Annotated in this window: 183 protein-coding genes, 19 tRNA genes and 23 pseudogenes (2 of these 225 only partly in view); 117 read left to right on the plus strand and 108 right to left on the minus strand. The window is 38.8% G+C overall.

All coding sequences use genetic code 11. The features are described 5' to 3' along the window. From AAFX60_003675 to AAFX60_003690, 4 genes are all read left to right on the plus strand, one after another. Positions 1 to 455: the end of an extracellular solute-binding protein gene (locus AAFX60_003675; protein ID XDF78296.1), read on the plus strand. 1,384 nt of this gene lie to the left of the window's left edge; the window shows 455 of its 1,839 coding nt (coding positions 1,385–1,839); the start codon falls outside the window, past its left edge; its stop codon occupies positions 453 to 455. Positions 456 to 542: 87 nt separating this feature from the next. Continuing rightward, complete coding sequence (locus tag AAFX60_003680; GenBank protein XDF78297.1) at positions 543 to 1,547, plus strand: ABC transporter ATP-binding protein; 1,005 nt, start codon at positions 543 to 545, stop codon at positions 1,545 to 1,547. Then, on the plus strand, positions 1,544 to 2,512 hold the full coding sequence (locus tag AAFX60_003685; GenBank protein XDF78298.1) for a dipeptide ABC transporter ATP-binding protein: 969 nt from the start codon (positions 1,544 to 1,546) through the stop codon (positions 2,510 to 2,512). Before AAFX60_003680 ends, AAFX60_003685 begins: the two co-directional genes overlap by 4 nt. Before the next feature lie 77 nt (positions 2,513 to 2,589). Next, positions 2,590 to 2,919, plus strand: coding sequence for an MliC family protein (locus AAFX60_003690; protein ID XDF78299.1), 330 nt, complete (start codon positions 2,590 to 2,592; stop codon positions 2,917 to 2,919). A gap of 93 nt (positions 2,920 to 3,012) precedes the next feature. Here the strand turns inward: AAFX60_003690 and AAFX60_003695 are convergent. Beyond that, positions 3,013 to 3,620: pseudogene (locus AAFX60_003695) on the minus strand (YitT family protein). A gap of 399 nt (positions 3,621 to 4,019) precedes the next feature. Here AAFX60_003695 and glyA point away from each other — a divergent pair. Together glyA and AAFX60_003705 are read left to right on the plus strand one after the other, a co-directional pair. Then, entirely contained in the window at positions 4,020 to 5,270 is a 1,251-nt protein-coding gene (gene glyA / locus AAFX60_003700) for a serine hydroxymethyltransferase (protein XDF78300.1), read from the plus strand. 301 nt (positions 5,271 to 5,571) lie between these two features. Further along, positions 5,572 to 10,020 (plus strand): SslE/AcfD family lipoprotein zinc metalloprotease, encoded by a 4,449-nt coding sequence (locus tag AAFX60_003705; protein ID XDF78301.1) that lies wholly within the window; start codon positions 5,572 to 5,574, stop codon positions 10,018 to 10,020. Positions 10,021 to 10,114: 94 nt separating this feature from the next. Here the strand turns inward: AAFX60_003705 and AAFX60_003710 are convergent, their stop codons facing one another. Both AAFX60_003710 and AAFX60_003715 read right to left on the minus strand, forming a co-directional pair. Then, the gene (locus AAFX60_003710) at positions 10,115 to 10,441 is read right to left on the minus strand and encodes a lipoprotein (protein ID XDF78302.1); all 327 of its coding nucleotides are present in this window, start codon (positions 10,439 to 10,441) and stop codon (positions 10,115 to 10,117) included. A gap of 84 nt (positions 10,442 to 10,525) precedes the next feature. After that, positions 10,526 to 12,514: a methyl-accepting chemotaxis protein gene (locus AAFX60_003715; protein ID XDF78303.1), complete on the minus strand. Its 1,989-nt coding sequence runs from the start codon at positions 12,512 to 12,514 to the stop codon at positions 10,526 to 10,528. A 168-nt stretch (positions 12,515 to 12,682) separates the two neighbouring features. Here AAFX60_003715 and nrdR point away from each other — a divergent pair, with 168 nt between their 5' ends. The 10 genes and pseudogenes from nrdR (at position 12,683) to AAFX60_003765 (ending at position 22,090) form a co-directional block, all read left to right on the plus strand. Further along, positions 12,683 to 13,132, plus strand: a complete 450-nt coding sequence (gene nrdR / locus AAFX60_003720) for a transcriptional regulator NrdR (protein ID XDF78304.1) — start codon at positions 12,683 to 12,685, stop codon at positions 13,130 to 13,132. 1 nt (position 13,133) lies between these two features. Next, positions 13,134 to 14,252: a bifunctional diaminohydroxyphosphoribosylaminopyrimidine deaminase/5-amino-6-(5-phosphoribosylamino)uracil reductase RibD gene (ribD, locus tag AAFX60_003725; protein ID XDF78305.1), complete on the plus strand. Its 1,119-nt coding sequence runs from the start codon at positions 13,134 to 13,136 to the stop codon at positions 14,250 to 14,252. 3 nt (positions 14,253 to 14,255) lie between these two features. Next, the gene (locus AAFX60_003730; GenBank protein XDF78306.1) at positions 14,256 to 14,912 is read left to right on the plus strand and encodes a riboflavin synthase; all 657 of its coding nucleotides are present in this window, start codon (positions 14,256 to 14,258) and stop codon (positions 14,910 to 14,912) included. Between the two features lie 40 nt (positions 14,913 to 14,952). Further along, complete coding sequence (gene ribBA, locus AAFX60_003735; GenBank protein XDF78307.1) at positions 14,953 to 16,062, plus strand: bifunctional 3,4-dihydroxy-2-butanone-4-phosphate synthase/GTP cyclohydrolase II; 1,110 nt, start codon at positions 14,953 to 14,955, stop codon at positions 16,060 to 16,062. Between the two features lie 153 nt (positions 16,063 to 16,215). Continuing rightward, the gene (ribE, locus tag AAFX60_003740) at positions 16,216 to 16,686 is read left to right on the plus strand and encodes a 6,7-dimethyl-8-ribityllumazine synthase (GenBank protein XDF78308.1); all 471 of its coding nucleotides are present in this window, start codon (positions 16,216 to 16,218) and stop codon (positions 16,684 to 16,686) included. Further along, positions 16,686 to 17,153, plus strand: coding sequence for a transcription antitermination factor NusB (nusB, locus tag AAFX60_003745; protein ID XDF78309.1), 468 nt, complete (start codon positions 16,686 to 16,688; stop codon positions 17,151 to 17,153). The genes ribE and nusB overlap by 1 nt, the downstream gene beginning before the upstream one ends. 84 nt (positions 17,154 to 17,237) lie before the next feature. Next, positions 17,238 to 18,236, plus strand: coding sequence for a thiamine-phosphate kinase (gene thiL, locus AAFX60_003750; protein ID XDF78310.1), 999 nt, complete (start codon positions 17,238 to 17,240; stop codon positions 18,234 to 18,236). Beyond that, a complete protein-coding gene (gene pgpA / locus AAFX60_003755) occupies positions 18,233 to 18,736 on the plus strand; it encodes a phosphatidylglycerophosphatase A (GenBank protein ID XDF78311.1) in 504 nt (167 codons plus the stop codon). Before thiL ends, pgpA begins: the two co-directional genes overlap by 4 nt. Further along, positions 18,736 to 19,853, plus strand: a pseudogene (locus AAFX60_003760) (substrate-binding domain-containing protein). The gene pgpA and the pseudogene AAFX60_003760 overlap by 1 nt, the downstream one beginning before the upstream one ends. Before the next feature lie 2 nt (positions 19,854 to 19,855). Continuing rightward, positions 19,856 to 22,090: a LuxQ periplasmic sensor domain-containing protein gene (locus tag AAFX60_003765; protein ID XDF78312.1), complete on the plus strand. Its 2,235-nt coding sequence runs from the start codon at positions 19,856 to 19,858 to the stop codon at positions 22,088 to 22,090. On the opposite strand, the gene AAFX60_003770 is transcribed toward AAFX60_003765, so the two are convergent. Continuing rightward, the gene (locus tag AAFX60_003770; GenBank protein XDF78313.1) at positions 22,091 to 22,366 is read right to left on the minus strand and encodes a hypothetical protein; all 276 of its coding nucleotides are present in this window, start codon (positions 22,364 to 22,366) and stop codon (positions 22,091 to 22,093) included. A gap of 75 nt (positions 22,367 to 22,441) precedes the next feature. Here AAFX60_003770 and AAFX60_003775 point away from each other — a divergent pair, with 75 nt between their 5' ends. Then, positions 22,442 to 22,792, plus strand: a complete 351-nt coding sequence (locus AAFX60_003775; protein XDF78314.1) for a putative quinol monooxygenase — start codon at positions 22,442 to 22,444, stop codon at positions 22,790 to 22,792. 62 nt (positions 22,793 to 22,854) lie between these two features. Here the strand turns inward: AAFX60_003775 and dxs are convergent, their stop codons facing one another. Genes dxs through xseB form a run of 3 tightly spaced genes read right to left on the minus strand, consistent with a single transcriptional unit; the run spans position 22,855 to position 25,891 of the window. Further along, the gene (gene dxs, locus AAFX60_003780; protein XDF78315.1) at positions 22,855 to 24,738 is read right to left on the minus strand and encodes a 1-deoxy-D-xylulose-5-phosphate synthase; all 1,884 of its coding nucleotides are present in this window, start codon (positions 24,736 to 24,738) and stop codon (positions 22,855 to 22,857) included. Positions 24,739 to 24,759: 21 nt separating this feature from the next. Then, positions 24,760 to 25,656: a (2E,6E)-farnesyl diphosphate synthase gene (gene ispA / locus AAFX60_003785; protein ID XDF78316.1), complete on the minus strand. Its 897-nt coding sequence runs from the start codon at positions 25,654 to 25,656 to the stop codon at positions 24,760 to 24,762. Further along, entirely contained in the window at positions 25,649 to 25,891 is a 243-nt protein-coding gene (gene xseB / locus AAFX60_003790) for an exodeoxyribonuclease VII small subunit (protein XDF78317.1), read from the minus strand. The genes ispA and xseB overlap by 8 nt, the downstream gene beginning before the upstream one ends. Positions 25,892 to 26,169: 278 nt before the next feature. Between xseB and pomA the strand changes: the two are divergent. The 3 genes and pseudogenes from pomA (at position 26,170) to thiI (ending at position 29,485) form a co-directional block, all read left to right on the plus strand. Then, positions 26,170 to 26,933 (plus strand): annotated as a pseudogene (gene pomA / locus AAFX60_003795) (flagellar motor protein PomA). Between the two features lie 15 nt (positions 26,934 to 26,948). Continuing rightward, entirely contained in the window at positions 26,949 to 27,878 is a 930-nt protein-coding gene (locus AAFX60_003800) for a flagellar motor protein MotB (protein ID XDF78318.1), read from the plus strand. A gap of 158 nt (positions 27,879 to 28,036) precedes the next feature. Beyond that, positions 28,037 to 29,485, plus strand: coding sequence for a tRNA uracil 4-sulfurtransferase ThiI (thiI, locus tag AAFX60_003805; protein ID XDF78319.1), 1,449 nt, complete (start codon positions 28,037 to 28,039; stop codon positions 29,483 to 29,485). Positions 29,486 to 29,557: 72 nt separating this feature from the next. On the opposite strand, the gene AAFX60_003810 is transcribed toward thiI, so the two are convergent. The 7 genes from AAFX60_003810 to AAFX60_003840 form a co-directional block, all read right to left on the minus strand. Further along, positions 29,558 to 30,148, minus strand: coding sequence for a DJ-1 family glyoxalase III (locus AAFX60_003810; protein ID XDF78320.1), 591 nt, complete (start codon positions 30,146 to 30,148; stop codon positions 29,558 to 29,560). After that, positions 30,145 to 31,038 carry a 2-dehydropantoate 2-reductase gene (gene panE, locus AAFX60_003815; protein XDF78321.1) on the minus strand — a complete coding sequence of 298 codons (894 nt, stop codon included), beginning with the start codon at positions 31,036 to 31,038 and terminating at the stop codon, positions 30,145 to 30,147. Before panE ends, AAFX60_003810 begins: the two co-directional genes overlap by 4 nt. A 107-nt stretch (positions 31,039 to 31,145) precedes the next feature. Next, complete coding sequence (locus AAFX60_003820) at positions 31,146 to 31,862, minus strand: outer membrane protein OmpK (GenBank protein XDF78322.1); 717 nt, start codon at positions 31,860 to 31,862, stop codon at positions 31,146 to 31,148. Positions 31,863 to 32,143: 281 nt separating this feature from the next. Then, positions 32,144 to 33,487, minus strand: coding sequence for an MFS transporter (locus AAFX60_003825; GenBank protein XDF78323.1), 1,344 nt, complete (start codon positions 33,485 to 33,487; stop codon positions 32,144 to 32,146). An 86-nt stretch (positions 33,488 to 33,573) separates the two neighbouring features. After that, a complete protein-coding gene (locus AAFX60_003830) occupies positions 33,574 to 34,134 on the minus strand; it encodes a peptidylprolyl isomerase (protein XDF78324.1) in 561 nt (186 codons plus the stop codon). Beyond that, on the minus strand, positions 34,134 to 34,703 hold the full coding sequence (locus tag AAFX60_003835) for a YajG family lipoprotein (protein ID XDF78325.1): 570 nt from the start codon (positions 34,701 to 34,703) through the stop codon (positions 34,134 to 34,136). Before AAFX60_003835 ends, AAFX60_003830 begins: the two co-directional genes overlap by 1 nt. Positions 34,704 to 34,717: 14 nt before the next feature. After that, positions 34,718 to 35,866: a methyltransferase gene (locus AAFX60_003840; GenBank protein XDF78326.1), complete on the minus strand. Its 1,149-nt coding sequence runs from the start codon at positions 35,864 to 35,866 to the stop codon at positions 34,718 to 34,720. A gap of 95 nt (positions 35,867 to 35,961) precedes the next feature. On the opposite strand from AAFX60_003840, the gene bolA reads away from it, so the two are divergent. From bolA to alr, 11 genes and pseudogenes are all read left to right on the plus strand, one after another. Continuing rightward, the gene (gene bolA / locus AAFX60_003845) at positions 35,962 to 36,276 is read left to right on the plus strand and encodes a transcriptional regulator BolA (protein ID XDF78327.1); all 315 of its coding nucleotides are present in this window, start codon (positions 35,962 to 35,964) and stop codon (positions 36,274 to 36,276) included. Positions 36,277 to 36,669: 393 nt separating this feature from the next. After that, entirely contained in the window at positions 36,670 to 38,010 is a 1,341-nt protein-coding gene (locus AAFX60_003850) for a Na(+)-translocating NADH-quinone reductase subunit A (GenBank protein XDF78328.1), read from the plus strand. A 3-nt stretch (positions 38,011 to 38,013) separates the two neighbouring features. Then, positions 38,014 to 39,258 carry an NADH:ubiquinone reductase (Na(+)-transporting) subunit B gene (locus tag AAFX60_003855; protein ID XDF78329.1) on the plus strand — a complete coding sequence of 415 codons (1,245 nt, stop codon included), beginning with the start codon at positions 38,014 to 38,016 and terminating at the stop codon, positions 39,256 to 39,258. Next, positions 39,248 to 40,015, plus strand: coding sequence for a Na(+)-translocating NADH-quinone reductase subunit C (locus AAFX60_003860; GenBank protein XDF78330.1), 768 nt, complete (start codon positions 39,248 to 39,250; stop codon positions 40,013 to 40,015). The genes AAFX60_003855 and AAFX60_003860 overlap by 11 nt, the downstream gene beginning before the upstream one ends. Then, a pseudogene (locus AAFX60_003865) lies at positions 40,015 to 40,646 on the plus strand (NADH:ubiquinone reductase (Na(+)-transporting) subunit D). The gene AAFX60_003860 and the pseudogene AAFX60_003865 overlap by 1 nt, the downstream one beginning before the upstream one ends. Before the next feature lie 7 nt (positions 40,647 to 40,653). After that, entirely contained in the window at positions 40,654 to 41,250 is a 597-nt protein-coding gene (nqrE, locus tag AAFX60_003870; GenBank protein ID XDF78331.1) for an NADH:ubiquinone reductase (Na(+)-transporting) subunit E, read from the plus strand. A 29-nt stretch (positions 41,251 to 41,279) separates the two neighbouring features. Continuing rightward, positions 41,280 to 42,506, plus strand: a complete 1,227-nt coding sequence (gene nqrF / locus AAFX60_003875) for an NADH:ubiquinone reductase (Na(+)-transporting) subunit F (protein ID XDF78332.1) — start codon at positions 41,280 to 41,282, stop codon at positions 42,504 to 42,506. A 157-nt stretch (positions 42,507 to 42,663) separates the two neighbouring features. After that, a complete protein-coding gene (locus AAFX60_003880; protein ID XDF78333.1) occupies positions 42,664 to 43,698 on the plus strand; it encodes an FAD:protein FMN transferase in 1,035 nt (344 codons plus the stop codon). An 11-nt stretch (positions 43,699 to 43,709) separates the two neighbouring features. Next, a complete protein-coding gene (nqrM, locus tag AAFX60_003885) occupies positions 43,710 to 43,943 on the plus strand; it encodes a (Na+)-NQR maturation NqrM (GenBank protein XDF78334.1) in 234 nt (77 codons plus the stop codon). Positions 43,944 to 44,055: 112 nt separating this feature from the next. After that, the gene (dinB, locus tag AAFX60_003890) at positions 44,056 to 45,153 is read left to right on the plus strand and encodes a DNA polymerase IV (GenBank protein XDF78879.1); all 1,098 of its coding nucleotides are present in this window, start codon (positions 44,056 to 44,058) and stop codon (positions 45,151 to 45,153) included. Between the two features lie 189 nt (positions 45,154 to 45,342). Beyond that, positions 45,343 to 46,554: an alanine racemase gene (gene alr, locus AAFX60_003895; GenBank protein XDF78335.1), complete on the plus strand. Its 1,212-nt coding sequence runs from the start codon at positions 45,343 to 45,345 to the stop codon at positions 46,552 to 46,554. A gap of 113 nt (positions 46,555 to 46,667) precedes the next feature. Here the strand turns inward: alr and AAFX60_003900 are convergent, their stop codons facing one another. Then, positions 46,668 to 48,122, minus strand: coding sequence for an aminoacyl-histidine dipeptidase (locus tag AAFX60_003900; protein XDF78336.1), 1,455 nt, complete (start codon positions 48,120 to 48,122; stop codon positions 46,668 to 46,670). An 830-nt stretch (positions 48,123 to 48,952) separates the two neighbouring features. Here AAFX60_003900 and AAFX60_003905 point away from each other — a divergent pair. From AAFX60_003905 to AAFX60_003925, 5 genes are all read left to right on the plus strand, one after another. Then, positions 48,953 to 50,245 (plus strand): NCS2 family permease, encoded by a 1,293-nt coding sequence (locus AAFX60_003905; GenBank protein XDF78337.1) that lies wholly within the window; start codon positions 48,953 to 48,955, stop codon positions 50,243 to 50,245. A 37-nt stretch (positions 50,246 to 50,282) separates the two neighbouring features. Further along, on the plus strand, positions 50,283 to 50,741 hold the full coding sequence (gene gpt, locus AAFX60_003910; protein XDF78338.1) for a xanthine phosphoribosyltransferase: 459 nt from the start codon (positions 50,283 to 50,285) through the stop codon (positions 50,739 to 50,741). 144 nt (positions 50,742 to 50,885) lie between these two features. Continuing rightward, complete coding sequence (gene frsA / locus AAFX60_003915) at positions 50,886 to 52,124, plus strand: esterase FrsA (protein ID XDF78339.1); 1,239 nt, start codon at positions 50,886 to 50,888, stop codon at positions 52,122 to 52,124. 168 nt (positions 52,125 to 52,292) lie between these two features. Beyond that, a complete protein-coding gene (gene proB / locus AAFX60_003920; GenBank protein ID XDF78340.1) occupies positions 52,293 to 53,402 on the plus strand; it encodes a glutamate 5-kinase in 1,110 nt (369 codons plus the stop codon). 14 nt (positions 53,403 to 53,416) lie between these two features. Beyond that, positions 53,417 to 54,673, plus strand: a complete 1,257-nt coding sequence (locus tag AAFX60_003925) for a glutamate-5-semialdehyde dehydrogenase (protein ID XDF78341.1) — start codon at positions 53,417 to 53,419, stop codon at positions 54,671 to 54,673. Positions 54,674 to 54,752: 79 nt separating this feature from the next. On the opposite strand, the gene lipA is transcribed toward AAFX60_003925, so the two are convergent. From lipA to leuS, 12 genes and pseudogenes are all read right to left on the minus strand, one after another. Then, on the minus strand, positions 54,753 to 55,718 hold the full coding sequence (gene lipA / locus AAFX60_003930) for a lipoyl synthase (GenBank protein ID XDF78342.1): 966 nt from the start codon (positions 55,716 to 55,718) through the stop codon (positions 54,753 to 54,755). After that, complete coding sequence (lipB, locus tag AAFX60_003935) at positions 55,711 to 56,388, minus strand: lipoyl(octanoyl) transferase LipB (protein XDF78343.1); 678 nt, start codon at positions 56,386 to 56,388, stop codon at positions 55,711 to 55,713. The genes lipA and lipB overlap by 8 nt, the downstream gene beginning before the upstream one ends. Positions 56,389 to 56,522: 134 nt before the next feature. Next, positions 56,523 to 56,792 (minus strand): DUF493 family protein YbeD, encoded by a 270-nt coding sequence (gene ybeD / locus AAFX60_003940; GenBank protein ID XDF78344.1) that lies wholly within the window; start codon positions 56,790 to 56,792, stop codon positions 56,523 to 56,525. A 135-nt stretch (positions 56,793 to 56,927) separates the two neighbouring features. Then, entirely contained in the window at positions 56,928 to 58,103 is a 1,176-nt protein-coding gene (locus AAFX60_003945; GenBank protein XDF78345.1) for a serine hydrolase, read from the minus strand. A 280-nt stretch (positions 58,104 to 58,383) separates the two neighbouring features. After that, positions 58,384 to 59,193, minus strand: a complete 810-nt coding sequence (locus AAFX60_003950) for a septal ring lytic transglycosylase RlpA family protein (GenBank protein ID XDF78346.1) — start codon at positions 59,191 to 59,193, stop codon at positions 58,384 to 58,386. Further along, positions 59,193 to 60,314: a rod shape-determining protein RodA gene (rodA, locus tag AAFX60_003955; protein ID XDF78347.1), complete on the minus strand. Its 1,122-nt coding sequence runs from the start codon at positions 60,312 to 60,314 to the stop codon at positions 59,193 to 59,195. Before rodA ends, AAFX60_003950 begins: the two co-directional genes overlap by 1 nt. Continuing rightward, a pseudogene (mrdA, locus tag AAFX60_003960) lies at positions 60,314 to 62,193 on the minus strand (penicillin-binding protein 2). The gene rodA and the pseudogene mrdA overlap by 1 nt, the downstream one beginning before the upstream one ends. 3 nt (positions 62,194 to 62,196) lie before the next feature. After that, positions 62,197 to 62,667 (minus strand): 23S rRNA (pseudouridine(1915)-N(3))-methyltransferase RlmH, encoded by a 471-nt coding sequence (rlmH, locus tag AAFX60_003965; protein XDF78348.1) that lies wholly within the window; start codon positions 62,665 to 62,667, stop codon positions 62,197 to 62,199. Between the two features lie 4 nt (positions 62,668 to 62,671). After that, positions 62,672 to 62,989: a ribosome silencing factor gene (gene rsfS, locus AAFX60_003970; GenBank protein ID XDF78349.1), complete on the minus strand. Its 318-nt coding sequence runs from the start codon at positions 62,987 to 62,989 to the stop codon at positions 62,672 to 62,674. 53 nt (positions 62,990 to 63,042) lie between these two features. Then, the gene (gene holA / locus AAFX60_003975) at positions 63,043 to 64,077 is read right to left on the minus strand and encodes a DNA polymerase III subunit delta (GenBank protein XDF78350.1); all 1,035 of its coding nucleotides are present in this window, start codon (positions 64,075 to 64,077) and stop codon (positions 63,043 to 63,045) included. A gap of 2 nt (positions 64,078 to 64,079) precedes the next feature. Then, the gene (lptE, locus tag AAFX60_003980) at positions 64,080 to 64,637 is read right to left on the minus strand and encodes an LPS assembly lipoprotein LptE (protein XDF78880.1); all 558 of its coding nucleotides are present in this window, start codon (positions 64,635 to 64,637) and stop codon (positions 64,080 to 64,082) included. 227 nt (positions 64,638 to 64,864) lie between these two features. After that, positions 64,865 to 67,441 (minus strand): leucine--tRNA ligase, encoded by a 2,577-nt coding sequence (leuS, locus tag AAFX60_003985; protein XDF78351.1) that lies wholly within the window; start codon positions 67,439 to 67,441, stop codon positions 64,865 to 64,867. A 166-nt stretch (positions 67,442 to 67,607) separates the two neighbouring features. Between leuS and AAFX60_003990 the strand changes: the two are divergent. Next, positions 67,608 to 68,089 (plus strand): annotated as a pseudogene (locus AAFX60_003990) (zinc ribbon-containing protein). A gap of 62 nt (positions 68,090 to 68,151) precedes the next feature. Here AAFX60_003990 and lnt read toward each other — a convergent pair. The 5 genes and pseudogenes from lnt to miaB all read right to left on the minus strand — a co-directional run bounded on the left by lnt (position 68,152) and on the right by miaB (position 73,828). Further along, positions 68,152 to 69,665 (minus strand): annotated as a pseudogene (gene lnt / locus AAFX60_003995) (apolipoprotein N-acyltransferase). 95 nt (positions 69,666 to 69,760) lie between these two features. After that, positions 69,761 to 70,638: pseudogene (corC, locus tag AAFX60_004000) on the minus strand (CNNM family magnesium/cobalt transport protein CorC). A 67-nt stretch (positions 70,639 to 70,705) separates the two neighbouring features. Further along, complete coding sequence (gene ybeY / locus AAFX60_004005; protein XDF78352.1) at positions 70,706 to 71,167, minus strand: rRNA maturation RNase YbeY; 462 nt, start codon at positions 71,165 to 71,167, stop codon at positions 70,706 to 70,708. 16 nt (positions 71,168 to 71,183) lie between these two features. Continuing rightward, positions 71,184 to 72,257, minus strand: coding sequence for a PhoH family protein (locus AAFX60_004010; GenBank protein XDF78353.1), 1,074 nt, complete (start codon positions 72,255 to 72,257; stop codon positions 71,184 to 71,186). 146 nt (positions 72,258 to 72,403) lie between these two features. Next, entirely contained in the window at positions 72,404 to 73,828 is a 1,425-nt protein-coding gene (gene miaB / locus AAFX60_004015) for a tRNA (N6-isopentenyl adenosine(37)-C2)-methylthiotransferase MiaB (protein XDF78354.1), read from the minus strand. Positions 73,829 to 74,042: 214 nt separating this feature from the next. On the opposite strand from miaB, the gene AAFX60_004020 reads away from it, so the two are divergent. Beyond that, a complete protein-coding gene (locus tag AAFX60_004020; GenBank protein XDF78355.1) occupies positions 74,043 to 75,200 on the plus strand; it encodes a 2-octaprenyl-3-methyl-6-methoxy-1,4-benzoquinol hydroxylase in 1,158 nt (385 codons plus the stop codon). Between the two features lie 169 nt (positions 75,201 to 75,369). On the opposite strand, the gene AAFX60_004025 is transcribed toward AAFX60_004020, so the two are convergent. From AAFX60_004025 to lolB, 23 genes and pseudogenes are all read right to left on the minus strand, one after another. After that, positions 75,370 to 75,444, minus strand: a tRNA-Gln gene (locus AAFX60_004025). A 25-nt stretch (positions 75,445 to 75,469) separates the two neighbouring features. Beyond that, a tRNA-Leu gene (locus AAFX60_004030) sits at positions 75,470 to 75,554 on the minus strand. A gap of 89 nt (positions 75,555 to 75,643) precedes the next feature. After that, positions 75,644 to 75,720 (minus strand) — tRNA-Met (locus AAFX60_004035). A gap of 10 nt (positions 75,721 to 75,730) precedes the next feature. Next, positions 75,731 to 75,815, minus strand: a tRNA-Leu gene (locus AAFX60_004040). An 80-nt stretch (positions 75,816 to 75,895) separates the two neighbouring features. Beyond that, positions 75,896 to 75,970 (minus strand) — tRNA-Gln (locus AAFX60_004045). Between the two features lie 25 nt (positions 75,971 to 75,995). Further along, positions 75,996 to 76,080, minus strand: a tRNA-Leu gene (locus tag AAFX60_004050). A gap of 84 nt (positions 76,081 to 76,164) precedes the next feature. Beyond that, positions 76,165 to 76,241 (minus strand) — tRNA-Met (locus AAFX60_004055). A gap of 10 nt (positions 76,242 to 76,251) precedes the next feature. Continuing rightward, positions 76,252 to 76,336, minus strand: a tRNA-Leu gene (locus AAFX60_004060). A gap of 80 nt (positions 76,337 to 76,416) precedes the next feature. Next, positions 76,417 to 76,491, minus strand: a tRNA-Gln gene (locus AAFX60_004065). Between the two features lie 29 nt (positions 76,492 to 76,520). Further along, a tRNA-Met gene (locus AAFX60_004070) sits at positions 76,521 to 76,597 on the minus strand. 10 nt (positions 76,598 to 76,607) lie between these two features. Further along, positions 76,608 to 76,692 (minus strand) — tRNA-Leu (locus AAFX60_004075). 80 nt (positions 76,693 to 76,772) lie between these two features. Then, positions 76,773 to 76,847 (minus strand) — tRNA-Gln (locus AAFX60_004080). Between the two features lie 25 nt (positions 76,848 to 76,872). Continuing rightward, positions 76,873 to 76,957: transfer RNA gene (locus tag AAFX60_004085), tRNA-Leu, on the minus strand. Positions 76,958 to 77,037: 80 nt separating this feature from the next. Beyond that, positions 77,038 to 77,112, minus strand: a tRNA-Gln gene (locus tag AAFX60_004090). Between the two features lie 25 nt (positions 77,113 to 77,137). Beyond that, a tRNA-Leu gene (locus AAFX60_004095) sits at positions 77,138 to 77,222 on the minus strand. Between the two features lie 80 nt (positions 77,223 to 77,302). Continuing rightward, positions 77,303 to 77,377: transfer RNA gene (locus tag AAFX60_004100), tRNA-Gln, on the minus strand. 25 nt (positions 77,378 to 77,402) lie between these two features. Then, positions 77,403 to 77,487 (minus strand) — tRNA-Leu (locus tag AAFX60_004105). 78 nt (positions 77,488 to 77,565) lie between these two features. Beyond that, a tRNA-Met gene (locus AAFX60_004110) sits at positions 77,566 to 77,642 on the minus strand. A gap of 307 nt (positions 77,643 to 77,949) precedes the next feature. After that, the gene (gene ychF / locus AAFX60_004115) at positions 77,950 to 79,041 is read right to left on the minus strand and encodes a redox-regulated ATPase YchF (protein ID XDF78356.1); all 1,092 of its coding nucleotides are present in this window, start codon (positions 79,039 to 79,041) and stop codon (positions 77,950 to 77,952) included. Positions 79,042 to 79,060: 19 nt separating this feature from the next. Beyond that, on the minus strand, positions 79,061 to 79,651 hold the full coding sequence (pth, locus tag AAFX60_004120) for an aminoacyl-tRNA hydrolase (protein XDF78357.1): 591 nt from the start codon (positions 79,649 to 79,651) through the stop codon (positions 79,061 to 79,063). 180 nt (positions 79,652 to 79,831) lie between these two features. Continuing rightward, the gene (locus AAFX60_004125; GenBank protein XDF78881.1) at positions 79,832 to 80,779 is read right to left on the minus strand and encodes a ribose-phosphate pyrophosphokinase; all 948 of its coding nucleotides are present in this window, start codon (positions 80,777 to 80,779) and stop codon (positions 79,832 to 79,834) included. A gap of 38 nt (positions 80,780 to 80,817) precedes the next feature. Further along, positions 80,818 to 81,683: pseudogene (ispE, locus tag AAFX60_004130) on the minus strand (4-(cytidine 5'-diphospho)-2-C-methyl-D-erythritol kinase). Then, positions 81,680 to 82,306 (minus strand): lipoprotein insertase outer membrane protein LolB, encoded by a 627-nt coding sequence (lolB, locus tag AAFX60_004135; protein XDF78358.1) that lies wholly within the window; start codon positions 82,304 to 82,306, stop codon positions 81,680 to 81,682. The pseudogene ispE and the gene lolB overlap by 4 nt, the downstream one beginning before the upstream one ends. A gap of 169 nt (positions 82,307 to 82,475) precedes the next feature. On the opposite strand from lolB, the gene hemA reads away from it, so the two are divergent. The 6 genes and pseudogenes from hemA (at position 82,476) to kdsA (ending at position 87,790) form a co-directional block, all read left to right on the plus strand. Then, the gene (hemA, locus tag AAFX60_004140; GenBank protein ID XDF78359.1) at positions 82,476 to 83,732 is read left to right on the plus strand and encodes a glutamyl-tRNA reductase; all 1,257 of its coding nucleotides are present in this window, start codon (positions 82,476 to 82,478) and stop codon (positions 83,730 to 83,732) included. Between the two features lie 39 nt (positions 83,733 to 83,771). Beyond that, the gene (gene prfA / locus AAFX60_004145; GenBank protein ID XDF78360.1) at positions 83,772 to 84,860 is read left to right on the plus strand and encodes a peptide chain release factor 1; all 1,089 of its coding nucleotides are present in this window, start codon (positions 83,772 to 83,774) and stop codon (positions 84,858 to 84,860) included. Continuing rightward, positions 84,860 to 85,712: pseudogene (prmC, locus tag AAFX60_004150) on the plus strand (peptide chain release factor N(5)-glutamine methyltransferase). Before prfA ends, prmC begins: the two are co-directional and overlap by 1 nt. A 15-nt stretch (positions 85,713 to 85,727) precedes the next feature. After that, positions 85,728 to 86,111: a SirB2 family protein gene (locus AAFX60_004155; GenBank protein XDF78361.1), complete on the plus strand. Its 384-nt coding sequence runs from the start codon at positions 85,728 to 85,730 to the stop codon at positions 86,109 to 86,111. Positions 86,112 to 86,113: 2 nt separating this feature from the next. Next, positions 86,114 to 86,924 (plus strand): annotated as a pseudogene (locus AAFX60_004160) (SirB1 family protein). Positions 86,925 to 86,935: 11 nt separating this feature from the next. Beyond that, entirely contained in the window at positions 86,936 to 87,790 is an 855-nt protein-coding gene (gene kdsA, locus AAFX60_004165) for a 3-deoxy-8-phosphooctulonate synthase (GenBank protein XDF78362.1), read from the plus strand. A 78-nt stretch (positions 87,791 to 87,868) separates the two neighbouring features. Here the strand turns inward: kdsA and cobA are convergent. From cobA to AAFX60_004190, 5 genes and pseudogenes are all read right to left on the minus strand, one after another. Next, positions 87,869 to 88,644: pseudogene (gene cobA, locus AAFX60_004170) on the minus strand (uroporphyrinogen-III C-methyltransferase). 128 nt (positions 88,645 to 88,772) lie between these two features. Further along, positions 88,773 to 89,582, minus strand: a complete 810-nt coding sequence (locus AAFX60_004175; protein ID XDF78363.1) for a formate/nitrite transporter family protein — start codon at positions 89,580 to 89,582, stop codon at positions 88,773 to 88,775. A gap of 109 nt (positions 89,583 to 89,691) precedes the next feature. Next, positions 89,692 to 90,021, minus strand: coding sequence for a nitrite reductase small subunit NirD (gene nirD, locus AAFX60_004180; protein XDF78364.1), 330 nt, complete (start codon positions 90,019 to 90,021; stop codon positions 89,692 to 89,694). A 2-nt stretch (positions 90,022 to 90,023) separates the two neighbouring features. Further along, a pseudogene (gene nirB, locus AAFX60_004185) lies at positions 90,024 to 92,599 on the minus strand (nitrite reductase large subunit NirB). Between the two features lie 296 nt (positions 92,600 to 92,895). Then, the gene (locus AAFX60_004190) at positions 92,896 to 94,770 is read right to left on the minus strand and encodes a methyl-accepting chemotaxis protein (protein ID XDF78365.1); all 1,875 of its coding nucleotides are present in this window, start codon (positions 94,768 to 94,770) and stop codon (positions 92,896 to 92,898) included. Between the two features lie 425 nt (positions 94,771 to 95,195). Between AAFX60_004190 and ushA the strand changes: the two genes are divergently transcribed. Then, positions 95,196 to 96,857, plus strand: coding sequence for a bifunctional UDP-sugar hydrolase/5'-nucleotidase UshA (gene ushA / locus AAFX60_004195; protein ID XDF78366.1), 1,662 nt, complete (start codon positions 95,196 to 95,198; stop codon positions 96,855 to 96,857). A gap of 50 nt (positions 96,858 to 96,907) precedes the next feature. On the opposite strand, the gene smrA is transcribed toward ushA, so the two are convergent. Next, positions 96,908 to 97,492 (minus strand): DNA endonuclease SmrA, encoded by a 585-nt coding sequence (gene smrA, locus AAFX60_004200; GenBank protein XDF78367.1) that lies wholly within the window; start codon positions 97,490 to 97,492, stop codon positions 96,908 to 96,910. A 210-nt stretch (positions 97,493 to 97,702) separates the two neighbouring features. Between smrA and AAFX60_004205 the strand changes: the two genes are divergently transcribed. After that, positions 97,703 to 97,779 (plus strand) — tRNA-Pro (locus AAFX60_004205). A gap of 196 nt (positions 97,780 to 97,975) precedes the next feature. Here AAFX60_004205 and AAFX60_004210 read toward each other — a convergent pair. The 3 genes from AAFX60_004210 to AAFX60_004220 all read right to left on the minus strand — a co-directional run bounded on the left by AAFX60_004210 (position 97,976) and on the right by AAFX60_004220 (position 101,196). After that, positions 97,976 to 98,413: a DUF411 domain-containing protein gene (locus AAFX60_004210; GenBank protein ID XDF78368.1), complete on the minus strand. Its 438-nt coding sequence runs from the start codon at positions 98,411 to 98,413 to the stop codon at positions 97,976 to 97,978. Positions 98,414 to 98,515: 102 nt separating this feature from the next. Continuing rightward, a complete protein-coding gene (locus tag AAFX60_004215) occupies positions 98,516 to 100,264 on the minus strand; it encodes a copper-translocating P-type ATPase (GenBank protein XDF78369.1) in 1,749 nt (582 codons plus the stop codon). Between the two features lie 89 nt (positions 100,265 to 100,353). Next, positions 100,354 to 101,196: a cation transporter gene (locus AAFX60_004220; protein ID XDF78370.1), complete on the minus strand. Its 843-nt coding sequence runs from the start codon at positions 101,194 to 101,196 to the stop codon at positions 100,354 to 100,356. Positions 101,197 to 101,281: 85 nt separating this feature from the next. Between AAFX60_004220 and cueR the strand changes: the two genes are divergently transcribed. Beyond that, positions 101,282 to 101,683 (plus strand): Cu(I)-responsive transcriptional regulator, encoded by a 402-nt coding sequence (cueR, locus tag AAFX60_004225; GenBank protein ID XDF78371.1) that lies wholly within the window; start codon positions 101,282 to 101,284, stop codon positions 101,681 to 101,683. 35 nt (positions 101,684 to 101,718) lie between these two features. Here cueR and AAFX60_004230 read toward each other — a convergent pair whose 3' ends face one another. The 6 genes and pseudogenes from AAFX60_004230 to AAFX60_004255 form a co-directional block, all read right to left on the minus strand. Beyond that, positions 101,719 to 102,573: a co-chaperone YbbN gene (locus tag AAFX60_004230; GenBank protein XDF78372.1), complete on the minus strand. Its 855-nt coding sequence runs from the start codon at positions 102,571 to 102,573 to the stop codon at positions 101,719 to 101,721. A gap of 327 nt (positions 102,574 to 102,900) precedes the next feature. After that, entirely contained in the window at positions 102,901 to 103,728 is an 828-nt protein-coding gene (locus tag AAFX60_004235) for an SDR family oxidoreductase (protein XDF78373.1), read from the minus strand. A 184-nt stretch (positions 103,729 to 103,912) separates the two neighbouring features. Continuing rightward, the gene (gene proX, locus AAFX60_004240; protein ID XDF78374.1) at positions 103,913 to 104,920 is read right to left on the minus strand and encodes a glycine betaine/L-proline ABC transporter substrate-binding protein ProX; all 1,008 of its coding nucleotides are present in this window, start codon (positions 104,918 to 104,920) and stop codon (positions 103,913 to 103,915) included. Between the two features lie 2 nt (positions 104,921 to 104,922). Continuing rightward, positions 104,923 to 106,004, minus strand: a pseudogene (proW, locus tag AAFX60_004245) (glycine betaine/L-proline ABC transporter permease ProW). A 3-nt stretch (positions 106,005 to 106,007) separates the two neighbouring features. Continuing rightward, complete coding sequence (gene proV, locus AAFX60_004250; GenBank protein ID XDF78375.1) at positions 106,008 to 107,195, minus strand: glycine betaine/L-proline ABC transporter ATP-binding protein ProV; 1,188 nt, start codon at positions 107,193 to 107,195, stop codon at positions 106,008 to 106,010. A 389-nt stretch (positions 107,196 to 107,584) separates the two neighbouring features. Next, on the minus strand, positions 107,585 to 108,490 hold the full coding sequence (locus tag AAFX60_004255) for a TIGR01777 family oxidoreductase (protein XDF78376.1): 906 nt from the start codon (positions 108,488 to 108,490) through the stop codon (positions 107,585 to 107,587). A gap of 127 nt (positions 108,491 to 108,617) precedes the next feature. Here AAFX60_004255 and yfcE point away from each other — a divergent pair, with 127 nt between their 5' ends. Continuing rightward, positions 108,618 to 109,169 carry a phosphodiesterase gene (yfcE, locus tag AAFX60_004260; GenBank protein XDF78377.1) on the plus strand — a complete coding sequence of 184 codons (552 nt, stop codon included), beginning with the start codon at positions 108,618 to 108,620 and terminating at the stop codon, positions 109,167 to 109,169. Positions 109,170 to 109,235: 66 nt separating this feature from the next. On the opposite strand, the gene AAFX60_004265 is transcribed toward yfcE, so the two are convergent. Both AAFX60_004265 and AAFX60_004270 read right to left on the minus strand, forming a co-directional pair. Next, positions 109,236 to 109,781: a regulatory protein ToxS gene (locus AAFX60_004265; protein ID XDF78378.1), complete on the minus strand. Its 546-nt coding sequence runs from the start codon at positions 109,779 to 109,781 to the stop codon at positions 109,236 to 109,238. Further along, positions 109,772 to 110,653, minus strand: coding sequence for a transcriptional regulator (locus AAFX60_004270; protein XDF78379.1), 882 nt, complete (start codon positions 110,651 to 110,653; stop codon positions 109,772 to 109,774). Before AAFX60_004270 ends, AAFX60_004265 begins: the two co-directional genes overlap by 10 nt. A gap of 230 nt (positions 110,654 to 110,883) precedes the next feature. Here AAFX60_004270 and htpG point away from each other — a divergent pair, with 230 nt between their 5' ends. The 10 genes from htpG (at position 110,884) to AAFX60_004320 (ending at position 123,961) form a co-directional block, all read left to right on the plus strand. Beyond that, a complete protein-coding gene (gene htpG / locus AAFX60_004275) occupies positions 110,884 to 112,779 on the plus strand; it encodes a molecular chaperone HtpG (protein ID XDF78380.1) in 1,896 nt (631 codons plus the stop codon). A gap of 261 nt (positions 112,780 to 113,040) precedes the next feature. Next, the gene (adk, locus tag AAFX60_004280; protein XDF78381.1) at positions 113,041 to 113,685 is read left to right on the plus strand and encodes an adenylate kinase; all 645 of its coding nucleotides are present in this window, start codon (positions 113,041 to 113,043) and stop codon (positions 113,683 to 113,685) included. 85 nt (positions 113,686 to 113,770) lie between these two features. After that, positions 113,771 to 114,739 carry a ferrochelatase gene (gene hemH, locus AAFX60_004285; GenBank protein XDF78382.1) on the plus strand — a complete coding sequence of 323 codons (969 nt, stop codon included), beginning with the start codon at positions 113,771 to 113,773 and terminating at the stop codon, positions 114,737 to 114,739. 340 nt (positions 114,740 to 115,079) lie between these two features. Next, positions 115,080 to 116,378 carry a trigger factor gene (gene tig, locus AAFX60_004290; protein ID XDF78383.1) on the plus strand — a complete coding sequence of 433 codons (1,299 nt, stop codon included), beginning with the start codon at positions 115,080 to 115,082 and terminating at the stop codon, positions 116,376 to 116,378. A gap of 105 nt (positions 116,379 to 116,483) precedes the next feature. Continuing rightward, on the plus strand, positions 116,484 to 117,107 hold the full coding sequence (clpP, locus tag AAFX60_004295; protein ID XDF78384.1) for an ATP-dependent Clp endopeptidase proteolytic subunit ClpP: 624 nt from the start codon (positions 116,484 to 116,486) through the stop codon (positions 117,105 to 117,107). A gap of 86 nt (positions 117,108 to 117,193) precedes the next feature. After that, the gene (gene clpX / locus AAFX60_004300) at positions 117,194 to 118,480 is read left to right on the plus strand and encodes an ATP-dependent protease ATP-binding subunit ClpX (protein ID XDF78385.1); all 1,287 of its coding nucleotides are present in this window, start codon (positions 117,194 to 117,196) and stop codon (positions 118,478 to 118,480) included. A 131-nt stretch (positions 118,481 to 118,611) separates the two neighbouring features. Further along, positions 118,612 to 120,966, plus strand: a complete 2,355-nt coding sequence (gene lon / locus AAFX60_004305; GenBank protein ID XDF78386.1) for an endopeptidase La — start codon at positions 118,612 to 118,614, stop codon at positions 120,964 to 120,966. A gap of 148 nt (positions 120,967 to 121,114) precedes the next feature. Further along, the gene (locus AAFX60_004310) at positions 121,115 to 121,411 is read left to right on the plus strand and encodes an HU family DNA-binding protein (GenBank protein XDF78387.1); all 297 of its coding nucleotides are present in this window, start codon (positions 121,115 to 121,117) and stop codon (positions 121,409 to 121,411) included. 203 nt (positions 121,412 to 121,614) lie between these two features. Beyond that, positions 121,615 to 123,471: a peptidylprolyl isomerase gene (ppiD, locus tag AAFX60_004315; protein ID XDF78388.1), complete on the plus strand. Its 1,857-nt coding sequence runs from the start codon at positions 121,615 to 121,617 to the stop codon at positions 123,469 to 123,471. 196 nt (positions 123,472 to 123,667) lie between these two features. After that, positions 123,668 to 123,961 carry a ComEA family DNA-binding protein gene (locus AAFX60_004320; GenBank protein ID XDF78882.1) on the plus strand — a complete coding sequence of 98 codons (294 nt, stop codon included), beginning with the start codon at positions 123,668 to 123,670 and terminating at the stop codon, positions 123,959 to 123,961. A 126-nt stretch (positions 123,962 to 124,087) separates the two neighbouring features. Here AAFX60_004320 and AAFX60_004325 read toward each other — a convergent pair whose 3' ends face one another. Then, the gene (locus AAFX60_004325; GenBank protein ID XDF78389.1) at positions 124,088 to 125,443 is read right to left on the minus strand and encodes a peptide MFS transporter; all 1,356 of its coding nucleotides are present in this window, start codon (positions 125,441 to 125,443) and stop codon (positions 124,088 to 124,090) included. A 382-nt stretch (positions 125,444 to 125,825) separates the two neighbouring features. Between AAFX60_004325 and rfaH the strand changes: the two genes are divergently transcribed. Then, positions 125,826 to 126,320, plus strand: coding sequence for a transcription/translation regulatory transformer protein RfaH (gene rfaH / locus AAFX60_004330; protein ID XDF78390.1), 495 nt, complete (start codon positions 125,826 to 125,828; stop codon positions 126,318 to 126,320). A gap of 58 nt (positions 126,321 to 126,378) precedes the next feature. Here the strand turns inward: rfaH and asnB are convergent. The 4 genes and pseudogenes from asnB to nagA form a co-directional block, all read right to left on the minus strand. Beyond that, positions 126,379 to 128,045 (minus strand): annotated as a pseudogene (gene asnB / locus AAFX60_004335) (asparagine synthase B). Between the two features lie 288 nt (positions 128,046 to 128,333). Then, entirely contained in the window at positions 128,334 to 129,938 is a 1,605-nt protein-coding gene (locus AAFX60_004340) for a cation:proton antiporter family protein (GenBank protein ID XDF78391.1), read from the minus strand. 84 nt (positions 129,939 to 130,022) lie between these two features. After that, on the minus strand, positions 130,023 to 131,237 hold the full coding sequence (locus AAFX60_004345; protein XDF78392.1) for an ROK family protein: 1,215 nt from the start codon (positions 131,235 to 131,237) through the stop codon (positions 130,023 to 130,025). 1 nt (position 131,238) lies between these two features. Next, positions 131,239 to 132,375 (minus strand): N-acetylglucosamine-6-phosphate deacetylase, encoded by a 1,137-nt coding sequence (gene nagA, locus AAFX60_004350; protein ID XDF78393.1) that lies wholly within the window; start codon positions 132,373 to 132,375, stop codon positions 131,239 to 131,241. A 401-nt stretch (positions 132,376 to 132,776) separates the two neighbouring features. Here nagA and nagE point away from each other — a divergent pair, with 401 nt between their 5' ends. Together nagE and glnS are read left to right on the plus strand one after the other, a co-directional pair. Then, positions 132,777 to 134,270: an N-acetylglucosamine-specific PTS transporter subunit IIBC gene (gene nagE / locus AAFX60_004355; protein ID XDF78394.1), complete on the plus strand. Its 1,494-nt coding sequence runs from the start codon at positions 132,777 to 132,779 to the stop codon at positions 134,268 to 134,270. A 175-nt stretch (positions 134,271 to 134,445) separates the two neighbouring features. Continuing rightward, positions 134,446 to 136,104: a glutamine--tRNA ligase gene (glnS, locus tag AAFX60_004360; GenBank protein ID XDF78395.1), complete on the plus strand. Its 1,659-nt coding sequence runs from the start codon at positions 134,446 to 134,448 to the stop codon at positions 136,102 to 136,104. A 78-nt stretch (positions 136,105 to 136,182) separates the two neighbouring features. Here glnS and fur read toward each other — a convergent pair whose 3' ends face one another. After that, on the minus strand, positions 136,183 to 136,626 hold the full coding sequence (fur, locus tag AAFX60_004365) for a ferric iron uptake transcriptional regulator (GenBank protein ID XDF78396.1): 444 nt from the start codon (positions 136,624 to 136,626) through the stop codon (positions 136,183 to 136,185). A 180-nt stretch (positions 136,627 to 136,806) separates the two neighbouring features. Between fur and AAFX60_004370 the strand changes: the two genes are divergently transcribed. Further along, positions 136,807 to 137,271, plus strand: a complete 465-nt coding sequence (locus AAFX60_004370; protein ID XDF78397.1) for a hotdog fold domain-containing protein — start codon at positions 136,807 to 136,809, stop codon at positions 137,269 to 137,271. 53 nt (positions 137,272 to 137,324) lie between these two features. On the opposite strand, the gene fldA is transcribed toward AAFX60_004370, so the two are convergent. The 3 genes from fldA to AAFX60_004385 form a co-directional block, all read right to left on the minus strand. After that, the gene (gene fldA, locus AAFX60_004375) at positions 137,325 to 137,852 is read right to left on the minus strand and encodes a flavodoxin FldA (protein ID XDF78398.1); all 528 of its coding nucleotides are present in this window, start codon (positions 137,850 to 137,852) and stop codon (positions 137,325 to 137,327) included. 59 nt (positions 137,853 to 137,911) lie between these two features. Beyond that, positions 137,912 to 138,133 carry a DUF2788 domain-containing protein gene (locus tag AAFX60_004380; GenBank protein ID XDF78399.1) on the minus strand — a complete coding sequence of 74 codons (222 nt, stop codon included), beginning with the start codon at positions 138,131 to 138,133 and terminating at the stop codon, positions 137,912 to 137,914. A gap of 87 nt (positions 138,134 to 138,220) precedes the next feature. Continuing rightward, positions 138,221 to 138,997 carry an alpha/beta fold hydrolase gene (locus AAFX60_004385; protein XDF78400.1) on the minus strand — a complete coding sequence of 259 codons (777 nt, stop codon included), beginning with the start codon at positions 138,995 to 138,997 and terminating at the stop codon, positions 138,221 to 138,223. A 95-nt stretch (positions 138,998 to 139,092) separates the two neighbouring features. Between AAFX60_004385 and seqA the strand changes: the two genes are divergently transcribed. The 3 genes and pseudogenes from seqA (at position 139,093) to AAFX60_004400 (ending at position 142,149) form a co-directional block, all read left to right on the plus strand. Further along, positions 139,093 to 139,635, plus strand: a complete 543-nt coding sequence (gene seqA / locus AAFX60_004390; GenBank protein ID XDF78401.1) for a replication initiation negative regulator SeqA — start codon at positions 139,093 to 139,095, stop codon at positions 139,633 to 139,635. A gap of 48 nt (positions 139,636 to 139,683) precedes the next feature. Then, a pseudogene (gene pgm / locus AAFX60_004395) lies at positions 139,684 to 141,329 on the plus strand (phosphoglucomutase (alpha-D-glucose-1,6-bisphosphate-dependent)). A gap of 64 nt (positions 141,330 to 141,393) precedes the next feature. After that, the gene (locus AAFX60_004400; protein XDF78402.1) at positions 141,394 to 142,149 is read left to right on the plus strand and encodes a Nif3-like dinuclear metal center hexameric protein; all 756 of its coding nucleotides are present in this window, start codon (positions 141,394 to 141,396) and stop codon (positions 142,147 to 142,149) included. Positions 142,150 to 142,241: 92 nt separating this feature from the next. On the opposite strand, the gene AAFX60_004405 is transcribed toward AAFX60_004400, so the two are convergent. After that, positions 142,242 to 143,531: a citrate synthase gene (locus AAFX60_004405; GenBank protein XDF78403.1), complete on the minus strand. Its 1,290-nt coding sequence runs from the start codon at positions 143,529 to 143,531 to the stop codon at positions 142,242 to 142,244. A 393-nt stretch (positions 143,532 to 143,924) separates the two neighbouring features. On the opposite strand from AAFX60_004405, the gene sdhC reads away from it, so the two are divergent. The 9 genes and pseudogenes from sdhC (at position 143,925) to AAFX60_004450 (ending at position 155,333) form a co-directional block, all read left to right on the plus strand. After that, positions 143,925 to 144,320: a succinate dehydrogenase cytochrome b556 subunit gene (sdhC, locus tag AAFX60_004410; protein ID XDF78883.1), complete on the plus strand. Its 396-nt coding sequence runs from the start codon at positions 143,925 to 143,927 to the stop codon at positions 144,318 to 144,320. Further along, a complete protein-coding gene (gene sdhD / locus AAFX60_004415; GenBank protein ID XDF78404.1) occupies positions 144,314 to 144,661 on the plus strand; it encodes a succinate dehydrogenase, hydrophobic membrane anchor protein in 348 nt (115 codons plus the stop codon). The genes sdhC and sdhD overlap by 7 nt, the downstream gene beginning before the upstream one ends. A 77-nt stretch (positions 144,662 to 144,738) precedes the next feature. Further along, positions 144,739 to 146,429 (plus strand): annotated as a pseudogene (gene sdhA, locus AAFX60_004420) (succinate dehydrogenase flavoprotein subunit). Positions 146,430 to 146,441: 12 nt separating this feature from the next. Beyond that, positions 146,442 to 147,155, plus strand: coding sequence for a succinate dehydrogenase iron-sulfur subunit (locus tag AAFX60_004425; protein XDF78405.1), 714 nt, complete (start codon positions 146,442 to 146,444; stop codon positions 147,153 to 147,155). 97 nt (positions 147,156 to 147,252) lie between these two features. Continuing rightward, positions 147,253 to 150,069: a 2-oxoglutarate dehydrogenase E1 component gene (gene sucA, locus AAFX60_004430; protein ID XDF78406.1), complete on the plus strand. Its 2,817-nt coding sequence runs from the start codon at positions 147,253 to 147,255 to the stop codon at positions 150,067 to 150,069. Between the two features lie 19 nt (positions 150,070 to 150,088). Further along, positions 150,089 to 151,300 carry a 2-oxoglutarate dehydrogenase complex dihydrolipoyllysine-residue succinyltransferase gene (odhB, locus tag AAFX60_004435; protein XDF78407.1) on the plus strand — a complete coding sequence of 404 codons (1,212 nt, stop codon included), beginning with the start codon at positions 150,089 to 150,091 and terminating at the stop codon, positions 151,298 to 151,300. Positions 151,301 to 151,452: 152 nt separating this feature from the next. Beyond that, on the plus strand, positions 151,453 to 152,619 hold the full coding sequence (sucC, locus tag AAFX60_004440) for an ADP-forming succinate--CoA ligase subunit beta (GenBank protein XDF78408.1): 1,167 nt from the start codon (positions 151,453 to 151,455) through the stop codon (positions 152,617 to 152,619). Further along, a complete protein-coding gene (gene sucD / locus AAFX60_004445; GenBank protein XDF78409.1) occupies positions 152,619 to 153,491 on the plus strand; it encodes a succinate--CoA ligase subunit alpha in 873 nt (290 codons plus the stop codon). The genes sucC and sucD overlap by 1 nt, the downstream gene beginning before the upstream one ends. A gap of 231 nt (positions 153,492 to 153,722) precedes the next feature. Beyond that, complete coding sequence (locus AAFX60_004450; GenBank protein XDF78410.1) at positions 153,723 to 155,333, plus strand: methyl-accepting chemotaxis protein; 1,611 nt, start codon at positions 153,723 to 153,725, stop codon at positions 155,331 to 155,333. A 94-nt stretch (positions 155,334 to 155,427) separates the two neighbouring features. On the opposite strand, the gene znuB is transcribed toward AAFX60_004450, so the two are convergent. Next, positions 155,428 to 156,213, minus strand: a complete 786-nt coding sequence (gene znuB / locus AAFX60_004455; protein XDF78411.1) for a zinc ABC transporter permease subunit ZnuB — start codon at positions 156,211 to 156,213, stop codon at positions 155,428 to 155,430. Next, on the minus strand, positions 156,210 to 156,980 hold the full coding sequence (gene znuC, locus AAFX60_004460) for a zinc ABC transporter ATP-binding protein ZnuC (protein ID XDF78412.1): 771 nt from the start codon (positions 156,978 to 156,980) through the stop codon (positions 156,210 to 156,212). Before znuC ends, znuB begins: the two co-directional genes overlap by 4 nt. 88 nt (positions 156,981 to 157,068) lie before the next feature. Between znuC and znuA the strand changes: the two genes are divergently transcribed. From znuA to AAFX60_004495, 7 genes are all read left to right on the plus strand, one after another. Next, complete coding sequence (gene znuA, locus AAFX60_004465; protein ID XDF78413.1) at positions 157,069 to 157,962, plus strand: zinc ABC transporter substrate-binding protein ZnuA; 894 nt, start codon at positions 157,069 to 157,071, stop codon at positions 157,960 to 157,962. Continuing rightward, complete coding sequence (mepM, locus tag AAFX60_004470; protein XDF78414.1) at positions 157,959 to 159,299, plus strand: murein DD-endopeptidase MepM; 1,341 nt, start codon at positions 157,959 to 157,961, stop codon at positions 159,297 to 159,299. The genes znuA and mepM overlap by 4 nt, the downstream gene beginning before the upstream one ends. 149 nt (positions 159,300 to 159,448) lie before the next feature. Continuing rightward, positions 159,449 to 159,775, plus strand: a complete 327-nt coding sequence (locus tag AAFX60_004475) for a hypothetical protein (protein XDF78415.1) — start codon at positions 159,449 to 159,451, stop codon at positions 159,773 to 159,775. Positions 159,776 to 159,789: 14 nt separating this feature from the next. Beyond that, positions 159,790 to 162,855, plus strand: a complete 3,066-nt coding sequence (locus AAFX60_004480) for a helix-turn-helix domain-containing protein (protein ID XDF78416.1) — start codon at positions 159,790 to 159,792, stop codon at positions 162,853 to 162,855. A gap of 628 nt (positions 162,856 to 163,483) precedes the next feature. Continuing rightward, positions 163,484 to 163,711 (plus strand): FeoA family protein, encoded by a 228-nt coding sequence (locus AAFX60_004485; GenBank protein XDF78417.1) that lies wholly within the window; start codon positions 163,484 to 163,486, stop codon positions 163,709 to 163,711. 1 nt (position 163,712) lies between these two features. Continuing rightward, the gene (gene feoB / locus AAFX60_004490) at positions 163,713 to 165,989 is read left to right on the plus strand and encodes a Fe(2+) transporter permease subunit FeoB (GenBank protein ID XDF78418.1); all 2,277 of its coding nucleotides are present in this window, start codon (positions 163,713 to 163,715) and stop codon (positions 165,987 to 165,989) included. Further along, positions 165,986 to 166,228 carry a FeoC-like transcriptional regulator gene (locus AAFX60_004495; GenBank protein ID XDF78419.1) on the plus strand — a complete coding sequence of 81 codons (243 nt, stop codon included), beginning with the start codon at positions 165,986 to 165,988 and terminating at the stop codon, positions 166,226 to 166,228. The genes feoB and AAFX60_004495 overlap by 4 nt, the downstream gene beginning before the upstream one ends. A 383-nt stretch (positions 166,229 to 166,611) precedes the next feature. Here AAFX60_004495 and pta read toward each other — a convergent pair. Beyond that, positions 166,612 to 168,776: pseudogene (gene pta / locus AAFX60_004500) on the minus strand (phosphate acetyltransferase). A gap of 99 nt (positions 168,777 to 168,875) precedes the next feature. Then, positions 168,876 to 170,072, minus strand: a complete 1,197-nt coding sequence (locus AAFX60_004505) for an acetate kinase (GenBank protein ID XDF78420.1) — start codon at positions 170,070 to 170,072, stop codon at positions 168,876 to 168,878. A 317-nt stretch (positions 170,073 to 170,389) separates the two neighbouring features. Here AAFX60_004505 and yfbV point away from each other — a divergent pair, with 317 nt between their 5' ends. Further along, on the plus strand, positions 170,390 to 170,839 hold the full coding sequence (yfbV, locus tag AAFX60_004510) for a terminus macrodomain insulation protein YfbV (GenBank protein XDF78421.1): 450 nt from the start codon (positions 170,390 to 170,392) through the stop codon (positions 170,837 to 170,839). A 108-nt stretch (positions 170,840 to 170,947) separates the two neighbouring features. Here the strand turns inward: yfbV and argS are convergent, their stop codons facing one another. Beyond that, positions 170,948 to 172,681, minus strand: coding sequence for an arginine--tRNA ligase (gene argS, locus AAFX60_004515; GenBank protein XDF78422.1), 1,734 nt, complete (start codon positions 172,679 to 172,681; stop codon positions 170,948 to 170,950). A gap of 207 nt (positions 172,682 to 172,888) precedes the next feature. Between argS and AAFX60_004520 the strand changes: the two genes are divergently transcribed. Continuing rightward, on the plus strand, positions 172,889 to 173,485 hold the full coding sequence (locus AAFX60_004520) for a VOC family protein (GenBank protein XDF78423.1): 597 nt from the start codon (positions 172,889 to 172,891) through the stop codon (positions 173,483 to 173,485). 73 nt (positions 173,486 to 173,558) lie between these two features. On the opposite strand, the gene AAFX60_004525 is transcribed toward AAFX60_004520, so the two are convergent. The 3 genes from AAFX60_004525 to AAFX60_004535 form a co-directional block, all read right to left on the minus strand. Further along, a complete protein-coding gene (locus AAFX60_004525; GenBank protein XDF78424.1) occupies positions 173,559 to 174,791 on the minus strand; it encodes an NAD(P)/FAD-dependent oxidoreductase in 1,233 nt (410 codons plus the stop codon). 99 nt (positions 174,792 to 174,890) lie between these two features. Then, positions 174,891 to 175,958 carry a methyltransferase gene (locus tag AAFX60_004530; GenBank protein XDF78425.1) on the minus strand — a complete coding sequence of 356 codons (1,068 nt, stop codon included), beginning with the start codon at positions 175,956 to 175,958 and terminating at the stop codon, positions 174,891 to 174,893. A 103-nt stretch (positions 175,959 to 176,061) separates the two neighbouring features. Beyond that, positions 176,062 to 176,637 carry a lipoprotein gene (locus AAFX60_004535; protein ID XDF78426.1) on the minus strand — a complete coding sequence of 192 codons (576 nt, stop codon included), beginning with the start codon at positions 176,635 to 176,637 and terminating at the stop codon, positions 176,062 to 176,064. Positions 176,638 to 176,775: 138 nt separating this feature from the next. On the opposite strand from AAFX60_004535, the gene AAFX60_004540 reads away from it, so the two are divergent. The 18 genes and pseudogenes from AAFX60_004540 (at position 176,776) to AAFX60_004625 (ending at position 192,033) form a co-directional block, all read left to right on the plus strand. After that, positions 176,776 to 177,495, plus strand: a complete 720-nt coding sequence (locus AAFX60_004540; GenBank protein ID XDF78427.1) for a beta-ketoacyl synthase chain length factor — start codon at positions 176,776 to 176,778, stop codon at positions 177,493 to 177,495. Positions 177,496 to 177,499: 4 nt separating this feature from the next. After that, positions 177,500 to 178,297 carry a lysophospholipid acyltransferase family protein gene (locus AAFX60_004545; GenBank protein ID XDF78428.1) on the plus strand — a complete coding sequence of 266 codons (798 nt, stop codon included), beginning with the start codon at positions 177,500 to 177,502 and terminating at the stop codon, positions 178,295 to 178,297. A gap of 7 nt (positions 178,298 to 178,304) precedes the next feature. Beyond that, on the plus strand, positions 178,305 to 178,562 hold the full coding sequence (locus tag AAFX60_004550; protein ID XDF78429.1) for a phosphopantetheine-binding protein: 258 nt from the start codon (positions 178,305 to 178,307) through the stop codon (positions 178,560 to 178,562). Between the two features lie 11 nt (positions 178,563 to 178,573). Further along, the gene (locus tag AAFX60_004555) at positions 178,574 to 178,831 is read left to right on the plus strand and encodes an acyl carrier protein (protein XDF78430.1); all 258 of its coding nucleotides are present in this window, start codon (positions 178,574 to 178,576) and stop codon (positions 178,829 to 178,831) included. Further along, positions 178,831 to 179,390 (plus strand): annotated as a pseudogene (locus AAFX60_004560) (hypothetical protein). Before AAFX60_004555 ends, AAFX60_004560 begins: the two are co-directional and overlap by 1 nt. After that, entirely contained in the window at positions 179,366 to 180,754 is a 1,389-nt protein-coding gene (locus tag AAFX60_004565; protein ID XDF78431.1) for an AMP-binding protein, read from the plus strand. Before AAFX60_004560 ends, AAFX60_004565 begins: the two are co-directional and overlap by 25 nt. Positions 180,755 to 180,767: 13 nt before the next feature. Next, complete coding sequence (locus AAFX60_004570; GenBank protein XDF78432.1) at positions 180,768 to 181,142, plus strand: 3-hydroxyacyl-ACP dehydratase; 375 nt, start codon at positions 180,768 to 180,770, stop codon at positions 181,140 to 181,142. 2 nt (positions 181,143 to 181,144) lie between these two features. Next, entirely contained in the window at positions 181,145 to 182,836 is a 1,692-nt protein-coding gene (locus AAFX60_004575) for a glycosyltransferase (GenBank protein ID XDF78433.1), read from the plus strand. Beyond that, the gene (locus tag AAFX60_004580; protein ID XDF78434.1) at positions 182,826 to 184,361 is read left to right on the plus strand and encodes an aromatic amino acid ammonia-lyase; all 1,536 of its coding nucleotides are present in this window, start codon (positions 182,826 to 182,828) and stop codon (positions 184,359 to 184,361) included. The genes AAFX60_004575 and AAFX60_004580 overlap by 11 nt, the downstream gene beginning before the upstream one ends. A 62-nt stretch (positions 184,362 to 184,423) precedes the next feature. Then, a pseudogene (locus AAFX60_004585) lies at positions 184,424 to 184,818 on the plus strand (acyl-CoA thioesterase). Next, positions 184,811 to 185,008: a hypothetical protein gene (locus AAFX60_004590; GenBank protein ID XDF78435.1), complete on the plus strand. Its 198-nt coding sequence runs from the start codon at positions 184,811 to 184,813 to the stop codon at positions 185,006 to 185,008. The pseudogene AAFX60_004585 and the gene AAFX60_004590 overlap by 8 nt, the downstream one beginning before the upstream one ends. Then, the gene (locus AAFX60_004595) at positions 185,002 to 185,430 is read left to right on the plus strand and encodes a LolA-related protein (GenBank protein XDF78436.1); all 429 of its coding nucleotides are present in this window, start codon (positions 185,002 to 185,004) and stop codon (positions 185,428 to 185,430) included. Before AAFX60_004590 ends, AAFX60_004595 begins: the two co-directional genes overlap by 7 nt. Next, a complete protein-coding gene (locus tag AAFX60_004600; GenBank protein ID XDF78437.1) occupies positions 185,414 to 187,786 on the plus strand; it encodes an MMPL family transporter in 2,373 nt (790 codons plus the stop codon). Before AAFX60_004595 ends, AAFX60_004600 begins: the two co-directional genes overlap by 17 nt. Further along, the gene (locus AAFX60_004605) at positions 187,776 to 188,402 is read left to right on the plus strand and encodes a DUF3261 domain-containing protein (GenBank protein XDF78438.1); all 627 of its coding nucleotides are present in this window, start codon (positions 187,776 to 187,778) and stop codon (positions 188,400 to 188,402) included. Before AAFX60_004600 ends, AAFX60_004605 begins: the two co-directional genes overlap by 11 nt. Positions 188,403 to 188,407: 5 nt before the next feature. Next, positions 188,408 to 189,595, plus strand: a complete 1,188-nt coding sequence (locus AAFX60_004610) for a beta-ketoacyl-[acyl-carrier-protein] synthase family protein (protein ID XDF78439.1) — start codon at positions 188,408 to 188,410, stop codon at positions 189,593 to 189,595. Then, positions 189,595 to 190,056 carry a hotdog family protein gene (locus AAFX60_004615; GenBank protein ID XDF78440.1) on the plus strand — a complete coding sequence of 154 codons (462 nt, stop codon included), beginning with the start codon at positions 189,595 to 189,597 and terminating at the stop codon, positions 190,054 to 190,056. The genes AAFX60_004610 and AAFX60_004615 overlap by 1 nt, the downstream gene beginning before the upstream one ends. A 19-nt stretch (positions 190,057 to 190,075) precedes the next feature. Further along, on the plus strand, positions 190,076 to 190,801 hold the full coding sequence (locus AAFX60_004620) for a 3-ketoacyl-ACP reductase FabG2 (GenBank protein ID XDF78441.1): 726 nt from the start codon (positions 190,076 to 190,078) through the stop codon (positions 190,799 to 190,801). Continuing rightward, the gene (locus AAFX60_004625) at positions 190,798 to 192,033 is read left to right on the plus strand and encodes a beta-ketoacyl-ACP synthase (protein XDF78442.1); all 1,236 of its coding nucleotides are present in this window, start codon (positions 190,798 to 190,800) and stop codon (positions 192,031 to 192,033) included. The genes AAFX60_004620 and AAFX60_004625 overlap by 4 nt, the downstream gene beginning before the upstream one ends. 242 nt (positions 192,034 to 192,275) lie before the next feature. Here the strand turns inward: AAFX60_004625 and AAFX60_004630 are convergent, their stop codons facing one another. Then, a complete protein-coding gene (locus tag AAFX60_004630; GenBank protein XDF78443.1) occupies positions 192,276 to 192,719 on the minus strand; it encodes an META domain-containing protein in 444 nt (147 codons plus the stop codon). 316 nt (positions 192,720 to 193,035) lie between these two features. Next, positions 193,036 to 193,314 (minus strand): 50S ribosomal protein L25, encoded by a 279-nt coding sequence (rplY, locus tag AAFX60_004635; protein XDF78444.1) that lies wholly within the window; start codon positions 193,312 to 193,314, stop codon positions 193,036 to 193,038. Positions 193,315 to 193,512: 198 nt separating this feature from the next. Here rplY and AAFX60_004640 point away from each other — a divergent pair, with 198 nt between their 5' ends. Beyond that, complete coding sequence (locus AAFX60_004640) at positions 193,513 to 193,938, plus strand: cytochrome c (GenBank protein ID XDF78445.1); 426 nt, start codon at positions 193,513 to 193,515, stop codon at positions 193,936 to 193,938. Between the two features lie 17 nt (positions 193,939 to 193,955). Here AAFX60_004640 and AAFX60_004645 read toward each other — a convergent pair whose 3' ends face one another. Further along, positions 193,956 to 195,680, minus strand: coding sequence for a DEAD/DEAH box helicase (locus AAFX60_004645; GenBank protein XDF78446.1), 1,725 nt, complete (start codon positions 195,678 to 195,680; stop codon positions 193,956 to 193,958). 136 nt (positions 195,681 to 195,816) lie between these two features. Here AAFX60_004645 and AAFX60_004650 point away from each other — a divergent pair, with 136 nt between their 5' ends. Further along, positions 195,817 to 197,364, plus strand: a complete 1,548-nt coding sequence (locus tag AAFX60_004650; protein XDF78447.1) for a phospholipase D family protein — start codon at positions 195,817 to 195,819, stop codon at positions 197,362 to 197,364. Positions 197,365 to 197,445: 81 nt separating this feature from the next. Here the strand turns inward: AAFX60_004650 and AAFX60_004655 are convergent, their stop codons facing one another. Both AAFX60_004655 and AAFX60_004660 read right to left on the minus strand, forming a co-directional pair. After that, positions 197,446 to 198,120 (minus strand): hypothetical protein, encoded by a 675-nt coding sequence (locus AAFX60_004655; protein ID XDF78448.1) that lies wholly within the window; start codon positions 198,118 to 198,120, stop codon positions 197,446 to 197,448. 50 nt (positions 198,121 to 198,170) lie between these two features. Next, positions 198,171 to 198,794 (minus strand): lipoprotein, encoded by a 624-nt coding sequence (locus tag AAFX60_004660; protein XDF78449.1) that lies wholly within the window; start codon positions 198,792 to 198,794, stop codon positions 198,171 to 198,173. Between the two features lie 450 nt (positions 198,795 to 199,244). Between AAFX60_004660 and AAFX60_004665 the strand changes: the two genes are divergently transcribed. Further along, positions 199,245 to 199,748, plus strand: coding sequence for a YcxB family protein (locus AAFX60_004665; protein XDF78450.1), 504 nt, complete (start codon positions 199,245 to 199,247; stop codon positions 199,746 to 199,748). A 122-nt stretch (positions 199,749 to 199,870) separates the two neighbouring features. On the opposite strand, the gene AAFX60_004670 is transcribed toward AAFX60_004665, so the two are convergent. Continuing rightward, positions 199,871 to 200,959: a methyl-accepting chemotaxis protein gene (locus tag AAFX60_004670; protein ID XDF78451.1), complete on the minus strand. Its 1,089-nt coding sequence runs from the start codon at positions 200,957 to 200,959 to the stop codon at positions 199,871 to 199,873. A gap of 459 nt (positions 200,960 to 201,418) precedes the next feature. Here AAFX60_004670 and kwaA point away from each other — a divergent pair, with 459 nt between their 5' ends. Both kwaA and kwaB read left to right on the plus strand, forming a co-directional pair. Beyond that, positions 201,419 to 201,997, plus strand: a complete 579-nt coding sequence (gene kwaA, locus AAFX60_004675; protein XDF78452.1) for an anti-phage protein KwaA — start codon at positions 201,419 to 201,421, stop codon at positions 201,995 to 201,997. Further along, the gene (gene kwaB / locus AAFX60_004680; protein XDF78453.1) at positions 201,990 to 202,940 is read left to right on the plus strand and encodes an anti-phage protein KwaB; all 951 of its coding nucleotides are present in this window, start codon (positions 201,990 to 201,992) and stop codon (positions 202,938 to 202,940) included. The genes kwaA and kwaB overlap by 8 nt, the downstream gene beginning before the upstream one ends. A gap of 137 nt (positions 202,941 to 203,077) precedes the next feature. Here kwaB and secF read toward each other — a convergent pair whose 3' ends face one another. The 4 genes from secF to AAFX60_004700 all read right to left on the minus strand — a co-directional run bounded on the left by secF (position 203,078) and on the right by AAFX60_004700 (position 207,463). Then, complete coding sequence (secF, locus tag AAFX60_004685) at positions 203,078 to 203,977, minus strand: protein translocase subunit SecF (GenBank protein ID XDF78454.1); 900 nt, start codon at positions 203,975 to 203,977, stop codon at positions 203,078 to 203,080. 3 nt (positions 203,978 to 203,980) lie between these two features. Next, positions 203,981 to 205,804, minus strand: coding sequence for a protein translocase subunit SecD (secD, locus tag AAFX60_004690; protein ID XDF78455.1), 1,824 nt, complete (start codon positions 205,802 to 205,804; stop codon positions 203,981 to 203,983). Between the two features lie 130 nt (positions 205,805 to 205,934). Then, positions 205,935 to 206,441 carry a hypothetical protein gene (locus tag AAFX60_004695; protein XDF78456.1) on the minus strand — a complete coding sequence of 169 codons (507 nt, stop codon included), beginning with the start codon at positions 206,439 to 206,441 and terminating at the stop codon, positions 205,935 to 205,937. Positions 206,442 to 206,557: 116 nt separating this feature from the next. Further along, positions 206,558 to 207,463 (minus strand): LysR family transcriptional regulator, encoded by a 906-nt coding sequence (locus AAFX60_004700; protein ID XDF78457.1) that lies wholly within the window; start codon positions 207,461 to 207,463, stop codon positions 206,558 to 206,560. Between the two features lie 132 nt (positions 207,464 to 207,595). On the opposite strand from AAFX60_004700, the gene AAFX60_004705 reads away from it, so the two are divergent. The 5 genes and pseudogenes from AAFX60_004705 to AAFX60_004725 all read left to right on the plus strand — a co-directional run bounded on the left by AAFX60_004705 (position 207,596) and on the right by AAFX60_004725 (position 213,117). Continuing rightward, a complete protein-coding gene (locus tag AAFX60_004705; protein ID XDF78458.1) occupies positions 207,596 to 208,636 on the plus strand; it encodes an HlyD family secretion protein in 1,041 nt (346 codons plus the stop codon). 2 nt (positions 208,637 to 208,638) lie between these two features. Continuing rightward, complete coding sequence (locus tag AAFX60_004710; protein ID XDF78459.1) at positions 208,639 to 210,240, plus strand: DHA2 family efflux MFS transporter permease subunit; 1,602 nt, start codon at positions 208,639 to 208,641, stop codon at positions 210,238 to 210,240. 72 nt (positions 210,241 to 210,312) lie between these two features. After that, positions 210,313 to 211,017, plus strand: a complete 705-nt coding sequence (rsuA, locus tag AAFX60_004715; protein XDF78460.1) for a 16S rRNA pseudouridine(516) synthase RsuA — start codon at positions 210,313 to 210,315, stop codon at positions 211,015 to 211,017. Between the two features lie 214 nt (positions 211,018 to 211,231). Further along, positions 211,232 to 212,436: pseudogene (locus AAFX60_004720) on the plus strand (Bcr/CflA family multidrug efflux MFS transporter). Further along, entirely contained in the window at positions 212,437 to 213,117 is a 681-nt protein-coding gene (locus AAFX60_004725; GenBank protein ID XDF78461.1) for a DUF2913 family protein, read from the plus strand. 52 nt (positions 213,118 to 213,169) lie between these two features. Here AAFX60_004725 and AAFX60_004730 read toward each other — a convergent pair whose 3' ends face one another. Continuing rightward, the gene (locus AAFX60_004730) at positions 213,170 to 214,612 is read right to left on the minus strand and encodes a DUF2867 domain-containing protein (GenBank protein ID XDF78462.1); all 1,443 of its coding nucleotides are present in this window, start codon (positions 214,610 to 214,612) and stop codon (positions 213,170 to 213,172) included. 308 nt (positions 214,613 to 214,920) lie between these two features. On the opposite strand from AAFX60_004730, the gene AAFX60_004735 reads away from it, so the two are divergent. The 5 genes and pseudogenes from AAFX60_004735 to fabV all read left to right on the plus strand — a co-directional run bounded on the left by AAFX60_004735 (position 214,921) and on the right by fabV (position 222,214). Continuing rightward, positions 214,921 to 215,592: an ABC transporter ATP-binding protein gene (locus AAFX60_004735; GenBank protein XDF78463.1), complete on the plus strand. Its 672-nt coding sequence runs from the start codon at positions 214,921 to 214,923 to the stop codon at positions 215,590 to 215,592. Further along, positions 215,573 to 218,025: pseudogene (locus AAFX60_004740) on the plus strand (FtsX-like permease family protein). Before AAFX60_004735 ends, AAFX60_004740 begins: the two are co-directional and overlap by 20 nt. Next, the gene (locus AAFX60_004745; protein XDF78464.1) at positions 218,025 to 219,146 is read left to right on the plus strand and encodes a lipocalin-like domain-containing protein; all 1,122 of its coding nucleotides are present in this window, start codon (positions 218,025 to 218,027) and stop codon (positions 219,144 to 219,146) included. The pseudogene AAFX60_004740 and the gene AAFX60_004745 overlap by 1 nt, the downstream one beginning before the upstream one ends. A 164-nt stretch (positions 219,147 to 219,310) precedes the next feature. Continuing rightward, entirely contained in the window at positions 219,311 to 220,459 is a 1,149-nt protein-coding gene (gene nhaA / locus AAFX60_004750; GenBank protein XDF78465.1) for a Na+/H+ antiporter NhaA, read from the plus strand. A gap of 552 nt (positions 220,460 to 221,011) precedes the next feature. Then, positions 221,012 to 222,214, plus strand: coding sequence for an enoyl-ACP reductase FabV (fabV, locus tag AAFX60_004755; GenBank protein XDF78466.1), 1,203 nt, complete (start codon positions 221,012 to 221,014; stop codon positions 222,212 to 222,214). Between the two features lie 82 nt (positions 222,215 to 222,296). Here fabV and AAFX60_004760 read toward each other — a convergent pair. The 7 genes and pseudogenes from AAFX60_004760 to AAFX60_004790 form a co-directional block, all read right to left on the minus strand. Further along, positions 222,297 to 223,978, minus strand: a pseudogene (locus AAFX60_004760) (aspartate:alanine antiporter). 146 nt (positions 223,979 to 224,124) lie between these two features. Beyond that, entirely contained in the window at positions 224,125 to 224,388 is a 264-nt protein-coding gene (locus AAFX60_004765) for a GrxA family glutaredoxin (protein ID XDF78467.1), read from the minus strand. A 111-nt stretch (positions 224,389 to 224,499) separates the two neighbouring features. Then, positions 224,500 to 225,357, minus strand: coding sequence for a MurR/RpiR family transcriptional regulator (locus AAFX60_004770; GenBank protein XDF78468.1), 858 nt, complete (start codon positions 225,355 to 225,357; stop codon positions 224,500 to 224,502). Between the two features lie 320 nt (positions 225,358 to 225,677). Beyond that, a complete protein-coding gene (gene panP, locus AAFX60_004775) occupies positions 225,678 to 227,321 on the minus strand; it encodes a pyridoxal-dependent aspartate 1-decarboxylase PanP (GenBank protein ID XDF78469.1) in 1,644 nt (547 codons plus the stop codon). Between the two features lie 174 nt (positions 227,322 to 227,495). Continuing rightward, positions 227,496 to 228,008 (minus strand): hypothetical protein, encoded by a 513-nt coding sequence (locus AAFX60_004780; protein ID XDF78470.1) that lies wholly within the window; start codon positions 228,006 to 228,008, stop codon positions 227,496 to 227,498. A gap of 136 nt (positions 228,009 to 228,144) precedes the next feature. Next, complete coding sequence (locus tag AAFX60_004785) at positions 228,145 to 229,044, minus strand: lysine exporter LysO family protein (GenBank protein ID XDF78471.1); 900 nt, start codon at positions 229,042 to 229,044, stop codon at positions 228,145 to 228,147. 90 nt (positions 229,045 to 229,134) lie between these two features. Then, on the minus strand, positions 229,135 to 230,058 hold the full coding sequence (locus AAFX60_004790; protein XDF78472.1) for an HDOD domain-containing protein: 924 nt from the start codon (positions 230,056 to 230,058) through the stop codon (positions 229,135 to 229,137). A gap of 373 nt (positions 230,059 to 230,431) precedes the next feature. On the opposite strand from AAFX60_004790, the gene tfoX reads away from it, so the two are divergent. Further along, positions 230,432 to 230,686, plus strand: partial view of a DNA transformation protein TfoX gene (gene tfoX, locus AAFX60_004795; protein ID XDF78473.1) — the beginning only. It continues 375 nt past the right edge of the window; only the first 255 of its 630 coding nucleotides appear in the window; the start codon lies at positions 230,432 to 230,434; its stop codon lies off the right edge, out of view.

Here is a 230,686-nt window from a genome sequence, read left to right on the forward strand (position 1 = left end):
AACACGATATTTCTTTCCATAATATGGGGACGGGAGACATTCCTGCCTATTGGGAGTATTTCCATTCAGATAATGCCAATAAGCCACAAACCAATCATTTCACCAACTTCACATCACCAGAGTTAGATGGGTTGATCGACTCATTTAAAAGTGAATTCGACATTGAGAAAAAACGCGCGCTTTCTCGTGAGATCCAACAAGTGATTGCCGATGCTAATGTTATTGTTCCTGGTTATATGGTGCCTTACGCTCGCGCTGGTTTTTGGCGCTGGATGAAGTTACCAGAGCAAATGGCAACGAAGCAGACTGGTTATCTGTTTCACGGTTGGGGTTTTGCTCAAACCTTCAGTACGTTCTGGATTGATGAAGAGATAAAGAAAGAAACAAAAGCGGCAATGAAGTCGGGTAAAACGTTTGAACCCGTTACGATTATCGATGATACCTATAAATTATAGAGATATCAGTACGTATTGATAGCCAGTAATAAAGACTAGGCGAGGGATCGCCTAGTATAAATAATAATAAAAATAGCGAAGAAGTATATGGATAGAGAAATTGTTTTATCAGTGGAAAATGTAGTCACTGAATTTCAAACGGATGAGGGAACGGTGAGGGTGCTTGATGGTGTCAGTTTTCAAGTCCCAAAAGGAAAAACCATTGGCATTGTTGGTGAATCGGGATGCGGAAAAAGTGTTACCTCAATGTCGATTATGGGGTTATTGCCTAAACCTTATGGCAATGTCGTCAGTGGGCGGATCTTGTATGGAGATACGGATTTAATTCAACTAAGCCCTGATAAATTATATGAAATGCGTGGTAATCGTATCTCAATGATTTTTCAAGATCCAATGACAGCTCTTAATCCTGTTCATACCATAGGGAAGCAAATTAATGAGGTGTTAGAACTTCATCGTCCGGATTTTGATAAAAAACAGCGCCTTGCTTATTCTTTAGAAATGCTTGAAAAAGTGGGGATCCCATCGCCTGAATCACGTCTTCATGAATATCCTCATAATTTATCTGGTGGTATGCGTCAACGAGTCATGATTGCGATAGCGTTGGCTTGTGAGCCAGATATCTTGATTTGTGATGAGCCAACCACGGCGTTAGACGTTACGATTCAAGCACAAATTTTAGAGTTAATGAAAAAACTTCAAGATGAAACGGGTATGTCGATCATTTTTATTACCCATGATCTTGGCGTTGTCGCTGAAATTTGTGATGAAGTGGTCGTGATGTATGCAGGACGTGTCGCTGAACAAGCGGGGATCTTTGAATTATTTGATAACCCTAAACACCCTTATACACAAGGTTTGATGGCATCAATGCCGAGCTTACATTTAAAACCAAAAACCGAGTTAGATACCATTCCTGGAACCGTCCCTTCTTTAAATGAAATGCCTAGTGGTTGCCGTTTCTCAACGCGTTGTAAATACAAGCAGGATAAGTGCGAGGTAGAGGTGCCACCCATGAACCAAGTAGGGGCATTACATCAAGTAAGTTGTCATTTTAGTGAAGTATTAATCAGTAATGAGGAGGCAAAATGAGTGAATTATTACGAGTTGATGATCTGAAATTACACTTTAATTCAGGAAAAGGCATTTTTAATAAAGGTTACGTTGTTCATGCTGTTGATGGAGTGTCATTAAGTGTGAATAAGGGGGAAACTTTAGGTTTAGTTGGTGAGTCTGGTTGCGGTAAAAGTACGTTAGGCCGTAGTTTACTTAAATTATTTGAACCAACAGCCGGACGTATCTTTTTTGAAGGAAAAGACATTACCCATTTGGGTAATAAAGAGATGCGTTCATTGCGCCAAGAAATGCAGATCATTTTTCAAGATCCAACCGAATCACTAAACCCTCGCCATACAATAGAAATGATACTAGAAGAACCGTTTGTTATTCATGATGTAGGAACAAAGGAAGAGCGAAAGCTGTGGGTGGAAGAGTTACTGATTAAAGTAGGATTACCACCAAGTGCCGCTACTCGATATCCTCATGAGTTTTCTGGTGGACAAAAACAGCGTATTGGTATCGCTAGGGCAATAGCATTAAAACCTAAATTAATTGTGTGTGATGAATCGGTTTCTGCATTAGATGTCTCTGTTCAAGCGCAAATCGTTAATTTATTACTCGATTTACAAAAAGATATGAATCTGGCGTTGATTTTTATTGCTCATGATTTATCAGTAGTAAAGCATATTTCAGATAAAGTGGCGGTGATGTATCTGGGTAAAATTGTTGAGTATGGGGATTCAGAGACGCTTTATCATTCACCTAAACATCCTTATACCAAGGCACTATTATCCGCTATTCCTGTGTCACATCCTAAGTTTCGAGGGAAAGAAAGGATTATATTAAAAGGCGATGTACCTTCTCCAATTAATCCACCAAAGGGATGTCGTTTTTCAACTCGTTGTCCAAAAGCGGAAGAAGCGTGTTTTCGTGATGAGCCCAAAAGACAATTGCTTGATAATAATGCGCACGAAGTGGCTTGCCATTTATATAAATAAATATCTTTTTTGAAACATCTTAATGGCTCTGTTTTATCCTATAGTTACAAGGTTAGAATTAACATAGGTTTAAAAGAATGAAGAGATTATTGGTATTGGCTATTTTTGGCATTCTTGGCGGTTGTTCTTCAACAGCGACACCTGATATGGGCTCGGCGAAACCAGTTCATTATGAATGTGAAGCGGGAAGAAATTTTGATATTACGTTCAATAATGATGACGCGTTGTTAACACTTCCAAAAGAGGAATACGTATTAAAGCGTGCCGTATCTGCATCAGGAATGAAGTATGTATTAAATGATGGTATGCCCGATGTTAGCTCTGCAATTGTATTTCATGGAAAAGGTGATGAAGCGATGTTAGAGCTTGGTCGAGTCGTTTTGAAAAACTGTGCTGTTTCAGAGTAATACTAATTTAAGTAAATAATCAGATATTTTGTTGAAAATAGATTAGATAAAAATGCCCATACATTCATTTGCATGGGCATTATTGTATTTAGCTTAAGAGCCGTAGGTAACAATATAACGAGTTGGTTTGTGGTTCATTGCCAATACAATATTGAGAACAACGGCACCTAATACTGAAACGAGGAGTAACCATGGAGTGATAAAGAAAAATGAAGCCGTTAAAATACAGCAATCAATGGCCATTTGAACTTTACCTACAGAGATCCCGAATTTCTCTTGAATAAACAGACATAGCACATTGAAGCCACCTAGACTTGAGCGGTGTCTAAATAGAATCAACATACCTAACCCATCAATAGCCCACCAGCAACGGCACAGTAAATATCATTGATATGATCCACTGAAATCATCATATTTAAATGATCAGTCATGATAGAAACAAGCGCCCCAGAAATTAAACTGGTTAATGCGAAACGTTTCCCAAAGCGTTGCCAAGCCAGTGCATAAAAAGGCAAGTTACATAGAAAATAAAGAATACCAAAGCTGATGCCACTCATTTGGCTAATTAATAAGGCTAGTCCTGTTGTTCCGCCAGTCAGTAAGTGTGCGGCTTGTAAAAAGAAAATCCCTTGTGATACTAAAAAAGTGCCTGTCAAAATAGCGATCACATCTTCTTTATGTGAATGTTTTATTTTTTCCACAGTGTGCAATACCTTGCGACGAACATAATAATGGTCGCTAGGATAGAGTGAATCGGAATTTATGCAATTAGCTAGACGTAAATAAATAGAGGGTTTGTAGTAAAGCCTTTACAGAGTGTAAAGCAAAAAAATTGACATATATAACAATATTAAAATGTCATACCTCTGTTTTCGTTCATGCAATTATTTGAATAACTAGTTATTTATATTGATGATTATGAATATATTTCATGTTGATAATAAGTAATCCGCAACAAAAATAACAAATTAATATGCAATTTAGGGTATCTGATCCAGATCAAATTATGTAGAATACATTGCAGTTAAGACTGGTGACGTAAACGTTTGCGTCATTGGGCTATTTTTGGGTTTTATATTTATCTGAGTCAGGAGATACAGATGCTTAAGCGTGATATGAATATTGCCGATTACGATGCAGACTTATTTGCAGCAATCCAGGAAGAAACAGTACGTCAAGAAGAGCATATCGAGCTGATTGCTTCTGAAAACTACACTAGCCCACGAGTAATGGAAGCTCAAGGTTCACAATTAACGAACAAATATGCTGAAGGTTACCCTGGCAAACGTTACTACGGTGGTTGTGAGTACGTAGATAAAGTTGAAACACTTGCTATTGAACGTGCATGTGAGTTGTTTGGTGCAGAGTACGCAAACGTACAGCCTCACTCTGGTTCACAAGCAAATAACGCAGTTTACATGGCACTGCTAAATGCGGGTGATACTGTATTAGGTATGAGCCTTGCTCACGGTGGTCACTTAACTCACGGTTCTCCAGTAAACTTCTCTGGTAAACTTTACAACATCATTCCTTACGGTATTGATGAAAATGGTCAAATTGACTATGAAGAAATGGAAGCATTAGCAGTAGAACATAAGCCTAAGATGATCATCGGCGGTTTCTCTGCTTACTCTCAAGTATGTGATTGGGCACGTATGCGTGAAATCGCAGACAAAGTTGGCGCTTACTTCTTTGTAGATATGGCTCACGTAGCAGGTCTTATTGCAGCAGGTGTTTACCCTAACCCTGTGCCTCATGCTCACGTTGTAACAACAACGACACACAAAACACTTGCTGGTCCTCGTGGTGGTCTTATCCTTTCTAATGAAGGTGAAGATCTTTACAAGAAGTTAAACTCAGCAGTATTCCCAGGTGGTCAAGGTGGTCCTTTAATGCACGTTATTGCTGGTAAAGCAGTTGCATTTAAAGAAGCGCTTGAGCCTGAGTTCAAAGAATATCAAGCACGTGTTGTTGCTAATGCAAAAGCAATGGTTGCTGAATTCTTAGCTCGTGGTTACAACATCGTTTCAGGTTCAACAGAGAACCACCTGTTCTTAGTTGATTTAATTGATAAAGATATTACTGGTAAAGAAGCGGATGCTGCACTGGGTTCTGCTAACATTACTGTAAACAAGAACTCAGTACCGAATGACCCTCGTAGCCCGTTTGTTACTTCTGGTATTCGTATTGGTTCTCCTTCAATTACGCGTCGTGGTTTTACTGAAGAAGATGCGAAAAACCTTGCCGGCTGGATGTGTGACATTCTAGATAACATGGGTGATGAGTCTGTGATTGAAGCGACAAAAGTAAAAGTATTAGAAATCTGTAAGCGTCTACCAGTTTACGCTTAATTTTTTACTTTATTAAATATTAAAGGCTAGCCTGTAATGGGCTAGCCTTTTTTATTGATAGTTTTAACTATTTCTTTTTTATACGATTATTTTGTGTTTAATCAGTTATTAGTATGGTTTTTTACGTTAACAAGTGTGAAATAAAGTACAGATAAATAATGATAAATATGCAAAGTAATTTCTGTTTCATGATTTTAATTCTATTTCTGTATTATTTTTGAGAATAACTGAAAATAGTTGTGGTATGTTTCGATCTTAGTGAACTGAACGTTTAGTTTCAGCACTTTTCAAAGGTGGAATCATGAATAAAAAACTATTATTAGCATCATTGATACCAATGTTGCTTGCTGGCTGTAATCAAGAAGAAATAAATATAGGAAGTGGATCGGATGGTGGAGCTACAACGCCTCCGACTCCAGCTATTCCTACTACTTATATAAGTACATTAATGGCATCAGGGAAAATTATTACTGGTGACGTTCATTGTAATGGGAAGTCTTTAAATACAGATTCTGGAACTTTTACAGTAAAAGAAGGTTCGGTATTTGATTGTTCTTTAGGTGGGGTGACTTTAGGTGAATTTAAAGCGCCTACTCCAGAAGCTAGGGTTTCAGGTGTAACAAATACTACATCAGAAGCCTCTTTTGACCTTCAAGCAGTAAAAGGCTCGAATGCAACGAGAATTCTTCAGTCTATTTCTACATGTACTCAAGAAGATAGCATTTGTTTGGATGATTTAGATTCTATTGATATTCAAGATATTTATTCTGATTTAGATAATAACGAATCTGTTAATGCATTTTTGAAGTCAAAAGAAGAAGAAAAAACGGATGAAGTAGGTAAAGCACCTAGTTCACACGTTGATGCTGAAATTGTTCCTGAAGTAACACCAGGTACAAGTAATGATTTAAATAGTGGTTTTGTTTCTGCTAATGCAGAAGATAGCTATGCCTATAAACCAAGCGCTGAAGCGAAAGTATTAACTAAGAGCCAGTTAACGGATAGTACAGGTACACCATTAGCAGGAGTTAATTTTTTCTCTGCTAATGCGGTAGGTATAACGGGCGAAAATGGTGAATTCGAATACTTGTGGGGCGATAAGCTTACCTTTGGTATCGATACCTTTGAATTTGGCAGTGTTGCTGGTAACCAAGTTAGTTATAAGATCACAGACGTTAGTGATAATGCAGTTGTTAAAGCGAATATCCAATCGTTAATTACACGCTATGCAGAGAATAATCATAATGGGTTACTTATCTCTGAAAAAGTTCAAGATACATTTTCTCTTTATCCAAATGTAATTAATGAATTAATTAATTTGAGTTTACCTAATGGTGGACAAATTGAAGGGACGAATTTTTCATTACCTGATGAATTTGATGCACAGTTCCAAAATGGGCTAACTGCTGCTATCGATGCTGAGTTACAACAGCAACGAGCATCGTTTTATTTTTCAGATTTCCCGCATGTATTTTCATTGGATAATGGCACTTATGTGACCGATTCTTTGACGAAAATATTCAATGGAGTAACGAGCTTTCATGTCTTCAATGACAACGGCAGCTTTTATGGTGCTACGGGCTATACTCGAGGAATGCGAGCCTTAAATTTATCTAACCGAGCATTTCCTATAATGATGCCTCGCGCGGATATCAATAAGGATATTCCTTTTGGTGAGCAGCAAGCATGGACTCGTGAAGGCCGTCCTTATATTGCAGTTCATCCAACTATTGAGATGCCACCGATCCCTCTAGTTTCAAAAGATAACGCTACTTTTGGTTTTCCTTTTGTTACCGCTGGCGAAATTGGTTCTGGTAAAGTGGTATTTATGGGTAATAGCATGTACCCAAGCATTATTTCATGTCCAGATAACTATTGGGCTAATGATGCACTAAGAATAGACCCTGCATTACAATCATGTACATCATCGTTTGATTTAGCTAACGATCCTCGTAATGATAATGGCAGTATGAAGACTTTCTTTAATAACCTTTTTACGTGGTTAAATAATGATAAGTCAATCAAAGGCATTAATGTTGCAACGAATATCGACGTTGCTACAGCCTTACGTTCTGGTACTTCTCACGGCAACGCATATGACTTCTTTGTAAACCCATCTTTTGGTTTTTCATCTGTTGAAAAATTAACTAAGGATGGTTTTTCTGGACGTCTATCAGCAAGTGAAACGCCATTATTAATCCTTCAAGCTTATCCTCCTAAGCCTCAAGGCGACGGCATGAGTCACCGCTTTATCGCTGATTTAGACAACCCAAATCTAAGCCAAGATGATATTACTGCTTTAATTACTTATATTAATGAAGGTGGTAGTGTTTTATTTATGGATGCGATTGATAAGGTGACTAACCCTGAACCAATTGGACGTTTAGCTGACTCTGCGGGTGTTTCATTGGGAGGAAGTAACGTTACTCCAACATCACAAGCATTTTGTGGTTCGTCATATTACTGCCAAGCGCCATCTCCAAACCTTCATGTGAAGAGCCAATATGAGATGGTGGTTCTTGAGCGTTTCCAAGATGTGGATGGACAGCAACCTTATACCGTGAATCAAGATGGTTCGGTAGAATGGACTAAAGATGAAACTAAGATCAAGTTTGAAATTCCAACGTATGAAATTATCAAACGTGATGATAAAGGTGATCCTTTATTAGACAAAGATGGCAATCCTGTAATGGAGACTAAGTTCGCTCGTATTTTCGTTAAGAATGGTGAAGAGAGAGCTGCTGCTATATCTGAATTACAAGAAGCATTTGAAGGAACGCCTTTATGTTCTCATTCTTATGAGTATGAGTTTAACTGTATAGAAACTCGTCAGGGTGATGGTATACAAGTTCGTGGCGCATATTGGCGTGCGGATTTCGATCGTTATCAAATGAACCAAGATGTTGTAGAAAGTATGGTTAAAGCTGCAAACCTTGGCGATAACTTCAATGCTCTAATGGAGCATGAAATGTATTACCGCACTAAAGGTAAGCAGGGTGCTCGTTTATCTACCGTTGAGCTAAATCAGACGTACGATAATCTTTCAATTTGGATGTGGAACGATAACCCATACGCTTATGATCCTAATGTTCAAGATGAGTTAGGGTTTAAGACTGCGGTTAACTTCTTAAATTGTTATACAGATAATCAACATCAGACTGATGTTCCAGAAGCTGCGTGTCCAGTTGATCTAAAAGCGACATTAATTGCAAATGGTATGATTCATGGTGAAGGTGAATTAGCAGGACAAATGAATCCTAGTTATCCGCTAAACTACATGGAGAAACCGTTAACTCGCATTATGTTAGGTCGATCTTTCTGGGATCATGAAATAACGGTTGATACAACTAAGTACCCAGGCCGAACTATTGGCGCTACAACATCTGAAGTTGTTAATATCGAAACAGCAGGCAAGGCGGTAAGTTATTCAGCAGGAAATAACCAATCAACGGGCTTATGGGCTCCTCAATTAAGTGAGGTGACAGTTCGTGGTGGTGTAACTGCAATGATTACCGTTATGATGGCGGATGATTTAACTGGTAAGCCACAACATGAGACAAGTTTAAATCGTCCTCCTAGAATGCAGATGAGCTTTGCTCACGATGGTTATACAACAACATTTAAAGTTCCTTACGGTGGTTTAATTTATATTAAACCTACAGAAACATTAAGTGGTGCTTCAACCGTCGCTGAATTTAGTTTGGACGGTGTTGAAAAAGCGGCATGGTGGAAGAAAGATCCAGCTAATAACCTTGGTGAGTGGGTAAATACACCTGATTCTTCAACTGCGCCAATCGCAGAAATTGATACAGGTTCATTTATTTATACCACTGCTCTAAATAACGTTAAGACTGCTGATCTAAATGAATTCAGTAAAAATATGAACCGCTTTGCTGATGCAGCAAGTGATTTTTACGGTCGTGATGAAGAGAGTGCAGATGGTAAACATCGTCGCTTTACTTACCCAGAGCTAAAAGAGTTCCGTCATCGTTTTGTGAATGATGTGCAGATTTCGATTGGTGCGGCGCATTCAGGTTACCCTGTGATGAGTAGCTCATTTAATGCTAACTCAAATAAAATACCAACAAATGCAATTGATGATTGGTTGGTATGGCACGAAGTTGGTCATAACCTTGCTTCTGCACCATTCTCAGCACCGGGTAGTACAGAAGTAACGAATAACCTTCTAGCTCTGTATATGCAAGAATTGGAAGGTCGTAATGCTAATCCAGAAATGGATCGAATTAGAACGAGTATTCAAAAAGCGCCAGCTTGGTTAAGCTCAAATGATGGCCATGCATGGAGTCATGGTGATGCCGGTCTTCGTCTAGTTATGTTTGGCCAACTGAAGATTTGGGCTGAAAATCATTTCGAAATTGATCGTTGGTATGTTGATAGTGAAACTAAACCTGCTATCTACAATCAAGATCAAGGCTGGAATATGATTAAGCTGATGCACCGTAAGGCTCGTGGTGATCAACAAGGTGATGAGGGTATCAATTACTGTAGCTCTCGTGACACAGGCTTAAGTGCTGGTGATCTAATGATGGTGTGTAGTTCTTATGTATCTGGTTATGATTTAGGTGAGTTCTTCCAAGCATGGAATGTTGGTGAAACATCAGTGACTAATGCCGATGGTACTAAAGTCTACTCTGGTGGTATTAGCTCAGCTGGTTTAAGTAAGCTTGCTGAATTGAAGTTGAGTAAACCGAAGAAAGATCCACTATCTATCAATGCATTACCTAAATAATAGAACGTAATGATAAAAAAGCCCCCGAACCATCACGGTTCGGGGGCTTTTTATTGTCAGCTATTTAATAAATAGAAACGTATTTTAATTAGTATTACTTGTTAATATTAATTAACGCGCCAGATTTACATTGGAAAGTGTAGTAGCGGCTAGTTTCGTTAAATTTACCTAGGCCTTCACCAGTACAGTAATCAACATTGATATCACGCATGATATCTAATGTTTTTTCATTATTCAGTTGGAATTTAGAACCATCGCTACATACGATACGAACACGGCCATCATCACTTACAGAATAAACTTTTACTTCTGTATTACACAGTTCAAAAGAGGCGTCTTGGTAGTTATCTTGTTGTTTTGGTGCACTGCTACAACCGGCTAAAACAAGCGTAAATAGGCACGCTAAACTGATTTTTTTCATTGTGATAATTCCTTTAAACTAGACTATCTATTAAATATATCGTTTATACGCAATGAAAGCGAATTTCTGCTTAACAAATATGCATTAAACTCGAATTGTATTAATTTGAATACTTAACTCAGACATCGTTTGTTCAATATTGTGCATTTCGCTCTCAAGATGCTGAATTAATTCATTTGTTCCATTAGCCAGCGAGGCAAGTTCATCAATATCAGCGTTAACAGAGTTTGCTGTTTCAGACTGCTCTAAGGTTGCAGCAGAAATACTGGTATTAAAACTGTCTATTTCTGTTACTGCAGAGTGTAGAGAATCAATATAACTAGAAGAATTAATTACGCTGTCTTGAGTCTTACTACTCAGTGTTTTACTTTCTTCCATTAAAATAAAAGATTGTTTTGCGCTGTTTCCAATAGCATCAAGTAATTGGCGAATATCATTAGTAGCTTCTTGGCTGCGTTGAGCTAGTTTTCTAACTTCATCAGCGACAACGGCAAAACCTCGTCCTTGATCACCAGCACGAGCCGCTTCGATTGCTGCATTTAATGCAAGTAAGTTAGTTTGTTCTGAGACTGCTGTTATCGTGTCCAAAATCTCAGAAACATTCAGCGTTTCTTTTTCTAAATTTTGAATATGCTCATGTGTATTGATAATGCTGTGGTGTAAATCATTCACAACACTTGTCGTTACTTGAGTATGATCTTTGCAAGTTGTAGCGTTGGTTGTTGCTTGAGTTGTTGTTTCGTGTGCGTTATTAGTTACGCCTGCAATCTCAGAACTGGTTTGTGCCATTTCAGTCATTGCTGTTGCAATACTATCGCAATGACTTAACGTTGTTTGGCTTGATTGAGTTGCTTGTTTTAAATGATGGCTTAATCTATTCAACTCATCTTGGGTTTTCGATGCCACACTATGAGCGGCTCTTAATGGCAAGGAAATACTTTCAATTAAAGAATTAATATCTTTTGCTATATGGTCAAATTCATTTTCATTATTATCTTCAAGAGTCAGCGTGAGATCTTTTGTTGCAGACATTTCATTAATGCGCTGACTAAATGATGTCATACGATTACTGATAGAGCGTGTTGTTAATAAGCTAACTACAGCAATAGGAAGTATCAAACATACAGCAATAGCAATGTAAATATTGCGAGTAAGTTTGGCGGCGTTCATATTATGCTTTGCTGCATCATTTAATTCAGCTGAGATATTATCGGTTATTGCTTTTATTAAACCAATACGTTGAGTTGCTAGAGAGAACCATTCATTAGTATTAGGTCCATTAAGAGCATTTAAGTTATCTTTTTGAGATAAATATGATGCTTGAATATCAGAGACTTGCTTCCATGTTTTCGATTCAATGGTGGTGTTTAATGTTTTTGTAAAACGGTTAGATAACACGGATTGAGCTTGTCGAATCGCTAGAGATTCTGTTGAAATATAACTATTTATATCGGCAAATTTATCTAAGCTTGATCTTTTTCCAGCAAATGCCCCATTAAGCGCCCCTCGAACTTTCCCTGCCTCTTCTTTTACTTGTAATAGTGCAGAGAGACCAAGCATTTCATTACGAATAAATTGGTCATCAATATTACCAATGATGATTGATATTGAATCAAGAGAAAGTTGATTGAGTGTTGAATAATAGATAAACGGAGAATCTTGGATAGAGAGATTATCAACTTGTGAGCGAATGGTTGATTTATAATTGAGTTGCTGGATGATATCTGAAAGAAGAGCGTTGATTAACTGTTTGTCTAGGTAGAGAGGAGTAAAGCTTCGTAGGATTTGTTCTGCTTGGTCTGATTTCTGTCGTTGTGAGAGCAGTTTATCTTTTCCTGAACGCCCTTTTGAGGCGATAAAACCAGCGGTTAATCCGCGCTCAACTGCAAAGTTATGTGCCACATTATCTAAGGCATTAAAAAGGGTCACAGCCTCTAAAGAGTAATTGGCATCATAAACATTTTCATTTTCTTGTAATAACAGTTGAAATAAGAATGTTGAGATAATCAATGTCGGTAGAAGTGATATGATTAATAATCGATGTTTTATACTTTTAAATACAGACAAAATCATAGTTAACCTTTTAATTAATGTGGGTATATACATTTATCGGTTGCATTAATTGATACTTTAATAATTAAAACTGGGTTTTTCTTTTGGTTTAAACAGGAACTTAATGAAGGGACATAGGCAGGCATCTGCTTTTCTTGTACACTAATTGAAAAAACTAGGAGGCAAGTAATGCATTGTCCATTTTGTAGCGCAACAGATACTAAGGTTATTGACTCACGACTCGTGTCTGATGGACATCAGGTTCGTCGACGTCGCCAGTGTTTGGCGTGCAGTGAGCGATTCACTACGTTTGAATCAGCTGAATTAGTGATGCCAAAAGTGATTAAATCAAATGGTAATCGTGAACCTTTTGATGAAGATAAATTATCAGGTGGCCTATATCGTTCATTGGAAAAAAGACCAGTTAGCGCTGACTTAGTTGAACTCGCATTAAATACGATAAAATCACAGCTTCGAGCGACTGGTGAACGTGAAGTTCCATCAGATATGATTGGTAACCTTGTTATGGACCAATTAAAAGAGCTCGATAAAGTGGCTTATATTCGTTTTGCCTCTGTTTACCGAAGCTTTGAAGATATTAAAGAGTTCGGTGAAGAAATTGCAAAACTAGAGAAATAACATGACATTTACTACCCAAGATTATCTGATGATGCAAAAAGCTATCTTATTAGCTAAGCAAGGCATTTATACCACAGCCCCTAATCCAAATGTGGGGTGTGTATTGGTTAAAAATGGGAAGATTGTTGGGGAAGGGGCGCACTTAAAAGCAGGTGAACCCCATGCTGAAGTTCATGCATTAAGACAAGCAGGAAAGGAAGCGCAAGGGGCAACGGCTTATGTGACGCTTGAACCTTGCTCTCATTATGGACGCACACCACCTTGTGCTGAAGGACTTATAAAAGCGGGCGTAAAAAAAGTAATTTGTGCCATGGTTGATCCAAACCCTCAAGTTGCTGGTCGTGGCCTTGCTATGTTAAATGAAGCTGGAATTGAAACTGCATCAGGTCTGCTTGAAGCCGATGCTAGAGCCTTAAACCCTCATTTTTTAACTCGAATGGAAACAGGAAAACCATTTGTACAGTTAAAAATGGCTGCGAGTCTTGATGGAAAAACCGCATTAAAAAATGGAGTGAGTCAATGGATCACTTCAAAAGAAGCAAGACAAGATGTTCAACGCTATCGTGCGCAATCTGGTGCAATACTCTCAACAGCGAAAACCGTGATTGACGATGACGCCTCATTAAATGTGCGTTGGAGCGATCTTTCCCCCTCAATTCAAGAAAGCTACCAACAAGCTGCTATTCGACAGCCAATGCGTTTTATTTTAGATCGTCAGCATTCATTAACATCCGATTTAAAACTGTTTCAAGCCTCTGGTGAAGTAGTTACGATCTCTCCTCAAAACACACATCCAGTAGGGACTTCTGAAAATCATATGCAATGCCGTATTGATGATGGTCAATTGGATCTTAAAGAAGTCGTAAATAAAATTTCTCGTGATTTTAATGTAAATCATATTTGGGTAGAAGCCGGTGCGACATTAGCTGCAAGTATGATTAACGATAATTTAGTTGATGAATTGATCATTTATCTCGCCCCTAAATTAATGGGAGCGGATGGGCGTAGCATCATTAATTTAATTGGATTAGAAACGATGTCTGAGGCAATTGACTTGGATATAAAAGACATACGTATGGTCGGTAAAGATATTCGAATTACCGCAACAATAGCAAGGTAACCCATGTTTACAGGAATTATTGAGTCAGTAGGTACACTGCAAGCCATTACACCAAAGGGTGAAGATATTAGCGTAACGGTTAATGTTGGTCAGTTAGACATGAGTGATGTAAAGCTTGGAGATAGCATTGCAACTAATGGCGTTTGCTTAACTGTTGTTGCAATGACTGAACGCACTTATACCGCAGACTTATCATTAGAAACACTTAAACGTACAGGTTTTGTTGATTATAAAGCCGGTGATAAAGTGAATCTTGAAAAGGCGATGTTACCAACCACCCGATTTGGCGGGCATATTGTTTCTGGTCACGTAGATGCTGTTGGTGAAATTATTGAACGTCACCAGACCGGTCGTGCTATTGAATTTTGGATACAATTACCTCAAACACTCGCTAAGTATGTTGTAGAAAAAGGTTCTATTACTGTGGATGGCATTAGCTTAACGGTTAATGATATTCGAAAAAATGCATTTAAATTGACCATTGTTCCGCACACGGCAGCAGAGACTACGATGGATAACTTTTCTGTTGGACAGAAAGTTAACTTAGAAGTTGATGTGATCGCTCGATATTTAGAAAGACTTGTGATCGGGCAGAAAGAAGATCAACCAGAGTCTTCTGTTACGATGGATCTTTTGGCAAAATCAGGCTTCTTAAATTAAGCCTCACCACTTAACCTAATTAATATAAAAGGTATTTCACATGGCAATTAGCTCAGCAAAAGACATTATTGAAGATATTCGTTTAGGTAAGATGGTTATTCTTATGGATGACGAAGATCGTGAGAATGAAGGTGATTTAATTATTGCCGCTGAGAAAATCACTCCTGAAGCCATTAACTTTATGGCAACTCATGGACGTGGTTTAATCTGTTTAACGATGACAAAAGATCGTTGTGAAAAACTAGGTCTACCTCCTATGGTACAAGACAATAATGCACAATTTACAACGAATTTTACGGTATCAATTGAAGCGGCAGAAGGCGTAACAACTGGTATTTCAGCTGCAGACCGTTCTCGCACCGTTGAAGCGGCAGTAGCCAAAAATGCAGTTGCTGCAGATTTAGTTCAACCAGGGCATATTTTCCCATTAGCAGCACAAGAAGGCGGCGTATTAACTCGTGCTGGTCATACAGAAGCTGGGTGTGATTTAGCTCGTTTAGCTGGCTATGAGCCTGCTGGTGTGATTGTTGAAATCTTGAATGATGATGGAACAATGGCTCGTCGCCCTGATTTGGAAATTTTTGCTGAAAAACACGGCATTAAATTAGGTACGATTGCTGATTTAATTGAATATCGTAATAACAACGAAACGACAATTGAACGTGTAGCTGAGTGTAAATTACCAACAGAGTTTGGTGAGTTTGATTTGGTGACTTACCGTGACACGATTGATAATCAACTGCACTACGCTCTTAAGAAAGAAAATACGTCAAGTGAAGCGCCGTTAGTTCGTGTTCATTTACAAGATACATTTACTGATATTTTGCATTCAGACCGTTGTGCAGAACGCAGCTGGACATTGCCAACAGCAATGCAGCGTATTGCCAATGAAGGTGGTGTATTAGTGATTCTTGGTAATGAAGAATCAACAGATAGTATCGTACATAAAGTGAAAGTTCTTGAGCGTCAAGACAGTGGTGAAGCACCAACAATGGCGAAGAAGCAAGGAACTTCACGTCGTGTAGGTGTTGGCTCTCAAATTTTGGCTGATATTGGTATTTCTGACATGCGTTTACTTTCATCAACGTCAAAGCGTTACCATGCCTTATCTGGCTTTGGTTTGAACGTTGTTGAATACGTAACGAAATAAAAGCATAAATATATGGCCCTATTCGATGAGTAGGGCCTAAATAATTAGATATTTGTCACAAAGCTGTGATAGAATCCGGCGATTCTCACTATGAATGCGTAGTTGATAAATAGAAACCAGTTTAATTGGAATAAAACAGATACAGGAAGGCTCATGAACGTAATCGAAGGCGGCGTTGCTGCTCCTAATGCGAAAATTGCAATTGTTATTTCTCGCTTTAATAGCTTTATTAATGAAAGTCTACTTTCAGGTGCTATCGACACTCTAAAGCGTTTTGGTCAAGTATCTGAAGAAAACATCACCGTTGTTCGCTGCCCAGGTGCCGTAGAATTACCGTTAGTTGCTCAACGAGTAGCTAAAACAGCAAAGTATGATGCTATCGTTTCATTGGGCTCTGTTATCCGTGGTGGCACACCACATTTTGACTATGTATGTAGTGAATGCAATAAAGGTCTAGCACAAGTATCTCTGGAATATAGCATTCCAGTAGCATTTGGTGTTTTGACTGTTGATACTATCGATCAAGCAATCGAGCGCGCCGGTACCAAGGCTGGTAATAAAGGGGCAGAGGCTGCACTAAGCGCACTCGAAATGATTAATGTTCTGTCTCAAATCGAATCCTAATGGGGGTTAGTGTGAAACCAGCCGCACGTCGTAATGCACGTCAATTTGCTCTTCAAGCAATCTATTCATGGCAACTAAGCAAAGAAAATGTTGCAGATATCGAAGAGCAGTTTTTAACTGCTGAAAAATATGATGAAGAAGAGCATCATGCAAATGAGCCTAAGCTACAAACTCCAGAGACAGATGTAGCGTATTTCCGCGATCTTTTCTCAGGCGTAGCTCTAAATCATATGAAATTAGATGGGAAAATGCGCCCATACTTATCTCGTCCGCTTCAAGATCTTGACCAAATGGAACTTGCGTTACTACGTATGTCTATTTACGAGATGATGAATCGTGATGATGTACCATACAAAGTTGTTATCAATGAAGCGATTGAACTTGCAAAAGTATTCGCAGCAGAAGATAGCCACAAGTTTGTAAATGGTGTATTAGATAAAGCGGCTCCAACTTTACGTAAAAAATAAGTTGGTCGTAGCATACTAATTAAATCGTAAAGGTCAGCCTCGTTGCTGGCCTTTTTTATAACTAAAAAACAGTATTAATCGAATATGTGTAGTGAATTTAATTTAATCGATCGATTTTTTGTTCAAGAAAATGTTTCGCGTGATGATGTTGATTTAGGTATTGGGGATGATTGCGCATTAGTAACTGTACCTGAGGGTTACCAAGTAGCGATAACCACAGATACTTTAGCCGCCGGAACGCATTTTTTAGCTGATGCAGATCCTGTTAGTGTGGGGCATAAAGCACTAGCGTCTAACTTAAGTGATTTAGCGGCTATGGGAGCAAAACCAACGTGGGTGTCTTTAGCATTGACCCTACCTCAATCTGATGAAAAGTGGTTAGAAGGATTTTGTAAAGGGTTCTTTGATTTAGCTAAGCAATATCAAGTTGAGCTCATTGGCGGTGATACAACAAAAGGACCTTTAAGCATAACGATTATGGTACAAGGAATTATACCTAAAGGAGCAGCATTAACTCGAAGTGCAGCACAAATAGGTGATGATATTTATGTTACTGGTAATTTAGGTGATAGCGCCGCTGGTCTCGAAGTTATTTTAAATTCACACAAAAATGTGAAGGGGGAGTTAGAAAAGGAGTTAGAAAAACGTCATTATTACTCAACACCACAAGTTGAGCTTGCGCAAGATATTCGTCATCTATGTCATGCAGCATTAGATATTTCTGATGGTGTAATTTCGGATCTAGGCCATATATTAAAGCAATCAAATGTGAGTGCTGTTATTAATGTTAATAACTTACCTATTTCAAGTGAACTTGTTACGTATTATCGCCAAGATAAAGAAAAATGTCAGAAACTTGCATTAACTAGTGGTGAAGAATATGAACTTTGTTTCACTGCATCTAAAAAAAATCGTAAAGCAATCAAACAAATAGCTACTATTTTAAATGAAAAAATTAGTATAATTGGAGAGGTAATTGATAAGCCATTTAACGGTTTACCAGATAGTGTACAATTGTTTGATAATAATAAACTATTAGATTGGCAATTATTAGGTTACGACCACTTTAGGAGAGAACAATGACAAACCCTCTAGCCTTAATTAGTCTTAAAAATCCGTGGCATTTATTAGCTACTGGATTTGGGAGTGGCCTCTCTCCAATAATTCCAGGAACAATGGGTACACTGGCTGCGATTCCTTTGTATTTATTACTTGCTCAGTTACCGTTTACTTTATTTGTCATAGCGGTTACTGCCTCTGCTCTTATTGGTATTAAGATTTGCGACATTACTTCAACTGATATGAAGGTTCATGACCATGGATCAATTGTATGGGATGAGTTTGTTGGCCTATGGATCACCATGAGCATTGTTCCATATTTAAATTTAGAAGTAACTGATTGGAAATGGTTACTAACTGGTTTTATTTTGTTTCGATTTTTCGACATGGTAAAACCTTGGCCAATTGGATGGTTAGATAATAAAGTTCATGGCGGCTTTGGCATCATGCTTGATGATATTGTTGCTGGATTTATGGCTCTAATTAGCCTTTGGTTAGTTGGAAAGTATTCTGGTTGGTTGTAATGCGCAACGGTAGATTATTATTAAGCTTCCTATTTATATCGCTTATTTCATTTTTTTGTACCTCTAAACTGGTTTTAGCTGATCCTGTTTTAGTTGGATATTGGGGCTATAATGAATATCTTGATCTATATCCTGAAGAAAAAGCACTAACTAATACGTTAAAAGAAACGGTTAGAGGGAGCCTGTCCCTCTAGCTATCAAGCAAACAAAACCAATTAAAATATCTTTTGTTTATCCTGGTGAGCAATCATCTGATTATTGGCAACGAAATATTGTTGCTCTTGAATCACGTCTGAAAGCGTTAAATATCCAATATGAACTAACGCCTGTTTCAACACGTCTAAATGTTGATTTTAAAGAACAAAGTCGTTCTCTGCATAAAGCGATAGAGCAAAAGTCGGATTATTTAATTTTTACTCTTAACACGACTCGTCATCGTAAATTTATTGAACATGTATTGCAGAATCCAGAAACGAAGATTATTTTGCAAAACATCACTACTCCAGTAAAAGCATGGCATGGTAGCCAACCATTGCTTTATGTGGGATTTGACCATGTTATTGGTACTAAATTATTAGCAAACTATTTTCAGCACCGTTTTCCTGAACACGCTAATTATGGAATGCTATATTATTCATATGGCTATTTGAGTACCGCAAGAGGTGATGTTTTTGTTCAATCTATGGATAGTGATAAATACACACTAACTTCTTCTTTTTATACCGAAGCGACTGAAGAAAGCGCTTATGCTGCAACACAGGATATATTAAAAGATAACCCTGATATTGATTTTATCTATTCTTCATCTACAGATATCGCTTTAGGTGCTATTGATGCGATTAATGAAAATAAGAACACTAAAACCGTCATTAATGGTTGGGGCGGTGGTTCATTAGAGTTAAAAGCCATAGAAAATGGGGATCTCGATGTTACTGTTATGCGTATGACTGATGACACAGGTATAGCAATGGCAGAAGCAATTAAACTAGATTTAGAGAATAAACCAGTACCTACTGTTTATTCTGGCGAGTTTGAACTGGTTACATCTGATACGAGTGAAGAAACGCTTAATACGCTAAAACAGCGTGCGTTTCGTTATTCTGGTGTAGAACACTAGTAATGAATAAAGGTAAAGCCTCATTAGCGGATCTTATTTTTCGATCAATTTTTATTATATTTTCTATTTTAACAGTAGGTATAACCATACATACCTACCAGTTAAGTGTGAATACGATAAATGAAGAAGTTAAACGAAACTTACAACAAACTTCAGGCATAATTAATAATTTCTTTGAACATAGATTATCCATTCTTCAAATTAGACAAGATACTGATGCTGAAAGCCTTGCTATTTATGATCAATATATAGAGAGTGATTATAAAAATAAATTAAATACATATTTTTCTAATATTGAAGCTAAATCTCCTTATAATTCACCAGATTTTAGATTTATAGAAGTAAATAATAAACTGTACTGGGATGATGGAAATAGTTCATTTTTAAGTTTAAATGAAAATTGTCTGAAAATTATCATTAAAAAGAACCTTAATATAAATACTTGGTATTATATTAAGATGGAAGAGCCTTTATCAGAAGCTGATTTTTTAATTAGAAAAACGCCTATAGTTAATAATGATTCAGGTAGAATTGTTGCATTCATATATAATGCAGTAATGTTGAATAATAATATCTCATTTTTGAATAAACTTAAAAAGCTAACGAATAGCCAAGATGTATTTATTATTAATGATAATAAGATATTAGCATCAAGTGTAAGTTCCAATACAGAAATATATCAAGAAGTTACTTCTATTTTAAATGGCACAAGAAAAAGAATACCAAGTAAAATATTAAACTTTACACCTATAAATATTAAATCAATGTCAGGTGAGATATCAATATTGTCATTAAAAAATAAAGATAATATTGAATTATTAGAGCAACGATTTATTTATAGTGTTGTTCTCTCGTTTTTTGTACTTATAGCTATCGCTGTATTAATTCGAGGATTATTTGAGCATAAAATACTCTTGTCATTAAATTCGTTATTAAAATACACAAATACAGTATCAAAAAATGAAACTCGAAGTGAGTATCAAGGTTGTGGTATTTTAGAGTTTGACCAAATTGGGGAAAAATTAGAGCAGACATTTTCTGAATTAATTGAAGCTAAAGAAGACAGTTATAAAGCTCAAAGAGCAGCAGAAAAATTGGCCCAAGTGAAATCTGACTTTTTAGCAAGAATGAGTCATGAAATAAGAACGCCCTTAAATGGGATTTTAGGTATATCTAGCCTATTAAAGAGTAGTAACTTAACTAGAGAGCAGCTAAAACAAGTAAATATTCTCCATCAAGGGGGAGAGCACTTGCTTGCGGTCTTAAATGATATTTTAGATTTTTCACAGATAGAACAAGAGAAGCTAAAAATAAATAGCGCTCCTTTTAAACTGAGTGATGTATTAGAAAATATTAATGCAATTTATTTTCCTCTTTGTAAAAATAAAAACGTACTTTTTTCAATTGAAAACCATGTTAATCCAGATGTATTCATTAATTCTGATCAGGTAAGACTAACGCAGATACTTTTTAATCTACTAAGTAACGCAGTTAAATTTACAGAGAAAGGTAAAGTAAAGTTAACCTTATCTCTTAATAAGCACAATTCCGATTATTACTTACAATTTTCGGTTGATGATACTGGGGTCGGGATCTGTGCTGAAGAACAAACAAGAATGTTTGAGCCATTTGAACAGTCAGGTTTTTCTGAATCGAGAAAATTTGGCGGAAGTGGGTTGGGGCTGGCTATTGTTAAGCAATTACTTGATTTGCTTAAAGGAAAAATAACAATAAACAGTACGCTAGGTGTAGGTTCTACATTTAGTGTTCTTATTCCTGTCTTGATTTGTGAAGATAAAGCCGATATTTCGGATGCTAAAGCTGAAAATCAGATAACGTCATTACCAACAGGTTTAAAGATTTTATTAATTGAGGATAATAAATCGAATGCTTACATTGCTAAGGCTTATTGCCAAAAGTATGGACTAAACGTGACGTGGCGAAATGACGCTGCTCAAGGTATTGCTGAGCTTTCTAAATCTGAGTTTGATTTGATCTTAATGGATAACCAAATGCCGGGAATGAGCGGTATTAAAGCAACCAAATATATTCGTAATCATTTAAAAATAATGACACCTATTTATGCGTATACTGCTGATGCACTAGAGGAATCCAATCAAGAATTTTTCTCGGCAGGGGCAAACTATATTATTACTAAGCCAATAAAAGAAAAGTCAATACTGGATGCATTGGCTTTTTATAAATCAGAGAACGGTTTGCCACCTTTTGACTCGTAACTAGCTTCGCTTAATTCGAACGACTCTCATTATTTCAATATCAAAGCCTGCAATTTTTTCATTACTTGGGTAATAGGTTAGATTAACTTTTGCCCCTTTGAGAGATTGGTAGGCTTTTTTTCTATTAAATTTAAATGGAACATTACAACCTTCAATCATAATAGTATGCTGTATCCAATCACCGATATCTCTTTGAGTATGAGAGGTAACTTTGACATCAACACTATGGGTGAGTTGTTGATGTTTATTTAGCATTTTATCTACGTCTGATTTCATTATTAGGCTCATTAATTAAATACACCTAATGATGAGATATATCCTCATTTCAGTCAATATAACAAGGAAAGCTGTATGTCTAAAAAAGTATATTGTGTTGCTCAGTTTTTACCAAAAGAAGGTAAATTAAATGAATTGTTTAAGGTATTACAAAGCTTAGAACCAAACACAATAAGAGAGGATGGATGTCTTCAATATATTGTTACTCGTCATATTCAAACACCATTTGCAGAAGGTGAAAGCTATCCTATTGCTTTTAATGAAATTTGGGCAGATAACGAAGCATTTGAAGCGCATTGTCAGCGTGATGAAATTAAACAATTTTTCGAGCAGCAATGTATTGCAGATGATGGATTAGTTGCAAAATGGAATGTGTGTATTTATACGGATGAGCCCATTGATTTTGATGCTCCTAAGCTTTCATAAAATATAAATGAAAATGCCACCAAACGGTGGCATTACTTTAGGAAACTAAGATGGACATGAAATTAGAGATCAAGGTAATCTCTAATTTGTTGCTCAATGCCATTTGCATCAAGTTTTAGTTCCGTATGCATTTCTTCTTGCGTACCTTGAGCTATGAATTCATCTGGTAAGCCTAGTTGAAGAACTGGTTTAACAAGGCGGTTTTTCATTAAAAATTCAATGACACCTGAACCTGCACCACCGGAAATCGCATTTTCTTCAATAGTCACTAAAACATCGTGATTGGTCACTAACTCACAGATCAGTGCTTCATCAAGAGGTTTAGCAAAACGCATATCTGCAACGGTAGCATCTAATTTTTCTGCCGCTTCTAAGCTATTTGCTAAGAAGGTACCAAAGTTTAAGATAGCAACTCGCTCTCCTTTTTCCGTCACTTTAGTTTCACGGAGTAAACGCCCCTTACCAATTTCAAGTGCCTGCATTTCATTATTTACTTGGATACCTGTTGCACTCCCTCGAGGGTAACGAACAGCGCTAGGTCCTGTGTGCTTATGGCCTGTGTAGAGCATTTGGCGGCATTCGTTTTCATCACTTGGTGTCATGATAACCATATTTGGAATACAGCGCATATAGCTGATATCAAAGGCGCCTTGGTGTGTTTGCCCATCAGCACCGACTAAACCTGCACGGTCAATAGCAAACATCACGGGTAAATCCATAATCGCAACATCATGAATTAATTGATCGTAACCACGTTGTAAAAATGTTGAGTAGATAGCTACTATCGGGTTATAACCAGCAATCGCCATCCCACTCGCTAGAGTAACTGCGTGTTGTTCTGCAATGGCAGCATCAAAATACTGGTTAGGATATTCTTTAGAGAAACGAACCATACCAGAGCCTTCTCGCATTGCTGGCGTAATGGCCATAAGCTTATTGTCTTCTTTCGCCATATCGCAAAGGAAGTCGCCAAAAACAGCAGAGAAGGTTGGTTTACCACCAGACGATTTTGGTAACGAGGTGTTACTTGGATCAAACTTAGGTACACCATGGTAGCTGATTGGATCTTTCTCAGCAGGCTCATAGCCTTTACCTTTTTTCGTCATGATATGTAAAAATTGCGGCCCTTTTAGGTTACGCATATTTTTAAGGGTTCTAACTAGTTCATTAACGTCATGGCCATCAACTGGACCAATGTAATTAAAGCCTAATTCTTCAAACATGGTGCCAGGAACAACCATGCCTTTTAAATGTTCTTCTGTGCGTTTTAGTAGTTCTTTAATCGTAGGCGTACCAGAAAGCACTTTTTTACCGCCTTCACGAATAGAGGTGTATAAGCTACCAGATAGTACACGCGCTAATTGATTGTTTAATGCTCCAACGTTTTCAGAAATTGACATTTCATTATCATTTAGAACAACAAGCATATCAGGGTGAATATCACCAGCGTGATTTAATGCTTCAAATGCCATACCGGCTGTAATGGCACCATCACCAATAACACTGACTATTTTACGATTCTCTTGCTCTTTTTCAGCACAGATAGCTAGGCCTAAAGCGGCACTAATAGATGTTGATGAGTGGCCAACAGAAAGAACATCATATTCACTTTCACCACGCCATGGGAATGGGTGTAATCCGTCTTTTTGTCGGATTGTTGAAAGTTGTTCACGGCGTCCTGTTAATATCTTATGAGGATAAGCTTGATGGCCAACATCCCAGATAAGTTGATCGAATGGGGTGTTATAAACGTAATGCAAAGCGACGGTTAACTCTACGACACCAAGACCAGATGCTAAGTGACCACTTGTTTTACTTACCGAGTTTAAAAGGTAAGTACGTAGCTCATCGCATAATGCTGGTAAGCTCTCTTTTGGTAAAGAACGTAATTCATCTGGTGTATTTGCCAAAGCCAGAATTGGGTATTTTGAAATATCTAATGACATAGTAGTTAGCGCTTATCTGTTTTAGTTTTTACGCTCAATAACGTATTGAGCGAACGCTTGCATTGCATCCGTGTTATAAGGGATGTCGTTTAATGCTTCAATTGCTGTTTGATACAGTTGTTCTGCTTTATGTTTAGCGCCTTCAAGGCCAAGTAAAGCAGGATAGGTACTTTTATCTAATTCTAGATCAGAACCTTGTGGTTTTCCGAGAGTTTCAGTATCACTAATGATATCTAAGATATCATCTTGTACTTGAAAGGCGAGACCAATAGCATCGGCATAGGTTTCTAATTGTGGAAGTATGGCTTTGCCTTTATCGCCAGCACAAAGAGCACCGAGTTGAACCGCACACTTAATAAGAGCACCCGTTTTATTAGCATGAATGCGCTCAAGAGAGGCAAGGTCAACTTTTTTACCTTCAGCTTGTAAATCTAATGATTGTCCCATGCACATACCTGATGCACCTGATGCTTTTGATAATACGCGGATCATATCAATGCGTGATGTTTCTGCATCGTCACTTAATTGACCATTCGCTAATATTTCAAAAGCAAGTGTTTGGAGTGCATCACCAGCAAGAATCGCTGTTGCTTCATCATATTTTATATGGCAAGTAGCATGACCGCGACGAAGATCATCATTATCCATTGCTGGTAAATCATCATGGATTAATGAATAAGAGTGGACACATTCAATAGCTGCGGCTGCACTATCAGCAAATTCAGCTTTAATGCCAAGCATTTGTGCTGTGATATAAACTAAATATGGTCGAGCTCTTTTGCCACCTAACAACAATGAATATTTCATTGCTTCAGTTAGTGGTTGTTGCTGAATTTCGATTTTTTCAAGCCACTGATTTAATTGTTCAATGTTTCTATTTTGAAAAAATGTAAGTTGTTGTTTTAGTGAATCAGTCATCTTGTCCATCAAAAGGTGTTAGTTCTGCGTTATCGTCAGCTTGAAGAAGAATTTCTACTCGTTGTTCTGCTTGAGTCAGTTTTTCTTGTCCAGCTCGTGCTAGAGAAATGCCTCGTTCAAACTTCTTCAATGCATCTTCAAGAGGCAAATCGCCACTTTCTAATTGATTGACGACAGAATCCAGTTCTTCTATTGCCGCTTCAAACGATAAATTTTCAGGTTTTTTTACAGCCATAATGATTCACTCTTAAAATGATCCAAGAAAGGTAACTCAGAGAGAGGTGAGGGTCAATTGAACAGGTGAGAAAGTCACGTATAAAAGTAAAATTTAGTGATTAAGGGCTACTTTTCAATCGATATCTTAATAGGACGAATCTTTTTGTACAAAAAAATTAAACCATCCAACGCTTTGGTCGATAAGAAATAAGCGGCAAAAAAGCGATACAATTTTATGGCTTAAATTTTGCTTAGCACTTTGTAAGTAAACACAAGCAGCATATAGGGGAGCGCTCTGTGGATTTAGCAACGTTAATAGGCTTAGTTGGTAGTTTTGCATTTATTATTATGGCAATGGTACTGGCTGGTGGTTTAGCCATTTTTATGGACACAACATCGGTTTTAATCGTAGTTGGTGGTTCAATTTTTGTTGTTTTAATGAAATTTACCGTAGGCCAATTTTTTGGCGCTGGTAAAATTGCAGGTAAAGCATTTATTTTTAAAACAGATGAACCTGTTGATCTTATTGTAACTATTGTTGAAATGGCTGATGCGGCTCGTAAAGGCGGTTTCTTAGCATTAGAAGAAAAAGAAATCAGTAACTCTTTTATGCAAAAAGGCATTGATTTATTGGTTGATGGTCATGATGCTGAAGTTGTGAAAGCAACATTACAAAAAGACATCGCATTAACGAATGAACGTCATGAACGTGGTGTTGGTGTATTTACCGCTTTTGGTGACGTAGCACCTGCAATGGGTATGATTGGTACCTTGGTTGGTCTAGTAGGTATGTTATCAAACATGGATGATCCTAAATCTATCGGTCCTGCAATGGCGGTTGCGCTATTAACTACACTATATGGTTCGGTTATTTCAAACATGATTGCATTCCCTATTGCTCATAAACTTGAATTACGTAAAGAACAAGAAAAATTGAATCGCCGTTTAATTCTTGATGGCATTTTAGCGATTCAAGATGGTCAAAACCACGTGTTATTGATAGCTACTTACGTAACTATTTAAATGAGAAAAAACGTGTTGTTGACACTGGCGAAGAATAAGACTGGGAGTCACTAATGGAAGATGAAAACGACTGCAAATGTCCTCCTGGTGCCCCCTTATGGATGGCAACATTTGCTGACTTAGCAACATTATTAATGTGTTTTTTCGTTCTATTACTTTCGTTCTCAGAAATGGATGTATTGAAGTTTAAGCAGATTGCAGGGTCAATGAAGTTTGCTTTTGGTGTGCAAAACGTTTTAGAAGTAAAAGACATACCAAAAGGGACAAGTGTTATTGCTCAAGAATTCCGCCCGGGACGACCTGAGCCTACGCCAATTGAAGTTATCATGCAGCAGACAATTGATATTCCACAGAAAACATTAGATTTTCATGATGGAGAGTCGGATCGTGCTGGTGGTACTAAACGAGAAGCGGGCAAGCAAACAGGTGGTGAGTCGCCATCTAACTCGACACAAACGAGTGCTCAAAGTAATTCAGAATCTGAAAGTCAAACTCAAAGCCAACAAGAGTTAGAAGATACGATTAAAAAAGCACTAGAGCGCGAGATTAGTGAAGGGGCGATTGAGGTTGAGAATTTAGGTCAGCAGCTTGTTATCCGTATTCGAGAAAAAGGCGCATTTCCTGCGGGATCAGCCTTTTTACAACCGAAGTTCCGTCCACTTATTCGTCAAATTGCTGAATTAGTTAAAGATGTTCCAGGTATCATTCGTGTATCAGGTCATACTGATAATCAGCCTTTAGATTCAGAGCTTTATCGTTCTAATTGGGACTTATCTGCTCAACGAGCGGTATCCGTTGCTCTTGAGATGGAAAGAGTTAAAGGCTTTGAAAGTGACCGTTTACGTGTTCGTGGTATGGCGTCAACAGAACCACTAGTTTCAAATAAAACTGCTGAAGGGCGAGCTCGAAATCGCCGTGTTGAAATCAGCATCATGCAGGGTAAACCTCATGAAAGTGATGAAGTACCTAGTGCTCAACCGTAATTCGAGTTAAAGAGCTCAGTGATAATTAAGATAATAATGAAAGGCGAGTTGAATTAGCAACTCGCCTTTTTTTCGGTATAATCTTGCGCCTTAGATTAGGTCCTGAACCAACCTTATCTATCCTTTTGATTGTTTTCCTACATCAGTGAAGTCTATATATGAAGTTTATCGTTAAGCCACACCCAGAAGTTTTTGTTAAAAGTGATTCAGTACGTAAGCGCTTTATTCGTATTCTTGAATCTAACCTACGCAGTATTATTCAGCGTGAAACCAAAGGTGTTGAAGTCATCAACCGTCGTGATCATATCGAAGTGACAGGACTGAGTGATGAATACCGTGATGTAACATTGGCGGTACTAACGCAAACTCCAGGTATTCATCATGTACTTGAAGTTAAGCAGTCAGGCTTTAAAGACATGCACGATATTTTTGAGCAATGTCTTGAAATGAACCGTGAAGTGATTGAAGGTAAAACGTTCTGTGTACGTGTTAAGCGTCGTGGTAATCATGACTTTACGTCTATTGAGCTTGAGCGCTACGTTGGTGGCGGTTTAAATCAATCAGTAGAAAGTGCAAGTGTTCGTTTAAAGAACCCTGAAGTGACGGTTAAATTTGAAGTAGCAAATGATAAATTGAACCTGATCATTGCTCGTCATAAAGGCTTGGGTGGTTTCCCTCTTGGAACTCAAGAAGATGTATTAAGTTTGATTTCTGGTGGTTTTGATTCTGGTGTATCAAGTTACTTACACATTAAACGTGGTTCAAAAGTACATTACTTATTCTTTAATTTAGGTGGTCCAGCTCACGAGATTGGCGTGAAACAAGTGTCGCACTTCTTGTGGAAAAAATACGGTTCATCAGCAAAAGTTAAATTTATCTCTGTTGATTTTGATCCAGTTGTTGCTGAGATCTTAGAGAAAGTCGATGATGGTCAAATGGGTGTTATCTTAAAACGTATGTTTATGCGTGCAGGTGGCATGGTTGCTGAGAAGTTTGGCATTGAAGGATTAGTTACAGGTGAGGCATTAGGCCAAGTATCTAGCCAAACACTGACTAATTTACGCCATATTGATAATGTAACTGATTCACTGATTCTACGTCCTCTAATTAACTGGGACAAAGAAGATATTATTGATTTAGCTCGTGAGATTGGCACTGAAGATTTCGCGAAAACAATGCCTGAATATTGTGGTGTTATTTCTAAGAAACCAACAGTAAAAGCAGTAAAAGAAAAACTAGAAAAAGAAGAAGCGAAATTCGATTTCTCTGTTCTTGAGCAAGCGGTTTATAACGCTCGAGTTATGGATATTCGTGATATTGAAAAAGAAAGCCAAGAGCAAGCTCCAGAAGTTGAAATGGTATCTGAGCTAGGTTCTGATGTTGTGGTTCTTGATATCCGTAGTGCTGAAGAAGAAGATGAGAAGCCTTTAGAGCTTGATGGTGTTGAGGTGACTCACATTCCTTTCTTCAAATTAGCAACTAAGTTTGGTGATTTAGACCAATCTAAAGAGTACTTATTATACTGTGAGCGTGGTGTGATGAGCCGTCTTCAAGCATTATTATTAATTGAGAATGGCTACAAGAACGTAAAAGTTTACCGTCCATAGTCAGTAAATATGCAGTATTTAAAAAGGGCGTTGATTATTCAACGCCCTTTTTTTATCTATAACCGGTTGGTATTAAACCTGATGATAATTAAGATTAGGTAGCGTTACTAAATCAGCGGCTAATTTAGCTGTAAGCTCTTTTCCTGCAAGCGTTGTCACAATTTCCATCGCAAACTCAAGAGCCGAACCTGGACCCTGGCTTGTGATTAAGTGATTTAGCACATCCGTAAATACACGCTTAATACGACGGTTTTTCTCTGGAATCGCTTCCATAAAGCTTGGGTAGCACGTCATTAATGCGTCTGGATATAAATTATGATGTTGTAAAACAATGGCTGGTGCAGCACAAATTGCAGCTACCCATTTTTCATCGTATTTTTGTTGTTTTAACATCTCAATGAGTAGGGTACTGTCTCTGAAATTTTCAGATCCTTTTAGTCCACCCGGTAGAACAATACAATCAAACTCTTCATCGGCAACTTCAACCAGTTTTACATCAGCGGTTAATACCACTCTTTGTGCTGCCTTCATTGTTAATGAACCATCAAAAGCAGTACTAGCAACGGTTACATCAAATTTTGCTCGTTCTAGAATATCAATAACCGTAATGGCTTCTAATTCTTCAGTGCCGGGTGCTATACATACGAGAATTTTTTTCGTCATAATGTGTTCTCTTCTAATTGTTTAATTTGATTATATAACGATTGATTGGTAGGTGCTGAAATTCCATGAAATTCGGCTCGCTGTAATAAGTAACCAGTAATAAAATCAATTTCAGTCTTACGTTGATAAAAACAGTCTCGGTTCATTGATGAGTAATTAGCAGACGTTGCGGTTATTACTTGCGTGACCGTTGAGACTAATTCATTCTCTGCCCATTCAATATTTTCTTCTTGTAGAACTTGATGTACTTCAGAACAAATGTTCATTACGTATTGATGGATGTCGGGTTGTGCTAATTGTCCATTCTTACATTGATGAATCGCTGTTAATGGGTTAATTGCACAGTTGATAGCGAGTTTTTTCCATAATGCGATATTAATTTCTGGGTTCCAATCGACACTTGGCAAGCTATGATTTAATACATCTTGAATAAACTGACACTGTTTACCTAGTGGGTTAAATGGGCCTACTGAGGTATCTCCATAACCTGTATGGATTACGTTGGTGTTATTTTCTTTTAATGCACCATGAGTCGTCGTTGCTTGCAAAATTGGGTGGTGATTAATGTGTTCTTTTAAGCCATCAATTGCTCCCATACCATTATGCATAAATAGCAGTATGGTTTCTTTTGATAATGATGGAAGTAAAGGGAGTAAGGCACTTTCGACTTGCCAAGCTTTAACTGTAATTAATAGCAAATCACAATCGTTCAAGGCTTGTTTATCATTGCACTTAAATTGGTGTGATGATTTTTCATTAGCGGATAATGAAAGTAGTTGCTCAGAAGGTGTTGAATTTCTTGTCCATAAACAGACATTGTGTCCTGCTTTTTGCAGATAGCATGCCCATAAAGAGCCGACTGCACCAGGACCAAGAATGGTGATATTCACAGATGAATCCATTAAGAAGAAATAATGAAAGCAGTGTAATTGGTTTGCTACAAAAAACAAAGGCGCTCATAGTGAGCGCCTTAGTAAAATAGATATTCTAAGTTAGATTAGAAGTTATATTTTAGAGTGTAGATGATAGCGTCATCTAGATCGCCTTGACCTAGTTTATTATCAGCATAACGGTATTGAACACCTGTAGTGATGTGTTTTGTTGCATTCCACCAGAACGCTACAGCACCGTTGAAAGAGATATCATCTGTTTCACCAGATAGAGCCGTATAAGCGCTATCACGAGCAAATTCCATTTCATTCCAGTTACTGATAGAGAAAGATTGTTCACCAAGGTTAAAGTTATAACCTGTAACCCAACCAGCCATACCACCGTTCATATCAGAGAAACCGTTTGTATTAGTGTAGTGAGCACCAATGAATGGGTTGAAGAACCACTGTTCACCAGAAAAGTTGTAAGAAACACCTGCAACAGTATTACGAACATGCCAACCTAGGTTCTCAGTCGAATATGTTTGACCGTAAAGGCGTAATTCGCCAAGACCAGTTTTGTAAGTAATAGAACCTTTGCTTGAAGCAGCCATGCTGTCTTTTTGACCTTCTAAATCAAGGAAGCCGTATAGCTCACCCCAATCAAAACCAGCACCACCTTCAAACTCAAGGTATGCAAAATCATCTTTACCGCCATCATTTGAATGGTCAGACCAGTCAAGGTAGTTGATGTTCATGTTACCCCAAGTGTATAGATTTTCAGCTTGAGCTGGAATAGCAACAGTTGTAGCAAGAACAGATAGAGCTAAAAGGGATTTACGCATAATGGTATCTCTATAGTTATGTATTACAAAAAATGATAGAAGGACGATATGTATCGTTCTCGAATGACGCAGATAATATAGAGAAAGTTCACTTTTTTAAATGCAATTTATGTAATAGCAATGTTATATGTAGATCTCGATCGTGTTTATAAATTGAGCTAAGAAAATAAGGTGATCAATATCACTTACTTGACAAAACTCTGACGTAAAAATGTGAACAGAAACAAAAAAGCCTCCTAGATTAGGAGGCTTTGGTAGCACAGTTGTTACGTATAAGAACTTTAAGAGCTTTGATGCTTATCAAGAAGCGCTTTGAAATACCCTTTAAGCATAAGCAGCATAATTAGACTAGGGATAACCATTACCGCTGTTAATATAAAGAATAAAGGCCAGCTATTTAAATAGTCGGCTAACTCACCACTAAAAGACGCTAATGTTGTTCTGCCTAAGTTGCCTAATGAAGCCAGTAATGCATATTGAGTCGCAGAGAATGCTTCTCCAGTAAGTATGGTTAAGAAGGATACAAAGGCGACGGTTGAAAACGCCGTTGTGAAGTTATCAACAATAATCGTTGCTAGGAATAAATGTTCATTAGGACCGACATTAGCGATAAGCGCAAACATTAAATTACTTGCAGCCATAGCGACACCGCCAATCATTAAGCCTTTTACAACCCCAAAACGAACGTTGATTAAGCTGCCTAATAGGGTGAAGAATACGGTTGCTCCCCAGCCGATCAGTTTAGAGTAATAGCCAATTTGTTCGTTACTAAATCCGATTTCTTTATAAAAAGTGATCGACATTCTTCCCAGAAAAGCCTCACCAATCTTAAATAAGAAAACAAATAGTAGAAGGGTACAGGCTGTCTTTACTCCATTTCGGTTAAAGAAGTCATAAAATGGTTCTATGATGGTTACTGTAAACCAAGCTGTTAGTTTGGATCTAACAATTTTATTGTGGCGTTCTTCTGCTTCGTGTTGAAGTTGGTCGCGTTTTGTTTTTGGCTCTCCAACTAATAATGTGAATACCATAAGTAAAGCAACAATTCCGGCCATACCATAGTAAACGCCATTCCATCCGATGCTGTCTGCATTAATAAAAGCGAGATAACCAGGTAATGAATAGCCAGTCCACCAACCAATGACAGCCATTGCTGATGCTTGAGGCATTTTAGTTGATTCTGATTTTGGGAAAGTATCAATACGAAATGCATCAATGGCAACATCTTGTGTCGCTGATGCTGTTGCAATAGCGAGTGCAAACATTGATGTTAGCATTAAATTTTTGGATGGATCTAAGCCCGCAATTTGTAATGTGCAAAAGAAAACAATAGCTTGGCAAACGAAGATCCAACTGCGACGTTGACCAAGTTTATTTCCAATAAAAGGAAGTTTTACACGATCAACCAGCGGTGCCCACATAAAATTAATGGCATATACAGCAAATACAGAACCAAAATAACCAATAGCAGCACGAGTCAGTCCTGCATCTTTTAGCCAACCTGACATATTTGAGCCAATAAGCACCCAAGGAAAACCACTAGAACAACCTAGCATGAAAACCCAAAGTAAACGTTTATCCATGTAGCTTTTTATGGCTGTTTTCCATTGCATGGAATGAGACATGAAACGCTCCTTGTTATTTGTTCTTATTGAAATAGATAGAAAAAGCAGCCCGAAAGCTGCTTTAGAGTAGTGCTATATTAACTAAATTATTTAATTAATGTTGCTTTAGTTATGATAATTGGCTCAACTGGAATATCGCGCATACCATTTGATAGAGCTTTGGTTTTCTTAGTTGCCATTTTTTGAATCACATCAAAACCTTGTGTTACTTTACCAAACACTGCATAACCTGGTGGACGTTGACTTGCATTTAAAAAGTCATTGTCATTTAGGTTGATGTAGAATTGACGAGTGGCAGAATCTGGGTTGTTAGTTCGAGCCATTGCAATTGTAGCAGTGTCATTACCTAAACCGTTATAGCCTTCATTTTTGATAGGACCATAGCTTGGCTTTTTCATCATATTTTTATCAAAACCACCACCTTGAGCCATGAAGCCTGGGATTACTCGGTGAAATTGAGTTCCAACATAACTGCCATCTTCAACATAGCGGATGAAGTTTGCCACAGAAATAGGAGCTTTCTCTGAATTTAGTTCAACAGTAAAGTTACCCAATGTGGTTTCAAATTTTACCGATTCTGCTAGAGCCATTTGACTCGTGCTAAGAGCTGCAATAACTAATGCGGCTTTTGAAATCATTTTAATCATTAAAAGTTACCTTTAATGTATGTTTGTAATTCTTCATCAACAGCGATTTTATCTAATACTGCATTTAATAAGTCATTAAGAACTTGTTCAATGTCTTGATTGTCAGCACTCATAGAGCCTGTTTTTTCTGATACGCCATTATAGGTTTTAACAAACTTACCTTTTGGTGTTTCTGCTGTAATTTGAAGTTTAACCTGAGTTTTGATTTCATTACTCATTAGAGAATGCTGCACACTTACTAGAGCTTCAATAATATCTAAACGTAATGTGTTATCGCTATCTACTGTAATAACAAAACCTTGAGTTTTAAGTTGTGAAGATAATGCGTCTTCTAGAGTTACACGTAGATTTTGTTTTGCGTGAATTGGTTGTACATTTTGACGACCATTATCAATTACAGCGACGTATTGTGCTGTACGTAAATCGCTGCTATCTAATGTTAACTTAATACCATCAACGATTTGATGAGCATTTGATGATGGCTCAGGTTTAATATCCAATTGTGGATCTGATGGAGCACTACAAGCAGCTAAAAAAAGTGCAGAAAGGGCAATGATGACCTTTTTCATGGTGTAATCCTTTTTTATTTTGATTTTTCGGCTTTAACAGCTTCTAAAATAACGAATTTTGAATTGCTAGCAACTGTGGTGACATTTTCTTCACCAAATAAGCGACATAATTTACCATCATAATCAAGATGACGGTTTCCAATAACTAATAATTTACCATCTTTGCACAAGATGTGCTTAGCATCACAGAACATTTGCCATGCAATATGATCGGTAATTGCCTGACCTTGATGGAATGGAGGGTTGCAAAGTACAAGGTAACTGCTGTGTTTTTTAAATCCATCCAAACAGTTATTAGCAATAAATTGGAATTGACGTTCTTTGCCTAAGTTTACTTCTAAGTTACGGCGTGCAGATTCAACAGCCATAAAGCTTTCGTCAACACAAGTAATACGAGCTTCAGGGTTTAGTTGACCAGCTTTTATACTGAGAACACCATTACCACAACCAAGATCTATGATATGTCTTAATTCGGGATCCGATGGGATATGCTCCAGCATAAAGCGAGCACCTTGGTCTAACTTTTCTCCAGAATATACGTTAGGGTAATTAAGAAGATCGATGTCTTCATTATCTACATTCCAACATACTGCTTCAGCAATGGTTTTTGGATTCGATGCATTTGCATTTGAAAACACTAAACGGTGCTTCTTCCAAGCAAGAGAAGTTTTAGTTTCCCCAAGGTAGTCTTCAAATAACTCAAGTGTTGAACTATGGATTTCTTTTGCTTTATTTACAGCGATAATAGGGCAGCTACTGTCCATTGATTGACGTAATTGTTGTAGTTGCCATGTGAGCATTCGATTGTTTTTTGGGATTTGCATTAATACTAAATCGAAACCTTGTGGTATCTCTTCAGTTGATGTAATGAGCTGTACACGGTTACATTGGTTTCGTTGTAGGTTTTTTAATGTACCACGTTGTGAAACAAACGAATCGGTCATCATTGTTACGTTATGCTTGTCTGAGAACCAGCATGATAATGCACCAAAATTATCATTTAAGATAAGGATGTTTTTGCCATCTTCTAGATTTAGCTCTTCTTCTACATATTTAATGATGTATTCATCACCTGCATCCCATGCTTGCAGTAGTTCTTGAGCACGTTTAGGGTAACGTTGTAAGTTTAGGCTTCGGTCAAGTAGACTCAGTTCTGTTTTCATAATGATTTGATCTTCAAATAGGGAAGGCTTCTAGCTATTGTCGCAAATGGTGTATAAAGTGGAAACAGAAGAATTCAAATAAAGAAAGGAATTATATGATTCAGCATCAAATTGAACAAAAATTACGCGAAGCGTTAGCGCCTTCTTATCTTAAAGTTCTAAATGAAAGCTATATGCATAACGTACCTGAAGGTTCTGAAAGCCATTTTAAGGTAATTGTAGTGAGCGACGAATTTGAAGGTAAACGTTTGATTGCTCGCCATCGAGCTATTAATAACATTTTAGCTGAAGAATTGTCAGACCATATTCATGCTTTAGCCATTCATACGTATACAGAAACAGAATGGCAAGCTCTAGATGCAGAGCAAGTTCCTCTTAGTCCCAACTGTATGGGCGTTGGAAAAGGTTAAAAATGAAACGTTAATGTTTATTTTTTAACATAAAATAAATATAAAATAAGTCTGTTTGTTAAAAAATGACTAATATTTAATGTCATTGCTACTTATGGGGTATTTTTTGATTTTGAACAAGAATTGTGCAGTAGGTCTAAAATGCTCAACCTATTTCAATGATTTCTGACAATGAATAGCAAAAAATAGCAGGAATCTAGTCATTGAACGTGGCATCTACACCATAAAAAATGATAGAATCCTCCGCCTTAAAACAGCTTTTTTCGTATTTATGTAAAAAGCATATTACTAGGATGTTAATAGTGTTGCGCGATTTGTGTCGTCAATACTGGACACATGCAGTGTCGTGTCTTATATAGAATCTTTTTTCCCATAAAATTAGTGCAAGTGCGTATGATTACAATAAAAAAGGGTTTGGATCTTCCTATTGCAGGTGTTCCTACTCAGGTGATTAATGATGGTAAATCCATCACTAAAGTCGCCTTGCTTGGCGAAGAGTACGTTGGTATGCGTCCTACGATGCATGTCCGCGTGGAAGATGTAGTAAAGAAAGGTCAGGTTCTTTTTGCTGATAAAAAGAATCCAGGCGTAGTATTTACTGCTCCAGTAAGTGGTAAGGTTGTTGAAATTAACCGTGGTGCGAAGCGCGTACTTCAATCTGTAGTAATTGCAGTTGAAGGCGAAGAGCAGGTTACTTTTAATAGCTATGCAGCAAATGAACTAGTGTCGCTTGATCGTGAAACGATCAAAACACAACTGGTTGATTCAGGTGCATGGACTGCATTACGTACTCGTCCGTTCAGCAAGGTTCCAGCGATTGATTCTGAAACAAAGGCTATCTTTGTTACTGCTATGGATACTAATCCACTAGCGGCTGATGCAGAAGTGATCATTAACCAACAAGAAGAAGCCTTTATTGCAGGCCTAGACCTATTATCTGTATTAACAGGTGATAAAGTTTACGTATGTAAGAAAGGAGGTAGCTTACCTCGTTCTTCTCAAAAAAATGTTGAAGAACATGTATTTGATGGCCCTCATCCAGCTGGTTTAGCCGGTACTCACATGCATTACTTGTATCCTGTTGATACAAATCATGTAGCGTGGAGCATTGGTTACCAAGATGTGATTGCATTCGGTCAACTGTTCTTAACGGGTGAAATCTACTCTGAAAGAATCGTATCTTTAGCTGGCCCTGCAGTAAATAATCCTCGTTTAGTTCGTACTATTACTGGTGCAAGCTTAGTTGATTTAACTGACAGTGAAGTAATGCCTGGTGAGATTCGTGTGATTTCTGGTTCTGTACTTAACGGTACGCAAGCATCAGGTCCTCACGCTTACCTTGGTCGTTACCATCAGCAAGTTTCTGTTCTTCGTGAAGGTCGTGAGAAAGAATTGTTTGGTTGGGCTGTTCCTGGCAAAAACAAATTCTCAGTAACTCGTTCATTCTTGAGTCACTTATTCTCAGGTCAACTGTTTAACATGACGACAACTACTAACGGTAGTGATCGTGCAATGGTGCCAATCGGTAACTACGAACGTGTATTACCATTAGACATGGAAGCAACCATGTTATTGCGTGACCTTTGTGCTGGTGATGTTGACAGTGCACAACGCTTAGGTGCATTAGAATTAGATGAAGAAGATCTAGGTCTATGTACATATGTGTGCCCTGGTAAATATGAGTATGGTCCAATGCTTCGTGAGATCTTGGATACCATCGAGAAGGAAGGGTAATTGATGAGCCTTTTAAATTTATTTGAAAAAGTTGAACATCATTTTGAGCCTGGCGGTAAATATGAGAAGTGGTTTGCTTTATACGAAGCAACAGCAACACTTTTCTATACTCCTGGTACAGTAACAAAAGGTGGTTCACATGTTCGTGATAGCGTTGACTTAAAACGTATCATGATCATGGTATGGTTTGCGGTATTCCCAGCAATGTTCTGGGGTATGTACAACGCAGGTAACCAAGCAATTGTTGCTCTTGAACATATGTATTCAGGCGCTGAACTTGCAGCAGTTATTTCTGGCAACTGGCACTACTGGTTGACTGAAATGCTAGGTGGCACAGTAAGTGCTGATGCAGGTTGGGGCAGTAGCATGCTACTGGGTGCAACATACTTCTTACCAATCTACGCAACAGTGTTCCTTGTTGGTGGTTTCTGGGAAGTATTGTTCTGTATGGTGCGTAAGCATGAAGTTAACGAAGGTTTCTTTGTAACTTCTATCCTTTTCGCATTGATCGTTCCACCAACACTTCCACTATGGCAAGCAGCGTTAGGTATTACTTTCGGTGTTGTTGTAGCGAAAGAAATCTTTGGTGGTACTGGTCGTAACTTCCTAAACCCTGCGCTAGCGGGTCGTGCATTCCTATTCTTTGCATACCCAGCTCAAATTTCAGGTGATACAGTTTGGACTGCTGCTGATGGCTTCTCTGGTGCAACAGCACTTAGCCAATGGGCACAAGGCGGTCAAGGTGGCCTAGTAAATACAATTACTGGCGACACAATCACTTGGATGGACGCATTCATTGGTAATATCCCAGGTTCAATTGGTGAGGTTTCGACTCTTGCTCTGATCCTTGGTGGTCTAATGATCGTTTACATGCGTATTGCTTCATGGCGTATCATTGCTGGTGTAATGATCGGTATGGTTGCAGTGTCTACACTGTTTAACCTAATCGGTTCTGACACAAATGCAATGTTCAGCATGCCTTGGCACTGGCACCTAGTTCTTGGTGGTTTCGCGTTTGGTATGATCTTTATGGCAACAGACCCAGTATCGGCTTCATTTACTAATAAAGGTAAGTGGTGGTACGGTATTTTAATTGGTGGTATGGCTGTAATGATCCGTGTAGTTAACCCTGCATACCCTGAAGGTATGATGTTAGCTATTCTATTTGCAAACTTGTTTGCTCCACTGTTTGATAACCTTGTAGTTGAAGGTAACGTGAAACGGAGACTAAAACGCTATGGCAAGTAATAACGATAGCATTAAAAAGACTCTCGGTGTTGTTATTGGTTTGAGCCTAGTGTGTTCAATCATCGTATCAACGGCGGCAGTTGGTCTGCGTGATAAGCAAAAAGCAAACGCAGTTCTAGATAAGCAAAGCAAAATTGTTGAAGTTGCAGGTGTTACAGGTTCAGGTACTGTTCCTGAACTATTCGCTGCAAACATCGAGCCTCGTCTTGTTGATTTCGCAACAGGTGAGTTCGTTGATGGTGACGCAGCTACTTACGATCAACGTAAAGCAGCTAAAGATCCAAAACAATCAATTAAGCTAACAGCTGAGCAAGATAAAGCAAAAATCATTCGTCGTGCAAACTTAGGTGTTGTTTACCTAGTTAAAGATGGCGACAAAGTGACTAAAATTATCCTACCTGTTCACGGTACTGGATTATGGTCAATGATGTATGCGTTTGTTGCAGTTGAGACTGATGGTAACACTATTGCGGGTATCACTTACTACGACCAAGCGGAAACTCCGGGACTTGGTGGTGAAGTTGAAAACCCAACGTGGCGTGCACAATTCGTAGGTAAGAAACTGTTTGATGAAAATCATAAACCTGCAATTAAGATCGTTAAAGGCGGTGCTCCAGCTGGTTCTGAGTACGGTGTAGATGGTCTTTCTGGCGCAACGCTAACAGGTAACGGTGTTCAACACACGTTTGACTTCTGGTTAGGTAATGATGGCTTCGGTCCATTCCTTGCTAAAGTTCGTGATGGAGGTCTGAACTAATGGCTAGCGCAAAAGATATTAAAAAGAGCATTTTAGCGCCGGTGTTGGATAACAACCCTATCGCGCTACAAGTTCTTGGTGTTTGTTCAGCTCTAGCTGTAACAACTAAGCTTGAAACGGCTTTCGTTATGACTTTAGCGGTAATGTTTGTTACTGCTTTATCTAACTTATTCGTTTCGCTAATTCGTAACCACATGCCAAACAGCGTTCGTATCATCGTTCAGATGGCGATCATTGCTTCTTTGGTAATCGTTGTTGACCAAGTATTGAAAGCATATCTATACGATATCTCTAAACAGCTTTCAGTATTCGTAAGCTTGATCATTACAAACTGTATCGTAATGGGTCGTGCGGAAGCGTTCGCAATGAAGTCTGCTCCATTCCATCGTTTATCGATGGTATTGGTAACGGTCTTGGTTATGGTTTTGTACTGATGACAGTAGCATTTTTCCGTGAACTTCTTGGTTCTGGTAAGCTATTTGGTGTTGAAGTTCTTCCACTTGTTTCTAACGGTGGTTGGTACCAACCAAATGGTCTAATGCTTCTAGCACCATCAGCATTCTTCTTAATTGGTTTTATGATCTGGGCTATCCGTATCCTTAAACCAGAACAAGTAGAAGCGAAGGAGTAAGGTCGAAATGGAACATTATATTAGTTTACTTGTTAAATCGATCTTCATCGAAAACATGGCGCTTTCATTTTTCCTAGGTATGTGTACGTTCTTAGCTGTATCTAAGAAAGTAAAAACATCGTTTGGTCTTGGTGTTGCGGTAGTTGTTGTTTTAACAATCGCTGTACCTGTGAACAACCTTGTTTATACGTACCTACTAAAAGAAAATGCGTTAGTTGCGGGTGTTGATTTAACATTCCTTAGCTTTATTACTTTTATCGGTGTAATTGCAGCACTAGTACAAATCCTAGAAATGATCTTAGATCGCTTCTTCCCACCTTTGTACAATGCTCTAGGTATCTTCCTTCCGTTAATCACAGTTAACTGTGCTATTTTCGGTGGTGTATCTTTCATGGTTCAACGTGACTATAACTTTGCTGAATCTGTAGTATACGGTTTCGGTTCAGGTATTGGTTGGATGTTGGCTATCGTAGCGCTTGCTGGTATTCGTGAAAAAATGAAGTACTCTGATGTACCTCCTGGTCTTCGTGGCCTTGGTATTACTTTCATTACAGTAGGTTTAATGGCGTTAGGCTTTATGTCTTTCTCTGGTGTTCAACTGTAGGGTAAGCACCCAATAATAAGGAATAACAAATGCAAAGCATTATTCTTGGTGTAGCGATGTTTACCATTATTGTATTGGCTTTAGTATTAGTGATCTTATTCGCTAAATCTAAGTTAGTACCATCAGGTGACATTACTATCTCTGTAAATGGCGATGCTGATAAAGCAATCATTACTCAACCAGGTGGTAAATTACTTAGTGCTCTTGGTAGCGCTGGTATTTTCGTATCATCTGCTTGTGGTGGTGGCGGCTCTTGTGGTCAGTGTCGTGTGAAAGTGAAATCTGGTGGTGGTGATATTCTACCTACAGAGCTTGATCACATTTCAAAAGGTGAGGCTCGCGAAGGTGAGCGCCTAGCATGTCAAGTTTCAATGAAAACTGACATGGAAATTGAACTTCCGGAAGAAATCTTTGGTGTTAAAAAGTGGGAATGTACTGTTATTTCTAATAACAATGAAGCTACTTTCATCAAAGAATTAGCGCTTGCTATTCCTGAAGGTGAAGAAGTTCCATTCCGTGCTGGTGGTTATATTCAGATTGAAGCTGAACCACACCACATTAAATATTCGGATTTTGATATTCCTGAAGAATATCGTGGTGACTGGGATAAGTTTAACTTGTTCCGTTACGAGTCAATCGTTAATGAACATTCAATCCGTGCTTACTCTATGGCTTCATACCCAGAAGAGAAAGGCATTATTAAACTGAACGTTCGTATCGCGACTCCGCCGCCAAATAATCCTGATGTTCCGCCTGGTGTAATGTCTTCTTATATTTGGTCACTTAAGCCTGGTGATAAATGTACTATTTCTGGTCCATTTGGTGAGTTCTTCGCTAAAGATACTGACAATGAAATGGTATTCATCGGTGGTGGTGCAGGTATGGCGCCAATGCGTTCTCATATCTTTGACCAATTATTACGTCTTAAGTCTAAGCGTAAGATGTCTTACTGGTATGGTGCACGTTCTAAGCGTGAAATGTTCTATGTTGAAGATTTCGATGGCCTAGCGGCTGATAACGAAAACTTCGTATGGCACTGTGCACTTTCTGATCCAATGCCAGAAGATAACTGGGATGGTTACACAGGCTTTATCCACAATGTTCTTTATGAAAACTACTTACGTGATCATGAAGCACCTGAAGATTGTGAATACTACATGTGTGGTCCACCAATGATGAACGCTGCTGTTATCGGCATGTTGAAAGATCTTGGTGTTGAAGATGAAAACATCTTACTAGATGACTTCGGTGGTTAATCTATCGAAGTAAGAAATATTGGCTGACTCAGTACTGAGTCAGCCTTTTTTCGTATTTATGGTCCGTATTTAACCTGACAAAGTACAGGGTTATAGGTTTAGTAAACAAACTTAAATTTATATTCCTGTGTATTGTTTGTATTTAAAGGAGTTGGCAGTGTTTGTCAGTTTTACTCAGTTAATTCATAAAGCAAAACTTATTTTATTACCTTGTTTTGCCCTTATTTTACTTGCTGGTTGTGGTGAACAGCGTGAGCAAGTCTATCTGAATGGTCCTACGATGGGGACAAGCTATAATATTAAATATATAAGCAAAGATGGACTGCCTAAATCTGAAGACGTTCATGCGGAGATAGATAAGCGATTAGAGCTTGTTAATGACCAAATGTCGACATATAGAAAAGATTCAGAGTTGAGTCGATTTAACCAAAGTAAAGAACTGACTCCATTTACAGTATCAAAAGATACGGCAACCGTTATTAAAGAAGCTATTAGATTGAATAAGGTTACTTTAGGAGCGCTTGATGTAACTGTTGGCCCTCTTGTTAATCTATGGGGATTTGGACCAGAAGCTCGACCAGAAGTCGTTCCTACTGATGAAGAATTAAATGCGCGACGTAAAATTGTTGGCATTCAGCATTTAGAAGCAACAGAAACTACAGTTACAAAAGATATCCCTGAGCTATATGTTGATTTATCAACGATCGCTAAAGGTTGGGGTGTTGACGTTGTTGCTAATTACCTAGAAGAGCTTGGCATCACTGATTACATGGTTGAAGTCGGTGGTGAGATGCGAGTGAAAGGTAAAAATAAAGAAAATGTTGCTTGGCGTATTGCAATTGAAAAACCATCAGTTGATGAGCGTGCGATTCAAGAGATTATAGAACCGGGTCATCATGCAGTAGCGACATCTGGTGATTACCGTATATACTTTGAGAAAGAGGGTATCCGTTACTCTCATATTATTAACCCAATTACAGGTTACCCTATTTCAAATAAGGTAGTATCTGTAACGGTACTCGATAAATCATCAATGACGGCCGATGGACTTGCTACGGGTTTAATGCTTCTTGGTGAAGAGCAAGGTATAGAGGTTGCTAATAAACACAATATTCCTGTTTTCATGATAGTGAAAACGAAAGATGGCTTTAAAGAGATAGCATCTGAAGCCTTTAAGCCTTTTTTGAAGTAAGTGAGTAAATAATGAATACATTTCTGATTACATTTTTTGTTTTCTTAGCGGTGATTGCTGCAATGGCTATTGGTTACATCATTCAGCGTAAAGTTGTAAAAGGTAGCTGTGGTGGTCTTGGTGCCGTAGGTATTGATAAAGTTTGTAATTGCCCTGAACCATGCGATGCCCGTAAAAAGCGTGAAGCTAAAGCGGCACTTAGAGCTGAAAAATTAGCAGCATGGGAAAAAGACCGTATCGCATAGTTAATACCTCATAATTCCATTTTTAAACAGCACCTATTATTGGTGCTGTTTTTATTTGAATAAAAAATGGTTCAAAGTTATTATTAACTGTGTTTTTATACAGTTAATTTTTATGAGTATCGACCACCTATCACCTTCTTCGAAGCAAGCAACTAGAAATCAAAAGATTATTCATATTGATATGGATTGCTTCTATGCGGCTGTTGAAATGCGAGATAATCCCAGTTTACGCAATGTACCTTTGGCGGTTGGGGGGCATGAACGTCAACGAGGAGTACTAAGTACTTGTAATTATGAAGCTAGGAAGTTTGGTGTTCGTTCTGCTATGCCAACAGGTAAAGCATTAAAATTATGCCCAAATCTCGTTGTGGTACCGGGCCGAATGCAAGTTTATAAAGAAGTATCCCACCATATTCATCGTATATTTCGACGATATACCGATAAAATTGAACCCCTCTCATTAGATGAAGCGTATTTGGATGTTAGTGATTGCTCACTTTTACATGGTTCTGCAACATTAATTGCAGAGCAAATCAGAAAAGATATTTTTAATGAGCTTCAGCTTACCGCTTCTGCTGGAATCGCCCCACTTAAATTCTTAGCTAAAATTGCATCAGATCTTAATAAACCAAATGGACAGTATGTTATTACTCCTGATTCCATGATGAACGAAATTAAGGGGTTGCCTCTAGAGAAAATTCCTGGAGTAGGAAAAGTGAGTTTGGAACGTCTTCATCAATTTGGGCTGTATACTTGTGAAGATATACAAAAGAGTGATCAAAGAGATTTATTACTGAAATTTGGGAAGATGGGAGCGTCATTGTGGAAAAGATCTCATGGTATTGATGAAAGAGAGGTTGTCACTGAACGAAACCGAAAATCTGTGGGAGTAGAGCGGACATTTACACATAATATCAGTAGTTTTAATGAATGTTGGGATGTTATCGAAAATAGGTTATTTCCTGAGTTAGAAAAAAGGTTATTAAAAGCGAATGGTTCAACTTTTATTGCCAAGCAAGGGATTAAAATTAAGTTTGCTGACTTTCAACAAACGACAATTGAACATGTACATCATAACTTAACGCTACCATTTTTTAAGGAGCTGTTAGAAGAGGTGTTAGAAAGGCAAAAGGGAAGAGAGATTCGTTTAATTGGATTAAGTGTTACGCTCAAAGAGAAAGAGTATTTTCAACAATTACAACTCATTTAATGATGAATAATATAATTTAGCGTTTCAATATTGAGATTTTAGTATAAATTTTATTTAAATTTATTGATTTTTGATTAAAGATAAAACAGTTGATTCTTATTTGCACTGTTTCTGTAGAGGTTAAAAAAACGACGATATATAATTCCCTTTCGAGTTTTCGAAATAATTATTATATAAAAACGGTTGTTTATGAAGTTTACTAAATGTGCATTAGCGTTAAGTTTGGCATTACCAAGTATCGCTAATTCCGCTCCACTTCTTTCTTTAGATACATTAACAAATCAAGAAAAAATTCAACAAACTAACGCATGGTTAGAGATCGATACCCAAGCTTTCCAACATAATATTGATACTTTAAGAGCATCATTAGAGCAAGACACAAAAGTGTGCGCCATAATGAAAGCGGATGCTTATGGTAATGGTATTGAAGGTTTAATGGCCTCAGTTATTGAGCGCAATGTTGAATGTATTGGTATCACAAGTAATGAAGAAGCTCGTATTGTGCGTGCTAAAGGTTTTGTCGGCGAACTAATGCGCGTTCGTGCGGCATCACCGAATGAAATTGAATCTGGTTTACAATATAAAATTGAAGAGTTAATTGGTTCGAGTGAACAAGCTAATATTATTGCGAAATTAGCAAAACAGAACAACACGATTATTCCTGTGCATCTGGCTTTGAATGCTGGTGGTATGGGTCGCAATGGTTTGGATTTATCACAACCTCAGGGTAAGAAAGAAGCATTAAACATTGCCTTTAATGGACATGTGAACATTGTTGGCATTATGACCCACTTCCCAAATGAATCTGTCGATGAAATCCGCACTAAATTAGACCTTTTTAAACAAGAGAGCCAATGGTTAATTGATGAAGCACAATTAAACCGTGATGATATTACACTGCATGTTGCAAATTCATACACCACAATCAATCTACCTGAAGCACACTTAGATATGGTTCGTCCTGGTGGTCTTCTTTATGGTGATATGCCAAATAATCCTGAATACAAACGCATTGTTCAATTCAAAACATCTGTGGCTTCTTTAAACTATTTACCAAAAGGGAGTACTATTGGTTATAGCAGTACTTATGTGCTAGGGCGCGATTCTATTTTAGCTAATTTACCATTAGGTTATTCTGATGGTTACGTTCGCTCTATTGGTAATAATGGTTACGTACTGATTAATGGCCAAAAAGCGAATGTTGTTGGTGTAACATCAATGAATACCACAATGGTAGATGTCACTGATATTAAAAATGTACAGCCTGGAGATGAGGTTGTATTATTTGGTAAGCAAAATGAATTCACTATTGAAGCAAAAGAAATGGAAGCTTTCAGTAGTCGTAGCATGCCAGAGCTTTATGTTATTTGGGGTTCTACAAATCCTAAGATCTACAAATAGACGTCGGGTTGCACCAATTTAAGTAAGAATAATTAGGTACTTATTTAAATTATAATTGCGTAAATAAAAAACGGTCAGCATGTGCTGACCGTTTATTGTTTAGTTAGATAGCATTATTTTTTAGGAATATTTTCTAAAATAGCCACCATTTGTTCCCAGTATAAAGCAACAGTATCAATTTTCACTTTCTCATCAGGAGAGTGAGGGAACTTAATAGTTGGGCCAAATGAAATCATATCCATTTCTGGATAAGGTTTCTTAAATAACCCACACTCAAGACCTGCATGAATTACCATGATATTTGGTTTATTGCCGTAGATACCTTCATATACATCACGGAAAACGTGCATTATTTCTGAATCTGCATCAGGCTTCCAACCAGGGTAAGTGCCTGAGAAAGTGACTTGAGCGCCAGCTAGCTCAGCGACAGATGACAGCATACCTTCAACCATGCTACGGCCTGAATCCATTAATGAACGGATAAGACATAGAATAGTAATGCTATTTTCGTCAGTGGTGATCACACCAACATTTAATGATGTCTCAACTACACCTTCGATATCATCGCTCATGCGAATTACACCGTTTGGACATGCATTTAGTGTCGCAATAAAACGAGATTGAGTGATCTTTGTTAGTACTTGTTCTGCAGATGCTGTTTCGTTAAAGCTAACGATATCTGTTTCTACTTTGCCTAATTCATCTTTTAATAGGTTTGTATAGAAAGTAAATAATTCGGCTAACTTAGCTTCATTTTCGGCAGGAACTGCAATAGTAGCAAAAGCTTCACGTGGAATTGCATTACGTAGACTACCGCCACGGAATTCAACAAGGCGTAAATCAAGCTCTTGTGCGTGACCAGCTAAAAAACGACCTAGTAGTTTGTTTGCGTTCCCACGGCCAGTATGAATATCACAACCTGAATGACCACCTTTTAAGCCTTTTAGTGTGATTTGTCGAGTGATGTAACCAGAAGGAAGAGCTTCACGTTCAATGTCTAATTTGATAGCACCATCGGCACCACCAGCACAACCCATGTAAACTTCGCCTTCTTGCTCTGAATCTGTGTTTAAAAGGATATCACCTTCTAACCATCCAGCTTCCAGACCAAAAGCTCCTGTCATACCTGCTTCTTCATCGATAGTTAATAATACTTCTAGAGGGCCGTGTTTTAGCTCTTTTGATGCTAACACTGCAAGACAAGATGCCATACCCATGCCGTTATCAGCACCAAGCGTCGTTCCTTTTGCCGTTACCCACTCACCATCAATGTATGGTTGAATTGGATCTTTAGTGAAGTCGTGCTCTGTATCTTCATTTTTTTGTGGAACCATATCGATATGAGCTTGTAGAACTACGCCTTTGCGATCTTCCATGCCTGGTGTTGCTGGCTTTTTAATAAAAACGTTACCAGTAGGATCACGGCGCACATCTAGACCTTCAGTTGTTGCCCATTCAATAATGTATTGAGCCAATGCTTCTTCATGTTTTGAAGGGTGAGGAATAGAACAGATTTTGTCAAAAAATTGCCAAAGAGGTTGAGGGGTTAGTTGACTGATCTCAGACACAAGATTCTCCTTTATGAAAACGGTTTTTACTTATTAATGCTCTAATTATTTGAGTCATTGTTTGTTAATACAATTCAGTATACCTCTGAATCTAGCGAATTACTCTGTTTGATATTCTAAATGGAAAAACAATTTAAAATGATGAAATGACAGACGATTAAATGAGCAGTATTCGCAAACGGTTTCGTAATAAAATTACACCATTAGTATAGTCAATAAGCTATTTTCTGTTTTTTATGTGAGGTTCGTCATGTTTTTGTTGTAATTTAATTTCCTGATGGTATAGTGATCTCATCTGCTGATAAGGCAGAAAAAAATGCTCATAGGATGAGTCCGATTTATCGCCTCCAAGGAACCGAGATCAATTTAAAATGTTAAAAACTATCAATTGATAAGGTGATGTTATGTCTTTTTTAAGTTCTTCAAAATTCTGGAATCAACGCTCTGTATACACAAGTCAATTTGTGTACCCAATGTGCTTTGGTTACTAATAAAACTTCGGTTTTATACGTTAAAGTAATACCCCTATAATTGGAATTCTATTCTACCCTTATGGGCAGTTAATTCTCCGCCATTCAAAACTATTTTGGATGGCGTTTTTTTTATCTAAAAAATATTAATCACTTCTACACTCTTTTTATTTCTCATTCTAACTAATTGAATCATTAGATTAATTTCATGATCGTAAGATTAGTGCATTCACTTTATTTACTGTTTGCTTATTAAAAGGGCAACTATCGCTAGAAATTAGCATAATTCCACTTTATAATTCTCAGCCAATCGATTACGCAAACGTTTAGATTGCATAAATTCACTAGGAAATTACTCTAATGCTTGAGAAATTATTTCAACTAAAAGCTAATGGTACGACTGTTCGTACTGAAGTTATAGCTGGTATAACCACGTTTTTAACCATGGCTTATGTTATTTTCGTTAATCCAGCTATTTTGGCGGATGCGGGAATGGATAAAGGGGCTGTATTTGTCGCAACTTGTATTGCAGCAGCTATTGGCTGTTTCATTATGGGGTTCGTTGCAAACTTCCCGATAGCTCAAGCTCCAGGTATGGGATTGAATGCCTTTTTTACTTATACCGTTGTTTTAGGTATGGGTCATACATGGCAAGTCGCTCTTGCTGCAGTATTTATGTCAGGGGTTTTATTTATTCTTCTTAGCTTATTTAAGATTAGAGAATTAATTATTAACTCAATTCCTCTTTCACTAAGAACGGGCATTTCTGCTGGTATTGGTTTATTTCTGGCATTTATTGCACTAAAAAATTCAGGGATTGTTGTTGATAACCCAGCGACATTGGTTTCAATGGGCCACATTAACAGTTTTCCTGCTGTTATGGGGGCACTCGCTTTCTTTTTAACAATTGCTTTAGTGCATCGTGGCTATAAAGCTGCTGTTATGATTGCTATTTTGGCTGTAACTGCACTGTCATTGCTTTTTGGTGATGTTCAGTATGCTGGTGTAATGTCAATGCCGCCAAGTATCGCACCTACCTTTTTACAATTAGACTTTTCTAGTGCGTTTGAACTAAGCATGCTAACCGTTGTATTTGCATTCTTATTCGTCGATTTATTTGATACAGCGGGCACTTTAGTTGGCGTATCACAGAAAGCGGGGATTATGGACAAAGACGGTAATATCCCTCGTTTAAATAAAGCGCTACTTGCTGATTCAACAGCGACATCAGTTGGTGCTTTATTGGGTACTTCAAATACGACATCGTATATTGAAAGTGTTGCAGGGGTAGCTGCGGGTGGTCGAACAGGTTTGACGGCTGTTGTTGTTGGTATTCTGTTCTTACTTGCATTGTTCTTTGCTCCATTAGCGGGTATGGTTCCGGCCTACGCAACGGCTGGAGCTTTGTTCTATGTCGCGATTTTGATGATGTCTGGTCTTGTTAGCATTGATTGGCGAGATCTTACTGAAGCAGCACCAGTTGTTGTGGTATGCTTATTAATGCCGTTAACCTTTTCTATTGCGGATGGTATTTCATTAGGCTTTATTTCTTACGCTGCAATTAAGTTGCTTAGTGGTAAAGGTCGTGAAGTTCACATCAGTGTTTGGGTTCTAGCTGCATTATTCACGCTGAAATTTATTTTTACGGCATAGTCGTTGATGACTGTGTCACTTAGAGGTTTTGTCAATTATGGCTAATAAATTTGTAATCACTTGGGATAACATGCAGATGTATACTCGTCAGCTTGCTGAACAGTTACTTCCTGCCGATCAATGGAAAGGTATTTTGGCTGTGAGCCGTGGTGGTTTAGTTCCTGCTGCAATCTTGGCTCGTGAGTTAAATATTCGTCATGTTGATACAGTATGTATCTCAAGCTATGACCATGATCATCAGCGTGATATGACGGTTGTTAAAGCGATGGAAGGTGATGGTGAAGGTTTCATCATCATTGATGATCTAGTAGATAGCGGTGATACTGCGGTTAAATTACGTGAAATGTACCCTAAAGGTAAATTAGTAACGGTATGTGCTAAACCTGCAGGCGTTCATCTAGTAGACGCTTATGTTGTAGATATCCCACAAGATACATGGATTGAACAACCTTGGGATATGGCGGTAACTTACGTCGATCCTATTGCTAAAAAATAATTAGCAAAAAATATTTTAATAAAATGACTCTTTTATAGGGTCATTTTTTTTATTCAAAACTTAATTTTATTCGCTTCTTCATATTCCTTATTCTTCTTTCAGTATATAGTGAGAAGATGAATATGTTGTTGATTGGTGGTAGATATGCCTCAACCAGAGAGTGAAAACCTTTCAGTTAAATTGTTTAAAAATCATAAGCAAGCATTAGAGACGTCAGGCTTGGTTCCTTATCTTCCGAGTAGTTTGGAGCAATTGGAACAAAGTGGGCGTACTTGGTATCGTGAATTACGCCGACCACAATGGATATGGCAAGGCGTAGATGCAATAGAGCTTGAATCCATATTGGCTCGTATTGCAAATAGTCAAAAGCATCGTTCTCGTGATGAATGGTTAGATACCGTAAGCGGTTATCATTCTGGAAACTGGGCCTATGAATGGATCCATGCGGGAATGGAACATCAAAAAACGGCTTCGGAACTGGATGGTGATGAGGCTGCTGAAGCGTATTTTAAAGCAAGTTTGTATTTTAGTGTGGCAGGTTATCCTCATATAAAGGGAGATAATTTAGCAATTCAATCACAAGTGTTAGCTAGTCAAGCCTATGATATGGCAGCAAAACAAACTTCTCATCGTGTTGAAAAAATACTTGTGCCGTATCAGGGAAGAAAAATAACCTGCTATTTGCATTTACCAAATACAGAAAAACCATTGCCTGTCGTTATAGTGAGTGGTGGCATGGATTCACTACAAACGGACATGTGGCGTTTGTATCGTGACTTTCTTGCCCCTAATAATATGGCGATGTTGACATTAGATATGCCATCAATAGGTCATAGTTCTCACTGGCCATTAAGTGAAGATTCAAGTTGTTTGCATCAAGCTGTATTGAATTATCTTCCGAATATTCCGTGGGTAGATCGTTTTCATGCTGCTGTTATGGGGTTTCGATTTGGCGGTAATGTCGCATTGCGTCTTTCTTTTTTAGAGCCAAGTCGATTAAAAGCATGTGTTGCATTGGGCGCTCCTGTGCATCAAATTCTGACTAATTCAGCAAGATTAAAAACCATGCCTAAAATGTATCTTGACGTGTTAGCTTCAAGGTTGGCTAAGCAAGTTGTTGATATAAATAGCCTTACAAGTCAAATGCAAGCATGGTCGCTAAAAAATCAAGGTTTTTTGTCTGGTGGGAGAAAAACATCAGTTTCCGTTTTAGCTATTGGTCTGAAGGATGATCCTGTTTCACCTAAGTCAGATAATAAATTAGCGGCGCTCTTTAGCAAATATGGCAAAGGTGTTGAGCTAAATAGTAAGACATTACATAGTGGCTATGAAGAAGCACTAAAGCAGATGATTGAATGGATCAAAGAGGAAATGAAGCAATAGTTTCTCTATTTATTAATAGAATTAAAGTGAAATGTTATTAAATGCTATTTTAAGCTTGTACTGTTCTGATTTGCTTGCTAAAAGTAGTGTCAGTTTTACCAACAACGTTACGATGATTATCGTCGTAAAATTTACATCATTTATTTAAGTAAAATAGGTAGTAGGGAATTGAATACACAATCTCAAACCATAGTCGTTAAACTTGGTACAAGTGTACTCACCGGTGGCACATTAAAATTAGATAGAGCACATATGGTTGAGCTAGTTCGCCAATGTGTTCAGCTAAAAAAAGCTGGCCATCAAGTTATTGTTGTTACGTCTGGCGCAATTGCTGCTGGCCGTGAGCATCTTAACTACCCCGAACTACCCAAAACCATGGCTAACAAGCAGTTATTAGCTGCTGTTGGTCAAAGTTGCTTAATTCAAGCGTGGCAAAGTTTGTTTGGTATTTATGGTGTTGACGTAGGTCAAATGCTATTAACTCGAGCTGATTTGGATGACCGTGAGCGTTATTTAAATGCACGAGATATGCTTCAGGCGCTATTAAAAAATAATATTGTTCCTATCGTTAATGAAAATGATGCGGTAGCAACCAATGAAATTAAAGTCGGTGATAACGATAACCTTTCTGCATTAGTCGGTATTTTAGCGGGCGCAGATAAATTATTATTGTTAACAGATCAATCGGGTCTATTTACCGCTGATCCACGTAAAGATCCAAAAGCAGAATTGATCAAAGAAGTTCATACTATCGATGAAACACTACGCAAGATAGCTGGCGGAAGTGGTACAACACTTGGTACCGGTGGTATGGCGACGAAGTTGCAAGCTGCTGATGTGGCGCGCCGAGCGGGTATCGAAGTAATTATTGCTGCTGGTAGTGCTGAGAATGTAATTACCGATGTGGTTAACTCTAAACCTCAAGGTACGAAGTTCTTACCTGTTGAGTGTGCTTTAGAGAGCCGTAAACGTTGGATCTTAGCTGGACCTCCATCAAAAGGTAGCATTGTTATTGATGAAGGTGCAGTTAATGCGGTTCAACAAAAAGGCAGCAGTTTATTAAGTAAAGGTATCACTGAAGTATCAGGCCATTTCGTTCGTGGTGGCGTAGCGAAAATTGTGAATACAAAAGGTGAATTGATCGCTCGTGGTATTTCACGTTATTCAAGTGATGACTTATCTAAGATTTTAGGAAAACACAGTCAGGATATTTACGCAGTATTAGGCTACGAATATGGCCCTGTAGCTATCCATCGTGATGATTTAGTACTGATTTAGTAAAAGGATATATTGTGAATTTAACAACTATGGGTCAAGCAGCTAAAGCCGCTGCATTTGACTTAGCTGTAGCTCCAACAGCACAAAAGAATAAAGCGCTTGCTATTATTGCTGATGAATTAGAAGCAAATAAAGATGCGATATTAGCAGCCAATGAAAAAGATATTAAAGCCGCAGTAGAAGCAGGCATTTCTGAAGCGATGCAAGATCGCTTATTACTAACTGAAGAGCGTTTGGTTGGTATTGCTAATGATGTACGTAATGTTATTAATCTGAACGATCCTGTAGGTAGTGAGATTGACAGTAAAGTACTTGAAAACGGTATGTCATTATCACGCCGCCGTGTACCTATTGGGGTTATCGGTGTGATTTATGAAGCTCGACCAAATGTAACCATTGATATTGCTTCTTTGTGTCTAAAAACAGGAAACGCAAGCATTTTACGTGGTGGGAAAGAGACGTTTTTCTCTAATATGGAGTTGGTAAAAGTTATTCAAGTTGCTTTGGAAAAAGCAGGATTACCAGCAGCGTCTGTTCAATATATCGAAAAGCCAGATCGTGAATTAGTGTCTCAACTTCTGACTATGGATGATTATGTAGATATGATCATTCCACGTGGTGGTGCTGGTTTACATAAAATGTGTAAAGAAAACAGCTCTATTCCTGTGATCATTGGTGGCTTTGGTATTAGTCATGCGTTTGTTGATGAAAGCGCTGACCTAGAAAGAGCATTAGTTGTTGTTGATAACTCGAAAGCACAGCGCCCATCTGCATGTAATGCGCTAGATACTTTATTGGTTCATGAAGCGGTCGCACCACAGTTTTTAGCACTACTTGCCGATAACATGGCAGGCCGTGTTGAGTTAGTTGCAGAGCCTAAAGCTTACGGACTATTAAAAGAGTTTGAAGGCGTATCATTACGTGAAGCGCAAGAGGGCGATTTTGATACCGAATGGCTAAGTTACACATTAGGTGTGAAAGTAGTGGCAGATGTGAATGAAGCTGCTGCACATATGCAAAAGCATAACGCGAGTCACTCAGATACTATTTTAACGAATAATATTGAATCAGCTGAGAAATTTATTAACACGGCTGGATCTGCTGCAGTATACGTTAATGCATCAACTCGTTTTACTGATGGGGCTCAATTTGGTTTGGGTGCTGAAGTGGCGGTATCTACTCAGAAACTTCACGCGCGTGGTCCAATGGGCTTAGAAGAGTTAACAAGCTACAAATGGGTTGGTAAAGCGGATTATCTAATCCGTTCTTAATTCAATACTCTAAAGTACCTATAAACAAAAAAGGTTGACGCCAAAACGTCAACCTTTTTTATTATTCAGACCCTAGACCTTACTTAACTTCTTCGCCTTTAGCTTGAAGATCGGCATGGTAAGAAGAGCGAACAAAAGGACCACATGCAGCGTGAGTGAATCCAAGCTCTAATGCGATTTCTTTTAATTCATCAAACTCAGTAGGTGGAACGTAGCGTTCTACTGGTAAGTGGTGACGACTTGGTGCTAAGTATTGACCCAGAGTAAGCATGGTTACACCATGAGCTCGTAAGTCTTTTAATACTTCAACAATCTCTTCTTTTGTTTCACCTAAGCCCATCATTAGGCCCGATTTAGTTGGAACGTTCGGGTGCTGTTCTTTGAACTTTTTAAGTAGATCTAAAGACCATTGGTAATTCGCTCCTGGGCGTACTTTACGGTAAAGACGAGGTGCGGTTTCTAGGTTATGGTTAAATACATCTGGCGGGTTATCGATCATCGCTTCAAGAGCACGATCCATACGGCCACGGAAATCTGGAACCAATGTTTCAATGCGGATTTCAGGATTTAATGCACGGATTTCACGGTTACAATCTGCAAAATGCTGAGCACCACCATCACGTAAATCATCACGGTCAACCGAAGTAATTACAACATACTTCAATTTCATATCTTGAATTGTTTTAGCCAATTTTTTTGGTTCTTCTGCTTCTGGTGCAACAGGACGGCCATGGGCAACATCACAGAAAGGACAACGGCGGGTACAGATAGCACCTAAGATCATGAAGGTTGCAGTACCGTGGTTAAAACATTCAGCTAGGTTAGGGCAAGATGCTTCTTCACATACCGAGTGAAGGTTATTCTTACGCATTGCTGACTTGATATCGTCGATACGTTTACTGCTAGCAGGAAGTTTGATTTTCATCCATTCAGGCTTGCGTAGTACTTCTTTTTGCTCTGTAGGCATGTTTTTAACTGGAATTAGTGCCATTTTATCGGCATCGCGGTATTTTACACCTTTTTCCATTTGGATTGGCTTACTCATGATTGCTGCTTTCCGTTAAATACTCAATATCAGTGTAATCAAGTAGTGTTGTTAATTCTTTAATCAGTAAAGGATGAACATCTTCGACGTGTTCTGCTTTATTCTCTACTGTCATGTTATCTTTAACTAAGTCATGAAGTTGGATCATTTCCATACCAGCATAACCACAAGGGTTTATACGTAGGAAAGGAGATAAATCCATATTAATGTTAAGTGCTAATCCATGAAATGAACATCCTTTACGGATGCGTAATCCTAATGAGCAGATTTTTTTGTTATCAACATACACTCCCGGAGCATCAGGACGTGCAGCTGACTCAACATTAAAATGACGTAATGTATTGATTACGGTATTTTCAATATGCGTTACTAATTCACGTACACCAATGTTCTTACGTCGCAAATTAATTAATACATAAGCAACTAATTGACCCGGACCGTGATAAGTCACTTGTCCACCTCTATCGCTTTTTACTATAGGGATATCACCAGCAGCAAGAACGTGTTCTTCTTTGCCTGCTTGTCCTTGTGTAAATACAGGGTTATGTTCCACTAGCCATACTTCATCACATGTATTTTCACCACGTTCATCGGTAAAAGTATGCATTGCTTTCCATACCGGTTCGTAATCTTGTCGACCAAGATTTTTAACCACTAGACGTTTGTTCAATTAGATCACACTAGGTTGAAAATTTGCCTAATGATAGCAAGGATAGAAGGGAAGGAATAGATAAGAAATGTAGGGGTATATCAAAAGATCAAAAAGGTAGGCAATATTATCAACTAATATTGCCTATCATTTTATTACAGAACCATACGAACGATTTCGATTTCCGCTAGTTCTTTATAAAGCGTTTCTACTTGCTCAATAGAGGTTGCTGTAATGCTTACAGATACTGAGTGGTAGTTACCTTTGCCACTTGGCTTTACTGCTGGTGTGTAATCGCCAGGAGCATGACGTTGGATTACTTCAAGAACAAGCTCAGGTAGCTCTTCATGAGCAAGGCCAACGGCTTTGTAAGTAAATTTACATGGGAATTCTAGAAGATCTTTTAGCTTTGGTTGCTCTTGCATAACCGTCTCCAATCGAGAGTGGATAATATATGTTGAGAATATTACTGTGACCTAGGTCAGATAACAAGTGTTAATCCAGTAAATTAAAAAAGGCAACCGAAGCTGCCTTTTATGTGTTTTAAGTTTAGCTGAATATTAGCTTAACCAGCCTTTAAACATTAGAACAATGTAATCGATAAGACGGCTAAAGATGCCACCTTCTTCAACATCATTTAGAGCTAATAGTGGGTATTCAGCAATGTCTTCACCATCGATTTGGTAGTAAAGCTTACCAACAACATCACCTTTGTAGATAGGTGCTTCAAGCGTTTTTTCTAATACAAAGCTTGCTGTCATTTTCTTAGCTTGGCCACGTGGTAAAGTAACATACGTGTCTTCTGCAACACCTAAAGCAACTTCGTCAGTGCTACCCATCCATACTTTTTCAGTTACGAATGTTTCATTAGCTTTATGTGGAGAAACAGTTTCAAAGAAACGGAAACCGTAATTCAGTAACTTTTTACTTTCAGCTTTACGCGCATTACCAGATTTAGTTCCCATAACAACGGCAACTAAACGCATTTTTCCTTCAGTTGCTGAACTTACTAGGTTAAAACCAGCACCGTTTGTATGGCCTGTTTTAATGCCATCAACGTTCATGCTTTTATCCCACAATAGACCATTTCGGTTGTATTGAGTGATACCGTTGTAAGTGAATGATTTTTCAGAATATACGCGATATTCTTCAGGTACATCTCGGATTAATGCTTGACCAATCAATGCCATATCATAAGGCGTTGAGTATAGGTCATCACGATCAAGACCATGAACGTTAGCAAAGTGTGTGTTTTTCAGATTTAATGTTTTTGCCCACGCGTTCATTAGGTCAACGAATGCATCTTCAGAGCCGGCTACGTGTTCAGCCATAGCAACACAAGCATCGTTACCTGATTGAATGATAATACCTTTATTAAGTTCACGAACTTTTACAGTACTACCCACTTCAATGAACATTTTTGATGAACCAGGGAAGTTTTTAGCCCAAGCATTTTTGCTGATAACTACATCGTCATCCATTGAAATGTTGCCACTTTCAATTTCTTGACCGATAACATAACTTGTCATCATTTTAGTTAAGCTTGCAGGGTTCATACGAACGTTCATATCTTTTTCAGCCAATACTTTGCCTGAATGATAGTCCATTAATACGTAGCCTTTAGCTGCGATTTGCGGTGCATTTGGAATAACCGCAGGTGCTGCTACAGCAACGGTAGAGCCTAAAATAAAGCTCGATAAGATAAGTCGTTTTAACTGTTTCGCTGAATTTTTCATAATAATAACTTTGCACTGTGAGGTAGTGAAACTGCGTACATAATAGCAGATTTGAATATCATAACCAGATGTGTAATTAAATAACTGATTTTATATGAAAAGAAAGATAATAAAAATTCATCTGCTCTTTTTATGAGACATCCCTATCTTGTTGTTATCTAAAGACAATAAGATTCTGCATTAGTTCATTAATATTTACATCAATAAGAGATGCTGGATATTTACTTACAATATTTACTAAAGATTGACATTTCTGTTGATATTGTAATCTTTGAAATCATTATTTCTTCAATTCTTGGATGATAAACGCTGAAGTATATTGTCCATTTTTTGCTTCGATCAATGTTTTATCTGCTCTGTCTCTATCAATAAAAGGCCCTAAACGAACACGGTAAACATTGCCTGATTTTATAATGTTTGTTGGAGCATTAAATTGAGCTTCTAGTTTCTTTGCTATTTTATCCGCACTTTGCTCATTTTTAACGGCGACCATTTGGATATGATATTGATTCGGATCTATTGCGTGCCATTCTTGTGGGTTAGTCGGTTTAGCTACAGAAATATATTCAATTTTAACATTTGCTGTACCGGTTTTTAATACATCAAGTTTGGCGGCAGCTGCAAAACTTAAGTCTATGATTCGACCTTCATGAAAAGGTCCACGGTCATTGACTCGAACAATGGCTGTTTTTCCATTGTCTTTGTTAGTTACTTTTACATAACTTGGAAGTGGCAGTGTTTTATGAGCAGCACTCATTGAATACATATCATACACTTCGCCATTTGATGTTTTATGGCCGTGAAATTTTTTACCATACCAAGAACTTATTCCTTCTTGAGTAAACCCTTTGGGTTCTTTCACTATCGGGTAATCTTTGCCTAATAAGGTGTAATCTTTATTGCCATACAAACTTTTTGGCTCATAGCGAGGGTGAGCATCTTCGATATGTTCAACTGAAATTGGCATATCAGGTGCAATATCATTATCTATTTGATAACGACCAGCATTTGGTTCATCACTAGAGTTTTTTGGTGGCTCAGAAGCACAACCTGCTAATATAAGAGATACGACAAGTAGAAGTATGCGCATTAATTTGCCTTTGAGTGAATTTTTCTATGAGTGTGGATTGACATTAGAATACCAAAACCTGCCATTAGGGTAACCATGGATGTTCCGCCGTAACTAACTAATGGAAGAGGGACACCAACAACTGGAAGAATACCACTTACCATGCCAATGTTTACAAAAATATAAACAAAGAAGCTTAGTACAATACTTCCTCCCATCATTCGTCCAAATGCAGTTTGTGCTTGGCTTGCTAAGAATAAACCACGACCAATAATAAATAGGTAAAGTGTAAGCAAAGCGATAACACCAATAAGTCCCCATTCTTCAGCAATCACTGCAAAAATGAAATCGGTATGTCGCTCTGGTATGAATTCGAGTTGAGATTGGGTTCCGTGTAACCATCCTTTTCCTAATAGGCCGCCAGAACCAATAGCTATCTTGGATTGAATAATATGATAACCAGCACCAAGTGGATCGGATTCAGGGTTAAATAATGTTTGAACACGAACTTTTTGATAAGGTCGCATCAAGAAGAACCATAAAATAGGGATAAAAGCGCCAACGGCAACTGCTGCTGCTGTGATTATTTTCCAACTGATACCTGCTAGAAAAATAACGAAGATACCCGATGCTGCAATCAGTATAGAAGTGCCTAGATCTGGTTGTTTAGCAATCATAATGGTCGGAACAAAGACCATTAATAGAGCAAAAAATAGAGTTCTAACGGTTGGCGGTAATGGTTTATTGCCGATATAACGAGCCACCATTAATGGTACGGCTAATTTGATAAGTTCTGATGGTTGAAATCGAACAAAGCCGAAGTTCAACCATCGTTGAGCGCCTTTTGACGCCTCTCCAAAAAGGAGAACCCCTAATAATAGGAAAATTCCTATAGTGAAAACATAGGGAGCTGCGGCTTCGTAGGCTCTTGGTGATATTTGTGCAAGAAAGAACATGACACCCAAAGAAAGCAACATTCTCATTGCTTGCTTATCCATCATCAATAAGCTTTGACCACTAGCGCTATACATAATAACTAAGGCACATGCCATCAATAATAAAATGCCTAGCAATAGTGGTAAATCTAAATGGATACGATGAAAAAAGTCGCGATTCTTTCCTGATGCAATATCAACTCTCATTACTTCTTAGCTGCCTCTTCCGTTTTCGGTAGTAATACATAATCGAAGACGTGACGAGCTATTGGACCACCTTGGCTAGAGCCACCACCACCATTCTCTAATACAAGAGAAATAATAACTTTTGGATCTTTTGCTGGTGCAAAACCGGTAAATAAAGCGTGGTCACGCAAATGCTCTGCAATTTCATCAGCATTATATTCTTCATCTTCTTTTAGACCGAATACTTGCGATGTACCTGATTTACCAGCACTCACATAAGGCGTGCCTGCAAAAGCTCTTCTTGCTGTACCTTTACGTCCATTATTTACTAGAATCATGCCATCAATAGCTAATTGCCAGTAACTGTCTTTTACCCCTTCAATTGGTGGGTAAGGCTCTGGTTCATAAGGCACTTCTTTATTATTTTCAATAATGCCTTTTAATAAATGTGGCGCTTGAACCTTACCATGGTTGGTTAATACAGCAGTTGCTTTTGCAAGCTGCATTGGCGTTGCTGTCCAATAGCCTTGACCAATACCTACAGGGATAGTATCCCCTTGGTACCATGGGGTACGAAAACGAGCAACTTTCCATTCTCGAGTAGGCATATTCGCTTTGCTTTCTTCACGAATATCAATACCGGTGTAATCACCAAAACCAAACTTCATCATCCACGTTGATAGCCTATCAATGCCCATATCATAGGCGATTTGATAGAAGAAGGTATCAACAGACTCTTCAATAGATTGTTTTAAGTTAACTGTACCGTGACCCCAGCGCTTCCAGTCTCTAAATGGTTTAGTCTTAGAGTTAGGTATGCGCCAATAACCCGGGTCATCACGAGTTGTTTCTGTCGTAACAATTTTCTCTTTTAATGCTGCAACAGCAATAAATGGTTTTACGGTTGATGCTGGCGGATAGATACCTAATGTGCTTCTGTTAACTAATGGACGATCAGGATCATTTAATAGAGCGCTGTAATTTTTACTTGAAATACCATGTACAAATAAGTTTGGATCATAGCTTGGGCTTGAAACCATAGCTAAAACTGCACTGGTTTTAGGGTCAAGTACAATGGCAGAACCTCTGCGTCCATCCAGTTGTTTTTCAACAAACTTTTGAAGTTTTATATCAAGGTTTAATACGATGTCTTTACCAGGGATTGGTGGTACGTATTTTAACGTTCGAATTACTCGGCCTCGGCTATTAACTTCAACTTCTTGATAGCCTGCGGTTCCATGAAGAATATCTTCATAAAAGCGTTCAATACCTAATTTACCAATATCACGAGTTGCTTGATAATTTGCGTCTTTTTCTTCACGTGCTAAACGAGCCAAATCACGATCGTTAATTTTAGCTACATAACCAAGTACATGAGTGAGTGTTTTTCCGTAAGGATAAAAGCGCTTTAAGTAGGCTTTTATTTCAACCCTTGGAATTTATGCTGATTTACAGAAAATATCGCTACCTGTTCTTGCGTTAGTTGGGTAAGAAGAGGGACGGATTTAAAACGACGAGTTCGGCGACGTTCTTTCTGAAAGTCATCAATATTATCTTGTGTTATTGGTAAGATAGTTTGTAATTCTGTAAACAAGAGAGAAAGATCTGACACTTTGTCAGGGGTGACTTCTAAATTAAAAACAGGGCGATTTTCCGCTAATGGATTTCCGTTTCTATCAAAGATTAATCCTCGGTTTGGTGCGATAGGGACTATCTTAATACGGTTATCATTTGAGCGTGTTTTATAATCTTGAAATTCATTGATTTGAATGTTGTACAAGTTAGTCAAAAGCAGACCAATAAGTACAATGATCCCTGAAAACGAGATAATTGCACGTGATGCAAATAATCTCGTTTCAGCGTGATAGTCACGGATCTGTGTGCGTTTGCGCTTAATCAACTCTTATTCTCTATGGTAAGGATGATTTGCCGTAATACTCCATGCTCGATATAGGCTTTCAGCCATGACAACTCGAACCAGAGGGTGAGGGAGGGTTAGTGGTGATAAAGACCAGCTTTGATCGGCCGCTGCCTTACATGAAGGAGCCAAACCTTCAGGGCCACCTATTAAAATAGATACATCACGAGCGTCTAATTTCCAAGCTTCCAGTTGTTCTGCTAATTGCTCTGTATCCCAGCGTTTTCCAGGAATATCAAGGGTTACGATACGGTTGCCTTTAGGAACAGCAGCAAGCATTGCTTCACCTTCTTTTTGAAGGATTCGAGCTATGTCGGCATTTTTACCACGTTTTCCTGCTGTGATTTCTACGAGTTCAAGAGGCATATCTTTAGGGAAGCGTCGGCTGTATTCTTTGTAGCCTTCTTCAACCCATTTAGGCATTTTAGTTCCAACAGCGATTAACTGAATTTTCATGGAGTTAGCTCCACAGTTTTTCTAGTTGGTATAACTCACGGTGTTCTTCTTGTAGGATATGAACCATAACATTTCCCATATCGACAACAACCCATTCGCCTTCTGCTTCACCATCAATCCCATAAGGCATTAGGCCAGCTTCTTTTGCTTTGTCTGATACATTTGATGCAATAGAGCTTACATGACGCTTAGATGTTCCTGTACATACGATCATAAAATCGGTAATGCTTGATTTACCACGAACATCAAGAGTTGTTATGTTTTCAGCTTTCATATCATCAACGTTGTTGAATAGAAAATCATGGAGTTCTTTATCTTGCAAAGTCATCACCTAGAAATGGGTTATTTATAATGAAGTATATCAGTGAACGCCGCTTAATGAGAGACGTTCGATGTCACCGAAATGTGAATATTGCACATATCTAGCGTTAGTTGGCTAAGTTGTGGCCAGCAATCACTGTCATAGTCTGTTTTTGTCGCTATTTCGATCTGTGCAAGTAAGCGAATTAATTGTTTTATTTGAGTTATTGATAAGCGCTGTAAAGCTGCTTGATATAGTGCTCGGCGGTTTTGCCATACTTTATATCGATCAAAAACAGTAAACATTGCTTCGCCTTGAGATAGCGAATATTGGAATGTTTGTAGTAACAGTAGCTCTTTTTGCAATGTGCGCAGAAGAATGATGACTTCTGTTCCTTCACTTTCAAGTTGACGAAGAATGCGTTGTGCACGTTTGGCTTGACCTGATAATAACGTGTCGACTAATTGAAACGGCGTAAAATGATTGTTTCTATTTAAGGCTTCTTCTATTCGAATTAACGTTAGTAAGCCATCAGGATATAAAAGGGCTAATTTATCTAGGCTTTGAGCAAGTGCTAATAAATTGCCTTCGTGCCATTGGGCAAGCATTTGAATCGCTTCTGCATCAGGTTTTAGCTTTAACTTTTTACAACGTTGTTGGATAAAACGAGGTAACTGCTGATTGTCAGGTGTATTACATGGAATAAATAAACCTAACTGCGTTAACGCCTTAAACCACTGGGTGTTTTCTTGAGCTTTATTAACTCTTGGGCCTTGTAACAATAAAATTATATCGTCATGCAGTGTTGGTACGAGTTCTTTTAGCTTGCTTGTATGTGCGGTTGTCATTCCAGTATCAGGAATGGTTAGCTCTATTATTTGTCTAGATGAAAAAAGGCTTAACGCTTGAGTACAATCAAATACGTTATTCCAATCTAACTGCTTATCCAGTGTAAATTGGTGCTTTTCTTCAAAACCTTGAGCAAATGCCGCCTGGCGAATTGCATCAAGGCTTTCTTGTTTTAACAGAGGCTCATTACCAAACAGCAAATAGCATTGACGTAGCCCACGTTCTAAGTTTTGAGCTAATTGTTCAGGGAATACACGCATGATTATTGAGTTGTTTCAGCTGTAGTGCTCATTGATTTTATGACTTCTTTCGTTGTCACTTTACTTTCAGTTTCATCATCGTGCGTAATTACATCGCTTGTTTCCACTGGTGCATCATCTGCTTTTAAACGCGCCATTTGGCGTAAAATCTGCTCTGCTGCTTGAGTTCGCATCTCTTCTTCGATCATATCTCGTTCAACCGATTTTGCTAAGGCTGTTAGTGGGTTATCAAGATAATTACGGTTTACCGTTGTTGTATATGTTTTTAAATCATGGCCCGGAATTAAAACGCTATAGCGAACATTGTAAGTAAGTTCTTTTTCGGCCGCACGGCTGTTTTGATAAAGTGATAAAGTACGCTCATTTAGATTTTCACTGATTAAATCTAAACTTGGAGTCACCGTTGTTGGTGCCACCTGACGGATACCATTCATGCGAAGTTGCTTTTGAACATCACGAGTTAGTGAACTGTATTGGTCAAAACTTGTTAATGATATTTCATGAACTTCATCTGGTAATAAATAATCGCCACGTAGGTGAAACCCACAGGCTGAAGTCATTAATGAAAGAGTCAGAACGATTACCGTTCGAAGAGAAAATAGAGATAAAAGTCGTTTCACCGAGTAACTCCCTCAAGTGGTGATAAAAATGCTTATTTAATCACTTTATCGGCTCTCTTATGGATTGCATAAGACAAAATGGTTAAATAAGCACAAGCGGATAGCCGCTTATGCTTTAGTAGAAAAGTAATAAGAAAAATGGTTCAAATTACTTTTTTTATCGTTTCTTAGTTCGCAACGATGTTTAATAACTTACCAGGTACGTAGATAACTTTACGAATCGTTAAGCCATCTAGGAACTTCATTGCGTTTTCGTCTTTTAGACCCAGTTCACGTACATACTCTTCTGTTGCATCAGCTGCAACAACCAGTTTTGCACGAAGTTTACCGTTGATCATTACTACGATTGTTTTTTCATCTTCAACTAGTGCATTCTCATCGAATGTTGGCCATGTTGCAGAATCTAAATCTGATTCACCTAGTGCTTCCCACATTGCAAAACTTGCGTGTGGTGTCATTGGGTAAAGCATAGCAACAACCGCTTTTAGTGCTTCATCAAGAAGAGCACGATCTTGTGCTGATTCTTGAGGTGCTTTGTTTAGCTTGTTCATCAATTCCATAATAGCAGCGATTGCTGTATTGAATGTTTGACGACGGCCAATATCATCACTTACTTTTGCGATTGTTTTGTGAACGTCACGACGAAGTGCTTTTTGAACACCTGTTAGTGATGATGTATCTAGCGCTTCAGTTGTGCCTTTGTTTGTGTGCTCGTGAACCAGTTTCCATACACGTTTAAGGAAACGGTTTGCACCCTCAACGCCAGACTCTTGCCATTCAAGTGTCATGTCTGCTGGTGAAGCAAACATCATGAATAGACGAACGGTATCAGCACCGTATTTGTCTACCATTTCTTGTGGGTCGATACCGTTGTTTTTAGACTTAGACATTTTGATCATGCCTGAGTGTTCAACTTCACGACCTTGGTCATCAACGGCTTTCTCGATACGACCTTTACCATCACGCTCGATAGTTACATCCGTAGGAGCAACCCACTCTTTACCGCCTTTGTCGTTGGTGTAGTAGAATGCATCCGCAAGTACCATACCTTGACATAAAAGCTGCTTGAATGGTTCGTCAGAAGTAACATAACCCGCATCACGTAGAAGCTTATGGAAGAAGCGAGAATACAATAGGTGCATACAAGCGTGCTCGATACCACCAATGTATTGGTCTACTGGTAACCAGTAGTTTGCTTTTTCTGGATCTAGGATATCGTCAGCTTGTGGTGAACAGTAACGTGCATAGTACCAAGATGATTCCATAAAGGTATCGAACGTATCTGTTTCACGTAGAGCTGGCTCGCCGTTAAATGTTGTTTTAGCCCACTCTTTGTCTGCTTTAATTGGACTAGTAACGCCATCCATTACTACGTCTTCAGGAAGAATTACTGGTAATTGGTCAGCAGGTACTGGGTGAACTTCACCATCTTCAGTTGTTACCATTGGGATTGGAGCACCCCAGTAACGTTGACGAGATACACCCCAGTCACGTAGACGGAAGTTTACTGTTTTCTTACCTTTGCCTTCAGCTTCAAGTTTCGCTGCGATAGCATCGAATGCTTCTTGGAAAGCAAGACCGTCGAATTCACCTGAATCGAATAGAACACCTTTTTCAGTGTATGCTGCTTCAGATACATCTAAATTAGAACCATCTTCTGGTTTGATTACAGGGATAATATCTAGGCCGTATTTAGTTGCAAATTCAAAGTCACGTTGATCGTGAGCAGGAACCGCCATTACCGCACCTGTGCCGTAATCCATTAATACGAAGTTAGCAACAAATACTGGTACTTCACGACCATTTAATGGGTGAATAGCACGTAGACCAGTGTCCATGCCTTTCTTTTCCATTGTTGCTAATTCTGCTTCAGCAACTTTAGTGTTGCGGCACTCTTCAACAAAAGCGGCTAACTCAGGGTTATTTTGAGATGCTTTCTCTGCAAGAGGGTGACCAGCTGCAATACCAACGTAAGTTACGCCCATTAGCGTATCAGGACGTGTAGTATATACTTCTAAAGGAGAGGTTTCGCCATTAACAGCAAATGAAAGTTCAACACCTTCAGAGCGGCCAATCCAGTTACGTTGCATGGTTTTAACCATTTCAGGCCAACCATCAAGGTTATCTAGATCATCAAGAAGCTCTTGTGCGTATTCAGTAATTTTAATGAACCACTGTGGAATTTTCTTTTGTTCAACAGGGGTATCACAACGCCAACAACAACCATCTTCAACTTGTTCGTTAGCCAGAACCGTTTGGTCATTAGGACACCAGTTTACAGAAGAGGTTTTCTTGTAAACTAGACCTTTGTTGTACAGTTTTGTGAAGAACTCTTGTTCCCAACGGTAGTACTCAGGAGTACATGTTGCAAATTCACGGTTCCAGTCGTAACCAAAGCCTAATAGCTTAAGTTGGTTCTTCATGTACTCGATATTTTCATAAGTCCAAGGTGCTGGAGCGGTTTTATTTTTAACAGCCGCATTTTCAGCAGGAAGACCAAACGCATCCCAACCGATAGGTTGCATTACGTTTTTACCTTGTAGACGTTGGTAACGAGAAACCACATCACCGATAGTGTAGTTACGAACGTGACCCATGTGTAGACGACCACTTGGGTATGGGAACATTGAGAGACAGTAGAATTTTTCTTTGTTTGCGTCTTCAGTTACAACAAACGTTTTGTTGTCGTCCCAATGTTTTTGGATCTTTTGTTCAAGATCCTGTGGATTATATTGTTCTTGCATCGATTTACCCAGTTATGTCAGTGGATCACAAAAAATGTGAGATCGGTTTGATCAGATAATACTTGATCGGCATAGAATAACTAATGGAGCGCTTATACTCAAGCGACCTGATAACCTTTAACTCACTCTTCGCTATATAAATCTAGCGAAATCTTGGAGGTGACTTATGTCTAAGCAAAAAACGGGTTATAACGCCGTCTTTGAACGAGTAATGAATGTATTAGAAAGAAGTCCTGAAGAGTTTGAACATTGGGCGAAGTCTTCAGAAGAAGTGGTGGATGCCGCTTCTGATATGACCAAAGATGAGCTTGCTCTTATTTCAACGTATGTTAAACGTGATATTAAAGAGTTTGCTCAAAGTTATGAAGAGAGCAAAAACACATTTCCTGATTCGCCTTTTTACCGCTTAATTGCCGATTCAATTTGGCACGGCTTATTGGAAATAACCGATAGAACACAAGTTGAATGGAAAGAGGTCTTTGATGATTTGGAGCATCAAGGGGTTTATCAGACAGGGGAGGTGATCGGTTTAGGTATTCTAGTGTGTGAAAAGTGTGGGCACGAGAACAATTTAACCACGCTCAAATCATAGAGCCGTGTACTCACTGTCAACATGAAGAATTTACAAGAGTTTCTTTAAAGCCTTAGTTTAAAAGGCTATTGGTTAAAGGTCTGTATATCAAAATAAAAGAAATACAGACCGTATGAAATTACATATTGTCTTTTCGTTTACGCCAAGCAACAAGCAGAAATAGACCGACTAATAAGTATAAAGGAATCGAACCCCAGTAGCGGTAAGGGGTAGTTCCTGTAGTAGGAATAACCTCTCCACGTAATACGGCAGTAGTGAACTGTGGGATTTGTTTTGTTATCTGCCCTTTATGGTCTGTAATTGCGGTAACTCCGTTATTGGTTGAGCGAATGACAGGTTTTCCTATTTCTAAAGCTCGCATTTGGGCATTTCCATATGTTGCAATGGACCAATAGAAGTACCAAACCAAGCGTCGTTTGAAAGCGTTAGTATGTAATCAGTTTGAGAGGTAATATTTTCTCTCACTTGTTCTCCATAAACGATTTCATAGCATAATGCGGGCGCTAAATGTGACCCACTGGCTTCCATATTTGGTTGGATATAATCGCCGCGACTAAATGATGACATCGGTAGATTAAATATTGGCGCTATTGGACGTAATAAGTTTTCAAAAGGAACAAACTCACCAAATGGAAGTAAATGGTGTTTGCTGTATCTAGGTTGTTGCCCATAATCGTATCCATTGGTGCCATTAACACCTAATGAAATGATATTGTTGTAGAAATTTCCTGTAGGGCTTTGGCCCACGATACCAGTGATGACCGTGCTGTTATTCATCGTTGCTGCGCTATCTAAATTGCGAAGAAAGCTAGGAATTTCGATTTCTAATGCTGGAATTGCAGCTTCTGGCCATACAATGACATCGGCATCCCAATTTTTACGCGTTAAATCCATGTACTTCATGATAGTTGGCCAGCGTTCACTAGGGAGCCATTTTATTGCTTGGTTCACATTTCCTTGGATCAACGCAACTTTAGTTGCTTTATCAGGTTGAGGGGTAACCCAATCAAAAGGTTTGATGGCAAAAGAGGTTGCAAAAATAACGGCAGGGATAAGCAGTAATCCCCATTTCTTATCAATAAAGCTGTATGCCATGGTACCGACAGACAGAAGGATCATTACGGTTATGCCTTCTACACCTAAAATAGGTCCCCAAGCAGACAGTGGGCTATCAATTTGGCTGTAACCTAGCCATAACCATGGAAAGCCAGTAAATACCCAACCACGAAGCCAATCGGTGATAATCCAAAGAGCTGGTGCGGCAAGTAAGTACTTTGTAATGTTGTGATTGCTAAAAAATCGCTGTAAAAGAAATGCAAATAGCATTGGATATAACGAAAGGTAGCTGATCAGTCCTATCATTAAAAATAGACTGGCAGCAACAGGCATACCACCAAAATTATCGATACTGACATGAACCCAACTCACGCCTGCACCAAAGTAACCTACCCCCCAAACAAAACCTAACCAAGTGGCTTTTTTGGTTGTTTGCTTATGCATTAGTAATAAAAGGATTAAAGGCGCAATAAAAGCAAAAGGCCATAAAGAGTAGGGAGCGAAAGCAAGGGTTGCACTTGCGCCAGAGAGTAAAGCAACAAGAAGGCGAATAAAGTAATGAGAAAGTAAAGGCATCGGCTATAACTCAAATAGGTGGTAAGTAGCGAAAGAGAGTTAGTCTGTATAATTTAGATAAAGTTCAGCCACTGAAATATCAGTGGCTGATTTTGTTATTCTTCTTCAGGATCTTTGTTTTCAGACTCTTTATCAGGAATCGTCACTTGAAGTTGAATAATTCGACGGTTGTCCGCAGCAGTAACTTTGAATGTAAATCCTGAGATTTCAATCGTCTCACCACTTTCTGGTAAATGACCAAATCCAGTCAATACAAGACCACCTACAGTATCAATTTCTTCGTCGCTGAAGTTGGTCGAGAACGCTTCATTAAAGTCTTCGATTTCAGTTAATGCTTTCACAGAGAATGTGTGTTTGCTTAACTGACGAATGTCTTTTTCTTCTTCGTCATCAAATTCATCTTCAATGTCACCAACGATTTCTTCTAAGATATCTTCAATGGTAACTAGACCAGAAACACCACCGAACTCATCGACAACGATGGCCATATGGTAACGCTCTTCTCTAAACTCTTTTAAAAGCTTATCAACACGTTTGCTTTCTGGAACTACAACAGCAGGTCTAATAACTTGCTCTATTTCAAAGGCTTCACAGTCAGAGCCTAAGTATCTTAGTAAGTCCTTCGCAAGGAGTATACCTTCAACATGGTCTTTATCTTCACTGATCACTGGTAGCGTGAGTGAGACGCTTCAATGATGGTTGCTATCAGTGATTCAAGGTCTTGAGTTTTCTCGACCGTAACCATTTGAGAGCGAGGTAACATAATGTCTCTTACTCTCATTTCTGCTATTTCCATAACACCTTCGAGCATATCTCGAGTGTCATGGTCGATAACTTCATTTTCTTCAGAGTCTCTAAACACATCAACCAACTCTTGGCGATCTTTAGGTTCTCCTTGGAATAGTTGTGAAAGGCGTCCTAAGAAGGACTTTCTACTCGGACCTTCTGTATTCTGTGAATTTTCGTCGTTCATGGCTTCTTTTAAAGTAAATGCTATCAATGTGGATAGCGCACATTAGTAACTACGGGTTATTCCGTTGTTATTTCTCAGCAATATATGGGTCTTCAAATCCCATACCTTGCATTAATTCTGTTTCGAGTGATTCCATCTCTTCAGCTTCATCATCTTCGATATGGTCATAACCTAGCAGATGAAGACTGCCATGTACAACCATATGAGCCCAATGTGCTAATAATGGCTTATTTTGCTCGATAGCTTCTTCTTCAACAACTTGGCGACAGATAATTAAATCGCCAAGTAAATTAAGCTCAAGACCAGGAGGAGCTTCGAACGGAAATGAAAGTACATTAGTTGGCTTATCTTTACCACGATATTCGTGATTTAATTCATGACTTTCTTTTTCGTCTACAATACGAATGGTTAATTCGGCTTGCGGTTGAAATTGTGGAATAACTGCATTTAACCATGTCATCAGATCTTTTTCTGATGGTAAGCCGTTTTCGTTTTCACATGCAATTTGTAGATCGAGTTCAATACTCATTGTTCACCTGATTTTGTTACTGATTATTTTCTGCTTCAGCCATGCGAGCATCACGCTCTTGCTTTCTGCGTATTTCCTCTAGTTTACGCTCTTTTTGATCTTTTGCTTCCCATTTTTCATAAGCGTTCACAATTCGAGCTACGACAGGATGGCGAACCACATCATCAGCAATAAAGAAGTTGAAGCTGATTTCATTCACTTCAGAAAGAACTTCAATCGCATGACGAAGACCTGATTTAGCGCCACGAGGCAAATCAATTTGAGTTACATCGCCAGTAATAACCGCACGTGAATTAAAACCAATACGAGTTAAGAACATTTTCATTTGTTCTACAGTTGTATTTTGGCTTTCATCTAGGATGATAAAGGCATCGTTAAGGGTTCTACCACGCATATAAGCAAGTGGAGCTACTTCAATAACGTTGCGTTCAATAAGTTTCTCAACACGTTCAAAGCCAAGCATTTCAAATAGCGCATCATAAAGAGGGCGTAAATACGGATCAACCTTTTGGCTAAGATCACCAGGTAAAAAGCCTAATTTTTCACCCGCTTCAACAGCTGGACGAGTAAGCAGGATACGACGAACTTCTTGGCGTTCTAAAGCATCAACGGCAGCTGCAACGGCAAGGTAGGTCTTTCCTGTACCTGCTGGGCCAATACCAAAGGTAATATCGTGAGTTACCATGTTGGTTACGTATTGCGCTTGGTTTTCAGTTCTTGGCTTTATTAATCCTTTTTTGGTTTTAATAAAGACTTCTTTTCCATAAGGAATGGTTGAAACGTCTTCTTTTGCCTGTTCTAAAACACCGGATTCTTTTACCGCTAAATGGATTTGTTCTGGCTCAATATCAGGGTATTGATTCTTTACAGGAGCGGTATCGACGTATAGATCTTTGAGAATATCAATAGTAGCTGAAACGGTATGAGGTTTACCGACCACGGTAAATAGGTTGCCTCTATAGTTAATCTCCACCCCTAAACGACGTTCAAGGTGCTTGATGTTGTCATCAAAAGGCCCACAAAGGCTAGATAAACGATGATTGTCTGCTGGCTCTAAGGTCAACTCTAATTTGGTTGTTTTAATGCTCAATGTCGCCTCGCATAAAGTAACTAGTAAGGTATCTATACAGTATTTATTGGGTAAATAAGGTATTTTCTCAAGACTATAAAAGAAAAAAGATGACTGAGTAACCTCAATCATCTTTATTTGTCTTTGATTTTATTAAAGAGATCACACTATGGCGTAAAAGTACCTACACCAAGATCATCTTCACGACGTGTCTTTTCCATCATTTCTGCTGGAGTCATAACAACACGTAAACCCATGTCTTTTTCTGTACGAACTAGTTCACCACGCAGTGAGTTCGCAAATACATCTGTGATTTTAACATCAACAAATTGACCAATAAGATCCGCTGAACCTTCAAAGTTTACAACACGGTTGTTTTCAGTACGAGCACGAAGTTCCATCAGGTTTTTCTTCGATGGGCCTTCAACTAATACACGTTGCTCTGTGTCTAGCATTAGACGAGAGTAGCGCATTGCTTGGCTGTTTACTTGCTGTTGCAGTTCAGCTAGGCGATCTTTCTTCTCTTGTTCAGGGATATCACATGGATAATCAGCAGCAGGTGTTCCTGGACGCGCAGAGAAGATGAAACTAAAGCTCATGTCGAAGTCGACATCTTTAATCAGTTTCATTGTATCTTGGAAGTCTTTCGCCGTTTCACCAGGGAAGCCAACAATAAAGTCAGAACTGATTTGAATATCAGGACGAGCCTTACGTAATTTACGAATGATTGATTTGTATTCAATCGCTGTGTGAGGGCGCTTCATCATAGTTAGAATACGATCAGAACCACTTTGAACAGGTAAGTGTAAGAAACTTACTAGCTCTGGCGTATCTTCGTATACAGCGATGATGTCATCACCAAACTCTAATGGGTGGCTTGTTGTAAAGCGTAAACGGTCGATACCATCGATAGATGCAACCATACGTAATAATTCAGCAAATGTGCAGATATCACCGTCATGCATTGGACCACGGTACGCGTTAACGTTTTGACCTAATAGGTTTACTTCACGTACGCCTTGCTCTGCAAGCTGTGCAATTTCAAATAATACGTCATCAAGAGGACGGCTTACTTCTTCACCACGAGTGTATGGAACAACACAGTAAGTACAGTACTTAGAACACCCTTCCATAATAGAAACGAATGCTGTTGCACCTTCTGCTTTTGGTTCAGGAAGGTTATCGAACTTTTCGATCTCTGGGAATGAAATATCCATTACTGGTTTTTCATTTGATTGAGATTGGCGGATCATTTCAGGTAAACGGTGTAAAGTTTGTGGGCCAAAGATTACGTCAACGTATGGAGCTCGTTGGCGAATATGATCACCTTCTTGAGTTGCAACACAACCACCAACACCGATCACTAGATCTGGTTTTTTATCTTTTAGGTTTTTCCAGCGGCCTAATTGGTGAAACACTTTCTCTTGTGCTTTTTCACGAATAGAGCAGGTATTTAATAGTAGAACGTCAGCTTCTGTTGGTTCTTCTGTTAATTCATAACCATTTGCGGCACCTAAAAGGTCGGCCATTTTAGATGAATCGTATTCGTTCATCTGACAGCCCCAGGTTTTGATCAGCAGTTTCTTAGTCATGTAACTTTTCACTCGTTTTGTATTACTAAAATTCGGTACAGTTTTGAGAGACAAGCTCGATCAAAACGGATAGGGCGCGTATTGTACTGCTTTCCAAGCGCTGTGACTAGGTGTAGTAGACCATGAAAATTATAAGGACATGCAGTGAGTGATTTCGATTACTGATAAATCAGGCTAGAATAAGGGAAAATAATTGATTCAATAAGGTCGATGGATGATAAAAGAATATGATTATGCCGTAGTCGGTGGTGGCATGGTTGGCGCAGCAACTGCGGTTGGTTTGGCTAAATTAGGTCACTCAGTTGTTTTGCTTGAAGCAAGAGAACCAGCGGTTTATGACAAAGCACAACCGATGGATATTCGAGTTTCGGCTATTTCACAATCATCAGTCGACTTATTAGATTCTTTAGGCGCTTGGAAATTTATAAGCGAGACAAGAGTATGTCCTTATAAGCGGTTAGAAACATGGGAACATCCTGAGTGTAGGACGCGTTTTCATTCAGATGCTCTTAATATGGATCAACTTGGCTTTATTGTTGAAAACCGATTAATCCAATTAGGTCTTTGGAATGAATTTTCTCAGTACAGTAACTTAAATGTACTTACTCCAATAAACATTAATACAATCACTTTTCATCAAGAATACAATGAATTAACTCTAAGTGATAATTCCGTATTAAAAGCAAAATGGGTGATTGGAGCTGATGGCGCTAACTCTTATGTTCGTCAACAAGCAAAAATAGGAATAACTGCTTGGGATTATCGTCAACATTGTATGTTGATTAATATTGAAACCGAGCAAGAACAGCAAGACATTACATGGCAATGGTTTACACCGTCAGGGCCAAGATCATTCTTACCTTTATTTGGAAATAAAGGCTCATTAGTTTGGTATGACTCACCTACTCGTATTAAGCAATTAACTGCAATGAGTAATACTCAATTAGAAGAACAAATCAAGCGACACTTTCCTGCAGAACTTGGTGGCTTTAAAGTTGAACGCTTTGGATCTTTTCCTCTTACACGCAGACATGCTCAACAATATGTAAACCATCGGTGTGTGTTACTTGGTGATGCGGCACATACCATTAACCCGTTAGCAGGGCAGGGTGTTAATTTAGGTTTTAAAGATGTGAATGTCTTTTTAGAAGAAGTCGAAAAAAATGGCGTAGAGAGTGATAAAGCGCCATCAAGATATGAAAGCAGAAGACGAACAGATAATTTACTAATGCAAACCAGTATGGACGTTTTTTATACCTTATTTAGCAATACACTGCCTCCGGTTAAATTATTACGTAATATTGGATTAAGAGCTGCAGAATCAGCTGGTCCATTAAAGATCCAAGCACTGAAGTATGCGTTAGGGTTATAGAAAATATTAGGGACAAGTAGGAAACAACTGGAAACACAGAAGGTGATCATTAATTGGTCACCTTTTTTGTATCTGATCAACTAATTATCCTGATTGGTATGAGTAGATGAAAATAGAATCTTACAGACGAAAAAAAAGCCCATCAAATTAATGATGAGCTTTTTAAAAGTGGCTGGGATACCTGGATTTGAACCAGGGAATGGCGGCATCAAAAGCCGCTGCCTTACCGCTTGGCGATATCCCAACGAGATTCTTGCGAACCTAAATAATGGTGCGGTCGGAGAGACTTGAACTCTCACACCTCGCGGCGCCAGAACCTAAATCTGGTGCGTCTACCAATTCCGCCACGACCGCACAAATTTTATAGTGAAATTAGAGATTGGTGATCTAATAACACTTTTTCCTTTCTTACTTATTCTAAAATTAATGAATAAGAGAAAGAATGGTGGCTACTACGGGATTTGAACCTGTGACCCCATCATTATGAGTGATGTGCTCTAACCAGCTGAGCTAAGTAGCCATTCAATTAATGGTGCGGACGGAGAGACTTGAACTCTCACACCTCGCGGCGCCAGAACCTAAATCTGGTGCGTCTACCAATTCCGCCACGTCCGCACAAATATTGTAGTGAAATTGAAGATTGGTGATTCAATAACACGTTGTCATAATCGAAATAAATCAATTACGTTTTAAAGTGGCTGGGATACCTGGATTTGAACCAGGGAATGGCGGCATCAAAAGCCGCTGCCTTACCGCTTGGCGATATCCCAACGAGATTCTTACGAACCTAAATAATGGTGCGGTCGGAGAGACTTGAACTCTCACACCTCGCGGCGCCAGAACCTAAATCTGGTGCGTCTACCAATTCCGCCACGACCGCACAAATTTTATAGTGAAATTAGAGATTGGTGATCTAACAACACTTTTTCCTTTCTTACTCTCAAGTTAATGAGAAGAGAAAGAATGGTGGCTACTACGGGATTTGAACCTGTGACCCCATCATTATGAGTGATGTGCTCTAACCAGCTGAGCTAAGTAGCCATTCAATTAATGGTGCGGACGGAGAGACTTGAACTCTCACACCTCGCGGCGCCAGAACCTAAATCTGGTGCGTCTACCAATTCCGCCACGTCCGCACAAATATTGTAGTGAAATTGGAGATTGGTGATCCAATAACACGTTGTCATAATCGAAATAAATCAATTACGTTTTAAAGTGGCTGGGATACCTGGATTTGAACCAGGGAATGGCGGCATCAAAAGCCGCTGCCTTACCGCTTGGCGATATCCCAACGAATTGTTTTACTAAACAATTAAAAAATGGTGGCTACTACGGGATTTGAACCTGTGACCCCATCATTATGAGTGATGTGCTCTAACCAGCTGAGCTAAGTAGCCATTCAATTAATGGTGCGGTCGGAGAGACTTGAACTCTCACACCTCGCGGCGCCAGAACCTAAATCTGGTGCGTCTACCAATTCCGCCACGACCGCACAAATATTGTAGTGAAACTGGAGATTGGTTATCCAATAACACGTTGTCATAATCGAAATGAATCAATTATGTTTTAAAGTGGCTGGGATACCTGGATTTGAACCAGGGAATGGCGGCATCAAAAGCCGCTGCCTTACCGCTTGGCGATATCCCAACGAGATTCTCACGAATCTAAATAATGGTGCGGACGGAGAGACTTGAACTCTCACACCTCGCGGCGCCAGAACCTAAATCTGGTGCGTCTACCAATTCCGCCACGTCCGCACAAATATTGTAGTGAAATTGAAGATTGGTGATTCAATAACACGTTGTCATAATCGAAATAAATCAATTATGTTTTAAAGTGGCTGGGATACCTGGATTTGAACCAGGGAATGGCGGCATCAAAAGCCGCTGCCTTACCGCTTGGCGATATCCCAACGAGATTCTTACGAATCTAAATAATGGTGCGGTCGGAGAGACTTGAACTCTCACACCTCGCGGCGCCAGAACCTAAATCTGGTGCGTCTACCAATTCCGCCACGACCGCACAAATTTTATAGTGAAACTGGAGATTGGTGATCCAATAACACATTTTCATAATCGAAATGAATCAATTATGTTTTAAAGTGGCTGGGATACCTGGATTTGAACCAGGGAATGGCGGCATCAAAAGCCGCTGCCTTACCGCTTGGCGATATCCCAACGAGATTCTTACGAACCTAAATAATGGTGCGGACGGAGAGACTTGAACTCTCACACCTTGCGGCGCCAGAACCTAAATCTGGTGCGTCTACCAATTCCGCCACGTCCGCATTCTACTATTTTAACGTTAATACGTTAAGTAGAAATTTTATTTTAATCGACAATTGGATAATCAATTAAAAATTGTATGGTGGCTACTACGGGATTTGAACCTGTGACCCCATCATTATGAGTGATGTGCTCTAACCAGCTGAGCTAAGTAGCCAAATTGTCTTGCATTTCTTGCTTGTCTCTCTTTCGCCTTAGCGGTGAGGACGGAGCGCATTATGCGTATCTAAGGCTTATGCGTCAACACTTTTTTGAAAAAAACAGTAATTCTTTGTTTGTTCGAACGGAATTTAATCAAACCGTGCTTTTTATATGCAAATATGAGCATAAATGAATAAAACTCAGTATATAAGAGATAAAAAGGGGGGAAGAAAAATAACAGAGGACTGGTTGAAAAGTAATCTTAAGTGGTTGAATTATTAGCAAGTAATAAAAAGGCCAGCAAATTTGCTGGCCTTATTTAATTATACGTTGAAGCGGAAATGAACAACATCACCATCTTTAACGATATATTCTTTACCTTCTAGGCGCCATTTACCTGCTTCTTTAGCACCACTCTCACCGTTGAACTCGATGAAGTTGTCGTAACCAATAACTTCAGCACGGATAAAGCCTTTTTCAAAGTCAGTATGGATCTTACCAGCTGCTTGTGGTGCTGTAGCTCCTACAGGGATAGTCCATGCACGAACTTCTTTAACACCAGCAGTGAAGTAAGTTTGAAGAGTAAGCAGTTCATAACCAGAGCGGATTACGCGGTTTAGACCTGGTTCTTCGATACCCATATCAGCAAGGAACTCTTCACGATCTTCATCGTCAAGTTCAGAAAGCTCAGATTCAATAGCAGCACAAACAGGAACAACTACGTTGTTTTCTTTTTCTGCGTATTCACGAACCATATCTAGGAATGGGTTATCTTCGAAGCCATCTTCGCTTACGTTAGCAATGTACATTGTTGGTTTTAACGTTAGGAAGTTTAGGTAACCAATAGCTGCCGCTTCTTCTTTCGTTAGCTCAACAGTGCGAGCCATACCACCTTCAGTTAATACTGGAAGCAGTTTCTCAAGTACAGAAATTTCAAACTTCGCGTCTTTGTCTCCGCCTTTTGCTTTTTTCGCATTACGTTGCATTGCACGTTCACACGAATCTAAATCAGCAAGAGCAAGTTCAAGGTTGATGATCTCAATATCTTCAATTGGTGAGATCTTACCTGCAACGTGAATGATGTTTTCATTTTCAAAACAACGAACAACATGACCAATTGCATCTGTTTCACGGATGTTTGCTAGGAATTTGTTACCTAGACCTTCACCTTTAGATGCGCCTGCCACTAAACCAGCGATATCAACGAATTCCATTGTAGTCGGAAGAATACGTTCTGGTTTTACGATTTTTGCTAATGCATCTAAACGTAGATCAGGAACAGGAACCACACCTGTGTTTGGTTCAATTGTACAGAAAGGGAAGTTTGCTGCTTCGATTCCTGCTTTTGTTAGTGCGTTAAATAGTGTTGATTTACCAACGTTTGGAAGACCAACGATTCCGCATTTAAAACCCATGATGTAAACCTTATCTGTGTTATTCAGCTTTGAATGTGTGTAAACGATTTTGTGCTTTGCTTAATCCATCTTTGAGAAGGATATCAAGGCAGCGTGTAGATTCATCTACGGCAGCATCGATTAATTCTTGCTCTTTAGTTGGCGCTTTACCTAAAACAAAACCGGCAACTTTATCTTTATGGCCAGGATGACCAATGCCAATACGAAGGCGGTAAAACTCTTTCGTATTCGCTAATTTACTTATGGTGTCACGCAAACCGTTATGGCCACCGTGTCCACCACCTTTTTTAAATTTAGCAACACCAGGAGGGAGATCCAGTTCATCATGAGCAACAAGAATTTCTTCCGGTTTGATCTGATAGAACTTTGCCATCGCAGCGATAGCTTTACCTGATAGATTCATAAAAGTGGTTGGGATCAACAATCGAAGATCATCACCATTACTTTGGATCCTACCAGTTAAGCCGAAGAATTTAGCTTCTTCTCGCATAGAAACATTATGAACTCGAGCGAGTTCTTCAACAACCCATGCACCAGCATTATGGCGAGTTCTTTTATACTCAAGACCAGGGTTTGCTAGTCCAACGAGAAGTTTGATCTGATTACTCAAAGAATTATCTCTCTTATCTTGGATACTAATATGATTAATGAACTTGTTTAGAGCGTATGAGAGCTAAATACAATTAATGATATTAGTATGCACCATTAAAAAGGCGCGCCATATTACCACAAGAATTCAAATACAAAAACGCCCCGCAAAGGCAGGGCGTTTGAATAGATTTCTGTTTGATTAGTGATCAAACATTGCAGAGATAGACTCTTCATTGCTGATACGACGAATCGCTTCAGCTAGCATGCGAGAAAGGCTAAGTTCAGTTACTTTACCTGTTGCTGCCATTTCTTTAGAAAGAGTAATTGAGTCAGTTACGATAACTTGGTCAAGAACTGAGTTTGCAATGTTTTGTGGTGCACTACCAGAGAATACTGCGTGAGTTGCGTATGCAAATACACGTTTTGCGCCACGCTCTTTAAGCGCTTCAGCTGCTTTACATAATGTACCGCCAGTATCGATCATGTCATCAACGATTACACAATCACGACCGTCAACATCACCAATTAGGTTCATTACTTCAGAAACGTTAGCACGTGGACGGCGCTTATCAACGATAGCGATATCAACATCACCTAATGCTTTTGCTGTTGCACGAGCACGAACAACACCGCCTAGGTCAGGAGAAACAACAACAGGGTTTTCTAAACCACGAGTACGCATGTCATCAAGCAGTACAGGAGTACCGAAGATGTTGTCTACAGGTACGTCGAAGAAACCTTGAATTTGTTCAGCGTGAAGGTCGATAGTTAAAACGCGGTCAACACCAACGTTTGAAAGCATATCAGCAATAACTTTTGCAGTGATTGGTACACGAGCAGAACGTACACGACGATCTTGACGAGCGTAACCAAAGTATGGGATTACCGCAGTAATACGGCCAGCAGAAGCACGACGAAGTGCATCAATCATCACTACTAATTCCATAATGTTGTCATTAGTAGGAGCACAAGTCGATTGAATGATGAAAACATCACTACCACGTACATTCTCGTTAATTTGAACGGCTACTTCGCCGTCAGAAAAACGATCTACAGTAGCGTCACCAAGTGAAATATATAGTCGATCAGCGATACGTTGGGCTAGTTCAGGAGTTGCATTACCAGCAAATAGCTTCATGTCAGGCACGGTGGAAACCTCAGGGTTGCGTCCAAATTGTGAGAATTTTATATTTTGCATAATGATTTATACTCTTCCAGTGTTCGGTTGAGTGGCGAAGTATTCATACCTCGGGCGATAAATCCGGTTGCATTATCAGGGATTAAAGAATAAACATCTTGTGCTTCTTTTTCGCTGTTAAATTCAGCAAAAACACAAGCGCCTGTTCCAGTTAATCTCGATGGCGCATATTCTAACAGCCATGAAAGTTGGTAATCAACCTCTGGATACACACTTCTGACAATTTTTTCGCAATCGTTTACGTATGTTGCTTCTAAAAGTGCGTTAAGTGGCTGTTTTGGTGTATTTCTGACCAAGTCAGGATGAGTGAAAACATCGACGGTTGCGATACTGACTTCTGGTTTGATTAAAACGTACCATAACTCTTTAGGGGTGGCTGGTTGCAATTTCTCACCAATACCTTCTGCAAAAGCGGCAAATCCATGAACAAAAATAGGCACATCAGCCCTAGTTTTACTCCGAGTGCTGCTAAAGTATCGTTACTTAAATTGAGCTGCCATAGAAAATTAAGGGCGACGAGTACGGTTGCTGCATTAGAGGAACCACCACCGATGCCTCCACCCATAGGTAAAATCTTTTCTATTTCGATATGAGCGCCGAATTTACATTGACTGTGCTGCTGTAATAGCGTTGCCGCTTTCCATATCAGATTATCTTCCGTTTTTACTCCAGGAATGTCTGGTGCAAGGGTTATTTGACCTGATTGATTAGCAGTAATGGTGAGGTGATCACATAAATCAATAAATTGAAATAAAGTTTGAAGCTCATGATAGCCATTTTCTTGTTGGCCATTGATATAAAGAAATAGGTTTAATTTGGCTGGGGATGGCCAGCGAGTTGTTTTGGTGATCATTGAGAAATTATCCAATTTGAAGCAATGATTTTAATGGTGGTATCTTGTTGCGTGAGTTTCATTGAATTAGGGAGAAGTAGGTTACTTTTTTCAATATAGCTGCTGTAACGTAAATGCCAGTTAGTTTGACCAATTTGTTTTGATAAGTGTTCTACAGTATTAAGCTCATTGAGTTGGAAATTATCTGCGGCGGTCGGTAAGCCTTTAATCCAATCTTGTAAATCCCCTATAGGCATGCTGATGCCACTTAAGCTATACATTAATCTTCCAGGATCACGACCTTCAAATTTTTGCCCATCGCCAGTCTCGATTGTTGTCATTTGCTCTGTCATGGTTAGTTTCATTACCGTTTGGCCAAGAAATGAAGTGAGCAATAGTTGACTTTGTTCTGGTTTTTGAATCCACTGGAAATTTAAACTATGGCGTTGGTTTGGTGCTTGATATCCGATTTTTCCTGTTACTTTATATTGCGTAATCTGTTCGAGTTTTGCTTGATGTTTATCCCAATCTGTCGATTGTTGAGGTGTTAAAGGGGTCGTTGAACAGGCGTTAAGAAAGAGCGTGAATATGAGAATAGTAAAAGGGGAACGTACAAAGCGAGGAAACATTCTTGATAATCTCATCTTTAATTCTGAAGTAATGCAACAATTGTAGCAAATTAATGGCGAATTTGGAGCCAAATAGTATTTGAATATCACTAATTTCTTACACAAAAGCCCTGATGCCTTTTAAAATTGGGTCGCATCAAGTAAAATCCGCCCTTGTTATTTTTATTATTGGTCCGTTTGCCGAATGTCATTGCTTGTTATTGGAATTAATCATACGTCAGCCTCTGTTGATTTACGCGAGAAAGTTGCATTTTCTCCGGAAAAATTGACAAAAGCGTTAGATGAATTAAAAAACAGCGATGCAATTCAAAGTGGCGTAATCCTATCGACCTGTAATCGAACAGAAATCTACTGCGAAGTTAAACACGGTATTAGCAGCGGTTATGTGATTAATTGGCTCGCTGAATTTCATCATGTCGCACTAGAAATCTTAATGCCTAGTATTTATATCCATGAAGAGCAAGCTGCAGTAAAACACCTTATGCGTGTTTCTTGTGGTTTGGATTCGTTGGTTTTAGGTGAACCACAAATTTTGGGGCAAGTTAAAAAAGCCTTTGCTGATGCACGAGAGCACAATGCGGTTGAAGGAACAATTGAAAAATTATTTCAGCAGGATTTCTCGGTAGCAAAAAGAGTACGCACTGAAACCAATATTGGTGGCAATGCCGTTTCTGTTGCTTATGCAGCATGTACATTAGCTCGTCAAATTTTTGAATCTCTGTCTGATTCGACTGTACTTTTGGTTGGAGCAGGTGAAACCATTGAGCTTGTCGCAAAACATTTAGATGACTCTGGTTGTAAAAGACTGATTGTTGCTAACCGAACTCGTGAGCGAGCAATGGGATTAGCGGAGCAATTTAATGCTGAAGTCATTAGTCTTCCTGAGATCCCTGAGCATCTCCCTAAAGCCGATATCATTATTAGTTCTACTGCAAGTCCTTTGCCTATTATTGGTAAGGGGATGGTTGAAAGTGCGTTGAAATTACGTAAACACCAACCAATGTTGTTTGTTGATATTGCTGTTCCTCGAGATATTGAGGGTGAAGTCGCAGAATTAAATGATGCGTATTTATATTCAGTTGATGATCTTCAATCTATTATTGATCACAATATAGAACAACGAAAAATAGAAGCGATACAAGCTGAAGCAATTGTCAGTGAAGAGAGCGCAGAATTCATGACATGGATTCGTTCTCGTCAAGCGGTAAATAGTATCCGTCAGTATCGTGAAAATTCAGAAGCGATGCGAATTGAGCTATTGCAAAAAAGTATGCAAGCACTTGCTTCAGGACAAAATCCAGAAAAAGTATTGGCTGAACTCAGTAATAAGTTAACCAATAAACTCATTCATGCACCAACATTGGCGATGCAGCAAGCTGCAAAAAACGGTGAAACTGAAAAATTAACAGTAATCCGAACCACTATTGGTCTAGACAACTAAGCGTAGCGTTCGCTACCAACAAAAAGAACAAATATTATTATGAAAGCATCCATTCGAGTAAAATTAGAGACGCTGGTTGAGCGTTATGAAGAAGTTCAGCATTTATTAGGCGATCCTGATGTTATCGGAGACCAAAATAAGTTTCGTGCTTTATCTCGTGAATACTCACAGCTAGAAGAAGTTACACAATGCTTCCAAGCGTATGAGCAAGCTCAAGAAGATCTTGTTGCAGCCCAAGAAATGGCGCAAGAAGATGATGAAGAAATGCGTGAGATGGCACAAGAAGAAATTAAAGATGCTAAAGAAGCTATTGAACGTTTAACTGATGAACTTCAAGTTCTTCTTCTTCCAAAAGATCCAAACGATGAACGTAACTGTTTCTTAGAAATCCGTGCTGGTGCAGGTGGTGATGAAGCGGGTATTTTTGCTGGTAACTTATTCCGCATGTATTCACGTTTTGCTGAGAAAAAGGGCTGGCGCGTTGAAGTCATGAGCTCAAACGAAGCTGAACACGGTGGTTATAAAGAAATGATCGCAAAAGTGAGCGGTGAAGGTGCATACGGTGTACTTAAGTTTGAATCAGGCGGTCACCGTGTACAACGTGTACCAGAAACTGAATCTCAAGGCCGTGTACACACATCGGCATGTACGGTTGCTGTTATGGCTGAAATCCCAGAAGCGGATCTTCCTGAAATTAAAGCAGCAGACTTAAAAATTGATACTTTCCGTGCATCAGGCGCGGGTGGTCAGCACGTTAACACCACGGATTCCGCAATCCGTATTACTCACTTACCAACAGGTACGGTTGTTGAATGTCAGGATGAACGTTCACAACATAAAAACAAAGCAAAAGCGATGTCTGTTCTTGCTGCTCGTATTATTCAAGCAGAAGAAGCTCGTCGTGCTGCTGCTGTTTCAGATACTCGCCGTAACTTGTTAGGTTCTGGTGACCGTTCAGATCGAATCCGTACTTATAACTACCCACAAGGTCGTGTATCGGATCACCGTATTAACTTAACGGTTTACCGTTTAAATGAAGTGATGGAAGGTGATTTAGGCTGTCTAATTGAGCCAGTTGTTCTTGAGTACCAAGCAGACCAATTAGCTGCATTGGCTGAACAAAACTAATGAGCTTGTCTATTGAAGCGTTATTAAAGCGCTCAATTCAATCTCTGACGCTTGAGGGGAGTGATTCTCCTCAAGTTGATGCTGCTGTTCTTCTTTGTCATGTGTTAGATAAGCCAAGAAGTTATCTATTAACTTGGCCTGAGAAAATAGTATCAGACGAAGAGCTGGGTAATTTTAATGCGTTACTAGAGCGTCGTCTTGCTGGTGAACCGATTGCTTATATCGTGGGTTATCGTGAATTTTGGTCATTACCACTTAAGGTATCGCCAACAACATTAATTCCAAGACCTGATACCGAACGTCTGGTTGAAGTGGCATTAGATCATTTAACACCTAATGCTCAATCCATTTTGGATTTAGGAACAGGTACAGGAGCCATTGCGTTAGCTATTGCTTCTGAAATGCCTACTCTTAATGTGATAGGTGTCGATTATCAAGACGATGCGGTTGAGTTAGCAAAAGGGAATGCGAAAATAAATCACATTAATAATGTTGAATTTAGACAAGGCAGCTGGTTTGAACCTATTTCTTTGAGTGATAAGTTCGACATTATTGTGAGTAATCCCCTTATATTGATGGTAACGATCCTCATTTATCTGAAGGGGATGTTCGTTTTGAACCGCAAACCGCTTTGGTTGCGGAACAAAACGGTTTTCAGATTTAATTCACATTATGCAACACGGCCGAGAGTATTTATTAAATGGCGGTTGGTTAATGATGGAGCATGGTTTTGAACAAGGTGAACAATTACGTCACTTTTTTGAAGAGCATGGTTATATTAATGTGAAAACAGAGCAAGATTATGCTGGCAATGACCGAGTTACTTTAGGTCAATGGGTAGTAGATAACTAGAATAAAGGATAATTCATGTATACCGCAGTTAAACACATACACTTATTATTAGTCGCTTGTAGCGTATTGTTTTTTGTCGTTCGTTATTGTTTGATGATGGCAAATTCTGACATTCGTAATAATGGCTTCTTTAAGCGTGTTCCTCACGTTGTTGATTCAGCAATGCTACTTAGTGGTATTTGGCTTATTTTTATTACTGGATTCATTCCATTTACGTCATCTGCACCTTGGTTAACAGAAAAAATTACCTGTATTATGGTTTACCTTGCTTTAGGTGTAGTTACTTTAAATAATGGTAAAAACAAAGTCTTTAAGACCTTTGCATTTTTAGGTGCAATGGGTTGGTTAATGGTTGCTGCTAAAATTGCGGTAACAAAAGTACCAACGTTCTTGGGGTAATTATGTTCCAACTGTGTGATGAAAATTTAGATGAACGCACTTTAGCTGAAGGAGCATTAGAGCTTAATTTAGCGATAAACCCGATACTGAAATACATTGGGCTAAACATAAATTACAGCAGATGTGCCAAGAAGCTGAGCAAGTGCTTGTTCATGAGCTAAATGATGAACTACGCTTAGAGCGTCTTATTCAATTGTTTTATGTTGAATGGGGTTATTGCGGAGACGTGAATACTTATTTTAATTCTGAGAATGCATTTATTGAACATGTACTCAAAGAAAAAAAGGCATTCCTGTCACCTTAGGCGCTGTGTTTTTGTATTTATGCCAATACATGGGTTTTCCAGTTAGTGCGATTAATTTCCCTACTCAACTCGTATTACAAATAGAGTGGCCAAATAAAAAAACGCAATATTTTAATCCGTTTGATGGGCAATATTTAAGTCAACACTTGATGACGGCATGGTTAATAGGCTACGGTGGTCCATTAGCTACAATTCAACCATCACACTTGGAAAAAGTGGATAATTCTACCTTACTTGGTCGCTTACTTGCTGTTATTAAAACGGCTTGTATTCGTGAAAAGAACTTTTCATTTGCATTAAAATGCAGTGATTTGGCACTGACAATGGTGCCAGATGATCCGTTTGAAATTCGTGATAGAGGCTTAATCTATCAACAATTGCATTGTAATGATGCGGCGAAAAATGATTTAGAATATTTTATTGAACAGTGCCCAAATGACCCATCAGTTTTACTGATGAAAGAGCAAGTTCAATTATTACTTGAACAACACCCTACCGTTCTCCATTAAGAGTGAAGATAATGCAAAATCAAAAAACAGTAAAAATTGGCAATATTGATGTAGCGAATGATAAGCCGTTTACCTTATTTGCCGGTATGAACGTATTAGAATCTCGTGATCTTGCAATGCAAATCTGTGAGAAATACGTAGAAGTAACAGATAGATTAGGCATCCCGTACGTATTTAAAGCGTCTTTTGATAAAGCAAACCGTTCATCTGTTCATTCATACCGTGGTCCTGGTATGGAAGAAGGTTTGAAAATTTTCCAAGAGCTAAAAGATACGTTTGGTGTGAAAATTATTACCGATATTCATACAGAAGCTCAAGCTCAGCCTGTTGCTGATGTGGTGGATGTGATTCAATTACCTGCATTCTTGGCACGTCAAACGGACCTTGTTGAAGCGATGGCAAAAACAGGTGCTGTAATTAATGTGAAAAAACCACAGTTCATGAGCCCAGACCAAGTGGGTAATATCATTGATAAGTTCTCTGAGTGTGGTAATGAAAACATCATTCTTTGTGAACGTGGTTCTTGCATGGGCTATGACAACCTAGTTGTTGATATGCTTGGTTTTGGTGTAATGAAAAAAGCATCAAACGGCAACCCAATTATCTTTGATGTGACGCATTCACTACAGAATCGCGATCCAAGTGGTAAAGCATCAGGTGGTCGTCGTTCACAAACTGTTGAGTTAGCAAAAGCAGGCTTAGCTACGGGGATTGCTGGTCTATTTATTGAAGCGCATCCAAACCCAGATAAAGCGTTATGTGATGGTCCTTCTGCATTGCCATTAGATCAATTAGAACCTTTCTTGAAGCAAATGAAATCACTAGATGATTTAATTAAAGGCTTCGAGCACATCGATATTAAATAATCGAGTTCTAAAGAATAAATAAAAAAGCCCAAGAGAGAATACTTTCTTGGGCTTTTTTATTATCTGAATGGTAAAAAATTATTCGTTTGGTTTAAACCAATCTAATTTATGATGAAGTGTTGTTACGGTACCTACTACGATCAGCGATGGACTGATGGCTTTTTCTGCTAACTGTGCAAGTTCTGAAATATCGCCAGTAAATACTTTTTGTTTATCTGTTGTGCCTCGCTCAATAATTGCACATGGTGTATCAGCAGCTAATCCATGTTTTATTAACTGTTCAGATATATGAGGAGATTGCTTTAATCCCATATAAAATACCAAGGTATTATTAGAGCGGACTAGTGCATCCCATTCAATATCAGCACCATCTTTTTGTACATGAGCTGTGATAAATTGAACGCTTTGGGCATGATCTCGGTGAGTTAATGGGATACCTGCGTATGAGGTTGCCCCCGCCGCAGCTGTGATCCCCGGAATAACTTCAAAGTGAACGCCATTTTCAGCTAACGTTTCAAGCTCTTCTCCGCCACGCCCAAAGATAAATGAATCCCCACCTTTAAGGCGAACAACGTGCTTACCTTCCTTTGCCTTATCGACTAGGATTTGATTGATTTTATCTTGAGGGACGAAGTGGAAATCCAGTTTTTTTCCAACATAAATCATTTCAGCATTTTCATTTGCAAGCGCTAAAATTTCTTTTGAGACTAGGCGGTCATAAACCAAACATCCGCTTCTTTGATTAATCGATAGCCCTTCATGGTTAATAGTTCGGGATCACCAGGACCTGCGCCAACAAGAGAAACAAGTCCGTTTTGTTTTTTCTGCTCAGACTGAGCTTGAATACTTGGCATAATGGAATTCCAGAATAAGGTTTAATCACCTTAGTATGTAAGAGTCGATAAAAAAAATCACCCTTAATCAATTATTAAGAGTGATTTTAATCGCATGAGTTATAACTAATCTAAACGGAAATAAATTCTTAAGCGTCTAATGATGGCGCTGTTTTTACGTGTGTTAGGTATAGAGGAATACATGTAAATAGTAGACCACCAACAATGTTACCTAAAATAGTTGGGATTAAGTTGTAGCTTAACCATGTAGTGATACCAAAGTCAGCACCAAGCATCATACCTAGTGGGAATAGGAACATATTTACTACCGCATGTTCAAATACAAGAGCGAAGAAGATAAAGATAGGTAGCCACATTGCTGCAATTTTTCCAGCAACAGAACGAGCTGTCATATTACCAATGACACCTAGACATACCATTAGGTTACATAAAATGCCGCGTACAAAACAGGTAATCCAACCATCCATACCTAGGTTTTCAAAACCAACAGTACGTGCAGTAGCAACCGCCATGAATTTTTGACCAACTGCGTTTGGCTCTACGCTGAAATTCATTGTTAATGATAGTGCAATAAGAGCTGCAACAATTAAAGAACCAATTAGGTTGCCAAGACCAACAAGACCCCAACAACGGAAAACACGTCCCCAAGAAACGCCTTTACGATTTTCAAATTTAGCAAGAGGAGCAAGACCAAATACACCAGTAACAAGGTCATAGCCCATTAAACTTAAAATACAAAAACCAACAGGGAAGACTAGAGCGCCAACAATACCTACACCTGTTTGAACTATAGTCGTGATTGCAACAACAACAGCCAGAGAGAGAATAATACCAGCCATTGTGCCACGTAAGATAAGATCACGAGAGCTAGTTTTAATCTTTGCTTCGCCAACATCGATCATAGTTTGGACGAATTCAGAGGGTTTGTTATAAGACATAGAAGTCCCTTACTAAAAGTTAAAATTAAAAATTGGATAGGAAAGGGCTCTAGTCGCTGTTTTATGAGCAATAAATAGGTGACTAAAACCCTTGAACTATCAAATCTTCTTATGCTGAGATTTCAACATGTCCGTTAGTTACACGAACTTTGTATGTCTTTACGTTAAAACGCTCATCTTCCATACATGCACCAGTCACTAAATTAAAGTGTTGTTTCTTTAGTGGACTTGCTACCCAAAGTTCGCCTTGGTGTTCCCCCGTTAAACCACGAGAAAGTACGTTTGAATTAGCGAATGGGTCACGATTACTAATAGCAAAGACTTCATCATTTTCTCTTGGACGAAATACAGCCACTTGTTCGCCATTTACAAGTGCACAAACACCAGTGCCAGGGATGATGTCATCGAGTTGGCAGATTTTTTGAAATTTAGCAGCCATGATTATTTCTCCACTGTTGCATCAGTTAGAGCGACATGCAGAATATCGCCTTTCGCATTTGGGTTTTTCTCTGTGTATGTTGCAGGACGGTGTTGTTCACGACCATCTGAAACAAAAACCACATTGTCATCACGCTCATCGCTATTGATGAAATGAGTAAAACGTTTTAACTGAGATTCATCATTGATGGTGTCTGTCCACTCACATGAGAATTCATTAACCAGTTTTGCAACATCCAGTTCTAATTGATCATTGATACCCAGTTTGTTATCAACAATAACTTCGCGTAAATAATCAACACCACCTTCAAGGTTTTCCATCCACACAGAGGTACGTTGCAGTGGTGCAGCCGTACGAATGTAGAACATCATGAAGCGGTCGATGTATTTAATTAATGTCTCTTGGTCTAGGTCGGTAGCCAGTAAGTCAGCGTGACGAGGTTTCATACCGCCGTTACCACATACGTACATATTCCAGCCAGCATCCGTAGCAATAATACCTAAATCTTTACCTTGAGCTTCCGCACATTCACGAGTACAGCCAGATACACCGAACTTCATTTTATGAGGTGTACGAATACCTTTGTAGCGATTCTCAATCATTACTCCAAGGCCAACAGAGTCTTGAACACCATAGCGACACCACGTTGAACCAACACACGTTTTAGCCATACGAAGAGCTTTTGCATACGCTTGACCGGTTTCGTATCCAGCTGCAATTAGCTTTTTCCAGATAGCTGGCAAATCGTCTTTTTGAGCACCAAATAAACCAATACGTTGAGCACCAGTGATTTTTGTATACAGATTATATTCAGCCGCTACATCAGCAAGAACGCTTAGAGCCTGAGGTGTTACTTCACCACCTGCCATACGAGGGATAACAGAATAAGTACCATCTTTTTGCATGTTGCCTAAGAAGTTATCGTTAGTATCATGCAGTTTAACCAGCTCAGGTTTTAGAATGTGTTCGCCCCAGCATGACGCTAAGATTGAACCAACGGCTGGTTTACATACTTCACAACCGTATCCTTTTCCGTATTTTTCTAGTAGCTCATCAAAAGTTTTGATCTCTTCAATACGGATAAGGTGGAACAGTTCTTGGCGAGAATAAGCAAAGTGTTCACAGATATCATTTTTTACTTCAATACCTGATTTTGCTAGTTCTGCATTAAGAACAGACGTTACTAGAGGGATACAACCCCACAGCCAGTACCCGCTCCAGTAACCGCCTTAATTTCTGCCATTGTGTGATTGCCATCAGCAACCGCTTGAGCAATTTTTCCTTTTGTCACATCAAAACATGAACAAATTACGGCACTTTCAGGTAATGAATCAGCACCTAAAGAGGGTTTTTCAGCACCAGCATGCGCAGGTAAGATCAGAAGGTCTGGATGTTCAGGTAAATCGATATCATTCAGTTTAAGTTGAAGTAAATCACCATAGTCAGAAGTATCACCTACCATTACTGCACCGAGTAACTTTTTGCCATCTTCAGAAACGATAATGCGTTTATAGATCTCTTCTTCTTCGTTTTGGTAAACGTAGCTTTTACAACCAGGAGTACGGCCATTCGCATCACCAATTGAGCCTACTTTAACGCCTAGAAGTTTTAATTTTGCGCTCATATCAGCGCCTTCAAACTCACTTTCGTTACCCACTAAATGGTCAACGGCAACCGTTGCCATTTTGTAACCAGGAGCAACCAGTCCATAGAAGGTTTGGTTCCAAGACGCACATTCACCAATTGCGTAAATGTTTTTATCTGTTGTTTGGCAGTTGTTGTTGATTTCGATACCGCCACGAGGAGCAATACCTAAGCCCATTTGACGAGCCAGTTTATCTTGAGGACGAATACCTGCAGAGAAGACAATGAAGTCTGTTTCAAGCTCAGAACCGTCAGCAAAGCGCATTACGTTTCGAGCGTCAATACCTTCTGGTGCAATCTCAAGTGTATTTTTACTTGTATGAACTTGTACGCCCATACGTTCAATTTTATTACGTAATTGCAGACCACCTTGTTGATCAAGCTGTTCAGCCATTAATACAGGAGCAAATTCAACAACGTGAGTCGTTACCCCTAATGCTTTAAGTGCACCAGCAGCTTCAAGGCCAAGAAGGCCGCCACCAATAACAACGCCACTTTTACTTTTCTTAGCGGTCGCTTCAATGGATTTTAGATCTTCAATGGTACGGTAAACAAAGCAGTCTTTGCTTTCATTACCTTTAATTGGTGGGACAAATGGGTAAGACCCCGTAGCAAGGATTAGCTTGTCATATTGAATTTCACGGCCTGTGCTTGAGTAAACAATGCGGTTTTCACGGTTAACGTTAATTGCACGTTCGCCCAGTAATACATTGATGCCGTGTTTTTCGTAGAAGCCTTCTTTAACAAGAGAAAGTTCATCAGCAGTATGATGAGAGAAGTAAGACGAAAGGTGAACACGATCGTATGCGATTCGAGGTTCTTCACAAAACACGGTGATGTCCATGTTTTGAACGTCAGTTTTATCGACTAAATCTTCGATATAGCGATGACCAACCATGCCATTACCGATGATGACTAACTTCATCTTGCTCATAAGAAATCCTATTATTTTTGATATATAGATATGATGAATTATGAACGAATATGTAGATATGATGTGGATCAATTACGAAATAAAACTACCCGAAAGGGGTAGTTCTAAGGTGGTAATATCACTTTTTGTTATTAAATCAAGTAGTTGTATGTAGCACGTGAGTAATGCGTGTAGTTTTTTTACAATATCTAACAGAATTATTTTCTTTTTTGTTGGTTTTATTCTTATTTTTTGAAAAAAAAAGACAGAATGTGAATTCACGTTCTGTCTTTAATTTAGGGATATGTTTAATGAATTTACAGTTTAAATCGGTCGATTTCTTGTTTTAATTCATTTGATAGTTCAGAGAGCTCAGACGCCTGAATAACAGATTGCTTTGTTTCTTCTGTTAGTTCGTTTGAAACATCACGAACCGCTTCAGTATTACGTGTGATTTCTTCAGTCACAGATGATTGCTCTTCAGCGGCCGCAGCAATTTGAGCTGCCATATCACTTATTTGAGTCACTGAGTTCGTGATTTGCAACAAGCTTGCTGAGGCCGATTGCGCATCTTCTACACTTGTATTTGCAAGGTTCTGGCTATCTTCCATAATGCCAACTGCTTTTTGCGTTGTTCCTTGCAGTGTTTCGATCATTTGCTGAATTTCTTGAGTAGAAGCATGAGTTCGTTGGCTTAGAATTCGAACTTCATCAGCAACTACTGCAAAACCACGACCTTGTTCGCCTGCTCGAGCTGCTTCAATAGCGGCATTTAATGCAAGCAAGTTAGTTTGTTCTGCAATGTTTTGGATTGTTGAAAGAATCGTATTGATGTTCTGAGCATTATGGTGAAGTTCTTCAATAACGCCAGTTGCTGTTTCGACTTCTTTTGCAAGGTTGTCGATAGAGTGTTGGCTTTGGCTCACTTGCTCTGCACCATGATTTGATGCTGTCACGGTTTCTTCAGCTGTTTGAGCTGTATTATCAGCATTACCCGCAATCTCTTGTGTCGCTGCTGCCATTTCATTAATCGCAGTTGCAACCATATTGATTTCATCCATTTGATGTTGGATACGAACATTACGTTCTTCCGCTCCCTCTGCCGTAGAGTTTGCTTGGTTTGCTAGTGTTACTGAAATATCACGTAAACGACATACCATTGAATGCATGTTACCAACAAAGGTATTAAAGTTAATGGCAAGTTGACCGACTTCGTCATCGCTATGAGGTTCTAGACGTTGAGTTAAATCGCCTTCACCAGATGATATTTCTGCTAGTGCGTCTGATACTCGGATTAAATCTCTAAATAAAAGATTAACTAATGTTGTTACACCAATAGCAACAATTACCGTTAACACAATGCTTAATAAAATGATTTCACGAAGTAGGGCACTGTGAGCCGCTTCTTCTGTTTCTTTTGTCATTTCAACTGCAAATGTCCAATTAGTATTTGGTACTTTAGCGAAATAAACCAGTTTTTCACTGCCGTTAATATTAGCAACTTCAATGCGATTTGCGCTGATTGAATCTTGAATACTTTGGGCGCTCATATCGCTGAAATAGCGATTCACTTCTTTTTTAATTAGCGCTTTATTTGGGTGAGCTAGGAACGTGCCGTCACTATCAATTAGCATTGTAATGGTATCTTTACCTGCATCTAAACTGATCACATCATCAATTAGTTGATCAATAAGAACGTCAGCACCAACAACACCTAAGAATTGACCATTTTGATAGACAGGTTCTGCGATGGTTACCAGTAGAGACTGAGTGATAGCATCTTGATAAGAAGAGGTGATGATCTGCTTATTTTCACGTTGAGCTTCTTGATACCAAGGTCGTTGACGAGGGTCGTAATCTGCTCGATTTCTCTCTGGGTGGGAGCGGAACATTTCGCCTTGTGGTGTTCCAAAGAAAATGTCATCAAATCCACCAGCTTTACGGCTGATTTGTAGGAATGAAACAACATCTTCTTCTTGGCTATAGTCATTAAAGGCATGTGCAATTTCAGCTTTTAATGTTATCCAGTTTGATATACCGGTTGTTGCAGCAGATGTAACGCTTTCTGCACGTGAATAGACACCATTGCGTGTTTGTTCAAACAGTTGGTTAGAAGCCAACCAAGTAAGAGCAGAGGCAGTGATGATGACAGCAAGTAAACTAGCACCGATTAACTTATGTTTTAATTTCATGATTTTGCCTAATCTTATTAAAAGTAATCCATTAATATTAAAAAGCTGTGATTTGTTGGTCTTATTATAAGCTTTGATTATGTTATCGGGGCAAAGTGAAATAACTTTACTTATTTATAAGTAGTATTGATGATAAATATTTCAGGTTTTAGTTTTTTATATAAAAAATGAGAATGGACGTAGTTTAATAAGTAAACACTAACCTGAAACGTAAACGGTTGCGTGTTTAGTGTGTGTTAATTCCTTGTGTGGTTTATCTTTTTTTACATAATGATCAGTAATTTTTAGTGATCTAATAGACATATTTATGAGATCAATGTGAGTGTATGACGTAATTCTTTTAAACTTGGTCAGGTTATTTGACCAGTTAAAGAGATAACATTCTTACTGGTTATAATTTATCCCCCTTTGAATAATGGTGAAACATGATGGAACGTCTTTCTCTAAAAACAGCTATTGCAGCTGCATTGGTAACAACTTTAGCTGGTTGTGCGACAACGTCTGAACCTGCTTGGCAAGAAGATACAACATATAAAATCACAGTATTGCATACCAATGATAACCATGGTCGTTTTTGGCAGAACAAATATGGTGAGTATGGAATGGCTGCTCGTAAAACGTTGATCGATGACATTCGAACTGAAGTGCAAGCAGAAGGGGGCAGTGTGCTTCTTTTATCTGGTGGTGATATTAACACTGGTGTACCAGAATCAGATTTACAAGATGCAGAACCTGATTTCAAAGGCATGAATAAAATTGGTTATGATGCGATTGCATTAGGTAACCACGAATTTGATAATCCACTGGATGTACTGCAAAAACAAATTGATTGGGCTGAGTTCCCAATGTTATCTGCCAATATCTATGATAAAAAAACTGGCGAACGTATGTATCAAGCATACGAAATCTTTGAAAAACAAGGTATTAAAATCGCTGTAGTTGGTTTAACAACAGAAGATACAGCAAAAATTGGTAACCCTGAGTACATCGGTAGTCTTGAATTCCGCGATCCTAAATTGGAAGCAAAGAAAGTGATTGCTGAATTAAATGAAACTGAAAAACCTGACCTTATTTTTGCCGTAACTCATATGGGACACTATGAAAATGGTGAGCGTGGTATTAATGCTCCAGGTGATGTTGCTCTAGCGCGTTCTTTGGATATGGGTGAGTTAGATATGATTGTGGGTGGTCACTCGCAAGAGCCTGTATGTATGGAAGGCCCTAACTTAATTAAGAAAAACTTTAAGCCGGGTGATGAGTGTAAACCAGACCAGCAAAATGGTACATGGATTGTTCAAGCTCACGAATGGGGTAAATACGTAGGTAAAGCTGATTTTGAGTTCCGTAATGGTGAATTAGAAATGGTTAGCTATGATCTTATTCCTGTTAACTTGAAGAAAAAAGTAAATATCGATGGTAAAAAACAACGTGTATTTATTGAAGATGAAATTGAACAAGATGCAGAGTTACTTGCTTTCTTAAAACCGTTCCAAGAAAAAGGACAAGGCCAACTTAATGTTAAGATTGCTTCAACTAATGGCAAATTAGAAGGTGATCGTAATGTTGTTCGTTTTGAACAAACTAACTTAGGTCGCTTGATTGCTACATCACATATGGTTCGTGCAAAAGCTGATTTTGCAGTAATGAACTCTGGTGGTGTACGTGATTCAATTGAAGCGGGTGATGTAACTTACAAAGACGTATTAACGGTTCAACCATTTGGCAATATCGTAACTTATGCGGATATGACGGGTAAAGAAGTGTTAGATTACCTTAACGTAGTTGCGACTAAGCCTGTTGATTCTGGTGCCTATGCTCAATTTGCTGGCATTAAAATGACTGTTGAAAATGGTAAAGTATCAAATGTATTTATTGGTGGTAAGCAATTACGCCTAGATGAAACATATCGTTTTACAGTACCAAGCTATAACGCTGCTGGTGGCGATGGATATCCAAAAATTTCAGATCACCCTGGCTATGTAAATACAGGCTTTGTTGATGCAGAAGTACTTAAAGATTTCCTAGAAACAAACAGTCCTATTGATGTGAATGAATTTGCTCCACACGGTGATATTGTTTACAAATAGTAGTAAGTTTACTGGTTAATAAAAAGCCTCCAGATATTTGGAGGCTTTTTTTATGCACTGCGTTTTTGATGCTTTTCTCTGTTCTCTAATTTCTTTTCTGCGCTTTTCCTTAATAGGATATATACCGCTCCCGATCCACCATGTTGTGCTTTAGCTGAATGTACGCACATCACTTCTTTTATTTGCGGAAGCCATTGAGCAACATGACTTTTAACTAATGCCGGAGGATTGGATTTTGCACCTTTACCATGAACGATAACAGCAAAGCGTACATCCATTTTCTGGCATTGTTTTAAAAAATGAAGCACTTCATCTCTAGCTTGTTTTAATGTGCGTTTGTGTAAGTCTAAACGTGCTTGAATTTCATATTTACCGAGACGAACTTTTCGATATACGCCATCTTGAACGCCATCGCGTTTAAACTCAATGATATCGTCAGGTTGTAATAATGGTGCATTATCTAAAGACAGAAAATCTGGATCCGTTTCTGATAATGCTTGCGCTGCCTCTTTACGTGCTAATTGAGATTCTGTTGCTTTATGGGGAGAGGTTAGTGGTGTCACTATATCTTGTTTAATGGGTTTTACATCTCCCATCATCTCTTGGAATAGTGAAAATTCATCTGTATGAGGCATAAATAATCCTTAGAGCGATCATATATTTATTTGGATTATAGTGATGTAATTGATGAATTCTAAGCAAATTTTGATGATTTATTTATGAATTCGATTAATTTGATGAATAAATAGCCGAACAAATTGAAAAATGAAAAAAACACTTGTCAAAAAAATCCTGAGCAGTATTATAGCCCTCGTTGACACGGACAAGGTCTTTGTTAAACATCTCGGTGAATAGCGCAGCTTGGTAGCGCATCTGGTTTGGGACCAGAGGGTCGGGGGTTCGAATCCCTCTTCACCGACCACTTTTAAAAAAGCCGCATCAGAAATGATGCGGCTTTTTTGCATTTGTCGATCTTATATTCATTCAAGTAACTCTTTATTCTACTTACTGTGATTGATATAAAAACGGCATTGATATCACTCAACACCGTTTATTATTTCCCTAGTCCCTAGTCCCTAGTCCCTAGTCCCTAGTCCCTAGTCCCTAGTCCCTAGTCCCTAGTTATGCGTATTAAATAACGCTAATTTTCCATTTTCTTTAAACGCCACAACTTGGTATTTGTCTTTTTTATCTCCATATTCCATACCTGGAGAGCCCATTGGCATACCTGGAACGGCTAATCCTTTGTAGTCACGAGGATCAGCAAGAAATTCTTTAATATCAGATGCTGGAATATGGCCTTCAAATACATAACCATCAATGACAGCGGTATGACAAGAAGTAAGACGAGGATCAACACCTAGTTTTTTCTTAATCGCACTCATGTCTTCATGCTTTTCAGTTTTAACGTCATAACCGTTATCTTTCATGTGTTGTTCCCATTCAGTGCAACAACCGCAGTAAGGGGATTTGTAAGAAGTAACTTCGGTTGCTGCAAATGCAGATGAGCTTATTAACATAAGAGAAGTGAAAGCTATTTTTTTTACGTTTTTCATGGTGATATTCCACTATTTACTTTGAATTAGGTGAAAGCCAGAACCAAAAAACAATGGCGACTATTAAACAAATACCAATTACATTAATCATGGTTCCACCTGTTATTTTTGTTGAGGTTGAGGAGTAAAAAGTCGTAACCGGTTTGCATTGGTGACGACCGTTATAGATGAAAGTGCCATTGCTGCGCCTGCAACTACTGGACTTAGTAGCATGCCAGTAAATGGGAATAAAATGCCTGCCGCAACAGGGATCCCAATGGTATTGTATATAAATGCACCAAATAGATTTTGCTTCATATTTCTCATGGTTGCTTTGGATAATGTAATGGCATTGACTGCAGTTAATAAAGAGTGATTCATTAACGTTAAATGTGCACTTTCAATTGCAACATCGCTGCCATTACCCATTGCAATGCCGACTTCAGCTTGTGCTAGTGCTGGGGCATCATTAATACCATCACCTATCATGGCCACTTTTTTGCCTTGTTTTTGCAGTTCTTGGATTGCTTGCGCTTTACCATCCGGTAATACTCCAGCAATGATTTGATTGATCCCTAGTTCTTTTGCTACGTGCTCTGCAGTCTCTTTACGATCGCCAGTTAACATGACAACATCAATACCAAGTTGGTTAAATTGCTTGATAGCAGCTTTGGAATCTAAGCGAATGGCATCACTGACCTGAATAACCCCGATACACTCTTGCTCATTAGCCACATATAAAGGCGTAGCTGATGGTGAAATAGATACATCAGGAGTTGGTATGTTGTTCTTAGTAAGGTAACGATGGTTACCAATAAATATGAGATTACCATTTACTATCGCTGATGCACCTAGGCCCAGTTCGGCAGTAAAATTTGTACTAGTAAGAGGTATCCAATGGTTGTCATTTAAATAATTCACAACCGCTAACGCCAATGGATGCTCAGAATGAGTTTCGACTGCTGCTGCGAGTGAAATTACTTCTTTTTCATCGTATTGGTTGAAAAGGGTGACGTGATTTACCCTTGGTTTCCCTTCCGTTAATGTTCCTGTTTTATCTACAACAACCGTATCGATGGTGCTTGCAGTTTGAAGTACGTCAGCATCTTTAATTAATGCACCAAATTCAGCTGCTTTACCAATTCCTACGGTTACCGACATAGGCGTTGCTAATCCAAGGGCGCAAGGACAAGCAATAATTAGAACCGTAGTGGCGACAACTAACATGTAACTTGATGTTGGCTCTGGACCAAAGTTATACCAAATAAGAGCGGATAGAATTGCGATAATCATAACGCTCGGAACAAAGATTGATGATATTTTATCTGCCAATTTAGCTAATTTAGGTTTACTGCTCTGTGCATTTCGTACCATAGTAATAATACGAGCGAGCATGGTGTGCTCACCAACTTTCGTCGTTTTAAAGGTAAAGCTTCCTTGTTGATTGATGGTACCGGCATGTACGGCATTACCTAAGGATTTTAAGCTCGGTATTGGCTCTCCAGTTAACATGGCTTCATCAAGATAGCTCTCACCACTCAAGATAGTGCCATCAACGGGAATTTTTTCACCGGGTTTAATTTTAATTACCATTCCTTCAACCACTTGAGTGACAGGCAAGGTAACCTCTTGGCTATCAATAATAACGGTAGCCGTTTGTGGTTGTAAGTTGATCAGTTTTTCAATGGCATTTGACGTGCGATTTCTGGCTTTAGTTTCAATGAGATTACCCAGTGTAATTAAGCCTAAGATCATTGCTGTTGCTTCAAAATACACATGACGAGCTTGTTCTGGGAAGAATTCAGGAAAAAGAACTAGTGCCATGGAATATAGCCAAGCAGAGCCTGTGCCTAATGCAACTAAGGTATCCATTGTTGCTCTATGGTGAGTAAAGGCTTTCCATGCATTCACAAAAAAGTGTCGACCGGCAGTCAGTAATAATCCTAAACAAATAAACCCAATTACCCCCAAGCGATTTGGTCGTGAGTATTTGATATTTGCATATTGCCACCGAAAACGCCCCACAACATGAGCGGAGCACCGATGCTTAATGATAAAATAGTATTTCTTTTATGTTCAGAGGTTATTTTTAGAAACTGTTCTTTTTGTCGCTCTCTACGCTGTTCTTCACTGACACTTAGTTCTGCTCCATAACCGCCGTCTTCAATGCTTTTGATTAATGTCGGTACATCGATATCGCCATGAACGAGCGCGGTGCGTTCAGCAAGATTAACCGTCACTGAGTGTACGTTTTTATTTTGTGCAATGATTTTTTCAACAGAAGATACGCAGCTCGCACACGTCATTCCAGACAATATTAATTGTGTCGTTTTTTCTGATGAATGGCTGATATTGTCTGTTTTTGAGCTATCAGATAGAGACGTTTGTTCCTCTTGATTATCAGATGCAGGTGATACGGAACTTGCGTGAAAGCCAATAGACTCAATGAGGTCGATAATGTGTTGTTGCGAGTGAGTGGTTTCTAATTTCAATAGTGTTGTTGAAATAGACGTAATACTGGAATGCGATAAACCACTTAACGCTTCTTTGGTTTTATTGACGCACTTACCACAATTTAATCCAGATAAATAAAGAGTGACATCTTGTGCTTTAGGGACGGAGTATCCCAGCTCTGTGATTAATTTAACCACCTCTTGATAAGAGAGACTGGTGGTTAGCTTTGTATCCGTTTTAGTTACCGAGTATTGCTGTACATGCGGATTATCTGCAAATGCTTTTTCTATTTTTGCAATACAACGACCACAGTTTAATCCCGCTAAAGGCAGATTGAATTCTTGACTCATAATAACCTCGATAACCTATCTTGATATTAGGCATCATAAACCTTACAGTTAATGGAAGGTCAAGAAGAAAAGTAAAGAGAGTTGTATGAACATAAGTGAAGTAGCGAAATTAACTGGATTAACAGCAAAAGCAATTCGTTTTTATGAAAGTAAAGGGATAATAAAAGAGGCGAGTCGTGGCGCAAATGGGTATCGTCAATATACACAACATCAAGTAGATGAGTTGTTACTTATCCGTCGCTCAAGGTTAGTTGGGTTTAACTTAGATGAATGTCAAGAGCTGTTAAATTTATCGAATAATCCAAATAGACGAAGTGCGGATGTAAAACAAAAAACACTAGAAAAGGTTTCAGAAATAGAAACTAAGATAGAAGAGTTAGAAAGGATGAAGAAAACGTTATTAGATCTAGCTGATACATGTCCTGGTGATGATAGTAATGACTGTCCAATCATTAAAGGATTAACCTGTTGTCATGAGAATAAATAACAACAGGTTAAATAATGACAGGTTATATGCTTACTTTAATAAAGTAGAGAATAGAGTTGGCGACGGAATTTACCAGCGATAGGGTTACCTTGACCTAGAGCTGATAAAATATCCATCATCACTTTTTTTACTTGGCCATCTTGAGCATTAAGATCGTTAACTAATATCGCCATTAAAATCTCTAACGCCTCTTCTTGGCGATTCACTTGGCTGTATTGAATAGCAAGCTCTAATGCGACTTCTGTATTAGTTGGATCTGCGTTGTGTTTTTCTTCTAGTGCTTGGATTTCAGGTGTATTACCTGCTTGCTTATGCAGTTCAAGCTTAGCAACTAATTCTTTATATTTACTATCTTGATCTTGCATTAAAATTTCAGACAAGACGCTTTCAGCTTGCTCATAAGCTTGTGTTTCAATATAGCATTGAGCGATATGAAGCTTGATCTGCCCATTGCCACCAAAATGATCTAATAAAGCAAGCAACATAGGAAGGGCCGCTTGGTATTCACCCTCTTCAACTAACTTAAACGCTTGACCTAATTGAAGCTCTTCTTGACTAGGTAAGTGTTTGCTTAACATATCTTGGATGGCTTCAATTGTTTGAGGCCCCCCCATACCATCTACGGCTTGACCATTTTTAAATAAAGCAATAGTAGGTAATGTTTGCACCCCAAATTGTTGAGCAAGGCCTTGTTGTTCTTGGCAATTAAGTAGGGCAAGGGTAACAGCATCACCGTATTGTTGGGCAAGCTGTTGAAGTGCAGGTATTACAGAAAGGCTTTCTTGGCTCATTGGCGCCCAGAAGTGAATCAACACAGGGGTTTGCACTGAGCTTTCTATAATTTGCTGGAAATTTTGTTCGTTCAATTCAACGCTATGTTCTGCTTGCATATCTTGTCCTAAAATCAGAATTATCTCTTTTAGTAGATATATGGCGTTAGTGGCTATTTTCAAGGAGACAAAAAACAAGAAAGCCACGATATTAATATATTGTGGCTTTTTGTTTGCAAGCAAAGGTTACTATTAGATCAGTATGAATACCGCAACCGCTACACTCACACAGATCCAGTTAATTTTTCCTAGTGTCATACTTCCCTCGAAAACACTAATCGACCAGATAGTATTAAATATACGATTGCTTTATGACACTAATATTACATTTTTATCTTTTTCTCGTATTTATTAAAAATTACACAGTGGTGGCGGTATAAAGTTACATTAATCACTCTTATTTAAGATCTTATCGAGGATTTTTGTTGGTAAAATACGTTTAAGAAATGCAAATAAATACGTTGGAAAGGTAACCCGATACCTTACTTTTGGTTTTGTGGAATTTAAGGCGTGTAGTAATGGGGAAATGACGGCGGTTGATGGTAAAACAAACGCACTACCTGACTTTTCTTTTTCGAGTCTTTGTTGCTGAATAAGGTATTTTTCCTTATGAGGGCTATTTTCTACATCTATCCATTTATTAAATGCTTTCAATGCGTTAGAACGAAATTCGGTTTCTATTGGTCCAGGTTCAATTAAGCAGACTTTAATGTTTGTATCTGATAGTTCTAGACGTAACGTATCTGTCCAACCTTCAATAGCAAATTTTGATGCGTTATAAGCTCCACGGTATTTCATAGCAACAATACCTAAAACAGAGCTGTTTTGAATGATACGTCCTTGATTTTGTTCTCTCATTATAGGGAGTAATTCTGTTACTAACTGATGCCAACCAAAGAAATTAGCTTCGAACTGTTCTTTTAAGACATCACGAGGTAGATCTTCGAGTGCTCCTGCCTGTCCATAAGCCCCATTATTAAATAAAGCGTATAATTTTCCATCAGTTAGTGCTTTTATTTTGTGCACAGCATCACTGACGCTCTGAGGATCATTATAATCGAGTTGTAAGCAAGTGAGCCCTTCCTTCTGAAGTCGAATAACATCTTCTTCTTTTCTACATGAGGCGATAACATCAAAGCCGTGTTGCTGTAATTGGTGAGCTGCGGTATATCCGATACCTGTAGAGCAGCCAGTTATAAATATAGAACGCTTCATAAATCCCTATAAATGTTTATTAGCAAACCAAATAAGTACATAGACCTTATTTTCGCTGACATAAGTACAATAGAAAACAGTATAAAGTAGGGGTTATAGAATTGATAATTCGAGTGTGAGATTTTGTGTATAAAACAAAAAAAGCCAATAATGCTATTGGCTTTTTTGGGAGTATGATGAAGGATTACATGGCTGCTTTTTTCGCTTCATTTATCCAAGAATCAAATAAATTACGGTTTGCTTTTATCCAACCATTGACGTGAGATTCAATATCAGCAGTGTTGTTTTTACCTTTACTCATCATCATGTTTTGCGCACTCACATCGTTGATGTTTAGCTTAATTATTTCAAATAACTTTGCAGCTGCTGGGTTTTGTGCCGCAAATTCTTTATTCGCAATAATACGCATAGAGTTCATTTCAAAACCGTAGTTTTTACCATTTGATAATGTGGTATCTACATTTTTACGTTCACCCGGTAATGCAGAGAAAGGAACTTCTAACCAAACAACGTCTTTATTTGGTACTAGAACACCACTTACCCAGTAAGGTGTCCACGTATAGTAGAGAATTGGCTCGCCATTTTTATAACGTGAAATCGTATCAGCAATAATTGCTGCGTAGTTACCTTGGTTATGTGTGACAGTATCTTCAAGTTGATAAGTCTCAATTTGGTGTTCGATTACCATTTCGCAGCCCCAACCAGGGTTACAACCAGTAAGATCCGCTTTGCCATCACCATCAGCATCAAATAATTTAGCTATCTTTGGATCTTTTAATTGACCAATATTAGTGATGCCATATTTCTCTGCTGTTTTTTTATCAATTAAGTAACCTTGAGCTGCGCCACTTACGTATTGGCCTTGACGGTAGAATTTGTCATCACCACCAGACATTGTGTATTTATCGGCATGAAGAGGGAACCATCCAACAGCAAGAAATGTTGCATCGCCTTTAGAAATTGATGTGTAAGCAACGTTGTAATCCACTTCTTTTGTTGGTTGTACATCATAACCAAGTTCTTCAAGAGCGCGATTTACAATCGAGGTTTGAAATGTTTCTTCAGCAACTGTTGATTGAAGAGCTTGAACGCTAACTCCTTCTCCTGGAAGCTTTTCAGCCCAAACATTAGTAGATAAAGCTAATGTTGAAACGATACTGGCTGTTAGTGTTTTCTTCCATGAATTAATCATTCTTATTTCTCCTTAAGTTTCAGTTCTTGTTTTGGTTCTTTTTTTTGAGCAAATATTTTTAATAAGATGGCGACAGGTCCCATTTGATACCAACGTAATTTGGTATTGCCTGCGTTTACACCTAATACTTGAGTGATTCTATCGAGTAAAATGGCAAGGATAACAATACCTAGACCACCAACGGCAGCTAGCCCCATATCCAACCTTCCGATACCTCGTAATACCATTTGACCTAAACCACCTACAGCAATCATAGATGCGATAACAACCATAGACAGAGATAGCATTAAGGTTTGGTTTACACCAGCCATGATAGTTGGCAGCGCTAGAGGTAATTGGATTCGATAAAGCATCTGTTTTTTATTTGCACCAAAAGAGTGTCCAGCTTCAATAAGGTCGGTAGGTACTTGCTGAATACCGAGTATGGTTAAACGAACAACCGGAGGTAAAGCAAAAATGATGGTTACGACTACACCTGGAACATTACCAATACCAAATAGCATAACGATTGGAACTAAATAAACGAATGCAGGGGTGGTTTGCATTGCATCTAAGATAGGTCTAATAAATTTGGCAGCAGTGCGACTTCTTGCTAACCAGATCCCCATAGGGAGTCCGATAAGTAAACAGAAAAACACAGAGGTCATCACCAGAGCAAGGGTCGTCATCGCTTGTGACCAAGCACCGATAAGTCCTATAAATAACAGTGAAATTGCAGTGGATACACCAAGTTTTAGATTTGAAAATTGCCACGCAAGTAAAAATAAAATAAGCAACATGAATGGCGCAGGTGTTGATACAAGAGCGGTTTCAAAAGAGCTTAAAATAAAGTCGATAGGAACACGTATTGCTTGAAATAGGGGCGACCATGCTCCACTAACCAATTTAATCCAGATTCAACCCATGTATCTACAGGAAGAACCGCTTCTTCAAATGGATTTAAAATATCAAAAGATTTAGTGTCTACTGTTTCTGTTGTTAACCAATCGTTTGAAGATGCTGATTCGCTTGCTTGACCCCAAGGATCGTTTGATTGAGTTTCAGTTTGTGACCATGGATCATTTGTTGTTTGATTTGCTGACATGACCTATCCCTTATCTAACGTTTGTAGAAGTCGTGATTTAGTCACAACACCAAAGTAATTACCGTTTTTGTCAACGACAGGAACGGAATAAGGAACGTCAGCAACAATACCTAAAATATCATTAATTGGTTGTTCAGGTGTAAGAGTGACGCCATTTGCCAATTGAGCACTTATTAATGAATTATGGTCATTATGAGCTTCGCGAAGAGAGTCGACAGAGACTATGCCAGAGTAGTGGTTACTTTTATCGACAATAATCCCATACTCGCGATCATTATCAATTAAGATTTGAAGAGCTGAAGCTGGGCCATCATGTTCTGATTTTTTAAAAACAGCGGCAGGTTTTTTTCGTGCAATATCTTTAGCCGTTAAAACGCTAGCAACATTTACACCTCTGAAAAATGCTTCAACATAGTCATTGGCTGGATTATTAAGGATATCATCTGGAGTGCCTACTTGAACGACTTCACCATTTTGCATAATAGCAATGCGATCACCGATCCTCATCGCTTCATCAAGATCATGAGAGATAAAAACTATCGTGCGTTTATCGTCATTTTGTAAGCGAATGAGCTCGTCTTGCATTTCAGTTCTGATTAAAGGATCAAGAGCAGAAAATGCCTCATCCATTAATAAAATATCTGGATCACAAGCTAATGCTCTAGCAAGACCAACTCGTTGTTTCATACCACCAGATAGTTCATCAGGGTAAGATTCAGAATAGGCACCAAGTCCAACTCTATCTAGCGCTTCTAGTGCACTTGCTTTTCTTTTTTCCGTATCAACTCCTGCGAGTTCTAAACCAAAAGCTGCATTTTCTATGACTGTCATGTGTGGCATTAGAGCGAAGTTTTGAAAAACCATGGAGATGTTGTTGCGGCGGACTTGGCGAAGTTCTTCTTCTGAAATGTGGGCGATGTCTTTTCCTCTGAGAAACACATTACCTTTTGTTGGTTCGATAAGTCGATTGAGAAGACGAACTAATGTGGATTTTCCAGAACCAGAAAGTCCCATTATTACGAAAATTTCGCCTTCTTGAATACTAAGAGAAACATCATTAACCCCAATCGTTAATCCCGTTTTCTCAAACACTTGATCTTTATTTGCGCCTTTATCAATCATTGAAAATGCACGTTCAGTGTCTTCTCCAAATACTTTGTACAGTCCCTTAACTTCCAGTATGGGATTCATGTTTTAGATCCTTTATTAAAAAATTACTTAGTACTATAAGTAAAATGCGGTTAATAATCAAGAGTTACCATATTGTAAAATTATTCACCAAATTCATTTTTTTGATAAATGAGTCGCATAAGTGCGAATTTGTGTTTTGTAAGTAATTGATTGTACGTAGTTTAAAGTCTTGGTAATAAGCAATAGTATCAATTTAATAACATGTTGAATCTGGAGATTAGATTGAAAACAAATGAAGTTAATAGAGGTATTTTGATAATTGATTTGAGTACGAATTAAATTCTAGAGAGGAGGGAACTATGTGCTAATGATCAGCTCTATCTTCACTTCGATAAACAATGACATTGTCTACTCGAAGTGAATGATATTTTAAAGTGGAAGGGGCGAGGTTATTGTAGAAGTTGTTTTAATGCCGATTCTATCCGTGAGTAGCGAAATTTGAATCCTTCATTAACTAAACGTTTTGGTCTTATACGTTGGCTATCTAAAAGTAATACTGCGGATTCACCTAGAATTGTTTTAATTAATAATTTAGGGGTGAATAAAAAATGTGGGCGTTGCAGTGTTCCTGCTAAGGTTTGGCTAAATACGCGGTTGGTTACAGGGTGAGGAGCCGTGATGTTATAAATACCATGGCTTTGCTCTTCAAAAACTAGGTGTAAGATAGCAGAAACCATATCATCAATATGTATCCATGACATATATTGTTTACCGTTACCGATTGGTCCACCTAAACCGAGTTTGTATGGGAGTAACATTTTTCCTAGTGCTCCACCAGATTGCGATAACACAATGCCAGTACGCAGTATGCAAACTCGAGTATTGTCGTTTTGAGCTTGGAGTGCTTTGCTTTCCCATTCTTGACATACTTGATGAGTAAAATCGGGTAGGGATACCTGCATGCTTTCGTCTATGTTCTTATTATCATGATTGCCGTAATAGCCGATAGCTGATCCAGAAATAAAACAACTAGGTGGAGTTGAAGAGGCAAGACAAAGTTCAGAAAGCTGTTGTGTTAGTTCACATCTACTCTGAATGATTTTTTTCTTTTGTTTTTTTGTCCATTTTTTATCGGCAATGGGTTCTCCAGCTAGATTGATAATAATATCTATATCATTGAAGTTTGGAAAAGATGACAGGTCAGAAACAAACTCTACATGTGGTAAAGCAAGGTGGTTTAAAGAAAGTTGGGCTTTTTTTATATTTCGAGTAAGAAGGATTAAGTGATGCCCTTTTAGGTGGTCGAGTAATTGCTTTCCTATTAATCCTGTACTACCTGTTATGAGTATTTTCATCTCGTCTCCTGCAAGATATTTTCGTTATCTGTCTAACTAAGTATAAATTGACTTCAATGATTGGCAACTTTGCTTACATTTCCTTTATACTTTGTGTTCGCATTATATCGATATTTAAGGACCTTTCGTGAAACTATTTTTTGCTTCGGATCTGCATGGATCTTTACCTGCAACCCAGCGTGTTATTGATACGTTTCTAGCTTCAAAAGCAGATCACCTGATTTTACTTGGGGATTTAATTAATTTTGGTCCACGAAACCCATTACCTGAAGGTCACAACCCAATTGCGGTTGCCGAATTATTAAATCAATATGCAGATTCTATCATTGCAGTAAGAGGGAATTGTGACAGTGAAGTTGATCAGATGCTGCTTTCATTTCCTATCATGTCTGATTATCACATTGTGCTATTACCAACGGGTCAAAAATTATTTTTAACTCATGGCCATATTTATAATGCTGATAAGCGACCACCATTGAAAAAAGGCGATATTATCGCTCATGGTCATACGCATATTACGGTTGCTGAGTGGGTTGGAGAGCAAATTATTTTTAATCCAGGTTCAACAACTTTCCCACGTATTGAAGGGGAAAAAGCAAGTTATGGGTTACTTGATGGACAGACGCTAAGTGTATGTGATTTTGAAGGTAATACTTTGCACTCGATTGATATTCAATAATTATATTTTTTAGATATAAAAAAGAAGCGTAACAATCGCTTCTTTTTTATTAGTTTGAAATCATGGTTAATGCGAAAATAGAATACCAGAACCGTAATTTAAGCTCGTGAGTAATAATGTTTTGTCATTAACCACATCAACTCGCTTACTTTGTTGAGCATCCATTCTGAAAACTCGCATAATCAGCTTTTTCTGAGATCCTGAAAAGTTTTTGTTGTCACTAGCAGTAACGTCTTTAAATTCAGTAGGGTCAATAAGTAAATAATCACCGCTGTAATCCCAATTACCAGTCTCCATTACATTGATTGTTAATGGATGAATTTCATCAGCTAACCCGCTGTAAATCGTTAATGTAGATGATTTTGAATAGGTCTTATTTGGTAAATAAACCACGTTAGATTTAATATCAGCACGTTTAAGTGGGCCCATATCCTCATAGTCTGTGTCTATTCGAACTGTGCTCATACTTTGCCATTCTTTAGATATTAATAGCTGTTCTACTTTACTGTCGCTTTTCCAATAAAACCATGCACTACCTATTACTGAGATAGTTAGCAGGATTAAGGGTAATAAACGTTTGAATAGAGGTAACTGCTCTTTGTTTATCCACATACCTTATCCACCCCTTTTTGATCAATTAGCAAGCGTACACTGATGCTTTGATCACTGTGTTCTTCGCTATGTATATAATTTAATGTAATTTGATTTGGTTGACCGCTAGTGGCAATAACTTCAATTGGTTTTAATGAATCAGTGTGCTTTGAATTATAAAAATTTGTACATTGTTCAATAAGAGGTTTCCACTGTTCGATACTAGGGTGGTTAACCGGAACAAAAACAGGCGTATTATCATAATTAGCGACTTCAACAAAGGCATCTGATTTTGGCGTATGATTGACATAGGCAATAATAGGCAAAACAAAAGCAATAATAAGCATTATTGTGCCTAAAAGAGATAGATGTGCTTGTGGTGTTGAATTAGTCGTAGATGGCTGATTTATTGTTGCGTTTTGTTGCGGTGCCACAGCTTGTGCTTCTTGAGCATCATCTTGATGCACTGAAGCGGTATTTAGAGAATCGATTGACGGAGTATTCTCTAAATTGTGTTCAGTTTCAGCTTCTGTTTGCTGGTCAGGATCGACTTGAGCAACAGCTGTTGAAATAAATTGATAACCACGTTTTGGTACTGTTTTTACATAAACAGGTAACTTGGTTGGGTCTTGGAGCATCTTCCTTAATGTAGAGATAGCTTGAGTTAAACTTGAATCATCAACTTCAAAGCCTTGATCTCTCCAAACATACTCATGTAGTTCGTGACGGCTAACAACCTTCCCTGGTTCTTGAATCAGCAGGCTTAAAACTCGACTTTCATTACCACCCAAGCGAATAATCTCATCATCATTTAGAGTATCAATAAGACTATTGTCGTTTGGATCGAAGAGAAACCGGTCGCCAATAATAATTTTGTTATTTTCTGTATTCATCGGTTATTAACTCAGTAGTGGCAGTTCTTAGATATGATAAAGAGTATCACTTTTAGAATGTCTATATTATGTCAAAATTTATCATTAATCATTTTTGATCTATAAAAAAAGCAAAAAAACAGCAAAAAATCTGCCTGTTTTACATATCTTTACCTTGAATTGCTGTTTTATGACCCTATTTCAATATGTAAGTGTAAATAATGTTACCTCTTATATATTGGAGTTTTTAGATGAGTGAGCAAACTGCTAATAAAGAAACACGTGGATTTCAATCAGAAGTAAAACAGTTACTTCATTTAATGATTCACTCTTTATATTCAAATAAAGAGATCTTTTTGCGTGAACTAATCTCAAATGCTTCTGATGCATCAGATAAGTTACGTTTTAAAGCGCTATCAAATGGCGACTTATATGAAGGTAATGCCGATCTTGGTGTTAAATTATCTTTTAACGAGGCTGCAAATACATTAACCATTTCAGATAATGGTATTGGTATGAGTCGTGAGGATGTGATTGAACATTTAGGTACGATTGCAAAATCGGGAACGGCTGATTTCTTCTCTAAATTATCTGAAGATCAGAGTAAAGACTCTCAACTTATCGGTCAATTTGGTGTAGGTTTTTACTCTGCATTTATTGTTGCTGATGCGGTTACGGTTCGTACGCGTGCTGCAGGTTCTGAAAAAGATCAAGGTGTTCAATGGCACTCAGAGGGTGAAGGTGATTACACCATTGAAGACATTACAAAAGAAGGTCGCGGTACAGATATCATTCTTCATATGCGTGAAGAAGGTAAAGAATTTCTAAATGAGTGGCGTTTAAAAGAAGTGATTGGTAAATACTCTGATCACATCGGTATCCCTGTCTCTATCTGGACCGTTGAAAAAGACGAAGAAGGAAAAGATAAAGAAGGTAAATGGGAACAAGTAAATAAAGCTCAAGCACTTTGGATTCGTAGTAAATCAGATATTGAAGATGCTGAATACCAAGAGTTCTATAAGCATGTTTCTCATGATTTTGCTGATCCATTAACTTGGAGTCACAACAAAGTAGAAGGTAAAAATGATTACACCAGCCTTCTATATATTCCGGCAAAAGCACCATTTGATATGATGAACCGTGATCATAAAAGTGGTCTAAAATTATATGTTCAACGTGTCTTCATTATGGATGATGCTGAGCAATTTATGCCAACGTACCTACGTTTTGTTAAGGGGTTAATTGACTCAAATGATTTACCTTTAAACGTATCGCGTGAGATTCTTCAAGATAATAAAGTAACTCAATCATTACGTAGTGCATGTACAAAACGTGTACTGGGTATGCTTGAGAAAATGGCGAAAAAAGACGATGAAAAGTACCTTACTTTCTGGAAACAATTTGGCCAAGTTTTAAAAGAAGGCTTAGCTGAAGACTTCGCTAATAAAGAAAAAATTGCTGGGTTATTACGCTTTGCAACGACAGAAAAAGACAGTTCAGAGCAAGCTCTAGGTCTTGCTGGCTATGTTGAGCGTATGAAAGAAGAACAAGATAAGATCTTCTATCTAACCGCTGACAGCTATGCTGCTGCGAAAAACAGTCCACACCTAGAGCAATTTAAAGCAAAAGGTATTGAAGTTGTTCTGATGTATGACCGTATCGATGAGTGGCTAATGAGCTACTTAACCGAATTTGACGGTAAGCAATTCCAATCAATCACAAAAGCGGGCCTAGATTTAAGCAAGTTTGAAGATGAAGCGGAAAAAGAAAAACATAAAGAGACTGAAGAAGAGTTCAAGTCAGTTGTTGAGCGTACAAAGTCATATTTAGGCGATCGAGTTAAAGAAGTTCGTACTACGTTCAAATTAGCAACGACACCAGCGGTTGTGGTTACTGATGACTTTGAAATGGGTACTCAAATGGCAAAACTGTTGGAAGCTGCAGGTCAAGCTGCGCCAGAAGTGAAGTACATTTTTGAAATTAACCCAGATCATGCTTTAGTAAAACAAATGGCAGATGAAGCTGATGAAGAAGCATTTGGCCGTTGGGTTGAGATGTTACTTGGCCAAGCGATGCTTGCTGAACGAGGCTCTTTAGAAGATCCGTCGCAGTTCTTAAGTGCAATGAATCAATTGCTAGCTAAATAATTATTATTTGTGCTAAATAAGATGAGACCTTAGTAAAGATAACACTAAGGTCTCATTGTTTTTAATGGCGAAAATACACACAATTTAAGAGGCAGTTTTTGCTTTTTTAATTGCAAACTTGATAGCTTTCACAGTTACGTGTATCTTCACGGCGTATTTTTTAGAAATAAAACTTATACCTAAGTTTATAAATATAGGTTAGGTAACTTTTATTTGTAAGGTTTGGTATAAATTCCAAGATTATTTTTTAAGGGGAAAACAATGCGTATCATCCTTTTAGGTGCACCAGGTGCGGGTAAAGGTACTCAAGCTCAGTTCATCATGGATAAATATGGTATTCCACAAATCTCTACAGGTGACATGCTACGTGCTGCAATCAAAGCTGGCACTGAGCTTGGTAAACAAGCAAAATCTGTAATTGATGCTGGTCAACTTGTATCTGATGAGATCATCCTTGGTCTTGTTAAAGAGCGTATTGCTCAAGAAGATTGCGCTAAAGGTTTCCTACTAGATGGTTTCCCTCGTACAATTCCTCAAGCTGATGGCCTAAAAGAGAACGGTGTATCTATCGATTACGTTCTTGAGTTTGACGTTGCTGACGAAGTTATCGTTGAGCGTATGTCTGGTCGTCGTGCTCACCTTCCTTCAGGTCGTACTTACCACGTAGTGTACAACCCACCAAAAGAAGAAGGTAAAGATGACGAAACTGGCGAACCTCTTGTTATCCGTGAAGATGATAAGCCTGAGACAGTACTTGCTCGTTTAGGTATCTACCATGAGCAAACTGCACCGCTTATCGCTTACTACAACAAAGAAGCTGAAGCAGGCAACACTAAGTACCTTAAATTTGATGGTACTAAATTAGTTGCTGAAGTAAGTGCTGAAATCGAAAAAGCACTAGCGTAATCTTACGTAGTCAGTAATTTATTGCTATATTGAAGCGGCCTTTTATAGGTCGCTTTTTTTATGGAAAATAAATAGGTAATTGACAGTGAATAATAAAAAGACAGGGGTGTTGCTGGTTAATCTTGGAACACCAACAGCGCCAACAGCTGCTGCGGTAAAACAATTTTTATCAGAATTTTTACATGATAAGCGAGTGGTGGATATGAATCGCTTCATATGGTGCCCATTGCTTCATGGTGTCATTCTTCCTATACGCGCCCCGAAAGTTGCTAAGTTGTATGAAAGCGTTTGGATGGAGGAGGGGTCTCCATTATTAGTGTATTCACAACGACAGGTAAAAGCATTAGAAGCACGCCTTTCTATGCCTGTAGCTTTAGGAATGACTTATGGTGAACCAAGAATTAAATCTGGTATTGAGTCATTAGAACAACAAGGCTGTGATGAGATAATTATTTTACCTTTGTATCCGCAATACTCTCGTACTACAACTGCAGCTGTTTTTGATCAAATTGCAAAACAATACAAAACGACACCTGTACTACCCAATTTCACCATGATTCATAATTACCATGATCACCCTTTGTACATTAAAGCACTTGCAAACTCTGTCCGTCAGTCGTGGGAAAGGAATGGAAAGGGGGATTATGTTCTTTGTTCATACCACGGTATTCCACAACGTTTTGTTGATAATGGCGATATTTATGCAGCGCATTGTGAAAGAACAACCGAATTATTAGCACAAGAGCTAGGGTTAACTTCTGAACAAATTGGTATGAGTTACCAATCTCGTTTCGGGCGTGAAGAGTGGTTAAAACCATACACTTCTGAAACATTAAAATCGCTTGCGCCAAAAGGGATTAAATCATTAGACATTATCAGCCCTGCTTTTTCGTCTGATTGCCTAGAGACGTTAGAAGAACTTTCTGAAGAGTGTAAAGAGATTTTCATGGAGTCTGGTGGTCAAAAATACACCTTTATTCCGTGTTTAAATGATGATGAATTACACATTGAAATGATGGCAGATATTGTTAGTAGCAAAATTTTTAATAAATAACGGTTATTTTAAGAAAAAAATCGTTAATAAGGGTTGAAAAGTACTACTTATTCCCCAATTTCTCATTAAAGATTATCAACAAGTGTAGTGAGCCTCGACATAGAAACGTCAGATCGCTACAATATCGCGTCTTATTTTGCCACTTGGCTAAATGACGTATTTTGATTGCTAAAATACGTATTTGCTTTTGATATAAAAGTAAATAAAAGGAAGGTACCCTGAGGTATCACGAATCATAGGGTTGCGGTCTATTTTTATAGTCCCGTGACACAAGGATGCGACACGTTTTGTTTTGTCGCAAACTCAGAGAACCTGAGTCGATTTTGAGGTTTATATAAACATGCAAGTTACCGTTGAAACTAAAGAAGGCCTAGAGCGCGTTCTAACTATCACTGTTCCAGCAGCAAACATTGAAGATGCAGTATCTGCTGAGCTTCGTAATATCGCTAAAAATCGTCGCTTCGATGGCTTCCGTAAAGGTAAAGTGCCAATGAAGATGGTTGCGAAAATGTATGGTCAAGCGGTACGCAATGACGTGATGGGTGAAGTTATGCAACGTCACTTCATCGAAGCTATCGTAAAAGAGAAAATCAACCCAGCGGGTGCTCCAACTTTTACTCCAGTTGAATTTGCTGAAGGTAAAGATCTAGTTTTCACTGCTTCTTTTGAAGTTTACCCAGAAGTTGCTCTTCAAGGTCTAGACAAAGTTGTTGTTGAAAAACCACAAGTTGAAGTTAAAGACGAAGACGTAGCAGAAATGCTAGAAACTCTACGTAAGCAACAATCTACTTGGGCTGATGCTGATATCGCTGCTGAAGACGGTACTCGCGCTACAATCAACTTTGTTGGTTCTATCGACGGTGAAGAGTTTGAAGGCGGTAAAGCTGAAAACTTCCCTCTAGAAATGGGCCAAGGTCGTATGATCCCTGGTTTTGAAGATGGCATCAAAGGTAAGAAAGCTGGTGAAGAACTAACTATCGACGTTAACTTCCCTGAAGAATACCACGCAGAAAACCTAAAAGGTAAAGCTGCACAATTCGCTATCAAAGTAGTGAAAGTTGAATCTCGTGAGCTTCCTGAGCTAAACGATGAGTTCGTTGCTAAGTTCGGCGCTGAAGGTGGTGTTGAAGGTCTTAAAGCTGAAGTTCGTAAGAACATGGAGCGTGAACTAGCTCAAGCTGTTAAGAACAAGATCAAAGAACAAGCAATCAACGGTCTAGTTGAGCAAAACAACATTGACGTACCTTCTGCTCTAATCGATCAAGAAGTTCAAGTTTTACGTCAACAAGCAGTTCAACGTTTCGGTGGCAACGCTGACACCGCTCCTGAGCTTCCACGTGAACTATTTGAAGAACAAGCTAAACGTCGCGTAGTTGTAGGTCTTCTTCTTGGTGAAGTTATCAAGTCTGAAGAACTAAAAGCTGATGATGAGAAAGTAAAAGCGCTTATCAACGAAATGGCTTCTGCATACGAAGATCCAACAGAAGTTGTTGCTTACTACGAAGGCAACGAGCAAATGATGAACAACATGCGTAATGTTGCTCTAGAAGAACAAGCTGTTGAAGCTATCCTAGCTAAAGCACAAGTTTCTGAAAAAGCATTTGGCTTTAACGAACTAATGAATCAACAACCTGCTTAATTTCTAAATTAATTAAGTAGTTAGTTGACTTAGTTTCACAAGATCTGCTAATAATGGTCCGAATGAAGCGTCATTCGGACCATTTATTTTATAAGGGATACGGTTATGAGCTATCAAGAAAACAATGCAATGCCTTCTATTATGGATGCACTTGTTCCAATGGTTGTTGAGCAAACTTCACGTGGTGAGCGTTCGTATGATATTTATTCCCGTCTGTTAAAAGAGCGAGTTATCTTTTTAACAGGTCAAGTTGAAGATCACATGGCTAACCTAGTTGTAGCACAGTTGCTTTTCCTTGAGTCTGAGAACCCTGATAAGGATATCTTCCTATACATTAACTCTCCAGGCGGCTCTGTTACTGCGGGTATGTCTATTTACGACACAATGCAGTTCATCAAGCCAAACGTGAGTACAGTATGTATGGGTCAAGCATGTTCTATGGGTGCCTTCTTACTTGCAGGTGGTGCTCCTGGTAAGCGTTATGTATTACCAAATTCACGTGTGATGATTCACCAACCACTAGGTGGTTTCCAAGGCCAAGCGTCTGATATTCAAATTCATGCTCAAGAAATCTTAACGATTAAGAAGAAATTGAATACGTTGCTTGCAGAGCACACAGGTCAGCCTTTGGAAGTGATTGAACAAGATACAGATCGTGATAATTTCATGTCAGCAGATGATGCTGTGAAATACGGTCTTGTAGATGCTGTGTTAAATAAGCGTGACTAATTCATAAAAAAGCAGTAACGTTTACAGCAAAGAAGGTAAGTTAGTATAAACTTACAGCATAAAGGCAACGTTTAAGAGGTTAGCAAATGACAGACAAGCGTAAAGACGAAAATAGTGGAAAGTTACTATATTGCTCTTTTTGCGGAAAAAGCCAGCATGAAGTTCGTAAACTAATTGCAGGCCCATCTGTTTATGTTTGTGATGAGTGCGTTGATTTATGTAACGACATTATTCGCGAAGAGCTAAAAGATAATACTCTGTCTCCTAAAGAGAGTAGTGAAGAGTTACCAACACCACGTAATATTCGTGAGCATTTAGATGACTATGTAATTGGTCAAGAACATGCGAAGAAAGTACTGGCTGTTGCTGTATACAACCACTACAAGCGTTTGCGTAATGGCGATACAACAAAAGATGGGGTAGAGCTTGGTAAAAGTAATATCCTTCTGATTGGCCCAACGGGTAGTGGTAAAACATTACTTGCTGAGACTCTAGCTCGTTTCTTGGATGTACCGTTTACTATGGCGGATGCAACCACATTAACTGAAGCGGGTTATGTTGGTGAAGATGTTGAAAACATCATTCAAAAGCTATTACAAAAATGCGATTACGATCCTGCTAAAGCAGAGCGTGGCATTGTATATATCGATGAAATTGACAAGATTTCTCGTAAGTCTGAAAACCCATCAATTACACGTGATGTGTCTGGTGAAGGTGTTCAGCAAGCGCTATTGAAATTGATTGAAGGCACAATTGCTTCAGTTCCACCTCAAGGTGGTCGTAAGCATCCACAGCAAGAATTCCTACAAGTAGATACATCTAAGATTCTATTTATTTGTGGTGGTGCTTTTGCTGGCTTAGATAAAGTAATTGAGCAACGTGTTGCAACAGGTACAGGCATTGGTTTTGGTGCTGATGTTCGTTCTAAAGAAAACGAAGCAACAATCGGTGATTTGTTCAAGCAAATTGAACCAGAAGATTTAGTTAAGTTTGGTTTAATTCCAGAATTTATTGGCCGTTTGCCTGTAACAACAACGCTGACTGAATTAGATGAAGAAGCGTTAGTTCAGATTTTAAGTCAACCTAAAAATGCATTAACTAAACAATATGGTGCATTATTTGATTTAGAAGGTGCAGAGCTTGAATTCCGTGAAGATGCTTTAAAAGCAATTGCTAAAAAAGCAATGGATCGTAAAACAGGTGCTCGTGGACTTCGTTCAATTCTAGAAGCGGTATTACTCGAGACTATGTATGAATTACCTTCAAAAGAAGGCGTTTCTAAAGTAGTAATCGATGAGTCTGTGATTAATGGTGAATCAGAGCCACTATTAATTTTTGAAAACACAGAAACAAAAGCAATTTCTGCTGAATAGCAAAAGACAAGTTAGTTGAATAAAAAGGAGGCATTGGCCTCCTTTTTTATTTTTTAATGAAAATTATATTGAATCTTAGCGACTTGCCCCCATATTATTCCTAATAGATACTGACGGAAAGAGAGAAGAATATGAACCTGGAGCGTTCCGAGCGCATCGAGATACCAGTTCTACCATTACGCGATGTTGTGGTATATCCCCACATGGTTATTCCATTATTCGTAGGCCGTGAAAAATCCATCCGTTGCTTAGAAGCAGCAATGGAACAAAATAAGCAAGTTTTACTTGTGGCACAAAAAGAAGCTGCAAAAGAAGAGCCACAGTTAGATGACTTGCACGGTGTTGGTACAATTGCGACGATTTTACAGTTATTAAAACTACCAGACGGCACAGTAAAAGTGTTAGTTGAAGGTCAGCAAAGAGCAAAAATTCACCAGTTTCTTGAGGCTGATTTCTTTACTGCCGATGCTGAATTCTTGCTGACACCTGTTATTGATGATTCAGAGCAAGAAGTGATCATGCGCTCTGCAATTAATCAATTTGAAGGCTTCATCAAATTAAATAAAAAGATTCCACCAGAAGTGTTAACTTCATTAAACGGAATTGAAGATGCTGCACGTCTTGCTGATACTATCGCTGCTCATATGCCATTAAAATTGGTTGATAAGCAAGAAGTATTAGAATTAACAGATGTGATTGCTCGTTTAGAATATTTAATGGGCATGATGGAATCGGAGATCGATTTACTTCAAATCGAAAAACGTATTCGTGGCCGTGTTAAAAAACAAATGGAAAAAAGCCAACGTGAGTACTATTTGAATGAGCAAATGAAAGCCATTCAGAAAGAACTGGGCGATTTGGATGATGCGCCTGATGAGTTTGAAGCACTACAAAAGAAAATTGTAGATGCAAAAATGCCAAAAGAAGCGCAAGAAAAAGCAGAGCAAGAGCTTCAGAAATTAAAAATGATGTCTCCAATGTCAGCTGAAGCAACGGTAGTTCGTAGCTACATTGATTGCATGGTTGGTGTTCCATGGCATAAGCGCTCTAAAGTGAAGAAAGACTTGGCAAAAGCAGAAGAGATCTTAAATTCAGATCACTACGGCTTAGAGCGAGTAAAAGAACGCATTTTAGAATATTTAGCGGTTCAAAGCCGAGTAAGTAAGCTAAAAGGTCCTATCCTTTGTTTAGTTGGACCTCCTGGTGTAGGTAAAACCTCATTAGGCCAATCTATTGCGAAAGCAACGGGACGTAAATACACACGTATGGCTCTTGGTGGCGTACGTGATGAAGCTGAGATTCGAGGGCATCGTCGTACTTACATTGGTTCATTACCAGGTAAGTTAATCCAAAAACTGTCGAAAGTTGAAGTGAAAAACCCACTTTTCCTTTTGGATGAAATTGACAAAATGTCATCAGACATGCGTGGTGATCCGGCATCTGCTTTATTAGAAGTGCTTGACCCTGAACAAAACAGCGCATTCAGTGATCACTATTTAGAAGTTGATTACGATTTGTCAGATGTCATGTTTGTTGCAACATCTAACTCAATGAATATTCCGGGTCCATTATTGGATCGTATGGAGGTGATTCGTTTATCGGGTTATACAGAAGATGAAAAACTGAACATCGCTAAGAATCATTTACTGACAAAACAAATTAAGCGTAATGGCTTAAAAGAACATGAAATTGAGATTGATGATTCAGCAATCATTGGCATTATTCGTTATTACACGCGTGAAGCTGGTGTTCGTAGCTTAGAGCGAGAAATCTCTAAATTATGTCGTAAAGCGGTTAAGCAGATCTTACTTGATAAATCGATTAAGAAAGTCACGATTAATCAAGATAACCTGAAGGATTTCTTAGGCGTTCAGCGTTGTGATTACGGTAAAGCGGATGATGAGAATCGCATTGGTCAAGTTGTTGGTTTAGCTTGGACTGAAGTTGGTGGTGATTTACTTACTATTGAAGCTGAGTCAATGATAGGTAAAGGTAAGCTTACTTATACAGGTTCGCTTGGTGACGTAATGAAAGAGTCAATCCAAGCTGCAATGACCGTGGTTCGTACTCGTGCTGAAAAATTAGGTATTAATCCTGATTTCTACGAAAAACGTGATATTCACGTACACGTACCAGAAGGTGCAACACCAAAAGATGGTCCAAGTGCAGGTATCGGTATGTGTACAGCACTTGTTTCAAGCCTAACTGGTAATCCGGTTCGTTCTGATGTTGCAATGACGGGTGAAATTACACTGCGTGGTGAAGTTCTGCCTATTGGCGGTTTAAAAGAAAAACTGTTAGCTGCACACCGTGGTGGAATTAAAACCGTGATCATTCCAAAAGAGAATGAGCGTGATTTAGAAGACATTCCAGCGAATGTAATTGCTGATCTATCTGTTCATCCAGTTAAGTGGATTGACGAAGTTTTGACATTGGCTTTACAAAGCGACCCATCAGGTTTTAGTGTTGAACAATCTAAAAAGTGATGTGTAGCAAAAAACGTTGATATAACAGGGCTGACAAGTCGAAATGACTTGTCACTCTATATTGATATCGTTAAGTTAGACTCTATTGCTGTGAAGATAAATTCACACAACAAATATTATTATATGGACTCGTTCATTAAACTGTTGAATGAAAATTTTAAAGGGGAATACCGTGAATAAATCTCAATTAGTTGATCAAATTGCTGAAAGTGCAGATATCTCAAAAGCAGCAGCAGGCCGTGCTTTAGATGCACTAGTTGAAACAGTAACAGAGACGCTAAAAAGTGGCGATCAAGTAACTCTTGTTGGTTTTGGGTCATTTGTAGTTCGTGAGCGTGCAGCTCGCACAGGTCGTAACCCAAAAACTGGTGAAGCGATTGAGATTTCAGCTGCAAAAGTTCCTGCTTTTAAAGCGGGTAAAGCATTAAAAGATGCGTGTAACTAATCGAAAACTAGATAAAACTCTACACAAGCTAGCGTAACGCTAGTAGACTAGAGATATGAGTCATAGGCGCATCCAATGATGCGCTTTTTTATTGTTAAATTTTCTTTTGTTGAACTATTTTAAATTTTCACTATCAATAGAAATTGAAATGTTTTCTTAGGAATAAAATCATTCCATTCGGTGATTAGGAGTTAATACACATTATGATGGATCGAATTCGCGAAGGTTCAACAGGCCTTGCAGTTAAGATCATTCTCGGTCTAATTATTTTCTCATTTGTATTTGCAGGTGTAGGTAGTTATTTAGTCGGTGGTGGCCAGCCTTTAGCAGCGAAAGTTGGTGAGCGCGAAATTACTCGTAATGAGTTTGAGCAAGTTTATCAAAATGAACGTAACCGTATGCAATCGCAGTTAGGTGAATATTTTGCTACGTTACTGGGTGATCCTGCATATGTAGAGCAATTCCGTAAGTCAGTTTTAGACCGTATGGTTAATGATGCACTGCTTGATAACCAAGCTCAAGATTTAGGCTTGCGTATTAGTGATGATCAAATTCGTCAAACTATCCTTTCAATGCCTCAATTCCAAAAAGATGGCAAGTTTGATGAAGAAATCTATAACATTTCTTTACGCCGTGCAGGTTTTAGCTCTGATAGTTTTGCCGCTTACTTACGTCAAGACTTAGCAAGAAACCAGCTAGTTATGGCGTTAGAATCGACAGAATTTACGTTATCAAATGAAGTTCAAGCACAAGCTGCTTTAGAAACTCAGCAACGTGAAATTCGTACGATTACATTAAATACTGCTGATTTTGCTAAAAATGCAAAAGTAACAGATGAAGAAATCACAGAATACTACAATGCAAACAAACAACAATTTGTTCGACCTGAACAAGTAAAAGTGTCATATGTAGAGTTATCTGGTAATTCATTAAAAGCGCAGGCGCCAATTACAGATAAAGAAATTGAAGAATATTACCAAGCGAATTTAGATAAATATTCTACACAAGAGAAGCGTGAAGTTAGCCATATTTTAATTAAAGGCGACGAAGCTGATGCACAAAAAGTGCTAGATAGAATTAACAATGGCGAAGACTTTGCTACTGTAGCTAAAGATGCTTCACAAGATATCCCTACAGCTAAAGAAGGTGGTTCTTTAGGTTGGATTGAGCGTGGTGTTATTGATCCTGAGTTTGAAGATGCTGCTTTCCAATTAGCAAAAGTAGGTGATCATTCAGGTATCGTGAAATCAGCATTTGGTTTCCATATCATTCAACTGAATGGTATCGAAGAACCAACAACAAAACCGCTTGCTGAAGTAAGTGCTGATATCAAGTCGTTCTTAGTTGATGAGCATGCAGCAGATGCGTTTTACAGTCTACAAACTGAACTAGCTGAAAAAGCGTTTGAATCACCTGATTCATTAGATGATGCTGCTGAAGCCGTTGATGCGAAGATTGTAACATCTGATTTCTTCTCTCAAGCTGATGCACCTAAAGCGCTTGCGGATTCAGCTGTACTTCAAGCTATTTATAGCCCAGAAGTTAAAGAAGATGGTTTAAACTCTGATGTTATCGAAATTGCACCTGAACATGTTATCGTTGTTCGTGTTGAAGATGTTCGTGATGAAATGGTTTTACCTCTTGATGAAGTAAAAGATGCAGTAATTGCTCGCTTATCTCAAGCACAAGGTGAACAGGAAGCCCTAGAACTTGCTCAAAACGTAATTTCAGGCCTTAAGAAAGGTGACAATAGCGTGATGACAAATAATGGCTTAGCGTTTGCTGAGGCTCGAATGATCAGCCGTAATGATGAATTAGCAAATGACGTATATCGTTTAGAGAAGCCTGCTGATGGTAAATCAACGTATGCACAGGTTATGGATCGTCAAGGAAACCATGTCATTGTTGCTCTTGATAGTGTATTAGAATTAAATGATTCAAATATGTCATCGCAAATTGCTACTGGTTTATTGCGTTCTCAAACTCAGCAAGATTTAACAGCAACGTTAGATACGCTAAAAGAAAGTACAGAAATTAGCTATCCGTTACTTGAACAGTAAAACATTTCTTTGTAACTGATAAATATAAAAGACGGGCCCCTATAAGGGGCCCGTCGTGTTTTTAAAGATAGAAACTATTTCCATATAGGTTTTTAGTAAACGTTTTAATATGCTTTTTCCGATGTTTGAATAGGTGTTGTTTTCTGATGTATCAATCATCATTTTTTCATTTTAAAAAGGATACATAATGAAACGCATACTCACTTTACTCAGTACCTTGATGTTAACACTAACACTTTTCTCTGCTTCAGTAGCTGCAGAAGTAACAAAAAGCGATACACATGAAGGTATTGAAATAACGGTTAACATCAACCAAGCAGGAGCTGAAGAGCTAAAAACGTTATTGGTTGGTGTTGGAGAATTAAAAGCTCAAGCGATAATTGATTACCGTAATGCTAACGGCAAGTTTGTCAAAGCTGATGATTTAACGAAAGTTAAAGGTATTGGGGATAAACTGGTTGAGAAAAACCGAGATAGAATCACATTGTAGAGTTATATTTAGTTGTACCAATTTAGTTAATCAGTTCATTGGTACAATAAAAAGGCAGCCATGAAGGCTGCCTTTTTTGTGCTAAATCGTATTCTGAATATTTGATATTCAGTTTGGAATTACCGATTAATGAGCTTTTTCAGCACCGTGCATCCAACGAATAAGCGTACCTGAAATTATCAGAAGAAGAACACCAGAAACTGTTGCCGTGATAGCAATACCAGCAAAGATATCTAGAGCACCTAAGCTTTCAACATGAGAGCCTACTAAGCCTGCAATGTAGTTAGAGATAGCATTGAAGCCAAACCAAGTCCCCATCATTAATGAAGCTAAACGTAATGGAGCTAATTTAGTAACTAATGAAAGACCAATTGGTGATAAACACAGTTCACCTAAAGTATGGAAGAAATACGCGCCAACTAACCAAAGCATTGAGGTTTTAACGGTTAAGTCGCCACCTTGTTCTAGTACTGCGCCAACCATACATACGAAACCCATAGCCAAGAAGAATAGAGCCATCGCAAATTTAACTGGTGAGCTTGGCTCTTTTGGACCGAGTTTAACCCATATTCCAGCAATGATAGGAGCAAGAACAATAATAAAGAACGGGTTTAACGATTGGAACCAAGCTGCAGGAACTTCAAAAGAACCAATCATTCTATCTGTGTATTGTTGTGAATATACATTCATCAGGCCACCAGCTTGTTCAAAGCCTGCCCAGAAAACAATAACGAATAAGCCCATGATCATGACCACTTTTAGTCGGTCAATTTCTTCTTTAGTTAACGCGGTGCTTGATTTACCAGCTGCTTTTGCGTTTTCTTTTGCGATATGTGCTGCAGGTCTAACACCGATGTCACCTAAGAAGCGTTGGGCAAAAAGACTTTGGATGATCAAACTGATGATCATACCGATACCAGCTGCAACAAAACCAGCTTTCCATCCCCATACTCCAGTTACAGAGCCTGATACAACACCAGCAAGTAAAGAACCTAAGTTAATACCCATGTAGAAGATAGTAAATGCGCCATCACGACGATGATCGCCATCTTCATATAAATCGCCAACCATTGTGGAAACATTTGGTTTAAATAAACCATTACCAGCGATTAGAAAGCCAAGACCGGTATAAAATAAGGCTTCGACAGAAAAAGGAAGGAAATCGTGCGGTAAAGCCAAAGTAAATTGACCAATTACCATTAAGAAACCACCGATTAATAATGCTTTACGTTGGCCTAAGTAATTATCAGCTAACCATCCGCCAATGAGAGGGGTGATGTACATAAGGGCGGTATAAGTACCATATAGGCTTAATGCATCTTTTACTGTCCAACCCATACCACCATTGATGGTTCTATCTGTGAGATATAGAACCAAGATAGCGCGCATTGCGTAATAGGAGAAGCGTTCCCAAAGCTCTGTTCCAAAAAGTAAGAACAACCCTTGAGGGTGTCCCATAAGTAATTTGTTGTTATTTGACATAATGTTCTCTTTTATAATGGAATATTATTCTTCTTATACAGCGTAAATTTATACGCTTTGAATGTCGTTACTGCAATGTCGTACATTTTTATGTGATTTGCGTAACATTTTAACTCTTTGAAATGTTTGGAAACACTTTAAATTGGCAACATTATCATACTCTGTTTTTGTTTTTACTTGTAGGTTTAAGTTCTTTTTTGTTTTAGTTTATTGGTTTTTTATTTTAATTTTGTGTTGATATTTAGATTTTAGATGTAATTTTGGTTATTTATCGATATTTAACATTTGTTGTGCGTGCAACTATTGATTTTTACTAGGAAATCATTTTTTTGAATGATTTGACATGCTATGATCTTCAGTTGGTTTGGTTAGGTATTGAGTTATGAAACAGTGGTATTTACTTTATTGCAAACGCGGTGAGCAAGAGAGAGCAAAACTACATTTAGAAAATCAAATGGTAGAGTGCTTTTATCCTGAGATCGTTGTAGAGAAAATTGTTCGAGGAAAAAGAAAACAAGTAAAAGAACCACTATTTCCATGCTATATGTTTATCTATTTTGATTTTGAGGTAGGTCCATCGTTTACTTCTATTCGCTCTACTCGTGGAGTTAGTGATTTTATTCGATTTGGTGCTCAGCCAAAGGTTCTGCAAGGTGACTTGATTTACTCATTAAAAGCGCTCGATGAAAATAATAATAAAGAGAAATTAGAGTGTTTACCTGAAGCTGGACAAAAAGTAGCGATAAAAGAAGGACCGTATAGCGGTATTGAAGCGATTTATAAAGAAGCTGATGGTGAAAAACGTTCCATCCTCTTAATAACGTTAATTAATAAAAAAGTAGAAATTAAAATACCTAACTCAGATATTGAATATTGATGCATAAAAAAAGCGCCTATAAGACGCTTTTTTATTACATTAAAATGGTGCTAGTGCATTAATCGTATGCTTCGTTATGAACGGCTTGAACAGCACGACCTGACGGATCTACGCAGTTCTGGAAAGATTCATCCCATTCAATTGCTTTAGCTGATGAGCAAGCAACTGACGGACCACCAGGAACACATTTCGCTGCATCTTCTAGCGGGAATAACTCTTCAAAGATTTCTCGATAAACATACGCTTCTTTTGTTGTTGGCGTGTTATACGGGAAGCGGAATTTTGCTGATTCCATTTGTTGGTCTGTTACTTTTGCCTCTGCGGTTTCTCGTAATGTGTCGATCCAGCTATATCCAACACCATCAGAGAATTGTTCTTTCTGTCTCCATGCGATAGCTTCAGGTAAATAATGTTCAAAACATTCACGTAAGATGTGTTTTTCCATCTTTCCATTACCACACATCTTATCTTGTGGGTTTAAACGCATAGCCACATCAATAAATTCTTTATCTAAGAATGGAACACGACCTTCAACCCCCAAGCTGCAAGTGATTTATTCGCACGAGCACAATCAAACATGTTTAAAGCAAGTAGTTTACGAACGGTCTCTTCATGGAACTCTTTTTTGTTTGGTGCTTTATGGAAGTAGAGGTAGCCACCAAAGATTTCATCTGCACCTTCACCAGAAAGTACCATCTTGATGCCCATCGCTTTGATTTTACGACCCATTAAGAACATTGGTGTTGATGCTCGAATAGTGGTTACATCATAGGTTTCAATATGATAAATAACATCACGAATCGCATCCAAACCTTCTTGAATGGTGTAAGTCATTTCATGGTGAACCGTACCCAGTTTATCTGCAACTTCACGAGCGGCTTTTAGATCTGGTGCGCCTTCTAAGCCAACAGCAAAAGAGTGCAGTTGAGGCCACCATGCTTCCGACTTTTCATCGTCTTCAATACGCATCGCTGCGAAACGTTTAGCTACGGCAGACGTAATAGATGAATCTAATCCACCAGAAAGAAGTACACCATAAGGAACATCTGTCATTAATTGGCGTTTTACAGCATCTTCAAGTGCTTGGGTTAAGTCTTCTTTACTTGTTGGGTTATCTTTAACTGCATCATAATCCATCCAATCACGTAAATAATAACGTGTTGGTTCTGTATCTTTTGATGAGTAGAAGTGGCCAGGAGGAAACTCACTGATTGATTTACATACAGGAACTAATGCTTTCATTTCTGAAGCAACATAATAGTTACCATGTTCATCATAACCGTGATACATAGGGATAATACCAATATGGTCACGACCAATTAAATATTCATCTTTTTCTTCATCGTAAAGAATGAAGGCAAAAATACCATTTAAATCTTCGAGTAGATCAGCTCCTTTTTCACGATATAACGCTAAAATAACTTCACAATCTGAATCAGTTTGGAATGTGTAATTATCTGCGTATTTTTCGCGAAGCTCTTTGTGGTTATAAATTTCACCATTAACAGCAAGAATGTGCTTTTTATCTTCGCTATAAAGAGGTTGTGCGCCACTGTTTAAACCAACGATAGCTAAACGTTCATGCGCTAAAATTGCTTTGTCAGATGAATAGATACCTGACCAGTCTGGACCTCGATGGCGTAACTTTTTAGACATTTCTAAAGCGGTAGTTCTTAGTGGAGTTGGATCGCTTTTAATATCTAGAATTCCGAAAATTGAGCACATAAATAAGTTCCTTCTACTCTTCTTAATTTTTGTCTTAAATTATTGTCCTGAATACAATTTGCCATTACCGCTAAAAAAATCAACCCAGAAATACAAATAAATTCACAAATACGACCCATGATTAGATATTTTTTAACAAAATGAAGGTTTTCTTATTGAATCGTTACTTGGTGCTGCTTTTTTGAACTGAAAGGTATAATTACTGAAGATAAAAGAGATAAAAAAAGAGAGCACAACAAATGATGCTGCGCTCTCTTCATTATTTGAATGAAATAAATTAACGATAAATTAATGCGTTATGTAATCTTTATGATGATTAAATTGTGGATCTAACTGTTCACTTACATGACGGGCAAAACCACTGCCTGCTTCGTGATAAATATTAAATGCAGCATCAACACCTTGTTCAATTAATCCATCAATTTGGTCATTGTATGCTGCGATTGCAGCGGTTTGTCCTTGATAGTTTCTAGTTTGTAGTTGCTCAAGTGCAAATTGATTACCTTGGTGATTGGGCATTGCTAATAAAACTAATTTTACGTGCGAAGTTGAAAGAATACGTTCCCAAAAATCAGGGTCGGTTGCATCACCAGAAATCACATTTCTTCCTAGTTCTTGGTGCTGTTTTGCTGATTCTTCACGCAATTCTATACCTAAAATAATGTCACCATATTTTTCTTTTAGTTCATCATAGGCGCCACTACCAATGCGACCCATACCTAAAATCAGAATTTGAGCGCGTCCGGGATTAATTAACTTATCCATCGGATTTAATCGTTCAGCAGTATGTTCTTTTAACCAATGACGAGAACGTTGGTAAATGGTATGTCCAAAATTATTTAATGGTGCAGAGATAATGAACGAGATGGAGACGGCAATAGCAATGGCAACTAAGGTATCTGCTGGTAACCATCCCATTTTAAAGGCAAGACCGCCAACAATAAGCCCAAATTCGCTGTAATTAAATAGGGTTAGAGAGGCAAGTAATGAGGTTCGCACTCGGAACTTGAATTTATTAATAATAATGAAGTATAAGAAGCTTTTAACTGGTAACAGTAAAATAAGGATCAGAGCGAGTCCAAGACCTGAAACCGTTGGTGCGGCAGACAAGCCAATATTTAAAAAGAAGCAAATGAGTAGAACTTCTTTTAAATTAAAAAGTGATTTAGATAATTCTGAGGCTTTTGCATGTCCAGCTAATAGCATTCCTAAGATAAGTGCACCTAGATCCGGTTTCATACCTACTAATTCAAAAGTACCAGCCCCAGCAACTAATGCTAAGAAAATACCGTAAAGGACCAGCATTTCACCGTGCCCAGCCCAATCGAGTAGTTTAAAAAACAATGGTCTAAACAAAGGTAATGCAAAAAGAGCGAGCGCGGTAATTTCTGGAATTTTCCCCGTTGATGCAGTTAAAAATACAACCGCAAAGATATCTTGCATAACAAGAATACCAATGGCTAAGGTACCGTAGGTTGCATTCATTTCACCTTTTTCTTGTAATGCTTTTACTGCGAATACTGTACTTGAGAAAGAGAGTGCAAAACCAAAGAGTACCAGTTGAGCTGTCTCTATGTTGGCAAGCATATTGATGCCAAGAAGTTTAAGCCCTAATAATGCAAAGGTAAAAAACAGAGTTGAAAAGACATTATGAAGTGTAGCGCCTAACCAAATTTCTTTAGCAAGTAATGTTTTAATATCTAATTTTAAGCCAATGGAGAAAAGTAATAGGGTGACACCGAGATCGGCAAATGTCTCAAGAGCGTCATTAGATTGAAAACCAAGGGCGTGTAAACCAAATCCAGCTAATAAAAAACCGACAAGAGGCGGTAGGTTAATTTTTAAAGCAATAAATCCCATTACAAACGCTGCAATGATAAAAAGTAACTCCATATACTCATGTTCCTGATGGTAATCGAAAAAAAGGGCTGCTAATAGCAACCCTTAGAATAATAACACGCGAATAGAGACTCGTGATTATTCATCGAGTAATTTTTGTAACAAGACTCCATTAAGCATCGCACGTTTTACCATAGAGAATGCCCCGATCGTTGGTTGGTCGTATAACTCAGAAGCAACAATTGGTAGATCTTTATGGAAAGTAGTTAATGATTGATTCTTAATACAGTTACGAATTGCAGCAAATAGGATCTTATCTGCATGGGTAATTGCACCTGCGATAACGATCTTTTGAGGATTAAATAAGTTTATTGTCATCGCAATAGCCTTACCTAATTGATTACCTACACGCAATATTGTTTGAGTCGCTAGCTCATCGCCATGATTTGCAGCATGACAAATATCTGTCATGGTGATTTTTGGTAGTTGAGAAAGACTTGATGGATAGCCTTGTTTTAATAAGGACTCAACACGTGCAATGATTGCTGGGTCAGCAGCAACGGTTTCTAGGCAACCAAAATTACCGCATTGGCATTTATCACCAATAGGGTCAATTTGGATATGACCAATTTCACCTACATTGCGGTTATGACCTAAAAATACTTTGCCATTAACAATAATACCTGCACCAGTACCACGGTGAACACTGACTAAGATCGAATCATAACAATCTTGTGAAGCACCAAAGTAATGTTCAGCAAGTGCAAGGCCACGAACATCGTTACCTACAAAACATTCAGTATTAAAATTATCTTTGATGAAATCCGCTAGAAGTAGCTTGTTTACATCGGTATTTGGCATGTATTCAACCACACCCGTTTCAGGGTTAACTAAACCAGGAAGAGTAATGCCGATAGCAATTAATTGCTTAATTGTATCTTGGTTTTTTGAAATAAAGCCTTCCAATAGTAATTTCAGCCCATCTAGTAGATGTTCTTGATTGCTATAATGGAATTCTTGGTATTCGCTAGCCAGCTCTTTAGTCGAAAGATCAAACAAACTCAGTTGAATGTAATCTCGTCCTAGACGTACTGCTATAGAGTGGAAAGGGGAGGTTTCAGTGGTCAAGGAGATAGCTCTTCGACCACCAGTAGATGCTTGTTGCGCGACTTCTTTTATTAAGCCGCGCTCTAATAGTTGACGGGTGATTTTGGTAACACTTGCAGGAGCCAGCTGGCTTACATCTGCAATTTGAATTCGAGAAATCGGACCTTTTTGGTCGATTAAACGATAAACAGCCGCACTGTTTAATTGTTTTACTAGATCTACATTACCAATTTGTCCGCCAGTCATATTAACTTTGCTCGTATTGTCCGTTCACAACAGTCGCTTTTACATTGAAGTCACGATCAAAAATAGCAAGGTTAGCAACCATGTTCTTTTTAATGCGGCCAAGTTTATTATCTAAGCCCATAGCTTGAGCTGGATATAAAGTCGCCATGCGTAGTGCTTCGTCTAAAGCGATTCCAACGTGCTCAACTGTATTCTGAACTGCTTCAATCATAGTCAGAGCTGAGCCACCTAATGTGCCATTTTCATCAACACATTTGCCATCCTTGTAATATACTTTCTTACCCACAAAAATAAAGTATTCCATGTCAGCACCTGCAGGAGCTGTGGCATCGGTCACTAATACTAGTTTTTCTTTCTTTATTTTGTGTGCAATACGGATGTTTGCATAGTCAACATGGAAACCATCAGCAATGATGCCAGCATAAACGTCTGGAGTATCATAAATTGCACCCACAACACCAGGCTCACGACCAACCATAGGCGTCATTGCATTAAACAAGTGAGTTGCGAAAGTGATACCTGACTCAAATCCTTGACGAGCTTCAGCATAAGTTGCGTTTGTGTGGCCAATAGATACCACGATACCTGCTTTATGAAGGCGCTCGATATGCTCAGGATCATTTTGCTCTGGCGCTAGCGTTACTTTTGCGATTAGGTCTGCGTTATCACACATAAGTTGGATCATGTCTGAGTCTGACGTACGGATATGATCAACGCTGTGAATGCCTTTTTTCATTACGTTTAGGTATGGACCTTCTAGGTGCAAACCTAAAGATTGGTTTTGATATTTGCTGTGGTATTCACGAGCAGCTTCGATTGCCGCACGCATATCTTCATCAGAAGAAGTAATCAATGTTGGTAAGAAGCTAGTACAGCCAGATTTTAGGTTTGCTTCATGCATAATTTGCATGGTTTCTGCTGTAATTTCATCATTAAGCATTACGCCACCACAACCATTAAGCTGAAGATCGATAAAGCCTGGGCTTAGAATCGCTCCATCTAAGTCTTTTAGCTCAATACCACCTGGTAGTTCTGATGTTGGGCAAACAGCTTCAATCTCTGTTCCATTAATGATTACTGAATGGTCAGTAAGAACATCGTTACCTGTATAAACTTTACAGTTAGTTAGCGCATACATAGCTTGAATCCTTTGGTTATAATTTAGAGTACGAAAAAAATAAACTTTTTTCGTTGAAATTTTTAAGCAGGTGAAAATAGAACTGCTTACTGAGCGGTACACTCAGAATACCTAAATGTTACGTTCAGTAATGACAAAATTTGGTCATAATATGCACCAAATTTTATTCCTGATGCTTTATTCTTTCGAATGATAAAATAAGTTTTATGATCTCGCTAGCAAAATACCCTAAATATTCCTTCCGCAGGTGATAATGATCACAATACGTTAGCTTTTAATTTGCGGGGCGAAATTAATCCCTTACACTGACCCTGTTTATAACGAGTAACGAAATAAGTTTTGTGAAGAACAGGTTAAGTTATTCAAAAAAAATCTAAAATCCTTATAGGGGGAATCTAAAGGTGAATATTTTAGGATATTTTCAAAAAGTAGGTAAGGCACTGATGGTACCAGTTGCTACATTACCTGCAGCAGCAATTTTAATGGGTATTGGTTACTGGATTGACCCGGTAGCTTGGGGTGGCAACAGTGCACTTGCAGCGTTTTTAATCAAAGCTGGTGCGGCTATCATCGACAACATGTCAGTACTGTTCGCAGTAGGTGTTGCTTATGGTATGTCTAAAGATAAAGATGGTGCAGCTGCACTTTCTGGTTTTGTTGGTTTCTTAGTTGTTACTACTCTTCTTTCACCAGGAGCAGTTGCTCAAATTCAGGGTATTGATCCCGCTGCAGTTCCAGCTGCATTTGGTAAAATCAATAACCAATTTGTTGGTATCCTAGTTGGTATCGTATCTGCTGAAATCTACAACCGTTTTTCTTCTGTAGAACTGCATAAAGCACTTGCATTCTTCTCAGGTAAGCGTCTTGTACCTATCCTAACTTCTTTCGCAGGTATCTTAATTGCGTTTGTACTTATGTACATCTGGCCTGCAATTTACGGCGGCCTAGTACACTTTGGTGAATCAATCCAAGGTATGGGTTCTGTTGGTGCTGGTATCTACGCATTCTTCAACCGTCTACTTATCCCTGTTGGTCTTCACCACGCACTTAACTCTGTGTTCTGGTTTGACGTAGCGGGTATTAACGATATTCCTAACTTCCTAGGTGGCGCTAAGTCTATCGCTGAAGGTACTGCAACTGTAGGTGTTACAGGTATGTACCAAGCTGGTTTCTTCCCAATCATGATGTTTGGTCTACCAGGTGCAGCACTAGCTATCTACCATACTGCTAAAGTTGAGAACAAAGAAAAAGTTGCATCTATCATGATTGCTGCTGGTTTCGCATCATTCTTCACTGGTGTAACAGAACCTCTAGAATTCTCATTCATGTTCCTTGCTCCTGCACTATACGTAGTTCACGCAGCATTAACAGGTATCTCTGTATTCATCGCAGCATCTATGCAATGGATTGCAGGTTTCGGTTTCTCAGCTGGTCTTGTAGATATGGTACTTTCTACTCGTAACCCTCTAGCTGTTAACTGGTACATGCTAATTATCCAAGGTATCGTATTCTTCGCAATCTACTACTTCGTATTCCGCGCTGTAATCGTTAAGTTCAACCTTAAGACTCCAGGCCGTGAAGACGACGAAGACGAAGAAGGTTCAACAGTTGGTGGTTCTAAAGAAACTGGTGAGCTAGCTAAACAATACCTTAAAGCTCTAGGTGGTCACGAAAACCTAGAAAACATCGATGCTTGTATCACTCGTCTACGTCTAACTCTTAAAGACACTAGCGTAATCAGCGAGAAGCAACTTAAAGCTCTAGGTGCAATGGGTGTGGTTAAACTTGGTTCAAACAACGTTCAAGTTATCCTTGGTCCTCTTGCTGAAATCGTAGCTGGCGAAATGAAAAAAATCCCAGCTTCTGAAGACCTAACAGCAGTTGCACTACCATAATTATTGAGTAATTAACTCAAAATCAACAAGCCGCTCTCTTTAGAGCGGCTTTTTTTATATAAATAACCAAACTATTTGATTCTATATATTGAGTATCTGCCCATAATTGTGGATCATAGGGAGATATGAACAATCTGTTCTTTCTGACAATACTAATACCAATGAGGTGCTTTAGATGAGTGAAACTGAAACTCGTCCTACCAACTTTATCCGTCAAATTATTGATGAAGATTTAAAGTCTGGTAAACATTCCAGTGTCCATACTCGTTTCCCGCCAGAGCCAAATGGCTATCTGCATATCGGACACGCAAAATCTATCTGTTTGAATTTTGGTATTGCTCAAGATTATCAGGGTCAGTGTAATCTTCGTTTTGACGATACAAACCCTGAGAAAGAAGACATCGAATACGTTGAGTCTATTAAGAATGACGTTAACTGGTTAGGTTTTCAGTGGAGTGGAGATATTCAATATTCTTCAAACTACTTTGATAAGCTATATGGTTATGCTGTTGAATTAATTGAAAAAGGATTAGCGTATGTTGATGAGCTAACTCCTGAGCAAATGCGTGAATACCGTGGTTCTCTAAAAGAGCCAGGTAAAAACAGCCCGTACCGTGATCGTAGCGTAGAAGAAAACCTAGCGTTATTTGAACAAATGCGTGATGGTAAATTTAAAGAAGGCACAATTTGCTTACGAGCTAAAATTGATATGGCTTCTTCATTCATCGTACTTCGTGATCCTGTTATTTATCGTGTACGTTTTGCTACTCACCATCAAACTGGTGATAAGTGGTGCATTTACCCAATGTACGACTTCACACACTGTATTTCTGATGCGTTAGAAGGCATTACGCACTCTATTTGTACGCTTGAATTCCAAGACAACCGTCGTTTATACGATTGGGTACTAGAGAACATCACAATTGATTGCCAACCGCGTCAATATGAATTTAGCCGTCTAAATCTTGAATATACGGTAATGTCTAAGCGTAAGCTGAACCAACTAGTGACTGAGAAATTAGTAAATGGTTGGGATGACCCACGTATGCCTACTGTTTCTGGTTTACGTCGTCGTGGCTTTACTTCTGCATCAATTCGCGAGTTCTGTAAGCGTATCGGTGTAACGAAACAAGAAAACATGATTGAATTCAGCTCTCTTGAGTCTTGTATTCGCGATGATTTAAACGAATCAGCACCTCGTGCAATGGCTGTTCTTGAGCCAGTGAAACTTGTGATTGAAAACTACGAAGAAGGTAAGGTTGAGACGCTAAATATTGCTAACCATCCAAATAAACCTGAAATGGGCACTCGTGAAGTACCATTTACTCGTGAAGTTTATATTGAACAAGATGATTTCCGCGAAGAAGCGAACAAAAAATACAAGCGTTTAGTGCTAGGTAAAGAAGTTCGTTTACGTGGTGCTTACGTTATTCAAGCTAACCGTATTGAAAAAGACGAAGCAGGTAATATCACAACGATTTTCTGTAGTTACGATGAAGATACGTTAGGTAAAAACCCTGCAGATGGTCGTAAAGTTAAAGGTGTTATTCACTGGGTTTCTGCTGATAAAGCATTACCAGCTGAAATTCGTTTATACGATCGTTTATTTACTGTACCAAACCCAGGTGCTGCGGATGATTTTGCTGCAACAATCAACCCTGAGTCTTTAGTGGTTAAAAATGGTTTTGTTGAACCTAGTTTAGCAACAGCAGAAGCTGAAGTTGGTTATCAGTTTGAGCGTACAGGTTACTTCTGTGCAGATAACAAAGACTCAAGTGCTGATGCATTAGTCTTTAACCGTACTGTAGGTTTACGTGATACTTGGGCTGGTTAATTAATCATTACTAGCTAATAAAAAACCAGCATGAAAATGCTGGTTTTTTTATATGAGCTTGTCGCAAAAAGCGATTAATTAAGCGTTGTGTGCATCATCATTATCAGCACAATCACCCGTTATACAGTGACCATATAGGTACAAACTGTGATTCGTTAGACGGACATTGTACTTTTCTGCAACTTGTTTTTGACGTTGCTCAATTGTTTCATCCGAGAACTCAATTACTTTTCCACAATCTAAGCAAACTAAATGATCATGGTGATGTTGAGTTGCTAATTCAAAAACTGATTTACCGCCTTCAAAATGGTGGCGAGTGACGATACCAGCATCATCAAATTGGTTTAATACACGGTAAACAGTTGCAAGTCCGATTTCTTCACCGATATCAATCAGCTTTTTATACAAATCTTCAGCGCTAATGTGTTGGCACTCTGGTTCTTGTAGCACTTCTAAAATTTTAAGGCGCGGAAGGGTTACTTTTAAACCGGCTTTTTTTAGAGCTTGGTTATTATCTGACATCGACTTTTCCTGTTTTGGCTTTCTGCATCGATTTCCTGTGCAGTTTTAATCACTTAATTATAGGGAACATTCAATTCAGTTGAAACCTTATATGCAAGATCTCTTACAAAAAAATAGATGTTGATCTTTTGTTAACAAAGAAACTATTATGAGGTCTGACCAGAATTAAAGAGATTAAATATGTATCGTTACTTTACCCCAAAAATTGTAAAAAGGGCATTAAATATTTGGCCTCCATTTTGGGGGGCTGGGATCTCAATCGAAAATATTTCATCAGACTTTCAAGAAGTAAGTGTGATTCTGAAAGACCGCTTTTGGAATCGAAATGCTAATAGAACTCAGTATGGTGGCAGTATTTTTTCTATGACCGATCCTGTGTTCTCTCTCATGTTAATGGGCATATTAAGAGATGAATATTATGTATGGGATAAACAATCTGAAATAGATTTTATTTCACCAGGAACCACTGATTTACACGCTCGGTTTGTGATATCAGATGAACAATTAGTTGAAATCAAACAAGCAACAAAAGAAGGGGAAAAGCATTTTCCGCAATTTGAAGTATATATTTATGATAAAAAAGGGAAGGTAGTTGCTAGGGTAAATAGAACATTATATGTAAGGAAGAAACCAGAATTTAGATAATGCTCCCTACACTAAATGAGTGATAGGCAGAGAGCATTATAGGAATTAGAATATTAGTCTTCTAATTCTGCTAAGCACATTTCTTCGTGGATTTGGTTTACCCACTTAGTAACACGCTCTTCAGTTAGCTCTGGTTGGCGATCTTCATCAATACATAGACCAACAAAGTTATCATCATCTACTAATGCTTTAGACGCTTCAAACTCATAACCTTCAGTTGGCCAGTAACCGATGATAGTACCGCCTTTTGCTTCTACGATATCACGGATATTACCCATCGCATCACAGAAGTATTCAGCGTAATCTTCTTGGTCACCACAACCAAAAATAGCAACTAGCTTTGTTGAAAAGTCAATTTCTTCTAGTTCAGGGAAGAAATCATCCCAATCACATTGAGCTTCACCGTAGTACCATGTAGGGATACCTAATAGAAGTAGATCGAAATTATCGATATCTTCTTTGCTGCTTTTAGCAATATCTTGTACATGAACTAGCTTTTTACCAAGCTGCTTTTGAATCATCTTGCCAACAGCTTCAGTGTTACCTGTATCGCTGCCAAAGAAGAGTCCTACACTTGCCATATGATGAATACCTGTATTGTCTATATTAAATAAAAATAAATGGTGTTAGATCAGTCAATTTAATTGAGTCCAGAACCTTCCCAGCTCAGCTGGATGAGTCCTTTAGCAATAAAGCCTGCACAACCTAAAAAGAGAACAAGCCATACAATTTTACGGCCGAAAGGGGGAACATTTGCTTGCTTTAATACATCTTTAATAGCCATACCGATAAAAAAGAATATCGAGGCAAACAATAAATCTAAACCAATAGATTCAATGAGATCAAAATGTTCATAAAGCATGAATCACCCTTATCTTAAGTAAGCGACCTATATCTGATCGAATAATTTTGCAAAACTATATCATAGCTTTGTCTTTGTTGGTATGGATTATCGATTTGTCACTTTTTCAATGAAGCGTTTTATGACTCGATAAATTGTTTCAGGCTTTTCTGCATGTAACCAATGTCCAGTTCCGTTAACAATGTGCGCTTTGGCATTTGGGAATTGGCTTATAATATTCGCTTGATGTTCAGCTAAAATATAGTCTGAGTTTTGTCCCTTAATAAAGATAACATCACCTTCAAAAGCGGGAATATTATCCCAGCCAATAATCTGTGCGTAATTATCAAATAAAGCATTCACATTAAAGCGAAGAGCAAGGTGCTCTTGTTCTTTATATAGCGATTTACTTAAAAATTGTCTAACACCAGGCTCAACAATAGAGGTGGCAAGTAAGTCGTCTGCTTCTTTACGTGTTGTTGGTTTATTATTAAGGATCTTGTGCAAACCTGAGAATACAGCATCATGTTTTCTCTCAGGGTAAGCAACAGGAGCCATGTCTAAAATTGATAGAGATTGAATCAATTGTGGTGATTGACTCGCTAGCGCCATTGCTACTTTCCCACCCATTGAATGGCCAACAATATGCGCTGAAGTGATAGATAAATGATCGAATAAATTAACAAGATCGTTTGCAAGTTCATGATAATTATGAATATCCGAGTGGAATGAACGACCGTGATTTCGAAGATCAACACTGATCACTCGATATTCTGTTTCAAATTGTCGAGCAAGAAGGCCTAAGTTGTCTAAGCTTCCAAATAATCCATGAATTAGGATCAAAGGATCCCCATTTCCTTGTTCTTTATAGTTAAGTAACATCATTTTTCTATCGTTGTGTTAGGTTTGTCGTAGAGTATCACGATTTTACAGGGTATAATCGTGCCTTCATAAATAGATTATAGAATACGAACCATATAATGAAGACAATTGAAGTAGACGAAGAACTATACCGCTTTATTGCGAGCCAAACTCAACACATCGGTGAAAGTGCCTCTGATATTTTACGTCGTCTCTTAATGCAGTCATCACCTTCAGACCTTGCTGTTTCTGCTCCTGTTGAAGTACAGAAAAAAGGCATTGTAGTCAGTAAAGATGCTGGTAAAGAGGCATCGGTAGATCGCGTTAAAGCGGTGCGTACCTTATTAATCTCTGATGAATTCTCAGCATTAGATAAAGCGATCGATCGCTTTTTAACTGTATTATCTGAATTATATAAAATTGACTCAAAAGCTTTCTCTGAAGCAACGGAAGTAAAAGGCCGTACTCGAGTTTATTTTGCTGACAATCAAGAGACATTAATCGCGAGCGGTAAAACGACAAAGCCTCGTGAAATTGTAGGTACTCCATTCTGGGTAATCACAAATACAAATACTAATCGCAAGCGCCACATGGTTGAATTATTAATGGAGCGAATGGGCTTCCAACATGATTTAACAGAAAAAGTGTGTGCGGCGATCTAATTTTTTGAGTCATAACTCAAATCATAATTTGTCACAAGGAATCGTCAAATGGCTATACATCCTCGTGCTGGGCAGAAAGCTCAGCAAGAAGATTTACACAATATCCCATCATTAGTTGCTAATTATTTCTTATTAGAACCGAACCCAACAAATGTTGATCAGCAAGTGCAATTTGGTACTTCTGGCCACCGTGGTACGGCAGATAAAGCGACGTTTAACCAACATCATATTTGGGCGATAGCTCAAGCTGTGGCTGACGTACGTAAAGAAAATGGCGTAACGGGTCCATTATTTTTAGGTAAAGATACCACGCGCTATCTGAACCTGCATTCACATCGGCTATTGAAGTACTTGTTGCTAATGGCGTTGAAGTGATCATTCAAGAAAATAATGGCTACACACCTACTCCTGGTATCTCGCATGCAATCTTAACGCACAATGTTAAGTGTGAAGATAAAGCGGATGGCATTGTGATAACTCCTTCTCATAACCCACCTCAAGATGGCGGTATTAAATATAATCCTGTTCATGGTGGTCCTGCCGAGGGTGAGCTGACGACAGCAATTGAAAATCGTGCAAATCAATTAATTGCGAATGAATTAAAAGATGTTAAACGTGTATCAATTACTGAAGCGATGTCATCTGATTTAGTAAAGCAAATGGATTTAGTGCAGCCTTATATTGATGACTTAAAAAATGTTATCAATATTGAAGCGATTCAAAAAGCAAATCTAAAATTAGGTGTTGATCCATTAGGTGGCTCTGGTATTGAGTATTGGCGTCAAATTGGCCAAGCTTTTGATCTTGATTTAACGTTGGTGAGTGAAGCGATTGATCCTTCATTCCAGTTTATGTCACTAGATAAAGATGGTGTAGTTCGAATGGACTGCTCGTCTCCTTATGCAATGGCTGGTCTATTATCATTAAAAGACGAATATGACCTAGCGTTTGGTAATGATCCTGATTATGACCGTCATGGCATCGTAACGCCATCGGGCTTAATGAATCCAAATCACTACTTAGCGGTATGTATTGATTATCTATACCGTCATCGTCCAGAGTGGAAACCTGAAGTTGCTGTTGGTAAAACATTAGTATCTTCTGCAATTATCGATAAAGTAGTTGCTGATCTTGGCCGTGATTTGTGTGAAGTGCCTGTAGGCTTTAAGTGGTTTGTAGATGGCTTATATGCAGGCTCTTTAGGCTTTGGTGGTGAAGAAAGTGCAGGGGCTTCTTTTTTACGTTTTGATGGTACGCCTTGGTCAACTGATAAAGATGGTATTCTTTTGTGTCTTCTTGCGGCTGAAATCACAGCGGTTACCGGTATGAATCCACAAGAATACTACAACAAACTGGCTGCTCAGCATGGCGAATCTAGCTACAATCGTATTCAAGCGGTTGCTAACAAAGCGCAAAAAGCCGTGCTAAGTAAGTTATCACCAGAAATGGTTTCAGCAACAATGCTTGCTGGTGATGAGATCACAGCTCGTTTAACACATGCTCCTGGTAACGGTGCAGCAATTGGTGGACTAAAAGTAACAACTGAAAATGGTTGGTTTGCTGCTCGTCCATCAGGCACAGAAGAGATCTATAAGATTTACTGTGAAAGTTTTAAAGGTGCTGATCACTTAGCACTGATTGAACAAGAAGCTCAAGAAATTGTAAGTAACGTGTTTAAAGAAGCCGGTTTATAATTTTTTAAGTAATACAAATTAAGCAGCGCATGTCGCTGCTTTTTTTTGATAAGAAGGTCATGACATGAATAATTTTCAGTTAGAACAATTATTAAACTCAGAGTTAAAACCTCAATTAATTAAAGATTATTGCCCAAATGGTCTTCAAGTTGAAGGTTCAAATGAGATAAAAAAGATCGTAACAGGGGTTACTGCATCTCAAGCTTTAATTGATGCCGCTATTGAAGAAAATGCAGATGCATTACTTGTGCATCATGGCTATTTTTGGAAAGGGGAAGCTGAGCTAATCACTGGAATGAAAGGTAAGCGTATTCGTTCATTAATTCAAAATGATATTAATCTATTTGCTTACCATTTGCCTTTAGATATTCATCCAATGTTGGGTAATAACGCTGAGCTAGCTCGTTTATTTTCGATCTCAAATGTGGAAGGGCTAGAAGCGACACCACAATCGATCGCTATGAAGGGAGAGCTGACTGAAACGCTATCAGGCGAAGAATTTGCACTGCGTATTCAGCAAGTATTAAATCGCGAACCATTGCATATTAAACCAACACAAGACAAGCCGATTAAAACGGTTGCTTGGTGTTCTGGTGGTGGCCAAGATTATATAGAATTGGCGGCTCAACAGGGGATGGATGCGTTTATTTCGGGTGAGATTTCGGAACGTACGACTTACATTGCTCGTGAACTAGGGATTCACTATTTTGCTGCAGGTCATCATGCAACAGAGCGTTATGGTGTTAAAGCGCTAGGTGAGTGGTTAGAAAAAGAGCATGGGTTTGATGTTAAGTTTATTGATATCGATAACCCAGTATAGTCTATTTTGAGTTATCAATACGGTGATATAAAAAAAGGTTGATGTATTTACATCAACCTTTTTGTTCATAGGCCTAACGATTTAAACCGACATTATTCACGCTCATGAAGCGGTTTAAACTCGCGTAGTTCTTCACCTGTATAAAGTTGGCGAGGACGACCGATACGATTTGTTGGATCACTGTGCATTTCGCTCCAGTGTGCAATCCAGCCAACAGTACGAGACATTGCAAAGATAACCGTAAACATAGATACAGGAATACCAATTGCTTTTAGGATAATACCTGAGTAGAAATCTACGTTTGGATACAATTTCTTAGATACAAAATATTCATCAGAAAGTGCAATACGTTCAAGTTCCATTGCGACATCAAGTAGTGGATCTTTAATGTTTAGTTCTTTTAGAACATCGTGACATGCTTCACGCATTACGGTTGCACGAGGGTCATAGTTCTTATAAACACGGTGACCGAAGCCCATTAGGCGGAATGGGTCATCCTTATCTTTTGCTTTTGCAACGTATTCATCAATGTTGTCTACAGAGCCGATTTCTTCAAGCATACGTAAACATGCTTCGTTAGCACCACCATGAGCAGGTCCCCATAGAGAAGCAATACCAGCAGCGATACAAGCAAATGGATTCGCACCTGATGAACCAGCTAAACGAACGGTTGATGTTGATGCATTTTGTTCGTGATCGGCATGTAGCGTAAAGATTTTATCCATTGCTCGTGCAACAACAGGGTTTACTTCATATTCTTCACACGGATTAGCGAACATCATGTGTAAGAAGTTTTCTGCGTAAGTCAGATCATTACGAGGATAGATGAACGGTTGTCCAATTGAGTATTTGTAAGACATTGCTGAAAGAGTTGGCATTTTTGATAGTAATCTAAATGCAGCAATTTCGCGGTGTTCATCGTTATTGATATCTAAAGAATCGTGATAGAAAGCAGCCAGTGCTCCTACAACACCACACATTACGGCCATAGGGTGAGCATCACGGCGGAAGCCATGGAAGAAACTTGAAATTTGCTCATGTACCATTGTGTGGCGAGTTACGATGTCCTTGAACGTTTCATATTCTTCTCTGTTTGGCGCTTCGCCATTTAGAAGGATATAACAGACTTCAAGGTAATCTGCATTGTTAGCTAACTGATCAATAGGGAAACCACGGTGCAATAGAACACCTTTATCACCATCGATATAGGTAATTTGAGACTCACAAGATGCAGTGGCAAGAAAACCAGGATCGAAAGTAAAGTAACCATTCGCTCCTAATTTACGCACATCGATCACTTCTGGACCAATCGTTCCATCCATGATTGGCATGTCTATAGGCGATTGACCTTCAATATGAAGTGTTGCCTTTTTATCTGCCATAACATTCTCCTTTTGTTATATTTTTATTCTATCCCGGATATGAGAGTGACAACTTTGTACCCATTACACGGGCTAAAGTCAATTTTTGTGCGCTTATGTGTGCACTTGTTTATATTTTTAATGAAAAAAAAGTTAATTTTCTGTGGTGTGATGTAAGTTTTGTTTATGGGTTTGTAATAAGATGTTTCACATCGTATACTGCGGCTGAGTTTCTGGTCTGTTTCCTTATATTATATGGGGTTAACGTGATTTTCATCTACTTATAAATAGAGTGAAGTTTATATATTTAGCTCAATAAAGAGATGTTGCTCACATCAAAAGTTGCATAAATGTTAAATCTAGGCGGTTTTTGATAGATCGGAGGTATCTATAACAATAAAATGCTCAATGGAGCTGAGTGAGCCCCTTGTGAAAGTTAAAAAGTCAAGACCTGTCAACCTAGATCTACAAACGATCCGTTTTCCTATAACGGCTATCGCCTCAATCTTGCATCGCGTGAGTGGTGTAATTACTTTTGTTTCTGTCGGAATATTGCTTTGGTTGCTCAACCTATCGCTTTCTTCACCTATTGGATTTGCACAAGCCGCTGATTATGTCGATGGCTTTTTTGTAACTTTCATTATGTGGGGAATTCTGACTGCTCTTGCTTACCATATTGTCGTAGGTATTCGTCATTTACTGATGGATATGGGCTATTTTGAAGAGCTCGAGTCAGGCACTCAAAGTGCTAAAGTTGCGTTTGCAATTACAGCCGTGTTGTCACTTTTAGCAGGAGTATTGGTATGGTAGCTAATGTTTCGTCATTTGGTCGTAACGGTGTACACGATTTTATTCTGATTCGTGCCAGTGCGATCATTCTTACCCTATACACATTATACATTGTTGGCTTTTGTGCCTTTGGGCCAGAGTTAACGTATTTGTCATGGACTAACTTCTTTGGTGGACTATTTACAAAAGCGTTTACCATGTTAGCGCTATTGTCCATTCTAATTCATGCATGGATTGGTTTATGGCAAGTGCTTACTGATTATATCAAACCAGTTATGTTGCGTGCTCTGCTTCAGCTTGGGTTGATCTCTGTTCTGTTTGTCTATTTCTTCTCTGGTTTAATTATAGTGTGGGGTGTGTAGTGAGTAGTATTCCTGTTAGAGAATTTGATGCCGTTGTAATCGGTGCTGGTGGTGCGGGTATGAGAGCCGCGCTGCAAATTTCAGAACAAGGCCTTTCTTGTGCTTTGTTATCAAAAGTTTTTCCAACTCGTTCTCACACTGTATCTGCCAAGGTGGTATTACCGTTGCTCTTGGTAATGCGCATGAAGATCATTGGGAACAACATATGTATGATACGGTGAAAGGTTCTGATTATATCGGTGACCAAGATGCGATCGAATACATGTGTAAAAATGGTCCTGAGTCGGTTATTGAACTAGAGAAAATGGGCTTGCCTTTTTCACGTTTTGATAATGGTACGATTTATCAACGTCCATTTGGCGGTCAATCTAAGAACTTTGGTGGCGAACAAGCCGCTCGTACTGCTGCTGCGGCAGACCGCACTGGGCATGCGCTTCTTCATACGCTTTACCAACAAAATATTAAACATAAAACGACGATTTTCTCTGAGTGGTATGCGCTTGATTTAGTAAAAAATGAAGACGGTGCCATTTTAGGATGTACTGCTCTTTGTATGGAAACCGGTGAAGTTTGTTACTTTAAATCCAAAGCAACAATTCTGGCTACAGGTGGTGCTGGACGTATTTACGCTTCAACAACCAATGCACATATTAATACTGGTGATGGTGTTGGTATGGCAATTCGAGCTGGTGTTCCAATGCAAGACATTGAAATGTGGCAGTTCCACCCAACAGGTATTGCAGGTGCTGGTGTTCTTGTAACTGAAGGTTGTCGTGGTGAAGGTGGTTATCTTTTAAATAAAGATGGTGAACGCTTCATGGAACGTTATGCACCAAATGCTAAAGATTTGGCAGGTCGTGATGTTGTAGCTCGTTCAATGATGGTTGAAATTCGTGAAGGTCGTGGTTGCGATGGTCCTTGGGGTCCACACATTAAATTGAAACTGGATCACTTAGGTAAAGAAACATTAGAGTCACGTTTACCTGGTGTGTGTGAGTTATCTCGTACCTTTGCTCATGTTGACCCTGTAAAAGAACCTATTCCAGTTATTCCAACTTGTCACTACATGATGGGCGGCGTACCAACTCAGGTTTCAGGTCAAGCTATTAAGCAAGATGAAAGTGGCGCCGATGTTGAAGTTCAAGGCCTGTTTGCTTGTGGTGAAATTGCGTCAGTTTCAGTACATGGTGCTAACCGTTTAGGTGGTAACTCTTTGCTTGATTTAGTGGTGTTTGGTCGTGCAACAGGGCTTCATTTAGGTGAAACTTTGAAGAAGCAAGCAGAAGCAAAACCAGCAACTGAAGAAGATATTCAGCGTTCACTAGAGCGTTATAATCGTTGGGAAAATAGCACGGGTGGTGAAGACCCAGCCCAAATCCGTAAAGACTTACAACAGTGTATGCAAAATAATTTCTCGGTATTCCGTGAAGGTGATGCAATGGCAAAAGGTCTTGAAGAGCTAAAAGTGATTCGTGAGCGTCTAAACAATGCGTATCTATCCGATAAATCGACTGAGTTTAATACTCAGCGTATTGAATGTTTAGAGCTAGAAAACTTGATGGAAACGGCATTTGCAACCGCAGTAGCAGCAAATTACCGTACAGAAAGTCGTGGAGCACACGCACGCTTCGATTTCCCTGAGCGTGATGATGCTAATTGGTTATGCCATTCAATTTACAACCCTGAGACAGAATCAATGTCTAAGCGTAATGTAAATATGGAACCTGTTCACCGTGAAGCTTTCCCTCCGAAAGCTCGTACATATTAAGAGGGCAGAAGAATGAAATTGAATTTTTCGATCTACCGCTATAATCCAGATGTAGATAATGCACCTCACATGAAAGCATACACATTAGATGTTGAAGAAGGTTCAGATATGATGGTGCTTGATGCACTTATCTTATTAAAAGAACAAGACCCAACATTAGCTTTCCGCCGTTCATGTCGTGAGGGTGTGTGTGGTTCTGATGGTCTTAATATGAATGGTAAAAATGGACTTGCATGCATTACGCCATTATCTGAATTAGCAGATAAAAGTGAGATTGTTATTCGTCCATTGCCTGGTTTGCCTGTTGTTCGAGATTTGATTGTCGATATGGCACAATTCTATGAAAATTATGAAAAGGTAAAACCGTTCTTAATTAGTGATGGAGCAACGCCACCTTCAAGAGAAAACCTACAATCTCCAGAAGAGCGTGAGCATCTCGATGGTTTGTATGAATGCATCATGTGTGCATGTTGTACTACCTCGTGCCCATCATTTTGGTGGAATCCAGATAAATTCATCGGACCAGCTGGGTTGCTTGCAGCTTATCGTTGGTTAATTGATAGTCGAGATACTGCGACAAATGAACGTTTATCTAATTTAGATGATGCATTCAGTGTTTTTCGTTGCCATGGTATCATGAATTGTGTAAGTGTATGTCCTAAAGGGTTAAACCCAACAAAAGCAATTGGCCATATAAAGACAATGCTATTGAAAAAAGCGGTATAATTTACTTTTCCTCAACCTATGTTGATAGGTTGAGGCTTATTATAAGCCCGGCACAAAGACCGGGATAGACGTGAAACTACTGGATTAAGGGAAAATAATGCAGAATAGCGTGATGAAGGCATGGCTCGAGTCTTCACATTTAGCTGGCGCTAATGCAACGTACGTAGAAGAACTCTACGAACTCTATCTCAGTGACCCGGAAATCGTTAGTGACGAATGGCGAGAAGTTTTTGATGCGCTGCCAGTAAATCAAGCTGGTACAGCAGAGCAAGCTCATACTCCTGTTCGTGATTATTTCCGTCGTCTTGCGAAAGAAACCAAGCAATTTAGCGCTCAAGTTAACGATCCAGACGTAGATGCTAAGCAAGTTAAGGTACTGCAACTTATTAATGCATACCGTTTCCGTGGGCATCAAAATGCAAATCTCGATCCATTAGGTTTGCAAATTCATGAATATGTTGCTGAATTAGAACCAGCATTTCATAACTTAACCGATGAAGATTTCTCAGAAACGTTCAACGTTGGCTCTTTTGCTTCAGGCCAAGAGACAATGAAACTTTCTGATTTGTATGATGCATTACGCAGCACTTATTGTGGCTCTGTTGGTGCAGAATATATGCATATTACTAATACAGAGGAAAAACGTTGGATTCAACAACGTCTAGAATCTGTAGCTGGTAAGCCATCTTTTACTTCTCAAGAAAAACTCACATTCTTAGAAGAGCTCACGGCTGCTGAAGGCCTTGAACGCTATCTTGGTGCTAAGTTCCCTGGAGCGAAACGTTTCTCACTGGAAGGTGGCGATGCCATGGTTCCTATGGTGAAAGAGTTAATTCGTCATGCGGGTTCGTGTGGTGGTAGAGAAGTCGTTATTGGTATGGCTCACCGTGGCCGTTTAAATATGCTAATCAACGTACTTGGCAAAAAGCCACAAGATTTATTCGATGAATTTGCTGGTAAGCATGGCGATTCATGGGGTACAGGTGATGTTAAGTACCACCAAGGTTTCTCTTCTGATTTCGCAACTCCGGGTGGAGATGTGCATTTAGCATTGGCTTTCAACCCATCTCACTTAGAAATTGTAAACCCAGTAGTTATTGGTTCGGTTCGTGCTCGCCAAGATCGTTTAAACGATAAAGCGGGTGATAAAGTAATTCCTATCACTATTCATGGTGATTCTGCTATTGCAGGGCAAGGCGTGGTAGCTGAGACATTTAATATGTCACAAGCTCGTGCTTTCTATGTGGGTGGTACGATTCGCATTGTCGTGAATAACCAAGTTGGTTTTACCACATCAAATCCGAAAGATACTCGTTCAACTCAATATTGTACTGATATTGCAAAAATGGTTCAGGCACCAATATTCCATGTGAATGCTGATGATCCTGAAGCCGTTGCTTTTGTTACACGAATTGCATTGGATTACAGAAACGAATTTAAGCGTGATGTAGTGATTGATTTAGTGTGTTATCGCCGCCATGGCCATAATGAAGCTGATGAGCCAAATGCAACGCAACCATTGATGTACCAAAAAATCAAAAAACACCCAACGCCACGTAAATTGTATGCGGACACATTAATTGAGCGCCAAGATCTTGAGTTAGAGACGGCCACTCAACTTATTAATGAGTACCGAGATGCACTAGACCATGGTGAAGTTGTGGTGAAAGAGTGGCGTCCAATGAAACTACATAATGTAGATTGGTCACCATTTATTGGTCATGATTGGAATATGGAATGGGACAACGAATTCAATAAAGAGCGCTTAGTTGAGCTTGGTCAGCGAATTTGCCAATACCCAGAAAGCCATAAATTACACAGCCGAGTAAATAAGTTATACAACGATCGTATGTCAATGATTGCTGGAGAAAAAGCAATTGATTGGGGTATGGCTGAAACATTAGCTTATGCGACGCTTGTTGATGAAGGTAAGCGTATTCGTATTACTGGCCAAGATTCTGGTCGTGGTACTTTCTTCCATCGTCATGCAGTACTACATAATCAATCTGATGCAAGTACATACGTACCGCTATCAAATGTTCATGATAAACAAGGTCCATTTGAAGTTCATGATTCTGTTTTATCAGAAGCTGCCGTATTAGCGTTTGAGTATGGTTATGCAACGGCAGAGCCGAGTGGTTTAACGATTTGGGAAGCGCAATTTGGTGATTTTGCTAACTGTGCTCAAGTTGTTGTGGATCAGTTCATTTCTTCAGGTGAGCAAAAGTGGGGCCGTATGTGTGGTCTAACTATGCTGCTACCGCACGGTTATGAAGGTCAAGGTCCTGAGCACTCTTCTGCACGTTTAGAGCGTTATTTACAGCTTTGTGCTGAACAAAATATGCAAGTAGTTGTGCCATCAACACCGGCGCAAGTTTATCACATGTTACGTCGTCAAGTGGTTCGCCCAATGCGTCGTCCATTAGTGGTAATGTCACCTAAATCTTTACTACGTCATCCATTATGTACATCAACACTTGAAGAGCTTGCTGAAGGTAACTTCCAGTCAGCGATTCCTGAGATTGATGCGTTAGATCCTAAACAAGTCAAACGAGTTGTTTTTTGTTCTGGTAAGGTTTATTTCGACCTTCTGGAACAACGTCGAACGAATGAACAGAATGACATTGCAATTGTTCGTATTGAACAACTGTACCCATTCCCTAAAGAAGACGTAGAAGCAGCAATAGCTGAATATACAAATGTTGTTGATTATGTTTGGTGTCAAGAAGAACCTCAAAACCAAGGTGCTTGGTATTCAAGCCAACATAACTTCCGCTCAGCATTACCTGATGGTGCGATTCTACATTATGCAGGACGCCCAGCATCTGCTTCGCCAGCAGTAGGTTATATGTCGGTGCACGTGAAACAACAAAAAGCGTTAGTAGAAGACGCTCTGACCCTAGATAAGAACTAGAAAGTATAGGAAAACGGATATGACAATCGAAATTCTGGTTCCAGATTTACCTGAATCTGTAGCAGACGCTACTGTAGCAACATGGCATAAACAACCTGGTGATGCAGTTGAGCGTGATGAAATACTTGTAGACATTGAAACGGACAAAGTGGTTCTTGAAGTACCAGCGCCAGAAGCAGGAGTACTAGAAGCCATTTTAGAAGATGAAGGTACAACGGTTCTTTCTAAACAACTTCTTGCGCGTATTAAGCCAGGTGCTGTTGTTGGTGAGCCAACGACTGATGTAACAACGGCAACTGAATCATCTCCTGATAAACGTCATACAGCGTCTTTATCAGAAGAAAGCAATGATGCATTAAGTCCTGCGGTTCGTCGCTTATTAGGTGAGCATGATATTGCTCCATCTGATGTGAAAGGCACAGGTGTTGGTGGTCGCATTACCCGTGAAGATGTTGATGCGCATATTGCAGCATTGAAAGCCGCGCCAAAAGCAGAAAAAGCAACAGATAAGCCAGCAGAAGCATTAGCTCATCGTAGTGAAAAACGTGTACCGATGACTCGCCTTCGTAAAACAGTAGCCAACCGTCTACTTGAAGCGAAGAACAGCACAGCGATGTTAACTACGTTTAATGAAGTAAACATGAAACCTATCATGGATCTTCGTAAGCAATATAAAGATCAATTTGAGGAGCGTCATGGCACACGTTTAGGCTTTATGTCTTTCTATGTGAAAGCGGTAACAGAAGCATTGAAGCGTTACCCAGAAGTGAATGCGTCAATTGATGGTGATGATATCGTGTATCATAACTACTTTGATATTAGTATGGCAGTTTCAACTCCTCGTGGCTTAGTTACTCCTGTACTGAAAGATTGCGATACGCTTGGATTTGCTGATATTGAAAAAGGCATTAAAGAGCTAGCAATTAAAGGTCGTGACGGTAAATTAGCAGTAGAAGATTTAATGGGCGGAAACTTTACCATTACTAATGGTGGCGTGTTTGGTTCATTAATGTCGACGCCTATTATCAATCCGCCTCAAGCTGCAATTTTAGGTATGCATAAAATCCAAGATCGTCCGATGGCGGTTGATGGAAAGGTAGAAATTTTACCAATGATGTACTTAGCATTGTCTTACGATCACCGTTTAATTGATGGTCGTGAATCAGTAGGTTTCTTGGTAACCATTAAAGAGTTACTTGAAGATCCTGCTCGTTTATTACTAGATGTTTAAATATAAATTTTAGTAACAAACAAAGGCTGCCATGCTCACGGCAGCCTCTTATTCAACTTCATTATTGGATAAAAAATAGAAAGAGACCTTAGAGCCTCTTAGGACATTAAAAATTCCCATAAAAGGGAATAACATAAAATGGATAGAACATAATGAACTTACATGAATATCAAGCAAAGCAGCTCTTTGCAGAATTTGGCCTTCCTGTACCCGAGGGTTATGCTTGCGATACACCTCAAGAAGCTTTTGAAGCTGCAGGCCGTATTAGCACGGCGAAAAAAGTAGTTAAGTGTCAAGTACACGCTGGTGGCCGTGGTAAAGCGGGCGGTGTTGAACTGCATGACACAAAAGAAGGTGTTAAAGAATTTGCACAAAAATGGCTAGGTAAAAATCTAGTTACTTTCCAAACTGATGCCAACGGCCAACCTGTATCAAAAATTTTAGTTGAAGAAGCATCAAATATTGCGAATGAATTGTACTTAGGTGCAGTTGTCGATCGTGCATCACAGCGTATTGTATTTATGGCATCGACTGAAGGTGGCGTTGATATTGAAAAAATTGCTGAAGAAACACCAGAACTGATACATAAAGCGGCGATCGATCCTCTTGTTGGTCCTCAAGCATACCAAGGTCGTGAACTGGCATTCAAATTGGGTTTAGAAGGCGATCAAATTAAGCAATTTGTTAAAATCTTCATGGGCTTAGGTAACATGTTTGCTCAGTACGATTTAGCGCTTCTTGAAATCAACCCATTAGTGGTTACTGCTGAAGGTAGCCTTCTATGTCTTGATGGCAAAATCAACATTGATTCAAACGCGATGTACCGTCAACCTAAGCTTCGTGAAATGCACGATCCATCTCAAGAAGATGAGCGTGAAGCGCATGCTGCTCAGTGGGAATTAAACTACGTAGCACTTGATGGCAGCATTGGCTGTATGGTTAATGGTGCGGGTCTTGCTATGGGTACGATGGATATCGTAAATCTACACGGTGGCCAACCAGCTAACTTCCTTGATGTAGGTGGTGGTGCAACAAAAGAGCGTGTAACTGAAGCGTTCAAAATTATTTTATCAGACAGTAATGTTAAAGCGGTTCTCGTAAACATCTTTGGTGGTATTGTTCGTTGTGATCTAATTGCAGATGGCATCATTGGTGCTGTTGAAGAAGTGGGTGTTGAAGTTCCTGTTGTTGTTCGCCTTGAAGGTAACAACGCACCACTAGGTTCACAAAAACTGGCTGAAAGTGGCCTAAATATCATTGCGGCTACTTCACTAACTGAAGCGGCTGAAAAAGTTGTTGCTGCAGCGGAGGGCAAATAATGTCTGTACTAATTAATAAAGATACAAAAGTTATCTGCCAAGGTTTTACTGGTGGTCAAGGTACGTTCCACTCAGAGCAAGCCATTGATTACGGAACACAAATGGTTGGCGGTGTATCACCAGGCAAAGGTGGTCAAGTTCATCTTGGTCTTCCTGTATTTAACACGGTTCGTGATGCAGTTGAAGCAACTGGTGCTACGGCTTCAGTGATTTATGTACCTGCACCTTTCTGTAAAGATGCCATACTTGAAGCAATCGATGCGGGTATTAAGCTTATCGTAACGATTACAGAGGGCATTCCAACGCTTGATCTTTTAGACGTGAAAGTTCGTTTAGATGCAGAAGGTGTAGTGATGATTGGTCCTAACTGCCCGGGTGTTATTACTCCCGATGAATGTAAGATTGGTATCATGCCGGGTCACATTCATAAGAAAGGTAAAGTAGGTATTGTTTCTCGCTCTGGTACATTAACGTATGAAGCAGTTAAGCAGACAACTGACGAAGGCTTTGGCCAATCAACGTGTGTTGGTATTGGTGGTGACCCAATTCCGGGTTCAAACTTTATTGATATTCTAAAACTGTTCCAAGAAGATCCAGAAACAGAAGCAATCGTAATGATTGGTGAGATCGGTGGTACAGCAGAAGAAGAAGCGGCTGCATATATTAAAGCGAATGTAACTAAACCTGTGGTTTCTTATATTGCAGGTGTTACTGCGCCTCCTGGTAAACGTATGGGCCATGCTGGTGCCATTATCTCTGGTGGTAAAGGTACGGCAGAAGATAAGTTTGCAGCGCTAGAAGAAGCGGGCGTTAAGACAGTAAAAAGTCTTGCAGACATCGGTAAAGCACTAAGAGAAGTGACTGGTTGGTAATAAGTTAAACCAATACATGAATAACTCAGAAGCCATTTATAGAAATATGAATGGCTTTTTTAATATGTGACATTATGAAATGTTTGGTTACATTTGGGGTGGTGAAAAAGAGTACAGGATTCTGATAACTATTTGATAAGATTCGGCGCTTTTTCTTTCTACGACTTTATTTATATTACTCAAAGAATGAATAGCATGATGATTAATGGTTATTTTTATTTGAGACCTTTTATGCAATTTAATACAAAATCTAAGTATTTTATTATCTATGTGATTTTTTCGGCTGCAATGTTTGGTTCCATTATTATGGGGGCATACAACGTACGATTCACTTTAGAAACCAATAACGTAACACGTTTAGAAAACTTGCTAACCAATGCGAAAAACACTATTGCTACATTAGAAGAAAAGGCGGCAACAGGTGAGCTGTCAGAAATTGAAGCTAAGCGTCTTGCAAGTGAGTTGATGCAAAGTTATGCCTATTCCGATAATGAATATATTTGGATGACCGATGAAAAGTTAAACTTTTTAGCTGCGCCATTAGATCCTCAAATTATAGGTAAGCATTTCTCAGATATTGTTAGCAAAGAAGCTGAAACTCATATTATTAATAACTTAACCGTAGCTGGGCAAGTGATTACTTATTCATGGTTCACGACTCGTGAAAATGTCACAACAGAAGTGAAATCCATTGCAGTAAAAACCAAACTGTGGAATTGGTATTTAGGTAGTGGTGTTCAAGAGAAGAAAGTAAACGATACGTTTAAAGCATTCTTATTCGAAGGGTTAACTATTGGTGTTATTGTTAATCTTTTCATTGGATTAGTGATGTTTTTTGCGGTTCGAAAATACAACAAAACCTTAGGGAATGAGCCCGATGTCATTCTTAATGTTATTGACCGTATTTCTCGTGGCGATCTAAGTCACTTACCTGAAAAATCGATTGAAAATGTTGGTATCTATGGCCGCATTCTTGATATGGCATCAAATATCAAAGACTTAGTTAATGATATAACGGTATTAACAAAAGAATTAAGTGATTCGTCTCATCATCTATCTGCTTCTTCTCAAACAATGAATGTTAATGTGAAAACACAAACAGAACAGTTAGAACAAGCTGCTGTGGCCACAGATCAAATTGTTGTTAGTGTTAATGAGGTAACGAAAAGTGCTGTCCAAGCGACAGATTCAGCTTTAACCGTAAATAGTACATCAGCAGATTGTATTAGCACTATCGGTGATATGAATAATGATATGCAACAACTGGCTGGAAATATTAAAGGTGTAGCTGAAGTTATCGGTAATCTACAAGTTGAAACCGAAAACATTGGCAGTATTTTAGATGTTATTCGAGGTATTGCCGATCAAACAAACTTACTGGCATTAAATGCTGCGATTGAAGCTGCACGTGCCGGTGAAAGTGGTCGTGGTTTTGCTGTTGTCGCTGATGAAGTTCGTTTACTTGCGAGTCGAACTCAAGACAGTACTGCTCAAATATCAGAAATGATTGCGGGCTTACAAGATGAAGCTGTTAAATCAGTTAACTTAATGCAAAGTAATTCAGACGAAGCGCACACAATTGCTGAAAAGACAGTGGTAGCTCAAAATACAGTGAATTCTATCTTTGAATCTGTTTCTGTAATACAAACCATGAACAGCCAAATATCAGCATCAACAGAAGAGCAATTAGTTGCAACAACGAACGTAAATCAGTTAATCACTGATATTAATATGTTTGCAAAAGATAATTTAACGGATGTGGAGTCAACAGCACAACAAGCTGAAAAACTTGGTTCCATGGCAGATGATTTAACAAGCATTGTAAATCGATTTAAATTATAAAAATAAAAAGAGCAAGACGAAATCGTCTTGCTCTTTTTGTATGGTTTCAATCAGGATGCATCGGTGGTCAAATCTTTATGTAAACCGGTATATTTTAACCTTTTACTTTTTTTAGCTGACTGAGCATAAATATCGCAGCACCAGAAACAACAACAGATGGGCCGGCAGGAGTATCATAATGCCAAGATAAGGCCAATCCCGCCATTACTGCTATGCACCCGAATATAGACGCGAATACAACCATTTGTTCAGGTGAACGAGAAAATCGGCGAGCGGTAGCAGCAGGGATAATTAATAAAGAAGTAATAATTAACGCTCCTACAAACTTCATTGCAATGGCAATAACTAATCCAACCATCAACATTAAGACTAAACGCATTAATTCGACGTTAACCCCTTCAACTTGAGCCAACTCTTCACTGATTGTTGAAGACAGTAATGGTTTCCAAACAATAAAAATCAATCCTAATATAATAATGACACCTGAATAGATATATAAAAGGTCATCATAAGTTACAGCTAATAGATCACCGAATAAATATGACATTAAATCGACACGAACATTATCTAAAAAGCTGACAGCAACTAAACCTAGAGAAAGTGAACTATGCGCTAAAATGCCCAATAGGGTATCGGTAGCTACAAGGCGTTGTTTTTGTAATGTCACCAGTAATACAGCAATAGCAACACAGCAAATAACCAAAGCTAAATTTAGATTGATATCAAATAAGAAACCTAAAGATAAGCCGAGTAAAGAGGCGTGAGCTAATGTATCACCAAAATAAGCCATTTTACGCCAAACAACGAATGAACCTAATGGACCTGCCAATAAAGCAATACCTAATCCAGCGAGTAAAGCAGGAAGTAAAAATTCAATCATTGGTGTGCCTTTTTATTTTTGCTGCAACATGAACCATCACTTGGTTCTCCAGAAAGATCATGATTGTGATGATGTTCATGATGGTAAAATGCAAGTTGTTGATCTCGTTGTTGTCCAAATAGGGCAATATACTTTGGGTGTTTTGAAATGGATTCAGGAGCCCCTGAACAGCAAATATGGTGCTGAAGGCAAATTACTTCATCTGTTTTTGCCATGACTAAATGTAAGTCGTGCGACACCATAAATACGGCACAGTTAAAACGGTGTCGAATGGATTCAATTAATGCATATAAACTGATTTGTCCTTGCACGTCGACACCTTGTGCAGGTTCATCTAGAACGAGTAAATCAGGGCGTTGTAATAATGCACGCGCTAATAACACACGTTGCGATTCTCCGCCAGAGAGTTTATGCATATTGGAATTTAAAAGATGCTCTGCTTCAACAAGTTTTAAAGCACTAAGATGCTCCTGCTGGCTGTACTTACCGGCTAGTTTTAGAAAACCATGAACTGATAAAGGAAGTGAATCGTTTAAATGCAATTTTTGAGGAACATAACCAATACGCAGTTTTTTTTCTTTTTTTATGGTTCCGCTTGTTGGTTTTTGTAGACCTAGGATGGTTTTTACTAATGTCGATTTTCCTGCGCCATTAGGGCCAATCAAAGTAATGATCTTATTTGATTCAATAGAAAGAGAGACATTATCGATGACATGGCGGTCATCAAAGACAACACAAACATCTTGTAAAGTGAGTAAAGTGGTCATTTTTAAATAAGAGTCGTTTGCAATTAGTAAGTGTTATAATGTAACATTTTAAAAATCCAATCGCTATCACATTTTTTAAGAGACGAAAATGACGAAAAGAATTCAATTCATATTGCTGTGTATATGTACTTTTTGGGGAGTAAATGCACAAGCAATGAGCGTACTATCTTCAGTAAAGCCGATTAATCTTATTGTACAAGAATTAACAACGGGTGTAGCGACATCGTCATATCTAGTTCCAAGTGGCGCGTCACCTCATGATTACGCATTACGTCCATCAGATATGAAAAAAATCCAGAAAGCCGATACCATTGTTTGGTATGGAAATGATCTTGAACCTTTCCTTAGTAAAGTTTTAGAAAATAAAAAGAACATCATTACAGTAAGCCAATTTCCTTCTGTTGAATTTTATCATTTTGACAAGCACGATGAAGATGAACATGCTCATGAAGGGCATCATCATCACAATACAGACCCTCATTTTTGGTTAGGTCCAAAAGAAACTTTAGGCGTCGCAAAAGAGATAACCAAGCAACTGATTAAAATTGATCCATTGAATAAAGATCAATATCAGTCTAACCTTGCACAGTTTGAAAAAAAGTTAACACAGGTAGTGAAGACGATTTCAACTCAATTAGCCCCAGTGAAAAGCAAAGGTTATTTTGTTTTTCATGATGCATATGGCTATTTTGAGCGTTATTTTGATATGAATAACTTAGGGCACTTTACGGTGAGTCCGGATAGAAAACCGGGTGCAAAAACATTAATAAAAATAAAAAAATCACTTGTTTCTCAACAAGCAGTATGTGTTTTTTCTGAACCTCAATTTGAACCAGCTATCGTAACAACGATAACTCGAGGTACTGATGTTCATAAAGGAGAATTAGATCCTTTAGCCATACAGCAAGATGAAGTTCCAGGTGCTTATTTTAATTTCTTATTAACCATCAGTAACGAGCTAGAAAGTTGTCTAAATCAATGAAGTATAAAGAAGTATTAGCAACTCGAATTAACTCACTATCGAAAAGGCATAAGCTTGTTTTAATGTCTTTGTCTCTTTTTACGGTAGTCGTTTTTATTTGGGAACCGACACATAGTATTAGTCAAAGTCTTTCGGAACCATCTCGAAGTACAGTGACATTGTCGAGTGAGAACCTACAAACACTAGCAGATCAGAATAGTGAGCCTGTAGAAACGATTTTTGATCCTAATGATCCAGAATTTAATGCGCCTAAAGATGAATTAGATAAGCATATTAATGCTGAAGATATTGTTCATTCACATACCGTCGATGCGGGTGAAACGTTAGGCGCTATTTTTAATCAATACGCATTATCTATTTCAGATATGTATGCACTTCTTGATGTAAATAAATCAGCGGCGAATATGCGAGTTGGTGTTGATCTTGAGTGGCAGCAAGATGAAGATGGGAAATTAACCGAGTTAAAAATCCATCGAAACATCAAAGATACGGATGTGTATGCTTGGAATGGTGAAAAATATACTTTCACTCAGATTGAAGAGAAGGGTGAGATAAAACCCGTATTCCTTTCAGGTAGAGTAACAAGTAATTTTTATAATTCAGCACGTTCAGCTGGGTTAACGCCTGGTCAAATTCAAATACTTGCAAAACAGCTCCAATGGAAATTTGATTTTGGTAAAGAAGCTCGTAAAGGCGACCGATTTGCTGTTGAAATTGATAAAGAGTTTATCGATGGGAAAGCCGTTTCATCTGGTGATGTAAAAGCGGTGCTATACAAAAATGCAGGTCGTGATATCACACTCATTAAACACACTGACGGACATTATTATGATGTTCAAGGGCGTAGTTTAAATCGAGCATTAGAGCGTTATCCAACTCATCAGCGCTTTAGAATCAGTTCACCATTTAATCCGTACCGTAAGCATCCTGTAACAGGAAGAATTTCGCCTCATAATGGCACTGATTTTGCCGCTCCAGTAGGTACATCTGTGTATGCAACGGGTGATGGCGTGGTGGTAAGAGCGTTACACCATCCATTGGCTGGTAATTACATTATTATTAAGCATGGGCGTGAATACATGACACGTTACCTTCACTTAAGTAAGATCTTAGTGAAGAAAGGACAAAAAGTGTCAATGGGAGACAAGATAGCGTTAAGTGGTAATACAGGACGTTCAACTGGACCTCACTTGCACTATGAGCTAATTAAAAATGGTCGAGCGGTTAATGCCATGAAGGTACCTTTACCACAAGCATCTCCAGTGAAAAGTGATGAGCGAGCTCGTTTTAAACAACAAGCTAAGCTAACGATTGAGGCACTGCAAGAACAGGTCTAGCTGTCCAGATAAGCATAATTATATTAAAGCCCTGCGTATATTAATATGACAGGGCTTTTTTATATCCTTTATTTATGCATTGATTGCTATATAGACGGAGTTTTTCTATGATGTTGATACCCATTCTCTTTTCATTCTAAGGCGAGTAGATGCTTTTCTTCAGAATACTTACTTTAAGTATTTTTCTCTTTTTCTCTACTTTCACTTTATCACAATCTGAAAGCTCAATTTTTTACCCAATGCCAATTCATACTGATGGTCAATATATTACCGCTCAGCAACTGTTTATGAGAGAAGATGGTGCGGTATGGATGTATGACATCTATGGCCAACTTCATCTATTTGATGGTGAAAATATTTTTACTATAGGTGAAAAGAGCGATAGAACCTTGCCAAGGAAAATAGCGTATTTCAATGGAGAGTTTTGGTTTATCAAAAAAGGAAGTATTCACGCGTGGTCTAAAAAACAGGAATGAATGAAATTTATAAGATGCCAAAAGGAACTAGCATCATAGAAATGAATCAGCAGGATGGTATGTTCTGGGGCAATGATACCGACAGTTTTTTTGTTTATGATCCAAAGAAAAAGCGTTATTACTCATCTAATATCAATGAAGTAAATACCAGTGCTATTTTAGATGAAATCACGATAACTGGTGCTATACATGTTGATAATCGTTGGTTAGTTTCTACATCTGAGGGGGTTTTTGAGTTTGATATAGCTACAGAAAGCTATACACCTCTTTATCTTGGACAATATATAGATGCCATTTTTTACTCTAAATATACTGATAAGATATTTTTAGGGACCCATGGCAGTATTTGGTCTTCAGAGCTTCATGATCATGAATTAATCATTAATAAAAAAATATTAATAAATTCGTCATTACTTTCATTTGCAGAAACAGAAAGTTACTTTTGGTTTGGGACGAGTGATGGGCTATATAAATGGAATATTTTAAATAACAAAATAGACCATTTTACTGCGGTTGTTCGTGATGACTACTCTTTAGAAGGTAATAAGGTTTACTCTGTTATTGCTGATCATAATAATGGCCTTTGGGTTGCCACTGATAATGGTGTGAGTTACTACTCGGACAGCAATCGATTATTTTCGCGTTTACGCTATAAAGACGTAAACGGATTACTGAATATCAGTGAAATTAATGCGATTACTCAAACATCAGAGAATGATGCGTGGTTAGGTACATCGTCAGGTTTATTATTGATAAACACGGATAACTTATATCAACCAATTGTTACCATAAGTAAGCATTCGATCAATGACCTTACTCATGGTGATCAGTTTGTATGGGCTGCAACGGATAAAGGTATATTGCAAGTTGATCCACAGTTAAAAAATACCTATATACCTAAAGGCCTTAAACCCGTAGAAGATGAAAGTATCGATCATTTACTATTAAGTGATGATGATATGTTATGGTTTTCCAGTTCTTATGGTTTGTATAAGTACGACATTCATCAAGATAAATTAGTAAACCTAGGGTTCTCTTGGGCTTTAGATCAGAAGCATTCAATACAAATAACGCACATCTATCAAAATAAGAATAGTCAAATATCCATAGGAACAAATGTCGGTTTATATCGATATGAAAATGGGGCGTTAACCTTTGATTATGCCTATGTTCATGCTGGCAGTATTTTAGATATGGTAGATACTGAATATGGAAACTCATGGATTGTTAGTAACTATGGGTTGCAGATCAGTAATAGTAACGGGGTAAGAACGGATATCTCATTACCAACAGAATACACCACACCACATTGTGTATTATCCAGCGATAATGGTGTTTGGCTATCATCAAGTAAAGGGCTCTCTTTATATACCCATCGTGGACGAATCGTAAAGCATTTTGGAACTCAAAGTGGACTTATTAATAATGAGTTACTTCCTGATCTTTGTTCAATATCCCCAAATGGCGTAATGCTATTTGCAAGTAAAGATGGGGTTATCGTTGCTAATGAGCAGGAGTTAATCGAATACCATCGTCCAAAACCTCACGTAGTATTAGGTCAAATTAAAATTGATTCTGAAATTGTGAATTATGGAGGAGAGAAAAAGTTAACCAAGCAAGTTCCTTATGGAGCGAATATATCGTTTTTGTTTGGTGTGCTTCCTGAGTTCAATAATAAGTCGCTTTCTTTTCAATTGTTAGGCTCTAATGATGAAGCATGGCAAGATTTTGATGGTAGCTTATTAATCTTTGATTCGTTGCAATCAGGTAAGTATGAATTACGTATAAAACCACGAAATAATGGTCAGCGAAGAAGTCTTGTGACTGAGGTTGAGTTTTATGTTGAAGTTCCGTGGTTTTTTGCTCCTTGGTTTATCTTCTTTTTATTTAGTTTAGTGAGTGCAATCTTAATGGGCATTTACTATTGGCGATCTAAAGAAATTAAGAAAAGTAATGAGAAGCTGAAAAAAAGTGTTGAAATCAAAACGAAGCAATTAAGCAATCAAGGTAAAGCGTTAATCTCAAGCAACCGACAATTACAAAAGCTTCTTACTGTTCGTCAGCATGTTATTTCTGAAATGGCAGAACAAGCGAGACAGCCAATAAAAGACATTCAAGCAAATCTACAAAAGAAAGGGTTACTTACAAACCTTGCTTTGGCGAATCAATGTGAACACAGTTTGCAATTATTAGAGCAACTGACTCATATTGAACCTTTTGTTACGTTGCAAAAGAATAAGAGAACCAATCAAGTTTTAGCTCCTTTACTTAGTGCGGCATTAAAAAGTTGGAAGGATGAATACCATACAAAAGGAGTTGATCTTATTCTTGAAGACAATTCACAAGGCGTTTCGATCTTTGTTCAACCGCTCTTGATCGATGCCATTTTTAATAATGTATTATTTAGCTTATTAAAACGAAGTCAATCAGGAGAGGTGGTAACGATACGTATTCAGTGTGATGGCGCACGAGTGGCCGCTTACTTTTTGAGTGAAGGTGCTGAGATATCAGTAACTGAGCTAGATGAGCTAGGAAGAGTGGATTTATCACAAACCATTGAAGTGATTAATCAAGCATTAGGCCTTCCTGCAGTTAAATTACTCACCGTTCAAAATGGTGGGCATTTTGAAATAGTTAAGAACATGTCTGGCTCTAATGAGTTGCAATTTTCGTGGCCAATTGCTATCGATGAATTTATTACGTCTCAAGTACCAGAAGTTCATTCTAAAGATAAAGACAGTGATGAGCAGAAACAACACCAAGAATGGTTATTAAAAGTCTACCAACTTATTGAAGATAATTACTCTTTGGCGTCTTTTGGTACGAGTGCGGCAGCAAAAGCACTGTTTATATCCGAACGAAATTTACAACGGAAATTTAAGCAGTTAACTCAGCGTTCCTTTATGGAATATTTAATTGATACACGATTAGAAAAAGCGTGTGAACTTCTTATCTCTGGTCAGAAAGTTGCAGATGCTGCTTTTGAATCAGGTTTTAATGACCCTTCTTATTTTAGTAAGCGTTTTAAGCGTCACTATGGTTTGTCTCCAACACAGTTTGTGACTGAGAATGAAGAATAGTAAGCAACTGAAACGATGTAAGATCTTTAAAAGAAAAGAAGTGATGCATACGATGAAACTTGGTCGATAAATATAAGTAACGTGTTGAATGTTTGGAGTTCAATATGAGGTATTTAATCGGATGGGTATTTTTATAAAGAAAAAAAAGATCGTGACGTAGCCGGGGGACTACGCCACGGGCGCCAAAGACGCCTTCGCTTGCTGCCGAAGTAACAAGATACTTCTTGTTACCTCTATTAGAATAAAAGTTGAGAGGTCTCCCTCTCGATGTAATTAACTATAATCGCCCCTTCTTTTTTTACATATCAAAATAACGACAATCTATTGGTACAAAAACGACATTCATATAATTTTATGGTTATCTATTTGTTTTTAAATGGTATTTTTTTTGTTTGTCGTTTTTGTTATGTTTTAAATTATTTTAACGTTATTTATTTGTGGTATTAAATTGACGTAATTGACGTGGTTTTGGAAGCAATGTCATATATCTTATTTTATGATTAACAAAAGGGTATTTGATGTTTTTTGTCAATTTGCTGAAAAAAATTGATTTAGCGCAAGAAAAAAGTAACTGTTAGTTATAAAATGAAACGAAATAATAATGATTCTCACTATCGTGGAGCTTGAGATGAACCTAGCGCAATTAGAGAGCGGCAAAAAAGCTGTAGTAACAGACATGTCTTTGTTACCAACCGACACAAGAAAGAAGTTAATGGTAATGGGTATGTTGCCTCATACTGAAATTGCGATTTTACGAAAAGCTCCAATGGGAGATCCATTACAGATTAGCGTGAGAGGCACTTCTCTTGCTATCCGAAAGAATTTAGCTGAACAAATTACAGTTAAGGAATTATAAAATGCAGTATCAAGTATTAACTGTAGGTAACCCAAATAGCGGTAAAACAACACTGTTTAATGGGTTAACTGGCGCAAAGCAACAGGTAGGTAACTGGGCTGGTGTTACAGTTGAAAAGAAAACCGGTAAATATACTTGTTCTGGTGATGAGTTTTTACTTACTGACTTACCGGGTATCTATGCATTAGACAGCGGTAATGATGTAAACAGTTTGGATGAAACTATTGCATCACGAGCAGTGTTAACTCATGCCGCTGACGTGATTATTAATGTTGTTGATGCTTCTTGTTTAGAACGTAGCTTATATATGACATTACAACTTCGTGAGTTGGGTCGCCCAATGATCGTTGTTTTAAATAAAATGGATGTGCTTAAGCGTCAACGTCAAATTTTAGATGTAAAAGGGTTAGAAAAAGTTCTGGGTTGCCCTGTATTATCTTTATCGGCAAATGACAAAACACAAGTTCATAAATTCAAAGAGAAGTTACATAAGTCAATTGCTCAAGGCATTAAAATGATGCCACTTGAGCTGACTTATGGTGATGATGTTGAAGCTGCAATTAAAGAAGCATCGGCATTATTCTCGAGTGAATATGCATCTAGTCGCTCACTGGCAATTCGTGCTTTAGAAAACGATGCTTTAGTACTTAATACACTAGAAGCCGATAAGCGAAATAAAGTCGCTAATATTACTAATGTACTCAATACAAATGTTGAAGCTGACTTTCATATTGCTGATTGTCGTTACACTTTCCTACATCAATTATGTCAGCAATTACGTCGTCAAGAAGGCCGATTAAGCCACAGTGTCAGTGAGAAAATTGACCAAGTTATTCTAAATAAGTGGGTTGGTGTTCCTTTCTTCTTTTTCGTCATGTACTTAATGTTCATGTTCTCTATCAACATTGGTAGTGCATTTATTGATTTCTTCGATATCGGTGTTGGTGCACTTCTTGTTGATGGCGGTCATTATTTATTAGATGGCCATCTACCTGTTTGGTTAGTGACATTAATTGCTGATGGTGTCGGTGGTGGTATTCAAACTGTAGCGACCTTCATTCCTGTTATCGCTTGTCTATATTTGTTCCTTTCTTTATTAGAAAGTTCTGGTTATATGGCTCGTGCTGCATTTGTTCTTGATAAAGTGATGCAAAAGATTGGATTACCAGGTAAAGCGTTTGTACCACTTGTACTTGGTTTTGGTTGTAACGTTCCAGCTATCATGGCTACTCGTACTCTAGAACAAGAGCGTGAGCGTAAATTGGCAGCGTCAATGGCTCCATTTATGTCATGTGGTGCTCGTTTACCTGTATATGCATTGTTTGCTGCTGCTTTCTTCCCTGAAAATGGCCAAAACGTTGTATTTGGTTTGTACTTTTTCGGTATTTTAGCTGCTGTATTTACTGGTTTGTTACTGAAACATACGATCTATCCAGGACGTAGTGATTCGTTCATCATGGAAATTCCAGATTACGAATTCCCAACGATGCGTAACATCATGATCAAAACATGGCAGAAACTAAAACGTTTTGTACTTGGTGCGGGTAAAACCATCGTTGTTGTTGTAACAATATTAAGCTTCTTCAATTCACTAGGTATGGATGGCACGTTTGGTAACGAAGACAGTGAAAACTCTGTACTTTCAAAAGCAGCTCAAGTGGTTACTCCTGTGCTTGCACCAATTGGTATTCAAGAAGATAACTGGCCTGCTACAGTAGGTATTATCACAGGTATCTTTGCTAAAGAGGCCGTTGTTGGTACGTTAAATAGCTTGTATGCCGATCCTGCTGGCGATGATGCTGAGTTTGACTTAATGGCAAGCTTAAATGAAGCGGTGATGTCTATTCCAGATAACCTATCAGGATTAAGCTACTCTGACCCACTAGGTGTTGAAGTTGGTGATTTAACCGATATTGAAGCAGTAGCAGAAGAGCAAGGCGTTGAGAATTCAATTTTTGGTAATCTACAAGCTCACTTTGTAACAAGTGCAAGCGCAATGGCTTACTTAATCTTCATCCTGCTTTACACTCCATGTGTTGCGGCGATGGGGGCATACATGCGTGAATTTGGCCGTAAATACTCGTACTTTATTGCTGGATGGACAATGCTACTTGCTTATGTTTCAGCAACACTGTACTACCAAATTGCTCACTTCTCAGCAGCACCGATGACAAGTGCTATGTGGATAGCTATTTCACTTATTATTATGTTAGTGACTTACCTAGTACTAAAACGTAAAGGTCAAGAAGCTCAAGAACAGCAGGCAGCATTAGTATGATTTTAACCGAACTTAAGCAGTATATTGACGAACAAGGCCGTGTAGAGCGTATTGCATTAGCAAAGAAATTCAGCATGAGTGAAGATGGTGTTGATGCAATGCTTGAGCTTTGGGTAAAAAAAGGAAAGTTAACTCGTGAACTCGCTGGATGTGAGAAAACACAATGTTGCCAAGAGGCAGAACGTGTGTGGTATCGCCCAGTGTATCAAAATGAGTTAATGACTACTTACATACGATAGTCGCTTAACTTAGAGTAAAGTGATAAATAAAAACGAGGACCAATTGGTTCTCGTTTTTTTATGGGGGAAAGGGACTAGGGACTAGTTATTAGGGACGAGAGAAGATCAAAAGAGAGGTTATTGCTTCACTTACAATATCCGAGGGTTATTCTAAGTTCCTAGTTCCTAGTTCCTAGTTCCTAGTTGAGATAAGGTAGATCTTGCTCTTACTTCGCCCTAGTCCTTAGTCCCTAGCCCCTAACTCTTAAAAGTTCTATTCGCTCTTACCTCGCTCCTGATCACTCGTCCCTAGTCCCTATCTCATAAGCACAAAAAAAGACACGCAATTTTCATCGCGTGTCTTCTTATTTTCATTAACTACGCTCTATTTCTAGAGCATGAAATTAGTTAATTACTTTCTCTTCAGCTTGTGCAGCTTGATCCGCTTGGATAGCTGTTAGTGCTACTGTGTATACGATATCGTCAACAAGAGCGCCGCGAGACAAGTCATTTACTGGCTTGCGCATGCCTTGAAGCATTGGACCGATAGATACTAGGTCAGCAGAACGTTGAACCGCTTTGTACGTTGTGTTACCAGTGTTTAGGTCTGGGAATACAAATACAGTTGCTTTACCAGCTACAGGAGAGTTAGGTGCTTTAGAAGCAGCTACGTTTTCCATGATTGCAGCATCGTACTGTAGAGGACCGTCGATTACTAGATCAGGACGTTTCTCTTGAGCGATCTTAGTTGCTTCGCGTACTTTATCAACGTCTGCGCCCTTACCAGATTCACCAGTAGAGTAAGAGATCATTGCAACGCGTGGGTCGATACCAAACGCCATTGCAGAATCAGCAGATTGGATAGCGATTTCAGCAAGTTGCTCAGCAGTTGGATCAGGGTTGATCGCACAGTCACCGTATACAAGAACTTGATCAGGCAGAAGCATGAAGAAGATTGAAGATACGATAGAAGCATCAGGAGCTGTTTTGATGATTTGGAATGGAGGAACGATAGTGTTTGCTGTGGTATGAACCGCACCAGAAACAAGACCGTCAACTTCACCCGCTTCAAGCATCATAGTACCAAGGAATACAGAATCTTGTAGTTTTTCACGAGCCACAACTTCAGTCATGCCTTTCGCGCCACGTAGCTCAACTAAACGAGCAACGTAGTTTTCACGTACAGAATCAGAATCGATGATCTCAACGCCAGCACCAAGTTCAACACCTTGTTGTGCTGCAACACGACGGATTTCTTCAGGGTTACCTAAAAGAACACAAGTCGCGATACCACGCTCAGCACAGATAGCCGCAGCTTTAACTGTACGAGGCTCATCACCTTCAGGAAGAACGATACGTTTAGCCGCTTTACGAGCAAATTCAGTTAACTGGTAACGGAATGCTGGTGGGCTTAGACGACGGATACCTTCAGTACCTTCAGATAGAGAGTCAATCCAAGGGCCATCAATGTGGCTAGCAACGTGCTCGTTAACAAACTCAATACGCTCTTTATCATCTGCAGGAACTTCAAGGCTGAAGCTTTGTAGATTTAGAGACGTCTGCCAAGTGTTACCTTGTGCTGTGAAGATTGGAAGACCAGACTCTAGAGCAGGCTTACAAAGTTCAGCAATTGATTGAGGGATTTCGTAACGCCAGTCAGTAAGATTGCGCCGATTTCTACGCCGTTCATTGCAGCAAGACATGCAGCAACGATAACGTCAGGACGGTCAGCAGAAGTTACTAGTAGAGAACCTGGTTTGAAGTGCTCAATCATGTGCGGTAGAGAACGTGCACAGAAAGTGATGCTCTTAATACGACGAGTAGCAATATCACCTTCGTTGATGATTTCAGCATTTAAGTGCTTAGCCATGTCGATAGCACGAGTAGCAATTAGGTCTACTTTCCAAGGCACACAACCAAGAACACGAATAGGACTAGAGTTGAAGATTTGCATTACTTCAAGGTTAGTCTTAGTCGTTGCATCTGCATCATCAAAGATTTCAGATAGGTCAGGGCGAGTACGACCAGCTTCATCAACAGGTGCATTTAGCTTGTTAATGATAACGCCAGCGATTTGTTTGTTCTTAGTACCACCAAAGTTAGAACATGCTACTTCGATACGCTCTTTAAGTTGAGAAGGGTTATCTGTACCAGGAGTTGCTACAAACACAATCTCAGCACCCAGAGTTTTTGCAATTTCACCGTTTAATTGGTTAGCAAATGGGTGTTTACGAGTAGGAACTAAACCTTCGATAAGAGTCACATCAGTGTCTTGGCTGATTGACTTGTAACGCGCAACGATTTCTTCTAGAAGAACGTCAGACTGTTCGTTACGTAGCAGTTCTTCAGCACGAGAGATTGTAGTTGGTTCTGCTGCTTTGATATCGCTGCTGCTAGTCACGATTGAAGTAGTTAGATCAGGTTGATCACCACCGTGACGAGGCTGAGAGATTGGTTTGTAAAAAGAAACGCTTACGCCTTTACGTTCCATTGAACGTAATACACCCAAACTTGCGCTAGTTAGACCAACACCAGCACTGATTGGAACAAGCATAATAGTACGAGACATGAAAAATTCCTCTACACTATTGGGGCAAGAGACCTTATTGAAAAAATAAAGCCATAGAAAGAAAAAAGGCTAACCTAATGGCTAGCCTTTTAGGAGATATTACAGACCAGCTAGTTTAGCTGTGTCTTCTGCGATAACTAGCTCTTCGTTAGTAGAGATAACCATTGCAGGAATACGGCTGTTAGCAGTAGTGATAGTACCTTCACCACCGAAACGTGCTTTAAGGTTTGCTTCGCCATCAACTTCAATACCGAAGATACCTAGACGGTTAAGAACCATTTCACGGATTGGAGCTGAGTTTTCACCGATGCCGCCTGTGAAAGTGATTGCGTCTAGACGACCTTCTAGAGTTGCTGTGTAACCTGCAACGTATTTAGCTAGACGGTGACAGAATACGTCCATCGCACGTGTTGCTTCTTCTTTCTCACCGTAGTTGTCTTCAACGAAACGACAGTCAGAGGTTACTTGAGTTAGACCTTGTAGGCCAGACTCTTTAGTTAGCATGTTGTTGATTTGTTCAACAGAGTAACCTAGAGCGTCATGTAGGTGGAAAACGATAGCAGGATCGATGTCACCACAACGAGTACCCATTACTAGACCTTCAAGAGGAGTAAGACCCATAGAAGTATCTACAGATTCACCGTTTTTAATTGCACATACAGATGCGCCGTTACCTAGGTGACAGTTGATGATGTTAACTTCTTCAACAGGCTTGTTTAGTAGACCAGCAACTTCACGAGTGATGAACAGGTGAGAAGTACCGTGCATACCGTAACGACGGATACCGTGCTCTTTGTATAGGTTGTATGGAAGAGCGTATAGGTAAGACTCTTCAGGCATAGTTTGGTGGAACGCTGTGTCAAATACAGCAACGTTTTGAAGGCCTGGGAAGTTAGCTTTAGCTGCTTCGATACCGATGATGTGAGCTGGGTTATGAAGAGGTGCAAAAGTTGCAGCGTCTTGAATACCTTTAAGTACTTCGTCAGTGATAAGTGCTGACTTAGTGAATTGCTCACCACCGTGTACGATACGGTGACCGATAGCGCCAAGGTTAGCTTTAAGCTCTGGCTTAGATGCAAGGATAGTTTCTACCATAAATGATAGAGCTTCTACGTGTGCAGCGCCTGCACCTAGTTGAGCTTCGTGCTTGCCATCAAGTTTCCACTTCATACGAGCTTCAGGAAGACCAAGACACTCAGCAAGACCAGTTAAGTGCTCTGCACCAGATTCTGCGTCAACAACCGCAAATTTAAGAGAAGAACTACCGCAGTTTAAAACTAAAACCAGCTTAGACATGTATAAATACCTATTTATTCATCAGTAATTAAAGTTATGTCGTAATGACATATCATGACAAATGTAGTCGATTCATTGAAAACAACCACATTTATCCAAAAAAATTAGCTATCCTTAGTAAGAGCATTACAGCAGTCCTTGCCGATTTATCTACTTTTAGCTTATAGTAGAACTACAGCAAAAGATAAATCAGCGCATAGGATAACGATTGTGCGCTAAGATAACAAAAATATTTTAAGATAATATTAATTCTAATCAAGTTTATTCTGTATTTTTTTGAATGATTCAACTTTTGTTTAGAAGTCCAAGGGGGCAATATGAGTGAAAACGGTTTTTTATTCCGATTTCGAGATGGTCAAACCTATATGGATACTTGGCCTGAGCGAAAAGAGTTAGCTCCGATGTTCCCTGAGCAACGAGTGATTAAAGCAACTAAGTTCGCTGTTAAAGTCATGCCAGCGGTTGCGGTTATCAGCGTATTAACGCAAATGGTTTTTAATAATACTGCAGGCTTGCCACAAGCTATCATCATTGCATTGTTTGCCATTAGCATGCCATTACAAGGTTTTTGGTGGTTAGGTAACAGAGCAAATACAAAATTACCGCCAGCATTAGCGAGTTGGTATCGTGAGTTATACCAAAAAATTATTGAATCAGGGGCAGCATTAGAGCCAATGAAGAGTCAGCCTCGTTATAAAGAACTGGCGAATATTTTGAATAAAGCGTTTAAACAGTTAGATAAAACAGCTTTAGAACGTTGGTTTTAATATTTTCTTACACAAAGTATGATAATAAAAAAGGAGCTAATTTTAGCTCCTTTTTTGATCTTTAGTTATCAACAATCTGAATGAGTATTCAGATTGTTGAAATAGGTATTACATACGTTCTAGCGTTTCAATACCGAGTAGTTCTAAGCCTTGCTTAATTGTTTTCGCTGTTAATGCAGCTAACTTCAGGCGGCTTTGCTTAACAGCGTCATCTTCGTTGTTAAGAATAGGGCACGCTTCGTAGAAGCTAGAGAATTGACCAGCAAGTTCAAATAGGTAAGCACACATTAGGTGAGGTTGACCTTCACTTGCTACTGCTTGAACCGCTTCTTCAAATTGCATTAACTTAGCAACTAACGCTTTTTCTTTCTCATCAGTGATCTTAACTTCACCCGTTAACTCATCCATAGATAAGCCAGCTTTGCTGAAGATAGAAGCCACACGAGTGTATGCATATTGCATGTAAGGCGCTGTGTTACCTTCGAACGCAAGCATGTTGTCCCAATCGAAGATGTAATCCGTAGTACGGTGCTTAGAAAGATCTGAGTACTTAACGGCTGCCATTGCAACAGTTGTAGCAATTTTTGCTTTTTCTTCAGCTGGTAGATCTTTGTTTTTCTCTTCGATCAGTTTCGCTGCACGTTCTTCAGCTTCATCAAGAAGATCAGCTAGACGAACCGTACCACCAGCACGAGTTTTAAATGGACGACCATCTTTACCTAGCATCATACCAAACGCATGGTGTTCTAGAGATACGCTCTCAGGAACATAGCCCGCTTTACGAACGATAGTCCAAGCTTGCATTAGGTGTTGGTGTTGACGTGAATCGATGAAATAAAGAACACGGTCTGCGTTCAGTTCTTCGTAACGGTATTTAGCACAAGCAATATCTGTTGTTGTGTATAGGAAGCCACCGTCACGTTTTTGAACGATAACACCCATAGGTTCGCCATCTTTGTTTTTGTATTCATCTAGGAATACAACTTGAGCGCCTTCGCTCTCAACAGCTAAACCTTGTTTTTGAAGATCAGCAACAATTGGAGCAAGCATGCTGTTGTACATACTTTCGCCCATTACGTTATCACGAGTAAGTGATACGTTTAGACGGTCATAGTTGCGTTGGTTTTGAACCATAGTAACGTCAACAAGCTTCTTCCACATTTCTGCGCAGAACTCATCACCGCTTTGAAGTTTAACAACATAACCACGAGCGGTTACTGCAAACTCTTCGTCTTCGTCATACAGTTTTTTAGATTCACGGTAGAAACCTTCAAGATCAGACAGTTCCATAGAAACTTCGCCTTTCTCTTTTTGGATACGCTCAAGGTTTGCGATAAGCATACCAAACTGAGTACCCCAGTCACCGATGTGGTTAGCACGAGTAACGTTGTGACCTAAAAACTCAAGAGTACGAACAACAGCATCACCAATGATAGTTGAACGTAAGTGACCAACGTGCATTTCTTTAGCAACGTTTGGTGCAGAGTAGTCTGCAACGATGTTTTGTTGTTCTTCTTTAGCAACACCTAAGCGTTCGTCAGCTAATGCTGCTTCTGCTTGTTTTGCTAGAAATTCTTCTGATAAGAAAATATTGATAAAGCCAGGGCCTGCAATTTCAGTTTTGCTAGCGATGCCATCAAGATCCAAAACATCCAGTACTTTCTGAGCAAATTCTCGTGGGTTTGTACCTAGTCGCTTAGCTACGCCCATTACGCCGTTAGCTTGGTAGTCACCAAATTGTGCTTTTGCAGATTGACGTACTGCGGCAGGGCTGCCTGCTGGCGCACCGGCTGCTTCTAACGCTTGAGAAACTTTGTCGTTAATAAGTGATTGAATATTCAAAGAGGTTATCCTTCATATCGCTGTTAAACAGGAATGCTATTGCATGGAAAGCAAAATAATCGCTAATAATAGCAATAAAACAGGGGATATTTAATAGTTTCTGTTATTTTTTATTGCAACTTAGGGGCTATTTTTCGAAAGGTTCTAAACATCAAGTAAAGAGGTTGATACAATTCGGTTTCTCTTTTTTATTGTTAGGTTGCCTTCATGTCATCACTATTATTAAAACAGCAACAATTAGAGCCTCAACAACTGATTAATGCATTACCTTCATTTATGGAGAAGATCCAAGCATTATTGGATGTATTAGAAATCGATTTAACTCAATATCAAGCCGATCACATTGCATTAAGAATCAATGATCGTGATGTAGCAGAAGCGGCTCATCAAGAGTGGCTACAACAAGCAGAAGAATGGTCAAATAATGAAATTAACGGTCGTCCTATTATTGCTTTAGGTTTTAATCAAGCGTTAACTATCAATGATTGGTCTATTGAATGTTTAGAGTTGCCATACCCTGGTGATAAAAGTTATCCGCAGCAAGGGTGGGAACATGTAGAGTGGGTTATCCCATGTGATGTGGATTCTCAAGAAGCTTTTTTGGAATATGTATTTAAAACGTTCCCAACACTAAAAGATAAATGGGATAACTTGACGTCTTTAGGCGTGAAAGTAAAACAAAGCTGCCCATCAGGTGATGCAGAGCGTATTGCAAATTATACCGTAGCATTCAAATACCAAGGAGTGTGTATAAAGCTTCATCCTCACAGTTTAAAAGCAGTTATTGAGAGTGAGCAGGCATAAGATAAGCAGGTTTTAAGAACATAAAAGGCATCCAATCTAGAATCTGGATGCCTTTTGATTATGGAGTGAGTAGTTATGGCTTACATAATTCAGCAACCACTTTTAATCGACGCTCTGGCTCGGCAACAAATGGATTGCTTTCATCCCAAGCATAGCCAGCTAAAATTGCGCAGATCATTTGTTTAATTTTAGGGTTCGGATTTTCATGGAAGATCACATTTTGGAATGTCCCTTCATACCATCCTTCCACGTAACAACGAAAAGCATTGACTCCTTTCATCAACTTATCTGAGTAATCTTGCTGCCAATTCACCGTTTCTTGATTAAATTGCTTAATCAATAAGTCTGCAGCTAGCTCTGCCGATTTCATTGCAATCGTGACACCAGAAGAGAACACCGGATCTAAAAATTCACCAGCATTGCCCAGTAAAGCAAAGTTTTTATCAAACAGCTTACTGACATTGGCAGAATATCCCATGATTTCACCACAAGGGTTCGGGTATTCAGCTTGGTTTAACAGATGTTTGAGATTACTTTCTTCTTCTGCAAGTTGTTTTAATGCCGTTACTTTATCTTCTGAATATGCATCGAAGAACTCCGGCTCTCCAACCACACCAAAAGAACATGTCCCATTACTGAATGGAATTAACCAATACCACACTTGTGTATTTGTTGGATGAACAGAGACTAAAATTTTATTTCTGTCGTAGCTTTCGTCAGTAATATTGTCTTTTATATGTGTAAAAATAGCACGGCGTGGTGGCAGGCATGAGGGCTCTTCTAATTCCAATAGTTTTGGTAGAACACGGCCAAAGCCACTCGCATCAAGAATGAAATCTGCTTGAATTTGGTAAGGCGTTCCGTTTTCATCCAGTACCGATAATAGAGGCTTTTCTGTATTCACATCCACATCGGTTATTTCATGTTGATAGCGAATTTCAACGCCTTGTTCTTTTGCACAATCAGCTAAAACTTTATCAAAGTTGCCACGTTGTACTTGGAATGTGGTTCCTGCGCCGTCGGTGAATTTGTCCGTAAAATCAAAAGAAGTGAAAGTGCCATTACAATGAAAAGCAGCACCATCTTTGAATTGAAAACAAGCATCTTCAACAGCGTTTAACATGCCTGCATGTTTAATGGATTCCATACATGCAGGTAATAAACTTTCACCGATAGAAAAGCGAGGGAAACTCGATTTTTCAAGAATAATACAGTTGATATTGTGTTTGTTTAATAGGGCAGCAGCAATAGAGCCAGAAGGTCCAGCACCAATAATAGCCACTTGGGTTGTTTGTGGTGATAACACAAGTGCTCCTTAAAGACAAAAGCACCACTTTAGGTATCAGTAACCTAAAGTGGTGAGGATATTATTATATTTATAGGTAATTTTTATTTAAAAACGGGCTTACTTAGCACGAAGTTCAAGTAATGTGTGTCCTAAACCAATATTGTCAGTCTGCTCAGCAACAGCAAAACCCGCTTCTTCAATAATTTCTAAGAAGTCGCTGCAACGATAGAAACGGCTATTACCATTGGCTAAACAAGTGAAGTATAGAGAGGTTGCATTTAAGCTAAACGAAGCAGCATCGTATTTTTGCGCATCCCAAAATAGCTCTAAAATATACACTTTCGCATCGGTAGACATGGCTGCACGAACACGTTTTAAAATGCTTAAAATTTCCATTGGAGAGAAACAATCTAGGAATTGGCTCATCCACCATACGTCTGCACCTTGAGGTAATGGTAGAGTCTTATCAAGCATATTAGTTGGGTGACCATTAATACGGTCGGCAAAACCTTGTTCTTCGGCATTTTTTAAGGCCATTTCGATTTGTTGTGGAAGGTCAATGATTGTTACTTCAACATCGTTATCGTAATTACAGCATTGTAGTGCCCATTTACCCGTGTTGCCGCCGATATCAAACAAACGCTTTGGTTTTTGGCTTAATACTTTTTCTAATAAGATTGGGAACGAACGGTCAGAATAGAAGTGATCAAACTTAAACCAGCTCTCTTTGGCTTTTTCTGGTAATCGAGACAAGCCTTCATAAATCGTTGGCCAGTCACCTAATTCTTTTAAGCCGGCAGGTGTGCCTTCTTGAATTGCCTCTGTAAGATGCATCATAGCGGCATAACAAACATCAGCTGTAAAATCTAAGTTAGCGTTCGTCATCCCATCGTGTAATAAGAAATGACCAAGGTTCGCAAGAACATAGTTTGGTTTATTCCAAGTAACAATGTGCGCACTTAATGCCATATCAAGTAAGACTTTCACACCATATTCAGATACACCCGTTTCTTGCGCTAATTGCTCAGCATCTAAACCTTGATCTTGAGCTTTATCTAAAGCCGCTAGAATACCAAGATCTCTAAGCGTTCGAGCTGTATGAAAAACAATAGGAGCAAAAGAAAGTTTTTGAGCTTCTGTTTTTGCTTCTAATGCGTTAAATGGGTCATTTTTATATTGAGTCACAGAGATTAACCATAGTTGAAGATAATAAAATGATCATATCAGTGGTATTGAGTGAAACTTTGTTCAAAAGCAAGAAACTACTGATATATAAGAGAGAATGATATTAATCGATTATATTTGATACGGTATTACCGTTAAATTCGACTTTAAAAGTATTAAATCTATTTTTCCAATATAACCAATGATCGCTATTTAAATTAGGTGTTCTATGTTCTGGTGGGAAGCCGATGGCATATTTCACGCCTTCTTTTGTCATGCCTTTCTTAACCACACCTTCTTTTATTCCCTGCTGATCAAGTGCACTTAGTTTTTCTACTTTTTCAGTATTACACTCAGTACCGAAATAGTTGCTTAAGTATTTTGCAAAATCAGGAGATGATTTGTGTTTATCTAAAATATATTCTCTGCCACTACTATCAATTTTAAATGTAAGACGTTTAGTACTAACGTTGACAATATCAACTTGAGTACAGAGAGGAATTAATCCATCTTGTTGAAAATTAACAGAATAAAGTTTTGAACGAGTGTCGTCAGGGTGAAGGTTAACAAGAGTATAAACGGGTTTATTGGTAAGAAATAAATCGTCACCCGTATTTTTGTCAGTAAGAGTCATGACACTCGCGCAACCCGATAAAATTATTAAACCGGAAGTCGCTAATAATGGTTTTAAAAATGACATGGTAGTCCTTTAAATTTCGCTATATATATTTATTTACCGTATGACTCGCATTAATCTATTTGCGCCAAGTCACTGAATTCATATATCCTATACGAGTAGGCTAACAAATTGTAATATTTTTACGACTAGATGGATATCATGACATACGCAAATTTTAATATTATCGATTGGCACGCAATTTCTGCAGGTTTGGATAGCAAAAATGCGTGGTTAGAATGGCGTGAAAATAATTTCACTTGGCCTGAAAATGAAAAAGCGCCAGTTGATAAAATACCAGCAATGGCTCGAAGAAGAATGAGCTCGTTAAGTAAATTAGCCGTGCAAACCGCATTAACATTAGCGGAAGAAAATGACATTGATTATTTGGTGTTCTCTAGTCGGCATGGTGAGTTAACTCGAACTGTCGCTCTTTTAGAAGATATTTTGAATGGAGATGATGCTTCTCCAATGGCTTTTTCTCAATCGGTTCATAATACTGCCGCAGGTCTATTTACCATCACGGCTAAAAAAGCCATTCCAGTTACTTCTATCGCTGCTGGGGAAAACACCTTTCATTCTGCGGTTGTTGAAGCCGCTGCGTACTTAGCTGAAAATCAAAATGACAAAGTTCTCATTATCGATTTTGACGAGCCTTTACCTTCTCATTACCAAGAGTTTGAAAAACAAAACTATCAAGGCTATGCAGTTGGCTTAATAATGAGCGCAGGGGACATTTTTTCTCTTCAATGGAACAATAAACCTACAATTAAACCTTCTGGATTGCCTCATGGGTTGCAATGTATAGCTAACTTAGTAGGATCACACTCTCAATGGATAACGGAGAGTTCTTCAAAACAATGGGTATGGAATCGAAAATAGTCTTATGACTTTACTTCAACGCACTGATAAATACTGGCGAATTTTAGCTACTGGGTTCTGTTTCTCTTTATTCGGAGTCGGTGCACTTTGTTTGACGTTTATTGTTTTTCCATTGCTTACGTTTACAGCAAAAGATAAAAAACAACGCGAAGTTCGAGTGCAATCGATTATCCAACGTAGTTTTTTTATCTTTTGTAAAACAATGCACTATAGTCGTGCGATTAAGTATCAATTTGATGGTGCAGAGCTTCTTCAGAGTGACAGAAATTGCTTAATTGTCGCTAATCACCCAAGCTTAATAGATTATGTTTTAATTGCTTCACAATTGAAGCAATGCGATTGCATCGTAAAAGCAGCCTTATGGCATAATCCGTTTACACAAGGGATTGTCAGAGCTGCGGGGTACATTCCAAATCAAGAACCAGAAGCGTTTTTAGAAGAGTGTTCTGAAAAATTAAACTCAGGTAATGTATTGTTGGTTTTTCCTGAAGGAACGCGAACAACACCGGGTAAAAAATCAAAACTTCAACGAGGTGCAGCGCAAATTGCGGTTCGTAGTCAAAGTGATATTCGTATTATTCATATCACAGTAACACCCAGCTTTTTAACTAAAGAAGCAAAGTGGTATCAAGTTCCTGATGTTCGCCCTTTCTTTCATTTACAAGTGAAAGAGAGAGTCGCCATCACTCCATTTATCGAAGACGCTGACTCTTCATCTTCAGCGGCTCGAAATGTAAATCGATTTTTAGATACAGCTTTGTATCCACAAAATGAAGTCAACACATCAAAAGAAAATAAGTAGGCCATTGATGGAAGTATTACACAACGAAATTAAACAATTAATTATTGACGCTCTTAACCTAGAAGATATCTCTGTTGATGATATTGAAACGGAAGCACCGCTATTTGGTGACGGCTTAGGCTTAGATTCTATCGATGCTCTAGAGCTAGGTTTAGCAATTAAGAAAAAGTACAACTTAGTGTTAGATGCTGATGATACTCAAACTCGTGAACATTTTGCGTCAGTAGCAAACCTAGCCGCTTACATTAATGCAAACAAAGCGTAAGAGAGTAAATAATGACAGACGTAAATAAAGAGCAAGTATTAGAGCAAGTAACTTCTGCATTAGTTGAACTGTTTGAAATTGATGAAGCAGATATTACCCCAGAAGCTCAGCTGTATACTGACCTTGATTTAGATAGTATCGATGCTGTCGATCTTGTTGTTCATTTGCAGAAAGTGACGGGTAAAAAAATCAAACCAGAAGAGTTCAAAGAAGTTCGTACTGTTGACGATGTAGTTAATTCTGTAGCTGCACTGTTAAAAGGCGAATAATGCGTTGGCTGACAGCGCTGTCAGCCATTGCACTCTTAGCATATCCGCTAGCGGTCTACTATGGTCTCCATTTTGGTGGAATAAAGACAGTAGCAGGCGTACTAGCGGTGTTGTTTTTAGTGCGTATGGTCGGTGGTAAACAAGTACCGATAAAAGAACTTAAATACATCGCTATTATCAGTGGTGGAGCAGGGATAATTCTTGCTTCTCTTGGTTGGATATTCAAAACCGAAGGCTGGTTTACCTTCTATCCTGTAATAGTCAATGTCGTTATGTTCGTTATGTTTTTTGGAGTTTATTTCAATCCCAAAGCATGATTGAACGTTTTGCTCGTCTACAAGAACCTGATTTACCTGAAAGTGGCGTTAAGTACACCAGAACCGTAACTAAAATTTGGTGTGTATTTTTTATTATTAATGGCTCTATTTCTTTTTCTACCTGTTTCATGGATATGAAGATGTGGATGCTATACAACGGATTTATTAGCTACTTGCTTATTGGAACTTTGTTCATAAGTGAATGGTTAGTGCGCCAATGGATAAGAAAAAAAGAAGTATGAAAACAGTCTCTCTTTCGCAATTAGTATTACAAGATAAAACAGACCACACGGTGTGTTTTGATGAGCAGCACTCATATATTTCTTATTCTCAATTTCAAAAAGACGTGCAGCAAGCATGTGCGTTTTTTCAGCAAAAGCCTCAAGATAAGTGGGCATTGTGCTTTGATGATAGTTATTATTTCGCGGTTACTTTTCTTGGGTTAGCCCATGCGGGTAAACACCTTATTCTTCCAGGTAACCATCAACCAGCGGCATTGGCCGAATTATCTCAGTATTTTGATGCCTTAATTCATGATGACATTATTAAAGTGATGCCATGCAGTGAGCATGTTGCCTATCATGATATAAAAAGTGACCATTTAGCTACATTATCACCACTTCCTCTTCATGAGGTTGCGCTTACTTTATTTACTTCTGGCTCAACCGATACACCCAAGCCCATTGCTAAAAACCTTCAATTGCTTGATAACGAAATTCAACAATTAGACTGTTTATGGGGTGAAAAACTCGGACAAAGTGACATTTACAGCACCGTATCACACCAACATATCTATGGTTTATTATTTAGAGTGTTGTGGCCATTAACGGCTGGTCGTGCTTTTAGTCGCCATAACTTTATTTACCCAGAGCAAATTTTATCTCATCGACCTGATGATAAAAAAACGCTTATTTCTAGCCCCGCATTGCTTAAGCGCTTGGTTGACCATCAAGGACACAATACTTATCAGATGGTTTTCTCATCCGGTGGACCTCTTGCTATTGAAGGGGCTGAGCAAAGTGAGAAAAAACTCTCACTGCGTCCATTTGAAGTTTATGGTAGTACAGAAACGGGTGGTATTGGCTACCGTCAGCAGTTTGAACCAAGCTCTTTATGGTGCTTCTTTCCTTCTCATCAAGCCCGTTTAAACATTGAACATTGCTTAGAATTGCTTTCTCCATTTATTGATGACGAAGAGTGGTACGCGACGAGCGATTATTGTGATTTGCTTGCTAATGGTCAGTTTGTTCTAAAAGGTCGCGTCGATCGCGTGATCAAAATTGAAGAAAAGCGCCTCTCTTTAACGGAAGTTGAAAAACGATTAATGCAGTTAGAGTGGATTAATGAAGCGGCAGTGATCCCGATGGAAGAAGAAAAACGCACCGTATTGGGCACAGTGATTGTTCTATCAGAAGCGGGAACTAAACTAATGGAGCAGGGCTCTAAGGGTAAGTTTTGGTTGAGATTACGCTCAGAATTACGTGAATGGTTAGAGCCTGTTGGTATTCCTCGTCGTTTTAGAACTGTTAGTGAAATTCCATTAAATAGCCAAGGTAAACGTCAAATGCACGATTTAAAGCAGCTATTTAATGATGCGAATAATTAAAAAAGATTAGATTATGACAAAACGTAAGCCAAGTATCCTTACAACAAAAGATATCTCAGTAAATGAAGCGCAACCAAGTGTGCTTATTTGTATGCGTGTGGATGATGATATCTTAGATTTCACCGGACACTTTCCAAATCATCCTTTGTTACCCGGTGTTACTCAAGTTGATTGGGCTATTCATTACGCGAAACATTACCTTAATGCGCATTCAAACTTTAAAGGGATGGAAGTGCTTAAGTTTCAAGAGCCTATTTTACCGAATATGGAAGTAGAACTTGAGCTTAAATGGGATATTGAGAAGAGTAAGCTGTATTTTACTTACCGCTCAAATAAAGGCGATACGGTAAGCAATCATGCTTCTGGTCGTATTGTGTTAGGAGCGTAATCATGACTAACTTTCGCCCTTGTTTTTTAATTCCTTGTTATAACCATGGTAAAACCATTCCTGCCGTTGTTGAATCATTGATGTCGTATGGTTATCCAATGATCATCGTTGATGATGGCAGTGAGAATGAAACAAAGCGTATTTTAGAAGAAGTAACTCAACATAATGAGTCGATTACCTTAATCACATTGGTTGAAAACCAAGGTAAAGGTGGGGCTGTGATTGCTGGTATCGAAAAAGCCTATCAGCAGAGTTATAGTCATGCGATTCAAATTGATGCTGATGGTCAACATGATCTCGAAGCGCTACCTAAATTAATCGCTGAATCTCAAGAACACCCAACGGCACTGATTTCTGGACAGCCTATTTACGATGAGAGTGTACCTAAATCTCGTTTGTATGGTCGTTATGCTACGCATATTTGGGTGTGGATTGAGACACTTTCTTTTGCGATTAAAGATAGTATGTGTGGTTTCCGCTCTTATCCTATCGGTCCAACGATTAACGTATTGGAGCGAGCGGTGCTTGGCCGACGAATGGATTTTGATACCGAAATCATGGTTCGTATGTACTGGAATGAAACCGATATTCGTTTCATCAATACTCGTGTTATTTACCCAGAAGATGGTATTTCTCATTTTGATGCATTATGGGATAACGTGAAAATCAGTTGGATGCACACCAAATTATTTTTTGGCATGCTGCCTCGTATTCCTTCATTACTAAAACGTAAACCTGTTCAAGAAGATCATTGGTCGTCTCATGCTGAGCGCGGTACGATTTTAGGTATTCAATTTTTACTGTGGATCTATTCAACGTTTGGTCGCAAGGTATTTTCACTATTACTCAAACCAGTCATGGCTTATTACTACCTACGTGGTGGTTCAGTCAAAGACGCTTCTGATGATTTCATTCAACAGGTAAATGCTTATGCTCGAATTAAAGGCATTCAGTTACCTGAAAAGCTAACCACTTATCGTCATTTGGTCTCTTTTGGTGAAACCATGTTAGATAAGCTTGCGGCATGGCGTGGTGATTTTTCAGATAAAAACTTAACGGTTCATGGTATTGAGCATTATCAAACATTAGCTCAGCGTGAAAAAGGCATTGTATTACTGGGTTCTCATTTAGGAAATCTAGAACTATGTCGTGCGCTTAGCCGTCGTCATACTCACCTGAAGATTAATGCGTTAGTTTTTACTGAGCATGCTGAGCGTTTTAATACGGTAATGAAAACCGTTAATCCGCAATCAGAAGTGAATGTTATTCAGGTGTCTAAAATAGGGCCAGATACCGCCATTTTATTGCAGCAAAAAATTGATGATGGTGAGTGGATTGTTATCGTTGGTGATAGAACGTCAGTCACTAAAGAGAATCGAGTGATTTGGGCTGATTTTCTTGGTAAGCCTGCGCCATTCCCTCAAGGGCCATTTATGTTGGCCTCTATTTTAAAGCAACCAGTATATTTAATGTTTGGACTTCGTGACGATACACAAAAAGACCCACTGTTTGATGTGTACTTAGAACCGTTTTCTGAACAAATCATATTACCTCGTGGTAAGCGAGAAGAGGCTTTGCAAGAAGTCGTACAAAATTATGCTCAACGCCTAGAGCATTTCACATTAAAAGCACCATCACAGTGGTATAACTTTTTTAATTTTTGGCAGTTAACTGGAAAGAAAGATGACAACTAATTCAATTACATTTGGTAAAGGACGTCTGACAATTGAAGACGTTGTTGATATTGCAAATGGCGCAAATGCACAACTTAATAACTCTGATGAATTCACTGCTAAAATTGACCGTGGTGTTGAGTTTTTAGAGCGCTTATTAAAAGAAGAAGGCGTGATCTATGGTGTAACAACGGGTTATGGTGACTCTTGTACTGTAGCAATCCCAATGGATTTAGTGGATGAATTACCGCTGCATTTAACTCGTTTTCACGGTTGTGGTTTAGGCGAAAACTTAGATGAACAACAAGCACGTGCTGTATTAGCGACTCGCTTATGCTCTTTATCACAAGGGGTATCGGGTGTGACTCATGATCTGCTTAATCAAATCGTGACTCTAATTAATCACGGCGTATCTCCACGTATTCCTCAAGAAGGTTCTGTGGGTGCAAGTGGTGATTTAACGCCATTATCTTATCTTGCTGCTGCCCTTATTGGTGAGCGTGAAGTGATTTATAAAGGTGAAATCCGTGCAACTGCAGATGTATTTAAAGAGCTAAATATCACACCAATCAAGCTTAAACCAAAAGAAGGTTTGGCTTTAATGAATGGTACATCAGTGATGACAGCGTTAGCGTGTTTAGCGTATAAGCGTGCTGAGTACTTAGCGCAAATGGCAACTAAGATCACCGCAATGGTATCAGTAGGGATGCAAGGTAATGACTTCCACTTTGATGAAGCGTTATTTGCAGTGAAACCACATCCAGGCCAACAACAAATTGCTGCTTGGTTACGTTCTGATTTACATAACGAAACCCCACCAAGAAACAGTGATCGCCTGCAAGACCGTTACTCACTTCGTTGTGCTCCACATGTGATTGGTGTACTTCAAGATAGCCTACCATTCTTGCGTCAAATGATTGAAAATGAATTAAACAGTGCGAACGATAACCCAATTATCGATGGTGATAATGAGCGTGTTCTTCACGGTGGTCATTTCTATGGTGGTCATATTGCAATGGCAATGGACATGCTAAAAACCGCAGTAGCGAACATTGCTGATTTATTAGATCGCCAAATGGCACAGCTAATGGATTACAAATTCAATAACGGTTTACCATTTAACCTGACGGGTTCAACAGGGGCTCGTAAACCAATTAACCATGGCTTTAAAGCTGTTCAGATTGGTATTTCAGCATGGACAGCAGAAGCGCTTAAAGGAACAATGCCTGCAAGTGTTTTCTCACGTTCAACAGAATGTCATAACCAAGATAAAGTGAGTATGGGTACGATTGCCTCTCGTGATTGTTTACGTGTTTTACAGTTAACAGAGCAAGTGACATCAGCTTCATTATTAGCGGCAACTCAAGCGTTAGTATTGCGTGAAAAGCAAGGTGAGCTTGATGATACTCAGTTAAGTAAAGAGCTTAAAACCATGCGTGATGCGGTATTAAGTGAATTTACTTTTGTCGATGAAGACCGACCATTAGAGAACGATTTACGTAACTTTATGGCGAAGATTCGGCAACAGCACTGGACACTATACTAAGGTTAAATGTTGTGACTAATACAAATGAAGCTAAGCCAGTGAATGTATTAAGCGTAGAAGTGATGATCACAACCGCCTTTCAGGATGCGGATCCGATGGGGGTGTGTATCACGGTAATTATTTCCGATTTTTTGAAAAAGCACGTCATGAAATGCTTGAAAAAATCGGTTATAGCTATCGAGATATGATGGCGTCAGGCTATGTTTGGCCCATCATTGACACTCGTGTTAAGTACGTTAAATCCATTCCTTACGATCATAAGATCCGAGTGGAAGCGACACTAACGGAATGGGAAAACCGCATGCGTGTTGATTATGTTATCTATGATGCAGAAACCAACGTACGAATGACTAAAGCCCATACAATGCAAGTAGCGGTAAGCATAGAAACTGAAGAAATGTGCTTTGTTTCTCCTCGTGTATTTACCGATAAAGTAGAGGCTTATCATAATGCTTAATCTTAAACGTTATTGGTCATTATTGGTGGCATCGTTTGTTATGCTTTTTAGCGTAAATAGCTTTGCATTTAGTGTTGATGACTTGCAGCAACAACTCGCAAAATCGACGCTTGTTCGTGGTGATTTTAAACAAGTAAGAACCATGCAGATGTTTGCCCAGCCATTATCGACATCAGGGACTTTTTGTTAGATCATGAAAAGGGGTTATTGTGGCAACAAACAACGCCTTTTCCGATTGCGCTGACTTTAACGCAGAACAAACTTCGCCAATCCATTAATGGTGACACTCAAGTCATGACGGATTCAGATAATCCAATGGCGTTTTATTTTACTCGTCTATTTCTATCTCTATTTAAAGGGGATACGGAATCCATTAAAGAAAATTTCACTCTGCAATTAACGGGTGAAAAAGACGCTTGGACACTCATACTTACTCCAACTAAAGCCCCAATTGACAGCGTATTTAAAACCATAAAAATTGAGGGTAATGATTATTTAAATCGAGTGGTATTAAGTGAAGTGCGAGGTGACGTAACTGAAATGGTATTTACTAATCAGTCGACAGAACCTGCGACCTTAACAGAAGAAGAGTTACGTGTTTTCGAATTCTAATTGGATAAAACCACGAGTTTTAGCTCTGGTTTGGGCATTGGCTCTATTAGGAATCGCAGGGGTATTTGGTTATCAATGTACAACCAAAGGCGCACTGCCAATAGAAACCAATATCTTGGCGTTATTACCTGATAATCAACAAGATAAAGTTGCTCAGCAAGCGTTTGATAATATTGCTAATACCATGAGTGATAAAGTGGTGTTTGTAGTCAGCCAAACCCAAGGTGACAGTAAAAAACTGATTGAAGCGGTTGATCAGTTTAATGAAGAACTGGTTGCGTTACCTATGTTTGACTCGGTAACGGCAACGATAAGTCCTGAGCAACAACAAGCGTGGGGGAAATTTTATTTTCCTGCTCGCGCTCAGTTACTGACAGCACAGCAAACCCAACAATTAGAACACGCACCAGAACAGCAAGTTCAAAAGGTATTACACGCACTATACAATCCTTTTTCAGGTGTGACGGGAGGGGAGTTAGAGAACGATCCTTTCTTGTTATTTCGAGATTATTTATCAGGTTTAACTCAAAGCTCTGGTAATGTTCAAGTAGAGAATGGCTATCTGATTGCCAAACACGATGATAAAGAATACGTCGTGATCACCGCTGATCTATCAGGATCATCATACCAACTCTCTTTGCAGCAGCAATTACCTCAACTATTGTCACTTGAAAGCAAAGTATCAAAGACATTTTCGGTTGATATTCAACATACAGGTGTGATTTTTTATGCAGCCCATGGGACAGAAAGCGCCAAAGGGGAGATCAGCACAATCGGCCTTGGATCCCTTATCGGAATTATTGTCCTTGTCTTTTTAGTTTATCGCAGCACATTACCTTTGGCTCTAGCCTTACTGTCAATATCAACGGGTCTTGCTTGTGCCTATGTACTGACGATTGCTTTATTTGGTTCCATTCATTTGTTTAGTTTGGTTTTTGGTGCCAGCTTAATTGGGGTTTCTATTGATTATGCATTTCACTTTTTAACCGACCGACTTCATGCGGGCAAAAAATGGAATTCAGTGGTGGGTATTCAGCAACTGTTTCCAGCCATTACCTTGGGGCTAATTACCAGTTTAATTGGTTATTTAGGGATGCTTATTGCGCCTTTCCCTGGGTTACAGCAATTATCCTTATTTTCTGCCATTGGTTTAACAGCAGCCTATTTTACCGTGGTATGTTGGTATCCAGTATTGGCAAGTAAACCAAATCAATATAACCAAGTACCGATGCAACGAGCCTTGAGTCAGTGGCTTTTGGTGTGGCAACAACCGCTTATTCGATTAGTTTTACCATTGAGCTTATTGATTGCTGCAAGTTTTGGCGTTTATATGGCGAAATATGATGATGATATTCGTCAACTTCAAGCTTTGCCACATGCACTGCAGCAGCAAGAGAGAGAGATAAAAGCGATTACCGGTGTCGGTGGCTCTCAGCAACTATTGCTTGTACGAGACAGTTCTGAAGAAGGGTTACTGCAAAAGTTAGAAACCATATCGACTAAACTGGATAAACGTAGTGATTTCGGTGGTTATCAATCCATAAGCCGTTATGTACCGTCACAAAAAAGACAACAAGAAAATTACCAATTAGTTAAACACCTGTATCAGCAACAATCTGAGTATTATCAAAGTGTCATACAGCCAAAAACAGCGCTGGATTTTTCACAGCAATATCAGCCTTTGACTATAGATGGTTTCTTAGCATCACCAATATCAGACACGGTTGGTTTTTTATGGTTAGGTAAAATTGATGGTGTATTTGCCTCGGTGATCACGTTTAACCAAGAAGTGAACAGTACGGAATTGCAAGCATTTGCAGCGGATAATCACATTACTTATTTAAATAAAGCAGAAGAGATTTCTCGTTTATTTGCAGATTATCGACATCGTATTACTGAGCTATTGTTGTTTGCTTATGCCGCTATTTTCTTACTGCTGTTACCTCGCTATAAAATGAAACAAGCGTTTTTAATAGTATTGCCACCATTTATAGCAGGTTGCGCCGGCTTAGCTGTAACCGTTTTAACTGGCGTACCGTTGAATTTGTTTAACTTACTAGCCTTGATGTTGATTTTAGGGATCGGAATAGACTACACCTTGTTTTTCGCAGAGCAGAATAAGCAAAGTGATGATTCACATAAAGAAAGCACGCTATTAGCGATATCTTTATCTGCGTTAACAACGATTTTGTCATTTGGTTTATTGGCCTTGAGTGAAACCCAAGCGATTCATAGCTTTGGTATTACGGTACTTACAGGGATTATCGTGGCTTGGTTACTGGCTCCGTTAAGCCAACAAAATAAAGAGAGTAAAGAGCAGATTAATACGCTTTCGGAGAAAAAAGATGCATCATAAGGCCATAAAAATCCGCCACCTTATAGCGCTTGTTTTATCCTTTCTTTTGATGGGATGCGCAGCAAAACCGGTAAAGCAACCCAACCAAGTGGAAGTATCACAAGGTCAGTTTATTACCTTACCTCAGCCTGAAGAGTATGGCAGTGATTTATCACTTAGCCAGTTAATCTCCGTTGAATGGCAAGGAAAAAAGAATCAACTTCCAGTTCAACTGCAACTGACAGGTAATGACTTGGTATTAGCTGGCTTTGCCTCATGGGGTTCTCGTTTATTAAGTTTAGATTATGATGGCCAAACGTTAGATACTTACGTAATGGCAGGTCTAAGTGACACATTGCCACCACCAGAACAAGTGCTATTTAATGTCATGATTACCTTGTGGCCACTTGAAGCATGGCAAGAAAGTTTAACTAGCATTGGCTGGCAACTAAACGAACATGACAATCACAGAACATTAGTGAATGAATCAGGAAAAACAATCCTTGATGCTCGTTATGATGACATCACAGACAAATTAAGTGGTGAAATTGTGTTAACAAGTCCAGACTTTGGTTATGTCATAAAAATTAAAACGTTCTCGCATTCAAATACAACAACTCAAAATAATAACGGATAAATTAAATGAGTGACTTTCCTTTATATATACATGCGTGTGGCTCACATTCAGCCATGGGTAAAGAGGTTGATGAAATCCATCAAGTATTGAGTGGAAATAAAGCGCCATCAATGCACAAAGAGACAGGTTGGCTCAATGATGGAAAGGCGACAGTCGTTGGTAAAGCATTAGGTGAGTTACCTTTAGTTCCTGAGCATTTGGCTCATTGGGATACCAGAAATAATCAGCTTGTTTTGTCCGCTTTACAGCAAATCGAACCTCAAATTAACGCCGCAAAAGAGAAATACGGTTCAGATCGTATTGCTGTTATTATTGGCACGAGTACTTCAGGGATCTCTGATGGTGAAGTCGCTTTAAAAGAGAAGATGGAGCAAGGGGCTTTTCCTGCTGGTTATAGCTATAAACAACAAGAGTTAGGAAACCCTGCGGATTTTATTGCTCAATATCTTGATATCAATGGACCAACGTATGCGATCTCAACCGCTTGTTCCTCAAGTGGTCGTGTTTTCTTATCAGCAAAGCGTTTATTAAAAGCAGGGTTTGTTGATGCGGTTATCGTTGGCGGCACTGACAGTTTATGTCGTTTAACATTAAATGGTTTCAACAGCCTAGAAGCATTGTCAAATGAGTATTGCTTGCCGTTTAGTCCCAATCGAAAAGGGATAAATATTGGTGAAGCTAGCGCATATATGCTGCTAAGTGCAGAGCAAAAAGACTCTGATGATCCTATCGCTTTATTAGGAGCTGGAGATAGCTCAGATGCTCACCATATATCGGCACCGCACCCTGAAGGAAAAGGGGCAATTGAAGCGATGAATAAAGCGCTAACAGATGCTGGTTTGGAACCTAAAGACATTGGTTATATTAATGCGCATGGAACCGCCACACCGCTGAATGATGCCATGGAATCTAAAGCCGTTCATGCGGTGTTTGGTCATTCAGTACCGGTGAGCTCAACAAAACCATTCACTGGGCACACATTAGGTGCCGCAGGTATCATTGAAGCAAGCATTTGTTGGCATATTTTAAAGTATAATTTACCGCTACCTAAGCAGATTAATGACGGACAGCAAGATGATGCACTGGCTGATATTCAGCTTGTGGTCGATCAACCACTAAGAAAAAAAGCCGTTATTAGTAATTCATTTGCCTTTGGCGGTAATAACATCAGTTTAATTTTTGGATGTATTTGATGAGTAGTATTCCTCCTTTAATCGACCTTTTACCCCATGATACACCTTTAGCTCTTGTTGATGAGTTGATTGAGGTAAATGACTTATCGGTTCATTGTCAGGTGACAATCGGTGAGAATAATGTCTTTTTTGATCATGAGACGAAAACCGTTCCCGCTTGGGTTGGTATTGAGTTCATGGCGCAAAGTATTGCTGGTTGGTCTGGCTATCATGCGTGGAAAAAAGGCAATAAGTCACCAATAGGCTTTTTACTTGGTAGCCGTAAATACCAAGCTGAGTGCAGCGAGTTTCAACAAGGCGACACACTCGACATTTTTGCAGAGCAAGTGTTAGAGAATAATGGCATGGCCGTATTCAGTTGTTATATTGAACATAAAGGACAACAGTTGGCATCGAGCCAATTAAACGTGTTCGTGCCAACAGAAGAAAAATTAGAAGAGCTCTTAACGCCAAAGCAGTAACGCAGTAGTAGAGGACAACATGAAAAGACAAGTATTAGTGACAGGCGCCAGTAAAGGCATTGGTCGCGCAATTTCAGAGCAACTAGCAAAGGATGGCTTTTATATTGTTGTTCATTATATGAGTGATAAAGCTGGCGCAGAGACAACGTTAGCAGCAATTCAAGAGCACGGTGGTGAAGGGCGCTTAATTCAGTTTGATATTAGTGACCGTGCACAATGTAAAGCGACACTTGAGGGCGATATCGAAACTCATGGTGCATATTATGGTGTGGTAAGTAATGCTGGTATTACTCGTGACACCGCTTTCCCTGCGATGACAGAAGAAGAGTGGGATGGTGTAATTCATACCAATTTAGACAGTTTTTATAATGTACTTCATCCTTGTGTTATGCCGATGGTTCAGAAGCGAAAAGGCGGTCGAATTGTGACGCTTGCATCGGTGTCAGGCATCATGGGTAACCGTGGTCAAACGAACTACAGCGCAGCAAAAGCAGGCGTTATTGGTGCAACTAAATCTCTTGCGTTAGAGCTAGCAAAACGAAAAATCACAGTAAACTGTGTTGCACCTGGCTTAATTGACACAGGCATGGTTGATGAGCATGTGAAAGAGCATGCATTGCCACAAGTACCACTTCGAAGAATGGGTGAACCAGAAGAAGTAGCCGGTTTAGTAAGTTACTTAATGTCAGATGTTGCGGGTTATGTGACTCGCCAAGTTATTTCAATTAATGGTGGTTTAGTATGAGTCGTCGTGTAGTCGTAACCGGCATGTCTGGTGTTACCGCTTTAGGTAGTGATTGGAACACCGTAGGCGAAAACCTACGTAAATGTGAAAATGCCACTCAATATATGCCAAGCTTTGAAGTCTACGATGGCCTTAATACTAAGCTAGCAGCCCCGATTAATGATTTCACATTACCAAAGCACTATACCCGTAAAAAAATTCGTTCTATGGGACGTGTTTCTTTGTTATCTACCGTTGCTTCAGAGCAAGCCTTAGAGCAAAGTGGTCTTATTGGAAACGACATCTTAACCAATGGCCAAACAGGTATTGCCTTTGGTTCCTCAACCGGTTCTACCGATGCCGTTGGTGCTTTTGGTGTGATGCTTAATGAGAAATCAACTCGTGCTATTACGGCAACAACCTATGTGCAAATGATGCCACATACCGCAGCGGTTAACGTTGGTTTATTCTTTGGTTTACGTGGCCGAGTTATACCAACAAGCAGCGCATGTACTTCAGGCAGTCAAGCCATTGGTTACGCTTATGAAGCGATTAAACACGGTTATCAAACGGCAATGGTTGCTGGTGGCGCAGAAGAATTATGCCCAACAGAATCAGCAGTATTTGATACATTATTCGCAACAAGTTTAAAAAACGATGCGCCAAAAACATCCCCAAGCCCATATGACCAAGATCGCGATGGTCTTGTTATTGGTGAAGGTGCTGGTGCTTTAGTTCTTGAAGAGTATGAACATGCTAAAGCTCGTGGCGCAACGATTTACGCAGAGCTAGTTGGTTTTGCAAGTAACTGTGATGCTGCCCATGTAACACAACCACAAATGGAAACCATGCAAATGTGTATGGAAATGTCGTTAAGGGATGCCAACTTAGCGCCAGAGAAAATTGGTTATGTTTCAGCGCATGGTACCGCAACAGAACGTGGTGATATCGCAGAAAGTACAGCAACAGAGAACGTATTTGGCTCATCAATGCCAATCAGTTCATTGAAGTCTTATTTTGGTCATACATTAGGTGCATGTGGTGCGATTGAAGCGTGGTTATCCATTGAGATGATGCGTAACAATTGGTTTAGCCCAACATTGAACTTAAATAATGTAGATGAGCGTTGCGGTAAGTTAGATTACATTACAGGTACAGGTCGTGAAATTGAGTGTGATTACATCATGAGTAACAACTTTGCTTTTGGTGGTATTAATACATCACTTATCTTTAAGCGCTGGATTGAAGATTAATACCAATCCACATAAATATTTGATCATTCTTGCTTGTTAAAATCGATTATATCTGCGTTATAAATTTTGCAATTAGACCCACTAGTTACTGCAATTTATGCCTTGCTTTAATCGATTTTTCCTACGCAATTATCTGATCAACTACTTATCCGGATTGGTATAAGCTTATTTAGATAACAAATAATAAAAAACCGGTGAAGAAATTCACCGGTTTTTTTGTGTCTTTTAAAAGCAAAGCTAAATTAGTTTACCCAGTCACGTAGTGTGAAAGTTAGCTCGTGCTCTTGGCCTTTAAGGATAAGACCTTCTTTAGTTAGTGTAATGTCACTCCAAGTAGATAGAGTGCTAGACACAGCTTGTTCTGTTGTCATTACATCACCCATACACATTTTCATTGTCATTCCCATTTTCTCAATGCGGAATTGACCTTCTTCATTTAGCTCAGCTTGGCCAAAGAAGTTGTTACAGCCTGCATTACCATTTGCTGTCATCTTTTCGCCGATTTCAAGACGTGGAGCTTCCATTTCTTCTGGAGTAGCGATGTCTTTACCATCAACTTGAGTTAACTGCCAGTTGTGGTGTTGAAGCATGTCTGCAGAGATTTGTGCGTCAGTGTTGTTATCACCATTGCTTGCACAAGCAGCCATTAATACAGGAAGAGATACAGCAACTAATAATTTTTTCATTTGAACTCCTAGAGAGATTTATTAGGAACTACCTAATATTCAATTCATTTTAGTATAAAAATTTAAAAATGCCTAATGTCAAATGTACGTAAAAAACGGCGTTCAATTAGTTTGTGTTTTAAAAATAAGAATAGGATATGAACGGAATTCAAATCATGCTCGGGATGAATAAGTAGGGTGAAAAAAGGAAAGGAAAAAACAGAGTACCAGATAGATTAAAGCCCCGATACTGGTAATATCAGGGCTTTAAAGGGTTTGTTATTTCAATTGGTAAGAAAGAAATAGCAATAATGCAAAAGAGTAAAACAGACTCGAATTAGATGCGGATGAAGTCCATGTGCTCAACTTTAGGCTTAAACGCGTGACGTTGAACGTCTTGCGGTTTAACCTTAACAGCAGCGCCATCGATTACTAGCTCAATTGCTTCGTAAAATGCTGGCTTGTCCATTTGGTTGATCACTGCGTCATGGTCTAGTGCGATAGAAACTGGCGCTTCTGTGCCACCATAAACGATTGCTGGGAATTTACCAGCGTGACGAAGGCGGCGGCTCGCACCCTTACCTTGTTCAGTACGTACTACTGCTTCAAATTTCATAGTCTTTACTCTCAAATAGTAAAATAAATAAATGCCGTTAAGCTTAGCGACCTAACTTAACAGACTTTTCGTTTCGAAAAACGAGCGCGGATAATAGCATTCACTTGGTTAACTCACAACCTATTTTCGTGAATTTACTAAGAGAATTTGCTAATCTGGCTTTTAAAAGCCGATACTATCAAATCAAATGGAGTTGATATGAAAAAAATAGAGATATTAGGCCTATTTTCTTGTTCTTTAATGGCCAATGACTTTTCAAGTGAAATTGAACAACGACAAGATAACTTTCAGCATTTAGACGCCACTGCCGACCAATTGGATGAAGCGTTTGATAATGAAGTCGTTGAATGGGACAAAATTATACCATTAGCCAAAAGTGCATACTTAACGGTACAAGAGCAAAAAACACTGTTTCCAGAAGGCAGTGCGGATAACAGCAGAGCAAGAACAAAAATTTGGCAACAAAAGCCAGAGTTTGAAGAGAAGTTCACCGTACTTGCAGAGCAGTTTCAATTATTAGAGAAAGCAGCGAAAAATAAAGATGAACAAGCAGCAAGAGAAGCACTTAGTGGCGCTTATTCTCAATGCCGTTCATGTCATATGAGTTATCGTTCTCTATGGTAATCGTGTTTTAAAAACCGTTACTCTTCAAATATTTTGTCGCGAATGGACCAAAACTTACCTTGCTTACGAGCAATCACAAAGCTAGGTGGACGAAAACGGTGTTGGTTATTCGCGATTTTTGTTGCCGCCGTCTCTTCAAACGGGCGATGTCTATCAACAAGATGCGGACGAACGAAACTCTTTAAGAATAGCTCTTTCTGCTTTTTGGTTGCCAATTGCCACACTTCATGAATTTCAGAATCATCATCTCCAAAATAGGTGACTTTTATTTGTGGTTTATTAAATTGATTTTTTCCTGCGGTTAATGTCAGGTCGATACAATTTAAGATCCGTGCATCTTTTAGTTTCAGGGCTTCTTTTAGCTTCTTATCTGGATCAACTAAAATGGCATCGCATTCATGGCATACACGAGCTGCTATATCATTATCAGCGCCGCATTCATTACAATATTTGGCTCTAAAACGATAACCGCACTCTTCACGTGTGCCTTCGTCATCTTCAAAATAACCTTGGCAGCGACGGCCAAAATGCTCAAGCAAAAAACCGTTACTGTCTAACTTGCCCCAGAAATTATTATTAAAGCCGCAAGCTGGGCAGGGGATAGTAATGATTTCACTACTGCTATCAGGTTTCGGGTCGCCAACTTCTGGCTGATATAAATCATAACAGTTACCTGCATAATCTAAGACCGTACACTCGGTTTTACCTTCAGCAAGACGAAGCCCACGACCAACAATTTGTTGATATAAACTCACCGATTCTGTTGGGCGTAAAATTGCAATTAAATCAACATGAGGCGCATCAAAGCCCGTGGTTAATACTGACACATTCACTAAAAATTTCGTTTCTTGATTTTTAAATCGTTGAATGATGGCATCACGATCAGCCAATTTAGTATCACCAATGACCAGTTCAGACTCGGCTGGCGGCAATAAAGAAAGGATCTCTTGAGCATGGCGAACGGTAGCAGCAAAGATCATCACGCCTTTTCTGTCTTTCGCGTATTCCACAATTTGCTGAACGATTTGTGGCGTCGCACGTTTTGATTCTTCAATCACCAAATCTAATTCTGACTCTTTGTACTTACCTGTAGAAGCCGGTTTTAACTGTGAGAAGTCATAACTTAATACCGGTGCATCTAAGAGTTTTGCAGGGGTTAAAAATCCTTCATCTAATAGATATTGAATAGGAAGTTCAAAAATACAATCACGGAAAAAGCGAGGTGTATCGGTTTTTACCTGTCCACGAGTGTGATACTGATAAATCCAACCAATTCCTAAACGGTAAGGCGTCGCCGTTAACCCCAGTACTTTTATGCCAGAGTTTTGGGTTTGTAAGTGCTCAATAACTTTGCGGTAACTGGTGTCTTTGTTATCTGGCACACGGTGACATTCATCAATAACTAACAGAGAAAATTGATCTTTAAATTCATCAAGATTACGAACCACAGATTGCACAGAGGCAAATACCACCTGTTTATTGGTCTCTTTTCTACCTAAGCCTGCTGAGAAAATCGCTCCCTCTAGACCATAGCCTTCATATTTCGCATGATTTTGTTCAACAAGCTCTTTAACGTGAGCAAGTACCAACACACGACCTTTCGCTATTCGTGCTAGCTCTGCAATCACCAAACTTTTCCCTGCACCTGTAGGCAGTACAAGTACCGCAGGCGTCGTATGTTTTTGGAAATAATGGATAACCGCTTTAACAGAATCTTGTTGGTAAGGTCGTAACGTATACATGGATATATAAACAGTGGTTAAGGCAAAAAGGCATCATATCAGAATATATAAGATTACTCTTTGTTTTCTTGCTAAGATTAAAACAGTTCTTATCTATCGCATTGGTTATTCAACATTAACAAAGGAAGTTTATTCAATGTCAGTGCTTAAACGCATTCATGTCACTCTATTTTTTGTCGCTATTCTTTCAGGTTGTGGTTCGCTTCCTAATGAAATTGAACACACGAACGAATCGGTAACAGCACCATTAAGCAGTTCGCTTTCTGAGTTAAGTGCTTCTTTCCAACCAGCTCCCTCAACAGCAGAAACCAGTGCTGTTTTGTTGCAAGATTCGGGATGGGATGCATTAGCGCAACGTTTAGCATTAATTGAGACAGCAGAGCACAGCATTGATATCCAATATTATATTTGGAACTCAGACACCTCTGGTCATTACCTTGCCAGTCGTCTATTAGCGGCAGCTGATCGTGGTGTTAAAGTGCGTGTCATGTTGGATGACATCAACTTAAATGAACGTGAAGATCTACTTGTGGCGTTAAACGCGCATCCTCAGGTTGAGATCCGAGTATTTAACCCCATTCCCACTCGCCGTGGCGTCACCAAGTGGGTGAACTTCTTAGGGGATTTTTCTCGTTTAAATCGTCGTATGCACAATAAATCATTCACTGTTGATGGCGTGTTCTCTGTTGTTGGTGGGCGTAATATTGGTGATGAGTATTTTGATCTTTCTAACGAGATTAACTTCCGTGATCGTGATGTGTTAGTTCGTGGTTCAGTCGTCCGTGATATACAAACCAGTTTTATCGAGTATTGGGACAGCCGTTGGTCTTACCCTGTGGATTTATTAGCAAAAGAAGCTTCGCAAGAACCACTTTTACAAAAACAACCAGTGTTAGATGAGATTGATGCACCTGTTTATAAAAACTACCCAGCTTTACCAGAAGGAAATAAAACAGCGCATCAATACTTAACTAATCTAATGGATAAAATGACTTGGGTTAATGCTAAGTTCGTATTTGATCGCCCAGTACCGCTTAATAAAGACAATACCGATGAGCCTAAAGAGACCGCAAAAGCCCTCGGCAAATTGGCCAGTGAATCCAAGAAAGAGATCTTATTAGAATCGGCTTACCTTATTTTTGATGATAACCAACTTAAAGGGTGGCAAGCGCTTATTAATACAGGTGTTGAGATAAAAGCGCTTACCAACTCAATGGCATCGAACGATTTAACCACTAACCACTCAGGTTACGCAGGTCGTCGTCAAGATATGCTTGAACACGGCATTCAGCTTTATGAATTGAAACCTGAAACAGAGTTATGTGAAGAGTCGACCAAAGACGTTTCTAAATGTGCACCAACATTACCTTATGGACTTCACGCCAAGTCAGCCGTTTTTGATGACAATATCGCAAGTATCGGTTCTTTTAACTTCAATTTGCGCTCAACGTACTTGAATACAGAATCGATTTTAATCATTGAAAATCAAAAAATCGCAGAGCAACTCACTCAAGATATTGAACACGCTATGGATGAAGAAAACAGTTGGCACCTAAAACTGCAAGAGGGTGATGTTCGTTGGTATTCCGGTGATAAAAGTTGGGAAAGTGAACCAGAGACTGGCCGTTGGGAGCGATTTCAATCTGGATTCTTACAGTTATTACCAATAGAAAAGTATTTGTGATTTAACTTTGAATAGGAACCTTGTGGTAATTTTTCGTTATTACCACAAACCCTAACACTCAGTGTTTACTCATAAATCGAATTAGAATGACATTCGTCCACCGACAGTCCAGCTATATTCTGTCTCTGTCATACCATAGTAGGTACGGTTGGGATTAAAAGCGGATACTTTTGCGTATGGATAAATATGCCATACAGGGCGCATTGTACCAATTGACAGTTCCCATTCTGCTGCTTGTCCTTGGTTAAAATCAAGCATGTCCGATTTGTCTTCAGCATAATGATATTCCAATCTGCTCGTAATATAAGTGTGCTGAAAATATTTAGCGGCAGCAAAATAGGTCGAATACTTATTTGCATCATCAACGGTTATCCACGTAAAGCCATTACGAACAAACTCACTGGTGACACCAAATTTTGCAGAATACCCATCAAAGAATCGAGCGGCTGAGAGCTCAACAAAGTGTGTATTGGTTTTAACGCCATCAATACCGACTACTTCTGACATAAGCCAATCATCTCGTATACCGTATTCATAGTAAGACGCAAGTTTCCAACGGGGATTTACGAATTTATGATAGCCAATTCCTAGGCCAACCCAGTTGTCATTGTCTCCACCAATATATAAATAGGTATTATTCGTTACTGCTGCGGTAACGCCAACTTCTACGACATCCTTTTCAATTGATAAATCAATTCCAGCAATAGCTGAAGTGCAGAGCATCATTGCGCTGCAAGTCATTGAAATGGTTTTCATGTGATAACCTAGAAAGGTGCTCCTAGTACGTAACTAGGAGCGAGGGAACATTAGTTTAAGCGAGCGCGAATTGAATCACGGATAGTGTTACGGTCTATCTCTGGGCTTGAATTTTCCATAAATGGTCTTAAACCACCTTGAACAGTATCACCACCAATGATGATGGATTCACCATCAATAACAATTCCAAAGTCACCTTCATAGTCGCCTTGGCGAATGATACTTACGTAATGGTCATTACCGTCTTGGTCTTGAACAATCATAGATTGACCATGCCAGTCAACGTTCTTAATAACGAATATATTGCCATTTGTATCTGTAATAGTGCTTCCTGAAATCGTGTAGCTTGCCTCTGGACCATTATCAATTGGTGGCATTTCAGGGCCGCCCCATACAGGAGGCAGTCGATCTGGTGTATTCCCCGTGTCTAATCCCCAATCAGGTGTATTATCGATGTCTGGAATCGATGGTACAGGTAGACCAAACTCAGGATCAGCGAGTCCCCAATCAGGAGTATCACCAACATCTAAACCCCACTCAGGAGAGTTATCAATATCAGGAATAACAGGATTACCAGGGTTTGTTTGTCCAGAGCCACTAGAGTCGCTTGAAGAAGAACAACCAGACAGCAATAAAGCACCTGATACTACAACGGCTAAAAGAGATTTATTCATAATGTATCACCTAAAGTCTTATCAAAATTTACTGACTCTTCAATTGGTCAGTGCAGAAAATATCACCCTTTCCTTTGGCGCAATGACAGAGACTTTTTTTGGTACATCAACAACCTAGTACCATTAGACAAAAATCAAAACCACGCTGTTTGCAATCCATGCGAGTTATTTGTTGAGAGAGATTATGATAATTAGAGGAGGGGATATCTAATGATGATTACTTTAGATAGTTATAAGCTTAGCTTATTATTGGCTTGTTAATTATGTCTATCAATAACTTATTCGCAGGAAAAGAACCATTTTCAAGGGCAAAAATTAAAAATGAAGAAAATGCGAAATGAACAAAGCATCAAAATAGTTAAAGAAAAACATCGATAAACGATACAATAGGTGAGTTGCAAGATGGCAGCATAAAAGACTCATTCACATAAAACCGTAAAGTAGCCCTATATGTCTAAAGATTTTAGTGTCACCACAGAATACGTTCTCGACAAGACCTTCTTTGCAGAATGTTATGATCAAACTAGTCAGCCGATTACTTTTCCGAAAGCCTATTTAAAAGGAATACTCTTTTTCCTTTTTGGTCTGGCGTTATTAAAACTTGAGCTATTACCTAATGGCTACATTGGTTGGTTCTTTATTGCGTTAAGTATTATTGAAGCGTTCAGTATTTACTTCAAGAGAACGTGGTGGCTATGGCGACAATCCATCAGCTCACTCTCTGGCAGTAAAGTGGTGTTTAACGTTGACGCAAATGGTGTGAGTTATAAAAGCCTTAAAAACACCAAAAACTCTCGCACTATCGCTTGGAGTGACATCGACCAAGTTGAACAAAGCGATTTAGGGCTTATCTTTCATATTGGTAAACAGCGCCAATACGTCAGTAAATCGTGCTTAAATGAGGAAGAAATCGCCTTTATTTTAGAGCAGCATGAAGCATCAAAAGCAAACTAATCTAATCACATTTTGATTTGAATAGCTGGGTTATTCGCATCACGAAATGATGTGAATACTTTTTAGTGGTGGGATGGGCTTGATAATCCACTCAAGCCCACAATCGAATTGAGATAAATACTTTATTTGTCTGCAACGATTTCATCCATTAAACGATCAATTTGGATTACGACTTGTTCGCTTGAATCTTCCATTGCATTAATTGATGTAATCATATCAGCCATATTACCTGTTTGAGCTTTACTCATGGCTTTACGTCCATTGTCGTGAACTGCCTTGTGTGGCTCTTCCAGTAGAGCATAGCTTTTTAGATGATCATAAGCTTTGCCACTTCCTTTGTAGTACCACTGACCCAATCGACATTCAGAGTGAGTATTAACGGTTTCGTCGAATGAGTGTTTTTGCAGTAAGCGATACACATTGTTTTTCCAAATCGCATGGTCAAGTTTTACCGTATCAAGGAATGCTCTCGTTGAGGCTACATAAATGATCTCTTTCATGTGCTCTGATTTATCAACGACCTCATTTACGATAGTTCCAATTTGTGCTGAAGAGGCCGATACTTCTTCTGCACAGGCTTGGTTTTCATCGATAGATATTTTAATGGCATCCACTTGAGTTAACACTTGGTTTACTAATGAATCAATCTGCTCGCTAGCATCACTGGCTTTGCTTGCTAGGGTTCTTACTTCATCAGCAACAACAGCAAACCCTCGGCCTGCATCACCTGCACGAGCCGCTTCAATCGCTGCATTGAGAGCAAGTAAGTTTGTTTGGTCAGAAATTTCTTGGATAGTAGAGACAAGATGAGAGATGGAGTTAGCCGTTTTATCTAATATTTGAACAGATTTAATGCTTTGGGTTGTTTGAGAGCTTATTTCTACGGCTCTATTGTCAAGTCGAGTGAGGGCTTGATGGGTTTGTTTAAAGACTTCGCTAAGTTGTTCTAGGTTTTCATTCTCTTGCGCCATCGATTGAGCGCTTTCGACCATCGCAGTTCGAATGGTTTGAAGCATATCACCACCTTTTAAACTGCTCGAAATCAAACCGTCGCTACTTTGATAATCTTGTTGTACTGAGATGACTTGCTGTTTAGCTTCTTGGAGCTGATCTTCTAATTTCTGAATATCTGTTTGGTATTTATTTTTAAGGTCAGATAACTCTTTTTTTAGAGCTTCATTTTCCGCTTTGACTCGATTTAATCTAAACATAAGCTAAGAAATTAATTAAATGATTTCCCGAGTCTACCTAGAATGGTTGATTTTTGTCATACCAAAGGTAATAGATATTGGTTAATTAAGTAAAATATTTGAGGTGGCTACACCTAAGTATAATCGTTACTTAGTGATTAAATAATGAGTCATTTGCGTACTATATGACACATGCAATTAAAGCCGTCGTTTTAAGTTCTCTAGATTATTGATGCGAATAATAGGCTTAATCACATCATGTTTTGATTTGAATACTTCTACATTTGATACATTTTGCTTGTGAATGAGATTTTGATGACATAATTAAGATTATGTAGTTGTAAAAGATGGGTGGGTCAATATACACTCGCCATTTATTGTTACTGATATTGATTGTTTAGTTGTTCGATTAAGGCTAGAAATGAAGTTATAAATGCTCATTTGTTTCTTATACCGAAGGCTAACTATGAAGGGTTCATTTTGGGAACGAAAGAACAATCTCAGTTGTATGTGCTTTCATTGTATTTTCTGTTTTTAATGATTGCTGTTTTAACCTTCCGAGTTGAAGCATTTACAAATTTATACGAATGGAATTTTAATAAGTTTAGAATTGAAGATTTACTTTTTGCATTATCACTCGTTTTGATGGCTATATGTGAATACTTACGTAGGCAGTTTGAACGATATCTTTCTGGTGGCGTTGGCGATACCCTAACTGTCATTGAATGTCGAGGGGAAGATTATGAAAACCTTACATTTTTAGCTACATATATCATACCGTTTGCTGGTATGAGTTTTGATACTATAAATAAGGTCGTTGCTTATGTTTTATTGCTAGTTGTAATTGGGGTGATATTTATTAAAACTGAAAAATATTATGCAAATCCGACGCTTGCAATATTTGGATATCGATTATACAAAGCTGATCTTTCTGATTCTAATTCTTTTTATTCATCAATAATGGTTATTTCTAAGAGCGAACTCAATGCAGGTTCAAATGTACACTATAAGTTTCTTTCAGATTCAGTCTGTTTTGTTAGAGAGATAAATAATGAATAAAGCAAAGGTTAAAAGTGATATTAAAGATGTTGTTAATAGTTGCACAGGAATTAAAGTTTTTTTCTTAGATAAATTTAATAACGTACTTGATTCAGATATAGATAATGCTGCTTTGCAAGATTACAAAATGAGATATGTTAATTTTTTAATTAAAACTTATATTGAAAATGTAGCATTCGATTGTATTCCTCTTTCACAAAATGATGGACGTTCACATACTTTATACTATTATGACTTTAACGATAGAATTGCTGAATTAGATGCTATTGATACTGCACATACTCTTCCTGCAAATAAAAAGATTGATATATATCCAATAAAGCATACAGGTCTTCAAGATGTGCATGCTGTGGTTGTTCGCCTAAAAAACAATAAAGGCGAATCAATGAGTTTCTATAATTTGGTGAGAGCCGTAAATCTGTTTAAACATGAATCTAAATTTATGGTTACCTTTAGTAACAATCGGATTATTCCTGTTAGTGAAGATGTAATTAGATTGAATACTGATTTTATTTTTGCACGCGTTAAAGATTATTATTTGATTAAAGAGCCGAGTAAATTTGAAAGGGACTTTGCGTTTGATAAAATAATTAGATCTAAAGCTAAAGATTTTATATCAGACCTTAGAGCTATGTCATTAATTGATTGTTCTGTTAAGTTCGAAAGTAAACTTGATAACGATTCGACTTTTGCGCGCAAGTTTGTAAAGGTATTTAAAGGCTCTGCTGTTGTAGAAAGTAATCTGACAAATCAGCAGTTGATTGACTTTGCAATAAATCACCCAGTGTTTAAAGAAAAGCTTAAATTAAATGCGGCTGGAGATAAATTTGATCTTAATAGTCTCGCTAGATGTGATAACTTTTTAAAATTGCTAGATGAAGAGTTTCTTGTTTCAGAGCTAACTAAACAGAACTACCATGCTAAAGTAAAAGATAGAGTATAAAACCTCAAATTTATTGTGATTTTATCTTGAATAGAACTTATTAAATTTTAACAAAAAAGGGATCTAGCCTAAACCAGATCCCTCAACATCAAGCCGCATTCTCTGCGGCTTTTTACCATCTATCTAAACCGTAATTCTTACGGCTCTTCAGAAATCGGTTTTGGCTTGTAGTGCTCTGAGTTCAAACCAAAATACTCAGGTAAACTTGTACCCACCGATATAGAAGACCAAGTACCTGTTACGATACCGATGAACATCGCAATCGCAAAGCCCTCTAGTGGACCGCCACCTAATAACCATAAAGAACCAACAGTGATTAGAGTAGTACCTGATGTCACCATAGTACGAGAGAAGGTTGCAGCAACCGCCTCGTTATTGATCTCTTGGATAGATAACTCAGGCTTGGCAATTAACAGCTCACGGATTCTATCTGCAATGATGATAGAGTCATTTAACGAGTAACCTAAAATCGCCAAAATAGCGGCTAGGGTGGTTAAGTTAAACTCCATTTGAGTAGCAGCAAAGAAACCAAGTACAAACACGATATCGTGGGTTAGGGCAAACAGAGAGCCAGAAGCCAAACGCCATTCAAAACGGTAGCTTAAGTACGCTAAGATAACCAAAACCGACACCAATAACGCCATGCCACCTTGTTCAGTTAGCTCTTGGCCTACTTGTGGACCTACGATACTGGTATTTAATACTTGAACATCGGTATGCAGAGGAGCAAGTACCTCTGTCAGTGGTGGAAGTTCTGTACCATGTGGTGGAATCGCATAACGTAGAACCCAACGACCCGGCTCACCAGAGGCAATAACAGCAACATCTTGTTTAAAGCCTGCATCCAATAATGGCGCAATTTCACTGTTGGTGATTTTGCTATCTAGCTGAATTTCACTCACGATACCGCCAGTAAAGTCCAAGCCCCAGTTAAGGCCTTTGGTTGCGATCATCGTTAATGCGAAAATCATTAAACATACCGAAACCACACTCGTCATGTGACGCCATTTTGTTGCATTTTTCATATTTATAAACATAACTTAAACCCTAACATCATGACGAGAATCACGACCCCAAACTAAATTGATAATGGCACGTGAAGCGAAGATGCCGGTGAACATACTGGTTAATAGACCTAAGCCCAGTGTTAATGCAAAGCCTTGGATAGGGCCGTTACCTATGGTGTATAGAACCACAGCGGTAATCATGGTGGTGAAGTTGGCATCGAAAATGGTACCAAATGCACTACTAAAGCCTCTATCAATGGCTTGAGCCAATGTTCGACCTTCTTTCTGTTTATCTTTAATACGTTCAAATATCAGTACGTTGGTATCAACCGCCATACCTACGGTCAGTACAAGACCTGCAATACCCGGAAGGGTAAGAACCGCACCCGGAATAAGAGCAAGCAGACCAAATAGCATTACCATGTTGCCAATAAGTGCAATGTTGGCAACCCAGCCTAAACGACGGTACCACACCGCCATAAATAGCAGCGTTAAACCAAGACCAAGACCTAAAGCCGCAAAACCGTTTTGGATGTTTTCAGCACCTAGCGTTGGACCAATAGTACGTTCTTCAACGATGGTTACAGGCGCAGTTAATGAACCAGCACGTAGAAGTAGAGCAAGTTCTTGAGATTCTTGAAGAGAACCAGAACCTGTGATTCTAAAGCGGCTGCCTAGCTGACTTTGAATTGTCGCAACACTGATGATTTGGTTACTTTGTTCTGTGTTACCTGCGCTATCACGGCTGTATTCGTTGTATGAGGTTGCCATTGGCTTGCCCACATTGTGACGAGAGAACTCAGACATGATTTTGCCGCCTGAACTATCAAGAACAATGTTTACTTCTGCCATGCCCATTTCACCAAGACTCGCACGAGCATCAACAATGTGATCACCCGTTAATACTGGTTTTCTGCCTACACGAACTGGTTGGCCGTTTTGGTCAGGAATAACCATTGTGCTGCCAGTGCCTTGTTCTTTTACTGCGTAGAAAGCAAGACTTGCTGTCGCACCGATAACGTTTTTCGCCGCTGCTGGATCTTGAACTCCTGGAAGCTCGATACGAATGCGGTTTTCACCTTGACGTTGAACCAGTGCTTCGGTAATACCTAACTCTTCAATACGGCTACGCATGGTTTGAAGGTTTTGCTGTACGGTTAGATTACGTACGGCAATTTTTTCATCTTCTTTTAGCGTTAATTTAAGATCAAAACCGTCATCATTGGTGATTTGCCAAGTAGGGTAGTTTTTATGAATGAATTGACGAGCAGCGTGGCTTGCTTCTTCTGAAGGTAAGTGAACCACTAGCGTATCGCTGTCTACTTTTTGTAAGCGAACTGAGCGAATGCGTTCTTCACGTAGTTCTTGTTTTAGCGAGTCAGCTAATTCGTTACGTTGTGCTTGGTAAACTTGGTTTACGTCTACATCCAGTAAGAATTGCACACCGCCACGTAAATCAAGACCGAGTTTGATTGGTTCAAAGCCCATGTTTTGCAGCCAAGCTGGTGCTGCTGGTGCAAGAGACAATGCTAATGTGGTGCCTTTTTGGCTTTCATCAATCACTGAACCAAGCACATCTTTAGCGGCAACTTGTTGTGCTTCATCTTTCAAAATAACGATGGTTTTATCGCCTTTTTGTTCGATGCGTTTTACGTTAATGCCTTGCTCAGTCAAGGTGTTTTGTAGTGATACAACCGATGGAATGTGTCCATCTTTGTTGGTGATTTGCACGGCGGCATCTTCACCATACCAAGTCGGGATCGCACTCAATAATAGAATAACAAGGGTCGTAATAAGTACGATGTATTTCCATTTAGAATAATGGTTCAGTCGTTGTATTGGTTGTTTTCTTTGCATAATAATTTCACCTCACATACGACAATACGTATGCGAAAAAGTCACAAATCTAGCTAGATCAAATGCTTATATAGATTGGTATAAGTACAGAAATAACTAAGTGATAAATCGATGGATTTTGAATGTGAAATTAAGCAGCAGGGAACAGTCGATGACTGTAGAGGAGGTTACTTTCTTTCCAAGCAGAGACTCGAGAAACCGATGAATAGCTGTATAACGCCCAATCAACACTTGGTTTTGGTTTTTCTTGATAACCAATGGTTAATTGTTCAGCAGGGATAGCTGGGATCTCTAACGCTAATTCATAAACAGGAAAGACTTCTTCTGGCTCATGGCGTGCTAGGTTTGCCATACGCGATGAGTTACCTACACCAAGGTTTACATTATGGCCTTGAGAAGAGTTTTGAGAATGGGAAGAGAGCGTATTGCTTGGGGTGTCTGTGACATTACAAGTTAAGAAGTCAACTTGATGTGTTAATGACGGGTCTAAAGTAAGGTTCACTTGAATGGTAGAATGTTGCTCGATAGTGAAATCGGCAATCACGGTGTCACTGTTTTGCTGATATGAAGATGCCTGAGCAAGCGAACTTACCCCTAAGCATAAACAGATGATCAGTAATCGAAACAGTTGTACCACGAAAAATCCAATGATGTGACAATAGACCATCGCATCGTATTCGATGAATGGCCTTACTGGCAAGTGAAATTAATGGATTAATAAAAATTGATGTAATTTTTGTTGTTTATTTCGCTTTATTTTCTTGCCGCATTCTTTGATTCAAAGCGTTCAAGTACATGATCAATAAAGGCTCTTAATCGTTTTGGTAGCAATTTATTTTGAGGGAACACCAAGCTAATAGCCACTCGTGGTAAATCCCAATCAGGCAAAATTCGTATTAACTCTCCATTGTTAATGTGCTCACGACAGATGAATTCAGGTAATGAAGCTATGCCTAAGCCACTCAAGCAGGCGGATTTACAAGCAGTAACTGTATTGACTTTTAAGCGGTAGGGTAAGTTAACTCGAATCGCTTTATCGACCTGATTAAAGTAAAGGTTAGGCACTTTAACTGCGTTCACCACTCGGATTTGATGATGAGGCGCTTGGAGATCTTCAGGGGTTTGAATATACCCATAGTTATTTAAATACTCAGGACTCGCAACAATAATGCGCTCAGAAAAATCAATGGTTCTGGCCACTAATGAAGAGTCGTTGATTTCCCCAATTTGTACGTAAAGATCAATATTATCGCCAATGATATCCACTTCACGGTTGGTCATTTCAAGGTTAATCGATACCTCTGGATAATGTTTTAAAAAGCTATTGATGTAATCAGACATGACGTTATGTCCAATTTCTACTGGCATGGCTAAATTGAGATGACCACGAATGAGGTTTTGGTTTGCGGTGAGCTCTAACTCGGTTTGTTGCATGATATCGAGCACTTTTACGCTGGCTTGATAAAAGATTTCCCCTTCTTGAGTTAGGCCTAATTTTCGTGTTGAACGAGTGATGAGCTTCACACCTAGGTGTTCTTCGAGCTCAGCTAATTTTCGGCTTACTGTTGATTTTGTCATTCCGAGATTCGTTGCAGCTTGAGTAAAGCTACCAGAATCAACAACTTGGTTTAATAGTGTGATGTTATTTAAATCCATCATAAGGGCGTAACCTAATCATTAGTAAGAATTATGCAACAGTGTTTCCTTTTTTTCCTATCTAATCAATTAATCTTTTAGTTTTATACTCTGTATCCACAATATTAGAATTTTATAAAGATAGGTAAAGCCTCAGTGACTGAATTAAAAAAGAAGAAAAATAAAGCACCGTTAATCGCAACAGTCATTTTTATTTTATGTGGCGCCTTGGGTGCAGGTTATTGGTATGGCTACGGTCAGTATTTCCAATCAACGGATAATGCGTACCTTCAAGGCGATATCACAACAATTAGCTCAAAAGTAGGTGGTTATATTCAACAAACCTTAGTTGAAGATAATCAGAAAGTAAAAGCAGGGGATTTATTAGCAACCATTGATGATCGTGATTTCTTGGCTGAACAAGAAAAAGCGGAAGCCAATGTTGCTGTTAATGCGGCGGCAATTACGAATTTAAATGCTGAGCTGAAACTGCAAACGATACGAATTCGTCAATCTGCAAGCCAAATTGAGTCGGCACAGGCGGATCTTGAGCGTGCTCAACAACAAGTAAAACGTACAAAAGCGTTAATTAAAAAGAATTACTCTTCACAGGATGAATTGGATAATAACGTTTCACATTTGAAAGTGGCGATTGCGAATCTAGATGCAGCAAAAGCGAATTACCAAGCATCGAAAGAGCAAATCAACGTAATTGAAAGCCAAATCGGTCAAGCAAATGCAATGCTAAACCAAGCAAAAACAGCGTTAGACCAAGCGAATTTGAATTTATCTTATACTAAGATTTATGCGCCAATTGATGGCATCGTTGGTAAACGCAGTTTACGTGAAGGTTTATTAGTTCAAGCGGGAATGCCACTACTTAGCCTAGTTCCAACCAAAGAAGTGTGGATTGAAGCGAACTTTAAAGAAACACAGTTAGAAAAAATTCATCATGGTCAAAAAGTGTTTGTTGATCTTGATGCTTATCCTGATCTGCATCTAAAAGGGATTGTAGAAAGCTTCTCGCCAGCAACTGGTGCTAAATTTGCACTTCTGCCACCAGAGAACGCAACGGGTAACTTTACTAAAATTGTGCAACGTGTGCCGGTTAAGATCAGCATTTTAAATACTGATTTACTGGATGGTAAATTGATCCCGGGTCTGTCTGTTGTTGCGACTGTTGATACCCGAGGTTAAGCATGAGTCAATCGGTAAGTATTCCTGAAGGTGAGGTGGTTGAGAAACCACTTGAACCTGAGATCCCACGTCGTCATTGGATAGCATTATTTGGTGGTTTGATTGGTGCCTTTATGGCGATCCTTGATATTCAAATCACTAACTCATCTCTAAAAGACATTCAAGGTGCATTATCGGCAACCATGGATGAGAGTTCTTGGATTTCCACCTCTTATCTTGTTGCTGAAATGATAGCGATTCCATTAAGTGGTTGGCTGTCTGTGGCGCTTGGTAAACGTCGTTATCTAACATGGACAACCGTCGTATTTACCGTTGCTTCATTACTGTGTTCTTTTTCATGGAACATGGGCTCGATGATTGTGTTTCGTGCCATTCAAGGCTTTAGTGGTGGTGCGTTAATTCCTCTGGCGTTTTCCCTTGTGGTTCATTTATTACCTGTGAACAAACGTGCGGTGGGGATGGCTCTGTTTGGGGTAACGGCGACCTTTGCTCCTTCTATTGGTCCAACGCTTGGTGGTTGGTTAACTGAGCATTTTTCTTGGCACTATATTTTTTATATCAACCTGCCACCGGCAATCGCTTTACTGTGTATGGTGAATTATGGTTTGGATGATGAGCCATTAAAGCTAGAAAGCCTATTGAAGGCCGATTGGCTTGGTATTATCACCATGGCGATAGGTTTGGGTTGTTTAGAAGTGGTACTTGAAGAAGGGAACCGTGAAGAATGGTTTAGCTCAAGCTTTATCATTACGTTATCTATTATCTCAGTAATTAGCTTAACCTATTTTATTATCAATGAGTTGCAGCATAAAAAACCATTGGTGAACTTGCGGTTATTAAAACAAAGTCAGTTTGCTATGTCGTGCATTGCGTATTTGATTTTGGGTATGGCGCTGCTGGGTTCTATCTATGTGTTGCCAATGTATATGATCCAAATTCAAGGATATAACGCCTTGGAGATTGGTGAAGTACTAATGTGGATGGGTTTTCCTCAATTATTGATCTTCCCATTAGTGCCGAAATTAACGCAGATCATTAAAGCAAAATATTTGGTGTTCTTTGGTTTCTCTATGTTTGGTATTAGCTGTTTTGTAAATACACACATGAGTTATTTATTTGGTGGTGATCAGCTCATTTTCTCCATGATATTACGTGCGATAGGCAGTCCGTTTATTATGGTTCCTTTGTCGTTGGTGGCAATGGAAGGGATCCAAAAGCAAGAAGTGGCCGATGCATCAACCATTACTAATGTTTTGAGAAACCTTGGTGGTGCGTTCAGTATTGCCTTTATTGCGACGCTATTGGACAACAAAACACGTGAGCATTTGGCGCACATTAAAGAAACGTTAACCAGTGTGAGTACGGATGGTTGGTATCAATTAAACCAGAGTGCTGCGATGTTTGTAGCCAAAGGCAGCGATCCGACAACGGCAATGCAGCAAGCCAAAGCATCATTGACGCTAACTATGCAGCGAGATGCGGCGATCATGGCGTATAATGATGTCTTTTTTATGATGTCCTGCTTCCTTGCTTTTGCTGCGGTTTTGATGTTTTTTGTTAAATCGAATGGCAAGCCTGATCCTATGGCAGGCGGCGCGCACTAACAAATCTGGGTTGATGCTCGCATCTTTAAAAGGTTTGGGTATAATGCGCCAGAATATTGAAATGAGGTTCTCATGCGTTTAGATAAATTTTTGTGCGAAACATTAGGTGCCACTCGTAAAGAAGCAACTCGAATCATTAAAAGTGGTACGGTTACTGTTGATGGAGTGAAAACAAAAGTAACATCTGTAAAAGTAACAGATGATTCAACAGTTGAATGGGATGGACGTGAACTGAAATTCCATGGTCCTCGCTACATTATGCTATTTAAACCAGATGGTTATGTATGTTCTCATGAAGACAGTACACACCCATCTGCATTGTCTTTATTAGATGAAGTGAACCTTGAGAAGCTGCATTTTGCAGGCCGTTTAGATGTTGATACTACCGGTTTAGTACTTATCACTGATGATGGCCAATGGTCACATAAGATCACATCACCAAAACGTAAGTGTGCGAAAACATACCGTGTATGGCTTGCTGATCCAATTGGTGCTGATTACGCTGAGAAATTGGAAGCGGGCATTCAGCTTAAGAGCGAAAAGGATCTAACGATGCCAGCAGTAATGGAAGTTGTTGATGAAGAAGAACACGAACTTCTATTAACTATCCATGAAGGTAAATACCACCAAGTTAAGCGTATGTTTGCAGCTTTAGGTAATAAAGTTGAAGGTTTACACCGTGCTCAAATCGGTGGTTTAGGTTTGGATTATTCTCTAGAACCAGGTGAGTACCGTTACTTAACTGATGAAGAAGTTGAAGCGGTATTTGGCGAATAATTAATCAGCCTTATCAATCCAATATTAAAAACGGCGTGGCATTTATGTCTCGCCGTTTTTTTGTGTAAATTTTATGCAAAGTGCTCGAATATAAAAGGCATGTTGTAATAGGGCGTGATACTATGATGAGTCAAATAAGTATCTGATCATTCTTGCTTGAATCGGTATTGTTTGAACTCCTGTCCTGCTGTTTTATTTTATTGGTATCGCCGTTATGTCATCCGCTGAAACTGCTCTTTCTGAGCCCCCAAAATTAAGCATACTACTGGTTATTATTTTAGGTGCAATTTCTGCACTTACTCCATTAGCTATTGATATGTATGTACCTGCGATGCCAAGTATTGCTTCTGACTTAGGCGTTACTTCTGGTTCAGTACAGATGACATTAACCGCTTATACTGCGGGCTTTGCCATTGCTCAATTAATTCATGGCCCGTTAGCTGACAGTTATGGTCGACGTCCAGTCTTGATTATTGGTACGGTCTTATTTGCTATTTGTGCGGTCATTGGTGCTTTAGTTGGTGGCATTGAATCCTTGATGTACATTCGTGTTTTACAAGGTGTTGCTGGTGCAGCTTCTGCGGTAGTGGTTCAAGCTATTGTTCGTGACATGTTTAACAAAGAAGATTTCGCACGAATGATGGCATTCATTACTTTGGTGATGACAGTAGCGCCTCTGGTTGCCCCTATGGTGGGTGGACATATGGCGGTGTGGTTTGGCTGGCGTTCTATTTTCTGGTTGCTAGCGGGTTTTGCTGTGCTGATTATTTTGGCTATTTTATGGCGTATTCCTGAAACCTTAACAGAAGAGAACCGTTCACCGTTTAGGCTAATGACGTCACTACGAAATTACCGCTCGTTATTTAAAAACCCTGTCTCTCTTGGTTTGATTTTTTCTGGAGCGTTTTCTTTCGCTGGAATGTTCTCATTTTTAACCGCTGGTTCGTTTGTTTACATTGATATTTATGGTGTGAGTGTTTCGAACTTTGGTTATCTGTTTGGCCTTAATGTGGTGTTCTTAATTATTATGACCACGATTAATGGCCGCATTGTTAAGAAAATGGGCTCACATAACATGGTGAAACTGGGTATCTCAATCCAATTATTCGCGGGTATTTTGATGGTTGTAGGCCAATTACTCGATTGGGTTTATGGGGTACAGTGGTTCCAGTGGTTTTATTTGTTGGTTGTATTTCTACCATAGGTAGTAACACCATGGGCTTATTATTAAGTCATTACCCTAAAATGGCAGGTACTGCTTCGTCATTAGCGGGTACATTACGTTTTGGTACTGGTTCATTGGTCGGGGCGTGTATTGCAATGTTCCCTTCTGATTCGGCTTGGCCTATGGTAAGTTCCATGGCAGCATGTTCTATATTATCTTTTGGTTGTTATTTTGTGTTTGGACGAAAAGCGTAAATGAGTAAAGAAAAAAAAGCAGTTGATTATTATCAAGAAATTCAACGAGTAATTAATAGTGCTCTTGGTGATCTACAAGAGTCTAAAGACAGTGGCCGTTTACCTAAAAACCCGGTAAGTGCAAACCACTTTTTAATTCGTTGGGTAACAACTGCAATTAAGTCTCAACGTTTTGCACATTGCGTTGCAAAAGATTTGATGACTTGGCAAAAAGAAGGGCGCACAAAAGGTACTGGTACTCAATTACCTGTGCGTTTTGAACAATACTCTCGTTTATACGCTGAGTTAGCACCTGTTGAGCAAGCGGCATCCATTTCTAAATCTGCGATTATGGCGTGGGGTGAATCATTAGAAGAGAAAGAGTGGTGTGTAACAACTGAATATGAAGTATTAGAAAAAGCATCGCTGTTTTCTGATGGTGATCATTCATTCATCATTTGTTCTACTCAACTTGAATCATGCTTTGATGCTGAAAGTGAAGAGTTAATTAAACCACTGACTTGTTATGTTCGTGGTAATCACCATGAGTTTGTTGAATCTGCTTTTGAGCATGGATTAATGGTGCATAAGCGTTCTGATTACAAATCAAAAGTGAAGTACCATGGAGAGTATTTAATTTACCCTCATAATCACGGTACTCAGTTAGGTGAAATCCCATTTTCATTTAACGTGAAAAAATAATCGATTATCGAGATTGGATGGGTTCTTAGTAGAGCCCATTTTTTTATTCTTCCTATCCTTTTTCTTCTTTCTCAGCTTTTTTACATATCGCTTTTACCATGCCTTTGAAGATAAAAAGGTGTGCGGGAAACATCGCAAACCAATACATTAATCCCCAAAACCCTTTTGGGTGCCACCAAGCACGAACATCTAACTCTCTGGTATTATTTTCAAGCTCTTTTATTGAAAATTCGAGTCGTCCTAACCCCGGAGCGGTCATTCCAAATAATAGAGATAAAAATTCGTTGTTTTCACAACGGATCACTTTCCAAGAATCAATGTAGTCACCTAGTTGCAACTGATCTGATTTTGGTTTTCTTCGTATAGGAAAAGATCCGCCAAGCAGTGGATCAAGCCACTCTCTGGTTCGCCATAGTCCATTGGCAAAGAAGTAGCCTTCAGGTCCTCCAAGTCGCAATATCACTTTCCACAGTGAACTAGCCGATGCGTTAGTTGTAAAACTGGCTCCGGCTTGTTTAGGGTAGTAACCGTAATCGGGTTGCCAGCGACGCAGTGCACTTGGGTCAAATCCCCATATTTCCCCTTGCAGACTATTGGTAGAGGTATGGTTAGCCAATTTCAATGCTTCAGAAAGTGGGGTGAGTGTTTGAGGCATGAGTTGCTGTATTTTGGAGTTATCTGCAAGCAAATCATGGTCTATCCCTGCGAGAAGTGCACGTCCTAACTCTGATGGAACCGAGGTAATAATTCCAAGCCATAAACCTGCAAATTTGGGTGAAATAAAACGAGTTGGAATAATTTTGATGGATTTATTTAGTCGTTTAGCCAGAAGGTTAAAGAGCTGAAGGTAGGTAACGGTATCTGGTCCTCCTGCTTCTAAGGAAAGCGAGCTACTAACCTCGATATCAAGGCATTGAATGAGGTAATCATTTAGATTATCAATGGCGATAGGGTTGGCTTGAGAATGAATCCATTTAGGGCAGAGAATGATGGGTAAGTGATTAATAAAATCTGTCATGATCTCAAGGGCGGCAGAGCCTGCACCGATAATAATGCCCGATTGAATTTCAATGGTGATGATGCCGGTAGAGCGAAGAATTTCCCCAGTTTTTTGTCGAGCTAGTAAATGTTGCGAATGGTGATTCTCTGGTTGTAATGCACTTAAATAGATAATCCGTTTCAATTGGGATTGTTTAGCTACATCTGCAAAATTTTGAGCTAAGGAGACTTCATAATCTATAAAATCATGACCGTGTGACATCCCATGTACTAAGAAATAGCCAATATCACAATCAGCCAAGAGTGGTTCGATTGTCGTTTTATCTTCTAAATCAAGGTATTCACAGCGCAAGTTAGGGTGGTGCTGAACTCTATCGGTTAAATACTGGATATTTCGGGCACAGGCAATAACCTGATGTCCTTGCTCTAATAACAACGGAATTAACTGAGATCCTATGTACCCTGATGCACCAACAATAATTATCCTATGAGCCATTTTTAAGAATCCATCCTTATTCTAATTGTTTTTCTTATTAATATTAATTTGAGTTTAGTACAATTTATGACCATCTACTTAATTTCATCATTACTTTTGAGACATGATGAAATGAATAAGTGAACTGGAAAATTTATTTAATGAAATCAAAAAAATAGATTTAAGAACTGGGTAGATAAGTGGCAAAAGTTAGCATTATGTTCGGTATCTGTGTCGAACTGCGAGTTAGGCCATAAAAAGCTTTAAGAAGTAAGGGGAATAGTGTAGATTCTGTTACCGATATCACAATACATCTTTTGAGAGGGGATATGTTAAAGCTGACAAACCTGAATAAAGGTTATTTGGATGGTGGCGAGTTTCATCCAATCCTTCAAGGGGCAGAATTAACAATTGAGCAAGGAGCTCAGATAGCATTAATGGGCGAAAGTGGCTCAGGAAAAAGCACCCTCTTAAATCTTATCGCAGGCCTAGATAGTGTAGACAGTGGTGAAATTAGTATCGCTGGTTTTTCAATGCACGCCCCTGAACAAAGTTCTCGAACTTCTTACCGTAGAAACAATATTGGCTTAGTATTTCAACAGTTTAACCTTCTTCCTACGTTAAGCGTGGCAGATAACATTCGTTTTTGTCGCCAACTTAAAGGGTTAAGAGACGATGATGCGTTATGGCGTCAAATTATCTCAGCTCTTGATCTTATGCCTCTACTTGGTCGTTATCCTGAAGAAATTTCTGGTGGACAACAGCAACGAGCTGCGATTGCTCGAGCTCTGTATATGGAACCAAAATTATTACTTGCGGATGAGCCAACCGGTAGCCTCGATGAAAAAAATGCTGAAGCAGTAATGCGTTTGTTAACACGATTATCTCGTGATCTTCATTGCACACTTTTATTGGTGACTCACAGTGAGAAAGTGGCAGAGCATATGGATGGTTTGGTTAAACTTCAGGGAGGCTTACTGAATGTTATTTCCGGTAGCTAAAGCGCTTCTTGGACACTACCGTAAACATCCGTTGCAAATCTTTTTAGTGTGGCTTGGTTTAACACTCGGAGTTGCTTTACTTGTTGGTGTTCTCGCGATAAACCATCACGCTAAAGTCAGTTATAGCGAAGGCGAAAAGCTTTTCTCAAATCCTTTTCCTAATCGTATTCGCTCTATTCAAGATAATGTTGTTATCCCTCAGGCGTTTTATATTAATTTACGTCGGGCTGGCTACACCTCTTGCATGCCTATACAAACCTTGCATTTAGAAACCAATGAAAAGATTGATATCTCAATGGTTGGTATCGATCCTATTGCGTTAATGCAGATTTCATCAGGGAACTTAGCAAACACGGACAATATGTTGTCTTTAATGCGTCCTCCGTTCCCGTATTGATCAGTAAGCCGCTAGCTTCGTATTTTAGCTTAAAAGATGGCGATTATATTGAGTTAAAAAACCAATCCAATATTGGCCCTGTTATTGTTGATAAACAAAATCGCTTGGCGGGCTCTCGACTGTTTTCAGATATTGCACTGACTAAGATGCTAGGCCATAAAGCGGGCTTTAATGTCATTTTATGCGGAGCAATGTCAGAGCAAAAAAAAGAGCGTTTAGAGCGAATGCTTCCTCGTGGATTGCAGCTTGAAACCCATAAAGAATCTGGCTTAACGGCGCTGACCAATGCGTTTCATACCAATTTATTAGCGATGGGGATGCTTTCTTTTATCGTTGGTCTCTTTATTTTCTATCAAGCTATGTCGCTCTCTTTTGTGCAGAGACAGCCGTTGGTTGGGACGCTACGTCAAATTGGTGTATCAACTAAAGAATTGATTATGGCCATGAGCCTCGAAGTGATCATTTGGATCATTATTGGCTGGATAAGTGGTAACTTTTTTGGCTTATTGTTGGCAAATGAATTAATGCCGACGGTTTCGAATAGTTTGTATTCGTTGTATAACGCTGAAGTGGATTTATTAATCTCATGGAGTTGGGATTGGAGTTATCAAAGTCTGCTAATGGCCGTATTAGGGTGTGTATTAGCTTGTGGTTGGCCGTTGTACCGTCTTTTAACTATTGAGCCAATTCGCTTAACTGCTCGTCTATCTTTAGCACGTTTTGCAGGTAAAGAGTTTGAAGTTCAAGCTATCATCGCTTGTGTGATTTTGGTTGCTGCTTATCTGATAAATTTATTACCTCATAGTCACAGAAATGGGTTTATGCTGATTGGCTTCTTAATGATAAGTATTGGGTTGTTAACCCCGTTTATTATTTGGAAGTTTTTTGATTGGCTTTCTTATACGTTGCCATCAGCAAAAGCACGTTGGTTCTTCTCTGATTCAGCAGCAAGCTTAAGTTATCGTGGTGTAGCGGCAATGGCATTTATGCTTGCGCTAGCATCTAATATTGGCGTGGAAACCATGGTTGGCAGCTTTAGAGCAACCACTAACAATTGGTTAGAGCAACGTTTGGCTGCTGATATCTATATTGAACCAAGTAAAGCGTCAGCTGGACGAATTAGTTATTGGTTAGAAAAACAACCTGAAGTGAAATCTGTGTGGCGTCAGTGGAAGATTGATTATCAAACAGAATTCGGCAATTTAGAGATCATCAGTACTGGTTCTACTGAGGGTGAGAAAAATGCGTTAACCATGAAAGTGGCGATTCCTGATTACTGGTATTCGCTTCATCATGGACGCAATGTATTAATCAGTGAATCCATGTCATTGAAATGGGACTTAAAACCGGGTGATTACATCGATCTTCCTGCTCCTATGGGAAACAATTGGCAGATTTCTGGTGTGTATTATGATTACGGAAATCCGTATAACCAATTGTTGCTCTCTCATGGGACGTGGTTAAAGGCGTTTGGTGGTCAGGGTAAAACCGGGATTGGGGTTGTACTAACTGATCAATCAAAAAGAACCGAATTAATTGGGCGAGTATTAAAACAGTATCGATTATCTGCAGAGCAGGTTAGCGATAATAATAATATTCAAATACAGGCAATGCGTGTGTTTGATAGAACATTTATTGTTACGGGAACCCTTGGTAATCTGACGTTAGTTATTGCTGTCTTTGGTCTGTTTTTTGCCACATTGGTTGGTGAAATATCACGACAAAGACAAACTGCATTATTGCGATGTTTAGGTCTGTCTGGCAAAGAGTTGGTGCTGCTTGGTGGCTTACAGTTGCTGGTTATTGGCTTATTTACCATTCTTATTGCGTTGCCATTAGGACTGATTTTGTCACAGTTATTGATTGATATTGTTATGAAATATGCTTTTGGTTGGACAATGGAAATCCATTACTTCCCTAAAGAGTATACCATCACGTTCTTATGGACTTTACTGGCTTTAACTGTTGCTGGTGCTGGAACCATTTGGAGAGTAACAAAGCGACAAGCCATTACTTCATTAAGGGAATCTTTGTAATGCAAAACCAAAATAAAAAGAACAGTAGCTTGATAATATCAGCGCTGATTTTGATTGCTATTTTAGGTTGTGCTCTCGCTTATTATTTTAATTGGCAGCAGGTAAACGTAGAAAGAAACGGGGAAGCAAGCACCATTTTTTCTCATACGGATGGGGCTTTTTTTGAACCCGTTTTACCTGATACTCCCATCGTTTTTCCTAAAGATTATCAAGAACACCCCGAATATCAGCATGAAAAATGGCTAATGACGGTGAATGCCAAAAATCAAAATGGTGATGCGATTGGTATACAGTGGAGTATGTTTAGGGTTTCTAACGATGATAGAGAAACTAAGGGATGGTTAGATCCTAGTTTGTATATTGCTAAGGTTGTGATAACAACGAAAAATGGTAAATGGTTTGCTGAACGCTTAGCTCGTGGTGGTATTGGACAGGTAGGAGTAAGTCAACGTCCATACCGAGTTTGGATTGATGACTGGGAGTGGAGAAGTTTAGGTAGAACACCATTTCCAGGACGATTAGCAGCATCTTCTGATGATTTCTCTTTAAAGCTATCCCTTAATTCTAATACGTTCCCTGTTCTAATGGGTGAAAAGGGTTATTTAAAGAAACACGATTTTCTTCCTATCGCTTCTTATGAATACATAGAGCCTTTTATTGCTGTGCGCGGCAGCGTTACCTTTGATAATCAAACTTATACGATTACAGGACAAGGCTTATTAGAGCATGAGTGGGCGAGTGGCTTTTTTGATGAAAATCAGTACGGCAGAGATTGGTTTGCTATTAATTTGGATAATCAGACTAAACTGATAGTGACACAATATCGATACCAAGATCATCCACCATACCAATTTGGCGCTTTATTGAGAAAAAATGGCAGCTATACGTTACTTAGTGAAGAAGATCTCACTTTACAAACTTTGCCTGCTCGCCAACTAAAAAATGGTCGAAAAGTGCCGCTACAATGGATTATAAATATTCCAAAATACGATATTAATTTAACCACTCAAGTAATGAGAAATGAACAGTGGTTAGACGCATTTATTCCTTATTGGCAAGGACCAATAACAACAACGGGTTCACATCAAGCTTCTGGATTCATGCAATTAGCTGGATATTAATTGAATTGAATATAGACGATGCGAATAAAGCGCTGTAAAACGCTTAACACTTCGGATTTTCCGATGTGTAAGCTCTGAACAAGCGATTATTCTTGATATTGATCAACGGGTAGACTTTTCTTATTCGTTTTTCAGTAAACCATAATTATAAGCAAGGACATCTTATGAGTGATGTTATTAAGAATTTTTTCAAATTAGAATCTGCCGGTGGGATTCTGTTAGTGATCGCAGCTGCGATTGCTATGATGATTGCAAACTCTTCATTAGCACCAATGTACGATACATTTTTACATTCTTATATCGGTGGAATGTCAGTATCACATTGGATTAATGACGGCCTAATGGCTGTTTTCTTCCTATTGATCGGATTAGAAGTAAAAAGAGAATTATTAGAAGGTGCGTTAAAATCAAAAGAAACCGCTATCTTCCCTGCAATTGCAGCGGTAGGTGGTATGTTAGCGCCAGCTTTAGTTTACGTTGCATTTAATATGGGCGATCCTGAAGCTCTATCTGGTTGGGCTATTCCTGCGGCAACAGATATTGCGTTTGCATTAGGTATCATGGCGCTTCTTGGTAATCGAGTTCCTGTTAGCTTAAAAGTGTTCTTACTTGCTCTAGCTATTATTGATGATTTAGGCGTTGTTGTTATTATCGCTTTCTTCTACACAAGTGATCTATCTGTTCTTGCTCTTGTAATTGGTTTTGTAATGACAGGTTTACTGTTCTTACTGAATGCAAAACATGTAACAAAGATCCGCTGGTATTTATTGGTTGGTTTTATCCTGTGGGTGAGCGTACTGCAATCAGGTGTTCACGCAACGTTAGCTGGTGTGGTTCTTGGTTTTGCTATCCCTCTTAAAGGCAATAAAGGTGAGCGTTCACCACTAAAACACATGGAACATGCATTACACCCTTATGTTGCGTTTGCTATCCTTCCTGTGTTCGCTTTTGCTAATGCTGGTATCTCACTAGAAGGTGTGTCACTTGATAGTTTGACGACAACATTACCTCTAGGTGTTGCTTTAGGTCTGTTCCTTGGTAAGCCTCTAGGTATCTTCAGCTTTAGTTACCTTGCTGTTAAGTCTGGTGTAGCAAAACTACCAACAGGCGTAAACATGAAGCATATTTTTGCTGTATCAGTGCTGTGTGGTATCGGCTTTACTATGTCCATCTTTATCTCATCACTGGCATTTGGTGGTGTGAACCCAGAGTTTGATAAACTGGCTCGCTTAGGTATCTTGATGGGCTCGACATTTGCAGCGGTTGTTGGCTATGCGTTGTTAAGCATCTCATTACCAAAGAAAGCAGCATAAACCTGTTATCTTAAAATAAGTTTTGATAAATACCTCGCAAATAGCGGGGTATTTTTTTGGACAAAAAAAAGCCCAAACAATAAATTGAATGGGCAAAAGGAATATAAGGAATTATGAAAAAGCTATAGTTGATAAGATAAAACTTGGCGGCCTGCTAAATTTTAGAATTCATCATCAACGGGTATAAAATCAGACTAGCGATCTTTCTCTTAGTTCAATAAATATTCGATTTTTTTTAAATTATTTTTTGGGTGCTTATCTGTAAGAAATAGTGGTCCAGATAAAGAAAAACCCGTTACCTATAATGCTAAAATTAGCGAGATAACGGGCTTCTTGAATATATCAAGAAAAAGCAGTGGAATTATGAACATAAATTCAGACTGCCGCTTTTTCCAATAGTTCAAAAAAAGTGAAGATAATTCCATTTTTTTTATAAAAACCATTTTCACACCTCCAACCACTCACTATTTTGACAAAAATTGTCATAAATGGGATGCGAACTGGAGAAGAACCTTTTATCCTACAAGGTAATTATTAGAAGGAAAGTTGAACATGATCATCAAACCTAGAATTCGTGGATTCATTTGTACAACCACTCACCCTGTTGGTTGTGAGCAAAACGTAAAAGAGCAAATCGCATTAACTAAAGCTCAAGGCCCAATTGCTAACGCACCAAAACGTGTATTAGTTGTTGGTTCTTCAAGTGGCTACGGTCTATCTTCTCGTATTACAGCTGCTTTTGGTGGTGGTGCATCAACCATCGGCGTATTTTTTGAAAAAGCGGGTACAGAGAAAAAACCAGGTACAGCTGGTTGGTATAACTCTGCGGCTTTTGACAAATTTGCAAAAGAAGAAGGTTTATACTCTAAAAGTTTAAATGGCGATGCTTTCTCTAATGAAGCAAAACAAAAAACGATTGATCTAATTAAAGAAGATTTAGGTCAAATCGATATGGTTGTTTACTCATTAGCATCACCTGTACGTAAAATGCCTGAAACAGGTGAAGTGATCCGTTCTTCACTGAAACCTATCGGCGAAACTTACACAGCAACAGCGGTAGATACAAACAAAGATGCAATCATTGAAGCATCAGTTGAGCCTGCAACAGAACAAGAGATCAAAGATACTGTTACTGTAATGGGTGGCGAAGACTGGGAACTGTGGATTAACGCATTATCAGAAGCTGGCGTTCTAGCTGATGGTTGTAAAACCGTTGCATATAGCTACATCGGTACTGAGCTAACATGGCCAATCTACTGGGATGGTGCTCTAGGTCAAGCTAAGATGGATTTAGATCGTGCAGCAACAGCGCTAAACGAGAAACTATCTGCGACAGGTGGTACAGCAAACGTAGCAGTACTAAAATCTGTAGTAACACAAGCAAGTTCTGCAATTCCTGTTATGCCACTGTACATCGCAATGGTATTCAAGAAAATGCGTGAAGAAGGCGTACACGAAGGTTGCCAAGAGCAAATTCTACGTATGTTTAGTCAACGTCTATATAAAGCAGATGGTTCAGCTGCAGAAGTTGATGAGAAAAACCGTCTACGTTTAGATGACTGGGAACTTCGTGAAGATATTCAACAACACTGTCGTGATCTATGGCCTCAAGTAACTACTGAGAACCTAAAAGATCTAACTGACTATGTTGAGTACAAAGAAGAGTTCTTAAAACTATTTGGCTTTGGTGTTGATGGTGTTGATTACGACGCTGATGTTAACCCTGAAGTAAACTTTGATGTTGCTGATATCTAATCAGTAAACAAAAGAGAAAAGAAAACCCCAGAGTGAATGTTCATTCTGGGGTTTTTTATTGGTTCCAATAAATGGGTTCGTATTATGCCAGGAGTATCATAATGGTGCCGGCAACGGTCATTAAGATATTGGCAATCGCATACGTACCTGCGTAACCCAGTGCTGGGATGGTGCTGCGTGCGTGTTCGTTAACTACGTCCATTGCTGGACCACAAGTACGAGCACCGATAATTGCACCAATCAATAAAGCACGGTTCATATTAAGAATATAGGCACCAACAAGGTAGGCTAAAATTACTGGGATCACGCTGACAATAAATGCAGCAGCAAGTACTTTTAAGCCATCTTCAGAGAAGTATTCATTAATATTGCCACCAGCACTTAATCCAATACCCACCATGAACACTAATAAACCAAGGTTTTTGGTCATGTTTAGAGCCCTTGTGGTACATAACCAAAAGTTGGGTGGTTTGCTCTTAAGAAACCTAATGTGATACCTGAAATCAATAGACCAACGGCATTACCTAAACCAAATGTAACTTGGCCAAAGCTCATGGTGATCATCCCGAACATGATGCCAAGGATAAAGAAGCTACAGAAGGCTAATAAATCAGATACTTGGCTATGAATAGAGATAAATCCAATTTTGTCAGCTAGGTAATGAACTTTGCTTTTTTCACCACTCACTTGAAGAATGTCACCTTTCGCTAATACGATATCGTGTTCAATTGGCATTTCAATTTGTGCACGAACCACACGGTTAAGGAAACAGCCGTATTCAGAAAGGTTTAATTCTGACAGGCGTTTACCAGCGATATTATCGCTTTTAACTACGATCTCTTCTTCTGCAATGCGTAAATCTAATAAGTTACGGTCAAATACTTCTTTCCCGTTTCTAAAGCTTGAATCGAGACGAGCATGGCTATCTGGATAACCTACAAGTGCAATTTCATCACCTTGTTGCAAAATGTAGTCACCATCGGGGTTTGCTAAAATACCGTTACGACGAATACGTTCAATGTGACAGCCTGTTTGGCGGTGAATACCTAGTTCACGTAAGTTTTTACCATCAGTCCAATCGATTAGCTCTTGGCCAACACGATAAGCTCGAATGATTGGTAGGTATACTTTTCTCTGGCCAGCACTTCCTATTCCACGTTCTTGAGCAATTTGCATTGCACTGTCTTGTAGATTCTGTTTTTGCAATTTCGGAAGTAAACGAGCCAAAAGGATAAGGCTAGTTAAACCGATTAAATATGAGAAAGCATAACCGACACTTAAATTGTCAATTACCTTACTAAAGTCGACACCTTCAGGCAGGGCTGCTAAACCAGAATTTAATGCATCTTTTGCACCCACTAATACAGGCGTTGCTGTTAATGCGCCTGCCATCATACCTGTAGATAAACCATAGTCTAAACCGAAGTAGTGCCCTGTTAAAAAACTGAGTGAAACAGCTGAGACTAATACAACAAGTACAAGTAAAAGGTAGTGTTTGCCATCTCGTAGGAAGATACCAAAGAAGTTTGGTCCAGCCTCGATACCAACACAAAAGATAAATAGCATAAAGCCAATATTGAGAGAGTCAGCGGTAAAAGTATAACCAAGACTTCCCATAAAGAGGGCGGTGATAAGAACACCAATAGAACTGCCTAGTTGAAAACTACCAATCCTAAGTTTAGCTATGAATAAGCCAAGAGCGAGAACAACGAATAAAAGTAAGATATCGTTTTGCGATAACAATGTCGCAACATCAATGTTCACTGTATTTTGCCTGAAATATGGAGTAAGAAAGTGTGACGTAAGTCTAACTTAAAAATGGCGAATGTATAACCATATTTAGAAATAAAATCAAAAAAAAATCACCGTTTGGGAGCGGTGATTTAATTTTATAAATTAGCTATTTGAAATTAATCAAAAAGACCTAAATTTTCTTTTGCGTACGCTTCAAATTCAGTACAGCCGCCAATGTGTTTTTCATCGATAAAGATTTGAGGAACCGTTTCAACTGGTTTACCTACTGTCTTTTCTAAGTCTGCTTTTGAGATACCTTCAGCGTGAATATCAACGTAGCGGAATTTAAAATCATCACGTTTTTCAGTTAGCGTTTCAGCGTGCTCTTTAGCTCGAACACAGAATGGACAACCAGGACGACCAAAAATAACAACAAACATAGCTTTCTCCAAAAATTATTAGCGGATATGGTTCGCAATCAATAGGTTAACTATGCCTATCAATATGGATTAAGTAAAGATGATTATACCTTTTAGATTGATAGGTAAAACCTATTGGTAACGTTCATCTTTTCCGTAGCGAGAATCTTTAAGTGCTTCTTTAACTCGTTTCAGATTATCTCTAAAACCAACACCACGGCGTAATGTGAAGCCAGTTGCTAGAACATCAATAACGGTCATTTGAACAACACGACTTGCCATTGGCATATATACGTCAGTATCTTCCGGCACATCTAAACAAATAGCTAAAGATGCCATTTTTTCAAGAGGTGAATCCTTTGCAGTAATCGCAATAACCGTTGCGCCGTTTGATTTAGCAAGCTCTGCGATTTCAACCAAGCTTTTAGTGCGACCTGTGTGTGAGATTAACACGACTACATCATTCTCTGTGCTATTGATGCAGCTCATGCGTTGCATCACGATGTCATCAAAACAAGCGATAGGGATGTTAAATCGGAAAAATTTGTTCATGGCATCGTGCGCTACAGAAGCTGATGCACCTAGACCAAAGAAAGAGATTTTTTTCGCTTGTGTTAGAAGGTCAACTGCACGGTTTACCTGCATTGGATCTAAGCTATTTTTAGCTACATCAAGACATGCCATTGTTGATTCGAAGATCTTATGCGTATATGCATCTGGACCATCGTTTTCTTCAACATTACGGTTTACATAAGGAGTACCATTGGCAAGGCTTTGTGCAAGGTGAAGTTTAAAGTCTGGGAAGCCTTTTGTATCTAATCGACGGCAAAAACGGTTTACCGTTGGCTCACTAACGTCAGCCATTTTAGCTAAAGTGGCAATACTTGAATGAATTGCTGTTTGAGGTGAGGCCATAATTACTTCAGCTACTTTGCGCTCTGATTTGCTGAAGTTATCTAAATTATTTTGTATTTTCTCAATGGTATTCATATGCGCTCTTCTACATTTTTAATTTGATATAACCTTAACCAGAGTGATTTGAAAAGACACTTTGGTTAAGATTATCTGTTTGAATAAGTATATACGTTTGTTTACTTAGCCTCTAACAATTGGCCTTGTTGATTGTATTTTAATAACAATAATATGACAGATCTCTAAAAACACTTTCAATTTAGAAAGTGTTTTTTCGGTGTAAATACGACAAAACTAAAATTTTATCGATAATTTCGTGATTAAGTTTCAGTTAGAAAGGAAATGAATTACAAAAAAATAGGTTGTTTTACATTCATAAAACAACCTATATGAGGGGGTTAGTGAAGAATGTTGTCTACAATTTGGTTTAAAAGAGGTAAAGATATTTCACTGCTGCTCGCAATTTCTCTTTGCTCAATTAAGACATTTTGCAGTATTTCTTTTGTTGTTAATGGGTTTGCCAATACGACTCTGAAAACGATGGTTGGTTGATGCTGATAAGCTTCAGGTGTTAATCGAGTTCGAGAAACAAAAGATTTCCCAGTTTCACGTTGCGTTTTTTGAATGTACTTGGTGAGATTATCCAAGTGTTCATAAATCTCAAGCTTTTGCTCGTCAGTCGCAATGGCCAGTGCCGCTTTTACATTACTTGGAACATAACGATAAGTCAGCAAACACAGCTCAGGTTCTGTTATCAGTTCAAAGTCATCTTGCTGTTGAATTAAATCAGCGAAGTAGTGTGCTTTTTCAATACTTTGGTTGATTAATAATTCATAACCAGGGCGACTGATCACGTTGAAACAAGAATAAAGCAACATCGCCATACCACTTCGAGAACCTTCAAGTGTGTGACGACCTAAATCTTTAGACCCTTTACGAAGAATGTACTCAGCATGATGCTGGATAGAAGACATTAACTCAGGATCTTTAAAAATAACCATACCAGCACCCATTGGTACGTATAGTTGTTTGTGTGCATCAATCGTTACGGAATCGGCTAAATCAATACCATCTAAAAGGTGTCGGTACGTATTCGACATTAACGTTGCACCGCCCCAAGCGGCATCCACATGGAAATGACATCCTTCACGTTGAGCAACGTTTGCTAACTCACGCAGTGGGTCAATTGAACCTGTTTCTGTGGTACCTGCAACACCAACAATAGCTAGTGGCTTAATGTTTTTCGCTTTTGCTTGGGAAATTTTAAGCTCTAAATCATCAAGGCAAACACGGTTGTTGTTGTCAGTTTTTACGGCAATAACACCATCTTGACCAATCCCTAATACATCGGCTGCTTTTTTGAGTGAGTAGTGACCACGTTCTGAAACGAAAATAGCTAACCCATTGCACTTATAATGCATAAGAGCGGCAAAAAGTCCTTGTTTGGCAATACCTTCAAAATCACCTTCTGGTTTTAATAGGCGATTTCTTGCAACCCATAACGCTGTAATATTGGCAATGGTGCCGCCTGAACAAAAAGCACCCAGAGAATGATCAGCACTGTGCATCCAGTGTTGATAGAAACTGTCTTTTTGACCGAAAATTAGACGGTGCAACATACCAAGCACTTGACGCTCTAACGGGGTAAATGCTTTTGATGTTTCAATTTTTACCAAGTTTTGGTTTAGGGCAATCATGATTTTTGAAAGTGGCATTAAAAAGTAAGGCAATGCCGATGTCATGTGGCCAATAAAGCTTGGTGCAGAGGTATGAACGGATTGAGATACAAGGGTATCTAACAGGTGCTCAGTATGTTCGGATACATAGGTTGGCGATTCAGGCATTGATGAATCGGTAAAATCTTTTTCGATTTCCGTCAATGGCTTTTCTTCGGCAACAATATGCTCTCTCAAAAATTGATTTAAGTTCTGTGAAAGTTCTTTTTCAATTATTCCAAGAGTCGAATCGGGAGCTTCCGGAACAGTAAAAATTCGCAGCAGGCTTTCAAAGCTCGCATCTGCTGTTTTGTTGTCTGTTACCATGGTATCTGTTCTATTTGTTGATGATTGAAAAGTAAAGAGAATGATTCTTTACAGGCTCTGAGGGCACAATTTAGAACAAAATGACGAAAATGTCTTGTGTAAAATGTGCCTCATTGAGCCTTGAAGGGGGGATTTACCACCAAAAATGAATGAATGGTGATAAATTAATCAATATTATTGGCATTTAATAATACTGATCTCACTCATTTTTTGATTGTAGGCTTTCAGTGGTGCATCAATTGTTTTTGGATGACTTAAGATGTCTGCAAAAGCAGAACGTAATTCATAATTTTGTTTATGAGGTTGAGATTGACGGTCATCAAACGTTGTTTTGGCGATTTTACCTAGCTCGTCATCATGGCTTGCTAATTCTTTCACTTCTTTTTGAGAAAGTTGTAACCACGATTCTATTGATTGATTTGTTTTAACCTTTTCAGGTGCATTTTCAAGATAGTAATTCACCGCAGCACGGTTCAATTCAAAGTGATGTTTGCGTCCTTCAAGGAACCAGTCACCAACACTTTGTAGGTTTGGATCTTTTTTCACGGTAATGGCAATGAGCTCTTGATACCAAGTTAAAGATGCATCTACATATTGACTGTATTTGTCGCTTAAACATTGAGTATCTGCAGCTTGAGCTGACGTCGTAAGCAATGCAAAAGGTAAGATTAGAGCGGCAAGTTTCATTTTAAATCCTTATAAATGAATCGTAATTATCAATTTGTGATTGTAAATAGAGTGTAACTAAATGCAATTGAAACGATTCACAGTGTGATGCTTCCCACTTAATCTAATGCGAATAACTTTTTTCTGCTGCGATTACTTAAAGAGAAACGAAGAACAGCATCAAAAAAGGAACTGAGAGACTCAGTATAAAACCACTGACAATAGCAATAGGAACACAGCGAATCCCGCCACAATTTTGAATAACAGGAAGTGTGAAATCCATTGCTGTTGCTCCAGCGTAACCAATAGAGGTGACTGGATAGCGATGAATTAAGGTTGGGATTAGTAGTAGAGCGACCAACTCACGGAAAAGTTCATTTAAGAAAGCCGCGCCACCATATACTGGACCTAAAGCATCACCCATTAAGATGCCAGCAAGTGAATACCATCCAAAACCAGAAGCCATTGCTAAGCCGTGTGGTAATGGGATATCAAGAATAAGAGCACCAATGATGCCACCAACAAAAGAAGTAGACATAATAACTGCGGCAATAATAATACCGTGCTTATTTAATAGGATCTGGCGAAGTGTAAGGCCACTATTACGTAATTGAATACCAATTAAAAATAATAGAAGTAATAGGATGATCTCACTGGCTTGCTCAACCCAACTTAAATCGATACCAGAAAGTAAGCCAAATACTAGACCTCCTGCAACCGCTAAGAGCAGCTTTGCTGATTCTAGGATCATTTTAAATAGTGGAAGTGAGTTTTTATTCCCTTCTGAATTTAGCGGAAAGAGCTTATCCATAATAGGAAGAATAGCTAAGTTACATACACTAATTGCGATAAAGAAAGTAACCGTAATCGTTAAGATTTGATTGAGGTTTTGAGCAAGATTATCCAGAGCAGCAAGACTTAAGCCCATAAGTGCTAGGATAACGGTAACTAGGTGACTTGTTGCAGCATTAATATGTTGAAGCGGCTTCTTCGTATGAAGAGGGATTAAATAGCCTAAAAGCAGTGGTAAAAAAACGAATAACATTCCCGAAAACATAATAATAAACCCAACTTTTGAAGAAGCCTCGAGAATATCAAGGCTTTTCAAATTCGGCAATATAATGTTAATCAATTTGTTGTAATTTAATTACAAACCACTGCTTCTTAGTGTTTCTCTAATTCGGTCGTTGAATTGAGTATTGGTAAGATTACTTAGTGTATAAAGGGCTTCAGCACCTTCTAGTGTGATTTCTACTTCATGGTCATCAATATCGTCATCGTTATTTCTGAACATTAACAAATGATTAGCAATACGTGCGATGTTTAAATAACTTATTGGGTAGCTATTTTCTGAAATTTGTTTATTTGTGGCAATTGAAAGGAAATCTTCATCAAACTGCCAATGATTCAATACATGGTAGCTAATTGGATTACACTCTTTTTCAAAAATATGGAGTGCAACATCGAGATCGAGGTAATTTCCTTCTTCAAGGTAGTTGTAGTATTTATTGACTAAGCAAAATAAACCGATGTCTGCCAAAAGACCACTTAATAGCGCCTTTTCTGGTTCAAGGTAATCGTGTGAGCTATCAGTACTTTCTTTTAGTATCTCTTCGCATACCATTGTCATAACGGCGGCAAATTCGCGCGACTTAGCCGCACTCTTACGAAGTAACGCATTACACTCGCTATTTAAGTCACTTGAATATTTTAATTGTTCGATAGCTTGTGCGGTAACAATATCACGCACACGGAAGATACCCAGACGAGATACAGCAGTAAGAACATCTGTACAGGTAATATTACGGCGGTTAAATACGACAGAATTAGCCATTCGAATCACAATAGCGGTAAGGCTCGGGTCTTCTAAAAGCGTATCGGACACATCTTTTATCATTGTACCTTCAAGGGTACACAATTTCTGAATTTTAAGAACGACATCAGGGATCGGTGGAAGCTGAATTTTCCCCGATGTGATGTTAGAGGTAACTTGTTGGCTAAACTCAGTCCTCAATGCATTCAGAGCTTTCTCTTTGTCATGAGTTAACCAAAAAAATGATAAATGATTCATTTTAATTCATGTATTTAAATAATGGGTAAATCATACATTATTTTTATACATACGAAATAAAAACTTAAAGATTTGAGCACACACTCAAATTAAAAAAATATGTAGAAATGTCAAAGTTAATACGGTGAATTAAATAAGTGATAATTTATTGACATGACAAATGAATCTTGTGAGATTCATCAATGTAATGAGGTGCGATGTTATGTCATTATAATGTGATACGAGCCTGAAGAATTACTTGTTTCGTTACATGAATTAATTAGTAATTATGTGATCGAAATAAAGAAATATACTGTTATTTCAGGTATTAATATAAAAATAATAGAAACATATTCATTGTACGTTTATTATTCAATTGCTTGATGTCAATTTTATGACAGGGACGGGGGATGTTAATTTAAAGATCAAGGAGATCGAGATGAGTCATCTAGAAGAGCGCTTTTTTAACTTTGTAAAAAAACTGGGAAGATTTAATAAACGTTCAATGTTTGGTGGTGTTGGATTGTTTAATGAAGATGCTATGTTCTCACTTGTTACTGACGGACGATTATATGTTCGTGGTGGTGGTGAAGTAGATGCTCGGTTTGAAGAGTTAGGTTGTGAGCGTTTCAAGCATGTTAAGAAGACG

This window comes from Aliivibrio fischeri (genome assembly GCA_038993745.2).
Lineage (GTDB): Bacteria > Pseudomonadota > Gammaproteobacteria > Enterobacterales > Vibrionaceae > Aliivibrio > Aliivibrio fischeri_B.

Coding starts and splice junctions, on each gene's coding strand:
- AAFX60_004220 (XDF78370.1), bottom strand. CDS start 101,196: ATGAGTCAAGAATTCAATCTGCCTTTAGCGGGATTAAACTGTGGTCGT.
- tig (XDF78383.1), top strand. CDS start 115,080: ATGCAAGTTACCGTTGAAACTAAAGAAGGCCTAGAGCGCGTTCTAACT.
- AAFX60_004400 (XDF78402.1), top strand. CDS start 141,394: ATGAATAATTTTCAGTTAGAACAATTATTAAACTCAGAGTTAAAACCT.
- AAFX60_003705 (XDF78301.1), top strand. CDS start 5,572: ATGAATAAAAAACTATTATTAGCATCATTGATACCAATGTTGCTTGCT.
- gpt (XDF78338.1), top strand. CDS start 50,283: ATGGCTAATAAATTTGTAATCACTTGGGATAACATGCAGATGTATACT.
- znuB (XDF78411.1), bottom strand. CDS start 156,213: ATGATTGAATTTTTACTTCCTGCTTTACTCGCTGGATTAGGTATTGCT.
- AAFX60_003820 (XDF78322.1), bottom strand. CDS start 31,862: ATGCGTAAATCCCTTTTAGCTCTATCTGTTCTTGCTACAACTGTTGCT.
- secF (XDF78454.1), bottom strand. CDS start 203,977: ATGTTTATAAATATGAAAAATGCAACAAAATGGCGTCACATGACGAGT.
- sucC (XDF78408.1), top strand. CDS start 151,453: ATGAACTTACATGAATATCAAGCAAAGCAGCTCTTTGCAGAATTTGGC.
- lolB (XDF78358.1), bottom strand. CDS start 82,306: ATGAGATTATCAAGAATGTTTCCTCGCTTTGTACGTTCCCCTTTTACT.
- adk (XDF78381.1), top strand. CDS start 113,041: ATGCGTATCATCCTTTTAGGTGCACCAGGTGCGGGTAAAGGTACTCAA.
- cueR (XDF78371.1), top strand. CDS start 101,282: ATGAACATAAGTGAAGTAGCGAAATTAACTGGATTAACAGCAAAAGCA.
- rlmH (XDF78348.1), bottom strand. CDS start 62,667: ATGAAAATTCAGTTAATCGCTGTTGGAACTAAAATGCCTAAATGGGTT.
- htpG (XDF78380.1), top strand. CDS start 110,884: ATGAGTGAGCAAACTGCTAATAAAGAAACACGTGGATTTCAATCAGAA.
- AAFX60_004565 (XDF78431.1), top strand. CDS start 179,366: ATGGATAAGAAAAAAAGAAGTATGAAAACAGTCTCTCTTTCGCAATTA.
- AAFX60_004345 (XDF78392.1), bottom strand. CDS start 131,237: ATGACTGGCGGACAAATTGGTAATGTAGATCTAGTAAAACAATTAAAC.
- nagA (XDF78393.1), bottom strand. CDS start 132,375: ATGTATGCGCTAACTAACTGTAAAGTTTATACAGGTAACGATGTTCTT.
- AAFX60_004325 (XDF78389.1), bottom strand. CDS start 125,443: ATGTCAAATAACAACAAATTACTTATGGGACACCCTCAAGGGTTGTTC.
- nqrE (XDF78331.1), top strand. CDS start 40,654: ATGGAACATTATATTAGTTTACTTGTTAAATCGATCTTCATCGAAAAC.
- AAFX60_004580 (XDF78434.1), top strand. CDS start 182,826: ATGACAACTAATTCAATTACATTTGGTAAAGGACGTCTGACAATTGAA.
- AAFX60_004425 (XDF78405.1), top strand. CDS start 146,442: ATGAAATTGAATTTTTCGATCTACCGCTATAATCCAGATGTAGATAAT.
- AAFX60_003835 (XDF78325.1), bottom strand. CDS start 34,703: ATGAAAAAGGTCATCATTGCCCTTTCTGCACTTTTTTTAGCTGCTTGT.
- AAFX60_004790 (XDF78472.1), bottom strand. CDS start 230,058: ATGAATCATTTATCATTTTTTTGGTTAACTCATGACAAAGAGAAAGCT.
- AAFX60_003710 (XDF78302.1), bottom strand. CDS start 10,441: ATGAAAAAAATCAGTTTAGCGTGCCTATTTACGCTTGTTTTAGCCGGT.
- znuC (XDF78412.1), bottom strand. CDS start 156,980: ATGACCACTTTACTCACTTTACAAGATGTTTGTGTTGTCTTTGATGAC.
- AAFX60_003810 (XDF78320.1), bottom strand. CDS start 30,148: ATGACGAAAAAAATTCTCGTATGTATAGCACCCGGCACTGAAGAATTA.
- AAFX60_004540 (XDF78427.1), top strand. CDS start 176,776: ATGACATACGCAAATTTTAATATTATCGATTGGCACGCAATTTCTGCA.
- fur (XDF78396.1), bottom strand. CDS start 136,626: ATGTCAGATAATAACCAAGCTCTAAAAAAAGCCGGTTTAAAAGTAACC.
- AAFX60_004620 (XDF78441.1), top strand. CDS start 190,076: ATGAAAAGACAAGTATTAGTGACAGGCGCCAGTAAAGGCATTGGTCGC.
- thiI (XDF78319.1), top strand. CDS start 28,037: ATGAAGTTTATCGTTAAGCCACACCCAGAAGTTTTTGTTAAAAGTGAT.
- yfbV (XDF78421.1), top strand. CDS start 170,390: ATGAGTGAAAACGGTTTTTTATTCCGATTTCGAGATGGTCAAACCTAT.
- nqrF (XDF78332.1), top strand. CDS start 41,280: ATGCAAAGCATTATTCTTGGTGTAGCGATGTTTACCATTATTGTATTG.
- AAFX60_004630 (XDF78443.1), bottom strand. CDS start 192,719: ATGAAAAAATTATTAGTTGCTGTATCTCTTCCTGTATTAATGGCTGCT.
- AAFX60_004550 (XDF78429.1), top strand. CDS start 178,305: ATGGAAGTATTACACAACGAAATTAAACAATTAATTATTGACGCTCTT.
- AAFX60_003860 (XDF78330.1), top strand. CDS start 39,248: ATGGCAAGTAATAACGATAGCATTAAAAAGACTCTCGGTGTTGTTATT.
- leuS (XDF78351.1), bottom strand. CDS start 67,441: ATGCAAGAACAATATAATCCACAGGATCTTGAACAAAAGATCCAAAAA.
- AAFX60_004230 (XDF78372.1), bottom strand. CDS start 102,573: ATGCAAGCAGAACATAGCGTTGAATTGAACGAACAAAATTTCCAGCAA.
- ybeD (XDF78344.1), bottom strand. CDS start 56,792: ATGCAAGAGCAACCAAAGCTAAAAGATCTTCTAGAATTCCCATGTAAA.
- AAFX60_004535 (XDF78426.1), bottom strand. CDS start 176,637: ATGTCATTTTTAAAACCATTATTAGCGACTTCCGGTTTAATAATTTTA.
- hemA (XDF78359.1), top strand. CDS start 82,476: ATGTCATTGCTTGTTATTGGAATTAATCATACGTCAGCCTCTGTTGAT.
- dinB (XDF78879.1), top strand. CDS start 44,056: ATGAGTATCGACCACCTATCACCTTCTTCGAAGCAAGCAACTAGAAAT.
- nhaA (XDF78465.1), top strand. CDS start 219,311: ATGAGTGATGTTATTAAGAATTTTTTCAAATTAGAATCTGCCGGTGGG.
- proX (XDF78374.1), bottom strand. CDS start 104,920: ATGATTAATTCATGGAAGAAAACACTAACAGCCAGTATCGTTTCAACA.
- nrdR (XDF78304.1), top strand. CDS start 12,683: ATGCATTGTCCATTTTGTAGCGCAACAGATACTAAGGTTATTGACTCA.
- AAFX60_004310 (XDF78387.1), top strand. CDS start 121,115: ATGAAAATTTTAAAGGGGAATACCGTGAATAAATCTCAATTAGTTGAT.
- AAFX60_003840 (XDF78326.1), bottom strand. CDS start 35,866: ATGAAAACAGAACTGAGTCTACTTGACCGAAGCCTAAACTTACAACGT.
- AAFX60_003945 (XDF78345.1), bottom strand. CDS start 58,103: ATGAAAAATTCAGCGAAACAGTTAAAACGACTTATCTTATCGAGCTTT.
- AAFX60_004340 (XDF78391.1), bottom strand. CDS start 129,938: ATGGAGTTACTTTTTATCATTGCAGCGTTTGTAATGGGATTTATTGCT.
- AAFX60_004215 (XDF78369.1), bottom strand. CDS start 100,264: ATGGATACCTTAGTTGCATTAGGCACAGGCTCTGCTTGGCTATATTCC.
- lipA (XDF78342.1), bottom strand. CDS start 55,718: ATGAGTAAGCCAATCCAAATGGAAAAAGGTGTAAAATACCGCGATGCC.
- ychF (XDF78356.1), bottom strand. CDS start 79,041: ATGGGTTTTAAATGCGGAATCGTTGGTCTTCCAAACGTTGGTAAATCA.
- AAFX60_004380 (XDF78399.1), bottom strand. CDS start 138,133: ATGCTTTATGAACATTTTGATCTCATTGAATCTATTGGTTTAGATTTA.
- AAFX60_004655 (XDF78448.1), bottom strand. CDS start 198,120: ATGAAAACCATTTCAATGACTTGCAGCGCAATGATGCTCTGCACTTCA.
- frsA (XDF78339.1), top strand. CDS start 50,886: ATGCCTCAACCAGAGAGTGAAAACCTTTCAGTTAAATTGTTTAAAAAT.
- rplY (XDF78444.1), bottom strand. CDS start 193,314: ATGAAATTTGAAGCAGTAGTACGTACTGAACAAGGTAAGGGTGCGAGC.
- pgpA (XDF78311.1), top strand. CDS start 18,233: ATGACAAACCCTCTAGCCTTAATTAGTCTTAAAAATCCGTGGCATTTA.
- AAFX60_004495 (XDF78419.1), top strand. CDS start 165,986: ATGATTTTAACCGAACTTAAGCAGTATATTGACGAACAAGGCCGTGTA.
- seqA (XDF78401.1), top strand. CDS start 139,093: ATGAAGACAATTGAAGTAGACGAAGAACTATACCGCTTTATTGCGAGC.
- AAFX60_003775 (XDF78314.1), top strand. CDS start 22,442: ATGTCTAAAAAAGTATATTGTGTTGCTCAGTTTTTACCAAAAGAAGGT.
- AAFX60_004020 (XDF78355.1), top strand. CDS start 74,043: ATGATAAAAGAATATGATTATGCCGTAGTCGGTGGTGGCATGGTTGGC.
- AAFX60_004255 (XDF78376.1), bottom strand. CDS start 108,490: ATGAAAATACTCATAACAGGTAGTACAGGATTAATAGGAAAGCAATTA.
- AAFX60_004520 (XDF78423.1), top strand. CDS start 172,889: ATGTCATCACTATTATTAAAACAGCAACAATTAGAGCCTCAACAACTG.
- xseB (XDF78317.1), bottom strand. CDS start 25,891: ATGGCTGTAAAAAAACCTGAAAATTTATCGTTTGAAGCGGCAATAGAA.
- AAFX60_004175 (XDF78363.1), bottom strand. CDS start 89,582: ATGTCTTATAACAAACCCTCTGAATTCGTCCAAACTATGATCGATGTT.
- AAFX60_004270 (XDF78379.1), bottom strand. CDS start 110,653: ATGAATACAGAAAATAACAAAATTATTATTGGCGACCGGTTTCTCTTC.
- ushA (XDF78366.1), top strand. CDS start 95,196: ATGATGGAACGTCTTTCTCTAAAAACAGCTATTGCAGCTGCATTGGTA.
- AAFX60_004190 (XDF78365.1), bottom strand. CDS start 94,770: ATGAAATTAAAACATAAGTTAATCGGTGCTAGTTTACTTGCTGTCATC.
- secD (XDF78455.1), bottom strand. CDS start 205,804: ATGCAAAGAAAACAACCAATACAACGACTGAACCATTATTCTAAATGG.
- AAFX60_004370 (XDF78397.1), top strand. CDS start 136,807: ATGTATCGTTACTTTACCCCAAAAATTGTAAAAAGGGCATTAAATATT.
- AAFX60_004785 (XDF78471.1), bottom strand. CDS start 229,044: ATGTTTTCGGGAATGTTATTCGTTTTTTTACCACTGCTTTTAGGCTAT.
- AAFX60_004745 (XDF78464.1), top strand. CDS start 218,025: ATGCAAAACCAAAATAAAAAGAACAGTAGCTTGATAATATCAGCGCTG.
- AAFX60_004710 (XDF78459.1), top strand. CDS start 208,639: ATGAGTCAATCGGTAAGTATTCCTGAAGGTGAGGTGGTTGAGAAACCA.
- holA (XDF78350.1), bottom strand. CDS start 64,077: ATGCGTGTATTCCCTGAACAATTAGCTCAAAACTTAGAACGTGGGCTA.
- bolA (XDF78327.1), top strand. CDS start 35,962: ATGATTCAGCATCAAATTGAACAAAAATTACGCGAAGCGTTAGCGCCT.
- odhB (XDF78407.1), top strand. CDS start 150,089: ATGACAATCGAAATTCTGGTTCCAGATTTACCTGAATCTGTAGCAGAC.
- AAFX60_004725 (XDF78461.1), top strand. CDS start 212,437: ATGAGTAAAGAAAAAAAAGCAGTTGATTATTATCAAGAAATTCAACGA.
- kwaB (XDF78453.1), top strand. CDS start 201,990: ATGAATAAAGCAAAGGTTAAAAGTGATATTAAAGATGTTGTTAATAGT.
- ybeY (XDF78352.1), bottom strand. CDS start 71,167: ATGAGTATTGAACTCGATCTACAAATTGCATGTGAAAACGAAAACGGC.
- AAFX60_004570 (XDF78432.1), top strand. CDS start 180,768: ATGACAAAACGTAAGCCAAGTATCCTTACAACAAAAGATATCTCAGTA.
- AAFX60_004665 (XDF78450.1), top strand. CDS start 199,245: ATGTCTAAAGATTTTAGTGTCACCACAGAATACGTTCTCGACAAGACC.
- AAFX60_004235 (XDF78373.1), bottom strand. CDS start 103,728: ATGAAGCGTTCTATATTTATAACTGGCTGCTCTACAGGTATCGGATAT.
- ribD (XDF78305.1), top strand. CDS start 13,134: ATGACATTTACTACCCAAGATTATCTGATGATGCAAAAAGCTATCTTA.
- AAFX60_004385 (XDF78400.1), bottom strand. CDS start 138,997: ATGATGTTACTTAACTATAAAGAACAAGGAAATGGGGATCCTTTGATC.
- AAFX60_004780 (XDF78470.1), bottom strand. CDS start 228,008: ATGAAACTTGCCGCTCTAATCTTACCTTTTGCATTGCTTACGACGTCA.
- AAFX60_004730 (XDF78462.1), bottom strand. CDS start 214,612: ATGGCTCATAGGATAATTATTGTTGGTGCATCAGGGTACATAGGATCT.
- fabV (XDF78466.1), top strand. CDS start 221,012: ATGATCATCAAACCTAGAATTCGTGGATTCATTTGTACAACCACTCAC.
- AAFX60_003800 (XDF78318.1), top strand. CDS start 26,949: ATGGAAGATGAAAACGACTGCAAATGTCCTCCTGGTGCCCCCTTATGG.
- ppiD (XDF78388.1), top strand. CDS start 121,615: ATGATGGATCGAATTCGCGAAGGTTCAACAGGCCTTGCAGTTAAGATC.
- proV (XDF78375.1), bottom strand. CDS start 107,195: ATGAATCCCATACTGGAAGTTAAGGGACTGTACAAAGTATTTGGAGAA.
- glyA (XDF78300.1), top strand. CDS start 4,020: ATGCTTAAGCGTGATATGAATATTGCCGATTACGATGCAGACTTATTT.
- AAFX60_004610 (XDF78439.1), top strand. CDS start 188,408: ATGAGTGACTTTCCTTTATATATACATGCGTGTGGCTCACATTCAGCC.
- AAFX60_004405 (XDF78403.1), bottom strand. CDS start 143,531: ATGGCAGATAAAAAGGCAACACTTCATATTGAAGGTCAATCGCCTATA.
- panP (XDF78469.1), bottom strand. CDS start 227,321: ATGGTAACAGACAACAAAACAGCAGATGCGAGCTTTGAAAGCCTGCTG.
- kdsA (XDF78362.1), top strand. CDS start 86,936: ATGCAAAATCAAAAAACAGTAAAAATTGGCAATATTGATGTAGCGAAT.
- feoB (XDF78418.1), top strand. CDS start 163,713: ATGCAGTATCAAGTATTAACTGTAGGTAACCCAAATAGCGGTAAAACA.
- AAFX60_003690 (XDF78299.1), top strand. CDS start 2,590: ATGAAGAGATTATTGGTATTGGCTATTTTTGGCATTCTTGGCGGTTGT.
- lptE (XDF78880.1), bottom strand. CDS start 64,637: ATGACTTCAGCCTGTGGGTTTCACCTACGTGGCGATTATTTATTACCA.
- AAFX60_004625 (XDF78442.1), top strand. CDS start 190,798: ATGAGTCGTCGTGTAGTCGTAACCGGCATGTCTGGTGTTACCGCTTTA.
- AAFX60_003855 (XDF78329.1), top strand. CDS start 38,014: ATGAGCCTTTTAAATTTATTTGAAAAAGTTGAACATCATTTTGAGCCT.
- AAFX60_003905 (XDF78337.1), top strand. CDS start 48,953: ATGCTTGAGAAATTATTTCAACTAAAAGCTAATGGTACGACTGTTCGT.
- AAFX60_004545 (XDF78428.1), top strand. CDS start 177,500: ATGACTTTACTTCAACGCACTGATAAATACTGGCGAATTTTAGCTACT.
- AAFX60_004155 (XDF78361.1), top strand. CDS start 85,728: ATGTATACCGCAGTTAAACACATACACTTATTATTAGTCGCTTGTAGC.
- rodA (XDF78347.1), bottom strand. CDS start 60,314: ATGAGAGTTGATATTGCATCAGGAAAGAATCGCGACTTTTTTCATCGT.
- AAFX60_004700 (XDF78457.1), bottom strand. CDS start 207,463: ATGATGGATTTAAATAACATCACACTATTAAACCAAGTTGTTGATTCT.
- dxs (XDF78315.1), bottom strand. CDS start 24,738: ATGTCATTAGATATTTCAAAATACCCAATTCTGGCTTTGGCAAATACA.
- AAFX60_004670 (XDF78451.1), bottom strand. CDS start 200,959: ATGTTTAGATTAAATCGAGTCAAAGCGGAAAATGAAGCTCTAAAAAAA.
- AAFX60_004735 (XDF78463.1), top strand. CDS start 214,921: ATGTTAAAGCTGACAAACCTGAATAAAGGTTATTTGGATGGTGGCGAG.
- AAFX60_004770 (XDF78468.1), bottom strand. CDS start 225,357: ATGAATACCATTGAGAAAATACAAAATAATTTAGATAACTTCAGCAAA.
- AAFX60_004555 (XDF78430.1), top strand. CDS start 178,574: ATGACAGACGTAAATAAAGAGCAAGTATTAGAGCAAGTAACTTCTGCA.
- nusB (XDF78309.1), top strand. CDS start 16,686: ATGGGGGTTAGTGTGAAACCAGCCGCACGTCGTAATGCACGTCAATTT.
- thiL (XDF78310.1), top strand. CDS start 17,238: ATGTGTAGTGAATTTAATTTAATCGATCGATTTTTTGTTCAAGAAAAT.
- glnS (XDF78395.1), top strand. CDS start 134,446: ATGAGTGAAACTGAAACTCGTCCTACCAACTTTATCCGTCAAATTATT.
- alr (XDF78335.1), top strand. CDS start 45,343: ATGAAGTTTACTAAATGTGCATTAGCGTTAAGTTTGGCATTACCAAGT.
- miaB (XDF78354.1), bottom strand. CDS start 73,828: ATGACTAAGAAACTGCTGATCAAAACCTGGGGCTGTCAGATGAACGAA.
- AAFX60_004640 (XDF78445.1), top strand. CDS start 193,513: ATGAAAAAAATAGAGATATTAGGCCTATTTTCTTGTTCTTTAATGGCC.
- AAFX60_003765 (XDF78312.1), top strand. CDS start 19,856: ATGAATAAAGGTAAAGCCTCATTAGCGGATCTTATTTTTCGATCAATT.
- clpP (XDF78384.1), top strand. CDS start 116,484: ATGAGCTATCAAGAAAACAATGCAATGCCTTCTATTATGGATGCACTT.
- AAFX60_004475 (XDF78415.1), top strand. CDS start 159,449: ATGCTTTTCTTCAGAATACTTACTTTAAGTATTTTTCTCTTTTTCTCT.
- AAFX60_004575 (XDF78433.1), top strand. CDS start 181,145: ATGACTAACTTTCGCCCTTGTTTTTTAATTCCTTGTTATAACCATGGT.
- AAFX60_004480 (XDF78416.1), top strand. CDS start 159,790: ATGCCAAAAGGAACTAGCATCATAGAAATGAATCAGCAGGATGGTATG.
- rfaH (XDF78390.1), top strand. CDS start 125,826: ATGAAACAGTGGTATTTACTTTATTGCAAACGCGGTGAGCAAGAGAGA.
- AAFX60_003680 (XDF78297.1), top strand. CDS start 543: ATGGATAGAGAAATTGTTTTATCAGTGGAAAATGTAGTCACTGAATTT.
- AAFX60_004590 (XDF78435.1), top strand. CDS start 184,811: ATGCTTAATCTTAAACGTTATTGGTCATTATTGGTGGCATCGTTTGTT.
- AAFX60_003770 (XDF78313.1), bottom strand. CDS start 22,366: ATGAAATCAGACGTAGATAAAATGCTAAATAAACATCAACAACTCACC.
- ispA (XDF78316.1), bottom strand. CDS start 25,656: ATGACTGATTCACTAAAACAACAACTTACATTTTTTCAAAATAGAAAC.
- mepM (XDF78414.1), top strand. CDS start 157,959: ATGAAGTATAAAGAAGTATTAGCAACTCGAATTAACTCACTATCGAAA.
- sucA (XDF78406.1), top strand. CDS start 147,253: ATGCAGAATAGCGTGATGAAGGCATGGCTCGAGTCTTCACATTTAGCT.
- nqrM (XDF78334.1), top strand. CDS start 43,710: ATGAATACATTTCTGATTACATTTTTTGTTTTCTTAGCGGTGATTGCT.
- ribE (XDF78308.1), top strand. CDS start 16,216: ATGAACGTAATCGAAGGCGGCGTTGCTGCTCCTAATGCGAAAATTGCA.
- ribBA (XDF78307.1), top strand. CDS start 14,953: ATGGCAATTAGCTCAGCAAAAGACATTATTGAAGATATTCGTTTAGGT.
- AAFX60_003825 (XDF78323.1), bottom strand. CDS start 33,487: ATGTCTCATTCCATGCAATGGAAAACAGCCATAAAAAGCTACATGGAT.
- AAFX60_004210 (XDF78368.1), bottom strand. CDS start 98,413: ATGAAAAACGTAAAAAAAATAGCTTTCACTTCTCTTATGTTAATAAGC.
- nirD (XDF78364.1), bottom strand. CDS start 90,021: ATGGCTGCTAAATTTCAAAAAATCTGCCAACTCGATGACATCATCCCT.
- fldA (XDF78398.1), bottom strand. CDS start 137,852: ATGGCAAGTGTAGGACTCTTCTTTGGCAGCGATACAGGTAACACTGAA.
- clpX (XDF78385.1), top strand. CDS start 117,194: ATGACAGACAAGCGTAAAGACGAAAATAGTGGAAAGTTACTATATTGC.
- AAFX60_004450 (XDF78410.1), top strand. CDS start 153,723: ATGCAATTTAATACAAAATCTAAGTATTTTATTATCTATGTGATTTTT.
- AAFX60_004505 (XDF78420.1), bottom strand. CDS start 170,072: ATGTCTAAGCTGGTTTTAGTTTTAAACTGCGGTAGTTCTTCTCTTAAA.
- sucD (XDF78409.1), top strand. CDS start 152,619: ATGTCTGTACTAATTAATAAAGATACAAAAGTTATCTGCCAAGGTTTT.
- AAFX60_004615 (XDF78440.1), top strand. CDS start 189,595: ATGAGTAGTATTCCTCCTTTAATCGACCTTTTACCCCATGATACACCT.
- AAFX60_004265 (XDF78378.1), bottom strand. CDS start 109,781: ATGTGGATAAACAAAGAGCAGTTACCTCTATTCAAACGTTTATTACCC.
- znuA (XDF78413.1), top strand. CDS start 157,069: ATGACGAAAAGAATTCAATTCATATTGCTGTGTATATGTACTTTTTGG.
- AAFX60_004605 (XDF78438.1), top strand. CDS start 187,776: ATGCATCATAAGGCCATAAAAATCCGCCACCTTATAGCGCTTGTTTTA.
- AAFX60_004645 (XDF78446.1), bottom strand. CDS start 195,680: ATGTATACGTTACGACCTTACCAACAAGATTCTGTTAAAGCGGTTATC.
- AAFX60_004650 (XDF78447.1), top strand. CDS start 195,817: ATGTCAGTGCTTAAACGCATTCATGTCACTCTATTTTTTGTCGCTATT.
- AAFX60_004765 (XDF78467.1), bottom strand. CDS start 224,388: ATGTTTGTTGTTATTTTTGGTCGTCCTGGTTGTCCATTCTGTGTTCGA.
- smrA (XDF78367.1), bottom strand. CDS start 97,492: ATGCCTCATACAGATGAATTTTCACTATTCCAAGAGATGATGGGAGAT.
- AAFX60_003685 (XDF78298.1), top strand. CDS start 1,544: ATGAGTGAATTATTACGAGTTGATGATCTGAAATTACACTTTAATTCA.
- AAFX60_003715 (XDF78303.1), bottom strand. CDS start 12,514: ATGATTTTGTCTGTATTTAAAAGTATAAAACATCGATTATTAATCATA.
- rsuA (XDF78460.1), top strand. CDS start 210,313: ATGCGTTTAGATAAATTTTTGTGCGAAACATTAGGTGCCACTCGTAAA.
- AAFX60_004660 (XDF78449.1), bottom strand. CDS start 198,794: ATGAATAAATCTCTTTTAGCCGTTGTAGTATCAGGTGCTTTATTGCTG.
- sdhD (XDF78404.1), top strand. CDS start 144,314: ATGGTAGCTAATGTTTCGTCATTTGGTCGTAACGGTGTACACGATTTT.
- AAFX60_003730 (XDF78306.1), top strand. CDS start 14,256: ATGTTTACAGGAATTATTGAGTCAGTAGGTACACTGCAAGCCATTACA.
- AAFX60_004485 (XDF78417.1), top strand. CDS start 163,484: ATGAACCTAGCGCAATTAGAGAGCGGCAAAAAAGCTGTAGTAACAGAC.
- AAFX60_003950 (XDF78346.1), bottom strand. CDS start 59,193: ATGCGCATACTTCTACTTGTCGTATCTCTTATATTAGCAGGTTGTGCT.
- prfA (XDF78360.1), top strand. CDS start 83,772: ATGAAAGCATCCATTCGAGTAAAATTAGAGACGCTGGTTGAGCGTTAT.
- AAFX60_003830 (XDF78324.1), bottom strand. CDS start 34,134: ATGATTAAAATGATTTCAAAAGCCGCATTAGTTATTGCAGCTCTTAGC.
- AAFX60_003850 (XDF78328.1), top strand. CDS start 36,670: ATGATTACAATAAAAAAGGGTTTGGATCTTCCTATTGCAGGTGTTCCT.
- lon (XDF78386.1), top strand. CDS start 118,612: ATGAACCTGGAGCGTTCCGAGCGCATCGAGATACCAGTTCTACCATTA.